This is a genomic window from Paenibacillus sp. S29 (genome assembly GCF_049319765.1).
Lineage (GTDB): Bacteria > Bacillota > Bacilli > Paenibacillales > Paenibacillaceae > Paenibacillus > Paenibacillus polymyxa_B.
The window spans coordinates 1-178,287 of the sequence record NZ_JBMOUI010000013.1 but is presented as its reverse complement, the minus strand read 5'-3'; the positions used below and the strand labels follow the sequence as shown (position 1 = coordinate 178,287).

188 protein-coding genes, 1 rRNA gene and 13 pseudogenes are annotated in these 178,287 nt (G+C 43.0%); 30 read left to right on the top strand and 172 right to left on the bottom strand.

The window, feature by feature from the left end:
• Positions 1-304: 304 nt before the first annotated feature.
• The 5 genes from ACL9RM_RS20925 to ACL9RM_RS20905 form a co-directional block, all read right to left on the bottom strand.
• Positions 305-568, bottom strand: a complete 264-nt coding sequence (locus ACL9RM_RS20925) for a hypothetical protein (RefSeq protein WP_414126540.1) — start codon at positions 566-568, stop codon at positions 305-307.
• 188 nt (positions 569-756) lie between these two features.
• Complete coding sequence (locus ACL9RM_RS20920) at positions 757-1,086, bottom strand: LytTR family transcriptional regulator DNA-binding domain-containing protein (RefSeq protein ID WP_414126539.1); 330 nt, start codon at positions 1,084-1,086, stop codon at positions 757-759.
• Between the two features lie 58 nt (positions 1,087-1,144).
• Positions 1,145-1,267 carry a cyclic lactone autoinducer peptide gene (locus ACL9RM_RS20915; RefSeq protein WP_414126538.1) on the bottom strand — a complete coding sequence of 41 codons (123 nt, stop codon included), beginning with the start codon at positions 1,265-1,267 and terminating at the stop codon, positions 1,145-1,147.
• 8 nt (positions 1,268-1,275) lie between these two features.
• Positions 1,276-1,791, bottom strand: a complete 516-nt coding sequence (locus ACL9RM_RS20910; RefSeq protein ID WP_414126537.1) for an accessory gene regulator ArgB-like protein — start codon at positions 1,789-1,791, stop codon at positions 1,276-1,278.
• Positions 1,784-2,413: a hypothetical protein gene (locus ACL9RM_RS20905; RefSeq protein ID WP_414126536.1), complete on the bottom strand. Its 630-nt coding sequence runs from the start codon at positions 2,411-2,413 to the stop codon at positions 1,784-1,786. The genes ACL9RM_RS20910 and ACL9RM_RS20905 overlap by 8 nt, the downstream gene beginning before the upstream one ends.
• 323 nt (positions 2,414-2,736) lie before the next feature.
• On the opposite strand from ACL9RM_RS20905, the gene ACL9RM_RS20900 reads away from it, so the two are divergent.
• Together ACL9RM_RS20900 and ACL9RM_RS20895 are read left to right on the top strand one after the other, a co-directional pair.
• On the top strand, positions 2,737-3,129 hold the full coding sequence (locus ACL9RM_RS20900) for a hypothetical protein (protein ID WP_422759391.1): 393 nt from the start codon (positions 2,737-2,739) through the stop codon (positions 3,127-3,129).
• 166 nt (positions 3,130-3,295) lie between these two features.
• Positions 3,296-3,889, top strand: a complete 594-nt coding sequence (locus ACL9RM_RS20895; protein ID WP_414126534.1) for a hypothetical protein — start codon at positions 3,296-3,298, stop codon at positions 3,887-3,889.
• A 119-nt stretch (positions 3,890-4,008) separates the two neighbouring features.
• On the opposite strand, the gene ACL9RM_RS20890 is transcribed toward ACL9RM_RS20895, so the two are convergent.
• The 33 genes from ACL9RM_RS20890 to ACL9RM_RS20730 form a co-directional block, all read right to left on the bottom strand.
• The gene (locus tag ACL9RM_RS20890; RefSeq protein WP_414126533.1) at positions 4,009-4,242 is read right to left on the bottom strand and encodes a hypothetical protein; all 234 of its coding nucleotides are present in this window, start codon (positions 4,240-4,242) and stop codon (positions 4,009-4,011) included.
• A 343-nt stretch (positions 4,243-4,585) separates the two neighbouring features.
• On the bottom strand, positions 4,586-6,001 hold the full coding sequence (locus ACL9RM_RS20885) for a transcriptional regulator (protein WP_414126532.1): 1,416 nt from the start codon (positions 5,999-6,001) through the stop codon (positions 4,586-4,588).
• Positions 6,002-6,200: 199 nt separating this feature from the next.
• Positions 6,201-6,710 carry a phage holin, LLH family gene (locus tag ACL9RM_RS20880; protein WP_414126531.1) on the bottom strand — a complete coding sequence of 170 codons (510 nt, stop codon included), beginning with the start codon at positions 6,708-6,710 and terminating at the stop codon, positions 6,201-6,203.
• Positions 6,711-6,715: 5 nt separating this feature from the next.
• Positions 6,716-7,585, bottom strand: coding sequence for a glycoside hydrolase family 25 protein (locus ACL9RM_RS20875; protein ID WP_414126530.1), 870 nt, complete (start codon positions 7,583-7,585; stop codon positions 6,716-6,718).
• The gene (locus tag ACL9RM_RS20870; protein ID WP_414126529.1) at positions 7,569-8,039 is read right to left on the bottom strand and encodes a phage holin family protein; all 471 of its coding nucleotides are present in this window, start codon (positions 8,037-8,039) and stop codon (positions 7,569-7,571) included. Before ACL9RM_RS20870 ends, ACL9RM_RS20875 begins: the two co-directional genes overlap by 17 nt.
• A 228-nt stretch (positions 8,040-8,267) precedes the next feature.
• Positions 8,268-8,690 (bottom strand): hypothetical protein, encoded by a 423-nt coding sequence (locus tag ACL9RM_RS20865; RefSeq protein ID WP_422759390.1) that lies wholly within the window; start codon positions 8,688-8,690, stop codon positions 8,268-8,270.
• Complete coding sequence (locus ACL9RM_RS20860; RefSeq protein ID WP_414126527.1) at positions 8,672-9,829, bottom strand: phage tail protein; 1,158 nt, start codon at positions 9,827-9,829, stop codon at positions 8,672-8,674. Before ACL9RM_RS20860 ends, ACL9RM_RS20865 begins: the two co-directional genes overlap by 19 nt.
• 13 nt (positions 9,830-9,842) lie before the next feature.
• Positions 9,843-10,232, bottom strand: coding sequence for a phage tail protein (locus ACL9RM_RS20855; protein WP_414126526.1), 390 nt, complete (start codon positions 10,230-10,232; stop codon positions 9,843-9,845).
• A gap of 14 nt (positions 10,233-10,246) precedes the next feature.
• A complete protein-coding gene (locus tag ACL9RM_RS20850; RefSeq protein WP_414126525.1) occupies positions 10,247-11,311 on the bottom strand; it encodes a hypothetical protein in 1,065 nt (354 codons plus the stop codon).
• Positions 11,308-12,462 (bottom strand): baseplate J/gp47 family protein, encoded by a 1,155-nt coding sequence (locus ACL9RM_RS20845; protein WP_414126524.1) that lies wholly within the window; start codon positions 12,460-12,462, stop codon positions 11,308-11,310. The genes ACL9RM_RS20850 and ACL9RM_RS20845 overlap by 4 nt, the downstream gene beginning before the upstream one ends.
• Positions 12,463-12,477: 15 nt before the next feature.
• Entirely contained in the window at positions 12,478-13,389 is a 912-nt protein-coding gene (locus ACL9RM_RS20840) for a hypothetical protein (protein WP_414126523.1), read from the bottom strand.
• The gene (locus ACL9RM_RS20835; protein ID WP_414126522.1) at positions 13,386-13,754 is read right to left on the bottom strand and encodes a hypothetical protein; all 369 of its coding nucleotides are present in this window, start codon (positions 13,752-13,754) and stop codon (positions 13,386-13,388) included. The genes ACL9RM_RS20840 and ACL9RM_RS20835 overlap by 4 nt, the downstream gene beginning before the upstream one ends.
• Positions 13,755-13,758: 4 nt before the next feature.
• Positions 13,759-14,376: a hypothetical protein gene (locus tag ACL9RM_RS20830; protein WP_414126521.1), complete on the bottom strand. Its 618-nt coding sequence runs from the start codon at positions 14,374-14,376 to the stop codon at positions 13,759-13,761.
• A gap of 5 nt (positions 14,377-14,381) precedes the next feature.
• The gene (locus ACL9RM_RS20825) at positions 14,382-15,023 is read right to left on the bottom strand and encodes a hypothetical protein (protein WP_414126520.1); all 642 of its coding nucleotides are present in this window, start codon (positions 15,021-15,023) and stop codon (positions 14,382-14,384) included.
• 2 nt (positions 15,024-15,025) lie between these two features.
• The gene (locus tag ACL9RM_RS20820; RefSeq protein ID WP_414126519.1) at positions 15,026-16,777 is read right to left on the bottom strand and encodes a LysM peptidoglycan-binding domain-containing protein; all 1,752 of its coding nucleotides are present in this window, start codon (positions 16,775-16,777) and stop codon (positions 15,026-15,028) included.
• Complete coding sequence (locus ACL9RM_RS20815; RefSeq protein ID WP_414126518.1) at positions 16,774-20,328, bottom strand: M23 family metallopeptidase; 3,555 nt, start codon at positions 20,326-20,328, stop codon at positions 16,774-16,776. The genes ACL9RM_RS20820 and ACL9RM_RS20815 overlap by 4 nt, the downstream gene beginning before the upstream one ends.
• Positions 20,329-20,343: 15 nt before the next feature.
• Positions 20,344-20,589, bottom strand: coding sequence for a hypothetical protein (locus ACL9RM_RS20810; RefSeq protein ID WP_025684577.1), 246 nt, complete (start codon positions 20,587-20,589; stop codon positions 20,344-20,346).
• Positions 20,590-20,593: 4 nt separating this feature from the next.
• The gene (locus ACL9RM_RS20805) at positions 20,594-21,061 is read right to left on the bottom strand and encodes a hypothetical protein (protein ID WP_414126516.1); all 468 of its coding nucleotides are present in this window, start codon (positions 21,059-21,061) and stop codon (positions 20,594-20,596) included.
• Positions 21,062-21,124: 63 nt separating this feature from the next.
• Positions 21,125-21,559 carry a hypothetical protein gene (locus tag ACL9RM_RS20800; RefSeq protein ID WP_414126515.1) on the bottom strand — a complete coding sequence of 145 codons (435 nt, stop codon included), beginning with the start codon at positions 21,557-21,559 and terminating at the stop codon, positions 21,125-21,127.
• A gap of 21 nt (positions 21,560-21,580) precedes the next feature.
• Entirely contained in the window at positions 21,581-22,681 is a 1,101-nt protein-coding gene (locus tag ACL9RM_RS20795; protein ID WP_414126514.1) for a phage tail sheath subtilisin-like domain-containing protein, read from the bottom strand.
• A 10-nt stretch (positions 22,682-22,691) separates the two neighbouring features.
• Positions 22,692-22,961: a hypothetical protein gene (locus tag ACL9RM_RS20790; protein WP_414126513.1), complete on the bottom strand. Its 270-nt coding sequence runs from the start codon at positions 22,959-22,961 to the stop codon at positions 22,692-22,694.
• The gene (locus ACL9RM_RS20785; protein WP_414126512.1) at positions 22,951-23,490 is read right to left on the bottom strand and encodes a hypothetical protein; all 540 of its coding nucleotides are present in this window, start codon (positions 23,488-23,490) and stop codon (positions 22,951-22,953) included. The genes ACL9RM_RS20790 and ACL9RM_RS20785 overlap by 11 nt, the downstream gene beginning before the upstream one ends.
• A gap of 4 nt (positions 23,491-23,494) precedes the next feature.
• Positions 23,495-24,313, bottom strand: coding sequence for a hypothetical protein (locus tag ACL9RM_RS20780; RefSeq protein WP_414126511.1), 819 nt, complete (start codon positions 24,311-24,313; stop codon positions 23,495-23,497).
• Positions 24,288-25,031 (bottom strand): hypothetical protein, encoded by a 744-nt coding sequence (locus tag ACL9RM_RS20775; protein WP_414126510.1) that lies wholly within the window; start codon positions 25,029-25,031, stop codon positions 24,288-24,290. The genes ACL9RM_RS20780 and ACL9RM_RS20775 overlap by 26 nt, the downstream gene beginning before the upstream one ends.
• A complete protein-coding gene (locus tag ACL9RM_RS20770; protein WP_414126509.1) occupies positions 25,032-25,925 on the bottom strand; it encodes a hypothetical protein in 894 nt (297 codons plus the stop codon).
• A gap of 2 nt (positions 25,926-25,927) precedes the next feature.
• Positions 25,928-26,203: a hypothetical protein gene (locus tag ACL9RM_RS20765; RefSeq protein ID WP_414126508.1), complete on the bottom strand. Its 276-nt coding sequence runs from the start codon at positions 26,201-26,203 to the stop codon at positions 25,928-25,930.
• A gap of 54 nt (positions 26,204-26,257) precedes the next feature.
• Complete coding sequence (locus ACL9RM_RS20760) at positions 26,258-27,733, bottom strand: SU10 major capsid protein (RefSeq protein WP_414126507.1); 1,476 nt, start codon at positions 27,731-27,733, stop codon at positions 26,258-26,260.
• 33 nt (positions 27,734-27,766) lie between these two features.
• A complete protein-coding gene (locus ACL9RM_RS20755) occupies positions 27,767-28,708 on the bottom strand; it encodes a hypothetical protein (RefSeq protein WP_414126506.1) in 942 nt (313 codons plus the stop codon).
• Positions 28,709-28,725: 17 nt separating this feature from the next.
• Positions 28,726-28,938 carry a hypothetical protein gene (locus ACL9RM_RS20750; RefSeq protein WP_414126505.1) on the bottom strand — a complete coding sequence of 71 codons (213 nt, stop codon included), beginning with the start codon at positions 28,936-28,938 and terminating at the stop codon, positions 28,726-28,728.
• The gene (locus ACL9RM_RS20745; RefSeq protein ID WP_414126504.1) at positions 28,935-30,053 is read right to left on the bottom strand and encodes a hypothetical protein; all 1,119 of its coding nucleotides are present in this window, start codon (positions 30,051-30,053) and stop codon (positions 28,935-28,937) included. Before ACL9RM_RS20745 ends, ACL9RM_RS20750 begins: the two co-directional genes overlap by 4 nt.
• The gene (locus ACL9RM_RS20740) at positions 30,053-31,567 is read right to left on the bottom strand and encodes a phage portal protein (RefSeq protein ID WP_414126503.1); all 1,515 of its coding nucleotides are present in this window, start codon (positions 31,565-31,567) and stop codon (positions 30,053-30,055) included. Before ACL9RM_RS20740 ends, ACL9RM_RS20745 begins: the two co-directional genes overlap by 1 nt.
• A 14-nt stretch (positions 31,568-31,581) precedes the next feature.
• Entirely contained in the window at positions 31,582-32,883 is a 1,302-nt protein-coding gene (locus tag ACL9RM_RS20735; RefSeq protein WP_414126502.1) for a PBSX family phage terminase large subunit, read from the bottom strand.
• A complete protein-coding gene (locus tag ACL9RM_RS20730) occupies positions 32,870-33,772 on the bottom strand; it encodes a phage terminase small subunit-related protein (protein WP_414126501.1) in 903 nt (300 codons plus the stop codon). Before ACL9RM_RS20730 ends, ACL9RM_RS20735 begins: the two co-directional genes overlap by 14 nt.
• A gap of 120 nt (positions 33,773-33,892) precedes the next feature.
• Between ACL9RM_RS20730 and ACL9RM_RS20725 the strand changes: the two genes are divergently transcribed.
• Complete coding sequence (locus ACL9RM_RS20725; protein ID WP_414126500.1) at positions 33,893-34,528, top strand: hypothetical protein; 636 nt, start codon at positions 33,893-33,895, stop codon at positions 34,526-34,528.
• Positions 34,529-34,547: 19 nt separating this feature from the next.
• Here ACL9RM_RS20725 and ACL9RM_RS20720 read toward each other — a convergent pair whose 3' ends face one another.
• The 40 genes from ACL9RM_RS20720 to ACL9RM_RS20525 form a co-directional block, all read right to left on the bottom strand.
• Positions 34,548-34,766 carry a hypothetical protein gene (locus ACL9RM_RS20720; protein WP_414126499.1) on the bottom strand — a complete coding sequence of 73 codons (219 nt, stop codon included), beginning with the start codon at positions 34,764-34,766 and terminating at the stop codon, positions 34,548-34,550.
• Positions 34,767-34,871: 105 nt separating this feature from the next.
• Entirely contained in the window at positions 34,872-35,507 is a 636-nt protein-coding gene (locus tag ACL9RM_RS20715; RefSeq protein WP_075153642.1) for a protein Mom, read from the bottom strand.
• Positions 35,500-36,015 (bottom strand): ParB N-terminal domain-containing protein, encoded by a 516-nt coding sequence (locus ACL9RM_RS20710; RefSeq protein WP_414126498.1) that lies wholly within the window; start codon positions 36,013-36,015, stop codon positions 35,500-35,502. The genes ACL9RM_RS20715 and ACL9RM_RS20710 overlap by 8 nt, the downstream gene beginning before the upstream one ends.
• A gap of 69 nt (positions 36,016-36,084) precedes the next feature.
• On the bottom strand, positions 36,085-36,300 hold the full coding sequence (locus ACL9RM_RS20705; protein ID WP_414126497.1) for a hypothetical protein: 216 nt from the start codon (positions 36,298-36,300) through the stop codon (positions 36,085-36,087).
• Between the two features lie 63 nt (positions 36,301-36,363).
• Positions 36,364-36,501, bottom strand: coding sequence for a hypothetical protein (locus tag ACL9RM_RS20700; protein WP_414126496.1), 138 nt, complete (start codon positions 36,499-36,501; stop codon positions 36,364-36,366).
• A gap of 205 nt (positions 36,502-36,706) precedes the next feature.
• Positions 36,707-36,871: a hypothetical protein gene (locus ACL9RM_RS20695; protein WP_414126495.1), complete on the bottom strand. Its 165-nt coding sequence runs from the start codon at positions 36,869-36,871 to the stop codon at positions 36,707-36,709.
• A gap of 503 nt (positions 36,872-37,374) precedes the next feature.
• Positions 37,375-37,557, bottom strand: a complete 183-nt coding sequence (locus ACL9RM_RS20690; protein WP_414126494.1) for a hypothetical protein — start codon at positions 37,555-37,557, stop codon at positions 37,375-37,377.
• Positions 37,558-37,663: 106 nt separating this feature from the next.
• Positions 37,664-38,293, bottom strand: a complete 630-nt coding sequence (locus ACL9RM_RS20685) for a DUF4367 domain-containing protein (RefSeq protein WP_414126493.1) — start codon at positions 38,291-38,293, stop codon at positions 37,664-37,666.
• Positions 38,294-38,308: 15 nt separating this feature from the next.
• Entirely contained in the window at positions 38,309-38,785 is a 477-nt protein-coding gene (locus ACL9RM_RS20680; RefSeq protein ID WP_414126492.1) for a peptidoglycan-binding domain-containing protein, read from the bottom strand.
• Between the two features lie 425 nt (positions 38,786-39,210).
• On the bottom strand, positions 39,211-39,495 hold the full coding sequence (locus ACL9RM_RS20675; RefSeq protein ID WP_414126491.1) for a hypothetical protein: 285 nt from the start codon (positions 39,493-39,495) through the stop codon (positions 39,211-39,213).
• 186 nt (positions 39,496-39,681) lie between these two features.
• Positions 39,682-41,385: an AIPR family protein gene (locus tag ACL9RM_RS20670; RefSeq protein ID WP_414126490.1), complete on the bottom strand. Its 1,704-nt coding sequence runs from the start codon at positions 41,383-41,385 to the stop codon at positions 39,682-39,684.
• Between the two features lie 87 nt (positions 41,386-41,472).
• Positions 41,473-41,955: an ArpU family phage packaging/lysis transcriptional regulator gene (locus ACL9RM_RS20665; RefSeq protein ID WP_414126489.1), complete on the bottom strand. Its 483-nt coding sequence runs from the start codon at positions 41,953-41,955 to the stop codon at positions 41,473-41,475.
• A 92-nt stretch (positions 41,956-42,047) separates the two neighbouring features.
• Positions 42,048-42,173 (bottom strand): hypothetical protein, encoded by a 126-nt coding sequence (locus ACL9RM_RS20660; protein ID WP_323873213.1) that lies wholly within the window; start codon positions 42,171-42,173, stop codon positions 42,048-42,050.
• Positions 42,170-42,409 (bottom strand): hypothetical protein, encoded by a 240-nt coding sequence (locus ACL9RM_RS20655; RefSeq protein WP_414126488.1) that lies wholly within the window; start codon positions 42,407-42,409, stop codon positions 42,170-42,172. The genes ACL9RM_RS20660 and ACL9RM_RS20655 overlap by 4 nt, the downstream gene beginning before the upstream one ends.
• A 72-nt stretch (positions 42,410-42,481) precedes the next feature.
• Positions 42,482-42,706, bottom strand: coding sequence for a hypothetical protein (locus ACL9RM_RS20650; RefSeq protein ID WP_414126487.1), 225 nt, complete (start codon positions 42,704-42,706; stop codon positions 42,482-42,484).
• Between the two features lie 52 nt (positions 42,707-42,758).
• Entirely contained in the window at positions 42,759-42,881 is a 123-nt protein-coding gene (locus ACL9RM_RS20645; protein ID WP_414126486.1) for a hypothetical protein, read from the bottom strand.
• 26 nt (positions 42,882-42,907) lie between these two features.
• On the bottom strand, positions 42,908-43,855 hold the full coding sequence (locus tag ACL9RM_RS20640; RefSeq protein ID WP_414126485.1) for a DUF3102 domain-containing protein: 948 nt from the start codon (positions 43,853-43,855) through the stop codon (positions 42,908-42,910).
• On the bottom strand, positions 43,852-45,408 hold the full coding sequence (locus ACL9RM_RS20635) for a PcfJ domain-containing protein (protein ID WP_414126484.1): 1,557 nt from the start codon (positions 45,406-45,408) through the stop codon (positions 43,852-43,854). Before ACL9RM_RS20635 ends, ACL9RM_RS20640 begins: the two co-directional genes overlap by 4 nt.
• A 2-nt stretch (positions 45,409-45,410) precedes the next feature.
• Positions 45,411-45,776: a hypothetical protein gene (locus ACL9RM_RS20630; RefSeq protein WP_422759389.1), complete on the bottom strand. Its 366-nt coding sequence runs from the start codon at positions 45,774-45,776 to the stop codon at positions 45,411-45,413.
• 96 nt (positions 45,777-45,872) lie between these two features.
• Complete coding sequence (locus ACL9RM_RS20625) at positions 45,873-46,712, bottom strand: hypothetical protein (protein WP_414126482.1); 840 nt, start codon at positions 46,710-46,712, stop codon at positions 45,873-45,875.
• A gap of 6 nt (positions 46,713-46,718) precedes the next feature.
• A complete protein-coding gene (locus tag ACL9RM_RS20620; RefSeq protein WP_414126481.1) occupies positions 46,719-47,261 on the bottom strand; it encodes a hypothetical protein in 543 nt (180 codons plus the stop codon).
• Complete coding sequence (locus ACL9RM_RS20615; RefSeq protein WP_414126480.1) at positions 47,258-47,389, bottom strand: hypothetical protein; 132 nt, start codon at positions 47,387-47,389, stop codon at positions 47,258-47,260. The genes ACL9RM_RS20620 and ACL9RM_RS20615 overlap by 4 nt, the downstream gene beginning before the upstream one ends.
• 186 nt (positions 47,390-47,575) lie before the next feature.
• Positions 47,576-47,743 (bottom strand): DUF6906 family protein, encoded by a 168-nt coding sequence (locus ACL9RM_RS20610; RefSeq protein WP_414126479.1) that lies wholly within the window; start codon positions 47,741-47,743, stop codon positions 47,576-47,578.
• On the bottom strand, positions 47,706-47,981 hold the full coding sequence (locus ACL9RM_RS20605) for a hypothetical protein (protein WP_414126478.1): 276 nt from the start codon (positions 47,979-47,981) through the stop codon (positions 47,706-47,708). The genes ACL9RM_RS20610 and ACL9RM_RS20605 overlap by 38 nt, the downstream gene beginning before the upstream one ends.
• Before the next feature lie 13 nt (positions 47,982-47,994).
• Positions 47,995-49,398 carry a replicative DNA helicase gene (gene dnaB / locus ACL9RM_RS20600; RefSeq protein WP_414126477.1) on the bottom strand — a complete coding sequence of 468 codons (1,404 nt, stop codon included), beginning with the start codon at positions 49,396-49,398 and terminating at the stop codon, positions 47,995-47,997.
• Positions 49,376-49,711 carry a hypothetical protein gene (locus ACL9RM_RS20595; RefSeq protein WP_414126476.1) on the bottom strand — a complete coding sequence of 112 codons (336 nt, stop codon included), beginning with the start codon at positions 49,709-49,711 and terminating at the stop codon, positions 49,376-49,378. The genes dnaB and ACL9RM_RS20595 overlap by 23 nt, the downstream gene beginning before the upstream one ends.
• The gene (locus ACL9RM_RS20590; RefSeq protein ID WP_414126475.1) at positions 49,671-50,618 is read right to left on the bottom strand and encodes a hypothetical protein; all 948 of its coding nucleotides are present in this window, start codon (positions 50,616-50,618) and stop codon (positions 49,671-49,673) included. Before ACL9RM_RS20590 ends, ACL9RM_RS20595 begins: the two co-directional genes overlap by 41 nt.
• Positions 50,619-50,650: 32 nt before the next feature.
• A complete protein-coding gene (locus ACL9RM_RS20585) occupies positions 50,651-50,932 on the bottom strand; it encodes a hypothetical protein (protein ID WP_165150389.1) in 282 nt (93 codons plus the stop codon).
• A complete protein-coding gene (locus tag ACL9RM_RS20580) occupies positions 50,929-51,123 on the bottom strand; it encodes a hypothetical protein (protein ID WP_414126474.1) in 195 nt (64 codons plus the stop codon). The genes ACL9RM_RS20585 and ACL9RM_RS20580 overlap by 4 nt, the downstream gene beginning before the upstream one ends.
• The gene (locus ACL9RM_RS20575) at positions 51,120-51,320 is read right to left on the bottom strand and encodes a hypothetical protein (protein ID WP_414126473.1); all 201 of its coding nucleotides are present in this window, start codon (positions 51,318-51,320) and stop codon (positions 51,120-51,122) included. Before ACL9RM_RS20575 ends, ACL9RM_RS20580 begins: the two co-directional genes overlap by 4 nt.
• Before the next feature lie 13 nt (positions 51,321-51,333).
• Positions 51,334-51,528: a hypothetical protein gene (locus tag ACL9RM_RS20570; RefSeq protein ID WP_414126472.1), complete on the bottom strand. Its 195-nt coding sequence runs from the start codon at positions 51,526-51,528 to the stop codon at positions 51,334-51,336.
• A gap of 4 nt (positions 51,529-51,532) precedes the next feature.
• A complete protein-coding gene (locus ACL9RM_RS20565) occupies positions 51,533-52,240 on the bottom strand; it encodes an MBL fold metallo-hydrolase (RefSeq protein ID WP_414126471.1) in 708 nt (235 codons plus the stop codon).
• Positions 52,237-53,355, bottom strand: a complete 1,119-nt coding sequence (locus ACL9RM_RS20560; protein WP_414126470.1) for a hypothetical protein — start codon at positions 53,353-53,355, stop codon at positions 52,237-52,239. The genes ACL9RM_RS20565 and ACL9RM_RS20560 overlap by 4 nt, the downstream gene beginning before the upstream one ends.
• Positions 53,355-55,433, bottom strand: a complete 2,079-nt coding sequence (locus ACL9RM_RS20555; protein ID WP_414126469.1) for an AAA family ATPase — start codon at positions 55,431-55,433, stop codon at positions 53,355-53,357. Before ACL9RM_RS20555 ends, ACL9RM_RS20560 begins: the two co-directional genes overlap by 1 nt.
• Positions 55,430-55,636, bottom strand: coding sequence for a hypothetical protein (locus tag ACL9RM_RS20550; protein ID WP_414126468.1), 207 nt, complete (start codon positions 55,634-55,636; stop codon positions 55,430-55,432). The genes ACL9RM_RS20555 and ACL9RM_RS20550 overlap by 4 nt, the downstream gene beginning before the upstream one ends.
• A 204-nt stretch (positions 55,637-55,840) precedes the next feature.
• Positions 55,841-56,089: a hypothetical protein gene (locus ACL9RM_RS20545; protein ID WP_414126467.1), complete on the bottom strand. Its 249-nt coding sequence runs from the start codon at positions 56,087-56,089 to the stop codon at positions 55,841-55,843.
• 202 nt (positions 56,090-56,291) lie between these two features.
• Complete coding sequence (locus tag ACL9RM_RS20540; protein WP_422759388.1) at positions 56,292-56,531, bottom strand: hypothetical protein; 240 nt, start codon at positions 56,529-56,531, stop codon at positions 56,292-56,294.
• Between the two features lie 8 nt (positions 56,532-56,539).
• Positions 56,540-56,812, bottom strand: coding sequence for a hypothetical protein (locus tag ACL9RM_RS20535; protein ID WP_414126465.1), 273 nt, complete (start codon positions 56,810-56,812; stop codon positions 56,540-56,542).
• Complete coding sequence (locus tag ACL9RM_RS20530; RefSeq protein ID WP_414126464.1) at positions 56,809-57,057, bottom strand: helix-turn-helix domain-containing protein; 249 nt, start codon at positions 57,055-57,057, stop codon at positions 56,809-56,811. Before ACL9RM_RS20530 ends, ACL9RM_RS20535 begins: the two co-directional genes overlap by 4 nt.
• A gap of 436 nt (positions 57,058-57,493) precedes the next feature.
• Positions 57,494-57,736 (bottom strand): helix-turn-helix domain-containing protein, encoded by a 243-nt coding sequence (locus tag ACL9RM_RS20525; protein WP_414126463.1) that lies wholly within the window; start codon positions 57,734-57,736, stop codon positions 57,494-57,496.
• A 163-nt stretch (positions 57,737-57,899) separates the two neighbouring features.
• On the opposite strand from ACL9RM_RS20525, the gene ACL9RM_RS20520 reads away from it, so the two are divergent.
• Together ACL9RM_RS20520 and ACL9RM_RS20515 are read left to right on the top strand one after the other, a co-directional pair.
• Positions 57,900-58,202 carry a helix-turn-helix domain-containing protein gene (locus ACL9RM_RS20520; RefSeq protein ID WP_414126462.1) on the top strand — a complete coding sequence of 101 codons (303 nt, stop codon included), beginning with the start codon at positions 57,900-57,902 and terminating at the stop codon, positions 58,200-58,202.
• A 19-nt stretch (positions 58,203-58,221) separates the two neighbouring features.
• Positions 58,222-59,826 carry a recombinase family protein gene (locus tag ACL9RM_RS20515; RefSeq protein WP_414126461.1) on the top strand — a complete coding sequence of 535 codons (1,605 nt, stop codon included), beginning with the start codon at positions 58,222-58,224 and terminating at the stop codon, positions 59,824-59,826.
• A gap of 40 nt (positions 59,827-59,866) precedes the next feature.
• Here the strand turns inward: ACL9RM_RS20515 and ACL9RM_RS20510 are convergent.
• The 7 genes and pseudogenes from ACL9RM_RS20510 to ACL9RM_RS20480 all read right to left on the bottom strand — a co-directional run.
• Positions 59,867-60,067, bottom strand: a pseudogene (locus ACL9RM_RS20510) (manganese catalase family protein); the annotation flags it as partial.
• 33 nt (positions 60,068-60,100) lie between these two features.
• Complete coding sequence (locus ACL9RM_RS20505; protein WP_323873151.1) at positions 60,101-60,550, bottom strand: spore coat protein CotJB; 450 nt, start codon at positions 60,548-60,550, stop codon at positions 60,101-60,103.
• A 1-nt stretch (position 60,551) separates the two neighbouring features.
• On the bottom strand, positions 60,552-60,776 hold the full coding sequence (locus ACL9RM_RS20500; RefSeq protein ID WP_061831695.1) for a spore coat associated protein CotJA: 225 nt from the start codon (positions 60,774-60,776) through the stop codon (positions 60,552-60,554).
• A 239-nt stretch (positions 60,777-61,015) separates the two neighbouring features.
• Positions 61,016-62,365, bottom strand: a complete 1,350-nt coding sequence (locus ACL9RM_RS20495) for a hemolysin family protein (protein ID WP_250267947.1) — start codon at positions 62,363-62,365, stop codon at positions 61,016-61,018.
• A gap of 16 nt (positions 62,366-62,381) precedes the next feature.
• Positions 62,382-63,512, bottom strand: coding sequence for a radical SAM/CxCxxxxC motif protein YfkAB (gene yfkAB / locus ACL9RM_RS20490; protein WP_023987890.1), 1,131 nt, complete (start codon positions 63,510-63,512; stop codon positions 62,382-62,384).
• Between the two features lie 97 nt (positions 63,513-63,609).
• Positions 63,610-64,770, bottom strand: a complete 1,161-nt coding sequence (locus ACL9RM_RS20485; RefSeq protein ID WP_250261867.1) for an HD-GYP domain-containing protein — start codon at positions 64,768-64,770, stop codon at positions 63,610-63,612.
• The gene (locus ACL9RM_RS20480) at positions 64,724-66,178 is read right to left on the bottom strand and encodes a bifunctional metallophosphatase/5'-nucleotidase (protein ID WP_250261868.1); all 1,455 of its coding nucleotides are present in this window, start codon (positions 66,176-66,178) and stop codon (positions 64,724-64,726) included. Before ACL9RM_RS20480 ends, ACL9RM_RS20485 begins: the two co-directional genes overlap by 47 nt.
• A 319-nt stretch (positions 66,179-66,497) precedes the next feature.
• On the opposite strand from ACL9RM_RS20480, the gene ACL9RM_RS20475 reads away from it, so the two are divergent.
• Positions 66,498-67,562, top strand: a complete 1,065-nt coding sequence (locus ACL9RM_RS20475; RefSeq protein ID WP_250261869.1) for an HD-GYP domain-containing protein — start codon at positions 66,498-66,500, stop codon at positions 67,560-67,562.
• A gap of 173 nt (positions 67,563-67,735) precedes the next feature.
• On the opposite strand, the gene ACL9RM_RS20470 is transcribed toward ACL9RM_RS20475, so the two are convergent.
• Complete coding sequence (locus ACL9RM_RS20470) at positions 67,736-68,590, bottom strand: manganese catalase family protein (RefSeq protein WP_061831689.1); 855 nt, start codon at positions 68,588-68,590, stop codon at positions 67,736-67,738.
• 204 nt (positions 68,591-68,794) lie between these two features.
• Between ACL9RM_RS20470 and ACL9RM_RS20465 the strand changes: the two genes are divergently transcribed.
• Positions 68,795-69,634, top strand: coding sequence for a manganese catalase family protein (locus tag ACL9RM_RS20465; protein WP_069291583.1), 840 nt, complete (start codon positions 68,795-68,797; stop codon positions 69,632-69,634).
• Between the two features lie 330 nt (positions 69,635-69,964).
• Here ACL9RM_RS20465 and ACL9RM_RS20460 read toward each other — a convergent pair whose 3' ends face one another.
• The 7 genes from ACL9RM_RS20460 to ACL9RM_RS20430 all read right to left on the bottom strand — a co-directional run bounded on the left by ACL9RM_RS20460 (position 69,965) and on the right by ACL9RM_RS20430 (position 76,691).
• Positions 69,965-70,327 carry a YmaF family protein gene (locus tag ACL9RM_RS20460; RefSeq protein WP_250267946.1) on the bottom strand — a complete coding sequence of 121 codons (363 nt, stop codon included), beginning with the start codon at positions 70,325-70,327 and terminating at the stop codon, positions 69,965-69,967.
• Positions 70,328-70,605: 278 nt separating this feature from the next.
• Entirely contained in the window at positions 70,606-72,003 is a 1,398-nt protein-coding gene (gene sufB, locus ACL9RM_RS20455; RefSeq protein ID WP_013309556.1) for a Fe-S cluster assembly protein SufB, read from the bottom strand.
• Positions 72,004-72,033: 30 nt separating this feature from the next.
• Positions 72,034-72,456, bottom strand: a complete 423-nt coding sequence (gene sufU, locus ACL9RM_RS20450; RefSeq protein ID WP_250267945.1) for a Fe-S cluster assembly sulfur transfer protein SufU — start codon at positions 72,454-72,456, stop codon at positions 72,034-72,036.
• Entirely contained in the window at positions 72,446-73,669 is a 1,224-nt protein-coding gene (locus tag ACL9RM_RS20445; RefSeq protein WP_250267944.1) for a cysteine desulfurase, read from the bottom strand. The genes sufU and ACL9RM_RS20445 overlap by 11 nt, the downstream gene beginning before the upstream one ends.
• On the bottom strand, positions 73,666-74,970 hold the full coding sequence (gene sufD / locus ACL9RM_RS20440; protein ID WP_250267943.1) for a Fe-S cluster assembly protein SufD: 1,305 nt from the start codon (positions 74,968-74,970) through the stop codon (positions 73,666-73,668). The genes ACL9RM_RS20445 and sufD overlap by 4 nt, the downstream gene beginning before the upstream one ends.
• 23 nt (positions 74,971-74,993) lie before the next feature.
• Entirely contained in the window at positions 74,994-75,776 is a 783-nt protein-coding gene (gene sufC, locus ACL9RM_RS20435) for a Fe-S cluster assembly ATPase SufC (RefSeq protein WP_013309552.1), read from the bottom strand.
• 444 nt (positions 75,777-76,220) lie between these two features.
• Positions 76,221-76,691 carry a Dps family protein gene (locus ACL9RM_RS20430; RefSeq protein WP_250268903.1) on the bottom strand — a complete coding sequence of 157 codons (471 nt, stop codon included), beginning with the start codon at positions 76,689-76,691 and terminating at the stop codon, positions 76,221-76,223.
• A 314-nt stretch (positions 76,692-77,005) separates the two neighbouring features.
• Between ACL9RM_RS20430 and mtnK the strand changes: the two genes are divergently transcribed.
• Complete coding sequence (gene mtnK, locus ACL9RM_RS20425) at positions 77,006-78,229, top strand: S-methyl-5-thioribose kinase (protein ID WP_235307947.1); 1,224 nt, start codon at positions 77,006-77,008, stop codon at positions 78,227-78,229.
• 5 nt (positions 78,230-78,234) lie between these two features.
• The gene (gene mtnA / locus ACL9RM_RS20420; RefSeq protein WP_250267942.1) at positions 78,235-79,344 is read left to right on the top strand and encodes an S-methyl-5-thioribose-1-phosphate isomerase; all 1,110 of its coding nucleotides are present in this window, start codon (positions 78,235-78,237) and stop codon (positions 79,342-79,344) included.
• A 151-nt stretch (positions 79,345-79,495) separates the two neighbouring features.
• Here mtnA and ACL9RM_RS20415 read toward each other — a convergent pair whose 3' ends face one another.
• From ACL9RM_RS20415 to ACL9RM_RS20375, 9 genes are all read right to left on the bottom strand, one after another.
• A complete protein-coding gene (locus ACL9RM_RS20415; protein WP_061831876.1) occupies positions 79,496-79,798 on the bottom strand; it encodes a YunC family protein in 303 nt (100 codons plus the stop codon).
• Positions 79,799-80,078: 280 nt separating this feature from the next.
• On the bottom strand, positions 80,079-80,330 hold the full coding sequence (locus tag ACL9RM_RS20410) for a hypothetical protein (RefSeq protein WP_023987879.1): 252 nt from the start codon (positions 80,328-80,330) through the stop codon (positions 80,079-80,081).
• A gap of 13 nt (positions 80,331-80,343) precedes the next feature.
• A complete protein-coding gene (locus ACL9RM_RS20405; protein WP_250267941.1) occupies positions 80,344-81,507 on the bottom strand; it encodes a WXG100 family type VII secretion target in 1,164 nt (387 codons plus the stop codon).
• 461 nt (positions 81,508-81,968) lie between these two features.
• Positions 81,969-82,190 carry a hypothetical protein gene (locus ACL9RM_RS20400; RefSeq protein WP_250267940.1) on the bottom strand — a complete coding sequence of 74 codons (222 nt, stop codon included), beginning with the start codon at positions 82,188-82,190 and terminating at the stop codon, positions 81,969-81,971.
• 464 nt (positions 82,191-82,654) lie between these two features.
• The gene (locus ACL9RM_RS20395; protein WP_250267939.1) at positions 82,655-83,311 is read right to left on the bottom strand and encodes a DUF5984 family protein; all 657 of its coding nucleotides are present in this window, start codon (positions 83,309-83,311) and stop codon (positions 82,655-82,657) included.
• Positions 83,308-83,541 carry a hypothetical protein gene (locus ACL9RM_RS20390; protein WP_422759387.1) on the bottom strand — a complete coding sequence of 78 codons (234 nt, stop codon included), beginning with the start codon at positions 83,539-83,541 and terminating at the stop codon, positions 83,308-83,310. The genes ACL9RM_RS20395 and ACL9RM_RS20390 overlap by 4 nt, the downstream gene beginning before the upstream one ends.
• A 140-nt stretch (positions 83,542-83,681) precedes the next feature.
• Positions 83,682-84,113: a hypothetical protein gene (locus ACL9RM_RS20385; protein WP_414126459.1), complete on the bottom strand. Its 432-nt coding sequence runs from the start codon at positions 84,111-84,113 to the stop codon at positions 83,682-83,684.
• 114 nt (positions 84,114-84,227) lie between these two features.
• The gene (locus ACL9RM_RS20380; RefSeq protein WP_250267938.1) at positions 84,228-84,896 is read right to left on the bottom strand and encodes a hypothetical protein; all 669 of its coding nucleotides are present in this window, start codon (positions 84,894-84,896) and stop codon (positions 84,228-84,230) included.
• 83 nt (positions 84,897-84,979) lie between these two features.
• Positions 84,980-85,615, bottom strand: coding sequence for a restriction endonuclease (locus ACL9RM_RS20375; protein ID WP_250267937.1), 636 nt, complete (start codon positions 85,613-85,615; stop codon positions 84,980-84,982).
• Between the two features lie 1,031 nt (positions 85,616-86,646).
• Here ACL9RM_RS20375 and ACL9RM_RS20370 point away from each other — a divergent pair.
• On the top strand, positions 86,647-86,874 hold the full coding sequence (locus tag ACL9RM_RS20370) for a DUF3139 domain-containing protein (protein ID WP_250267936.1): 228 nt from the start codon (positions 86,647-86,649) through the stop codon (positions 86,872-86,874).
• 259 nt (positions 86,875-87,133) lie between these two features.
• On the opposite strand, the gene ACL9RM_RS20365 is transcribed toward ACL9RM_RS20370, so the two are convergent.
• The 19 genes and pseudogenes from ACL9RM_RS20365 to ACL9RM_RS20275 all read right to left on the bottom strand — a co-directional run.
• Positions 87,134-87,265: a hypothetical protein gene (locus ACL9RM_RS20365; RefSeq protein WP_268819845.1), complete on the bottom strand. Its 132-nt coding sequence runs from the start codon at positions 87,263-87,265 to the stop codon at positions 87,134-87,136.
• A gap of 196 nt (positions 87,266-87,461) precedes the next feature.
• Positions 87,462-88,015 (bottom strand): annotated as a pseudogene (locus tag ACL9RM_RS20360) (RNA 2'-phosphotransferase).
• Between the two features lie 562 nt (positions 88,016-88,577).
• Positions 88,578-88,769: a hypothetical protein gene (locus ACL9RM_RS20355; protein WP_155729773.1), complete on the bottom strand. Its 192-nt coding sequence runs from the start codon at positions 88,767-88,769 to the stop codon at positions 88,578-88,580.
• Positions 88,770-88,869: 100 nt separating this feature from the next.
• Complete coding sequence (locus ACL9RM_RS20350; protein ID WP_250261875.1) at positions 88,870-89,775, bottom strand: hypothetical protein; 906 nt, start codon at positions 89,773-89,775, stop codon at positions 88,870-88,872.
• A 591-nt stretch (positions 89,776-90,366) separates the two neighbouring features.
• A complete protein-coding gene (locus tag ACL9RM_RS20345; RefSeq protein WP_250267935.1) occupies positions 90,367-90,855 on the bottom strand; it encodes a hypothetical protein in 489 nt (162 codons plus the stop codon).
• Entirely contained in the window at positions 90,855-91,031 is a 177-nt protein-coding gene (locus ACL9RM_RS20340; RefSeq protein WP_250267934.1) for a hypothetical protein, read from the bottom strand. Before ACL9RM_RS20340 ends, ACL9RM_RS20345 begins: the two co-directional genes overlap by 1 nt.
• Positions 91,032-91,172: 141 nt before the next feature.
• Positions 91,173-91,386: pseudogene (locus ACL9RM_RS20335) on the bottom strand (transcriptional regulator); the annotation flags it as partial.
• Positions 91,387-91,949: 563 nt separating this feature from the next.
• Positions 91,950-92,072, bottom strand: a complete 123-nt coding sequence (locus tag ACL9RM_RS20330) for a hypothetical protein (RefSeq protein ID WP_323873150.1) — start codon at positions 92,070-92,072, stop codon at positions 91,950-91,952.
• 250 nt (positions 92,073-92,322) lie between these two features.
• A complete protein-coding gene (locus ACL9RM_RS20325; protein WP_323873149.1) occupies positions 92,323-93,600 on the bottom strand; it encodes a flagellin in 1,278 nt (425 codons plus the stop codon).
• A gap of 92 nt (positions 93,601-93,692) precedes the next feature.
• Positions 93,693-94,328: a restriction endonuclease gene (locus ACL9RM_RS20320; RefSeq protein ID WP_414126458.1), complete on the bottom strand. Its 636-nt coding sequence runs from the start codon at positions 94,326-94,328 to the stop codon at positions 93,693-93,695.
• Between the two features lie 278 nt (positions 94,329-94,606).
• Entirely contained in the window at positions 94,607-94,936 is a 330-nt protein-coding gene (locus ACL9RM_RS20315) for a hypothetical protein (protein ID WP_069291572.1), read from the bottom strand.
• Between the two features lie 16 nt (positions 94,937-94,952).
• Positions 94,953-96,080: a WXG100 family type VII secretion target gene (locus ACL9RM_RS20310; RefSeq protein ID WP_250267932.1), complete on the bottom strand. Its 1,128-nt coding sequence runs from the start codon at positions 96,078-96,080 to the stop codon at positions 94,953-94,955.
• Positions 96,081-96,354: 274 nt separating this feature from the next.
• Positions 96,355-96,900: an RNA 2'-phosphotransferase gene (locus ACL9RM_RS20305; RefSeq protein ID WP_250268900.1), complete on the bottom strand. Its 546-nt coding sequence runs from the start codon at positions 96,898-96,900 to the stop codon at positions 96,355-96,357.
• A 33-nt stretch (positions 96,901-96,933) separates the two neighbouring features.
• On the bottom strand, positions 96,934-97,134 hold the full coding sequence (locus tag ACL9RM_RS20300) for a hypothetical protein (RefSeq protein ID WP_414126457.1): 201 nt from the start codon (positions 97,132-97,134) through the stop codon (positions 96,934-96,936).
• 177 nt (positions 97,135-97,311) lie between these two features.
• Positions 97,312-97,857 (bottom strand): hypothetical protein, encoded by a 546-nt coding sequence (locus ACL9RM_RS20295; RefSeq protein WP_250267930.1) that lies wholly within the window; start codon positions 97,855-97,857, stop codon positions 97,312-97,314.
• A 195-nt stretch (positions 97,858-98,052) separates the two neighbouring features.
• Positions 98,053-98,277: a hypothetical protein gene (locus ACL9RM_RS20290; RefSeq protein ID WP_250267929.1), complete on the bottom strand. Its 225-nt coding sequence runs from the start codon at positions 98,275-98,277 to the stop codon at positions 98,053-98,055.
• Between the two features lie 378 nt (positions 98,278-98,655).
• A complete protein-coding gene (locus ACL9RM_RS20285) occupies positions 98,656-98,898 on the bottom strand; it encodes a DUF1871 family protein (RefSeq protein ID WP_061831882.1) in 243 nt (80 codons plus the stop codon).
• Positions 98,899-98,910: 12 nt separating this feature from the next.
• Positions 98,911-99,093: a hypothetical protein gene (locus ACL9RM_RS20280; protein ID WP_155729775.1), complete on the bottom strand. Its 183-nt coding sequence runs from the start codon at positions 99,091-99,093 to the stop codon at positions 98,911-98,913.
• Positions 99,094-99,515: 422 nt separating this feature from the next.
• Positions 99,516-99,707, bottom strand: a pseudogene (locus tag ACL9RM_RS20275) (transcriptional regulator); the annotation flags it as partial.
• A gap of 259 nt (positions 99,708-99,966) precedes the next feature.
• Here ACL9RM_RS20275 and ACL9RM_RS20270 point away from each other — a divergent pair.
• A complete protein-coding gene (locus ACL9RM_RS20270; RefSeq protein WP_061831885.1) occupies positions 99,967-100,446 on the top strand; it encodes a hypothetical protein in 480 nt (159 codons plus the stop codon).
• 236 nt (positions 100,447-100,682) lie between these two features.
• Here the strand turns inward: ACL9RM_RS20270 and ACL9RM_RS20265 are convergent.
• Positions 100,683-100,913 (bottom strand): annotated as a pseudogene (locus ACL9RM_RS20265) (copper amine oxidase N-terminal domain-containing protein); the annotation flags it as partial.
• 467 nt (positions 100,914-101,380) lie between these two features.
• On the opposite strand from ACL9RM_RS20265, the pseudogene ACL9RM_RS20260 reads away from it, so the two are divergent.
• Both ACL9RM_RS20260 and ACL9RM_RS20255 read left to right on the top strand, forming a co-directional pair.
• Positions 101,381-103,656: pseudogene (locus ACL9RM_RS20260) on the top strand (DEAD/DEAH box helicase).
• Between the two features lie 772 nt (positions 103,657-104,428).
• Positions 104,429-105,673 (top strand): hypothetical protein, encoded by a 1,245-nt coding sequence (locus ACL9RM_RS20255; RefSeq protein WP_061831888.1) that lies wholly within the window; start codon positions 104,429-104,431, stop codon positions 105,671-105,673.
• 143 nt (positions 105,674-105,816) lie between these two features.
• Here the strand turns inward: ACL9RM_RS20255 and ACL9RM_RS20250 are convergent.
• From ACL9RM_RS20250 to ACL9RM_RS20195, 12 genes and pseudogenes are all read right to left on the bottom strand, one after another.
• Positions 105,817-106,063 (bottom strand): annotated as a pseudogene (locus tag ACL9RM_RS20250) (CPCC family cysteine-rich protein).
• A 177-nt stretch (positions 106,064-106,240) separates the two neighbouring features.
• Complete coding sequence (locus tag ACL9RM_RS20245; protein ID WP_061831889.1) at positions 106,241-106,696, bottom strand: hypothetical protein; 456 nt, start codon at positions 106,694-106,696, stop codon at positions 106,241-106,243.
• A 912-nt stretch (positions 106,697-107,608) separates the two neighbouring features.
• Positions 107,609-107,875, bottom strand: coding sequence for a hypothetical protein (locus ACL9RM_RS20240; protein ID WP_237166217.1), 267 nt, complete (start codon positions 107,873-107,875; stop codon positions 107,609-107,611).
• A gap of 297 nt (positions 107,876-108,172) precedes the next feature.
• The gene (locus ACL9RM_RS20235) at positions 108,173-109,546 is read right to left on the bottom strand and encodes a transcriptional regulator (RefSeq protein WP_414126455.1); all 1,374 of its coding nucleotides are present in this window, start codon (positions 109,544-109,546) and stop codon (positions 108,173-108,175) included.
• A 430-nt stretch (positions 109,547-109,976) separates the two neighbouring features.
• On the bottom strand, positions 109,977-111,308 hold the full coding sequence (locus ACL9RM_RS20230; RefSeq protein WP_250267927.1) for a helix-turn-helix domain-containing protein: 1,332 nt from the start codon (positions 111,306-111,308) through the stop codon (positions 109,977-109,979).
• A gap of 223 nt (positions 111,309-111,531) precedes the next feature.
• Positions 111,532-111,987, bottom strand: coding sequence for a GNAT family N-acetyltransferase (locus tag ACL9RM_RS20225; RefSeq protein WP_250267926.1), 456 nt, complete (start codon positions 111,985-111,987; stop codon positions 111,532-111,534).
• Between the two features lie 91 nt (positions 111,988-112,078).
• On the bottom strand, positions 112,079-112,759 hold the full coding sequence (locus ACL9RM_RS20220; RefSeq protein WP_250267925.1) for a VOC family protein: 681 nt from the start codon (positions 112,757-112,759) through the stop codon (positions 112,079-112,081).
• A gap of 95 nt (positions 112,760-112,854) precedes the next feature.
• Positions 112,855-113,121 (bottom strand): hypothetical protein, encoded by a 267-nt coding sequence (locus ACL9RM_RS20215; RefSeq protein ID WP_414126454.1) that lies wholly within the window; start codon positions 113,119-113,121, stop codon positions 112,855-112,857.
• A gap of 297 nt (positions 113,122-113,418) precedes the next feature.
• The gene (locus tag ACL9RM_RS20210) at positions 113,419-114,594 is read right to left on the bottom strand and encodes an MFS transporter (RefSeq protein WP_250267923.1); all 1,176 of its coding nucleotides are present in this window, start codon (positions 114,592-114,594) and stop codon (positions 113,419-113,421) included.
• 76 nt (positions 114,595-114,670) lie between these two features.
• Positions 114,671-114,982, bottom strand: a complete 312-nt coding sequence (locus ACL9RM_RS20205; protein WP_061831898.1) for an ArsR/SmtB family transcription factor — start codon at positions 114,980-114,982, stop codon at positions 114,671-114,673.
• A gap of 130 nt (positions 114,983-115,112) precedes the next feature.
• Positions 115,113-117,161: an iron ABC transporter permease gene (locus tag ACL9RM_RS20200; RefSeq protein WP_250267922.1), complete on the bottom strand. Its 2,049-nt coding sequence runs from the start codon at positions 117,159-117,161 to the stop codon at positions 115,113-115,115.
• Entirely contained in the window at positions 117,158-118,153 is a 996-nt protein-coding gene (locus ACL9RM_RS20195) for an ABC transporter substrate-binding protein (protein WP_250267921.1), read from the bottom strand. The genes ACL9RM_RS20200 and ACL9RM_RS20195 overlap by 4 nt, the downstream gene beginning before the upstream one ends.
• A 168-nt stretch (positions 118,154-118,321) precedes the next feature.
• Here ACL9RM_RS20195 and infC point away from each other — a divergent pair, with 168 nt between their 5' ends.
• The 3 genes and pseudogenes from infC (at position 118,322) to ACL9RM_RS20180 (ending at position 120,256) form a co-directional block, all read left to right on the top strand.
• Complete coding sequence (gene infC / locus ACL9RM_RS20190) at positions 118,322-118,834, top strand: translation initiation factor IF-3 (RefSeq protein ID WP_069291562.1); 513 nt, start codon at positions 118,322-118,324, stop codon at positions 118,832-118,834.
• A gap of 103 nt (positions 118,835-118,937) precedes the next feature.
• Positions 118,938-119,342: pseudogene (locus ACL9RM_RS20185) on the top strand (kanamycin nucleotidyltransferase C-terminal domain-containing protein); the annotation flags it as partial.
• Positions 119,343-119,707: 365 nt separating this feature from the next.
• Complete coding sequence (locus tag ACL9RM_RS20180) at positions 119,708-120,256, top strand: hypothetical protein (RefSeq protein WP_250267920.1); 549 nt, start codon at positions 119,708-119,710, stop codon at positions 120,254-120,256.
• Between the two features lie 106 nt (positions 120,257-120,362).
• Here ACL9RM_RS20180 and ACL9RM_RS20175 read toward each other — a convergent pair whose 3' ends face one another.
• Positions 120,363-120,746 carry a DUF423 domain-containing protein gene (locus ACL9RM_RS20175; protein WP_025723972.1) on the bottom strand — a complete coding sequence of 128 codons (384 nt, stop codon included), beginning with the start codon at positions 120,744-120,746 and terminating at the stop codon, positions 120,363-120,365.
• Between the two features lie 219 nt (positions 120,747-120,965).
• Here ACL9RM_RS20175 and ACL9RM_RS20170 point away from each other — a divergent pair, with 219 nt between their 5' ends.
• The 3 genes from ACL9RM_RS20170 (at position 120,966) to ACL9RM_RS20160 (ending at position 124,106) form a co-directional block, all read left to right on the top strand.
• Positions 120,966-121,439: a hypothetical protein gene (locus ACL9RM_RS20170; protein WP_039269848.1), complete on the top strand. Its 474-nt coding sequence runs from the start codon at positions 120,966-120,968 to the stop codon at positions 121,437-121,439.
• Between the two features lie 32 nt (positions 121,440-121,471).
• Positions 121,472-122,323, top strand: a complete 852-nt coding sequence (locus ACL9RM_RS20165; protein WP_250267919.1) for a DegV family protein — start codon at positions 121,472-121,474, stop codon at positions 122,321-122,323.
• A gap of 157 nt (positions 122,324-122,480) precedes the next feature.
• On the top strand, positions 122,481-124,106 hold the full coding sequence (locus ACL9RM_RS20160) for an S-layer homology domain-containing protein (RefSeq protein WP_414126453.1): 1,626 nt from the start codon (positions 122,481-122,483) through the stop codon (positions 124,104-124,106).
• Between the two features lie 69 nt (positions 124,107-124,175).
• Here the strand turns inward: ACL9RM_RS20160 and ACL9RM_RS20155 are convergent, their stop codons facing one another.
• Positions 124,176-125,765, bottom strand: a complete 1,590-nt coding sequence (locus ACL9RM_RS20155; RefSeq protein ID WP_414126452.1) for an amidohydrolase — start codon at positions 125,763-125,765, stop codon at positions 124,176-124,178.
• Positions 125,766-125,816: 51 nt separating this feature from the next.
• Positions 125,817-126,509: a 4'-phosphopantetheinyl transferase family protein gene (locus ACL9RM_RS20150; RefSeq protein ID WP_254349326.1), complete on the bottom strand. Its 693-nt coding sequence runs from the start codon at positions 126,507-126,509 to the stop codon at positions 125,817-125,819.
• Positions 126,510-126,735: 226 nt separating this feature from the next.
• Here ACL9RM_RS20150 and ACL9RM_RS20145 point away from each other — a divergent pair, with 226 nt between their 5' ends.
• Positions 126,736-128,202: an RICIN domain-containing protein gene (locus ACL9RM_RS20145; protein ID WP_414126451.1), complete on the top strand. Its 1,467-nt coding sequence runs from the start codon at positions 126,736-126,738 to the stop codon at positions 128,200-128,202.
• A 110-nt stretch (positions 128,203-128,312) separates the two neighbouring features.
• Here the strand turns inward: ACL9RM_RS20145 and ACL9RM_RS20140 are convergent, their stop codons facing one another.
• From ACL9RM_RS20140 to ACL9RM_RS20115, 6 genes are all read right to left on the bottom strand, one after another.
• Positions 128,313-128,828 carry an acyl-CoA thioesterase gene (locus tag ACL9RM_RS20140; protein WP_013309488.1) on the bottom strand — a complete coding sequence of 172 codons (516 nt, stop codon included), beginning with the start codon at positions 128,826-128,828 and terminating at the stop codon, positions 128,313-128,315.
• Between the two features lie 100 nt (positions 128,829-128,928).
• Entirely contained in the window at positions 128,929-129,477 is a 549-nt protein-coding gene (locus tag ACL9RM_RS20135) for a helix-turn-helix domain-containing protein (protein WP_039269838.1), read from the bottom strand.
• Positions 129,478-129,720: 243 nt separating this feature from the next.
• A complete protein-coding gene (locus ACL9RM_RS20130) occupies positions 129,721-131,259 on the bottom strand; it encodes a glycoside hydrolase family 32 protein (RefSeq protein ID WP_414126450.1) in 1,539 nt (512 codons plus the stop codon).
• Between the two features lie 98 nt (positions 131,260-131,357).
• Complete coding sequence (locus ACL9RM_RS20125; RefSeq protein ID WP_061831436.1) at positions 131,358-132,977, bottom strand: ABC transporter substrate-binding protein; 1,620 nt, start codon at positions 132,975-132,977, stop codon at positions 131,358-131,360.
• An 18-nt stretch (positions 132,978-132,995) separates the two neighbouring features.
• Positions 132,996-133,877, bottom strand: a complete 882-nt coding sequence (locus ACL9RM_RS20120) for a carbohydrate ABC transporter permease (RefSeq protein WP_013309484.1) — start codon at positions 133,875-133,877, stop codon at positions 132,996-132,998.
• Between the two features lie 14 nt (positions 133,878-133,891).
• Entirely contained in the window at positions 133,892-134,776 is an 885-nt protein-coding gene (locus ACL9RM_RS20115) for an ABC transporter permease (protein ID WP_230584986.1), read from the bottom strand.
• Positions 134,777-135,282: 506 nt separating this feature from the next.
• Between ACL9RM_RS20115 and ACL9RM_RS20110 the strand changes: the two genes are divergently transcribed.
• Both ACL9RM_RS20110 and ACL9RM_RS20105 read left to right on the top strand, forming a co-directional pair.
• Positions 135,283-136,317 carry a LacI family DNA-binding transcriptional regulator gene (locus tag ACL9RM_RS20110; protein WP_250267916.1) on the top strand — a complete coding sequence of 345 codons (1,035 nt, stop codon included), beginning with the start codon at positions 135,283-135,285 and terminating at the stop codon, positions 136,315-136,317.
• A gap of 22 nt (positions 136,318-136,339) precedes the next feature.
• A complete protein-coding gene (locus ACL9RM_RS20105) occupies positions 136,340-137,314 on the top strand; it encodes a carbohydrate kinase family protein (RefSeq protein ID WP_069291553.1) in 975 nt (324 codons plus the stop codon).
• Between the two features lie 513 nt (positions 137,315-137,827).
• Here ACL9RM_RS20105 and ACL9RM_RS20100 read toward each other — a convergent pair.
• From ACL9RM_RS20100 to ACL9RM_RS20040, 13 genes and pseudogenes are all read right to left on the bottom strand, one after another.
• Positions 137,828-138,631 (bottom strand): Cof-type HAD-IIB family hydrolase, encoded by an 804-nt coding sequence (locus ACL9RM_RS20100; RefSeq protein WP_250267915.1) that lies wholly within the window; start codon positions 138,629-138,631, stop codon positions 137,828-137,830.
• Positions 138,632-138,658: 27 nt separating this feature from the next.
• Positions 138,659-139,255 carry a DeoR/GlpR family DNA-binding transcription regulator gene (locus ACL9RM_RS20095; protein WP_155271685.1) on the bottom strand — a complete coding sequence of 199 codons (597 nt, stop codon included), beginning with the start codon at positions 139,253-139,255 and terminating at the stop codon, positions 138,659-138,661.
• A gap of 9 nt (positions 139,256-139,264) precedes the next feature.
• A pseudogene (locus ACL9RM_RS20090) lies at positions 139,265-139,399 on the bottom strand (DeoR family transcriptional regulator); the annotation flags it as partial.
• 199 nt (positions 139,400-139,598) lie between these two features.
• Positions 139,599-142,694, bottom strand: a complete 3,096-nt coding sequence (locus tag ACL9RM_RS20085; RefSeq protein WP_250268899.1) for a GH32 C-terminal domain-containing protein — start codon at positions 142,692-142,694, stop codon at positions 139,599-139,601.
• 762 nt (positions 142,695-143,456) lie between these two features.
• Positions 143,457-144,503, bottom strand: a pseudogene (locus ACL9RM_RS20080) (glycoside hydrolase family 32 protein); the annotation flags it as partial.
• A gap of 125 nt (positions 144,504-144,628) precedes the next feature.
• Positions 144,629-144,751: pseudogene (locus tag ACL9RM_RS20075) on the bottom strand (PTS system mannose/fructose/sorbose family transporter subunit IID); the annotation flags it as partial.
• Between the two features lie 139 nt (positions 144,752-144,890).
• Positions 144,891-145,016, bottom strand: a pseudogene (locus ACL9RM_RS20070) (PTS mannose/fructose/sorbose transporter subunit IIC); the annotation flags it as partial.
• A gap of 204 nt (positions 145,017-145,220) precedes the next feature.
• On the bottom strand, positions 145,221-146,045 hold the full coding sequence (gene manZ, locus ACL9RM_RS20065) for a PTS mannose transporter subunit IID (protein ID WP_250267914.1): 825 nt from the start codon (positions 146,043-146,045) through the stop codon (positions 145,221-145,223).
• Positions 146,046-146,073: 28 nt separating this feature from the next.
• The gene (locus tag ACL9RM_RS20060; protein ID WP_023988666.1) at positions 146,074-146,844 is read right to left on the bottom strand and encodes a PTS mannose/fructose/sorbose transporter subunit IIC; all 771 of its coding nucleotides are present in this window, start codon (positions 146,842-146,844) and stop codon (positions 146,074-146,076) included.
• 39 nt (positions 146,845-146,883) lie between these two features.
• Positions 146,884-147,366, bottom strand: a complete 483-nt coding sequence (locus tag ACL9RM_RS20055) for a mannose/fructose/sorbose PTS transporter subunit IIB (protein ID WP_039269822.1) — start codon at positions 147,364-147,366, stop codon at positions 146,884-146,886.
• Position 147,367: 1 nt separating this feature from the next.
• Entirely contained in the window at positions 147,368-147,787 is a 420-nt protein-coding gene (locus tag ACL9RM_RS20050; protein WP_250267913.1) for a PTS sugar transporter subunit IIA, read from the bottom strand.
• Between the two features lie 200 nt (positions 147,788-147,987).
• A complete protein-coding gene (locus ACL9RM_RS20045) occupies positions 147,988-150,768 on the bottom strand; it encodes a sigma-54-dependent transcriptional regulator (protein ID WP_250267912.1) in 2,781 nt (926 codons plus the stop codon).
• Between the two features lie 49 nt (positions 150,769-150,817).
• Positions 150,818-151,639 (bottom strand): Cof-type HAD-IIB family hydrolase, encoded by an 822-nt coding sequence (locus tag ACL9RM_RS20040; RefSeq protein ID WP_250261912.1) that lies wholly within the window; start codon positions 151,637-151,639, stop codon positions 150,818-150,820.
• A 274-nt stretch (positions 151,640-151,913) separates the two neighbouring features.
• Here ACL9RM_RS20040 and rpoN point away from each other — a divergent pair, with 274 nt between their 5' ends.
• Positions 151,914-153,296 (top strand): RNA polymerase factor sigma-54, encoded by a 1,383-nt coding sequence (rpoN, locus tag ACL9RM_RS20035; RefSeq protein ID WP_250267911.1) that lies wholly within the window; start codon positions 151,914-151,916, stop codon positions 153,294-153,296.
• A 219-nt stretch (positions 153,297-153,515) separates the two neighbouring features.
• Here rpoN and ACL9RM_RS20030 read toward each other — a convergent pair whose 3' ends face one another.
• Positions 153,516-154,484 carry a LacI family DNA-binding transcriptional regulator gene (locus ACL9RM_RS20030; RefSeq protein ID WP_250267910.1) on the bottom strand — a complete coding sequence of 323 codons (969 nt, stop codon included), beginning with the start codon at positions 154,482-154,484 and terminating at the stop codon, positions 153,516-153,518.
• Between the two features lie 845 nt (positions 154,485-155,329).
• Between ACL9RM_RS20030 and ACL9RM_RS20025 the strand changes: the two are divergent.
• Together ACL9RM_RS20025 and ACL9RM_RS20020 are read left to right on the top strand one after the other, a co-directional pair.
• Positions 155,330-155,596: pseudogene (locus tag ACL9RM_RS20025) on the top strand (spore germination protein); the annotation flags it as partial.
• 146 nt (positions 155,597-155,742) lie between these two features.
• Positions 155,743-156,846: a GerAB/ArcD/ProY family transporter gene (locus ACL9RM_RS20020; protein WP_250262097.1), complete on the top strand. Its 1,104-nt coding sequence runs from the start codon at positions 155,743-155,745 to the stop codon at positions 156,844-156,846.
• Positions 156,847-157,148: 302 nt separating this feature from the next.
• Here ACL9RM_RS20020 and ACL9RM_RS20015 read toward each other — a convergent pair whose 3' ends face one another.
• The 4 genes from ACL9RM_RS20015 to ACL9RM_RS20000 all read right to left on the bottom strand — a co-directional run bounded on the left by ACL9RM_RS20015 (position 157,149) and on the right by ACL9RM_RS20000 (position 161,450).
• The gene (locus ACL9RM_RS20015; protein WP_250267909.1) at positions 157,149-157,664 is read right to left on the bottom strand and encodes an OsmC family protein; all 516 of its coding nucleotides are present in this window, start codon (positions 157,662-157,664) and stop codon (positions 157,149-157,151) included.
• 62 nt (positions 157,665-157,726) lie between these two features.
• On the bottom strand, positions 157,727-158,455 hold the full coding sequence (locus ACL9RM_RS20010; protein ID WP_250267908.1) for a DsbA family oxidoreductase: 729 nt from the start codon (positions 158,453-158,455) through the stop codon (positions 157,727-157,729).
• A gap of 24 nt (positions 158,456-158,479) precedes the next feature.
• The gene (locus ACL9RM_RS20005; protein ID WP_023988731.1) at positions 158,480-159,136 is read right to left on the bottom strand and encodes a carboxymuconolactone decarboxylase family protein; all 657 of its coding nucleotides are present in this window, start codon (positions 159,134-159,136) and stop codon (positions 158,480-158,482) included.
• Between the two features lie 667 nt (positions 159,137-159,803).
• Positions 159,804-161,450 (bottom strand): RNA polymerase sigma factor, encoded by a 1,647-nt coding sequence (locus tag ACL9RM_RS20000; RefSeq protein WP_250261916.1) that lies wholly within the window; start codon positions 161,448-161,450, stop codon positions 159,804-159,806.
• 46 nt (positions 161,451-161,496) lie between these two features.
• Between ACL9RM_RS20000 and ACL9RM_RS19995 the strand changes: the two genes are divergently transcribed.
• Together ACL9RM_RS19995 and ACL9RM_RS19990 are read left to right on the top strand one after the other, a co-directional pair.
• Positions 161,497-161,838: a hypothetical protein gene (locus ACL9RM_RS19995; RefSeq protein WP_422759386.1), complete on the top strand. Its 342-nt coding sequence runs from the start codon at positions 161,497-161,499 to the stop codon at positions 161,836-161,838.
• 562 nt (positions 161,839-162,400) lie between these two features.
• A complete protein-coding gene (locus tag ACL9RM_RS19990) occupies positions 162,401-163,858 on the top strand; it encodes an IS110 family transposase (protein WP_422759392.1) in 1,458 nt (485 codons plus the stop codon).
• Between the two features lie 392 nt (positions 163,859-164,250).
• Here the strand turns inward: ACL9RM_RS19990 and ACL9RM_RS19985 are convergent, their stop codons facing one another.
• Complete coding sequence (locus tag ACL9RM_RS19985; RefSeq protein ID WP_250267906.1) at positions 164,251-165,204, bottom strand: aldo/keto reductase; 954 nt, start codon at positions 165,202-165,204, stop codon at positions 164,251-164,253.
• A 158-nt stretch (positions 165,205-165,362) separates the two neighbouring features.
• Between ACL9RM_RS19985 and ACL9RM_RS19980 the strand changes: the two genes are divergently transcribed.
• Positions 165,363-166,028 (top strand): TetR/AcrR family transcriptional regulator, encoded by a 666-nt coding sequence (locus ACL9RM_RS19980; RefSeq protein WP_250261919.1) that lies wholly within the window; start codon positions 165,363-165,365, stop codon positions 166,026-166,028.
• Between the two features lie 346 nt (positions 166,029-166,374).
• On the opposite strand, the gene ACL9RM_RS19975 is transcribed toward ACL9RM_RS19980, so the two are convergent.
• The 4 genes from ACL9RM_RS19975 to trxB all read right to left on the bottom strand — a co-directional run bounded on the left by ACL9RM_RS19975 (position 166,375) and on the right by trxB (position 169,884).
• Positions 166,375-167,436, bottom strand: coding sequence for an NADH:flavin oxidoreductase (locus tag ACL9RM_RS19975; protein ID WP_250267905.1), 1,062 nt, complete (start codon positions 167,434-167,436; stop codon positions 166,375-166,377).
• A 562-nt stretch (positions 167,437-167,998) separates the two neighbouring features.
• A complete protein-coding gene (locus ACL9RM_RS19970) occupies positions 167,999-168,340 on the bottom strand; it encodes a thioredoxin family protein (RefSeq protein ID WP_250267904.1) in 342 nt (113 codons plus the stop codon).
• 28 nt (positions 168,341-168,368) lie between these two features.
• Positions 168,369-168,857 (bottom strand): OsmC family protein, encoded by a 489-nt coding sequence (locus tag ACL9RM_RS19965; protein WP_250267903.1) that lies wholly within the window; start codon positions 168,855-168,857, stop codon positions 168,369-168,371.
• 97 nt (positions 168,858-168,954) lie between these two features.
• The gene (trxB, locus tag ACL9RM_RS19960; RefSeq protein WP_250261923.1) at positions 168,955-169,884 is read right to left on the bottom strand and encodes a thioredoxin-disulfide reductase; all 930 of its coding nucleotides are present in this window, start codon (positions 169,882-169,884) and stop codon (positions 168,955-168,957) included.
• A 564-nt stretch (positions 169,885-170,448) separates the two neighbouring features.
• Between trxB and ACL9RM_RS19955 the strand changes: the two genes are divergently transcribed.
• Positions 170,449-171,117 carry an ArsR/SmtB family transcription factor gene (locus ACL9RM_RS19955; RefSeq protein ID WP_023988726.1) on the top strand — a complete coding sequence of 223 codons (669 nt, stop codon included), beginning with the start codon at positions 170,449-170,451 and terminating at the stop codon, positions 171,115-171,117.
• A gap of 149 nt (positions 171,118-171,266) precedes the next feature.
• A complete protein-coding gene (locus tag ACL9RM_RS19950) occupies positions 171,267-172,235 on the top strand; it encodes a LacI family DNA-binding transcriptional regulator (RefSeq protein ID WP_250267902.1) in 969 nt (322 codons plus the stop codon).
• Between the two features lie 130 nt (positions 172,236-172,365).
• On the opposite strand, the gene ACL9RM_RS19945 is transcribed toward ACL9RM_RS19950, so the two are convergent.
• From ACL9RM_RS19945 to rrf, 6 genes are all read right to left on the bottom strand, one after another.
• Positions 172,366-173,328 (bottom strand): zinc-binding dehydrogenase, encoded by a 963-nt coding sequence (locus tag ACL9RM_RS19945; protein ID WP_250267901.1) that lies wholly within the window; start codon positions 173,326-173,328, stop codon positions 172,366-172,368.
• A gap of 204 nt (positions 173,329-173,532) precedes the next feature.
• A complete protein-coding gene (locus ACL9RM_RS19940) occupies positions 173,533-173,751 on the bottom strand; it encodes a hypothetical protein (protein WP_250267900.1) in 219 nt (72 codons plus the stop codon).
• Positions 173,752-173,770: 19 nt separating this feature from the next.
• Positions 173,771-174,073: a thioredoxin family protein gene (locus ACL9RM_RS19935; protein WP_422759385.1), complete on the bottom strand. Its 303-nt coding sequence runs from the start codon at positions 174,071-174,073 to the stop codon at positions 173,771-173,773.
• A 614-nt stretch (positions 174,074-174,687) separates the two neighbouring features.
• Complete coding sequence (locus ACL9RM_RS19930; protein ID WP_250267899.1) at positions 174,688-175,353, bottom strand: ArsR/SmtB family transcription factor; 666 nt, start codon at positions 175,351-175,353, stop codon at positions 174,688-174,690.
• Positions 175,354-175,596: 243 nt separating this feature from the next.
• The gene (trxA, locus tag ACL9RM_RS19925; protein WP_250267898.1) at positions 175,597-175,914 is read right to left on the bottom strand and encodes a thioredoxin; all 318 of its coding nucleotides are present in this window, start codon (positions 175,912-175,914) and stop codon (positions 175,597-175,599) included.
• Between the two features lie 2,288 nt (positions 175,915-178,202).
• Positions 178,203-178,287: ribosomal RNA gene (rrf, locus tag ACL9RM_RS19920) — 5S ribosomal RNA — on the bottom strand; the annotation flags it as partial.

Sequence of the window (178,287 nt, the reverse complement as noted above, 5' to 3'; positions counted from 1 at the left end):
TAAAACGATCTGAGGACCCTAGTTTTTAGACCACTAAGACAGTTTTAAACCCCCTGCAAAAAAACAGGGGGTTTCTCAACAGCCTGAGAACCCTAATATTAGGGTTCTCAGAGTGTCGAGAAAGTCCAAAGGACTTTCCGGCACTTTATTTTTTATTTGGGGAGACTCAACTTTTAAAACAAAAATCGATTTAAAACGATCTGAGGACCCATTTTTAATTGATCAAAATGACCATTTTAAACCTCATTAAAAAAACAGGGGGTTTCTCGACAGCCTGAGAACCCTAATATTAGGGTTCTTTTCATTATTCCACATCGTATCTTAACACGAAGTTAATCAGCTTAGAGCAATCTTCAAATCCAGTTCGATAGATAGGTTCTACTTCTTCTACTCGCTGTATGTACATATCTTCAATTTCGGCGATTGTGCCATGCAGATGTTCAGGGACAGTTTTCTTTAAGGTACTCAACAGGTCGTCAAAATGTTTATAATCCTTTTCATGCTTTACTTCGTTTTCCTTGACTATCTGTTCTATTCTCCGTGTGATGGAAGGCTCCAAAAATTTCATGCCAATTTCCCCTTTTATGTCATTTACTCATCTCACAAGGACTATTTAAACCAATATTTAGGTTTTTGTAAACGTAAGTTCGCATATGAATTTTGAATAATCGACAGTACCTTTCGACAGTCTTTTACAAAAGACTTGTGTTATAGTTATTAATTTAAAAGAGCCGCTAAATGAACAGCGGCTCTTTACTAATTAGAGAATACGATATCAGGTTTTAATTTTACCAAAGCCGAAGCTACTTTCTTATATCTAAATCCTGCCATAGTGCAAGTCATTTTCTTGTAGTTTTGGCCGTCTTGAAATTCAGCGAGTTTTAATGCTTCGTTTATTCCCGTTAGCGCATCGACGTTTATGGTGTAACTCCGATCCACGTTGTAGAAGTTGTATCCCTCGTTGTTGAATAACATCTCCCAGTAATTCAGGGGGCCTGTAGTGTAAAAACTCCCCTCAAACGTATGCATTAAAATTCGATGGATATGGCTCCTACTTTCGACAAAGAGGATTTTACCTACATCCAATAGTTTTGGCCCCCTATCAGGCTCCGTGGTGACTGATATTATCATGTAACCTCCGTACTTACTTCATCAGTTCTTTTGGTGGTTCTGGACTGTAGACATAAAACATACTTGCAACGCTAACAGACATAACTGCGATTGCGGTAAGGCTGGATGCAATTGCGCCATAGATACTTTTCATCATGATAGTTTTCACCTCCTTATGTTGATTAAAAGCAGACATTGTGCCAAAACACTTATAGCTATAAACGGATTAGCAATCCATAGATTAAAGCTAACTACAATAAAAGCGCCAGACCGCAGCAGCGGGAAATAGCGTGGTGGTATACGCGTTTGCCGCTCTATTCCTGCTGGAGCAAAGACGAGAATCAACAGCATGCTAACCAAAGTTGCACCTATCGTCCAGCTGTAATCAAGTTTTACGAACGATAACCCAGTAAACAATATCGTTGAAACAGCTACGCAGCCCATACCACTTTTAAGGTGTAGTCCCCCAGTCATCTGTCTCAAAAATGCGAATGCTGCCATTATAATTAATACTTCTTTTGTACGGTCTGTAAAAGCAGATATCACTATGGTCAGTCCAGTGATAAACACCAGATTCAATGTTATAGCCAGCGCGTGCTTCAATACCGGAACAGAGGTCGGATGGTCTGGTACAACACTTTTGATGTGCTGAGCCATCCGTAAAGCTAGTGGCTCAATCATATTCCCTCTCCTTTCGAAGTGCGTAATATAGAAACATCCCCGCTGCCAGTGCAAAATAGGCTATATTAAGCCAAACATCATTTACATATGCAATTACTGCAAGGGTCGCCAAAGCGCCTATTATTACAATAATCACAATGTTCTGTTCCCACTTAAAACGCAGTTTGTCAAACGGGGCTATAAAACCAATGCCGAGTTTATAAAGCAGTCCTGACACGATCAGTACAACTGCGCTAGTAACAGCTTGTAATAAAGATCCCTTTGCCGATCCTCCTTGTAACTCACTCATAGGGATACCAGAATACATAAGTAGCAAAATGATGGTCTGGAATAGTGTATAGACGAAAAACCCAGTCACCGATAGTATGCAAGACCATATTAGTGGCACTTTAACCACAGTAGTAATCAATAGCACCATTAACAATATATTTATTATTGGAGCCAAAAAAGCCACATCTAATTCTTCACGAAGCACGAAGCTTTGGCAGGACATTAACAAAGTCACTACTAGCGCCTGCCATTGAAAGTCTAAAGCTTTTAACCGAAAAATTGTTAGGGTTAGTACAAAAGCCGCAAAACTCTCTACCACGCTAAAAGTTATAAACATAGACGTATCCCACATCTATTCCCCATCCTCTACGTTAATAATTCCATCACTGTAAAATATACTGTTTTGAGCAATGTTCATCAATAGCGAAAAGGTAAATATTACATGATTATATAGAAAAATGTTCCTGACGCTGATAGACTATAGAAAAACACGAGGTGAACAATCAGATGTCAGTTTTGTTTAAAAAAATATGCCTTTCAATATTTACAGTTTTCTTCTTTTGCTCAATTATAATCACCCACGCATCCGCACAGAAACCTTACGAGAATTTCAATACTGTAGGTAATTGGACACTGGGCTCTGCCTTTTCGGACCTACAGCCACAGCTCAAGAACATGAAAATTGAAACAGAATATTATCAAATGGCATATAGTGGGGATGTTGCTTTCTTTGATGACAATCAATATCTTCACTTCCACAACGGAATTCTTGAATATGCAAGTGTTTATCAAAAGGGAAAAGGTATCAAAAACAAATTTGTGGTGGGCGATACATTAAAAAAAGTCATCGATAAACTAGGAAATCCCTTAACTAAAATGAATACATCAGATTCAATTTATTATTCCTATGGTAATGATTACACTGACCCCGAGCTGACGGTAGAAATAAGGAACGGTAAAGTAATTTCCGTGCAGCTCGAAAAAATCACAGAAGGGTTCCCGGACGAAAACAGGGCAGTTCAATACTATCTTAATAAAAACAAAAATAAAATTAGTTTCACAAAATGAATCAACCCCAGCGCAGTCTGGGGTTTTAATATTATGAAAACTTGTTAAAAATTCTAGTAGCTTGGCTCTTAATACCCTCTAATTTTTTTCTGGGCACCTTATTGATCAAGTTGAATATAGTACGACTGTGAAGTGAAAACAATAAACGGAAGGTGTGTTTTGAATTATGTTTCAATATCGTTCGATGCATCAAACACCAGGAACCTTTACAGTCCCCACACAGCCAGCAATGCCCATCCCTCAATTTCCTTATGGAAGCAGCGGTGGTCATCAAACACCAGGAACCTTTACAGTCCCCACACAACCAGCAATGCCCATCCCTCAATTACCTTATGGAAGCAGCGGTGGTCTCAATTCAGGTAATATGACAACTATACTAGGACAATTTCAACGCCCGACTGAACAACCTCCTGCACAAATGTTGAGTCTTTATCAACAATTAAAAGCAAACCCTACCTTGCTTAAAAAAGTAATTCAAATGCGCCCTCAAAATATACAACAGGCTTTGGAGATTGTTCAATCTGATGGAAGTAGCCAAGGAGGAGTTTACGTTCACAGTACTCCTAGAAGCAGGGCTGTAGAAGACTATGATTATAGACCTCTTCCAGGATTTTGTTATTTTAAATATAGCCTTATTTTTACTTGGACAGATGTATTTTTAATGTGGCCCGTGACTAATATCTTTGGTTTTGTTGTAGGTTACTGTTTCTTTACACCATGTGCAGTGCCAGATAATCAAATTATTTTTGCTTTATGTTAATTTCACAAATAATTTTAAGGCGATATCCTCTTTTCAAAATAACGCTGATGAATAAGACATAATTAAGCTGATGAATAAGACATAATTAAAATGAAACAATAAAAAGGACTCCATACTGTTTACATACCAGCGGAGTCCTTTTTCACATCTACTCTAAATTCAAACTGGTTCCGTAAGTAATAAGCTCTGGCAATCTTGACCGATTCAGGCGAGAACTTTTCTATAGTGCCACCATAGTCTATAACCGATACCCACTCCTCACCCAACGGCTGAACAACATATACCCTTACCTGGTTTAATGCAGCTGCAAATAATTCTATATCCGACTTTAACACTTTATATGTATGGTTCATGCTGTTCACCTCAGGATAGGTATTCGGTGAATGGTATGTTGATTCCTTCAACGACAAAAAAAGGCTCTTACTGAATTGCTTTTTAACTACACATTAATTCTTCAGTTTTGGGGATCATAATTAATCAAGGAGAGGTTTTGACAGGGGTACTGTTCAATACACTGTCCTTAGATTCGTTAAACACACTGTTTCCTCAGATCGTTCAACAAAAATCCCCGCCGACCAATTAAGGTTAGCGGGGATTGTTTTGTTTATCTAAGCTTAGGAACCTCCAACGGTAGCATTAAGCTGAATAGGGTGCTGGTCATAAGCATGATTAGGCCCACTCACAATAAATAAAAAACTAGCTGCGACGATCAGAAGAACCATTTTTCTCAACATTGTTTAACCACACCTTTTCAATAAGATTTAAAAACTCTTCTTTGAACTCAGGAACTGCATGTGTTCTAAACTTCACGAATAGCCCCATGCAGTTTATAAAATAAGTTTCGTTATTTATTATATGTGACTGTACCGTTGCATACATCAAATGTTTAAAGCCATCACCGTATGATCCTCTATATAAATAATAATAAGCTAACTCGTATCCAAATCGTGCATATTGTTCTGGTATAACTTGCCTAGTATACATATCCATTGATGGCTGCACCTGTTGAGTAAACGAATTAATTATAGTTTCAAAACGTCTAAGTATATCGTCTATATCTAGTTGATACTGGTTAGCTGCAAGCAGTACGTTCAATATCTTAGTTACCATTTCTTTATCTACTTTTGATTTGGCAATGTATTCAACATAATCTGGAAGCACACTTGTATCACCGGACAAAAGTTTATAAATGTAACTATTACATTTCGCCCAATCCTTATAAAGATTTAGCCAATATAAAGTATCTTCGTCTGTCTCCAATACCCAATCTAAATCAGTGTAGGCATATGTATATTCTAGAGCTTGTTGATAATCGCCTTGGGCTTCGCAGACACTTGCACATAGTAAATCGGCATATGTGATGTACACAAACATGGGACGACTTAACTTCTTAGCAGGTTCGTCACACTCTCGTTTCTTCTGTTGATGTTTAATTGTATATTGGATTTCCGCTTTTTCTCTCATTTTTCTTGCCATTTCATCGACCTTGTCCCACTTACACAATGAACGATACAAATTCGCTAAGTCCTTCAATGCGTCAAGTTGGTCTATTTCATTCAATCGCTCAACAAAAGCTTCAAGTAACGCAGCAGCGTGGAGATTTTGGGTTTGGTCGTCTCCAATCTGAATCGTAAATATACGATATTGACAGACTGCCAAGCGCTCAGAATGTTGATATTTCTCCGCTTCAGCTACCCCCTCATAGAGCAGCAATGCAGCCGCATGTCTTCCCTGCGCCAACAATTCTTCTGCAATGTCAAATAGTTTGGGCGAATACAGTAGATTGTCCATGATGGCTCCCACCACTCGACGGATCGCATCCAACTTGTCCAACTCCGCACAGCGAAACAAAAATGGCTCGATTCGCCTCATATTCGGAGGATGGTCGATGATGTAGTTTTCTATGAACAAGTCATAAAAGTGACCTTCCGGTAAACCCATAGCCTCAGTAATTCGATCCAGTTGGTTAACAGACAAAGGCTTGTTTCCTGTCACGATAGCACTTACTGCTCCCCTATTCATATCAGCAATATGACCAAATTGTGTTAAACTCAATCCTTCTTGTTGTAGGTATCTGTCTAATTCTGCTCGAATCGTAGGTGTATGCTTCATGCCATAGCCACCCTTCGCATAGAAATTCCAGTATTTTATAATCATTTACTATTTTTGCCCAGTAATTAACAATTGTCAATATCTTTTTTGCGAATCATCTGGAAAAGCTGCGTTTGTCATAAGAACACTCCTGTAAACAAAAAAAGCACCCCACCGGCTTTAAGCCAGCAGGGTGCTTCGTATTTCCAAACGTTTGTGATTATTCGGCAGCGACAGGTGGTTGGGTAGCTGGAACGGCAGTTTGCTCCTTCGTAGAAGCTGTAGGTACTTTATTATCTCCCACAGCTTGGTTTACCAATTCGCTAACTTTAGCTGCAAAAGCCGAAACAGCCGCTTTAGCCACATCTTCAGGTGGCTGTAATTCAAAATCAACGCGCTTGGTTTTACCGGGGTTAAATTTCTCCCAGGCTAATTGCACTGCCGATTCTATTTCATCCGAGCCCACCTGTATTCCAACCGTCCCCAGCTTATCTGCGAGGTACTTAGTTGCCCCGTGGAATTTAGCAGCTCCTTGGCCTGCAAATTTGGTTTCGGCATAAGCATAGGCATCGTGAGCAAGTTGCTCAATTCGCTTGCGCTGCTCTGCTGTAAAACGAGCCTCATAGAGTGGCTTTAGCTTTCGGTATACTGCCGTGCCAAGAGTCAGAGCCCCGATTGTAACCAAGCCGATAGCGGATAGTGCAATGGTTGTAATGTATTGTTCTATCATAATAATTACTTCTCCCCCTTGAGAATGTTTTTACGTAGACGATTAAGAGCAACAGCAACTTCTTCCCGGGTAATTGGCGCACCTGGACGGGTTCCATCAAAATACCCGTTTTGGGTCATTTCCTTCCACGCATCGGCTGCCCATGGGCTAACTTTGTTAATGTCTCTTTGTTGTTTTGACACTGTATTTCCCTCCTTTTTCATTGCCGTAATCCAATTGCGTAACTCGTCCACTGTGCCGTTGTACTCGTTAAGGTCCACTGGTCCGCCAATGCCATTAACTCGTATTTTTCCGTTCGGTAGCGTTCCGCCTGCGGAACCATCGGAATACTGCCAGAAGTCCCAGCGTGTCCAACCGGACGCATCCGATGGTACTTGTGTAGCGCTGTACCTTGCAATCCACAATGGATAACCGGACAGCCCCGAAAAATTCCCTATAAACGATGGATACGTATAAACAATTGGACGTACTCCAGTGAGCCGCTCTACTTCCTCCAGAAATGTCTTGGCTACGGCTGTAATCGCCGTTTTGCTAAGCTTGGACTTATTGGACTCATAGTCCATCACGGGCGGCAGGTCGAACATGGACACGCCTCCAGCGTCCTTGATGGCAGAAACAAAGTTAGCCGCCTCTTTTCGGGCTTCATCCGGTGTGGTAGCTGAGTCGTCAATGTAGTGATACGCCCCAATCATCAAGCCTGCGGCCTTCGCATCCTTCACAAACCGCAAAAACGTTTTGGAGCGAAACGACCGTCCCTGTGTAGCCTTAATAAAAACAAAGCTGATCCCGTCTGCAGCCACCTTTTTAAAATCAATATTCCCCTGATGATGGGACACGTCAATACCTTGTGCATTACGTCTATTTCGTTGTTGCATCTGTTTCATCTCCCTTGTCTTTCAACTGCCGCAAGAAACTTTTAAGCTTGAATGGCAATGGGATTCCCAATGCCCCAAGGTTCTCGGCCAGTGACAGTCCTTCACGTCCAGCGTAAAAATAAATCGCTGCTATCCTAAAAATAGGCGCATCTGGTTGTAACCAATCATCAATTTGTGCAGATAAACCCACCACCATTAGAACAGTAGCCTTACGAATTCCTCCCCAAAACATTACATTGCTGTCTGCTTTCTTATTTTTAAAAGCTGCGATAACTCCAAAAATATAATCTGCCACCATCATATAAAACAGCACCTTCAGCGGCTTGTCCCACCCACCCAAAAATGTAACAATCAGGCCAGTCAGCGCTGTAATTCCCCCTGCCGCTGCCTCCTTTTCCGATGCCCCGACCATTGCGGTCCATACGGTGCTGCCAAACATTTTAATTTGGCTCATTCTTGCTCCCCCTAAGAAAAAATAAAGCCCCCAACCACTCACCGGGGGCATAAAAATAGCGCATCCGTTTTGGATACGCTGGTTAAACATTTTGCGGTGTTGCTAAGATCTCATTTCGCTCTGATTCTTGGATAAACTTAGGTGTGTATCGGTTAAGACGTTCCTCATCCACTTTGCCTATAATCCACATGTTAAGTAGAAATGCATACATAATGCTTCACCTCCTTATTAGGTTGTAGTAGTGGTATCCATAAGAGCAAGCAATGCGGCCTCCGTACTGTCCTGACGCGCCTTTAGGTCGCTTACTTGATCAGTCAGAGGAACTTGCGGTGTTGGAGTCTCGCCACCGTTGCCGTCAATATAGATAAATTCCATCTTTCCAGTGTCCGGATTGACCACATATGACTTTGCTCGCTGGAAGTCTTCGTAATACTGACGATAGTTTAACTGCAATACCTCAACCTGCGCCGGATCGAACCCCTTGAGTTGCGGATAAAACCCCATATCATCCTCTTTTGTTGTTTCGCGAGCAAAGTCGCTTTCGATTTCCGGCGTGATGAAGATTACCTCACCGGAGGCTTTGCGCCAGTAGACTTTCGATCCTATTTTCATATAAACCACCCTTTCGTTTTTTATTCGAATGCCCACCATTCATAAGCTTTTAAAACTGCAATCGTCCCCCCACCGCCAGTTCGCAGTGATCCACTTGTTACATCCACGACGAAACCACCGCTTTGTGGAGTTAGGTAAGGAGAATTAATCCGATTGTTGAAACCTCCGTCTTCCAGAGCTTGCCTTCCGAACGATTTTACATCGTACACTGTTCCGCTTAAATAAATATTGTTGGATGTGTCACGCAATTCCACTCTAAAAAATATCCCGTTAGGAGAAAAACCTAACCCTGATGCCGCTAGGGATAATTGAACACTACTAGCTATACCGGTAGCTGTAGCGCTCTGCCCGTTGAACGTACCGCTTGCGAATCGTTTTACAGGTGCATTTGTGATTGCTGCTGCTATCTGATCGCTACTCATATCAGAACTGGCGCCTCCAAATTTGCCGTTGATCGCGCCTACGATTTTATTTTTAAGATCAACGGCTTGCGTTAAAGACTGTTGAGCCAAATTGTATGCTTCATTGGCTCGGTCATTAGCCGTCTTTACCGCAATCGGCGCGGCTGCCTGATCTGTAGCTGTGCTGCTTACCGATGTATTAATCTGCACAATTCCGCGCGCCTGTGTTGACGCAGACGGCAGATCGGATGCTGAGTGCGTATGATTCTTGCTTGCTAATCCGTCCCAAGGCAGCCAAACTCCAGCGACTGTTCTAATCCGTTTGTATACCCCACCAGTTTCATCGACATAGAGGTGGACGATTACCATATCCTCTTCCACTTTGACCGATCCTACAAAAAGAACGCCTTTAGGATTTGCCCCTGGCGGACTGTGATCCGAAGCAGGGTTTAAAGTTGCAACATCAATCCTGTAAGCTCCGGGTAAGATGATAAAATTCCAATCGACTGAGAAAGGCTTCCCTCTATCGACAAACGATATGCCATACAAATCAGAAAGAGCCTTGCTGTTCGGTACAGTAGCGGAAGAAGCAGACTTATAATCTGCGCTGAGTCGGACAATACCCTTAACTGTAGTTGTGGCATCGTCTACCTTTATATTTTTAATAGCCTCGTCCAAAGACTGATCATTTTCATAGAGCGTATCAATCGGCACATTCAAGACATCGGCATGCCCTTGGTCTGTGGTAACAAATCGTCTTGGTTGTTTTATTGTCACAAGCTACCCCTCCTTAATAAATGTCGTCGATCTCAAATATAAACTCAATGTCGCTGTCCTTAATTTTGTTGGTCATGGTTCGTATGGCCGTTAGTTTGCCAGCCGAATCAACCAACGCCAGTTCATTGATCGTTTTCCCGGCTAGTTCAGTTTCAGCCAGTGAGCAGACGTACCGGATAGTGGCCGGGGCAATGAATTCAAAACTGGAGATATCCTTTTGAAGCAGTTCAAACTTTAAGGACTGCTCTGTTCCGTCCAAGGGAAGCGGCTTGCCTTCTGTGTCCACTCCACCGCTACCGAATGCCATTTTGACCACCTTCGTTAGTGTGCCACCCTCTGCCCGCGCTCGGGCCATCTGCTCTCTTGCGTAGGCAGTTGTTACCGTTAATACTTGTTCAGCCATTGCTATCATCCTTTCTAAGCTTCCATGATCGTTTCCGTTGAACTTAATGTCCGACTGCCATCCAACATAACGCTACCATCAAGCAACCAATAATTTTTTCGTGCCTTTACTCTGCCTTCTTGCCTGTTCTCAATACGGTGCTTGGTCTTCAACTCCAGCCTATTAACATACCGCATCCGTCCTCCGGTCCATCCAGATAGCGAAGCAGACCCATTTAAGACTTCCAAACCATCCAGATACCAAGGTCGGCCACCAAAAAAATGTACTGCTGACCGCAAACGCAATCGACTCCGGTAAAAATGCGTGTGCTGAATCGGGGTATATACATGGACTGAAGTAGTAAAGGCAATACCTCCACCTTTGTTCTCCAGCAAAATATCCCGGAATGCAGACAAGGCATCTGCACTTTCTGTATACTTGGCATCCAGCCGGACACCCAAAACCGCAGGATCCTTGTCATATACCTCTACACCACCGGATTCACCTAATTGGTAGGCAAGCAATTCCTGCAAAGCTACATTATTGGTTTTGGGATTCAGCACCCACATTGTAAATCGCCGGCGGAAAGATTCGGCCAGCTCACCTGGACGTCGTTGCAAACCGAAGAAGCTGCCCCAATAATCGAGCCAGCGTCCAGAAGCCATATTGCGGTCCAGTTGCAGCAATGCCAGATCCGTGTCCGCCTCCGCTTTACGTAACACCCTATAGACAGGGTACATACGCCGCCAAACATTGCTAGTAAAAGCATTAAGTGTGGAATCAACTGATAGGTTCTCCACCTCAAGCAACGCCAGTGGGACAGCATCCAATCTGAGTATTTCCGGTGCCAGTTCTGCGGTGTACCCCATGTACCTTATAACAGGGAGCAATTCAGCGGCGGTCAAACCATGAAGATTAACAGATTGCTTGTCCGGCAGCTCCGGGCGGTACGGTGCGGTATGAAAATAAAGCATCCCTTCGTCAACCGTTACCCTACTGTGCTGACCGCCGCCACGCCCAAGCGTTAGAAATGGAACCTCTTTCGGCAGCTTGTTCCACTTGTCGCCAAGGTTGTCCAGCAGCTTTCTCAGAATCCTCATACGCCCGCCTCCCGGTAGATTATCGGGAATTGTGGTACAAGCTTCTCTGTTTTTCCTGCGGTTGGATTAGCATCGGACCATGTTGTGCCACCATCCACGGATAAATCCAATTTCACATCATATATGCCACTTAGCAGCTTTATGCGGGTTTCCAGCTCCGTTTGTACCATTTCCTGCCCCTGTTTAACCCCGCTGAAATAGTCCCTAATCTCCCGCTCAATATCGGTTTGAATCGTTGAAAGGGTCGTACCATCATCGAATTTTATAGTAAGACGGATATTAACTGGCTTGGTGGTAACGGAGAACAAATTAATCTGTATCCCAGCGGACTTGTATCCGTATACGGGCTTGCCATCTTCATAATACCCGGTCAAGGTTTTCTGGATTGCTGCGAACAGTTCTGCCGATGCAGTCCCGACCCCGTTCCAAACATACAGATCGACTTCCCCTTTGCGGGCGGGCAAATCCTCAAACGCTTGGGAATCCACCACACGCTCGATTGCCAGACCTGTTGCATCTGTGAGCTGGACGGTGGTTGCTCCATACTCAATGCTTTGCAGCGTTCCGCGAGATAATGACGCAATGAATTTCTTGAAACGATTTTTTTGCTCGTCCTGTGTCTCTTCCTCTTTCCCGTTGGAAAAGGCAGCACCATTAAATACCGTGTCAATCCCGGTTGGCTTGGATACAAAATCGGTAATGGTTTGGGCCTCTGTATTGCCGTCCAAGCCGGGAGTCAAGCAGATTACAGGTACATCCACACTCATGGCCCCGATTGCTATTACTGCATCTGAGGTGGTGCGGTAGCTAATCGGAGCTTTGGAAGCCGTAGCCTGTGTTTTAAGCAACGTTCCTACTGGAACGAGGTAATTGGTATCTGCTGGTGTTACACGGGTAAACGTGACCGTTCCAGTTGCATACAGAGCCGGAAGCTTCGGAAATCCAAAAGCGGAATAGATCCCTTCCCCTATTGCTTTACGCATGGCCCGCCAAGTTTTATCGTAATATTCCTCCAACTCCTTGCCCACAGCTTCCAGCATCGTTCTGGCGCGGGAACCAACCACAAAATCAGTTATTTTAGAGGAGACGCCCCTTGACCAGTCCACCATGTCCTGTATAATACTCTCCATGGTTTTGCGTTCAAATGCCAAAATACTCCCTCCTTTCTATACGGCAATGGCTACGCCGGATTGGTCCACTTGTAGCCCTATACTTTCCTTGCTGCCCGCCACATCAACAGTCAAATAGACATAATATGTAGCCTGCTGAATAACGACGTTATCCACGGTAACGCCGTTTATGCGGTCCTCATAGGAAAGTGTCTCATGAATATCCAACTCCACCAATTTTCGAATATAAGGAGCTTGCGCAAGTCCTATAAACTCATGAAGGCGACTGCCATAGGTTGGGTGCTGCGTCAGACTGCCACGCCGGGTTACCAGCCTATGACTTACGGCTTGCTTTATATTGTCTATTCCCGTTACAACTTCCCAGTCTCCAGTTCCGTCATCTGACAAGTCACCATCTGGAGTCATTTTAAGATCGGTACCCCCAAATGGTTCCGCGCTGGGCGTGGTCGCTAGTTCGGTACCGTTGTTTATATAGACAATCTGTCCAGTAAGACGTACCTTCGCATCTTTTCCGTTGGTGAACGGTTCTGGGTTCGTAACAGACAAAGAACCGGGTTCTGAACTGGACCGGATAGATCCGGACAAAACAATGCTGCCCACTATGGTATTACCAAATCTCCCCGGCAACCGACTGCGGACATAAAAATAACCCTCTGCCACACCAGCAGCAAGGGTCGTGTCTTCAACCAATTCATATACTTTCTGCACACCTTGAGAATCCACATCCGTCATAAACAATGAACCAGCATACAGCGTAAGTGGCAAGGACACTGCCTGCCGCCTTACCAGCAAATACCCGCTTGCATATAAGGTATAATAGGCTTCCCGGCTCGTCATGGTGTACGGATACTCAAGGCCGTTATAATCCGCAATATCCTGCCAAGGCACATTGTACAGCACGGACAAGCCTTGTATCGTATCTGCGTCGTTCAACACATGTTCAATCATAGGCCATCATCCTCCGTGCTTATTTCTGTCGGCTCCCCGATTACGTTCGTGCTACTATCAGCGGCTAATGTACGCAGCTTGTACAGCATTGTCAGGATTGACCGCAGCTCCAATAACAAGTCAAAGGGGATGCTTGCAGCAGAAGCCAAACGACTGCAAATATCTCGACACAGCGTAGTATACTGTTCCAATTCAGCCGTATTTATATCAACCCGGTCATACAGTGCTTCATTATAATCCGACAGCGCGGTATACGCCCGCAGAGCATAGGCCGTAATATCTTCAATGCTTTGACGTTCTTCCCTGAGCACCGGGAAATTTACATAAGTCAATTCTTCCTCGGGCAAATAGATCGACTCCAGCATCTGATCATCCCCCTTTCGTGAGCTTGTTTAGCAGCTCCCCTATGTTAGATACGTTTGCCGACAGTCTCCCGGCCATATCTTTTGTGGAAGGGTTTCGCTTCAGGTAATCCTTAGCCGCTTCCCTGCGTGTCTTAGTCAGCCTCCGCAAGCAAGTAAAGCGAAACTCATAGCGGTACAACAACGGCTCCGACTTGCTCCGCTGGAGCCTAAAGTTTTGCGGGTGGATCTCGTAATACTCGTTGTCCTCCCAGTTGTACCAGAACAACGAATGCTGCGGATCGTTGGCCTGCAAGAATTTTCGGTGTATATCGGCCCTAAAGCTTATAAATTCCTCGTATCCGTCCAAAACTCTGCTCTCCGCAGATGTACGTTTGCTGTATCCAGTTGTGCCGGACAGTGTAACCGTAGGAAGCCCCAAACCAAAGTCAGGCACATACGCCCCGCCAAGCGTCTGCACGATGTTGCCTCGCCCCGGTTCATCCTGCGTAAAATCCGATGGATTGACCAGGAGCGTGTGCAAGGTAATAGAACCGGAATCCCCACTGGGCAGTGTCTTCCGAAGCTCAAAGGTCATTCGATAAAACTTTTTCTGATCGCGGGTTGAATCCTTTACCAGTGCCATTACAATCACCCTTTCTCTACGGTTATATCCCCTTTCGGTAGTTTGAATATCGCCTTGCCCGTGGGGTGGAAGAACTCAAACCCTCCGGCAGATAAACGGATATAGGCTGGCGCTTCGTCTGGAATCGGACAAGATATTTCTACGCTTCCCGGCGCGACCTTCACGGTAACAGGCGGGTTCTTCCCCTCTTTATCAGAGGGATAACTCAACAAGGCGTGCTCTGGGGTCAACTCCACATATGCCCGTTGCTGCTGCTTACTTTCATCCAACAAATGCTCCTGAACATCCTTATCAGCAACTCCGCCCTTTTTACCTATTTCAAACACCGGAAGCTGAAGCTTAATTTTGTCTCGCTTAACAGTTATGAAGTTGGTTCCATAGCTGCCGTTCCGCAAAAATCCGGCCAAATAGGGAGCGTCTTTACGATTGTCAAGATAGCCTACAATGACCGTATCCCCTTCCACTGGCTCCCGGTCTAAGTTGCCCATAACCCATACTGGAACAGGCTGGCTATAGTCCAAAAAAACGACTTCAATACGGGCATACTTCTCATAATCCTTGATGCTGGTTACTCGCGCAAGCCTGGTAGCATTAAATTCTGGCATCCGATTTGTTGTCTTTCCTCCAAGCGAGCTCTGATCTTTCACTGTTATTTTCCTCCCGGTATTTTGAGGACTTGACCAACATAAATGTACTTGCCGTGTTGGGAAGCGTTGCGGTCATCCCGTTTAATAAGCATATCCTTGTTGGCTTCCCACAGCTTAATCCATTCGTCTCCCTTGCCATAAAGCTTGGCAGCAATGCTCCATAAGCTATCACCGCGCTTGACAGTATAATAATCGGCTTTTACTTCGGCTGCTGTTTTCACGGAAGCAGGCTTTTTATCAGTTGCTTTGGCAGTCTGCACGGCTACCGCGCTTGATGTTTTAACTGCGGGTTTGTAATCACGGCCACGAGTGAGCTGCAATGTTGTGGTCCATCCATCGAATACATTAAAAGTCTGCGTTACAGTTTCAATGTAAAATTCCTTCATGATCCCGGGCGCCTGCAATCGCTGACCGATTTTATAGCTGCCTTTGCCACGAACCGTCATGGAGCCATTTAAAAATTTGTGGTTGTTTTCAAACCACTCCTTCAGCTTGAGCGTATATGCTTTGCTCATCTGTTCCAGCTTGGTCGTGTCCTCCGGCTTGCTCGGGTCAACTGCCAATCCTTCTATTTCAACCTCCAGTGGCGAAAGGCCATAGCGCTCGACAGCAGACTTATTCATGATCGGCGGTGCGACTCTTTTCAAATCAATTCCAAATGGGTTGATTGTCGTCCCGGCCCAGAATAGGTTGTAATGCTCGTCGTCTGCGTAAGATAAATCTTCATCAATTACGTCCGCTGCGATCACTTCATGAACGGCCAACTTGTCCCAGGCATCCTTGCTGAAAGGTGTATTCCGCAAAAATACGGACACTACACTCTTGTCTTTACCAAACGGGAAGCGGGGAAACGGGTAATAGCCCTCTCCCTTCGGAAACTTGGCCTTTGTCTGATCACTGGATTGCTCAATAGTTTCATTCACAACCCTTGGCTTATCCCCAGGATTCCACGCCTCCAACGGCTCACGAACATCGACAAATAGCTCGGTAAATGGCTTGGTGGATGTGCGCTCCATCAAGTTCCAAAGCGAACCCTCGTATCTGTCCAATGTAAAGAACTGAGGAAGAAAAACAGGTACCGCAGCGAAGTTGTACCTGAGTATGTTGGTAACATCAACTTTTTTTGCAACAGGTTCGGTCTTCTTCTCATCCCAAACAGTCCATTTTACGCTGTTTAGCTTCGGCAAGATAAACCGCATAATGACATCCAAAATTACAGCGGGGCTACCTTTAGCAATGCTCTCTGACTGGAAATACTTAGCCATCGCCAGCCAACCATTTTCGGTCAAAAAGAACTTATCCGTACCGCCTGATATCTCGGGATAGAATTTAATATTAGATTTAATAAGTACCTTCCCGAAGTCCCGCGCTTGAACGGATGTGGTCATGCCGTTATCTACGCTGCGGGTCCGCCGCACCCGGTCCACCAGGCCGACCATAACCGTAGATAATTCCTCACCCTTGATAGTCTTATAGCCCATCTGCACAACCACTAAATCATTTGCCATTATGAGTTGTGACCGGAACCACTTGTCTCCAGCAAGAACAATGTTCATCGTCCCGGCTGGAGCATCCAACGTCTTCTGAGTAGTGACAGAAAGCACTTGGCTGGTAGGTTCTTGGGCTGTATCTTCCGTTAAACTACCTTTAAGCTGGTAGCAGGCTTTATCTGTGTGGAAACTAACGCGGATAATAGGAACATACCTCTTGCCTTCAACGCCGCCGACTGGCGCCCAATTATAACGTTCTATCATGAGTAGCCCGCCTTTACTGGAGACATGCGGAGCCGCTGCCGCTCCTGCTCTGCCATAATACGTTTCACCAGTTTTTCAAGCTGGCTTTGGGTGGAAGCATTCAGCGCCTTGGCTCCTTCTCCACTCACATTCAGATTTACCGTGATTTCAGACTTGTGCCGGATCTCCTTCGGGCTCGATGCAGTGGGCATATATCCGATATCGCTATCACCAGCACCCGCTTTAAAATCTCCAGACACACCAAGCGATCTTAATAAATCTTCCGGGTCCATGTTTACACCAGCGCTATTCATATATCCAAGATGTAAGTGGCTACCAGTAGTGCTTTTTCCGCTTCCTGGTACTTCTGGGGTTCCACCTACATTGCCGATAAAATCCCCAGTATTTACGGTCTGACCAACCTTCAGGTTAGGGTTAACAGCAGACATGTGAGCATAAGAATACGTATTTCCATCAGACATCCTTATGCCTACTGTTGTTCCGCCAGCTTTTGAATTCGCTTTGCCATCCGGGTCAAGAGGACCGCCATCATCCATTCTAATGAATGAAACTTTACCACCTGTAAGAGCATCCAGCTTATCGCCTTGTTTACCTCGAATGTCCAAACCACCGTGAGCTTGCGTGCGAAACCCTTCTTTATCTTTAAAACGAGAATTCGCTTTCCAGTCCTTAAAAAATCCATCCCCTGACCCAGTAGATATACCACCAGTAAGGTCGTTCATAAATTTAACAACGCCTTTGGACCAGTTGTTATTTAGATTATCAGGATCGTTTCGCGCTCCTACTGGAGCATATTTGCGCTGAACTCCTTCTATAGTGTCAATGCCTTGATCCGCGTAATTGACCTTGAGATTGCGTGCCATAGCGGTTATACCATCATCTATGGAAGCAAAATTCATCAACCCGTTAACGCCCATCATACCGCCCACATTATGACGATTTCGGGATGCTGGTGATGTACCGTTCCCAGTTTCGTGCATGGATATAGCGGCCAGTGCAGCCGGATCAATGCCGAACTGCAAGCCAGCCTGTACAAATTGAGCGCCTTTGCCCGCAAGCACACCGCCCAACTTTTTATTAAGCTGTTCGGCGCTGATCCCACTCATGGCCGTGATTTTAGATGAAATGCTGAAACCATTTCCCATGGCGGATAAGCCACTTCCACCCATGCTGGCAGCCATCGAACTTCGTAGACTTTGGAACTCAGCCAACATATCAGCAGTACCATTTTGCACGGTGTACAGCATATTGCGGAAAATCCATACCGTTTTATCCAATAAACTGCTGCTGTTACGTTCCATATTGGTGTACTTGGATGCGGCATCTAGTGCCATATCTGACGTGGCTCGGTTCATGGATTTGAAGTTATTTCTACCCGTTGAAGACATGTCCTCTACATCGCGTGTTACCTGATTAGGCATACGGCCAATGTCTGAATCTCCGGCCCCGCCAGAAAACTCGTTGGTGATAATTTGGGCGGCCATTTCAAAAAAACCTGCTGCTGCATCAGAGGCAGAATCAACACTAGACTTAGGAATTGTCCCAGCCTGCTTGCCGTTGCTGAAGCTTTTCGTATTGTACAAGTACACTTTTTGCATCTGTGCATCAGTAAGCTTCTCACCGTTTTTGGCTCGTTCGTACAGGCCAGCACCTTCAGATTCAACACTGTTCGCTTTATTGCTTTGCTCACGTTGTAGCTCCCGTAAATATTGGGTCCGTTGTTGTGGGGTGGCAAAAGAAATACCGTCTGTTGCATTGGCTGCTACGGTCTTTTTACCGCCAAACAGACTTTCGAAAAGGTCCTTTTTGCCGCTTAATACTTCTGACAGCGCCGATCCCAAGTTACCTAATGCGTCGGTAGTTGCTAAACCCTTCAAATTATCGTTCATGAATTTAAGTATGGAATCAAGTATACCGTTTCCGGTTCCAGTACCGTTTTGGATAGCCTCTATAACGGTTGTGGCTCCCTCTTTAACGCCCATAACGATATCGACCAGCTTACCCCCTGCTTGTTCCAAAGCATGCTCAAAACGGGCATCTGTGTCCATGTAACCTTGTCCTTTGGCTCCTTGACGCTCGGTATCATATTTCGCGCCTGAATCAATGCTGCCATTCTCCAGAGCCTTGAGCTGGTCAGGGTTGAAAACAGAAAGGCCATTAGTTGCATCGTAAAATTCGGATGCTTCCCGCTTGGTAGCAGCAAAACCACCGTCTGTAAGCCAGCGCTGCATAATGCGCTTTGTAAGTTTTTCATTACCGCCTGTTTGGGACTTAACATACTTAGCCATAGCAGGGACGTTATCGCTGTTCATAAGGCCGTCTTCAAAAGATTCTTCCAGCCCGAACAGGTCCATGCTGCCATACTTTTTAGGGTTATATTGCCGTAGCGCTTGAACGCCCATCCACTTCCAGTTGTCGTTACCCGGCTGAAAGATACCACCCAAGCCGCCGATAAGGTTACCGCCCTGAGCGCCCGTTAACTGCATCATGCCTTTCTCGGTACCGATGCGGTCCAGCATGGTTTGATAGGCTAAAATCTGTTTGGAGCTGCCGTCTTTTAGCGTGGTGTTCATCTGCTGCAAAAGTGCATTGTTGGTTTCCATAACCTCTACGATACGTGGGGTCATACCGGACTTGAATACACTACCCGCAATGGCATCCGCAAACCCCTTTGGAGTCTGCATACCGCCTGCGGCTCGATTGGTCCCAGCGGCGCCAGCCACCTCGGATGTATCCAGCCCGTAGCTTCGGCCGAATTTTAGGAGCCCTTGTTGCTGATCGGCACTTATATTACCAGCGGCGCGGCTGTACTGATCCAGAAACCCCCATGTATCTGCTGCGCTATAACCCATCCGGTCACTACGGCCAACTGCGGAAGCGCGGTCCCACATATCTGTTGCCTGACCACTCCATCCGGCTTGTCCGCGCATACGCTGCGCCAGGTCCAGCGAATTTACAGATCGGGCATATGCAGAGCTATACGCTTGTGTTGCCAGCCCTGCGATGCTACTTAGGCCAACCAATCCCAAGGCGAATTTACCAGCTCCCAATACACTAGATAGTGCGCCGCCAGCAAGACGACTAGCGCCCCCACCCGCATTGTCGCTGTCGCTTGAACTACCAGACCGACCAGACCTACCGGAAGAAGCTGAACGATAACCACCGGATTCTCTGTAACGCTGATTGTACAAACGCTCGGCAGCCATTAACTCCTTGCGAATTACATCTAACTGCCGTTCGCGTTGCTGAATTGTCTTTTTTATTTCCTCACGTTCTCCGCGTTGGGCACCTTGAAGCTTGGAATAAAGAGAGTCCACCACACCGTTCTGCTTGCGAAATTCTGCATTCAGCTCACGCATAGTTCCAAGGAAGCGACCTTTGTATATATCCAAGGCACGGAGCTGTTTTTCATCGAAGAAGCCGCCTTTTCCGGCTCCTTTGTCTACTACACCAGCAACACCTTTAAGATCCTGCTGGAGCTGCTTCAACCCGCGCTGTAGTTGTCCAAATTCTCCCTTGGCTGATACCCGTATGGTTTGTTCTGCTGCCAAAATACTCCCTCCTTTCTATTCGACGTCTTCCCAATCGTCCAGGTCTTCAGCAGGAGTTTGGGGCGATGAATAGTCATAGGACAACTTACTGTCCATCTCTTCAGTCTCCCTTGCCCATTCGTCAAAATCTGGGTCCTCATATTCTTCACTCTTGCCATCGCGCGCTTTTCGGTCTATCTCCATGTGTTCAAATTCCAAGTCAATCTGTTCCTCGGTCATAGCCAGTATTCGTGGATCAGTTGGGGGAAGTCCGCCGTACACGTATTTACGGAGTATCCAAAGTTTCCTCTCCTGCGGTAGCTTGGCTATTGTCTTCAGGTGTGTTTCGAAAGTCCTTGCGAAATGATGCCTCCCATACCTGATACTTTCCGTAAACGTGGTACAACAGGTCAGGCTCAGTGATTTCTTTAAGTTTCAAGAGACATTCAGGTCGTTTCGCCAGAGCCACTTCAAGAAATGAAACCACATGAGCCATAAAATGGACATCAGTATCAACCAGTTGAACATCTTGCACTCCAGCCTCTCTCAACATCTCTGATTTAATCGCCCCAGCCCTCATAACTTCAGCGACGGTAAGTTTTTTAAACACAAGCACGCCTGTATAGTGATTACCTTCCGACGAGTTAAAATCCAAAAGCTCGCCTTCCTTCAACTCTCCACCAGCACGCACCCTTTCTGCCGTTTTAACAGCCTCAAACACTGCCTTTTGTTGTTCAGTAAGATTTTCCGACATGTAATCGTCTCCTTTAAATTGAAATATAAAAGTCCTCTCCTAAAGAGAGGACTTGATTTAAAATTATTCCGTGATCGGTGTACCGAAATCAGACGATAAAAACAACCAGGTGGACTTTTCTGAAGACATGGCATTTGCACTAAATTCCTCAGAAGAGTTCTGCAAGGTACACTTACGATACACAATAACAATATCGTTTGTGTATTTATCAGTAATTTCAATATCAATGACGTTCATGTGAAGAATATCCGCACCATATGCAGAAAGCCCCAATTCAGCAAGCGATTTCTTACGGAGACGATATTTATCGACTGATACAGAACCCTGCACTTTAAGAGGAACCGACTCCTGAGGAAGAATGCTTCCAATCTCGTATTGATTCTCTGTACCAAAATCCCGATTGCCTTCGACCCTCTGTGCTCGACCGACTTCAACACCGCCTATTTTAAGACGTACTGTATGCCCGGCGTGAGCTGGCTGATCTTTTACAATACTCAAAGCTTATTCCCCCTTTCATTATTACAAAGTGAAGTGATTAGTTATTAGAAAGTTATTGATTGGCGGGGTCGGCTTACCTTCCCACTCCAACCAAAATGCTGTGCCGTTACGGGTTACCTTGGTAGATTCCGGTACATACCCTCTTAACCAACCGTTCTTTTGAAATTCAATAATTAGAGACACTAGGTCGTTATAAATCGTTACCTCAATGCCCTGTACTCCTGCTTTTCCGGTGTACTTGTTCTCGAAATACCTTTCAACGTTATCACTCATGTCATCGGCTAATGTAGCGACAGAGAGTTCGGCCTTGGTTAGATCTTCAGAAGGTGAGAGCGTCACGCCCTGAACAATACGGAAGCCCACATTTTTAACCTGTTCAACAGGACAAATGTGAGCTTCCAGCAGTTCTTCGATCTCCAGACCGATATAAATTTTTTCTAACCCATCGAATTGAACCAGTTTATATGTAACTGGCTCTTGTGATGGTTGTCCTGCCCATGCTCCAGCAACAGCAGCAGCCATGTAATAACCTGGTTTAACCACTTTATTGCCGTCACTATCAGCAACAAGAGGACAAGGAGAAACTATCAAACCTCGTTCATTTGTAAATCCTGCTGCCATGTCTTTAATTTCCGCAATTGTGGCTCCTGGCTTGTGTCCATAAAATGCACGGCGGCGTTTCCTATTCTTGATGCTGGACATAAATTCAACGTGGGTATCCACTTTGGCCCAAATCGCTGGTTGTGTTGTAAGAGGGATAATCCCCGCCACATCTTCCGTCTGTAACAGGTCAATAGCCGTTTGCCATTCGGTATCTGTTGGTGCCGTAGCGGGGGCTGTGATTTTAGCAGGAGCAACGCCAATAAGGTCCGCGCCTTTTCGCCAAGATATCCTCATAACCTCCAGCAATTCACCCTCACCAATAGTAGCGGCAGCGATTTTAGGATCATTGAAGTAAGATACCCTGTCGTTGGGTAATTTGCTTCCCGCTGGCGGGACGCCGATCATTGCCAACACTTTGTTACTCCCCAGTGTCACGGGAGTCATTCCGGCAGAGTCCACAGTAGAATAAGCCCCTGGGCGCTTAATGTTTGCCCCACCAAAAGAAATATTAATGGTCATGGTTTACCTCCTAATCATATTGCGTTTCGGACTGCTGATTAAAGGCTTTCGCCCATTGCTCGTCCGTCTTATCTTGCAGCAATTCCGGCTTGCTGCGGGCCTCGTAGCGAAAGCTTGCTACCAGCCCCATATGCACCTGCACGCGTGATAAATAGTCATCCAATGTCACCAATGCAGGAACGGGCTCCGGTTTTTTAGCTGGCTCAGTCTTGGGAGCTGGAACTGGGGTCGGAGTAGGACCAGGTACGCTTTGTTCGTCTTTCTTCTCTTCATCCGCCAATGCTTACACCTCCCCTCGAAGTAAATCCGCTGATAGCATCCACATGCTCTGTGGTCTGTACGTCAAGTGGATTGAGATACGTAATAACGATGCTGGACCAATAAACAGGGAAGGGGGTTACTTGTCCGGTAAAGTCGCTTTCGTCTTTTCCTGCGCCCATGCTGAAGCTTAGTAAGCCCTTTTGCACAGACACCGGACGAAACAACATAAGCAGAGCCTTTAATATCCTGTAGGCTCGCTCCCGCTCGTCTGCATTGGTATGCCAAATACGCACTTCCATACTTTCTTGGAAGTGCGTGCTATGGATTTCTGCATACTGCAGGTTGTCCCTGTCGAAGTCACTCCCGCCATAGTCGCCCATGATGTGAGCTGCTTCGTCGTCACTTACACGGTTTATACCTACACACGGTAATTCAGCATCCGTCTGAGGGTCAGATTTTAGTACATTCATTCTGACCTTGGCATCTTTAAAGCCTGTTTTCAAAAACTGTAGCAGTTCCTCTTTTACATCAACACTATTAAACTCCACTTCATTAATCGCCTCCCAAGCCCATAGCGGCCAGATCCTGCTGAAAGCCCTGTACAATCATGTCCTGTACCTGTTCCCGCGTGTTTTCAATAACCGCCTGCCGGATCGGTTTGGGCTTGATTGCCGGACGCATCCAGCTCTTTTTACTGGAGTTCTCGGACAACCGCCTAAACGTAAGATACTGCGTATGTCCTGGTTGGCCCATCTTAACAAGCCCTTGGTACTTACCAGCCTTCCACGTATATCCTGCACCTGGATGATCCCCAACATGGCTACGCTTGCCCGTATCGTCTTCTTTGATTCGTCCGCCCCAGCTATAGGAACGTGTCGGCAAAGGGGAAAGAACCCGACTAAAACTAAGGCTCCGGGCTTGTGTGTGTATTAATTTGGGCATGGCAGGCATTGTCGCAGCTCCCGGCGCACCGTGGCGAAACGGGACCGTGATATACTTCTTGCCATTCGCCCCCGTCTTGGCCTTGGGTGATGCCAGAAGAGACGGTTTCATATCTCGGGCATCTTGGCCAGACTCGATTGCTGCACCGTGAGCAGATGTTGTAAATACCTCCCCTGTCAGATCGTCGGGGAATCGTAGGCCATCCTGAATGCTACGGACATAATCACCCGTTTGTACCCCGACACGAAAATTACCACCGCTGAAGCTTACTTGCGCACCAGATGCATATTGAATCCATGTGGCCTGTATGAGCTCCGTGGTAGCAGCCTGAACAGCAGCCCGTGTAAAGGGTAACTGCTGCCCATTAGACAAGCGGGCAATGATATCATCCAATGCTGGTAGATCAGCCTGAATTGACAGCATGTTCACGGAGGACACCCCCCGGATAGTACCGGAGTACAACTGCACGCGGTAGGTCCTGCCCGTTTTGATGCCGGGGCCGTGGAAGTACGGCATACACCGTGTACACCGGACGATGCATGTACATTACGCTGTACTGTGCCCCCTCTGGCGGCTGGTTGCCCATCCAGTGGATTGTAGCCCCCTGAACCTCGTAATCCTCTCCCGCAACGTACTGTGTTACCGTGCCTGTGCCTGGATCGTGTCGGCGGATAGATAACACCTTTGTTACCTTGGGATTCAGCAATGTATCCGGCGGGCGTTGACGAACCTCGGTTCCTCGTGCCAGAATATCAGACGTTTTTACCTCGTCGTCAATCAATGACACGATATCTCCAAATCCAATGTTAAACATAGGCACAGGCTCCCGCCCTGAAAGATCAAACCCGCCTGACTCAGTACGCTTTAACATATTGGCGGAAACACTCATAATAGCGTCACCCACTTCAAACATCCCGGCATAGGCCAAATAATCTTTGGTTGTGGTAACACTCTGGATCAACGCCCTGCATTTAATTGCAGACTCGTACACAAACCCTGTGCCTCCACAGATGGGGCAACCGTACATTGGCTGTCCACTGTCCAAATTGCAGCAGGAACACCGAAAGGACTCCTGCCACATTACGTCCCGGCCATGCCGCGCAATAAGGTCTTCGAATTTTTGCCCGTTAAGCTGAATATCAACCACTTAAATTCCTCCCATCGTAAAGCCGCGCATTTTAGTACGTGCGCCGCCGCCTTTCGGGCTGAAAAAGTCGTTAACCTCCTGCTGAAGCTGTGTAATGTGCGCTGCGTACTTGCCATAAATGGTAGATGCCGTTGATGTAAAGGACTCTGCCACGCCATCCAACGTAAGCGAGTACCCCGAGACACCAGCCATTACCGCATCACTAGCCACGCCCAGAACAGCCACCGCCGCCTGTTTGCCAACCACCGCCCGGATATCCTCCGTAATCTGTTCTTTGGTCAGCCCCGCAGTATAGTCGATATGGAACACCTGCGGCGTGCGGGACAACATACCAACAGCAAACGGGGCTGCACTGTACCCGGTTGGATATCCACCGAGCATAGGCACGCCCCCCCCTTTGGTAACTACATGCAATTGGCTAGACTTTTTATAAAGCTTTATCCAATCGGGATATCCCATGAAGTCGATGCTGATTTGACCGTTGTAAGCAACTAGCCTAAAAGCTTCGAGCTCATTAGCGTACCGTTGACGTAGCTGGATAAATCCAAAGTTCTGCCAGCGTTGCGCGTCATAATCATACGGTGGCTCCTCAACCTCATAATCAATCCCTACCCCAAGCCCGCGTGCCTCCGCATTGCAGCGGATAACGGTGGGTTTGAGGAATACCCCCAGTTGTCGTTCTGTTTCCTTTACGGCTGCCATCAGGAACCCGATTATGTCCCGGTCGTCCATGGTCTGGCCGTACTGATCAGCAAGCGTAAGGCCATAACACCATCGTTTCCGCACTTCTTCTGGAGTGGGCAACCCTACAGGAGAGCTATAGGTTATCTTTATAGCACCTGGGTTTTCAGTATCCGGGTCCTCATGCGTTTCGTAATAGGGAATGATCGTCATGGCTATTCCTTAGTTTCAGTGGAGGGGGTCACGCCCGCATCAGGTGCTTGCGGGTCCTGTTTCCCCTTGCTGTCGTCTTTCTTGGCCTTTGAATCATCAGGCGGCGAGGTGGTTCCCCGCTTTGGCCTTTCTTTATATTCTTCATAGCCAGGAATCTCCAGCAGCATTTCTCCGGTGATGTCTTCCACTTCAGCCACGCCATTTTCATCAAAATGCACTGTGTCTTCCAGTACAACAGTATCAAGCGGGTATTCTCCCAGCGTCTTACGGATTTTCAAAACAATCAGCTCCTTTCAGGATAAAAACAAAAAGAGAGGTTAAATGACCTCTCTTTAGGCGTGAACCGGTTTAAATGTGCCGAAGCTTTCTGCGCCGTAACTTGGGCCATACAGATCGCGGTTAGAGTTCTCTCCCAACTTGCCGACGTTTTTAAAAACAACAATGCGGCGTGGGTTGTAGACTTGCAACATGCCGAACAACAAAATCATGAACTTGGATGTGGTATCGACCAGTCCCAACGGAACACGCATCAGATCGGCCAGTTTTTTGAAGGCCAGAACATCGTCGCCATCGTTGTCGACCAGGAAGCAATACTCTGCACCTGGAATGTCGTCGCCGTTGTCTACAAGCACCTGATTTGTGCCTGCTGCTACATCGGTGAATTCCGTCATGAATTGAGCGCGTTCCGGATCGCTGTAATATCCTCGATAAACCTTGTAACTTTTGGCCTCCAGTTCAGGGTCACCATGCAACACGCGAGGGATTGTAATTTCAACCTTTTGTCCAGCGGTGACGGCAACAGCACCGGTAGATACTGGAGCGGACTCACCGGAAACCCCCTTGGAGCTCACAAAGTAGAAATATGTGCCTGCCTCCAGTTTGGAAGTTGCATCCTCTTTAACGACCGCAGTTGCGGTTACAGGAGTTGCAGGAGATTTTTTCTGTGATACTTGTTTTGGTGCACCATCCGGTTTAAGAAAACGGTCTGTCACAAAGTCAATATTAGCTGCGTTGGCCGCATACCCCCGAACAGGTTGCCCCATACGTACATTACTACCGATATCTACAATTCTTTGGCGACCTGCAGGACCAATGAACAACTTGGAGAAATCTTTGTGAACCTGGTTAGTAAGGTACAACTGTAGAAGACCTCCGCCAAAGTTATCACTGATAATCGTAGCTGCATCCTCAAGAATTTCTTCTGTAAGCGGCTTTCCACGCATGTCGATGATATGCTGTGTCGCGTATGATTTTCCGTTTACAAATTTTTTCACTTGAGCAAGGATGCCGTCGAACGCAAGAGGATTTTTGCTGCTATCACCAAAATACAGATTTTTATTGATCTGCTGGAGCAGCCACATTGTTCCACTTGTTGTTTCAGCAGCAACGGCGTTTCCGACACCAACAGTATTTACGAGTTGGGCAGGAAGCGTCACGCCGCGGGTTACGCCTGTGAACTTTACCAGTCCCGCTTGTCGGATATAGTTACTATTCCGTTCGATAGGTCGACCACCTTCAACGATAAATGGATCGCCGTCAGCACCGTAGGAATCCATCACGTTGAACTCTTCAACTGTTCCGCCCGCTCCCTTCTTAGTGATATTTTTCCACATACTGAGATGTTCTTCTTTGGCAGTCACGATGCGTAAAGTTGTCTCCAGTGATTGGGGACGAATTGGGGACATATCTCCAAATACGCCATTACCGTAAGCTTCCCCCGGTGTGCCTGTACCCATCGCTTTAATAAGCGCTTCAAGGTCAGCTTGTGTCATTTGACCAAAGCTATCTTGCAATTGTGTAAAATCCATAGTCATTATCCTCCAATTCGTAAGGGGGCTGAATTACAGCCCGAGTTTTTCTTTCACGTTTGCTGGCAACGATAGTTGTTCCAGCGGCGTACCTGTTTCATATCGGATTACATCGCTCGCAGACATTTCGCCAGCTTCAAACGACTTTTCCAACACGTCCAAAACATCTTTTTTTGTCAACTCTCCACCACCATTAGGTCGCGTGATCGTCGTGTTATCACGTTGTCCTATAATGCCTTTTCGTGTTTGCGGCTGGTTCAGAGACTTACGAAGCTCCGCGTTTTCGGTAGTGAGGCTGTCCACTTTTGTCTCAAGCGATTTGATAAGCGTTTCGCTTTCTCCCTGCTTTTTGATAATCAGTGTTAAGGATTTCTCCAGCCCACCCAGTTGAGCGCTGATTTCTGTTGTATTTGCTTCAGGTTGTTGATTGGTTGTCATAAGTGATCCATCTCCCTTTGTAAATGATTTGACCAACTCTGCATATGTCATGGTGTTGACCGGATTCATGGTCAGGACAACGTTCCGCAGAACTGATTTAATGATCTTCCCTGTTTGGCGGTCTCGCTCCACGACTCCGCCTTCAATCGACCATCCAACACGACGACTGGACTGTGACTTTTGAAGGTCTTCAATCGCTACTACCGCTTGCATTGCTAAATCTCGATTAGCAAAAAGACGTCCTTTTACAAAGACGCCATTCACCGATTTTTTTAATGTTGGGTGTGTAAACTGACCGACATTGACTTCCACTGGTTCACCAATGAACTGATTAGGGGCATTCCCATGCTCCCATTTGATCCAACCCTTGGACAAAAAATAGGACGTGTCCATACCGTCTGGCGATATGCTGTCAGCTTGTTCATCCTCATCGTCACTGGAAATTACGCCTTGAACGATATAATTTCCATCGGCATCCATCTCCACAGATTTTTCTAGCGGGACGAATAGGCGGAATGTATCCTGAATGGCTTCCATTATTGTTCACTCCTTCCTCACACTCGCGGCGGCCAGTTCCATTGTCCTGGTCCGTGGCCCTTCTTGACATTTAAGTTGAAAAACATGCCTGTCGGGTTCAATACACACAAATGAACCGTGTTGTCGTCTACTACTTCCGTGACGGTGGCAGCACGGGCCTGACTCTTATACTCACCGCCCGGCGTCCCGTAGCTGAAATAATGCACCGTACGACCTACTGTTGGTTTCATCGCTTGTTCACCTCCTTCCGGATTCGACTTCCCGGCACTCTGAACCATCTATGCCGACAATGGGGATGTAACGGGCAACAGGCCCACCAATTCGCTACTAAACGTCCAATATTGCTCTTGCCCGCCCATACATGCGTTTCACCATTGGTCGGTCCCTTGGAGACAATGAAGGTTCTACCTTCAAGCAGTCGCTGGCAGTGTTTACATGCACCCGGCACGGTAGCGACCTGAACAATGTCACCTTCCTCACATCCAGCTAGGAAAGCGTCATTTGTGCTCATGGCGAGCTCTGTGATCGCCACCCTGCGCCAGTCCCTATTCTGGTCCCCATATACGTCAAAGAGCGCCTGGGACAACTTACTCGACCCCCAGCGCTCTTTTTGTGATTGAATGATCAACTGCTTGATTCCAGCTCGGTGATCATCGGATATTTGCTTCAATTTCTCAGCAGCATGCAACACAGAATGTTCCATGCTGCTGATCTCCAGCGGGGACAAAGAAATAAATTCCTCCTGTCCCTCTCCCTCACCATCCCATATTTCAAACGGGAATGGATCTTTTTTGGCGGCCTTAATGGTGTCAGGCAGCTTACTAATAATAGAAGCCGTAAGAACCAAATTGGCTTTCTCAGCTTCGATGCGAAGGCGACCAAGTAGGGCAGAACGAACAATATACTTTTCAGCCAGCTTATCCAATGCTTTATATTTGGATTGGATAATATCATCTGTCTTACGGATAACCGCAAAGGAGTCCTTCAGGCGGTCAATAACCTTCTTGAACAGCCCTCGCTTATCACGGAGCTTCTTCACCCATTCAACAATGGCATTCTTCCCATTGGCCGACTTCTGGATATCGTCAATCGGTAATCCCAACAATACAATCGTCTCCGCAATAACTTCCTGTGCCACCGTATCCAGTTCCACATAAAAGTTATCCTCCAGTTTGGCAATGAGTGGATCGTCTGACGGATCCCACATACTTCTTCCACCCTGCGGCTTTACTGCAGGAGGTTCAGGAATGCCAAGCGTTTGGGAAAGTGATTTTACGATCTGCTGTTTGTCTTGCAGTGGTAGAGTGCGTACCTCAGCAGGCAATTTTATTTTAAGCTTAGGCATCAGTAGTCCTCCCACGTAATATCCAGCTCCAGCGATTTTTCCAACGTTTCATCATCTGCATCATCGCTTTTTGGTTTATCCTCATCGTCTGGATCATCCTTGTTGGGGCTGTCCGGCGGATCGTCGTCCACAGTTTCGGCAACAAGCCGCTGCTGTTGTGCCATGTACGCCTGAATAAGTACGGGGTTAGCAGGAGCATTCATCCATTCGGCATCTGGCGGCACTTCCTGCCCACGTTGCTTGCGTACCTCCGCGATAGTCAGCAGCCCGGAATCGATATCGTTTTTCAACCGCGCTGCCTTCCGGTCTTCCGATTCATCATCAAGACCAGCCCAATACAAAGCAAATTCAGGAGCGATAATATCCAACACGTTTGAATTAAGCGCATCGGACAGAAAGTACATAAGCGGGATAAATCCCTTGTCCTTACTGGCATCCATTTTCTCGGCCGTATTGTCCGACTGGCTCATGCTTTTCCCGCTGGTCCAGCTTTTAAAGCCGACTTCGTTCGGGTCTATCTGATAGACTGCCGCTGCAAGATTGAAAAGGAACTCCAAAAACTCATTGAACTGCATATCCTGGTTCGACGATTTAAAGGGAGTGAACTTGAAGCCGTTACCCTCTTCCATCGCCATAACCGGAACCGTCCATTTACCTTGAGGTCCATCGGTCAGAGTCTTCCAATGGCGACTAAATGCTTCAATATCCTCTTCCTCATATTTACCGATAACCTCCAGCACACCTTGAGGAAGCGAGTTAAAGGAAAAATAAGAAGTGTTGTACCGGACGCCATTAACAATCCCTGTAACGATCTCGACGAGCGTCTCCAGCTCGCTAAATCCAAAGTCGGCATAGGCTACATCTGTACGCGGATTGCGTATGCAATAGGCGAGCTCCTTGCGTGTGAATTCGGCATTAATCCGGCCATCAACACGCTGGATGTAAGCGACAGGGCCAGCAGCACCTATATTTGTTACGGTTTGGTACGGCAGCGGCGTATACAACTCGGACATTGGAGCAGTAGGCAGCAATTCAATCGTCGCTGCATCCAACGCGAACAGGTCTGTAATGTCTCCAGCACGGGTAAATACGTTTTCCCAGGCAACGGCATCTAGCGTCAGGCTGTCCCGCGTGATCTTACGTAGGAACCGATTAAAGTTATCCTGGCGCTCTGGATTATCCCAGTTTCCAGTTCGGAGGAAGAACTCTTCCAGCTCGAAAGCTCGCGCCTGCGCTGCCTTACTCATGGGCTGCTGAGGATTCTTTAAGCCAATGCGAAACCCTAAATCTCCATCAAAACGGGGGCGACGTGCGAATCTGGCCACCTGGTTCAACCGAGTGTTTATGATTGCGGCTATGGCTGGCACTTTAGCCATATTGCGCAGCACAGAAAACGGGAGAAGCGATGACTTTGTGCGTGTTCCGCCCATACCCATTGATTGATAGGGTAGGATGACAGCCGACTTTGCCTTTCCCTGTGGTTGCTGCGCCTGAACCATTTCTGTATTTGCCAAAGATTTTCACCCCCTTACGTAATAAGTTTGGAACGTTTCGGCTTGCCAAGGATGGCATATATCACATACCGCAAAGCATCCATTGCATGGTCAAATTTCTTGACAGGTTTGTCCTCTCCACGTTCTTGTGATGCTTTTTCGTCCCAGACATAGCTAAAAAATTCTTTAATTGTTTGTATGCATTTTGAGCAAACAAAAAGCTGCAACTCTTTAAGAGCTACAGCCACAGATTCAATCCCTGGTAGTACGCTGTTGTCAGCTTCCTCGATCCGGCGCACGCTAAGCTTTTTAAGCTCGGTAATAAAGCCTTTTGCCGACGGGTCAATAAAGATTTTCTTTACATCTACGCCAGCAATAAAATCAACAAAATCGCGCGCATAGTCAGACGGCGCACGCGACAACTCCTCGTCCGACTCTTGCGTCTTCGCTCCTGAATGATAGTATTCTTTGACGATATACAAACGGTTATTCTTCTGACCAAGTAACAGAAATACCGTAGCATTAGTGTGACCGTAATCGACGCCCACGTAATACTTGCTGTACTCCGTAGGCATGTCCTGCGGCTCCAACTTGTGCTTTTCCTCATCGAAGATATCGTATATGACACCCTCGGCCATAACCCACAAACCAAGAATATACCGCTTATAAAACACACCCGAGAAACGGCGAAAATAGCTATCCTTAACTTTTGCAGAAAGAGAAAGATTATCATCCATCGTAAAATGCAAATGGAGGGCTTTTTGCTTTTGCTGTTGATCAAGCCATTCAAGTTTGAACCAATGATACGGTCCAGCAGGGTTACAGTTAAACCAAAGCTTGTAACCATCGACTGAACAACGAGTAACAGCTTGGTCCACGAAACTCTTAGGCATCAGAGCAACTTCATCAAAAAACATTCCTGCCAGCGTAATACCTTGGATTAGATCCTGCGAACGCTCATCCTTCCCGCCAAACAAGAAAAAATGATTGGCTACCAAGCCTTTGCTGATCGTCAGGACGTTCTCTGTCTGATTGTCGTGGACATAATACCCACGGCTAGAAAGCATACGTTTCAGCGGACCAATAACATTCCGCCGCAACGCTCCGATGGTCTTACCTGCCATTCCAAACTGTTCACCGCTAAATGTTTCGGTAGCCCACACTACATAACTAAATGACATGGCTACGGTTTTTCCAGCCCGAACAGAACCATCACATATCAATGCTTCTTTATCGTGATGCGGACTTTCGGGCATCCACCAGGTCAGGACTTTGACCTGCTTGTCCGAGAAGGGAGCCCACTTGAACGGTGACGGCTTGAGTTTAAGCTTTGCCATCTGACCATACCTCCGCAGCACGTCCGCGTAAAGCAGCAATAAAGCCGTCGTCTTGGACTTCTTCCTTGCCACCACCACGCAGCATTAAAAGCTCATGCTCAAGACGTTCAATCTGTAGCTGTTTTAGACCATCAGTTAGTTTGCTTTTGAGCTCAATGGCTTTGAGCTTCTTATCCTGCACACGGGTAAGAGCTTCTTCTAGGGCCAGAATGTCATCAATTTTCCGATATTCCTTTTCTTCAATCTCAGACTCCACCATCTGCGTCCGGTTGAACGGTATGGTTTTGGTAACGCCAGTCTTCTCATCATGAACAGTCATAGCGTCTTTTATAGTCTTTAGCTCGTGCAGCACCCGCCGTTCCTTCTCGCTAAGTCCCTCAGTCAACCGCTTGATCCGCATCAACATGCGCCGCTCACGCAGCTCCAGCTTCAACAGGGCATCATTAGCTTGCATGACTGGATCGGTGTTGATGAGCTCAAGTAATTCCTGCTCTTGATCATCCAATGTATCCAGCCAAATGCTTTCATATTCTCCGGTAGTGACGGCCTTCTTATTCCCGATCGGACCACCAGGGCCGCCCTTATTCCCGACAGCCCGCTTATTGCCTTGGGGAGCACCACTACTATTTCCTACAGCGTTTTTGTTCCCCTTTGGCGCTCCTCTTGGATTAGGAGCGTTACCTTTCGTTCCATTTGGAACGTTCCCATTGGACGAATCAAAAACGTTCCCTTTCAATTGATCCTGCCAGCGGTCCATAGACTTCCATTTGCGTACCCTTCCTTCAGGAATAGAAAGAGCAGCGGCGATGTCTTTTAGCTTCATCGCTCCGCTGCTCTCCAACCACATCTGTTTTGCATTGTCCCGCTCGGGACTGCGTTCTCTTGCCATGCTACACTATCACCACCCCCTGAATGTAATTAATTGCCCAAAAACTGTCTCGAATATATAAATATAAATCGAAAATAATACAACACATGAAAAAAAATCTGACGATAAGGGTGGTTATTCATGAGTGATTTTGAGTTAAGACATAATATTAACGGTTTTTTTAATAATCAGAGGCTTAATGCAAGTGGAACAATTTCATTACATGACAGCGGAAATTTTAGTGCTAATTTAGCATTTGAAGATCTCCCTACAAAGTTCACTCCGTATTTGCTTGGTTTCTCACTTATTTCTATAAGTTGCTTAGCAAATGCTCGTGAAGATAAAGCAAAAAATATAATTAGTCTCTCCGACGGTAGATTCAACGGCTTAAGGAGTTATACAATTGAAGATTCCCAAAAAAATGTGTTAGGTTCCATAATGACTGTGGTCACTGTTAATAAACAAAAAAACACATCAGAATTGTTTCTAGTCGGTAACTATGATGGACCCACAAATTTTAACTCTTGCTCAAACTACTCAGTTGAAATGAACCAAAATATCTCTGGTAAAATAAGCGGTTCTTATAGTCAAACAATAAGAACTTTAGATGATGATATATATACCATACGTGCTTATGCTGAATACGGATTTACAAATAATATTTTATTAACCGAACCACAAATTTTCAGTTGTGAGTACTCTGACCAGAATTTTAATAATATAAATGCTACACTTAAAGGTTCAGCAAGAACAGCTTCTTTGGTTAATAACAAATAACTAGCAGTAAAAAATAAAGTCAAAACTCATCCTTTTGAAGCTTAATATCCAACTCAATTAGACGGTCCAAGTCCTGAACCGTCTGCATTTTTATATTTCCAGCCTGCAGGTCTTTGACCCACTGTGCGATTCCTGCCTTAACAATCTTCCGGTATTGCGCCTTGCTTTCAAGGATACCTTCTATGATTTCAATCTCGCGTTGTAATGATGCGTTATATTGTTCGTTGTCTGTTCCCATTGTCGTATCCCTCGGCTTTCCTATATACTGGAATGCGAGATAGCGGATGATCCGAAAAGCCACGCGTGGCGCGCCGCTATCTCAGCCGGGGGATACCCTGGATGATCAGGAGGACGTTACAGCGTCCTCCTTTTTATTTGGATACGGTTTGTGAAGATTTTGTATCTTACGTCGCATCTTCTTGTTAAGTGGCATCAGATACTTATGCTTCCCAGCCGTGTAATACAACTCAGCATTGGCATCAAGGTTATTCCTGATCCATTCAATACGTTGGCTACCAGTACCGTATTTGGAATGTATCGATTTGGGATGAGTCTTCTTCCCCTTGATGATGAAATAATGTTCGCCGTCAGTCTTTCCCTCGTAAATCCAATTGGTAGCCTGATAGATCCCACCATGATGGTTTTGTTCAACATCGGCATAACTCACAATCAATTCAACGTTGGGAGACTGCTCCTTCAGGAACTTGAGGGCTTTGGCAAGAATCTCCGATACAAACGATTGATGCTTCGTTAAGGCAACCCGTGTCAACTCACAACATTCACGCTGCGTCAACCCGTAAGGGGAACCAATGTGATTCGTGGCGCCCCTGCTGAAAATGACAACCCCAATAAACTGACCGTTTTCCCATGCACCCACCTTCACCGACTTGCCAGCAGGCAGGCTGCGGCTGTAGTGGAAATTCTCACAGGCAAACTTCGCAGCTGCATGCGTCGCCCAATCTATCTTTAAATCAATCATGTTCAAATTCCTCACCGCAATGCGGGCAAGTCACCAGTTTGGAACTCAACACGCCAAGATCACCCTGGTCTTCTGCTGTCCCTGCCTCGAAGTTCGGAATCTCAATTTCTCCAAGCATTTGTTTGAGGTCCACTTCATCGAAACCCGACAAGGAAATGTCTTCCCCTGCCTCCTGCAACTCAACAAGCAATTGCGTCAGCGCTTCATCATCCCAACGGCCTGACACTTTGTTGAGGGCGATGTTAAGTAGCCGTTCTTGTTGATCGTCCAAATTGACGACGGAAACGGCCAACTCGGTATGTTTCAGTTCATTGACCATGATCTTATGGCGTTGGTGACCGCCGACCATGTTCCCGGTGCGTTCGTTCCAGACGATGGGCTCCACATAACCAAAGGATTCGATGCTGGCTTTCAGCTTTTCATACTCTGGGTCACCAGGCTGAAGGTCAGCCCGTGGGTTATATGCTGCTGCGTTGATTTGTTCGATTGGTAGGACTCTGATTTCCATATATACCTCCATTTCTCCGGCAACAAAAAAAGGGCGAGCTGTAAAGGCTCGTCCCTTTGGGGTTCATATTTAGCTTGATTGATCGGTAGCTTCAGCGAGTAATTCCTTTTCCATTTTGACAAGGGTTATATCCAAATTACTTATGCTTCTTTCAATTGCATACCACTCACTGCTATCGATCATCGCTTTTTTCTCTAACTCTTTTATCCTGTTGTTAAATAACAGGAGTATGCTTGACATCTTATACAGCGCTTGGACAATCTCAAGCTGCTTATCATTTTCCATACAACCACATCCTCTATGGATTATGACTTCAGTCTACCATATTCCTACTATATTTAAGTTGAATTACTCATCAACCACCTGAAAACTAAAGTAAGCAACCTCCAACGGCCTGCGGAATGTCACTTCACCTACGAACAAAATTTCATTTCCATCAGCATCGGTGACGCGTATATCCTTTTGGTCTTTCGGTTCAAGATTCATGTCAAATGACCTCCTATTTAAGTTGAGTTGGTTTTCACTATTCGGGTGAGAAGCTATTAGGCTGTCAGGCTGCGTGTATGCCCTCTCTCTGCTCTCTTCTGCGCTCCTTCCGGTATTCGTCCGTGTGATAGAAAGGAAGCTCAGAATAGCTCACATATTGTCATTTGAGGACAAAAGAAAAAGCACCGTAATAGGTGCTTTCTAATCACTTTTTGTAAATTATTAATGCGACATGATTGTGGCCAGATGAAGAAAGTTTGATATCTACAAGATCTGACGGTGGGATATTACCGAGAATTGCGTTAACCTTAAGTTCGATTTCAGACGGATTGTTGCTGCTAACTGTCTTTATATAAACTCGTTGACTCATATACAACTCCTCCTTTCGACATCATATTTCGACAATCAGGAAGAATTATCCTCTTTAGCACATGGCCTCAAACAAAACTGTTTAACTCCATCCCATCTACCCCATACACAACCTTTGCATTTCTTCGGTTGTTTGGGTGGTCCCTTTAACGGGAGCAAAATTCCTTTCTTCTGCTTCTTCTTCAAGACTAAAATCCTTTCAAAAGGCAATAAAAAAAGCCACCCAAATGAGTGACTTGTATCTGCCTATGTATTTACAGCACCAAATGAACTGATGCGCTTATTTAAAACCCGAAAAAAGAAACAGCGATAGGTTCTATTCCCGCAAGCGGGATGCAAAACGCTGCGCTGTTGCATAAAAGCATTTGTACTTAGTAACTAGAGAGGAGTGATAAGACCATTTTACAAATTGCTAAAAATAGCCGTCAAAGAACAAAAACCGGACAACACCGGAAAATGGGTAATTAAACCATCATAAGCTGGCTTTTGCTCACTTTCTCAATACTACTCATCCCAAACGATTCTTTCGCCTAGTTGATCATCATCACCAGACTTCATGACTTCCCAGCACACACCACAAAATGAAGCGCCAAGCGTAGTGTGAAATTCTGGATTCGGATTATTACATATTAAACACTGTCCTTTTACAGGACGCTTTACTTTTCCTGTCTCCACATCATGAAACAAGGACGATCCCTCCTTAACTGATAATGATAGTCTGCGAGGATGACTTGTAAGATGTAACAAAAAAACACAAGCAAATATGCCTGTGCTTTTTTTGTAGCTTATCTTGTTACTCTTGAATTTTTTTTGCAATTTCCATCAATTCGTCAAGAGTGGAATTGAAAGAAGAAACAGTATAAAAGTGATCTTTTGTAATCAGATGAACAACCTTTCTTTCTTGCCCGTCAACATAAACAGCAGTATGATCGTTGATTTTAGTCGACTCAACCTTTTCCCCTTTGTATGTGTCTTTCAAACTATCAATAGTAGCCTGTTCATCCATTTGGGACTCGGTTTGGATGACCATAACTTCATTACCATCAGTTCCACGATATGACTGTCTGATGATCAGTCCATTCTCGCCTTTTAAAGCTGTTGTGTTTAATGGTTTCAAACTGTGTTTTTCAGCCGCTGTCGCTTTAAGCGAGGCTCCCTGCGCTAGATTGGGAATATGGATATCTTCTGCTGGTACGTCAGATATGTTTATGAGTCCTTCGATATCACCAGAGCTTTCAACTACTGTCTCTGCTGGTGTTTCAGTCGGCGCTTGAACTGTTGAAGTATCAATCGCTTCTGCTTTGGTTTCAACCGGAACCTGTGATGGAACTTCGGCTTCGGCAGCATATGAATTATATACAAATGCACCACTACCTATTACGAGTGCGCCACCTAATGCTACAGCAACTAATTGTTTTTTCAAATTAAACCCCTCCTATTAATATACAGTACCTGAAGTAACGGTCCTATTATTGGATTTGTACAAAACAGCATATCTCATACCACTACCACTATCTCCTGTCCCATAAAACACATAATAAGTTGAGCTATCAGGAGTAGATAAGAAGAAGGATCTTCCTGGAACTTCAACAGAGACATTATAGTTCATTCTATTCCAAGTCCCCGAACCAGCTATTCCATCTGCTGTTAGTCCTTTAGCTCTTTGAAAATTTTGGAGCCCCGTTTTCGCACCGCTACCAAAACTTCCATCAATCGTTCCTACAGCTCCCTGTTGTCCATAGGCCCATAAATTTGCTTGCAGCGCTCTCACATATCCCCCACTGTCGCCTTGGCGCAAAGTAGGAAAACCACTAAAGTCACTTGCTGCACTTGCTATGCTTGCAAGCCCGAGACTACCTACTAACGCCACAGATGCAACAGCTAGAGACATTACAGATTTCAGGTTTCTTTTCAACGCAATTCCCTCCATTTTATAATTCTACGATTTTTAGCTCGACTCATTGAACTCCTTGTTCTGATTAAGTAGATCGATCCCCTTCTTTCCAAGACAAGAGTGGACTTTATTAATCAGGATGGTTATGTAAGACTACTATGTATGTTCTTATGACTAATAAAGCATGTTCAAAAAACAGCTATTATAAATTAGTTAGCTATTTTTTACATTTGTTTGTCTTCTCTTACATTATAAGTTTTATATTGTAATATTTCAACAAAACTATGGACAATCCTACCAATATATTAGTGGCACGCTACGGAATTGAACCGCGCAAGGGGTCTGACCAGACTGTTAATGTTTCCGCTGGTTAACTGGTACCTTGCTGCCTGCACGTGCCGTAAAGCCCCGGAATGATCCGGGGAATGATGCTGAGTGATGCTTAATTAATTGAGCGCCAGAACTGCTGCCTTAACGTGAGCTGGGATGGTGTATCCGTCCTTTTCCGTCAGGCTGCCATCAGTATGCACGGTTACAGCGAGTTGCTCGTACTCATCGCCACTTGCTGGGATAACCGGATGGCCGTATGCATGTTGGCCTTCAAATTTAATGGCGGTGCCGTACTCGCTCTTGGTCTCTGCTGCTTCCTGCGTGCTTTCGATGTGCAAGATTCTAAACCGATCCAAATATGCGTACCCACCGTTTCTTACCGCGCTTGCTTCTGTAGACATATTCATGTCCTCCTAATATGGTTTTATAGAGAAATCAAAAAGGCCGGCACATTGGCCGACCTGATCACCGAGGCTCGAAAGCTAAGGTGTGTTCCTTATGATTTTCCATGATATAAATTTACCACATAAAAAGTCCAGTGGCGGGCCATAAACCAATCATTTTCCAGTCAAGAAACAGGCAAGCTTTTAGTTCCCGTTAAGTATTTTTAAAGCCTTGTCCGAAATGTTGGAGTCTTTAGCGTTATCTCTTGATAAATCCCCGTTGAGGACTGAATCTAATAATACAATAGAATTCTGAATCGCCAACAAACACTCATCGTCATCCCATACTATTCGGTTCAGTCTCTCACAACTTTTTTCAAATTTGTTGGATTTCATATCAAAAAGAGTAGTGCCCAAAATTTGCATACGTATTAAATCAAGTAAGTGGTACTTAAAAGCACGATATTTGTTGTCAATCTGATTTCTTCTCATAAACCATTCTACCCTGAAAAGAGTATACGAACTTAAATAGTAGGCTATCGGTGGATGTCCTTCAACGAACACTCTACTTCCAACATCTTTTATTAATGTTCCATAATATCTACTTGATTGATGTGCCCTTTTTAAAAACATCGCAGCAAAAGAACGAATTTGTGATGATACATTAACAATCCGAATTTTTTCAATGCCTACATCGGACCGAAACTGTTGTGATCGACGTTCATAAAACAGCTTATGTTTCTCATCTACAGCCATATAGAATTCCTCCAAATGTTTCTGGAAATCTGTAAGAGCTGAGAGTTCTTCAATCTTAACCGGTGTCTGTCTATTCGTAGCTTTTGTAACTCTATTTTTGATGGAATTATCAGGCGCAACAATCAATTTTAATGGTATTTGAACTGTTTCATTTAGGATATCTTTGTTGTTAAACAGTACATGGCTTGTTTGACACCCGTTTACTATTTGATAACCCGTTAAAGTAAACTTATCACCGGTCAATTTTAAATCTTCTGAAACAATAGTAACCCCATTGTTTAAAACAACAAATGCTTCTTTCCCCTCTGTCTTAAGAGTGGTGTCAATTTCTGTATTTACTGGATTATCCCCTTGGAAATCTCGCACGTTTTCTGTGAACAACGTCCTGATTAGATTACCATTTTCATCGCTAATTAAACTTATATATTCTGTTGCAGAAACATAACCTAAATATGATTCTCTGATAAGGTCGATTTGGGGGAGAGTTATCCTATTAGAGAACACAAAGGTTTTTGACAAATTATTTTTCGCCTTGCTAAATAATCCTTGAAGTCCTCTCGCATCAATTGGTTTAAAGAGTACAACGTCAAAGATAGCCAAGTCTTCAAGATCATCAACTTCAGTTTTAATACGAGAAACTAGTTTTTCCTCATCAGTCCACTTGCCTGTCGTAACATAATACACTTTAATTTTTGGATTCCCATGTTTGAATAGATCACTCTTTGTATAGATATATTTAATATAAGATTCTTTTTCACTCAGCAGTTCATTTCTAGGCATACTTGGATTTGAAGAAAGCAGCTCCTTTATACCAAAAAACATATCAGAAATTTCAGACCCTTTAAATTCAGATCCTGATTTCGCCTGTATGAAAATAAATTCCGCCTCTACGTATTTGTTCATTTTTGCCAGTTCGTCAATTTCTTCTTTTGAATTAATCAAGACACCATTAACTAAAATGACGACTCCATCCAGTTGCAAGTCATTTCCCCCAGCAACACTTATATTCTCAATTTCAAATTCTTCCTCATACTCATTAGCAGTCACACAAAAGTTGGCAAAATATTCAAATAAATCGGGCTGAGAAATTCCATCTGAGAAACTTTGTTCCTTTCTAAAAGATTCAAGCAAATTTTTGGTTACTAAGTCCATTCTATTTTTCCCCCTTAGGTAAATATACTTATAATATTACAACTTACCACCAAACATTTCCATAAAAAAGACAATATTAGTCTATCTCTATCTTTGCCGATTTAATGGACTCAATTTATGAAATATTTCAAGTTTCAGAGCTGCAGACAATATGCCAATTGCATCTGCTTTAACTCGCCTAAACGAACTTTCACTAATCCCCATCTCCCCACAACTGATATAATCAAACTCACCCTCATCATCAAGATAGCTGCGCTGAATAACCTCCCGTTGCATACTGGAAAGCTTACTCATTGCCAGTTCCAGCAGCTTATCCTTTGCATAAAGCTCTGCTTCTTTGTCCACGTTGTAAACAGCGATGTTCTCTGTTTGCTTGCTGATCGCGTTTGTAGATTGATGTTCTCTATATGAATACGCCTGTGTGGTTGCTGCTTCGCGTCGTACAAAACCTATCTGCCGATACTGCCGAACTGTCTCCAGATATTCCTCCACCGCAAGGCGGGTGGCTTTTTCATCGACCGGCAATATGTTAAAAGTCAGTTGTAAGTTATTTTTTCTTCTCTTCCCCATTATCGCATTCCCCTCACCGTGTTATAATTTGGTGAAGGTTTGAAACCACTGACCCCCGCGAGCCCGGCCAAGGTATGCGGGGGTTGTTTGTATTACTCCGGGATGCATGTCCCACAAAACTCCTGCCATTCAGCTTGGCAGTCTTCCAGACTCCATCCGTCTACTAAATCCTCAGGATAACCATATTCCAACAATAATTGACGATAATCCTTACTCATAGGGTGCTGCTCCTTTCGTAGCTCTTTGGTGCATACTTGCTTGTTGTCGTGTCCTTTAAATCCAACTTCATGAGCTCGTGAATCACGCGAGTTTTCGGAATGCCGAGCTGTCTTGCAATAGTGGACCGGGTAACCCCTTGACTATCCAGTTCAAATATTTTCTTGTTTATCCCGTCTGGAAGCGACTTGGATAGTCCCTCGATCAACGCATCTGGCCTTTGCTTTACTTGTGACATTTCAATCACTCCCCTTGAAAAGTAGAATCGATCTGATAGGAATCAGGAAGCTCAACCCTTACAGGCGGTCGATCATATACAGCCAGGGTTAATCCTTTGCGGAAATATTCCAGATAAAAATGAGTTCGTATTATTTTGACCTTCGCGTATAAACTCGAACTCTAAATAATCTCCTTTAATGTCAGTTATAGTCCCGTTTACATCTATTTCATTGCCGCCCTCGTCGTTCCCGGAAATACGCGCCCGCATCCAACGTAAATTGGGGTTAAACGCCCACGACTGTACTGCTAATTCCATTTATAATCGTCTCCTTTAAGGTATATAGGGTAAGAGGCCAGAAGGCCCCTGTTTATGCGCTGTAAGACAGCTCCTGTACCTCAGCTTCACAATCTTCGTCGGTCATCGTCTCTAACAGCGTTTCTTCGTATCCGATCTCACGCAACAGAATTCGATCACTCGTTTCCGTAAACATGTATATCTCTCCTTCTGGGTATGCCCCTATAATCGTTCTGACATTTTATTGATAAGTACCTTGACGGTCCCTCTGTATTTGGATTGCTCATCTGGATCCGTAATCTCTTCCAACGAGTCAAGCAAATCGCTAAAATTCTTAACCAACGTTTCAAAAAAAACAGCGAATTTAGCAACAGCCTTGCTCTGTGCCTGCTTTGCTACAGTGGCACGCAAGGAAGCAAGCTCCTGCTCTACAGCGTCCGGGACCTTCTCGACAATCTCCTTAGCTGGCTTCTTTTTCAGTTCGGCTTCCAGCTCCTTGATACGAGCAGTATGAGCAATGACCTCAAGGTTTGACTGACGGAGCTGTTCTTGCACCTTTCCTGCTGCTTCTGCATCCCCAGCAGCCTGAGCATCCTTGAGTTGCTGTTTGAGCTGTTTAACGATAGTTGTATGGTCCTTGGACTTGGTTTCCAACGTAGCCTTTTCCTTGGCTAGTTTCTCGCGCTCATGTCGCTCCTGTTCTGCTGCGACGGCTGCTTCGCTGGCCTTCGCTTCGGCATCCTTTAATTGCTGTTCGAGTTGCTTCTTTTCCTTGATAGCCTTCTGCAGCTCTCGGCTGGACATAGACTCTACATCGTTTTCTCGAACAAACTCCTCACGCTCCTCCTCAGGAACACCCAGAAGCGCTACGGCCTGCGAATAAGTAAGATTTCCAAACGCTTGCGATTTCATATTGTCACCGAATAAGGAAAGCTGATCGGAACCGTATTCCTCAAACAAACGCATGAGGTTGTTTGCCGTACTTTGAGAGAAAGAAACAGACTCTTTCAGCCAGTTCGCCCATTCCCCATGTGGCAACATAGCCTTTGCTTCAGTCAGGCGGCGACCAATCTCAATAGAATTAAGCAAGAACATCCTTTGTGTCTGTTCATTTATGCCATTGATTTCAGTAGCAATTGTTTGAATAGTGCGTGTGGATACCTCTGTCATACGGCCGCCCCCTGTTCAATACCGGTTATATCAACTCTAGTTCGTTTCTTAGTTATTAGTTTCTTAGCGATAAATTGATCAACGAATGCTCGTACTTCAAGGGTCATACCCTTATTTTCAAAGCAACGGCATTGGACTACCTTACCTTTCTGAACTTCCATTGTGTAGTAAGGTTTGTCCGGCTGGTCAATTCTGCGGATAAAAAATAAGTCCGTTTCACCTTTACCATAACTATCCGCATAGCCTCCAACACAATGCAGCAGTGACTTGCCTTCTTCAAACAGTTCTAGAGTAGAAGCCGCTGGCCTAATGAGCAGCCCCTTCCACTCAAAACAATATTTTTGAAGATCAGGAAGACGAGACTCTATCATTTTATTGACCCTCTTATCCTTCTTTAGCTTCACTCGCTTAGTAAGTTTCATATGAGCCTCGTGTAGATCATTTGGAAATAAATAACGTTCCTCTTTCAAGCTCATACGCAAAGTCTCACATTGACCTCGGTAATCACGCCAATCGGATAGCACGTAATACACTTCTTTGTAATGTTCTTTTTTTAGTTGTTTGAGCAAATATTTGATAACCTTTTCCTTTGGCGCAAACGTCAAAGCTATTTTGTAATAATGTTCTGAAGACCCTCCGTATATATCTGAAAGAGAGTGAGCTTCGGACAAACTAATAGACATCCCGTTCGCTCGAGCGATTTGGTAGTATCGGAGCTCTCTTGGCCCAAATTTAAGTCCAGATGTTTTTACCTCTCTCAGCTCCGCTTTGCTAAGCCTTAGCACTTTTTGTAAGGTTTGCCCTCTCCAGTTGATTGCTCCGAAGGTATGATTCTTGTAGAGCTTCGCCCATATGAAGTCTTCAAACCCTGCTTTGGTAAGGTACTCAACGCAAGGGTACCTCGCTGCTAAATCGAAAAACTCAACCATATCTGAAACGTACCGATGATTTGTAAATTTGGTATAGTGCTCCCACGTTGAGTACTGAAACGGTGTTCCTTTTACCGCGCGACGTATATTTTCCTGAGACATAAAACTAGGCCATAAGCTTCCACTGTAATATCGATCAAAAGCGGAATATACTGTCTGCGGTCTCTCCCGGCGATAAGTGTAAAATGTACCGCGTCCTGGCTCAAACAGATACATGTGCCCGACGTCATATAACGTCTCTACATTTTTATAATCGCCACAGTAGTTGCGACGCACTTCTATGATTCTGGCCGTGATGGCTTGCCGATCACGGACGGATTTTTCATACCAAACAAGAACCGCCTGATCGCTCATATATTTACGACTGATTCCAGCAGCTCTTACCCTGCATTGAGACTTACAGTGCGGGCAGACAGCCTGCTCTTGCTGCTTATGTTTGAGTTTTGTCTCTGGATAATGCTGATTATTGCAATGCGTACAATACGCCGATTGAATGCCCTTCACAGTTTTAATGAACAGATACCGGCTGGTTTTCAGCACGGTATCTGTTACATATTTGACCAGCGACTTGCTGATCTTCGTCGGAAAATGTGTTATAAATTCGTCGTATGTCAGCGTGGTCATGATCATTCCCCTCCAAGCAAGTCTTCGAGCGACACGTCGAACGAAGCAACGGAAGGTTTTGAGGGAACTGTTGAGACAGTCTGTACAACTTGTGACTCCCCATCGATCCCAAAGTACTCCAGCACCACGGCAAACCCTTCGGCATCGGACAGCATCGCCATATTGCCTTCCTTCACCTTTTCCGCAGCCTTACGCATGGCATTAAGGCTCTTAGCAATTGTCTTGTCCTTGTCCAAAAGCTTGTCGGCATCTTGCGGATTACCCTGGATGTGTTGAAGCAGAAACTCACCGATCACCTTCACATATTTATTTTTCGATTTATCCATTTCGGCTTTTAGCTTCTTAGTGGCTTGTTCCACGTCGTCCATCCTTTCGAAATAAGATAAGATCATACGTTCCGTTTGATAGGTGCAGGTGGCCGCCGTAGCCCGTGAAGGGAGGGGCCACGCTGCAATGGATTTATATTAAACAGCAGTTGATTGAGCCATTTGCTCTTTAACGCGTCCTTTGTACTTGGTCAATTGAGTGTTGAGCTGACCTGTTGTCATGCCAACACCCACCGCAATGTCGCGCCACGTAACTCCTTCTTTGCGTTTTTGCTCATATAGAGCAGGGAAATCAAGGGGCAGATCTTCGAACACTGGGCGATTCTCCAGAATGTAATTCTCCAAAGTATCCTTATCAATCTCTACGGTTTCCGAAGCGTTAGGCTCCTGATCAGATCCTTCAGCAGCTCCAACAGACTCGTCCTCACCAAAGTTCATTTCACGAGGGGCAGAATCATCGCCTGGCTGCCCATCTTCCTCGTCAGAAACTTCCGGATCGCCATCGACTCCGCGCATCCATTCGGGAATATCATCGAAAGTTCCCTCGCCTTCGTGATCATCGGGGTTCTGATCGTCGCTTTGCTCGTCCTGGTCGACTTGGTCAGTCTGCTCTTCTTGCTCGGCTTGATCGTCACCTGCAGGTGTGTCGTTGCCTGGTTCCTTCGGCCCAAACATCTCCGCTTGGTTCTCATCGCGCTCTGGTTCCGGCTTTTGGGCAGAGAGAACAACACCGGATGAGTCCGTTGTTACGCGACGACCCGTCCATTTTCGATACATGTCGTCCTGATCCTCGAAATCAAAACTTGCCTGTGGATCGCCCAGAAGCACGTTAACTTCATCGCCTTGGCTGTTACTCAAGAAAGCCAAGTGCGGCAATGCAGCTTTAAGTGGGATAATCAGTTTGAGTTCAATGCTCGACTCCCCGATCTTGATTCCTTTAGCAATTTCCCCAGTAAATTTCGCGTAATCTTTCCCCATATCGAATCACTTTCCCCTCTTGGTTTTTTTAGTAGCTGGTTTTTTAGGTGATGGATTTAACAATTTATGAATAACTTCTTTTTGCGGTCTAGTAAGGTTTACTGGCTCATGAACGGCTCGAATAATTTGTGCCAGAACAAAACCATCGCGAACGTTATCGCTTTTATGTTGAAAACCCCATTGTTCGAAGAGCGGAATAATAAGGTCCTCTTTGCTACCTTTGCCCACACCCGTTGCAAATTTCTTGAGTTGGGAAGGCGCGACTTCAAGATACTTCTGCTTTCGAACGTAAAGCCCGATGCGGATTGCCCAGCCTATTGCATACTGCTGACCTACATACGAACCTCTTGAGTTGAAGGAGAAGTTTTCAATTGCAACGCGATCTGTCCTCTGAATCATCCGAAGTGTGCGGATCACCACGTCATTTATGCGCCCTGGGTCTTCACCTTCTCCAACAATTTCAACCCGATCAAGCACAGCACCAGATGGGTCAAGAATAGCTACCCCTGTGTTGGTAGATGGATCAACGCCCACATAACGGAAGCTCATTTCAACACCTTCCTAAGCTCAGAAGCTGCATATTGAAAAGCTTCAGCCGTCCCGGATTCGGACGCTTCCGCTTTTGTCTCCAGATCATCAATGACGCGGTTAATCTCATCTGTACAAATTGTTTTCATCTGTGTTCTTCCCCTCTTTCTTGCAAGAAACGATGGAGTGAAATTCAGCCACCCCTTCATCCAGTTCCACCCGCACTATACTTGGGAACTCCTCGAGTAATTCCGATTCATCAGGAACTTGTCCAGTCCGTATATAGCGGTGTTTCATGTATTCAAAAACCGACCAGCGACTCCATGGACTGCCCATTAGGCCCCCCGCCGAATGATCCGCTTTTTAAGACCGGACTTGCTGATTAACACCATTTCCAAATCCGTATCAAGCACCACAAGCCACGAACTAGGCTTGAGCTTCCATGCTTGCATTTCCTCCTTCTGCTTACGCGTTGGTCGCGCTGGCCGTGTTGGTTTCCCCATGCCCTGAATCCTCCTTATTAAGCTGCTTCCACTCTTCCGGCCATACATATTTACCGTCGATCATTTGAACAACAATATGATCACCTGAGTCTGTAACCCGTACCTCCTGAAACATCCCAGTTTTTCCGTGCAATTGCGTATATCCGTATACTTCTTCTGGAGAAGAAAGTGTTACTGACGGTGTGTGCCACTCACCAGCAACCGGATAACAAAAGCCGTAAAATTGCTCGCTCCCCATGCCCGTTCCTCCCTCAGTGCGCCCAGCGGCGCTTGTCTGTATTTTTTGGCGGCTGTGATGCAGCCGGTTCATATTCCGAATGTGCTCGTTCATAATTCGCGAACTTGTTGTATTGCTTCAGGAACACTAATTCCACCGTACCGACCGGGCCGTTCCGCTGCTTGCCTATGATAATCTCGATGATGTTCTTCTTCTCGGTGTCCTGGTTGTAGTAATCATCCCGGTACAGAAACGCAACGATATCTGCATCTTGCTCAATGGAGCCAGATTCCCGAAGGTCACTCATCATCGGACGCTTGTCCTGGCGTTGCTCCACCGCCCGGCTGAGCTGGGACAGGGCAATAACAGGAACATCCAATTCGCGAGCTAACTGCTTCAAGGTCCGTGATATTTCCGATACCTCCTGCTGCCGGTTCTCGCTAGACTTCCCACGACCTTGAATGAGCTGAAGGTAGTCAATCACAACCAACGCAAGTCCCTCCTGCTTTTTCAAACGGCGACACTTGGCTCGAATCTCATGCACCGTTATGCCTGGCGTGTCGTCAATCATGATGTTGGTCGCACCAAGTACACCAGTAGCAGCAGCAATCTTGCCCCAGTCTTCCTCGGCAAAGTCGCCCATACGCATCTTACTTGCGTCAAGATTCCCCTCTGCGCAAACCATCCGCTGAACGAGCTGAGCTGCCGACATTTCCAAACTGAACACAGCAACTGGGTCAGGTGTTCTCACAGCTACGTTTTGTGCAACATTAAGAGCAAACGCCGTTTTACCAACGGATGGGCGAGCAGCGACTATGATTAGATCACTGTTTTGCAAACCCGCTGTAATGCTATCCAAATCCGTAAAGCCTGTTTGTAGACCGGTTACGGTTCCGTTCTTGAAATTGTCGAACCGTATTTCCGAAGACTCCACCACCTCAATCAGCACATCTCTAACCCGTTTGAAGTCTTGTTCAGGTGCTGCACGATCAGATAATTTGTTCGCTGTATTTTGCATACTCGCAAGGAGCTGCGGAACCTCTTTTCCTGCCGCTGCCTGCTGAATCTGTAACAAGCTTGTCCGGATAAACTCTCGACGAATCGCCGCATCTTCTAGTTGGGAAACGTAGTACCCGGTATTCGCTGCGGTAGGGACACCTTGTGCTAGTTGTGAAAGGTAGCTAACGCCGCCCACGTCTGTAAGCTGTCCGTTGTTTTGCAATTGGTTTGTTACAGTTACAAGGTCAATCGGTTCCTGTGCCGAATGCAAATCCGCAAGCGCTTGGTAAATTAGTTGATGCCCTGCACCATAGAAAGCGTCAGGCCCAAGTTGGCTGGTTGCAATCTCCACCGAATCGGCATCAAGTAGCATGGCTCCAAGCACTGCCTGCTCTGTTTCCAAGTTGTAGGGCAGCTCAAGATTTTCTAAGACGTTCAAGAATGTCCTCCTTCCAGCCCAATGGTGGAGGACAAGCTCTTTGTCGTGCGGCTTCACGCTCTGCGAAGTATCCCGCCGTCTCAGCTCGCAACCGATCACGCTCTATCTGTTCGCCCAACCGACCACGGATTTCCGCAATGGTCGGGTAGAATTTGTTGGTCATGATGTGCTGTTCGACGTTTTGAATAGCCACCTCGAACGGTATATCGCGCAAATATTTTAAGTGGCGCTCCTCATTTTCGGGGCTAGTGTCAAAAGCAGGATAGCTTTCGCTAATGACGATAAACAGTCGCATTACGTCCGCTCTGTTCACGCGCTTCCTCCTCCTTCAGCCGTTGTTGTAAATCATTCGTTCTCTGTTGCTGCCTTGTCGGTTGCTGTGGTCGTGTTGGTGGCCCCGTATATGCTGGCAATGCTCGTTTGGCATCATAGGCAGCATCAAAGGCTTTTGCTGCGTCCAGTGTGAGCGCCTTGCCAGCAAGATAATCGTTCAAAATCCGGGTTATAAGCGGGAAGCTTGGCCCCGTGGAAACTAGAGCTGCACGTTCAAGCGCTCGTATAACAACTGCTTCTTCCATGCCATCTTCGTCGATATACTTCCCCAGCGCGCTGCTTTGGTATGGATTACAGGAAAAACCAAACACTCGCTCATGAGCAGCGTAGAACGATTCATACTCCGATTCATGCGCACATGCTGTAGCAGCAGAAGTAGAAGCAGTAGAAGAAGAAAGATCTTTTAATACAGTGTCAGGATTTTTGACTACTTCATCGACTACTTTTTGTAAGTGGTCAAGATTTTGGACAACTTCGTTGACCACTTTTGGATTATCACCGTTAAAGCTGTCAGAATTTTCGACTACTTCTTTGACAACCCCCTCGAAGTAGTCAAGATTTTCGTCTACTTCGCTGACAACTATCGAATCAAATCTGATAGAATAGTCTCCTCTCGCACTACCTCTCGGCGGTGGAATATAACCAATCAGACCTGCCTCAACCAACTTGCCTCGATGCTTATTCAGGGTTTCGCGATTTCTGAATCCCGTTCGTAGCATCAAATCTGCATTTGTCATTTTGAATGATCTGCGCCAGCCTAATTTACTGCTTCGTTGCCATAGAGCTACCATTATCGCTATCCCCTCGGGACCGAACTCCTCCGGGCCTCCAATGGCTTCAAACTGCTCCAAAAGCCCGGAAAGGGTTGGTCTGGCTGTCTCGGTCATTGTGTCTCCCCCTCCCGTAGCCGTATCAGCCATTAGTGCGTTTTTATGATTTTAGTTAGAGTCCCTCTGGAACCCAAAGCCTGCATACTATCCTGCATTCCGTCCGTCACTGAGTTGACTACTCCCATAAGCATGAGGCCGCAGTCGACTTCATTTGCTGCCACAGGGATATGACTCCCGAGTAAGTAAGCCATGCTTTCAATGAATGTTCCCATTGACTCACGACCTTCGTTCTGCGCTTTGTCGAACTCACGACAAAACACATCCAACAGCTCCTTCTTTTTGGCCTTCACATCAAATTCAACGGTACTCATATGGCACGCTCCTTCATCGTTTTTTCCTTCCAAGCCTCATCGCCCAAGCAGCGACTTGGAGTTACTTCAAAGTGCCTTAGGCCCTTAACGAAAGAAACAAACTTATTCGTCTTCTTCTCGTAGTACATTCCGTTGAGGACGTGCGTAGGGTCGTCTGTAGCAAATAGATCGAGCTGAACCGGATTACTCAATACACCTCACCCTTTACAGCCTCAATGCCTTGCTTGACCTGCTGCTTGGCTGTCTTCCAAGCATCCGCATAAACAGCCTGCGGATTGTCTCCTGGGGCCAAAGACACGACTAAACCTGCATCAACCCGTAACGACTGATAATTGCCGAGATTCTTTGTAAATGTAAAACCAACGGAAACCTCTTTAAGCTGCGCCATACATAACCTCCTGTTATTTCTTTGGATTCCGGTCATCTCGCAGGAATATGATAGGCTCCACGACCTTGACGACTGTCCAACCGGGATATCCTCGTGCAAAGTAAGCGACAACCTCCCGCTTAAAGGCTGCTGGATCGGTATCAAACAAAGCCCAAATGCGTGGGCCTACCATGCTGCGCAAAAGTGGTCTGCCCGTAAGGTCGTCCATGCGATCACCTTCCCGCTACATAAACCTGCTTGCCTGTCAGCGCCATGATCTCGCGTTTGAAAAACTCCTCATCACTGTTGTTGTCTGACAGATGCAGCAAATGAATTTCCTGTACACGCCGCATGTCGTTCGCCTTCAGGAACTCCTTTACGTTCTCAAGGCTAAAGTGCGACCGTAGCAGACGATTTTTGAGAACCGCCGGCACACGGCCAGCGGCGATATTTTGATTAAGAGTTTTAATAGAATAATTGCACTCGACCATGATGTGAGTAAGACCAACAAAACGATGCTTAATGTAATAGGTGTCTGTGGCAAAGAGAAGCTTGTCCCCTGCTGTATTAGCCAGCAGGAAGCCCAACGGTTCAGCTGCATCGTGCTGTACGTCGAACGGTAGAATCGTCCACGTGCCAACCGTGAACTGCTGTAACGCTGAAACAGGCCGGATATGATGGCCTGTGAGCTTGAGTGCGTCCGCTGTGCCTTGGCTGGTGTAAATGTCCACCCCTGCACGGACTAAATCCTTTACTGCCATGCTGTGGTCGCCATGCTCATGGCTTATTAGACAACCAGACAGCTCCGACACCCGAAAGGACAATGCACGCTGTAGTTCCTTATATTTAAGACCCGCCTCCAGCAGCAGAGGCGTATGTCCATCCGTTATCCGGTAAGCATTGCCTGCACTGCTGGAGCCGTAGGAAGTAATCTCAATCACCAGGACTCAGGGCCGCCCGTACCTTCATCACCGAAGTCCATCGAACGCTGTTGCTGTAGTGGTTCAGTCTCTGGATTAGAAGTTGGCTTGGGCTCGTGTCCTTCGGGTATGCCATGCTGTTGTTCTGGTTGATGCCGATGTTCAGAAACAGGCTCAGGATCAACGTCAATGACGGTTCTGTTGGCATTCTCAGCAATTTCCCGTTGAACTTCCCCATAGGTTTCATCAGCAGCCTCTTGGTAAGTAAGCTCTATAAAGGCATGTCCGAAGTCTTTAGGAATCTTCTTCACAACGTTATTCCGCATCTTGCGAATCAACATACCTTCGCGGCTCTGCGGTTCTGTCCAAGCAGGGCTGATATAAGGTTGTAAGTCTGGATCATCCAGAGCAGCAAGACCAAGGGATTTTGCTTTTTGGATAATTTCAGACTTACGAGAAGCAATCTGCTTACGTTGATCTGGCGTTGCTTTGAAGCGATCAGCACAAACACCAAAGGTTTCATTCATCATGTTATTGCTCATATGGGCAATCAGGTTACGGGAAACATCATCCCGCTCGGCAATATGAAATTCCACCGTATTATCCGCCTTCATAATTGGGTAAACAATCCGGATAACGTCGCCCTTACCCTTCGGCGTCCATTTTGGAGGGACCACATCAAATCCGGTGTAAACAGGATAAGTGAAGTCATCGCCCTCCCGGACAAGCCAGAACTGTCCAACCTTCTTCACGTCCCGACCGAAACGGGCGAGAATAGCATCGTTTCCATCACCCTCAATGCCCATTTCAACTTGCTTCTTCCAAATATCCTTATTGTCAGGACCCTTGACTTTAATGTTTCTCACTTGGAAAAACACTTCCCTGGGACTGGCTGCCGCGTTAAGCTTTAGGGAAGCCACTTGGATAAGGGTTTGTGTGATATTACTGCGATCCAATTGGTCATCGTTCCAAGTGATACCTTTAGCATCCAAAGCATTGTTGATCGATGAAATGGCATTAATAACGCATGACTTGGAATACTGGTCCATTTGTATGCCATTTCCGGTGAGCTGCCGCTCAATCATAGGAAAATAGTTGTCGTTCACCTTCGATAAAACTGTTGAAAAATCGCTCATTAGATTGCCTCCTGCATATTGTTATGTTCCAGACGGAGTTGCTTGTTTCTGTCTCTCCAAGCAGCTTCAGCTTCTTCGTAACTGCCATGTTGTTTACTGAGTTCTTCCTGTACTTCTTCTGGCAAACTGTTGAATGCTGGGGGAACAACCAGACGAATCATTTGGGCTTCTGTATCTATCAATTGGGTTACCGCCTCAGCGTTGTCCACGAAGATCGGGGCGGAGAAGCCGTAATGCTGTCCAAGCGTGTTAATGATGTCTAGACCGACATTTATCCGGGCTGCATTGTTTAGACCGCCCTCGTAGGGAACCCCGTTGTACAGCGTGTCGCACACATCTTCCAGTCCACCGTTAAGCTGCGGTTTAAACAACCGGAACCGTGCGTATCGGAATTTGCTATTGATCTTGGATTCCAGCAGGGAAACCTTAGACCGTGTAAATTCCTCCGTTAAGAACAATTCATGTTCAAGACGCTCATATTCGGCAGCCAGTTTCCGCTCCTGCGCTGTCAGCTCTGCGATACGCTTCTCGGTTGCTGCTGCCTGCTCGATTTTGGCCTTGTCGGCCTCCAGGTCAGCAATCTGCGCCCGCAAGACACGAATTTCTGACTGTACAGCAGTAACAGCGTCGGTAGAAGAAGAACGAAGCTTTTCGATCTCCGTCTGGATATTAGCTGCTTCCTGCTGTTTAGCTTGGTACTGGGGGTTCTCTGTCGGATCAGCGACCGCAGCTTGCAGATCGGACAGCTTTGCTTCAGCGGCCGATACTTCCGCTTTCTTTGCGGCCAGTTTCTGCTCCAATTCGGTCATCCCCTCTTCGACTTTAAACATCGAATTTTTGAGGGTTCTCGTTTCTTCAGCAGCAGCCTTGCCTTCTTCGGAAATCCGCTCGAGCCGCTGTGACTTGGATAAATTAAAGTCCTCCAGCTCTTTATCTTGGGCAGCCTGAACCTGATCAGCCGGAAGGGCTTGTCCGCATGTCGGACAGTTCTTGTCGTGCTGATGCTCGTGAACAGGAAATTCTAGGCCGTTTGCAGCATGCCATTCTTCTTTTAATCGTGCGGTCTGACTCTCAGCGCGTTCAATTTGTCGCTTATACTGCTCAACCTCGCGCAGACCAGCAGATAACCGAGCTTGCAGGTCAGACGCTTCGCCACGAAGCCTCATGACTTGTTCACGTTGATCGTTTACAGCTTGCAATCCATCCAATTGGATTCGTTGCTGAATATCAATCAACTCGGCATTGATCTCTCGCAAGCGGATCTCCTTGACCGATACTTCTCCACCGGACTGTATCCGGTTGAGTTCGGCTGTCTTGGTATCTACTCTGCTGCGTAAAGTTTCAATGTCCTCTGCCAACAGTTCAGCGTCCAGATCGGATGTATCCGGCATAGTACGCCGAGCTTCATCGATGCGGATCGGGATTTTCTCCAGTTCCTTATTGATCTCACGCCGCTGTGCTTCAACAACCTTTTTATGGTCAGCAATTGAGCGATCACCCAAGATGTCAGCTAACGGGGCCAGTTCATTATTGCTGGCAATGACTTCCGCATCCGTAAGGTTGCCGCATACATCCAGCAGCACCTTGCGGCGGGCATCCGGTTTTAGCTTTTCATTGAAGTAAGCAGGATTGGTAAGGAGTTTGAAAATGTCCTCGCTGATCAGTCCGTCTACCTCAGCCTTGTACTCGTTTAGTTTCTTCGGCACATCATCGACATAATAACTCGTGTTATGGCCTGTAAATTCAGCCGTTGCGGAGCCACGCTTTTTCGTCCACTTTTCGGTAAAAATCTTTTTGAACGTCCGGCGACGACGATCTACGAACAACACTGCCTCGACCGTATGCTCAAGCCCATGCTGAACAACTTGTCCATTCTCGTCCAACTCTTTGATTTCAAAATCTGTCCGATTGTTAGAATCCTTGTGGAACAACAGCCAAACGAAGGAATCAAACAGCGTTGTCTTACCTGTGGCATTGTCACCAAACAGGGACACGCTCTCGCCATCCGTCTCCAGCACAAAGTCCCTTAACCCCTTAAAATTACTGAGGGTCAGGGACTGCAAAATGATCTGTCTCATGCGCTTTGCTCCTTTGCTCTTAAATGTTGATTGATGGCATCGCCAATAAGTGCGAGCTGCTCATCATCCGCTAATAACTCCACACTGCCGAACTTCCCTGAAACAGATAGGACAGCAGGTGTGTAATGCAGAGCAGGACGGACAGAAGCTTCAACAGATTCATTAGTAAGATCAACCGCAATAGCAGTAGATGGTTTTCCCATAACATCCTCCTTGTTTGGAAGCCCTCACCATGCTAAGATGAGGGCAAGCAAATATTTAGTTTTCAATGTTCAAGGTGACCCGGTGCGACGGGTCATTTTTCATTTTCACAATCTTCGCAAAGCCGTGGATATCCCGGTTCCTCACCGTCGATAAGCTCCCCACAGCGTTCACAAAGCAGGCCGTCAAGCATCATGTCTGCAATATCACCCATTGGCAGTAGCCTCTTCATCATGTTCCGCGATCTGTCGGTACTCGACGATCACTGGGGCATTCTCGATGCTAACAATCAGTTCTTCGTTTTCATCAAGCACCCAATATTCTGAATGACAATGGCTTGCGTCTTCTTCACCAACTCGCTTGATCTCAATGATCTCGCGGTCATTGTGCTCACCGCCAACCGCGAAAACAAAAGCTGGAATCGTGGCAATGGTTATAGATTGAATCACTTGCACGAGGCATCCTCCTTCCTATGTAATTTAAGGTGGGCGAGGGAAGGTGTTGCAGGCTTACGCCCCTTTTGATTCCCTTGGATCAGTGTTCCGCCACCACCTTGGATGCGTCAGCCGCATCTTCCGACGCCGAACGGGAGTAGGTTATGTTACCGTCCGACGCCGGAAGACAAGGCCGACATGGCCTGTCCGTTGCCAGCTTGTCCTAAATTGCTGGCAACTGCTCAATCTCACATAGCAATCGTGCAGAATATTCCGAAGGCAGCTCCCTAAGGCTTGCCGCTGCATTGGACCATTGCATATAAACCGCATCGCGTTCGGCCCATATCCGGTTCAGTTGCTCCGGTTCGGGCAATCCCGAAGAAAGAGAAGCAGTTAGCGCGGCTGTATTTTCGCGCAGCGCTCGGGCGGATGTAGCGTAATTCCGAATGATTTTTTCTGCCATTTGCTGTGTCATACACGCTCACCCTTGCTTTCTGCCGCAGAAGGAGATAAAATAAGCAGCACAAGAGACTTTAGTCGAGTTCTCAAAGTGAGTGTCCGCCCTAGCCGGCGGGCATTTTTCATTTCTACTTCCGCAAATCGAATCATGCGATTTAAATATTCCTCTGCGTTACCCAGCTTTCCAGGAATCATTACATCCGGATTACTTTGAATTAAGCGCAAGTTATGTAATGAATTCATTCCAGCTTGTAGCGCTTCTGCTGCGAGTGTTTCTCTTGTCATACAGTCATTCTCCTTTTCAAGTTCATTACAATTTGTAGTCCGTCCATACCATAAAGGAAAGCAACCACAACCTCACGTGCCCCGGTAATCTCTGCCCACTGAAGCATGGTACCCATGTCAGGAACCTTGTGGTCATTTTCGTATTTACTAATGCAAGCCTGAGTTCGATCAAGCCGAGCAGCCATTTCCTCTTGGGTCAACCCAGCTCGTTCTCGGCAAGCCTGCATGATAGCTCCAAACTTCAAACCCTCCACCTCCTTCCAAAAAATATTAAAAATATTCCAAATTGGAATGGGAAGGTAATGCCCACGATGCTAATATTGAGTTGTAAGGTTCTTCCCCATATCAAATGACTTTCCCCTCACCCGCTGTTGTCGGTACCGATACGGCGGGTTTCCTCTATCCACGGGCTTGTCCACCACGGGAAGCCTAATCGGCTTCGCGTTCTACTTCTTGTGAGCAGGAGCCCTCTCTAAGAATTTCCCACCCTACAAGATGCATATCTCTAATTATTTTCTGTATCTCTCCAGGTGTCCGGGCGACGAAATCATCGCATATGCTGACTCTCGTCTGACCGAACGTGTAGGTTTCTACAACGTTCCCTGTTGGCAGTTTCCCTTGCATACCCGCATCCCTCCTAAGAGTATGTGTATGCTCCTTTTCCAGTGGGACAGCCATTGTTTATACGACCCCCTTTGTAGCATCAGAGTTATTACACTTTACGTGTAAATTCTCCTCAAAAAAATATTCCATTGGCACGTCTAATACCTTGGCTATTTTCGCCAATTCAATTGCTGTAATATTTCTTTCCCCCCACTCTTTCATGTTGTAGCTTTGCGCAGATATCCCCACTTCTTGTGCAACGAATGTCTGCGTCATGCCTTTGGATTTTCGCAAGTCTCTGATTTTACTGTGTACCAACAAAAGTAACACCACCTTTTTACACGTAACGTGTAATTCATAATCCAATTATATTTACACGTAACGTGTAAGTCAATACTTTTTTACACTTTTCGTTACATTAGTTTAACGTTATGTTGATTTTTGATAGTATTGAATGAAAATAACGGCTAAAGGCGGTTGGAAAATGGGTTTGGGCGAACGAATAAAAAAAGAACGGATGCGCAAAGGATGGTCTCAAATATTTTTTGCCCAAAAAATAGGAATTGGTAATAACGTTCTTTCTAATTATGAAAGAAACTATCGTGACCCTGATACAATTACACTCACTAAAATGGCGGATGAATTAGAGGTAAGCACTGATTATTTATTAGGACGAACCGACCTTCCGGCTTTTCAAAATATAAATTCATTTGGCCAAGATTGGTCCAATTCAGAAAAAGAAGTTGCCGCTGCCGCAGTTGCAGCATGGCGGAAGATGAAAGAGTAATGTTCCAAGGAGGTAAAAAGTGACAGACGAACTTTATAACAAGTTGATTTCTCAAATGGGTAATTACTGCATCTATTTACGCAAGTCGCGTGCTGATCTGGATGCAGAGGCACGTGGAGAAGGAGAAACACTGGCTCGTCATGAACGGGCCTTATTTGATTTGGCTAGCCGCCTCAAGCTAAACATAACCAAAGTGTACAGAGAAATTGTATCGGGAGAGACAATCGCCCAGCGTCCCGTCATACAACATCTTCTGAGAGAAATAGAGGAAGGCTTATGGACAGGGGTTTTGGTTATGGAGATAGAGAGATTAGCTCGTGGGGACACCATAGATCAAGGGATAATCGCTCAAACATTTAAGTATAGCCAAACTAAAATCATAACACCTGTCAAGACATACGATCCTGATAATGAATTTGATGAGGAATATTTTGAATTTGGTCTCTTTATGTCGCGCAGAGAGTATAAAACTATTAATCGTCGGCAGCAACGGGGCCGAATTGATTCAGTGCGCGAAGGCAATTTTGTAGGGAACATTCCTCCCTATGGATACGATAAAGCTAAATTGGAAAATGAGAAAGGTAATACACTTGTCCCTAATCCTGAACAAGCACCTATAGTAAAAATGATATTCGATCTATATACCTCGGGCGGAATAGGGATGGGGCTTATTGCAAAAAAACTGAATGAAATGGGGGTCCCAACAGCAAAAAATAGTGTATGGACAATTACCACAATAAATGGGATTATTCGTAACCCAGTATACAAAGGCAAAATAGCCTGGAACAGACGTAAAGAAAAAAAAAGTCGGAAACTAGGGGCGATAACTAAGTCGCGTCCAAGAGCCCCTCAGGAAGAATGGATATTAGTAGATGGAAAACACGAGGCGTTAGTTTCAGAGGAAATATGGGATAAAGCTCACCAAATTTTAAAAAACCGTAACCATCCAGCGACTCCAAGAGGTATTATAGCAAGTTCTTTAGCAGGAATAGTAGTTTGTGAAGTCTGTGGACGACGCATGGTGCGTAGGCCGTATGCGCGCAATCAAGCGCCTACCCTTGTCTGCAACACTCCTATGTGCACAAATGTTAGTGCTCCCCTCCATATGGTAGAAAAACGAATTCTTGAAGGATTAGCGAAATGGCTGGAAGATTACAGAGCAGAATGGGACAACAACAAGCCCCAAGACAGTAGCAATGAGGATGTATTAAAAACAAAAGAGCTATTAGTTAAAAATGCTAAGGAGGCCCTAGTTGAATTACAGAAACAGCAGAGTTCTTTACACGATCTACTAGAAAAGAAGGTATACACTGTTGAAGTTTTTTTAGAGCGATCTCAGAATATATCCACACGCATCCAAGAGGGTGAAGAGAAATTAAAAAAGACTCAAGCGGAACTTGATCTTGAGTTAAAGAGAAATGAAGCTAAAAAGGATATTATACCTAAATGTGAAAAGGTCTTAGATGTGTATGATAAGACGGAAGATCCGGCCAAGAAAAACGAACTCCTAAAAACTGTTCTTGAACTTGCTCTGTATAAAAAAACTGTTCGGGGCCATTGGTCAAGACCTGAGACCATTGATGATTTTGATATTAAACTTTTTCCGAAATTGCCAAACACATGATTGATAACTTGGATGGACCAAAACATGAACGATAACAACTATGTACGAATTCCTCCGTGCCTATGTCGTTCAGTACGCCAATTACCTTATCGGGAATCGTATAGCGCTGATTCAGATAGCGCAATGCCGCTGCCAGCTCGCCATCCGCTCCACCATACTGCTCCATAAGCAGTTTGGCCATATGAGGATCACATTTGCTGACACGTACGGGATATTGCAGTTTTTTCTCATATACCCACATTCATGTTCCTCCTTTATAAAAGGTTATACCTACCTAGACCTGCCACGGCCAAGGGGATTGACTCCACTCCCAAGGATACTTGGAATAAGCACGGCCAAAATTTTGTAAAGGCCCATATAGCATCTGATACTCGTTAGCAATCGCCGTTCTTTCCTGCGTCAGCTTATTGAACTGTTCGATAGCCTGTAAATCATCTGGGTGCGTATCCAGATACAAATTCAGCTCCACCAACACAAAATCCACCGCTTGGAGCTTCTCCAGCAACGCATAAAACTGAGCATCAACTGGCTTGGTTTGGGGCGTGTAGCCTTGGGCCGGGTTTCCGGCTTGACTATAGCCCTGAGTTTGGTTCTGATACTGGTTCTGGTATGGATACGGATTTGAATAAGGGCTTTGATATGGATTCGGCTGTTGCTGCCCGCTCTCATGCTGATTTTGCTGCTGGAATTGGAATGGGGACTGACCCTGATTTGGATTCTCCATTCTATTCGCCTCCCCCCTGGTTTCTCCTAGGCTCATAAGGGCTGTAAAGCAAAGGCCATAGCGTTCCCTTCGTCAGTGCCTCATCTGGACTGAATTGTGGTAGACCAGGGGGCTGAAATTGTATAAACAAGTTTGGCGGAAGCACATAAGTCTTACACAGAACGGGCGGACACGGATCGAATGGGCCGACAAACGGGGCATACTCACCTTGCTGTGGAAATTTCACGGGCCGGAACCTCCTTTGATTGATCCATCTGTTTTACTATTCAACATATGCCGCATCGCCCAAGTCTCGAACAAAAAATCACAGATAAAAATAATTGTTCAAGAAAATAACTATAGAACTGTTTCTAATCAAAAAAGAGCCTTTAAAACCACGGTACGTGGATCTAAAAGCTCTTTCTTCAGCACTCTATAATAACTTACATACCTGAACTGATCTTACCTATATCTGTGGATTAGGAATCAATCGGTAGAAAGCTCATCTTCAATCACAGGCTCAGGCTTGCGGTGAATCTTCACTCTCATTATGCGAAGCCTTGTTGCTTCCTCCACCTCAAAGGTAAGGTTATAAAACTCAATTTTCTTCCCTTTCACCGGAATGCCCTCCAATTCCTTGAACAGCCATCCCCCGATGGAATCCACCTCGTCGTCTTCAATGTTCACTCCAGTCAAATCATTGACATCCTCAATGAGCATACGACCGTCCACAGAGATGAAGTTCTCCTTCATTTCCACACTCGGGCGTTCATCCTCAAATTCATCATAGAGATCCCCGACGATTTCCTCCAAAATTTCCTCCGCTGTCAGCAGCCCGGCCGTTCCGCCGTACTCATCTACCACGAGAGTCATTTGGGAATGTTTTTTCTGCATAAGACGCAACACGTGACTCACTTCCATGGACTCCGGCACATTCAAAATAGGACGTACCACCGAAGCCAGATCCAATTGCTCTCCCTGCTCAGCTAGCAGAAGATCTGTAATATGGACAAAACCGATAATCTGGTCTTTATCCTCAACCGCTACCGGGTAACGGGAATGCTTGGTCTCGCTGATGATCTTGAGATTTTCCTTAAACGTCAAATTCGTATACAAACAATCCATGTCTGTACGCGGCAGCATGATTTCACGGGCAAGCAAGTCGGAAAAATCAAAAATATTATCCATCAGCTTAATTTCGTCCTTATCAATCACACCGCTTTTGGCGCTCTGATTCATCAATATACGAATCTCTTCCTCCGAATGAGCCGCTTCGGCTTCACTCGCCGGCTGAATGCCGAATGCGCGCAACAGCAAGTTTGCCGCAGCATTCAATACCCAGATCACAGGCAGAAAGACCTTATAAAAAAGCAGCAAAGGCGCCGATAAAAACAACGCCACACCTTCGGTCTTCTGAATCGCTAAGGACTTTGGCGCCAGTTCCCCCAATACGATATGCAAAAAGGTAATTACGCAAAATCCGACGATAACAGATACCGTTGTAATCAGTGTACCGTCAGTTACACCGAGTTTGTGCATGAGTGGCTCTATCAGGTAGCCGGATATTGCTGGCTCTCCAATCCAACCCAAGCCCAATGAAGCCAGCGTAATGCCCAATTGGGTGGCGGACAGATAAGCATCCAACTTTTGGTTCACCTTCAGCGCATAGCCTGCCAGGCGATGACCCTCGCTTTGGAGCTGCGTCAATCGGGATTGGCGCATTTTGACCAGCGAAAATTCTGCGGCCACAAATACACCATTTAGAAAGACAAGCAGCAGTACCAAGAGGAGATTCACAGCTAGCAATCCCCAATGAAACTCGGTATGACCATCCAATACGAACTCCCCATTTCTATAGTTGTAATGCTTTTCTTGATTTAAAGTCTATTCCTTTGTAATACATATCCGCCACGAGCAGATTTGGTCCACAACAGGCAGCGGCATCACAATGACAGTTCACAGTCTGATTCAGCGGATGCTCATTCAGCCATTCACCAAAAATATCGTCCAGACTATCTTCCTGAATATTTCCGAAAGCCGGTATGTCTGCAAAATCTGTCACATACACGCTACCCGTGAACATATTCACATTCACACGGTTTCTTCCGTCCGGATCATTACGCACCGTAATATTCGGTTCCTGACGCAAGCGTCGAAGCAGTTTGCGGTCTTCTTCCCGATCCGAACAAGCAAAGAACGGTAATGTGCCAAACAACATCCACATGTCCTGATTACGTACATCCAGCAGCTTATGAATAGAGTTCCGCATGTCGTCAAGTGAAAGCACAGGCAAAGCAGAGGCAAAATTCGACGCGTACATTGGATGAACCTCATGCCGTCGGCATCCCATTTCGTTGATTAATTGATGAATGCCCTCCAGCTTCGTGTGTGTCCGATAGTTAATCATGGATTCAGCTGAAATGAACATCCCCATTTCACTCAATCTGCGGGCATTTTCCATCATTTTTTCATACAGGCGAACAGCACCCGCACGTGGAGTCGGTCGGCCGGTATTTGCAAAACCCACTTCATAAAAATCGTCCGCATTCAAATAGTTAAATGAAATATGCATCACATCCAGATAAGGAAGCATCTTCTCATATCTGCGAATATCTAACGTCAGATTGGAGTTGATTTGCGAGCGAATACCGCGCTCTTTGGCATATTTCAACAGTGGAACGATCACTTCATCCACTGTTTTATCGAGTAAGGCAGGTTCACCGCCTGTAATACTGATCGTCTCCAGATGCTCGACTTCATCCAAACGCTTCAGCATTAGGTCTAGCGGAAGGAAAGGGGCCTCCTTCATAACCAGCATATCGCCAACAGCGCAATGCTCACAGCGCATATTACATAGATGCGTTACGGTCATCTCCACACTCGTAAGCAAATGACGACCATGTGTACGCAGTGAGACAATCGGGTCCCACGGATCATAGGTTGGCGATATTTGGGGTAGCGTGTTATTTTGTAGAACTGTCATTATGTTTTCACCTTATTTCTGTTATTAACCTCAAAAGACGTATAATTATCATATCATGATGTGTAAAGTGTCTGCATACTTTCTTCCACATCATCTGCTAATCTACGTGTACTCCTCCGAAAGGGGCGACAGTAGCACCCAATGTGTTTGTAATCATAACCGAGAGGGATACGGACAAATCCACATCATAAGGTGCCTTCACTTCCTGCCCATCCCGGTCTCTTACAATGCGAATGACGGGTCTTTGCGGGATTTTGGGATGTATACGCACCACGACCCCCTCTTCCCCCGTGTTGAGCACCACAGAGAGTCCCAGGGGGTAAATAGCTACACAGTCACGAAAGGCTTCCAGCATTCGCTGCTCATATAACGTTCCTGCCCCGGCGTACAGCACTTCCATCGCTTCATAGGGCAACAAAGCCTGTTTGTATATCCGACTTGCTGTCATTGCGTCGTACGAGTCGGCCAGACCGATCCATTTCGCATATTCGTGGATCTGGTCCTTTTTCCAACCGTGTGGGTATCCACTGCCGTCGATACGCTCATGGTGCTGTAATGCACAATGAGCCGACAATAAGGGAATGCCAGGTTCGTCTTTGAGCAGCTTGTAGCCGATCACCGTGTGTGTTTTCATATGCTCATATTCCTCATCCGTCAATTTACCCGGCTTATAGAGCACTTGAGGTGAAATTTTCATTTTACCGATATCGTGCAGTAATGAACCTATCCCCAGCTCCATGAGCTGGTTATTATCGTAGCCATTGGATATCCCAAGTACTAGTGAATATAAACATACGTTCAAAGAATGATGATACAAATCCTGATCCGCGGCCCCGATATCCATCAACATAATGACGGCGTCCTGACGGCCTCCAATATCGTCCAGAATGGATTCCATCACCTTATAAAATGACTTGCCAAAATATTTGTGCTTATGATCTACGGAGTAGGATGATAAACCTTGAAACTGCTTTTTGATTTCCTGTAGCGCCGCGGCCCTTGTCTGTTCATGGATCAACTCAGGAATGACGATATCTTCTGTCACAGCATCCTCAATGTATACATATCCAATACCGACTTGGCCTAGACGTTCAATCAATCGCGAAGTAAGCTCAACACCTTCCGAGAGCAGCACCATTCCGTTTTCATTGTAAATTTTCTTGCCAAGCTTCATGCCGGCTCTCAATAATGTAACAGGTACCAGTCGCAGCTTAATCCTCTCCCGATTGTTTTGATACCTGAAGCCACCTAGCTGCAAAACATTCTTCCATCGCGCCCGGACGCTTCAACTCCATTTCAATCATATCCCGTAAAAATTCTGGAAGCATAAATCGGAGATCTGTTCCGTTCGCAAGCACCTCATAACCTGCTTTGAAAGTGAACATATCCAACGTGCCCACTGTGTATTCCTCATGCTCTTCCAAAGGTTGACCCGCTACACGAATGTCCGTCACTTTTTCATAAGGAGCACGGCCAGGGTCATACTGAATGGCCAAGCCTTCCACACACATCGTGCCAAGCACTTTGCCTCTGAAGCCAAAACCCGTCATGGGCTTGTCTGTAAATTCAGGCAGCAAGGACTGCTCCAGCGCCAACCGAATATCTCTTCCCCGCAACTTCATAACACAGGCATTAATCGGCGAAGGGCATAAGGAATGTAGTATTCCTTTGCTGATATCCCCTTGAGGTAATGGGCCGAGCAGTTGTCCCGCATTGACGAGGGCAATTTCTGTTCCTGTAAAATGGGACACCGCTTGTGCCAGCATATTCCCGAAAGGGGATTCCTGATCATATGCGATCTCCAGTTTCCGATCCGTCACCGCAACGGTGTTCTCCATGGCGCGCTCTGCTTGTCTGCGATGCACCACAATGGCCGATGCCACTTTTTCGTCCAGTAGTGTCTGATCCACAGGAACTACGCCGCCCGACGTGACTCGAAACGGTTCGAGGCTATCGTTACGACTTAGTGTCACTTCACCCAGCAGCGTTCCGAACTTACCCGCCCCACATAAAGCTGTTTTTCCGATCCAAAGCGGTTCCTCCAGCACATGATGGGTGTGACCTCCAAGGATAACGTCAATTTCAGGAAACTGCGACGCTAATTTTTTATCGGAAGGTAGACCCAGGTGCGACATCAAGACCAAAACATCAACCTGCTTTCTCAGTGCCGCGATCTGCTTCCCCAGCACCTCAAACGGATTGAGCACATCCCAACCCAGCAATTGATAAAACTCTACAAAAGGAGCCGTCACACCAAGTAAACCGACCTTGATTCCTGCTTTATCTACGATAAGGGATTTCTTCATCCACGAAGGGTTCATCCCCGTGGCACGCTCTGTCATATTGCCGCATACGACCGGACAATGAATCCCCGCATATGCCTGTTCAATCATATCCGGGGTAAAAGTCAGTCCCTCATTGTTACCGATCGTAATTGCATCGTATCCTGTTAGATTAATCACATCCACATTTGCCCCACCGAGCGTTCCTTCCGTTTCGGGGGCCATCCGGTCCATGTGGTCTCCTATGTCGAGCACAAGCAGCGCATCCCGTGATGCGGCTCTTCGTTCATCGATCATCGCGGCTATCGAAGGCATACTGCCAAAATGACTATGGATATCATTGGTATGCAAAATGGTCAACGTTTGCCGAGTCGTCATCTCCATAACCGCCCTCCTCTATACTTTATATATATCGACTTTGGAGCTTCTAATGTTTAAGCATACCATGTTATTTAGCAATATGGTACATATGAGTGGACATAGTCCTTAAGCTTCGCTGTAGTCTCTGGGCAATCTCATATCATAAACATAGTAAAAAGTATTGACGTTATCTACTGTAGGTATCTGATAGGAAACGGGTTCCTGGGACCTATTTTACAGCTTGGAATAATAGTAAATTAGTCGTTGTCATACCATTTAATTCTTGATATATTAAGTTTGTTTCGTATTTTCGACAAATTTACGACAATAAGGAGGTTAGCGCATGAGAGTACACGTTACCGATGCCAAGCCGGGAGATCGCCTCAAATCCGATACATACAATGGGCACGGTGTACCTGTCATGATTCAGGGCACCGAGCTACAGCATGACGATATTTCCAAACTCATTATGCACGGTGTCGATTATATCGACATTGATGCCGGTTCAGCGAGCATTCCGGTTGACTTTGCCCCCGATGTCCCAGCTTCCCCCGAGTCCCTCAAACGTGCCGTTCCTCTCATGGAGCAGACGATCAGTGGCTTTGAAAGCATGTTTCTCAAAGCCTCCTCAACTGGAAAATTTGATGAATATCGAGTCGATGAGCTGTTCGGCCCTCTTGTTTCAGAGCTGGCTCGTCAAAAAGATGTCGTATCTCTGCTATTAATTATGGAACGGGGAGATCACTATACCTATAATCATTCTCTCCAAGTAGGTGTACTGTCATATTACATTGCCACATGGCTTGGATATACGGAAGAAGAAGCATATGCCGCTGGTAAAGCTGGGTACTTACATGATATAGGCAAGTCCATGATACCGGATGAAATTTTGAACAAACCGGATAAACTGACACCCGAAGAATTCCATGAGATGAAAAAACATTCGCTATATGGCTATGATATTATCCGCAATTCAACCAGCGATGAGATTTCTGCAATTGTCGCCTTGCAGCATCACGAGCGTGAAGATGGAAGTGGATATCCCCATGGACTGTTCAAGGAAGATATTCATCCTTTTGCCAGCATAACAGCTATTGCCGACGTGTATAGCGCGATGATTTCCAATCGTGTGTACCAGACGAAGCAGGAACTGCTCACCGTATTACGTGAGCTGCACAGCATGAGTTTTGGACATCTAAACCCAGAAGCTACCCAAGTGTTCATCAGACACATGCTTCCTAATTTCATTAATAAGCAGGTTCTGCTGACTACAGGTCAGACAGGAACGATTATTCTGAACAATCCTGCTGATTACTTCAGACCCTTAGTGAGAATTAACGATGATGAATATGTAGATTTGTCTAGAGAACGCCATGTATCCATTGATGAAATTTATTTGGAATCCTGATCCGCTACTACTGCCTCCCGGCGTTACTTCGGTAGAACGAAATGTTATGCCGAATTACAGGCTACGCGAATAAAAAAAGAGACTGTCCTTGATTCGTAGGTTCTTTACGAAGGACAGCCTCTTTTTATGTTACGGACATTAACCTAGTTACATCCTTACTTATTTGTTTAAACCTAAGTGTTAAGATCATGCAGACCTGGGCTATGTTCATTAGGCAATTCAGGCATATACGGAAGAGGAAAACCTTCTGGAGGATCCACCACACTCAAATCCCCACCGTTTCTGCTTGGAGTTTGCCCATTGAATATTTCTCCAATACGGGTAGAATCCAATCGAAAATTAAACTGTGCATTGTGAAAGCCCATTTCAACATACTTCCGGCATTCTGGATACTTGTTAATATCGTAGTTTGGAACCGGGAACAATTTTCCCCAATCAACTCCAAGTGTCTCTAAAGCTTTAGCAAATGCATTTTGATGAGCATTATCCCGCACAATCAAAAAAGCCAACGTTTCCCGGAATGTTTTGTTCGAGCTCATTTCGTAAATTCGGGATTTTTGCAGAACCCCTGTAGATTCGAGTACGAGATTATCAAGCAAATCACTAATCAGATTGCCGTGGGAATAAACATAACTACCTAGCCAAGGGTTTCCACTTGCATCAACAGGTAAGGAACTTTGAGCTCCCATAATAAAATGATGAGGATTTGCGTGTTTTATCGCCTCATCTAAAGGAGCATGATCAATTCCAGCATCGCCGGCTTGGTCTGCGCCTGAGCCAGTCAGAAGTTGATTAATAGTATGTTGGACCAGTTCAACATGACTAAGCTCCTCTAGAAAAACTCCGCGTATCAAATCCCTAAACTGCACAGCATTACCACGAAAATTATTACTTTGAAAGAAAAACTGCATCATGGTACGCATTTCTCCGAATCGACCACCCAATACTTCTTGAATCACTTTAGCAGCAGCCGGGTCGGGCTTATCGGGTACTATTATGTTAATTAGATCTTCTTTATAAAAATACAATGTAAAAAAACCTCCTTAAACTTTTTTTTAAACGTGAACATATGCTTCCCTCCTTAATAATTTTTATACAAACCAAACAAACAGAGAGTTAAATGTAAAGACTCCTATCAGATTGTTGTTATGCTGATCCTCGTTTTATTACATCTTGAAAAGGTTAAATACAGTTAGAATTTACTAAGCTGCTTAACTATAGGAGGAGTAATTATGTTTAGACATCAAAAAGAGTTGCAGTTTGAAGTGAAAGTGGAGCGTCCTGATCCTCTTTTTGCCCGGCAGGTACAAGAAGTTTTGGGGGGGCAATTTGGAGAAATGACCGTAATGATGCAATATTTATTTCAAGGGTTTAACTGTCGCGGTGAGGAAAAATATAAAGATATGCTAATGGACATTGGAACTGAAGAAGTGGGGCATGTGGAGATGCTGTGTGCTTTAATTAGTCAACTACTTGATGGAGCTAAACCAGAAGATCAAGAACAAGCTGCAAAAGACCCTGTTACAGCTGCCATTATGGGGGGAATTAACCCGCAGCACTTGCTGGTCAGCGGTCTTGGCGGATTACCTAGTAATTCTAATGGAGTTCCATGGAACGGCTCTTATATCGTCGCAAGTGGCAACCTATTGGCGGATATGCGGTCCAATTTGCACGCAGAGAGTCAGGGTCGATTGCAGGTAGCAAGGCTATATCATATGACACAAGATGAAAGCGTCAGAGCTACACTACGGAAAATGCTAGCACGTGACCGCTATCACCAATATCAATGGATGGCGGCAATCCAAGAATTAGAAGAAAAAAACGGTGTTGTGGTCCCGGCTTCTTTTCCTCCTGAAGCAGAGCAAGAGTCTCAGCCTGAAGCTTATGAGTTTTGGAATTTGTCTGAAGGCGAAGAATCTAGTGAAGGTTTGTGGGCAACAGGAAGCGCACCGGATGGAAGCGGGAGCTATGTATACATCTCTAAGCCTGTTGCCAAAGGTCAAATCTATAGTGCCAAAATACCAGCAACCGAATTACATCATGACTTAGATCATAAAACTTCAGATAAATAAAAAAGTAGCAGATGAGCTGTCCCAACATTAAAGATTGCTAATTGGTGACACTGACCATAAAAATGAAACAAAAAATATATACTTAAAATTCGAATAAGGCGGCTTATCATAAGGCATAAAATCATAGCCGGTCCGGTCATTAATCAAGAAGTACAGAATCAATGTAAGACTAAAAAGCCCTGCCGACCATTTATGGTTAGCAGAGCTTTTTGATTTATTTCGAGTAATTTACACATCACCGAAAAATCGAAGACGATGCTCTCATTCTTTATGAGCAGCTGTCTATAACAATCATTTGTGTTACCTCAGCTTCGGTCAAACCACCGTTCATTAAATAAGAGGTGCCTGAATTAATGTTGCAAAATTAAACTGGTGTATATGACCATCATTTAATGTAGTTTGGCCCGTTACAAAATGTACGTGTTTTCCATTTCCGACTGGAATAGCTGGTCCTGTTCTAATTTTTTTCAGATTATGAAAGTGGTTCACGAAATCAGTTTTTGTAAGATCGATTTCATGGACATGACTTCTTCCAACTCGAATCGCTTGCCCAGTAACACCTGCAAAGCGGTGGTTATGTCGGTCTGCACCTTCTTCAGCCAGTTTGGTGCTACCTTCAAATTCATGTACATGTCTCTGTGTCTGTTTAGAAGAGAGGGGTTTCTTCTTCACTCCAGCTTTATTCTTCTGCATCTGTTGGCATGCCTCCTTATGTTTATGTCACTCACAACATCCTATTAAGCAAACATACATAAGTGCTAGGCAACTATCCGCAGTCCTGAGCATAATTTTTTTTATGTAGTAGAAAGAAGGCTTATGGACTTAGGCATCACAGAAAAAATAAAAGAAGACGAACTTAAAAAGTTCGCCTTCTATACTAGAGAAAATCCGAGTCAGCATAAATCGGCACAACTCCGATTTAACAGCTTTAATTACCTCAAGTACCTTGTCACACCAAGGGTTACTGCGTTTTAACCGATGGAACCTTCCATTTCAAACTTGATCAAACGATTCATCTCTACCGCATATTCCATCGGCAGTTCTTTGGTGAACGGCTCAATAAAGCCCATAACGATCATTTGCGTTGCCTCTGCTTCAGTCAAACCACGGCTCATCAGATAGAACAGCTGATCTTCCGATACCTTGGAAACTGTTGCTTCGTGCTCAAGCGTTATGTCGTCATTCATAATTTCATTATAAGGAATAGTATCTGAAGTTGATTGATTATCCAAAATCAACGTATCACACTTGATATTTGATTTTGCACCTTGAGCCTGACGACCGAATGAAGCTAATCCGCGATACGTTACTTTACCGCCGTGCTTACTGATCGACTTGGATACAATTGTGGAGGTGGTGTCTGGTGCCAAGTGGATCATTTTCGCACCTGCATCCTGATGCTGGCCTTTGCCTGCAACAGCGATGGACAGGACCATCCCTTTCGCTCCACGGCCTTTCAATACAACGGCTGGATACTTCATCGTCAACTTGGAACCGATGTTACCATCGACCCATTCCATCGTTGCATTTTCTTCCGCAACCGCACGTTTGGTTACCAGGTTATAGATGTTTGGTGCCCAGTTCTGGATCGTTGTATAACGAACACGTGCGTTCTTCTTACAAATAATTTCGACCACCGCACTATGCAGCGAGTTCGTGCTGTAAATTGGAGCCGTACAGCCTTCTACATAATGCACAAAGCTGTCTTCGTCAGCAATAATGAGCGTACGCTCAAATTGACCCATGTTTTCCGAGTTGATACGGAAGTAAGCCTGCAATGGAACTTCACATTTCACACCTTTTGGTACATAGATGAAGCTTCCGCCTGACCATACGGCACTGTTCAGTGCTGCAAACTTATTGTCCGCAGGAGGTACAACTGTTGCAAAATACTCTTTCAGAATCTCAGGATGCTCACGCAACGCCGTATCGGTATCCATGAAAATAACACCCTGATCTTCCAGTTCCTTTTGCATACTGTGGTAGACAACCTCGGATTCATACTGTGCAGATACACCAGCTAAAAACTTTTGCTCCGCCTCAGGAATACCCAATTTATCAAAGGTTTCTTTAATTTCCGTCGGAACTTCTTCCCATGTCTTCCCTTGTTTCTCGGAAGGTCTTACATAGTACTGGATATCGTTGAAATCCAGTTCATCCATATCTCCGCCCCAGTTTGGCATTGGCATTTTTTCAAACTGTTTCAGTGCTTTCAGACGGAACTCCAGCATCCATTCTGGCTCATCCTTAATTTTGGAGATTTCCTTTACAATTTCCGGAGTGAGACCCTTACCTGTTTGGAAAATGGACTTGTGCTCGTCACGAAAGCCATATTTATACTCTTCCATTTCCGGTGCTTTCTTGGCCATGTTTCTCAAACCTCCTCTGTTCTATTTAAATTATTTATCTTCATCAATCCCTTTGCGCAGCGCGTTCCAAGCCAGTGTCGCACATTTGATGCGGGCCGGGAACTTATTTACGCCTGACAAAGCTTCCAATTCTTCATAATCATCGAATTCGACGGTTTCTCCCTTCATTAAAGAAGAGAAGCGGCTCGCCATATCCAGTGCCTGATCAATCGTTTTTCCTTTGACCGCTTCTGTCATCATCGAAGCTGAGGACATACTAATCGAGCAGCCTTCGCCAGTAAAACGGGCATCTTCGACCACGCCGTCTTTCGTTTTGAGTTGAAGAGAAATCCGGTCACCACACGTAGGATTATTCAAATCCACCGTAACGGCATCTTCCTCAAAACGTCCGCGATTGCGCGGATTTTTATAATGATCCATAATCACGCGTCGGTACAAGTCATCAAGTTGCATCGCCAAAATACTCCTTTGTTTGGATTAAGGCGCTGACCAGAGCGTCGACTTCTTCTTCCGTGTTATAGAGATAAAAGCTAGCACGTGCAGTTGCACTGGCTTTCAGCCAGCGCATTAACGGCTGGCAGCAATGATGCCCCGCACGTATAGCTACCCCTTTGCTATCCAGTACAGTAGCTACATCATGCGGATGCACATCATCCAGGTTGAAGGTTACGAGCCCGACATGACGTTCTGCAGGTCCGTAAATCGTCAACCCCTCCACTTCACGGAGACGTTTGAGGGCATAGTTGGACAGACGGCTTTCATGCTGCGCAATGGCGTCCAGTCCGATGCTTTCCAGAAAATCAATGGCAGCTCCCAAGCCAACGGCTCCGGCTATAATCGGGGTTCCACCTTCGAATTTCCAAGGCAGCTCCTTCCACGTGGATTCATACAATCCCACATCGTCGATCATTTCACCGCCGAACTCAATGGGCTCCATGTTTTCCAGCAGCGTCTTCTTGCCGTACAGTGCTCCGATCCCGGTAGGAGCACACATTTTGTGACCCGAAAAGGCATAAAAGTCAGCATCGATGTCTTGCACGTCTACTTTCATATGTGGTGTGCTTTGTGCACCGTCTATAACGATGACAGCGCCTTTGCGATGGGCAATAGCTGCAATCTCTTTGACAGGGTTCACAACACCAAGCACATTGGAGACATGCGCAATCGCTACAATTTTCGTGTTTTCTGTAATCGTATTCTCCACATCAGCAAGATCAACGCTACCATCCTCTTGAAGTGGAATATATTTCAAAGTCGCGCCTGTGGCTTTGGCTACCTGTTGCCACGGAATCAGATTACTGTGATGCTCCATTTGTGTGATTACAATTTCATCACCTGCCTGGCAATTAGATCTGCCATAGGAAGAAGCGACCAGATTCAGCGCCGTTGTTGTTCCTCTTGTAAAAATAATTTCCTGACTGCGCTTGGCATTCAGAAAGCGGGCTACCTTCTCCCGCGCACCTTCATAAGCATCCGTTGCGCGGCTACCCAAGGTATGCACACCACGGTGAACATTTGAATTATCATATTCGTAGTAGTGCTTGATCGCCTCGATGACCGCCAGCGGTTTTTGCGAAGTGGCCGCATTATCCAAATAAACCAGCGGATGACCGTTAATCTCCTGATGTAAAATCGGGAACTGTTCACGGATCAATGCAGTATTCATTGGCCTAACTTCCTTTCAACAAGGCTTTGCAGCTGATGTTGAAGTCCTTCAAGCGGAATTTCAGATACGACAGGTGCCAAGAAGCCATAAATAATCAGACGTTCAGCTTCTGCACGGCTAATCCCGCGGGACATCAAGTAATACACTTGTTCACGGTTTACCTGACCAACCGATGCTGCGTGACCTGCCGTTACATCATCTTCATCAATCAGCAGGATCGGGTTAGCGTCACCACGCGCTTTCGGGCTGAGCATCAGAACACGTTCTGTTTGCTGACCGTCTGCTTTGGTAGCACCTTTTTCAATTTTTGTAATTCCGTTAATGATGGAAGACGCTTCTTCACGCATTACTGCGCGCGTAATCATCTGACTGGCGGAATTTTTACCAAAATGCTGTGCTTGTGTCGTATAGTTCAGCTTTTGTGAGCCAGAACCTACAGCAATGATCTTGGCATCCGAATTGGAGCCATTGCCTTTGAGCACAGACATGGTATTGCTTGCTGTATTACCGTTGTTCATTTCGCCCACAATCCATTCGATAGCTGCGTCATTTCCCAACGTGGCACGACGAATCGAAATATCCGTTACTTGCTCTCCAAACTGATGGACTGTCGCATAACGTACTTTAGCTCCTGCATTTGCAACAACTTCTACCGCACCGTTATGAAGAACAGGTGCCGCCAAATCCGCAGATACATAGTTGTCTACGTACGTCACAGAACTGTGGCTTTCGACAATGAGCAGCACATGCGGTGCAAATGTTGCAGTCGCATCGTCCGTCAGGAATACAGCTTGAAGCGGAACGTTCAGCTCTACATTTTTAGGCACATAAGCAAATACTCCACCGTTCCAGAGTGCTGCATGCAATGCAGACAATGAATTTTCTTCAGCCTTAATAACTGTGTTCAGATGAGCTTTAACCAGATCAGCATGCTCTTTAACCGCTGTTTGTAAATCCGTGAAAATGACGCCTTGCGCCGCCAATTCCTCGCTCAGCTTCACATATACCGCGCCGGAGTTGCGCTGAATAATCAGACCGCCCTCCTGTTGCTCTTTGACCAAATCAGCAATGGCTGTAGGAACTTGCCCTACCGATGCAATGACCTCGCTCTGTTTATGTTGACCGTAATCGTTTAATTTCCAACGTTCGATTTTTGTTTTTTCAAATACCGGAAGCTCCAGTTTGCCTGCAAGCTCAAGTGCTTTTTGTCTGTCTTCGGCCAGCCAAGATGGTTCGCCGTTACGTTCGGACAGAACACGCAGTTGCTCGGAATCTACCGGAAGGATTGTTTGTGTAGTCATTAGTTTTCCTCCTCGCTTCCGGCTTACGCCTCTTGTCCTACAGTTTCATCAACGATACCCAGTTCTTCCTTGATCCAATCGTAACCGTCCGCTTCCAGACGCTCAGCAAGCTCAGGACCACCGGATTTAACAATACGTCCTTGCATCATAACATGTACATAATCTGGTTTAACGTAGTTTAACAGACGTTGATAGTGAGTAATGATAAGGAAACCGCGCTCTTCGGAACGCATAGCATTGACACCGCTAGCCACGATTCTCAAAGCATCGATATCCAAACCGGAGTCGATTTCATCAAGAATGACGATTTTCGGATCAATCATCATCATTTGCAAAATTTCATTCCGTTTTTTCTCACCACCAGAGAAGCCTTCGTTCAGGTAACGGTGAGCAAACTCAGGATTCATTTCGAGCTCTTTCATTTTGCTTTCCATTTGACGGATAAACTTAATCAGGGAGATTTCTTGCCCTTCTTCACGGCGCGCGTTGATTGCACTACGCAAAAAGTCAGAGTTCGTTACCCCTGCAATTTCACTTGGATACTGCATCGCCAAGAACAATCCTGCACGTGCACGCTCATCCACTTCCATATCCAGCACGTCTTCTCCATCCAAAGTTACTTTGCCATCTGTGACTTCATATTTAGGATGACCCATCAAAGCAGACGCGAGTGTACTTTTACCCGTACCGTTAGGACCCATGATGGCATGGATTTCTCCGCCCTTCATTTCGAGGTTAATACCTTTCAAAATTTCCTTGCCTTCAATGGTCGCTTTGAGACCTTCAATCTTAAAGTTTGTAGCCATATTCGCAATACCCTCCAAAAAATGTAGTGTGGTGTCGAAATCAGAAAGTATATTTAAACAGGGGAGCCCCCTGATTTCAAGTAATATTTAAAAATTTATTTATAATCATTCTAAACTGATTCTCAATGATTCTCAAGTTATTTTATAATAAATATCTTGAAGGGTGCAACCAACAGACACACGTTATCCAACTTTCTTCATAAAATGTTCACCCTACCAAGCACACAAATGGCAAAATACATCCTGCGAATGTTTATATAATTATAAATTTGTACAAAAAACATGAGATACATGATCTCTTTTCAGCCATAAAAACGCTACTGACAGCATGACGTCAGTAGCGTTTTACATGTAAAGGGTTTATTTCAGAGCGTAACCCCATCACTATGGAGTGGAGTTAAATTCACCGAACTAGGCATAAGTGATGAATCGAAATTCTGCCAATTAGCCCAAATAAGAGCGAAGCATCCACATATGTTTCTCCAGATCCGCTTTATAACCGATCAGCAAATCTGCAGTAGGCTGGTCGGAATTGCTTTCTGCCAGTTCAATACCTTCCTGAAACTCCTCGCATATAGTCGCAAAATCCTCGATCAGGGTTTGCACCATTTTCGGAGCATCTTCATTGCCATTTGCCTCGTGAATCGAGGACAGCTCCAGATATTGCTTCAACGTTGCGGAAGGAGAACCTTTCAACGCAAGCAGGCGCTCGGCGATCTCGTCCATTTTCAATGTCACTTCATTATATAACTCTTCAAATTTAACATGGAGTGTGTAAAAACTGGAGCCTTTCACATACCAGTGATAGTTATGAATTTTTACATATAAGACATTGAGGTTAGCGACTTGACGGTTTAAAAGTTCCTCCACCGACTTTATTTGCGTATTTTTCGAGTTACTTGTTGTTTTAGCCATCATAAATCCCTTCCTTTTTCATCAAATTGATTTTCAGGAACGTTTACGTATCCATCACCGTCATTACTGACGGTAAGACGCCAGCGGGCATCCTAATATCACCTGCCGGACGTCTGTTTCATATTTACCCTTACTATACGGAGTCGAAACAAAAAGAAGAGTACTCCTTTCTTCCTCTTTCAATCCCCATAAAAAAAATGTACAAAACTTCAATGTTTTTCGTTATACTTTCTCTATCCTATCAAAATACTTGGTTTAATCTTGTGATATTTTTTTAGCTATTTACATGCGCACAATTTATGGAGGTGACTTCGTTGTCCCAATATCATCCTTTAACGACCGAAGAAGCAATCGAATTCGTGAAGAACATCCCCGGATTTTTTAGTCAGGATGCCCGTCTGGAATGCCGAGAAATCGGTGATGGTAACTTAAATCTGGTTTTTCACATTACGGATTCTGAATCTAACAAGAGTATCATTGCCAAGCAGGCACTTCCCTATGTAAAAATTGTGGGTGAATCCTGGCCGCTTTCACTGGATCGTGCCCGTATTGAACGCGAGGCACTTCAGCAGGAACACCATATTTGCCCCAAATTGGTTCCTGCGGTACTGGCGTATGACGATGAGCTTGCGTTGACCGTGATGGAGGATCTTAGCTCACACACCATCATGCGCAAAGGACTAATAGAAGGAAACACCTATCCATATTTCGCTAATCATATTGGGGAGTTTCTGGCACGCACGCTCTTCTTCACCTCAGATTTGGGCATGAATCAGCAGGACAAAAAAGATCTGGTTAAGCGCTTTATCAACCCAGACCTCTGCAAAATAACTGAAGATCTGATTCTAGATGAACCGTATCGGTTCTCAGATAATAACAACTATGGTGCCTACATCGAAGACGAAGCAGAGGCATTACGTACAGATCAAGTGCTTCACCTGGAAGTGGCATTGCTGCGAGAAAAGTTTTTGACACGAACCGAAGCGCTTCTGCACGGTGACCTTCATACTGGCAGCATTTTCGTAACGACCGAATCGACTAAAGTCATTGACCCTGAATTTGCCTACTACGGACCCATGGGCTTTGATATCGGAGCGGTGATCGCCAATCTGCTGTTGAACTACGCAGCACAACCCGGATGGACCTCTGGCGAGAAAGCTCTAAAGGAAAGACGTGACTGGCTTCTGGAGACTGCCATTCAGGTATGGGAGCAGTTTGAGGGTAGGTTCCGCAAACTGTGGGACGAGCATGTCACCGATCATATGGCACGTACAGCGGGATATCAGGACTTGTATCTCCAGAAAGTACTGCAAGATACGATTGGTTTTGCAGGGTGCAAAGTGATTCGCCGTATCATCAGCCTGTCGCATGTGGCAGATATCGACACCATTGCCGATCCTGCTATCAAGGAAGCTGCGGAACGTCTGGCGTTATCTATCGGTAAATCCTTGGTTCTTCGCAATCGCGAGCTTCATTCGATTCGGGAACTGGGAGACATTGTTCGGACAGCAACAGCTGCCCAAACTAAAGGAGCTTAATGAATATGAGTGAAAAGAAAGATTCGGCACCCGTAACCTCTGGGAAAGCTGCAGTGTCCAGTCAGGCTCTATCTTCGCTGGTGTGGAAAGGCAACTGCTTGTCCATGTTAGATCAACGTTTGCTGCCCGAAACGATTGTCATGCTGGATTTATTCACGGCCGAGGAAGTATGGGGCGGCATCCATGCCATGAAGGTACGCGGTGCGCCTGCCATCGGGATGGCTGCGGCCTACGGCGTTGTGCTAGGAGCTACCGCCTACGACGGCACCGACGCTGCTGGGTGGCTGGAGCATGTACATGCCGTGTGCGGACATTTGGCTACCTCACGGCCGACAGCCGTGAACCTCTTCTGGGCCCTGGACCGCATGAAGAAGCGGGCCGGGGAACTCATCGTTGAAGCTAGCGGAGGTCAGGTCGAAGACTGGAATGCCGGGCTGGAGCGTGAAGCCATAGCCATTCAGGCAGAAGATGAGGAAGTATGCCGCCAGATCGGCATCCATGCTTTACCTCTATTCGAGGACGGGATGGGCGTACTCACTCACTGCAATGCAGGTGGATTGGCGACAGCGAAATACGGAACAGCGCTGGCACCGATGTATCTAGCGCAAGAGAATGGCATCCACCTCAAAGTATTTGCCGACGAAACCCGTCCCGTGCTGCAAGGTGCGCGCCTGACCGCTTTCGAGCTTCAGCAGGCAGGCATTGATGTCACCCTGCTCTGTGACAATATGGCGGGCATGGTGATGTCCAAAGGATGGGTACAGGCCGTTATTGTCGGCACAGATAGAGTCGCTGCTAATGGCGATGTGGCCAACAAAATCGGTACCTACAGTCTAGCTGTGCTAGCGAAGGCGCATAGCATTCCTTTTTATGTCGCTTCCCCACTATCTACCATTGATTTGCAGACCGCAACAGGCGCAGATATTCCAATCGAGGAGCGTTCTGCGGAGGAAGTTACCGAAAGCTTTGGTAAAAGGACCGCCCCGCAGGGCATCAAAGTCTACAACCCGGCTTTCGATGTTACACCTCATGAGTACATTACCGCCATCATTACCGAAAAAGGAATTGTACAAGCACCCTTTAGCGAGAACCTGACCAATTTGTTTGCTGAATAATTGTTCTTGCAGGTCATATAGTTCGTATATAAGTCAAATGATTCTATTCGATAGAATAAAACTTTTTATAGAAAAAAACCGGAGCCAAAAAGTCCGGTTTTTTTCGTTTCTTGTTCCTCTACTTTTATACAACATGTGCACATAGGCTTCATTACACCAGTTTCAATAATGCTTCGTAGCCTGGCATCCCCGGCTTAATCCCCAGCTGCTCCGCTTCTGTCGTCACCGATTCCATCGGCGCCTCCAACAATTCTTTCAGCGTTTTTACCCCCACAGCTCGTGCAGCAAGAATTTTCCGATCCGCCAGCCGCTCATTGAGCAGTCCAACATCCAGTGCACCACACATGATGTAACCACGGGAGTTGGAGATAGTCAACAACGTTGTTTTAGGCAGTTTGACCTCGACTCCGATAAATGTATGCTCACCCACTTGTACGGGCTCCATGTGTATCATGGTTATTACATGCACCTCCTCTTTGTTTACCCGGGATATTTTATGCGGCATTTGCGGGTAAGTGTGGACGCTCGTGGATACGTTCAAAATATAGGAGGATTATTTATGTATAGCAAAACAGGCAATATCAAAAAAGACTCTCCTGTTTAAACCCACCTCTAAATTCTTAGGTGCATGCAAATTATCTTCTTTATCAGATAAATTACTATGAAAAATGAAAAAAGCTCACTCCCATTTTATTGTTAAAGGAGCAAGCTCGGTTCGTATTATTGAAGCTACTTTATGATTCAAATGTCAACTTTTCGGGAAATATACCACCTTCTTTAACGAAGCAACGTGCCATCCGCTGTGCAGCCCTATCAAAATAAAATTTATTTGAATGACTCGGATCTGGTAAAGGTTCAATTTCAGAGAATAGCTTAGTCTCTTTGTTCAATTGAATTTTCCCCATAATGTGTTCATTTGGGCCATATCTATAAATAACTACATTCTCATCCTCATGCTCTTTAAAAAGTAAAACAAATGCTCCCATTATAAAATCTCCTCTATTCTATTTCCCATGGACGACCCGACCTTACCGCAGCTTTATGAGCAGTCTCATAGTCTGTTTTAAATATACCCTCAAATCTGGATTCAAACAATTCATGATTAAGCAAATCCATATCTTTTTCTGTTTGTAATCCTTTTTGTAATCTATCCCATACTTGAGCTATTTCGTAATCAGAATGAAATCTGCCATAACCACTCGACTTTATATGTTCATTTATGAAAACGTGTTCTTTGATTCTTTGAACTCTACTTTCCTTCATTCCAGAATTTTCAGCTATTGCTCTTACATCACTATCAGACGCTCTGATTTGATCATACATCTCATCTGCTTCAGCTTCTCTACGAAAATATTCATCAATTGAAAGATCGTTTCTTCCACCTGTTTGTATTTCTGTTTTAGGTTCAGATTCTATTGAATTACGCAATTTCGAATTCGTATTATTCTTCGGAATCTCATACTTAATAGATGATTTCAAACCAATTTTAGGCTTGATTACTGAACTAACTCCTCCAAATAATCCAGCTGTACCGATCATATTAGCCCAGTGTTCCTTTGACCAGGCATTGTTTGGATTAAATGCCCCTTGAATCATACCTGTTACTCCAAATGTACCGAAATTGAGCATGTCATTCCATGAATCGTTTTGTTTAGCTGCCCGTTCCATGTACCCTTGGTACATTCCTTTTGGAATACCATATGACATATAATCTAGAAAGCTCCAGACTGAATCAAACTTTTTCTCATAGCGTACTGAGTTAGCGTCTACAAAATCCTGACCTAGTTCAGTTAAGCTATCTACTGATTTTTGGAACGCATTCCGTGTATCTGGAGCAGGAACAGCACATGAATTCGGTGGAGGTGGTAAACAACTTGCGTCAATGTTACCTGCTTCCATCAGATCTGCTAATCTGAATTTATCTGCATGGTGACGTAATTCCCTAGCAATAGAATCCGTCAAGGTAACAAAGTCATTCATATTATTCTGAGAGGTTTGGAAGGAATAGTAAAAGTGCTCTTTAGTTAGTCCTTCCCACAATTGCCCCATAGATGAAATTTGTTGTACTAAATTACTATTCATTTGAGTTGCCGTTTGCTGTGCTAACTCAAACTGCTTGGAGACAGCCATAAGCTGCTCAGGTGTCACTTTAATTGTTGTCATAATATACCTCTGTTTGAGTTCGTTATGACATAGTAACATTATTCCGATTTATGGAAAACGAACTTAATTCCTAATTGTTATGTGAAATAAGATAACTTTATACCTATGACCAAAAGCTTATAGTCATCGCTTTCAACTCCTGATCTTCAAACATATCCTGTAACTCAGGAATCAACTTTAGGAGTTTTTTATAGTTATGTAGCTGTTGTTTCGTGATACCGAGTTCCTTAACAATATCGGTAATATCTTTTAGATGGGCATTTTGTTCATCTGCTTGATTCCCTTATCCTAGCTCAACAACTTGTAATGTTTGATATTGGAGCATGGTAATTTGAATTTGACGCACCTTCGTTTGAAGCAAGGTGTTTGTAAATGTCATCCTCCTTTATTCAGATTGACTAACTATGTAAAAGGCCCACTCCCGTTTTTATTATTAAGGAGTAGGCTCAAATTGTACTTTTTCAAATGTCTATGCTATCCCACAACTCTAGAATAGTCTTATCATCAATCTTCCCAAGAGTAAACAACTCTCTTGCTGATTCAAACGACTGCGAAAAACTGTCTCTTTCACGAGTAAGAAAGTACCCTTCTTCATTCTGGCTAATCCAATAGCTATCATTTTTATAGGAGAACTGAAACTCTTCCCCCATTTCAAAACGTTCCACCAATTCATTGTATTCCAAAAAAGTCCCTCCTACTTCTTGTTAACTCTTTTAAATGCCCATCTTTCTTTCCATTCAAAAACATGTTCATGAGACCACTCTGAATGCTGCTTTGAATTTCCATGATTCCTGTAACCTACATCGCGTGTAGCGCAATTGTTTTAATTTTCTTAGGTGTAATGGCATCTTACTACTTTATAACGAATGTTAAGCATAGGAGACTATATGCTTTGTCGTGCTTACAATTTATGTGGTATCCCATACACAGCTCCCAGACCACAAAAAGTCCTTTAAATGAGGCTTTATTTTTCAGTCTTTAAAAAACATAAATCCTCTCTAACCCATACTAACCAAAAAGGCTAGATGAATAATCCCATCTAGCCCACTGTATTATTTAGTGTTAAGTATTGATAGTTATAGTTTATTGGGCACTGATAGCTCATCAAAAAAACCTTAGAGGCATAAAGATAATCAAAGCAGTAAAACTATTCTTGGACTATTAAGCCCTTTATTTTTTCACAAATTCTTTCGGCGTCACTTTTCTTCTTAGAATTAAATAGAAGATTATCCAAGAAATCTTCAACAAAATTCCTTACAGTAGAATCAAATATACCAATGGGGATATATTCAACTCCAATTGGATTCATGAAAGTGATCCCTTCCGAAGAGTACGTAGACTCATTATCCCATGCAATCTCTATTTCATCGTTAACTCTCCTGAAGAATACATCAGGCAAAAATGAGCTTGCTCTATTTGAAAACCATGAGCGTTTAAACTCCCATTCTTGCTTTGTATCGAACCATTGATCAAATTCAGCGTCATTATCGGACTCAAACAACAAACAATTATCTATAAGTTCAAGAGAGTTTTGTCCTTCAACTGGAAGAGGAAATGCTTCATCACTCAATATATGCATATGATTTTCACTAAACCATTCAACAATATAAATTAAATTCCATTGAAAAGGTGTTACAACGTTTTCTCTCTTATACTCGAAAATATTTCTTCCTCGAACAAACAATTCAATTCTTCCCCATGATTCACCAGCTAAACTCTTTTCGTTAAAAGGATTATTTACAAATTCATATTGGATAGCAAAAGTACTTTTATCTCCAAATGTTCTCAGAATAACGCACCTCACTTATTTCTTAATAGCTTATTGTACTCCACTTTCGTAATTTTACCATCCCTTAGGAACTGCCTTAATACATCGGCAGGTACTTCTCTAGCAGGGTTCGTAACCTCATATGGATGCCAACCCATTTCACCATCTGGTTGAAATTTAACAAGCTTCCCCTCATAAATATTATATAGTTGCTTATTTTTTAAAGATGAGTAGGCTGCATCCAATAACTTTATACTATTTGACATGTACCATAACCGCTTATGACATATAATAGATCTCTATTGCAAAAGCTATACTTTATGACATAGTGTTGAAACAGACCTTGACTAAATTGAGCATAAAAAAAAGGCAACCGAAGTCGCCCTAGATATTCCAATTATACAACTTAACTTTTCAAATGCTTTAGTACACAAATAATCGCATCCACCATACGCTTCTTGCTATCCAAGAATACAATCTCGCCACATTCTTTACAGCCCCATTTGTTCCTCTTGTACGCTGACTCCTCAACATAAGAAGCTCCACATTTACATTCTACCTGAATTAATGTTCTATACTGACTGTATGCATCTGCTAACTGTTCACTGGCTTTACTTGCTACTGTAAATTGCTGTATCACTGCTATATGTTCTCTTTGGTCTGAGTATTCATTATGTACCTTAAAATCTGCTACCAACTCAGGGTTTAAACCAAAATATTGTTTACCCACTGTAGTCACATACTTACTTCCTACACGATATGATTCTATCCAGTCTTGTATTTGTTTAGTGGACAGGTTTACTGTCTCTTTAATACCGCTATTTAACGTGTAGGTCATTGTATGGATGCTGGTTTTGATTCATATATGAAGCTGCTCCTTTAATCTATCTTATAATGTTCATTATACTATAAATAGAAAACAAAAAAGACGTGGTTGCCCACGCCCTTACAATTAATAAATTTTAACGAATGTGTCAATGAATTTCTGCCGATTGGATTTATCATAGATGTATGGATCAGAAAATTTATCGTTCCAAGTCCCATCTTTTATACTCAAGCTTTCAATTTTATATCCCAAGAATTTATTCAGGCTATTTCTATCCACATCAATTGAATATGTTTTCCCATCGAATGGCAAGATCATTGAGACAGCATGTAAATCGTGAAACTGGCGTAATAACCTAGCACTTTCACCAACTAATATTTTTTGAATTGCATTTTCTGTCCCAAGGTGATTACTGTAATCTTCGTTCTTCACAAAACTATTAGGCTTATCTTCTTTATAATCTGAATAACTGCCATAGTATAAAATCAAAACATTATTGTCTTTAATTGAAACACTCTTTATAAATGGGTTTCCAGTAGCGTAAGATATATATTCTTTAAACACTGTTTCATCTGCTGGTAATGTTGATAAAGGGTCTGCTGTTACCTTAGCATCTTTGGGGATATCTTCAGTTTTAGAAGTTACTTGCTTCACCTCAGTTTGAACTGGTTTAGTAGTATCAGGCTTATCTTTTTTACTGACCAAATCTACGATAAAAATAAAAGCAAATAAAACAAGTAATCGAACCCACAAGTTATTGTACCACTCACGCTTATCTACCTGAGAAATTTTCACATCATTTGCCCCTTTTGAGACAGGAATTTTAAAATTTCTTCGTTAATATAAAATCATCGTTTTACTACGGGAGCATCCAGTATCTAGTTACCTGAAGCGATAAGCTTTTCAGCCTTGCGATCCTTTTTAATCACTTTACTGTTATTCCTATAATCATCCCATGAATCCAAACTCATGTAAGGCTCTGCTTCAATAATATCTTTTACCTTGCTGTGCTGTTGTTCTTTGAATAGCTCAATCATTTTAATTAAATCGTTGCGATCCAACAGCTTTACTCCATTATAACTGGCTAACTGTTCACACGAAGTTGTGTATTTGCTTGAAGTAATGACAATAGATTTCTTAGCTCTGTAAAATCGCATAGAACTATACACTTCCTGAACTGCGCTCAAACCAACAGGATTGCTTATTGCATACCGTTTAGCCTGAATGACATTACGGTAGCCCTCTCTGTCCGTAAATACCAAATCTGTTCCAAAATCTCTACTGTCTTGTGTTTTATACGCATCACCATAGCCTAAACACTGGAACAGCCTGAACAGATACATTTCAAAGTCCTTGCCATCCTCCATACGGTCTATTTCGTTAATGCCAACTTTATAAGGGTCAATATTCTGCGTTACTTTATACGGTTCCTGAACTCTAGGCTTCTTAAATAAGCGTAGCAACACCAAAGCAATCAATACAACAACGACACACACTATCACAAATAAAGACAACAATGTTCCTCCTTAGCTACTTTGGCTCTTTTTCACACTATCTTATAATACAACAGATAGGGATAATTTCCCATATATTTTGGATAAGTATAGTAAATTGTTAACAAAGAAACGTCTATTGCTAGGCGAATAGCTTCATATTCATGGGGGATGACTCTTCTTGACTCCTGTATACCTATTCCTTCTTGTTTTGCCTTCCTCTTTGTAACATTTGCTTCACATAGACATGCAAAGAGCCTAGACCAATTTTTTAAGCTTATATGTTGTACATTTTATTGAACGTCATTCCAGGTTTAGTGAATCACGAAGAAAAAAGAATAAAATTCCTGATTATAAGAAGTTTTCTTTTCCTTATACTTTTGAGAAACTGTCATAAGCCTTGATATGACTGGATTGATTTAACGTAATGTTAATGTTAGACGCTGTGTACCTAGAGTTACAGGGGTTTTATCCATAGGGCTAACACCAAAGATTGAGTAATGATGATTACATCATTATTCCTTTTTCTTGATTTAAAACAATATAATTGACATAATATCAATAAACATCCTTACCAAAGATTTTTAAGATCGCTATATTTATAGACTTTTCCTACATTACTTTGAATGGCTTCATAGTACAAGAATTCTACTTTTCCAAAAACATTATTGGAGGCTAACAAATGAGTAAATTTGAAAAAAATCTAATTAAGTATTTGTCTTACGGTTTTTTTGTAGGAATATACTATTCCTTTATTAAAGGGCCAACAACAACGAGTACTCCGATCAATGGTATGTTTGAATTTTATACGGTACCCACTTCTACTTTTATTTTCAGAACATTATCAACCTCGTTTCTACTAAGCCTCTTTGCTGGAGTGGTGTATACAATTACTTTTTTATGTATAAGAGGAAATAAGTAGATTCATTAAATAACTCCAAAGCAAAAGAAGCTGTTCAAATCGCAACGACTCCTTTTCTTAAGTGACGGTTCGAAGCAAATATTACGTCATTGGTAGCGCTCTTTAGCTTGCTCCAACAAAGGAGATAGTTATGAGAAAATATGGAATAGCAATTTTTACAGTAATGATATTCGCAAGCGTTTGGATGCTTAGTAGTTACACTAAAAATGATACTCAAAACAAAGTATTCGATTATCTTGTAAAAATTCAAGGATACAAACCATCTGAAATTTATTCAGTTAAAACTCAAATAGGTAAAGCTCCCTTAGTTAGTACACAAGTTATTTTTAAGGACGAAACCAATGCAAGGTATTTTTAAAGAGCGAGATAAAATTATTCAGTATAGCCAAGTTTAAAGGAGTAGATGATGGGGTATAATTATTCTTTGAAGGATTATAACGGAAATGCAATGCACAGTCACATGCTTGTCCTTCTCCAAGAGGTCACAAATGCGGTCACAAAATTCAGTCATTTATAAGATTTTAATAGTATGAATCAGTAAGATCAGTAAATTGAAAATGCTATGAAATCTTGTCCCGCTTGACTTTACGGCTTAGACAGCGGAAAATTTTACTACCTCAAATTCGATACACCTTAGACGCACCACACATGATGTAACCACGGGAGTTGGAGATAGTCAACAGCGTTGTTTTAGGCAGTTTGACCTCGACTCCGATAAATGTATGCTCACCCACTTGTACGGGTTCCATGTGTATCATGGTTATTACATGCACCTCCTCTTTGTTCACCCGGGATATTTTATGCGGCATTTGCGGGTAAGTGTGGACGCTCGGGGATACGTTCAAAATTTTAGGAGGATTATGTATTTACAGCAAAACAAGCCATATCAAAAAGACTAGATGAATCATCACATCTAGTCTCTTTATCATCATTAATGTTCTAGGTCTACGCTTTGTCAAACTTCTTTAAGTATTGTGGCGGTACAAGATCAGCAAGCCAAACACCATGGTTGGCTTTATAAAACTTCACTTGATTAGCTAATGCCTTTTCTGTGTCTACTTCGAGGATCACTAGTTCCCCACGTCTTTTGCCTGCTAAAATTGCAAACTCAAGGGATTCCGACAGATGTACATACTTTCTACCCATTGGCTTAATTCCTTCATTGAAAATATTATGGATTACCTTTGTGTTTGTACCATGATAGAGAATGGTTGGTGGAGTAGCCTCCTTATAATCTAACCTGTCTGTACTGTGACCATAATTAGCTCTTATGTACCCATTAACAATCTCATTTCTTTGCTTTGAACAATAGTTTACTACTTGCTTGATACCCAACTCACTAACATCGGCCCATCTATTCTCTGATCTTATCCCTTGAATCAGGTCTTGAATGTCACAATAACCCTCATGGTCTAGCTCAAACCAAACTGTTCTGGTGTATGTCTCAGAATCTTACTCATAAACTTACTGAGGCTCTCTTCTTGTTTTGGTGTTAACATTGTATACTCCTTTAATAAAATATTTGTCTATCTATAATAACCTATCCGATGATTCATAGCGCCTTGTGAAGTAAAGCCCCAAACCTCCGATAAGGAAAGATGTAGCTCCAATTAAAAAACCTCTTAGACTGTATCTGTTATAAGCCTCAATATTTTTGCAAGTCCCAGCCCACAATGAAAATAACCGAAAATACCTCTTATCAAATCCATGATAAAAAATTTTTGATTCTTAAATCCCTCCTCTCTAATAGTTGTCCGATGAAAATAAAGATTTAGACTGACCCAAATATAAAACCAGCGGCAGTCAAGGACCTGAAAATAAAGTCTTAGACTGCCGCTGGTTTATTGAACTAACGTTCTCTGTTAGCGTAACAAGTGGTGCAAAATTATTTCATGCGATAAGACTGGCTGTTTTGATAAAGTTTATTTGATACAAGATGAGGTTCTTGTCATCCGCCGTACCGATCCAGCCAGTCGCGCTGCCACGCCTCGAAGGACTTGCCACTTATACTCTGCAGCAGCTTGCCACTGGGGAGCGAGAACATGTCATCCCCGTTGATATCTACAACCGTTTCGGTGCTGCCGATCGGATTGCCGTCAGTAAGAAACACACCGAGGCGATAAATTCTCCCTGAATCGCTAGGCTTCCAATCGCCTTAAATCGTTCTACCTCTATGGTTTTGCCGAAATAATCGGCTGGATCAACGTCTTCCATCAGTCCCCATTCGACCATATCTGGCGTACGGGTCAGCAATTTCCGATGCGACTGTCGAGAATCCTCTCTATCGCTGGATATTCCTCGAATCTTCGTTCGATGAAATGTTGAATAATCGCCCCGTAAAGGGGCGGTTTTCTTAGGCTTGCATAAATGCTTCTAACGGTTCCAGAGTCGCGAACGTCTTCTTCGCATCCTTCTTCCGTTGCTCATCATAGAGTTTGGTCAACTCTTCGAATGATTTAGCTTTAATCTTCGTATAACTCGATTTGGTGTATCTGATTATGTACGTCTTTACCCCTTCCTCTTCACTCCACTCGTAAACGACATCATATTTGTCCCTCAAATTCTTTAAATGAAGTGACCGGCGCAACACTGCAAAGTGTTCTTTAATGGCTTCATCACATTCCTCCATAATCTTCTCGTATGTGCAGCCAACTCGCATCAGAATCTCCAATGCCCGTTCATCGCCGTATCTCGCGAGAAATTCCTTCAACGAAACCAGCGCATATAGCATTATTTGTTCCTTGTCATTTGGATTCCTGTATTCATAACAGCCTACAACCAAATTGCGGTCGGTCATTTCCTCCTTACTGAATTGCATATTAAACAAATACTCGAGTGTCTTTTGCTTCATAACGGTTTCCAACATCTGTTCTTTATCAATCCTGATGCCCGTTGTCACCCACGGAAACGGTAGTTGGCCGTTACTTTCACGCGGTATGCTACCCCTAAGATTCAAAATCGGCATACCCGTAGCCATTGCGTACGACCTGTTATATCCGTCGCCCGCGAATATTTCCTGTTCTTCTTGCATGTGTCCTGCCCCTCCTTTTAGTACCAAGTTCCATTCGGCGCGTAGTGCCACCAGTTGTCTGCGAAGTGAATCTCCGCTCGATTTCAGCGAATTGCGATCCAAATTATCTTCCGCACTTTCCAGTAATTTCTTGGTTAAGCTATAGTTCTCCGTTCGTATTATGAGCTGTGACCTACGCTTATGGGCTTTGCCACTCCACTTTCGCTCTTCCAGTCCCGCTCTGTCCATTGTCAGGCAACACTTTTATTTCCATCTCTCCAGGCACTTCATGAATCTCCGTTACAATCGGCTAAACGAACCGGGAATAAGATCCTATAGTAGACTATTGCATATCTATAAAACTACCACTTTTTTGTGTTGGTCTCCTATTAGTTCATCACCGCTGCTTTTCATGAACCCGCGAAGATACTTCTGGGATAAATTGTATCATATGAGAACCATAAGTCCATCTAATGGTTGCGTTATCCTGCCCGTTGGCTAATGCCGGCTGCCAGTCTACAACTTTATTTTTCACGGTCTAATGCTTTGTTTTTCAGTCTAACACTTTATTTTCGCAGAACAATAGTCTCATTAGACTATTTTGTTCTTTCCATAATTTTAAGAATGTATCATACTTCATAACATTCACGCACCTTCCGTATACTTTACCCATATCACTAAGTTAGTAGCCTGATTGAAGACTCTCCTGTTTAAACCCGCCTCTTAATTCTTAGGTGCATGCAAATTATCTTCTTTATCAGATAAATTACTATGAAAAAAGCTTGCTCCCATTTTACTGTTAAAGGAGCAATCTTATAGATATTTATCAATTGCTGTGAGTTATATTGATTTAGGATTTTTATAGCACCAGTTTGGATCATAGGGCAGAGATCTGAACTTCTGCATATCTTCCCAACTGTAGACCCAATCGTAATCAGGAATCCAAAAATAGTCAGTAGGATTTAGCTTGAGATATTCATATATAAATCGAAAAATCAGCTCTTCAACACCATAAACATCTTCAATACATCCTACTTGATACAAGGACAAGCTTGAATCTAATCCACTAATATCTTCATCATGCTCATAATTAATTTCGTAATTATCAATTCCGTCAATATAGAATATAAACTGCTGGTTATTTTCAGCACCCAGTGGGTTATAAGATATATTTAGAGTTGTTGAAAAAAACTGTTCATTCTTATATTTTTTATCATTGTCAAAATATAATCCAGCATCTGCATGAAAGGCAGCTACGATTGCATCTCCCAGTAATTTCTCAGGTGTATATTTTTCTCGTTCTATTAAAATAAAAGCCGAACTTCCCATCACTTAACCACCTTTCTTAATTCCTCTAAGGAATTTACAACAGTTACTCCTAGCTTCTTGATATTATCTAATTTTTCTTTATTACTTTGAGATAGATTGCCCAAAGGCTTATCGATATAAAGTATAACTTTCTTCTGTTCTGGATTAAAATAAAGCTTATCAGTCGTAATTGTCATTTTTTCAAGTTGTCCTTCTTTAACTGCTTTGATTGAAGCCTTAACCTCAATTAATTCATTAGTTGTATGTAACTACATCTAAATCACCTGCAAATTGGCCATCTTTCTTTAATATTTTTTGTCCAACACCAGGAGGGAAATCGATGATATAAATAAGTCGTAAAAGTGGCCCTCCGGTAAACCCATAGCCTCACTAATTTGGTCAAGCTGGTTAATAGATTAGGCTTATTTCCTGACACAATAGCACTTACTGCCCCCCATTCATACCTGCAATTAGCCAAAATTGGGCTATGTTTAAACCTTCTTGTTTTAGGTGTTTGTCTAATTCCGCCCGAATCGTAGGTGTAATTTTCATGAATAAACCACCCTTTCAGCGTGAACTCACTATATGATGCATAGTTAAATATATTGTTTAGTTATGAAACAAGTAGTAAAACATATTTTCTTTATCACTCTTATTTTTCACCATATTCAGGAACTAAATAATATACTTTTCATATTTGGTATCAAGATACCTTTTGAGATAGTCTGCGATGATTTCATAATTAAAAGTATCATCTTTATGCTTATGTATAATTTATTTGGAAAATCAGAATGCAACTCAAGGCTTACAAAGTTACCTAATTGAATAGTCATGTTCGTATTCCCTTGTAATTTATCTATGTATTTACCTTAGATTTGATGTATAGCATATAAGCAACCTTAACGATATTCGGGATGGTACCGAGTCAAAAAATAACTCGAGTGTGAAAGTGGATGTGCTAGAGGCAATTCTGGAAATTAAATAGACGTTTACGATGTAAAATCCCCCCACCCTTTTTTATTGCACCTGTTAATATTGATCAGCAGACACGACAAAAAAACTAGACATAATCGTCTGGGCAGTAACAGTGTACTGGTGTGTACATAATTATTATTTTATCCTGCTTGTTGCTGTTGCTCATATTCCTCTACCCTACGGTAAAATGTGTTTGGTTTCATATCCACACGTTTCATGGCTTCCACTGCTGTTATGCAGCCTTGCTTCCATTCCTCATACACTGTAATGAACTCCTCGCTTATTGCCTGTTTAGGCCGACCAAATACACACCATTGTTTAGCTGCTGCTATCCCTTCTTTTGTCTGCCATTGATCTTCTCGCGTTCACGTTCTGCCATGTAGCTAAACATTTCAAGCACAATACTGGATATAACTTTCTCTAACCCATTATGGTATTGTCTAGTGTCAAGAATTGGAATATCGAGAATAACTATATGTGCGCCTATAGCATAAAACCATTATAATTAACAATTTAAGGCTTGAGCAATTGCAACATACTCTCTGGCTGCATATTAGCCTGTGTCAGAATTGCTTGTGATGTCTGAAGCATAATCTGATTTTTAGCCAACTGGGTCATTTGTTTAGCCATGTAAGCATCACGAATGCGAGATTCCGCAGAAGTGAGATTCTCCGTATAGTTGTTGATATTGTTAATTGCATGCTCCAAGCGATTTTGGTAAGCTCCCAATTTAGAACGTTCTGATAACACTTTATTAGTAGCGTTATCAATATCTTCTACAGTAATTGAAGGGATCACTTTGTAGTTATCGAATGAACTCTCTGAAAAAGCTGTAAACACTCCTGTATATCCTTCAACCATACTTGAGTTAACAGAGTAGCCGTTTATGTCACCTATCCCTTCAACCGAGAAGGTATAATAGTCTTCAACAACTGAATCGGAAAGCTTATAAGTCTTTCCCACATTCGCTGCTTCTGCCCCTACTAGTCCGATATTTCTGTATACTCCATTCACTCTTTCACCTAAGTATATCCCACCATACTGACTATACCAACCAAACACCTGATTATTAAAGTCCTTACCCTTTATAATAATTCCTACATTACCGTCTTTATCAGCAGATGTAAATTCTGCATCTACAGTTATTGTCATCTCATTATCCTTAATCACTTGAGACAATATTGTTTTGTCTCCTATTCCTAATGTTTCTTGCCTAAGTTCTCCATTCTTCACACTCCACTGCCCAGCATCGGAAAACCACTGTGAGAATTTATTATGATCGTCAAAGTTTTCTTTATAGTATAAGCCGAAATCCATGTTATTTATTGTAATTGGAATATTACCATCAGCGTAAACATTCTTAGAGAACGAGCCATCAAACAAATTCAAATTAATTCCATTGAACTCAGTATTGCTAGTTATACCATCAATATGATCAAGCAATTCAACCATCTCATTAAGAATATTCTCTTTATCACTATTTTGTAGTGTCCCATTTTCCTTCTGAATAATTAGTTCCCTGATTCTATGCAAAGAATTATTAACACTTGCCAAGGCTCCATCTGCTGTTTGTAGGAGAGAAATACCATCTTGAGCATTACGTGAAGATTGATGTAATCCACGAATCTGCGCTCTCATGCTCTCTGATATTGCTAAACCAGCCGCATCGTCAGACGCACGATTAATACGTAGTCCTGATGATAACTTCTCCATCGTTTTATTGACAAAACCTGTACGCTTTTTTAAGTTGTTACTTGCAACTGTTGCCACAATGTTCGTATTGATAATCATATGTTCTCCCGTAATTCTCTGTCTTCATAAGATTTTTAAGTACATTATATTGTTTCAGAAAACCATCGTTTTGCTACTGGAGTCTCCAGTATCTAGTTACCTGAAGCGATAAGCTTTTCAGCCTTACGATCCTTCTTCACAATCTTATCCTTATTCCTATAATCATCCCATGAATCCAAACTCATGTAAGGCTCTGCTTCAATAATATCTTTTACCTTGCTGTGCTGTTGTTCTTTGAATAGCTCAATTATTTTAATTAAATCGTTGCGATCCAACAGCTTTACTCCATTATAACTGGCTAACTGTTCACACGAAGTTGTGTATTTGCTTGAAGTAATGACAATAGATTTCTTAGCTCTGTAAAATCGCATAGAACTATACACTTCCTGAACTGCGCTCAAACCAACAGGATTGCTTATTGCATACCGTTTAGCCTGAATGACATTACGGTAGCCCTCTCTGTCCGTAAATACCAAATCTGTTCCAAAATCTCTACTGTCTTGTGTTTTATACGCATCACCATAGCCTAAACACTGGAACAGCCTGAACAGATACATTTCAAAGTCCTTGCCATCCTCCATACGATCTATTTCGTTAATGCTAATTTTATAAGGATCAATATCCTGCGTTACTTTATATCGGTCTTGAACTCTAGGCTTTTTAAATAAGCGTAGCAATACCAAAGCAATTAATACAACAATGACACACACTATCACAAATGTAGACAACAATGCTCCTCCTTAGCTACTCGAAACCCTTTTTACACTTCCTTATAATACAACAGATAGGGACAATTTCCCAATTATTTTTGGATAACTATAGTAAATTGAGAATAAATAACGCCTATTGCTAGATGCTTAGTTACAAAAAATTATTCAGTATAACCAAGCTCCCAGGAAAGGAGTAGATGATGGAACTTATAATTATAAACATCATAAAAGTAATTAAAAGGAAAAGATCATGCTCAACTCAGTGGAAAATACTCAATTGAGGAGGATGATCTAAATTATTCATTTTTCCAAATAATAGACCCGTCAGAAGATGTGATCATGCTAGGGGGGTCATCATGCAGAGAAATTTCAATAAAGGAGCTTTTTCCTTTTTGTAACCATTTATATATACTTCCTTCATCGGTAATCGGCTTAGATACTATTTTTTTAACTTCAACAACCGCAGCATCATATTCAAAGAACCCATTATCATCTTCATCTAAGCCATTGTTTGTTTCATAGATGGTGTCCCTAGTACCAATAATCTTTAATCCACTTTCCCAATAAATAGTTAATTCTTCTTTTGGTACTGAAATAATAGCTTTAATTAAAGAATCATATCCCATAATATTCCTCCTTGGTTTAAGGCGCTGCTGGTACAATATGTGCGCCATCTTTACTATAATGAATAATTCCTTTTGTGGTTTCCTCGAACATACCAGTATCTCTATTATAGTATTTCCCAATAGGTTTTCCGAAATCAATCCTTTCCCGTCCGGCTTTAAACATATCACCTTCTCCAGAATAACTATCAAGCAATTCTTGTGCGGTTTTGTTATCACCATAGAGAATACTCTTGTTCTTACCATTTGCTAAGTCTTGTTTGTAGTTGGGTGTCCCCACAATATGCTTCTCCTGATCCCCATGTTTTACTTTTATAGGGTAACCGTCTACTTCACGGTAAGGACCTGATGGAACAGATTTCTTCCCATAAGAAGGAGCATCTTCCCCTTTTACCATTTGCCATAGTTCTGCTGTTTTTTCTCCTACTCCATTTGCACTTTTAACCGCAGTTGTAGCTCCATGCGTCGCCAAAGCTGCCGATCCAATTAATCCGGGTACTCCGATTATACTCCCTACACCTGTAGATGAAACAGCAACTGATAATCCTTCCCCACCTATTCCAGCTACTACCTCACCAGCCCCTTGCAATGTTGTAGCTACATTCCCGAGAATTTCTCCTACTTTAGCTGCCATGGGATGATCATAATCCCGTTCTTTATCTGGCAGCATCCCCAATGTCAAATTTCCCTGAATAGCTCCTTTTGCTCCCTGTGCAGTATCCCAAAGGATTTCTCCTTGAAGTTTGCTAGCTTCCAATTGAGCTTCAGCCTTGGTGATCTCAGCTCGTCCCATTTGTTCAAATATTTTATGTAACCAGCCTCCACCTGTGGATGCCGTTTTAACAGGGGTACCAAGCCACGGCACATCCAGTACGACTTTCTCCCTGTCCACCTGTGTAAAGTTTTTTGAAATAAAAATAAGTTCTTGTGCTACTGTCGATAGTCGTTCAATCGTTACATTCATGGATTGTCGAGAAACCTGAAATTCTTGAAAAAATCTCTCCTGGGTAGCTCCAGACCAGCCTTGTTGGACAAAATCAATTCGTCCACTCAAAAAATTCAGCATACGTTCCATTTCATGTTTTCCTTGTAAGAACTGATCAGCAACTTCCATCAGTTTGTCAGGTGGAACTAATATTCTCCCCATTCTACCTCGCCCACTTTAATTTAGATGGAAATAATCTTATCAGAAGGAGATGTTTAGGGATATCCACCTGTTATCCTGAAATTTCCTTTTATATTATATGACAAATGGACTGATATAAACGGATTTACTATGTCAAAAGTATTGTATAAATGCCTGGCAAAGTAAATTATTTGACTTCACTCTTTTGATAGCATCCAATTTTATAGAAATAATAGATTCACTAACAGATTCAAGTAATGCAACTGACTTTTTAATACAAACGAAAATATCATTGTTAAATTTTTTCGAAATATTGTGGAGGCACAAAATCGGCAAGCCAAACACCATTGTTAGCGATATAGAACTTCACATTATTATCCAGAGCTTTTACTGTATCGACTTCAAGAATGACTAATTCACCACGTCTCTTACCTGCCAATGTTGCAAATTCAAGTGTCTCAGATAGATGAACATACTTTCTCCCCATTGGTTTAATACCCTCGGTAATAATTTTATCAACTACTTTGCTATTTGTTCCGTGATAAAGAGCAGTTGGTGGAATGGATTCTTTGTAATCTAATCTTCCTGTACTGTGCCCGTAGTTCGCTCGTATGTATCCATTTACCATGTGGTATCGCTTCTTTGGACAATTAGTTACGACTTGATCAATTCCTGCTTCTCCTATATCCGACCATCTGTTCTCTGACTTAAGTGCTGAAATTAAGTCTTGCACGTGACAATAACCTTCATGATCCAACTTAATTCCAAACTGTTCTGGTGTATGCCTAAGAATTTTACTCATAAATTTACTAAGGCTCTCTTCTTGTTTTGGTGATAACATCATATACTCCTTCTAATGTAATATTTGCTTTATCTAAAGTAACCAATCTGATGATTCATAGCGTCTTGTGAAGTAAAGCACTAATCCCCCGATAAGGAAAAATGTAGCTCCAATTAAAAAAACTCTTAGACTATATCTTCTATAAGCCTCCAATAATACTGCAACTCCCAGCCCACAAGGGAAATACCCGAAAATACCTCTTATCAAAGCCATGATAAAAAACTTACGATTCATAAATTTTTCTCCTCGCTAATCGTACTTCATTATATAAAAATGAACAAATTTATTTCATCCATATCCATATATCCTCTTTGTCCCCATTCCACAGCAATCCAAAGTCGGCCAACAATAACTTCCATTCTAAGCCTAATTAAAAAGACAACAGGTGATACCTGCTGCCTTTACTCATCATTATTCAGCTTCCGTCAACATTTTTAAAATGCCAGTAAATGAGCCGTCAATCGACATAATACCTCCATTAACTTGCTTGCTAAATTGAGACTCTGTAAGTTTATCTTTTCCTGCTGTGTGATTCTTAATGAATTTTATAAGCTCTGCTTTCTGATTTGCAATATCCTTTAATGCTTGTTCGCTTTCTTTTTTGTGATTTTTAACTATTTTATTTAGTTCCACCTTAGCCACGCCGAGCTGCTTCTTTAATTTATCACAATCAGCCTTGGCTTGAGCTATTACCACTTTACTAGATTTATTTTTCACTTCGTTTTTATAGCGCGCAGATGCTTGGTTTAATCTCTGAGTTAGCTCACGAACTTCTGCCCCCAGAACAGCATTTAGATGCTTCTGTGCAATTCTAATTTCTTTGACACGACCTTTGTAATCCTCAAAGTATATTTTTTCGATTTCACTTGTTGACATTGCTTTTGTAGATGTTGCTGCCAATGCTTGTGATGGAATTAAAATAATAAACATTAATAATAGTAGAATAGCTTTCTTCATATGTACCTCCTTCTTAGGTAGTAGTGCAATTATCATAAGGGAAATGAAGGGAATAGGCAATATGTCTTATTTTATTATCATGATATTTCTAGGGAAGCGTTAGAATGATTATAGTAGAAATGCAAAACAAATAATAATCAAAATCCATTAAATACTTTTGCAAGCATTTGGAACTTAGCTCTGAACTCTCACATATTAGTTTATTTTAAATGGAACCTCTATATCTTCACCAATTTCATCTACAGTTTCCTCGATGATTTCCCTTACATCTTCATCCAAATCTTTGTTTAAAGATTCTTTCATCAAGTTATAGCTATTTTTTAAGTTCAGATTAACAACAACTGAAGAATATACATCTACTATCTCTGAAGATGTATCATTCCATATTTTCTGGAGAAAGCTGTCTAATCTTTTTCTCAACGAATCACTTAACAATTCGTAAGTATAAGTCTTCCTGTCAGCAAATTCCGAAAAACATTCCAACGTTTCAAGAATATTTATTTCTCTAAATTTTCAATGGAGTCTAAATATTGAATAATATATGACTCTAACTGTTCTTTAGACATAACATCAGGCAATTGTTTAATTTCATTCAAATTCATGTTTACTTCCCAAGATCCACTGGTATATGGGTAATATTTTGCTGATTGTTCCTATACAAATTCCCGTCAGTACCCAAATACTTTCTTCCTATTTTAATTTGTGCGTTCTATCCGTTATAGAAGTTGCTTGTAGCAAGCTCAGATGAAGAAAGCTTACTCCCATTTTTATTGTTAAGGAAGCAAGCTCAAAAATAAATTATTTTGTAACATTAATTATCTTTTCAGCGATTAACCGACATTCTTCAATACTTTTATCGAATTCCTTTTTAAAAGATTGAGCGAATACAAAATGAATCTGCTCTGCTAATTCTTCAACAGAGTTTGTTTCCTTACTTTTTTCATGGATTCTACGTATTTCTGAATAATATTCATCTTCTAATAGAGGATATATTTCGACTGGGTTCCATTCATTAATCATTTGTACAATATCATCGTTCATTTCTATACACTCCTACTCTCCAAATAACGATTTAGATAGTGCTTTATATGCATCATCATACTTACTCTTAGGAATAACTGTAACAAGTGCCCCATCATTAGCAACTACAACAGCACCTTCTTTTGAAAAAAACAAATGCTTACTACCATTATTCTGGGAAAGGGCCTTCCCATTCTCCACCCAAGAATCTGCCATTTCTTTGGTTACGCCTCGCTCCTGCATGGATTGTCGAGAACCCTGAAATTCCTAAAACTTTCTCGGGTAGCTCCAGACCAGCCTTGTTGGACAAAATCAATTCGTTCAATTCAGCATACGTTCCATTTCATGCTTTCCGTGTAAGAACTATTCAGCCACTTCCATCAATTTTATTAGATGGAACCAATATTCTCCACATACTATCACGCCCGCTTTAATTTTGATGGAAATAATCCTATCAGAAGGGGTGATTTAGGGAAATCTACTATCCTGTTATTTCCTCGTAATCCATGTGACATGTGAACTGAAATAAACAGATTTATTATGTCTTAAGTATTGTATGTCCATGTTAGAGAATGTCTAAGCTAGAATATAGCAGTCATCGCTTTTAAATCTCGATCTTCAAAACATGCTAACAAAAGTTTTGGTAACCCCAGAGCCTCGGTAATTAAGTCGAGCTGATTAATAGACATAGGCTTATTCTCTGAAACTATGTTACTTATTATCCCCCTATTCATGCCTGAAATATGAGCAAATTCCAATAAATTCAAGCCTTCTTGTTGTAGATAGTGTTCTAATTTTGCTCTAATCGTAATCGTGGGTGTAATTTTCACATGGATAAACCACCCTTCAGCGTGAACTCACTATATGATGCATAGTTAAAATTATTATGTAATTGTGAAACAAGTAATAAAATGGTTTAGCGCTCTGATGGTACCATCTTTTTGAACAAATCATATACTTTTCATGCAGTACTCGAGATACCTTTTTGGAAATTTTTCAAAATTTTTCTGATAAATAGATCATTTTGAATACTAGATCTTTTGTATTTTACTTAGTATTTGCAAAAAATATTTTAGGAGAATTCATCTTATGAAGAAAATACTAACAGTATCATTGTCTGCTGCATTAATGTTATCTTTGTCCGCTACATCTTTTGCAGATAACAGTTACATAGCAAATGCGGAGCAATCAATATCTGCAACTCAAGATCAAGGTAATGCTGATGGTAATGAAGTCAAGGATACCTGTTTAATTACACCTATGGATGTTATAACTATTCCTGCTGTTCATCATATAGGAAAAGGAGCTTTCAAAGATTTCTTCACACTCTCTCCTCAGAACGGTAAAAAATTGAATATTTACACTAAAAATAATGGTTCGTCAACAGTTTATCTTAGTGTAAAAGTCAACGGTCAGGACTTCGGAGAAACAACTATTCCTGCTGGTGGACAAAAAACTAGGAATTTTGAACAATTAGTTGGTATTGGCTTATCAGGTAACTATAAAGTATATATTTACAACAATGACGGCTCTCTCTATGACCTTAACATAAGTGCTAGACAATTCTAATTACAAGTGGTTTGTCTCTTTTGTAAGATAGACTCCTGTTTTCATTCGAACGTCTTAAATTCCATTTTGAAATTTGTATGGAAGCTAAGTCGTAAAATTAGACCATGTGTAAAAAAATCGCACATTGGTTTCCAACTACTCAAAGGCTTGGATTATGTGTGTTGCCGTTTGATGTACAATATCAATAGTCTTCAATCATTATACTTTATAAATAGTATACTCTAGATTTAAAAATATTAATTAGAAGTTGTAATGTTCACATTTAATGTTTCACCTATTTTTTTGGCATCCACTTTTGCTCCCAACACTTCAGAAACAATTCTTAAAGGAACTTGAACACGAGTTGTAGGAATCTGCGGCGCAGCTAACATGGTTTTCTTTTCATCGTTGACATACGCAATCTTACTACCGATCGCCAATTTAATTATAGTTCCATCCTTTGATTCGATGGTGACTTGTTGTAAAGTTTTGTCCCAGTCCCTTACTTTCCCCCTAGATTTTCAGAAACGAAGCGAAGAGGAACAAAAGCTGTATTTGTAGCATTTTCAATTATATGGAGGTGAATCTGAATTAGTTCCAAAATTAATAGGAACACCGTTTACCTGTATATTAATTGTGTAATTATAAGGATGTTTTGCACTGGCTTGTACGCTTAGTACAAGTATAAAAATAAGGAATACGGAAACCGTAAAGAATCTTTTCACGATGCAGCTCTCCCTTTGTTAAAATCACAAAATTATCAATTTACTGAAAAGATATATCTTTCTGACCTCCAAGATGTAATTTTCCTGTGAGTCCATACATCGTTGCCTAATAATAAGAATAAAGCAAGGGAGTTGTTTTTTTATTCCAAACTTTGCTATTGTTATAGAGTTTGATTATACTTTAGCCACTATAGAATCGCGTATTTCTACCGAGGAGGGATCAAATTCCGATGGATTTAGCCGTCAAGTTGATGCAAAAATTCAAAGACCGCGATACCCAGAATAAGCTGAAAGGCTATCGGGACAAAGCGGAGCTCATTAGGAAGCGGAATTTGGAAGCATGGGACGATCAGCGGCTGAAAGCGGAATCTCTCCGGCTGAAAAAGGATGCAAAATTGGGTACCCCTTTGGATGAGCTGCTTGTCGATGCTTATGCGTTAGTCTGCGAGGCAGCGAAGAGAAAGCTCGGATTACAGCCTTATGATGTCCAGATCATGGCTGCCATCGCTCTGCACGAGAGATTTGTGATCGAGCAGCATACCGGCGAAGGAAAAACGCTCTCTGCTGTTATGCCTGCTTATCTAAATGCGCTGACCGGCGAAGGCGTTCATGTGCTCACTTTTAACGATTATTTGGCAAATCGGGATGCGGAGTGGATGGGTCCGATCTATCGTTTCCTCGGGTTAACGGTAAAATCGGTTCAAGCGGGCTTGAGCTTGTCCGAGAAACGAGAAGCGTACGCCGCGGATATAACCTAGTTACGGCCAAAGAAGCGGGATTCGATTATTTGCGCGACACGATTACACTAAGCGAAGCCGATACCGTGCATCGTCCTTTCCAGTACGTTATCGTCGACGAAGCGGATTCACTGCTTCTCGACGAAGCTCGGGTGCCGCTAGTCATCGCTGGCGAGCCGGATTCTTCCGGCAACGACGTAATTCGTTTCGCAGATGTGACTAGGCAGCTTGAGCAAGATAAGTATTACGACTTCGACGAGTTCAAGCGGAACGTTTATTTGAATGAGGCGGGCGCTGCGAAAGCGGAGTCGCTGCTGGGATGCGGTAATTTGTACGAAAGCCATAATAGTCATTTGTTGTCGTCGTTAAATTGCGCGTTGTATGCGGAAACGTTATTGAAAAAAGACGTCGATTACATCGTCCGGAACGGTAAAATCGAGCTGATAGACGAATATACCGGCCGCGTGGCGGAGAACAGGCATTTGCCAGAAGGACTGCAAGCCGCGCTTGCAGCTAAAGAAGGGCTGTACTCGAAAGTCGGCGGGAAAATTCTCGGAACGATCACCCTTCAACACTTCATTAGCCTGTATCCAAAAATTTGCGGAATGACGGCTACCGCGTACGCTTCCGCAATGGAATTCAAAGAGATTTATGCACTGCAGGTCGTGCAAATTCCACCGAACCGGCCAAACATACGGATCGATCAACCGCATCGGATTTATACCCATAAGGAAGCCAAGCTTAAGGCGCTTGTCCAAGAAATCTTGTCCGTCCATGCGATGGGACGGCCGATTCTCATTGGTACGTCAAGTGTGGAGGAGTCTGACATGCTGGCAGAGGCGCTAGCAGTTGCCGGCGTACCCTGCCATGTTCTGAATGCGAAAAACGATGCAGAAGAAGCCGAGGTCATTGCAAGAGCGGGAGAAATCGGCGCCGTGACGGTGTCTACGAATATGGCGGGACGCGGCGTCGACATTCGGCTCGGCGGTGGCAACCCTACGCAAGCAGAAGTTGTCGCCAAGCTGGGAGGGTTATACGTGATTGGTACGCATGTAAACGAAAGCGTGCGGATCGACGACCAACTGCGCGGGCGTTCTGGGCGCCAAGGCGACCCTGGAGCTTCCGTATTTTTCGTAAGCTTGGAGGACGAGTTGTTACTTCGGTTCGGCATCCATAAAGCGATTCGCGCCCACAGGCAGGATGAGGCTCTCGAAGACCCAGCGCTACGCAGCAAAATCGCGCATATTCAACGTGTTATTATGGGCCAAAACTTCGATATCCAGCAGGAACTGAACTGTTATTCGGATATGGTGGAGGATCAGAGGCGAATTCTATACGAGGAGCGGCTCGCAATTTTAAAAGGCAAGAAGCCGATGAGTCCTTTGGAGCAGCGCGTACGGCTTTTTTATATCGACAAGTTCTGGGCCGACCATCTAGCATACGTTTCTTACCTTCGTGAAGGCATCCACTTGGAAAGCCTTGTCAGCGGCAATCCGATCGACGAATTTCATGCACAAATCACCCAAGCATACGAGCAAATTCCAGCTAAAGTAAATAGCGAGTCGGCGAATATGCTTGTAAGGCTCGGAGGTTCGAATGATCCGGCGAAGTGGGAAGAGTTCGGTCTGAAGAGTCCTACTTCCACTCGGACTTATATAATCAACGATCAATACATCCAGAATATGCGCAGCTCATGGACCGCAATGACTGTATTTGCTTTTGGGATTCGCAAGATTTTGAGGCCGATATTCAAACTGTCAAAGTTTTGATGCAGCGTAGCTTTTTCGAGGATGATCGGGACGAATACGAGCGAACGCTCGATTCATCCTGCGCTGAAAAAGTTGAAGCGAAGCATTGACTCCGTGTTGACTTCGGACGATAAAAAATACATCGCAAGGGCGTGCAGGCGCATGGCGATGTAATCAAAGTTGAAGTACTTTGAATTAAATCTGTTTCCCTAGAATCTGATTAGGTATCTTGTCCGCTTGGATTTCTCAGTTTTATCAACGGTATAAACATACCAACTACTGCCGCCAAAGCTATGGCGGCTTTTTTGCATTCATTTTGAGGGGGGATTTATATGCCGATGGCAACAAGCGTAGCCGCTATAAAGCAGGCATTCTCATTGAATGTAACCGCCATCGGATGTTGGGCTGATAGTCAAGCCTGATTCTGAGATTGAGCCGTTATTCTTCTCTTTTTCTCAGCAATAAGTAAACCTAGCAGTATATATCCTCTGTACAATAATCCAATTAAAAGCACTCCACCAGCAATAGAAAGGAGAATAACTAAAATATTAAGTATAAATAGAAATAACTCCAAAAAGACACCTCCAAAGTAAATTAGCCTTATATTTATCCTATAGTAAGAGTCGTGTCGAAGTATCATGAAGCTTGTCATGAAACAAAATAAGAAAGCAGTTGAATGAAAGAACTAAGTTATTCAAAAAGGCTAGTGGTCAGAATAAAATAATATATCTGTGCAACTTCCTTTCGTTTTTCTGGTATATATGATAAAAAAATGAAATCAGGTGTTTATTGAATGAGACGAATTTTTGTTTCTCTACTTGTAGCTTCCTGCCTTCTTATTTCTGGCCTGCTTCCAACGGCTCTGAGTTATGAGGAGAATTCAAATTCCACTCTTCCCGTTGTAGCAGAGGATGCGGCTGTGTTCTATCTGGTTCCGCACCAACTGACTGCCAAATTAAACAAGTCTTCTTTATCGCTGGATTCCGTCTCCCTAAAGGCCGCTCCACTGCTGAGGAAAAATAATCATTTGTATTTCCCGTTCAAATGGCTGGAAACAGCTCACTTGGCAACCATCAAGCGAGATGCAAAGACAGGCAGCACGTGGGCGGAGTTTGACACTGAGAACTCGGTACCTTTTTCCTCATTTCGGTTGATCCCTAACCAATCAAAGATTTTCAGGTACTCAGACGGAACAATGACAGCGCTTGATGAGTCAATCCCTAAAACATTTATGAAAAACGGTCAATTGTATATTCCAGCGTCACTCCTGCCTAAGATGGGAATAAATTATACATGGAGTAATGGAGTCATGCACTGGATGTGGAACGATAAAGTAGTCAAAGCGCTTCATCCAACGTATACAACGGACAAGGAAAACATCACTTTTAGCGCATTAGTACAAAAAGAGTTCGGGCATGCTTATGTTTTGGTGAATACAGGACACGGTGGTATGACAAGCTCCATTGGAGGTGGCATAAGCACGTTTAAGGGAACAGAAAAAACAACTGAAAAGTCAATTATAGTGAATGGAAGAACATTTCAGCGGATTGAATATTCAGTAGGCCTTCGCCCTGGTCCAAATCCACTGGAAATTACGACAAATGATAAAGGATCTGCTAAGATAATGGTCCATCGTAAAGTATTAAACCCGTCCTCCGTTCCTATCAGATACAACCATCCCGAGAACGAGCAAGACATCCGCTTCACCAATCCGACACAGGGGTACCTCCGTGTACAGGCTGGAGATCCAATAGCAATTGCTGGAGTCGTGACAGCTACGTATCTGGAAAGCAATGAAGTTTCTTTTGGTGTGGCAGCATTTCAAAACGATGATTTTATTGAAGTTGATAAAAAGACCGTTGTCCCACTCAAACAGGATAAATCCTTTAACGGTTCTATCGTTATTCGAAAACCCGGTACTTATTTGGTCAATATTCTAAGTCCTGATGTATTCGTGGGAGGTAGTTCACCGTACGGCTCTGTCAAATGGGCTGAGATCGCAGTCGAAGTGTTGCCTAAAACCAAGAAAAACCCATAATTCTTCTCTTTCAGATCTAACACCAGCTAAATATGGACCAGTATATTAAAGGAGCAGCGGCGGACACAAGACTTGATAAATAAAGTCTTGTGTCCGCCGCTGTTGTCATTGAACTAACGTTTCCCGTTAGCGTAATGAGACTGTCACTTTTTTAAAAGTGGTTTCCAGTTCTCATTACGCTCATCGTTAATCGTTGGCTTACGATTAACACGTCCTTGTAAATAAGCTTTTTGATATTGCCTTAGCGATTCAATATTTGCTCCCCCTTCATAATCGGGATCGTGATATTGAAACATCATCCTCCCAAAAACAAATATCACAAATGTCATAGGTACCTGGTGGTTCATAATCCAGTGTCTTATAACCACAGCATGGACATGCATATTTCATATATAGTGACCTCCACATAAACAGTCAGCACTTTGATGTGTTCGCTATATGATTACCTAGCTTGCCCGCTAGCGTAATGAGCTAAAGTAACTTATTAAATGTATATCTAATCGTCGATCGGTACAAGTTCTTGTCCCTCGACAACTCGACTTTTGATAGGAACAAATTTCTGTCTCTTCAATATGGTGCGTTTGACTGTGTAAGAAGAACTTGTCCTTTTGGTAGACCTGTCCCACCGTAAATAGTCACTTTATAAGCGCCTGAAGGAACAAGTGGCATACTATCATTATTTACAAGTTCTACTGTTGCGTCTGCTGCAACCCTTGCATTAAAAATAACCGTATTCTTGCTATTGTGCTTTACTTCGACCCTAAAAGAGTGTGCTCCAGTATTTTTTGCATTAAGTTTAATATGTGGATATCCAACTGTCACAGAATAATCTTTTTCAGGGTCCACTTTATCACCCGCTAAATCCCAAGTTAGTGTATCTTCGAGTGCATCAGGACTGCTTTCAAAGATTTCATTTTCTTCTTTGGATTTTAAATCAACATTATTTTTCAAGGCACTTGAAACGCCAATAATAAGTAAAATAGATGCAGTGGTAACAATAATCTTCATAACTTTGTTTTTCATTCATGTAACATTCCTCTCAATGAACAAATTTCAACTAGCGTTTCCCGTTAGCTTAACAAGGATTTCTTTTAAATACTAGGCTTTTCCTATACTAATTTGAATGGCTTCATAGTACACAAATTCTCCTTGCCCATAAACATTATTGGAGGCTAGTAAATGAGTAAATTTGAAAAAAAAATCTAATTAAGTATTTGTCTTACGGTTTTTGTGTAAGAATTTATTATTCCTTTATTAAAGGGCCAACAACAACGAGTTCTTCAATCAACGGTATGTTTGAATTTTATACAGTACCCACTTCTACTTTTATTTTCAGAACTTTATCCATCTCGTTTATACTAAGCCTCATTGCTGGAGCGGTGTATACAATCGTTTTTTTATGTATAAAAGGAAATAAGTAGATTTCCCAGAGTAATCTCAAAGCAAAAGGAGCCATCCAATCGCAATAGCTCCTTTTCTTTATTGACGGTTCAAAGCAAATATTGCGTCACAGCTAGCGCCGCTTTAAGCTTGCTCCCACAAAGGAGATAGTTATAAAGAAATATGGAATGCCAATCTTTATTGTAATTATATTTGCAAGCATTTGGATACTTAGTAGCTACACAACTAAAGTCGTACTCAAAAAGAAATACTCAGCTATCTTGTAAAAATTCAAGGTATTTTAATAAAAAAGAGCAGAGTAAAATCATTCAGTATAACCAACCCCCCGTTAAAGGAGTAGATGATGGGATTTATAATTATAAACATCATGAAAACAAATAATATGATCGTCTAGAAACTAAGATGGACTTTGAAGGATTATATCGGAAATATTGTTGTTTGCTGTGTTCAAAAATTCGTACCCTTTATTTGATTGACTAACTATGCAAAAAAGCCTACTCCCATTTTAATGTTTAGGAGCAAGCTTATAAAATATTAATCATACTCAATGAACACATTGCCGTTTCCATTGACGGCTTTCTGTAACAATATAATTATATCGTTCTTAAGATCAGGAAGTACAGGTAATATATTAGTCAAACTTTTCGCTTCTTCCTTAGTCAAATATCTAATATCAAATGAATCAAATAATTGTAGGGCATCTCCAATATTTTCCGCTTCCCATGAACTTTCCTTATACCAGCCTTCGTGGGCATAATATTCACTTAGTATATTACTTTGTGCAGATTCTAGTTGAACCAAACAATCCAATAATGTATCAAAGTATCCATTCCATATCTTCAATACATAGCTCTTCTGAATTTGTATAAATCACTCTTATTTCTGGTTCTCCTTCAAATCCAGCATAGTAGGTATCATTTATTTTATCTGTCTTCATACTCTTACTCCTTCTAATGGCTGTGGTTTTAACTTGAGAGCATTTTATTCTCAGACTGCCACGTGGTGACCCGTTGGTCCGTAATTCGAGCCATTCTCTCAATGCTCAATAGGAGGTGCCTCCACTGGCTACTAACATAAAACTGGAATGGTGGGATCAGCTTACTCTTCATCTTCGTTAACCGCTTTAATCAGATTTCCATAGACTTCCTTCGTGTGAGCAGATGCATGTTCTTTAAAATGTGTAAACAACCTCATACATCTAATTGCTTGTATTCTATTATTAGCTTCAGCCGACTTTTCCAAACAACTGAACAAAAATGTGAATCCATCTGAAAACTTCCCTTTACGCAAAAGATAGATTGCCAATTCCCTTGAGAAATGAGTGTATCGCTCCGTTGTGAATCGTTGAGAATACAATCCTTCAACTTTTTTCTGTTCCAGAAAGGAGATGATTTCTTCTTCAAATTGCTTTAAAATATCATCTACATCAAAATGATATCGGTTAGCTGCCTCGATCATAATATCAAGTGCGGGAAGAATCTCATCTTTTCTTGAAGAAATATAAGTTACATAATCAGAAAGAACGCTCTTATCGCCAGAAAGCAGCTTATTTAAGTACGTATTTACTACTGCCCAGTCTTCGTACTTTTTTTTCCATTTCAGAGCAGTTTCATCTGTAGCATTTACCCAGCTCAAATCGGAATAAGCATAAGTGTGCTGAAGTGCCTTCTCGTAGTCTTTCCTTCCTTCACAAGCTTCTGCCCGAAGCAAATGAGAAAATGCCCAATAAGCAAACAGAGGGAAGCTTGGTTTCTTCGAATTGTCTTTGTGTACATGATGCCGCTGTTGTTGCAGTTTGTATTGAATTTTTGCCTTGTCTCCCATTGCTTTAGCGAATAGTTCTACTTTATCCCATTTTCGTAACGAGCGGTATGTATTCGCCAAGTCTTTTAAGGCATCTAACTGATCTACCTCATCTAATCGATCAACGTAAGGCTCAAATTGAATGGCTGCATCATAGTTTTTCTCTTGATCGTCTCCAATACGAATCGTAAACAATCGATACTGGCAAACCGCCAATCGTTCTGAATACTGATACTTTTCCCCTTCTGCTACATTTTCATAAAGGAACGCCGCTGCTCTAGTATTACCCTTTTTATAAGAATCCTCGGCTACTTCAAAAAGTGAAGGAAGATAAACAGGATTATCTAGCAACATACCTACAACTCTTCGCAAGCAATCAAGTCGCCCTAACTCCGCGCACCGGTACAAAAAAGGGCTGATTCTTCGCCAGTTAAGCGGTTCTTCTTCAATACATTCATCAATATAACGTTCATAAAAATAATCCGATAGTAAATTCATTCCCATAGTGATCCGATCTAGCTGGTGAACAGAAATAGGTCGGTTGCCCGTCACAATGCCACTAACTGTTCCTACATTCAAATCAATTATGTGACCAAACTCGGTCATGGTTAAGCTTTTTCTTATCAGATAGGTTTGAACTTCTGCTCTAATCGTAGGTGTGATCTCCATAGATAAACCACCCTTTCAACGTAGACTCGGCATATGATACATAATTAAACCATGTAATGAGAAACAGTTAGTAAGAATTACTTTAGCCCATCATTTTCTTTTGGAACAAAGTCATATACCCTTCAGTTGTTTACAACAGCACACATAACATTTTTGCACTTTTTACATATATTTCTCAAAAGGAGATTTCCTCATATTGCTTATATACAGCAAAACAGATAATAAAAAGGTTAGACGGATCATTCCGTCTAACCACTTAATAATAGTAATTTTTTAGGTCCTACTGTGCCTTATACTGGAGACTTTTTATTCTTAGATTCCTCCGTGGTGCCCTGTCGGTTCGTAATTAAACCCATCATCTTGATATTGGAAAGGAGGAACCATTATCGTCAATACTAGAAAACTAGTCACCCATAAGGTTAGAACAATTTTACGCTTCATCTTCATCTTCCTCCACCTCTTTAATCAACTTTCTATACACTGCCTTTGTTTCAGATGATGCATATTCTTGATAAGACTCATAGAGCCTTACACATTTGATTATATATGATTTATTATTAATAACTGTAGATTTTTCCAAACAACTCAACAAAAAACGAAAACCTTCTGAATAAATCCCTTTATTTAAATAGTATTTTGCTAATTCATTGGAGAAATGAGTAAAACGTTCTAAAATAATTTGTTGAGTATATACGCCTACTCGATTTTGTTCATTCAAAAAAGATTGAATTTCTACTTCAAACAATGCAAGTATATGATCTACATTTATATTGTATCGATTAGCCGCCTCGATTATGTTATCTATTGCGGGAAGTATTTCATCTTCCTTCGAAGAAAAATAAGCAACATAATCAGAGAGTACGCTTACATCGCCAGACATAAGCCTATTCACATAAGTATTGGCGTCGGCCCATTCTTTAAATTGATTTTTCCATTTTAAAGTTGTATCATCTTTTTCTTCTACCCAGCTTAAATCGGCATACTTTTGAATATGCTGAAGCGCTGTCTCATAATCTTTATTAGCATCACAAATTTCAGCACGAATTAAATGCGAAAATGCCCAATAAACAAATGGAGGATACAAAGGCTTCTTTGTTTGCTCACTCTTTGTATGCTGCTGGTCAATTTTATATTGTATTTCAGCTTTATTGCCCAAGGCCGTAGCAAAGTTATTTGCCTTATCCCACTTTCGCAATGAACGACAAGTATTTACTAAATCTCTTAACGCATCTAACTGGTCCGCTTCATCCAAACGTTCCACGTAAGCCTCAAATTGAACAACCGCATCATAATTTTTTTCTTGATTATCTCCTTGCCTCGTTTGGAACAATCGATATTGGCAAATTGCTAAACGTTCCGAATACTGTTTTTTCTCACTCATAGCTACATTCTCGTACAGAATAGTTGCCGCTTCATAACATTCTTCTTTAAACAGCTCTTCAGCAAGCTCAAATAAGGATTCTGAATAGCCCAACTTATCCATCAATAGATTGACCACATCATGAATGCAGTCCAGTTTGTTTAATTTCGCACAATTATGTATAAAAGGACTCATTCGACGCCAATTCGGATTAGCCTCTGTTAAATACTCAGACACATACCGTTCGTAGTAATAGCCAACAGGATGCCCCATTGCTTTTGTAATTCGGTCTAGCTGATCCACTGAAAGTGTGCGGTTCCCATTAATAATACTGCTCATGGTGCCCGGATTCATTTCTGCCTCTCTAGCTAAATCACTTAGTATTAAATCATTATCTTTCATATGTTTTGTTATCTCTGTGAGTATCGTGGTTGTTGTGTTGTACAAAGTAACCACCCCTTATCAGGAACTTAGTAGGATATCAACTTATTAAAAAAGGACTATTGCAATCCAATGATTGTATAGCCTTTCCGCAATTCATTGTACCATCTTTTGGCACAATATCATATACCTTTCAGAACCTTACTTAAGATACCTTTGAAGGGTTTGCAAAGAGAATTAAGCTCTATAAATCCTGAGACATACGAATCATATCTCTACATTGTATGCCATTCTCATAAATTTCTTCTAGATAGTTGTGTCTGACAAAGAAATCTAGATCTACACCAACAATTCTGAACCCACATTTTTGGTAGAGAGCTAACTGCCCAATGCTAGAGTTTCCTGTGCCCATTTCCATCGTTTTATAACCTTGTGCCCTGGCTGTTTCAATTGCATGTGTTACTAATTGTCTGCCTATTCCTTTACCATGCATACCTTCTGACACTGCTATATTCACTAACTCAACTGTTTCAGGTCTTGTAGGTAAAAGAACATAGACCCCAACAATATGATGGTCAATCTCTGCTACATAACACTCCCCTCTTTTTAAATATTCCTCAACAAGTTGGTGCGATGGATCAGCTAGTAACAAAAGCTCTATTGGATATTTTTCATTTGAATTAAGTAGTCTAATATTCATATATTCTCTCCTGTATGTATTATAATCCCCCGATTTCCACCCCATCGTAAGCTTTATTCCAGAAATCCGGGGGTGGTGGAGATGGGAAGCACTATCCGTCTGATCTCAATTCATACAAACCATTATGCAGTGAAAGACTAGCAGAGTGTGGACCTTCAAACAAGACACTGATGCTGCACACGGTCGGAAGCCTATCATCAGGAAACCAAGGCCGTTGCTTGTCTATGACTATAAATGATCCTTCTACATCCCCTAGCGGCGCGAATTTCTGTCCAGCCCCTCCCCATGAATTAAGTTGGAACGTTTCGGTAATTATTCTAGATACCTCTGGAACATCATCGACCGGAAGACCAATCTCGCTTATACGAAGTATAGAGTTGGGTCCGAAAGCTTCAGCGACTGCATTATCGAGTGTATGGTGGGCAATGAATTCAACGAGGTTATGATCTGGATCATAGAAATAAAGCGCTGTTGCATTCCAGTTTTCGAAAAAAAACTCATCTTCTTCTTGGGGTTTTGAAATCAATGAAATCCCACGGTCGATGGCCCACTGTTTTGCCTCTATGAATTTATTTGTTGGAATCGTAAAGGCAATATGGTAAAACTCATTTTCTATGTGGGAGGATTCCTGAAAGGCAAGAACCGATTCCCCTACTTGAAACGACAACCGCGAAGGCCCCTCCTCTACAACCTGCAAATCCAGGAGAGAGCCGTAAAAAGCTTTCATCGCTTCGAAACTGTGTGTGCCTAAGAGCACTTCTTTTAATTTCAATGCAATCGTCCTCCTCATAAACAATTGATAAGCCCATTGTCTGTACGTATCCAAATCGGCATTTTGTCTAGGACTGTATAGGACCATTACATTGGTTATTGATTATCCTCTAAATCGCTTAGAAGTTTGGCGTTCACATCCAACGCCGCAAATTGAAGTAGTATATCCTGTTCATCCAGAGATTTACTTTTCGCCATTTCTTGATAAAGCTTGGGCTGGTCCCGAAATGCTCTTGCACTTCCAATCAAGTATGCCTTCTGGAGATATTCATGAGCTAATACAGGATTGCTCTGATGAAGAAGTGTTTCCGCCATCTGAATATAAGGTTCAGCATGTATAATCCGGTACCCTGTACCTTCCAAATCTAAAATCTCCTCATTTAAAAGCTCTACTGATCGCTGAGTATGCCCGTTATAATTGAGAATTTGAACGTATTGATGCAAGGTTACACCTGTACATAGAGATGCCTACCCCTTCATTGCGATTAGCGAAAACGCTTAATTAAGGATATCACTCCCCAGATGAGCAACGCCAAAATCCCGATAACGATTACGAATGTCATTAAGATCGAAGTCCATACGAAATGCAATCAACATCACCCCATGCATCATTTTATGGTCATCATCTTCTAGAGTACTCTCCTAATATCTCTCCATATTTTAACGCACGTTGACTTCCGTTGCATTCGAATTGAACAATTTTATTTTTATAATCATAGATAAAAACGCTAGCAGTGCAAACATCAATCCGCTCCAGATGAGCTGGTGTATTCCCAAGTGAGAGATAAACCACCCGCCCATAGCAGCCCCTATCGTAATACCCAGATTAGAAAATGAGACAAACAGACTATTACCAAACTCTGGAGCTTCTTTCGCTTCAGTGGTTAACCATGTTTGACTAATAATTAGCCCCCCGGAATGCACGGCCCCCCAAATGAGTACAACCACAATCATCGGTAGGAAAGAAGCTCCCAGAGCATAAGTGAATACGTAAATGACCATATATAGCAATGGGAACATGATGACGGTCTTGGTCAGATTTTTATGTAATAATCCTCCAAATAAAAAGTTTCCAAAAATCATGACGATTCCAAAGACCATCAACATCATACTGATCCATGACCCGTTCATAAGAGTTACTTCTCCAAGATATTCGGCAAAGTAGCTATACACCGAAAACATAGCTGCAAAGATAAAAATAACAGTCACAATGTTGAACCACAATTGAGGTTTACGTAATATACCAAACTGTTTGCCATAAGACATCTTTTCCTGAACGGGCAGGGAAGGAAGCCATACGAGTATTCCCACAAATGCAATCATGCTTACGACAGCTCCAAACAAGAAAGCAGCTTCTAACGATATCTTTTCAGCAAGATAGGAAGTCAAAGGCACGCCAAACGCAAATCCTACTGTAATTCCAGCGAAAACCTTGGTGACGGCTTTACTACTCTTTTCAGGGGGGACAAGATGAGATGCAGTCACGAGAGCGACCGAAAAAAAGACAGGATGAAAAATAGCAGGAAGAACACGAAAAATGAGCATGACCTCAAAATGAGTGGTATAGGCATAGACAATATTAGAAATGACAAAACTGAATACAGCGGTTAATAGAATGACTTTACGATTCATGCCGGAAACGAGTAAGGTCAAGAACGGACCTGAAATGGCAACAACTAAAGAAAAAATACTGACGAGCCAACCAGCCTGGGCAGCTGATACATTGAATTTTTGGGTTACTTGAGGGAGAACGCCTATAATCCCCATTTCCGTTGTAATAATGCCGAATACGCCTAAAGCCAGAATGATAATAAGTAACGGGTTAACCTTTTTCATTTTAAGTATAAGCCTCCAATTTAATTATATATATAGATTTGTAGATATGTTATGTAAAAAAAAACCTCCTTTCAGTTTATAGTTCCTTTTGAACGTACTCGGCAAATTCCCGGATTGTTTTTTCATTCCGACGATAGTACGTCCACTTCCCAATACGCTCAGACTCTAACAAACCGGATTTTTGCATCGTTAATAAATAACTTGAAATCACAGACTGCGCAAGTCCCGATTTAGCCTGAATATCTCCCACACATACACCAATTTGAAAATTAAGCCCTTGCTTTAGATAAGCCTGTTCATCAAAAAACTCTTCTGGTTTTTTTAACCACAGCATAATTAGACGACGAGTTTCGTTTGACAATGCTTTATAAATCAGTGACGGTTCCATATAAAACATTATATCTATTTTATTAGATTTGTAAATATAAGTCCAATGATCACGTAGAAAAATAAATAATAAAGGCTGCTTCCCCACGGAAAATTCCGCTGGGAAGCAGCCTGTTCAAGTACATATTCAACTACACTGACTTACTCTTATTGGAGCGATACATCAAGTATAGGAAATACGGTGCACCGATCAGTGCGATCAGCAATCCGGAAGGAATTTCGGTCGGCGCAAGCACTGTCCGGCCAATCGTATCAGCCAGCACCAGCATTACTGCTCCCAAGAGGCTCGACAGAACAATGGAGCGGCGTACATGGTGCCCAATCAACGTACGCACGATATGCGGAGCAATCAGCCCGATGAAGCCAATTGTCCCCACACAGGCTACCGCTCCACCCGCCAGCAGCACACCCACTGCCATGGCCAGCAGCCGGGTGCGGCGCACCGGAAGTCCCAGTCCCATAGCGCTGCTATCGTCAAACACCAAAAGATCGAAGCGGCGAGCTAGCCACCAGGCTATTGGCAACAACACGAGCAGAAAGGCCAGAATCGTCGCCACCTGTCCCCAGTTTCGAGCGTAGGTACTACCCGTCAGCCAAATATAGCCTGTGCTGCCCCAAAGCGAGCCTTGGATAATCAGTACCTGAATGCCGGCTGCTCCGATCGCTGATACAGCAATCCCAAGTAGGATGACCACAGACGGGTTTAGGTGCTTGTTCCATGATAAAAAGAAGATCACCGCCGCCGACACCGTCGCTCCGGCAATCGCCGCGATGGGCAGCATATAAACAGGTAGCCCAGGCCAAACGATAATCACTGCAAGCGCACCAAAGCCAGCCCCTGAAGAAACACCAATGATCGAGGCATCCGCTAAGGGATTACGAACGGCTAATTGGATCAAGACACCGCTGACCGCAAGAGCGATACCAGCCCCGGCTGCCACCAGCGTGCGCGGAATTCTAAACTGCAGCAAGGCCGAATTTGCGTTCTCACCGCCGAACAGGCCGGACAATAGATCGCCGACAGGAATTCGCATCCCTCCAAACATCAGGCTGAATACAGTCAACAGCACGGCACCGCATCCAAACAACGTGACCAGCCTGCCATACGGTAATTTCCGAGAGCGCACACCTATGTTCATGGAAGACTGCCCGCTAATACCAGAAGGCAGCTTCATTTTCCACAGAATCAGCCAAATTAACCAAGGAGCACCGATCAAGGCCATCATTGCTCCGGTCGGCAGATCCATGCTTGATTGGTGGACCATTTTCGCCAGCACGTCAGCGCCCGTTAACAGCAATGCCCCCCAGAGGAAGGAACCGGGCAGCACCCAACGATGCATTTTTAGACCGCTTAAGCGCACCAAATGCGGAGCTACCAAACCCACAAAACCAATGGGTCCAATGACGCTGACTGTAATGGTCGATAGCAGGACAGCCAATACAATTCCCACCGCCCGGGTCAAGCTAACCTTTTGTCCGAGCGACGTGGATGTGGACTCATCCAGATCCAGGACATCAAACTGCCTTGACAGCAGAACGGCAATGACCGAGAGTCCTACGACCCAGGGCCAGGCGTAAGTTGTCCCGCTCCAGTCGTTTTGCACAAGCGAGCCAGAACCCCAGAGAAACAATCCCTGGGTTTCAAATGAATAAAAGATATGCAAAGCTCCGGTAAACGAACCGAGAACCATGGATACAATCAAGCCGGCAAGCGCCAAGCGAATCGGACTTCCAGCTCGTCCCCCGCCCATGAAGTAAGCGAGTACCGCTGCAAGCAGGCCGCCGACAGCGGCAAATAGAAACGGCGCCTGATGCAGCAATCCGGGAAACATCACCGCGCCAAGGACGACCACAAAGTAGGCACCAGCGTTAATTCCTAGTGTATCAGAAGCCGCCAGCGGATTTTTGGTGATGGCCTGGAGCAGAGCACCGGCGATGGCCAGCGCACCACCTGCTAGGATTCCGATGACCGTACGCGGCATTCGGAGATCCCACACCATGTTATGATCAAGCGTATTCTGACGCTGGGTCAACGCCTCAATTACTGTATGCAGCGGGATTGAAGCCTCTCCATAACACAAGCTTACAAAAAAAAGCACGATGAGGACGATCAATCCGCCCCCAAAGATGCTTCCTACACGCCAAGTCTTCGATAAACCCGTTGTGTCTGTTCGGGTCATTTCGTCAGAGCTCCAACTACTTGATCAACCAGTACTTTGGATGAGATAGGACCACCGAATGTCCATGTTGTACCGTCCAGCGGATAGGTCCGTTTTTCTTTGACAAAGTTCAGTCCGTTCCATACCGAGTTGTTCTTCATCGCGGCTCCAAATACATCGTCCGTCTTTTGTGTAATATAGATAAAATTGCTGTCCTGTACAGCTGGAAGAGCTTCAATGCCAACGGTGCTAAACCCGTATTTCTCAGTCTTGTCCGACTTCCAGTCGTTCACCATGCCGATTTTCGCAAGCGTTCCCACTACAACCGAATTTTCTTTGAACATTCGTAGACTGGCAGCATTTTGAGCTGTAAAGGCCTGTGTCAGCGCATAGTGAAAGTCTGCTTTGCCCGCCTTCTCCAATGTAGCCTTTGCATCTACATAGTGCTGGTCAAGTTCGCTTAGGACCTTATCAGCCTGTTCCGTTTTACCAGTAGCTACAGCCACTTGCTTAAAGATTTCAACCATACGGTCGTAATCATAGCCGTTCCCCGTGTAAGGATCGAATTCTATCGTTGGTGCAATTCCTTTAAGCTGCGCATAGATCGCTGCATTGTTATCGGCGTTAGAGATAATAAGATCCGGCTTGAGCGCCGCAATCGCTTCTAGATTCGGTTCGCCCCGTGTGCCGATATCAGTTACGGTATCAGCCAGCTTCGCCTCCGGTGTTACCCACAGCTTGTAGTTTTCATTGTCTGCATTGCCGACCGGCTGTACGCCAAGTGCAATGAGGTCCTCGGTAAACGTCCATTCGAGTACCACGACACGTTCCGCTGGCTTGTCCAGTTTGACTTCCCCGTGGTCGTCCTTAACCGTAACCGGACCAGCCGTTGTGGATGTCTGCTCAGACCCTGCAGTACCTTCCGTCTTCGAGCTATCCCCAGCTGCACCGCAGCCCGCCAATACAATAGTAAAAACCACAAATAATAATAGGCTATTCAACATCTTTTTCATTTCTCTCAATCACCCCTGTATGTATATTGCATTGGAAAATGATAATCATTATCAGTAAAAGATTATAGGGGTTAGTGACTTTTGTCAATACGGATAAATCTAAAATTGAATCGCAAACAGGTTCCGTATATGATAGCTTTATCATTGTTTAAGGGAGGCTACATTTACGTGGCAGTATTAATCAACGAGCAAATTAAAGCTGACGAAGTGGTACTCACTGGACTCGCGGGAGAAAAGCTCGGCGTTGTCTCCAAGTCAGAAGCCTTGGCTATGGCCCGATCCCAAGGGGTGGACCTGGTATGTACCTCACTCATGAGCAGCCCACCGCCCTGTAGCTTGGTCGCAAAAGGCAAAGGAAAAGCGCTGGCGCAAAAAGAAACCGCAGCAAGCAAAAATGTCGGCCGAGCCGCAAGAAACAGCGGCAAAGAAAAGGTCAAGGAGCTTCGCTTCACTGCTCATATTGAGGAGCATGATTACGACACGAAGCTGCGTCAGGCAGACAAACATCTGCGTTCCGGCAAACCGGTGCAGTTGGTCGTTAAAGCGTCTGGAGCAAAAGAAGCCCCCGTCGCCAAAGCGGTACTAGAGCGGCTACTAGTCGATCTGAAGGAAGCCGGAGTGAAGGAAACTGGAATCCAGACGGGCGGCAAGGGCTCGCAAGTGAAATTAAACCCGCGCTGAATGGCGAATCCGTAAATTGGAAAAGTCACTTTGACCCTAGGAAACAGAGGGAGGTCACTAATGGACATGAATGGACCTGTCAACATTTCTCGAAGTGAGAGTATTAAAGGAAGCGGCCGAATCCCCAACAAAGGAAGATTTCAGGCATGCCATCAACGAAGTGCTTGTAGGTGAGATGTATGAGTTTATAGGAAAGCTTAGAAATGTCCGTGTAAATGGCCCTCATACCTACTTGCCTTACTTGGGAATGCAGTTTGCCCAATATGGGGCTATGTTAGTTGGGTTGCACAATCAGAAGCTTTTCTCAACGGGTTCAATGGTTCTACCGGAGGCCCTAGAACTACCAAGTCGTCCAGAAGGATTTGATCATATCGTTAAGCTGGTCATGTCTGGAGATTTAGCTGAACCAGCGAAGATCATTTCAGCCTGTGAAGATTTCTGGAGTGGTCTTGTGAGTTGGGCAGTCGAACATGACTACTTTATTCGATCACAACGAATCCCCTTTTGATCGAAAATAAAATTGCTTTAATTGCGCTTACTATAATATATCATTTTTTTGATATGCCAATCCCCCTTTCAATAAGGGGGATTTTACTTTTCTTCTGGATGGATGATACTTCTTCGTTATATTTTTCCATTGTAATATATTTAAAATTTAAACTACTTGATTTCACCCCCTACCTCCTTTATTCTCTGTATATGTAACTCTGGCTTTGCTTATCTGAGAAAATTTTACGCATAGGGCTTTATATAGATTTTATTTTTGTTAATATCCAACAACAGGGCCTTAGGCACTATGATAGATTACGTTTTAATGATATATTGATAGGTACTATAAAAGACTAATTACCCATGGCTTGGGCTGGAGGATGTATGAAAAAGGAATCAAATCAAGACGAAACCAGTTATTTATTTAATGTAGATGTATTAGTTAAAGGTCGTTCGAACGTAGAGGCCCTTCAGTTCCTGCTTAATCTCTTGAGCCAAAATGAACAAATTGCGGATAGCCGGATTCAATCCGGTATCGAACTTGGCAATTTAATTGAAGCTGCACTGTACCTAAAAAAACAGTCGGCCGTGAATAACCCATCTAATGCAGCCGCTACGCTCGCGGAAAAATTCTCTAAAAAGAAATCAGCCGCAATTACGAACAAGCCACCAGTCGTTCAAGAGATCAAACAATCCCACGTACAGCCAAAGCCTGCAATTCAACAAGACCTTAGTACGTATGAATGGATCAAACGCTATATTCAAGATAACACGCTTGTACGGTTAATCGTGAACCGCTATGGCGGACAGCGCAGCATTCCTTGCCGCATCCTCAACCTGGATCATGATAATAGCCTGCTGAGTGTGTATCATGTAGATGAGAAGCAAGTGTACTCCTTTAAAATGAATGAGATCGATGAAATCACATCGTAAATGTAAATATTTCATAAAAAAACGAAGCATGAAAAAAGAGAACGGTCAGGAAAAACATGACGTCTTTCTTGTCCATTCTCTTTTTTTGCATTATCCGAAAAGAACTCTAATCCTCTTTCTTCAGACCCATGGCAGCCCATGCCAGCAATATCCATCCTGCAATAAAACACACGCCTCCTAGAGGGGTAATAGCCCCCAGCACACGGATTCCGGTCAAACTTAGCACATACAAGCTACCAGAAAACAAAATGATACCTGTCAATAACAGACGCGCTGCCCATCTTAAACGGTTGGAAGGACCCCACTGTCCGGCAGCCAACGCAATGATCAGCAAACCGACAGCGTGAATCATATGATATTTCACACCTGTTTCATACACGGCCAAAGCATCCGCGTCGATCCGGGCTTTCACAATATGTGCCCCGAACGCTCCAATGGCTACCGCCAACATCATCATTATGGATCCCACAAATATCCATTTTCGTTGCATGTTTGTGTACTCCTTTTCATCTCATCCTTTTAGCCGAATGTTCTTCTTATTTTATCGAAACCGTATGAAGTTTACCAGCCAGCGTGTGTGAACAGACCGCATACAGAATTGGATGATTAGACCCTGTCTTTTGAAGGGTAATGTGTAGGATGGCTTGCTTTTTTGTTTATTTTGTGGAAAATTAGTACCTGTTCGGACTATGTTCAAGGAGTGGAAAAAATGAGTTACCAAGATCCTAATTTGCAAAAACCTGCTGCGTCTGAGGAGCACCCTGTTTTTTCAGAAGCTCCTGTGTTTCAGCCTCCGGTCAAGCTCAAACATTCCGGTCCCGGAATTGCTTCTTTTATTATGTCGCTTGTCAGCCTGATCGGATATATTATTCTGGCTATCATGGTCATTAATCTGCTGGCTCATTTCAGCCAATACCAAACGTTGAACCCGGAAGTCGCTCTACAGCAAACCGGAACGGTATTGCTTCCTTTTATTTTTTTAGGCAGCCTGTTGCTGAATTGTAGCGGACTTGTGGTCGGTATCATTGGAATTGCGTTAAAAAACCGTAAGAAAACCTTTGCTATTATAGGCTTAATCATTAATGCACTTATTATTGTGGGCTTTATTGCTCTTCTTGCCATCGGTCTTTCCGTTCCGAATAGCACAGCGGATATCTATCCTTCCTCCGTGCAATCTTTATAATTTTTCTGCATCACACAGAGAGGATTCAATGTATGAACAAAATTAAAATTTTTGCCGACAGTACCAGTGATGTTCCTGCTTACTGGCGTCAACAGTACGAGATTAGCATTGTGCCATTGTATACAGTATTTGGTGATGAGGCATTGCAGGATGGGGTGAACATTCACCCGGAACAATTATTTCAACGTGTAAGCCGCGAGGGACATTTACCGCGTACCGCCGCACCTTCTCCGTCGGATTTTATTCAAGCCTTTGCGCCCTACATAGAACAAGGGGACGACATTTTATATATCAGTCTGTCTTCCGAGCTATCATCGACGTACCAGAATGCGCTACTCGCTGCCTCTGAATTTCCGGAAGGTCGCGTTACGGTTTTTGATTCCTTGAATTTATCGTGCGGCTTTGGCCTGCTTGTGATGAAAGCTGCTCGTGCGGCAGCCAACGGCAATACGATAGAGCAGATTGTAGACATGTTGACGAAAACCAGGCCGCTCATAGACACGGAATTTGTCATTGATACACTTGAATACCTGTATAAAGGCGGAAGATGTTCAGGCATGCAAAACCTGATCGGCAGTCTGCTCAAAATTCGTCCGGTGATCAAAGTGATTGACGGAAAAATGGCACCTGCCTACAAAGTCCGCGGCAAACGTGAAAAAGCTTTGGATCAGATGCTGCAAAATGCACTGAATCAACGAGATCAGATGGATAACGATATCATTATTGTCGTGCACGCTTTGGCCGAGGAAGATGCGCTGATGCTGCAAGCTCGCTTGAAAGAAGAAACGAACGCACAAGAGGTACTGCTAACTACAGCAGGCTGTGTCATTTCCAGTCATTGTGGTCCACAGACCATCGGTATTATGTATGCCAAAAAAGCATAGTTTATCCAATATCAAACCCGTTGCCGCATAGGTGGCGGGTTTTTTGGTATTTTTCCAGCAATTTAGCAATGAATAACTTTCCTCTTTTTGATAGTATTATTCGTCGAGTAACGATATATGAGTCTACAATCTATCATAAAAAAGAAGGTTATTTGGTATGAGTTCCAAACGATCACGTTGGTTAACCAGGCTCACGCTTTCAGCAACTGCAGCCATCACAATATTCACAACATTCACTTCATACTTAGCTGCTCCAGCAGCAGCATCCGGCGCTACGTTCCAAGATATTGCACACAGCTATGCCTATCAGTCTATTATTTCCCTGCACGCTAAAGGAATTTTGAACGGTACACAACCTGGTTACTTCTCTCCTAAAAAGGCTGTTACCAGAGCCGAATGGGTTACCGCACTGGACCGTACACTCGGTCTGGAGCCTGTACAAGCGGCCGTTTCCTCCTACCGAGATGTTGCCAAAAAGACGTGGTACTATGGATGGATTGAAGCGGCTTCTCAACTCAATATCGTTCAGGGGGGAACGTCCGCTACATTCCAACCTAATAGTCCCATAACCCGTCAAGAAGCGGCCTTAATGATCGCACGTCTCATCCGCTCTTCGGGCGGATCAGGAGATGCTACTTCCTCCTTCACAGATACTGGCGAAATTGCAGATTGGGCCCTTGATGCGGTAACCACCGTAAATCGTTACGGCTTTATGAAAGGTGAAAGTAACTATTTCCGTCCTGCATCCTCTCTGACCCGTGAAGAAACAGCAGTAGTGCTGGAACGACTGCTAACGTATTCAACAAAGCATGCTAACCATACTGCTTCCACCGCTTCTTCCATCCGAATAGGCTGGCAATATGATCAAACCGTTCAGCAGTTTGAAAATACGGTGCTCCAATCCAACATCAACACCCTATCACCACGTTGGTTTTTTCTAAATGAAACAGGTATTATCAGCGATTATACCAATTCGTCGCTGCTTGCCTGGTCCAAACAGCATCATAAAAATATCTGGGCGATGGTAGGCAACCGTTCCAACCTGGCACTGACGCACCAAATTCTGTCCAGTGAGGTTCTACGAAATACAACCATAACTCAGCTTGCTAATGCCGTATCTGTGTACGGTTTGAACGGGCTTGTCATTGATTTTGAAAATGTAGATGGTCAAGATCGTGCCAATTTAACATTGTTCGTCCAACAATTAAAAGCTAAGTTGAAGAGTCAGAATACGGTACTGGCGATTTGTGTATCTCCTGATTACGGAACGGACTGGACTGCCGCCTTTGATTATAAACAGCTTGGCGCTGCGGCAGACTATCTGATCCTGATGGGATATGACGAGCATTGGGGAGGTAGCTCGATCCCCGGCTCTGTGTCCTCACTGCCATGGCTCCGTGAAAGCGTGCGGCGTTTTGTACAAACCACCCATCCGGAGAAAGCGATCTTGGCGTTGCCATTATTTACACGGAACTGGACGCTTAACGCTAGCGGAAAGTCAATCGCTTCCTCTGATATTTCATTAGATCAGCAAAACCAGCTAGTATCTCGTTCCGGCTCCAAACCAATCTGGAATGAGGATATTCAGCAGTATACCGTGTCTTACAAAGACACGCAGCTTCATAAGCTGTGGCTCGAGGAAGGACGATCCTTCACTCGTAAGTATCGCTTGGGACAGGATGCTGGGTTTGCTGGCTTCGCCTACTGGTATCCGGGCGGAGCAAGCTCTGATCTGTGGTCCAGTGTAAAAAACGCAGACCGATTTATACAGCGTGGTTTATAAAATATAAAGCCTTCAACCTCACATGAAAAGTGAAGTTGAAGGCTTTTGGCATACATACTTATCACAAGCCTATGACCGATATGCAACTTTCCCGTTTACAATTGTCATTCGTACCTTAACATCAAGTAAAGCTTGCGGACTTTCCGATACATCACGGTCAATGACTGTAAAGTCAGCGGCTTTCCCTTCAGCTATCGTCCCTCTTTCATCAGCCTCACCGGCTGCTACTGCGCTTCCCGTGGTAAACAAATGAATGGCTTCATGTACATCCAGCTTTTCAGCGGGAAGATAGCCCTCATGCATTTCTTCCGGCTTGGCACGAGTCACTGCCGCATGAATACCAAGAAAAGGGTTTAACGGCTCAATCGGTGCGTCACTACCTCCAGCACATGGAATGCCTGCTTCCAGTAGCTTTTTCCAGGCATATAAATATTCAGCCCGTTCTTTCCCCACCCGATCCAGTACCCAAGGGAAGTCACTTGCGACAAAACGGGGCTGGATGTCCGCGATCAGCGGCAGCTTCGCCATTCTCTTGACCAAATCACCCCTAAGTACCTGTCCATGGATCAGGCGGTCTGGCAAACCGCTTTCCCCCGTGAGCGCATGAGCCTCCATCGCTGTCAAAATCATGTGCGCCGCCCCATCCCCTATGGCATGCACAGCCACCGGATAGCCTGCTGCTCTGACCGCAGCCACCATCTGATTCAGCTCTGGCTGCGGTTGGATCGCCATTCCACAGGTATGTGGAGCATCACTATAAGGTTCGGATAATAATGCCGTTCTTCCACCAATAGCGCCATCGGCAAACATTTTAATCGCACCGATTTTAAACCATTCATTTCCGGTACCTGCACGCAGCCCTTGCACTTTCGCTTCCTCCATAAATGGATGATAGATGAGCTGGTGTGTGCGAAAAACAAGACCTTCTTCCCTCAGCTCCCTGTAAATTCGCTGCATCGTCTCCACGCTGCCCAAAAAACGTAAATCCTCTGTGTGCGCAGCAGTCAAACCAAGCCTTAGCGCATCCATACAAGCCCGCCGAATCGTATCCTTCTTAACCGAATAATCCGGCTCTGGCTGCACGCTAGTAAAGGCAAAGGATGCTTCCTCATAAATCAATCCGTTCAACCGTCCATCTGCATCTCGCCCATAGGCTCCCGATGCCGGGTCAGGGGTGTCCTCGTTAATACCCGCACGTCGAAATGCCTCTGAATTGGCCAAGAACGTATGAAAGCACGTACGAGTGAGATATACCGGATGCTGATCTGTAATGGCATCCAGCTCGGCTATATCCGGTATTTCAACAGGAATAAACGCATTTTCATTCCAGTTGAGTCCTAAAATCCATTCTCCTAACGGTGTTACAGCGACCCGTTTGCGCAGCATAGCCAGCATCTCTTCCTTGGAGGTAGCTGATGTTAAATCCAGCATAGCCAGCTTCATACCATGCATAGATAAATGCATATGTGAATCGGTTAAGCCTGGCAGTACATAGGCGTCTTCCCAATCCACAGTTTCATATTCCTTACCGGACAACTGTAATTCAAGCTCCCGAGCATACCCGATGGCCTGTATCCGTCCATGCTGTACAACGATAGAGTCTCCTTTGGAAGTCCACTCCCCATACAACCGGCCGTGCTTGAACAAAACGAATGTCAACGCCACTCATCTCCTTTTTTCAACTATACGCATATCCACTTCATATTACGCCTATGTTGCCACTTCCAAGCGTAGTGTATTTATATCTATCTGCTGCACCTGCTGGGCAAATTGGTCATGAGCTGCACAGACAGCCATTTTATAATCCTGATCCAGCTCATACTGCTTAAAATGACAATACTCGGTGGTAAAGCCCTCTGTCGTGAAGCCTATGAATGGCTGTGCCTTTAGCTCAAATGAAAAAGACTTCAACGGTAGGGTTAGTCCCTGCCCCTCGGCCTTCACAAAGCTTTCCTTAAGCGTCCATAGATCGTAAAAATATGATAAGCGGCTGTCTGCGTCCTGACGCATTAACGCATCATACTCTGTGTCTGAAAAGCACACTCTACCTACCTTAAAATCAATAGGACGGAGCTGTTCAATGTCGATTCCAAGCGGGTGATCATCAATAGCGCATACCACCCATTTTCCCGAGTGAGAAACATTAAAATGGAATGCGGGTGCATTGATCAAGGAAGGCTTACCGAATGCATTGTATGTAAATTGAAGACTGGCATTAGATACCTTCAATTGCCGGCAGGCCAACCATCTCAGCAGCACATCGGCATATAACCCCCTCAAAGCATCTTCCCGATGTAAAAAACGATCTAACTTGTGCTGCTTTTCCAGCGAAACCTGATTTACCAGTGATTCGTAATGCTCCTCAGCCTCCGGCTTGCTCGTATCAATCGCGTATATTTTCATGGTTGCCTCCTGTATACCTAATGAATATCAGCCAGTTTGTAACACTCACCGTTCGATGGAAGTCTGTTAGATATGGATGGCGTGTGCCGTGTACATGGTCAATATACTACTCTAGCACTTTCAATTCAATATGGATACAATTGGATAAGTAGCTCTATTAAAACTACTTCATAGAGTCCATTAATGAAAGCGCTTTAAAATAACACATACAGAGGAGGACGAAACAATGAAATATGATTTTGCCCGCTTGCTGTGTATTATGCTCTCTATTTTGCTGACGTTGAGCATTTTTCAGATGTTTTCACCTAAGATCGCTTCAGCCGCTTCAGCGAATGTTGTGAATGGCATTCAGTTTAAAGATACAGATGGAAACGTGGTCCATGCCCATGGGGGTGGTATGATTAAAGTAGAAGGTTACTATTATTGGTTTGGTGAAAATCGTAATCCCAACGGCACGTTCAAGGCGGTATCCGCCTACCGTTCCTCTGATTTAAAAAACTGGGAGTTTCGTAAAAACGTACTGACCAGCAGCTCCGCCGTAGAGCTGAATGTTTCGAATATTGAACGTCCGAAAGTGATTTATAATGAAAAAACACGTAAATACGTATTATGGATGCACAAGGAGAATGGGGTTAATTACAACGAGGCCCGAGTGGCTGTCGCCTCTTCCGATACGGTGGACGGCGATTACACGTATCAGGGCAGCTTCCGTCCTCTGGATTACGATTCGCGCGATATGACCGTATACAACGATAACGGTACGGCTTACCTCATTTCGGCTACCCGAGTAAACGCAGATCTGAACATTTATCGTCTGACACCGGATTTTCTGCAAGTTGAATCGCTGGTGACTACACTTTGGCCTGGACAATATCGTGAAGCTCCGGCGATGTTCAAAAAAGGAGACGTCTACTTCCTGATTACATCCGGGGCAACCGGCTGGAATCCCAATCAGGCCAAGTATGCTACCGCATCCAGCATTGAAGGAACCTGGAGTAATACGATAAACTTCGGGGACGGTACGACATATGGTTCACAGTCAGCTTACGTGATTCCTGTTGAAGGTGCCCAGACAACTTCATACCTGTATTTGGGCGACCGTTGGGCGGGTGCATGGAGCGGTCCTGTGCAGGATTCTCAATATGTATGGTTGCCACTGCGTTTTCCAACAGCGACTTCATTAGCCATGGATTGGTTCGACAGCATTAATATTGACACCGCCAGTGGTGTGGTCGAGGGGATAACGACGCCAATTGCCATTGATCCGGATGCCTATTATCAGCTAGTGAATCGCAAGAGCAATAAGCCACTAAGCATTATGGGCAATGCAACGACGGACGGCGCAGACCTGGAGCAGCGTGCAGATTCCGGGACAGCAAACCAGCAATGGCAGCTCAAGGATGCAGGCAGCGGATATTATAAAATTATGAACCGCAACAGCGGAAAGCTAATTGGTGTTGAAAGCGGTACGACAACAGACGGTACAGTTATTGAGCAGTGGAGCGACGGAGGCTGGTCCAGTCAGCATTGGCAATTAGTATCCGTAACCGGTGGTTATTACAAGCTGAAAAATCGGGCAACCGGCAAGCTGATCGATATTTCTGAAGGCGCCACCGCCGATGGAGCTAAAGCCATTCAATGGGGCGATAACGGTGGGACAAATCAGCATTTCCGTGTAGTTAAAGTAGAATAGCTCAAGTTATTTTCAAAAGGAGCCGTATTCCAAGCAGATCATGGGCGACTGCTAACGGAAAAGACGGCTCCTTTTTACGTAAAACGATGAAATTGATAATCTCTAGTACGTTACAGTTCCCACGGATAATCTGTTGTCAGAAAACTAGCCAGCTGCTTGCTTTCTTCCCTCCGCTGACGCCGTATGGCTGCGCGTGATGGAGCCGTCTGGTGCAATTGTAACTGCTCTTCTGTTTCTGGAATCACCTGCGGCACGGTCACTTTACGGTTATTCTCGTCCAATGCCACAAAGGTCAGGAAGGCGGTGGCTGCGATTTTTCGGTCGCCAGTCATCAGTCCTTCACGAATTACCTTTACGAACACCTCCATCGAGCTACGGCCTGTCCAGGTTACGAACGCTTCCAGCGTGACAGAATCACTCGGATGGATAGGTAGCAAAAAATCCACCGAATCCGTAGAGGCTGTAACTGTGTTCGTACGACACAGCTTAGCAGCTGCAATAGATGCGATATCGTCGATATACGACATCAATCGGCCGCCGAAGAGCGTGTTATGATTGTTGATATCGTTGGGAAATACTCGGGACGTCTTGAAGCAGTAGGTTTCTCGGATGTACTTGCTTTCCATGGGTTCTTTCCTCTCTTTTCCTCGTTGCTCTCTTTTTATATCTCTGGATTTTGCAAAATCCAGATGTGGAAGCCTGTTTTAGACTATGCTAATCATCCCACTAATCCGCATAATAAATCAATACATAAAAATCGGCATCCTCTTCCGAATCATTGCGGTAGGTATGTATGTCAGATACTTGAAATTGCACAGCATCCCCTGCACTCAGCTTGAGCTGTTGCCCCTGCATTTCAAAGTACATCTCCCCACGGATCATGAGAATCGTTTCCTCACCCAGATGCTTCTCTGCCTGGTGTGTAAAGCCTGGCTTCAGACTTACCGTGAACACCTCAAACTTCTTTTCAGCGTGATACGGGAATACAGGGTAAACAAAATAGTTACCATCCTCATCAATAACCGGATGCAGGTCTTCCCTCCGAATCTTCGTGATTTGCGGCGGGTCTTCTTTGAGAAAGGTGGAGAAGGATACATGCAGACCGTTCGCAATTTTCCAAAGGGTTGTTACCGTAGGATTGGATTTCCCCTTCTCAATCTGAGCCAGCATCCCTTTGCTGACCCCTGTCAGTTCAGCCACCTTATCCAAACTTAATCCTCTAGTCTTCCTGATTTGAGCCAAATTAGAGCCAATAATATGCTGCATTGAATCCACGGAACGTTGCCTCCTTGTATCCAAAAGTCTATATAAGAAGAATACACAATTTACTCGAGAGAGGTTCATTCGAAAATGAATCTACAATTAAGTCTTAACAGCCTTATTGCTATCTAGCTTACACAAACTCATTATCTTATCCAATATAAAAAAGTGTCAAATTGAAAAATCAATTTGACACTCGCTACTCAATGAGTTCCTTCGTGAGATAATTAAAATTTGAATGATATCAATAGTTAACGTCTAAACATTCTCATTTCCCCAAATGCTTACCAGATCATTGATCTGAAGCGACACGACCCTTAGTTCTCCACCAATGGCGTAGAGTTCTAAACCCTTACTTTCGAAGTCCGGAAAAATCATGTCTGAAATGATTGCTTTTCCATGATTGCCGAAGACTTCAACACTTGACCAATCCAGATAAATGCTCAACTGTATCCTCTCATGCTCTGGCTTCATAGTGGCCTTGTGTATTGCTGTGAAATCGGAATGAAAATCAGTGGCGCTCGACTTCGTCCGATCGACGAACAATTCCTCATTCGAGATATTATATCCGATGATCGTCTCTTGATTGGCGGACTTCCGTACTTTAAACCCGAATTCCACGGCAGTACCGATTTCAAATTCTGCAATAATTTCTGCCTTGGCTGCGGAAATATCAGACAACACGTTCATACCTGGCTTAATCGTCAAGTCTTGCAGAGACAAAATCGGTTTTCTTAGCTGACTTAATTCATTTATAGGTGCTTGGATTAGGCGAAGTCCCTCCGGATAAGTTCTAAGCTGTAGCTCACGAGGAATTGACATCTTGCCACGCCATTCCTCTGAAGGTAGCGTGGTAGCATAACGCCAATTATTCATCCAGCCGATCCAAATTTTCCGTCCGTCTTCGTTCGAAATGCCATTCCAGGACACGGCCGCGTAAAAGTCTGATCCATAGTCTACCCATTTGATAGTACCGATAGATTCCAACGCTTCATCTGGCGTGAACGACTTACCGTCAAAGCTGCCTACGAAATACATCATGCCAGAACCGCCTGCCGGTGGTTCCGGATCGTCTGGATTCACACCATTTCTATCCCCGACGCTTAGCATCAGAATCCACTTCGTGGTATTAAGATCCTCATCCACTTGGATTCGAAATATATCAGGACATTCAAATATCCCTCGGTGGATATGCGGAATGTCGGAACCGAATTCGCTTGCAAAAGACCATTCTTTCAGGTTTGGAGATGTGTAAAATTCTACACGGTCCCTTACGGCAAGAACCATGATCCACATTGATGATTCATCATGCCAAATCACCTTCGGATCACGAAAGTCTAGCGTGTCCGTTGGAAATAAAACCGGGTTACCTTCATATTTTGTCCAGGTTCGACCCTTATCCTTGCTGTAAGCAATGCTTTGCACCTGCGGCTTTCCAGGCTGAGCCTTGTTGCCCTCATTCGTATAAATGGCAACCAATCCTGATCCTTCCTCGTCGAAAAATCCGCTGGTATTGTTCTTATCCACCACCGCACTCCCCGAGAAGATCGCTCCGTCCTCCCCAGGTGGAATTGCCGGTGGAAGCTCAGTCCAATGCACTAGATCCTTGCTTACCGCATGCCCCCAATGCATGTTGCCAAAATCAGGTCGCGTATCATGGGGGGTATGCTGGTAGAACAGGTGGTACTCTCCTTCAAAGTAAACCATGCCGTTGGGATCGTTCATCCAATTTTTCTCCGGTGAATAATGAAATTGAGGCCTGTACGTTTCACTATAGTTACTTTTTAATTCTTTCATAGTATCCGCTCTCCTTTTGATTGTTGATAAGGTATTTAACATAATAATTTGAGTTTGCTCGTTTGCAAATGAATTTGAGATACTACCATTTAAATGTTTCAGCCTTGATCTTTAAGATATCTGTCATAGCCTTTTTGTTTGATTTCCAGCCATTTATCTAGCCCCAGTCTGGACAGCTCGGCTTTATATTCGGCCCATTCTTCTTCCACTTTACCCGTCTTGATCCATTCCGCCCGCTTGCGGTTAACGTAAGCAAACAAATCGGTTTCCAATGTGGAGATCTGCTTCTGATCCTCCAGCGAGAAGAAGACTTTCGGGAAATTATGGTCAGCCTTCATATAAGGAACGAGTCTTTCCTTCATGAGCTTAAGCCGTCCCACTGCATCATCGGGCTTGGTCGTTACTTTTCCGTAATACTCGTCAAGAATTGCCAATGGACCGCCGATATTCGTTTTTTGCCGCAGCTCGACAGGGGCCGTTCCCTTAAGCGGAAGATGCTTCAGCATATGACTCGCTTCATCGTATTCAAAAATGTTCTGCTGAGTTTTGTCGCCGTAGGTGCCCCAGTTGTCCTGTACGGACTGGATAGGATCATACAGTTGGTCAATCCATTTTGCCGTAAGCTCAAGATTTTTGTTGTCACTGGTAATCACCATTCTCCCCCGGTCAAAGCCGAGATTGTTCGTGCGGGTCACATTGACTTCACCGCTTGGCCCGGCGAGCGGATTCATCAATTCATATTTATCGTTATCTCCTGAGATGTTCGCCTTATCCCATTGAAAGTAGAGACCATATTTTTCATTCTGGCCTTTGGCCAGATACGTATTGTAATCCTGCTCGAATGACTCTTCGTCGATCAGGTTCAGCTTATACAGCTCATTAAGATATTTAATCCCCTCTTTATAACCATCCTGATCGGCAGTGAAGACCACTTTCCCCTCATTGGTCACTACCGTATGATCGCCGTTGTCCCCAAGACCAAATGATCCGAACAGAAAATTCAGGTCCTCATTGCCGTTATTGAGCATAAAGGACAGCGGGATTTCATCCGCTTGGCCATTTCCGTTAGGGTCGCCATTTTTAAATGCGAGCAGAACTTTTTTTAAATCCTCGGTGGTTTTTGGCATTTTAAGTCCCAGCTTTTTCAGCCACTCCACATTGATCCACGGCATGTCGTTTACAGAATGAATGCTCTCCTTCTCAGAACCCAGTTCTTCAATCCAAGGAAAGGCATAAATGTGCCCGTCCTGTGCGGTTATCATGGATCTGTACTCAGGTGCTTCCTTCAATACCTTCTGCAGATTCGGCATATATTTTTGAATCAAATCCTCCAAAGGGATAATAGTTCCATCCTTTCCGAGATTCAACAAATCGTAATCGGAATATCCGGCATCCAGTATGGCATCTGGAAGATCTCCACTGGCAACAGCAAGGTTTCTTTTTTCAATGAAGGAATCAGAGGTGAAGTTGGTAAAATCGATATGCACCCCTGTTTTTTCTTCCAGTCTTTTATAAATCAACTTTTCATTTGGATCGGAAGGTGCCAGCGGCGAGCTTTGAGTCATAAAATGCAAAGTAACTTTCTCTTTAAGCGGCAGAGTAACATTTTCCAGCTTGTAATCTTCGGATGCCGCAGAATTATTGCCTGAACCGCCACATCCGGCAAGCAGTGAAGTAGAAAGTGCCAACACAGACAAGGTTAGTAATGTTTTTTTCATCTCTATTCCCCCGATTTGTTATTTGATCGAACCTACCATGACACCCTTTTCGAAATACTTCTGGAAGAATGGATACATGACAATCAAAGGCAAACTTGATATGACAATAGCAGAGTACTTAATCATTTCAGACAATTTCTTAAGCTCCGCTTGTGCCATCGCATCGGCAATCATGCCGGGCTGAACCTGATTCTGTATCAAAATGGAGCGCAGTACCAGTTGAAGCGGAAACAGCTTCGGATCATCCAGATAAATCATGGCGTCGAAATAAGAATTCCACTGTCCGACAAAAGCGTATAAAGCTAGAACAAAAATAATAGGCTTGGAAAGCGGCAGGACGATTTTAAAGAAAATACTGAGCTCGGAAGCTCCGTCTATACTCGCCGCCTGGAACAGTTCTTTCGGAAGTCCCTGGAAATAAGTCTTTGCCAGAATAATATTGAATACGCTGATCGAGCCGGGCAGAATAATGGCCCAGACCGTATTCAACATGCCTAAATCCTTAATCACCAGATAGGTAGGAATTAGACCGCCACCGAAAAACATCGTTATCAGGAAAAAGATCATAATGGACCGTTTCCCTACCAACTCTTCAATCGCAAGCGGATAAGCCGCGAAGACGGAAAATAATACGGTTGCGAACGCAAAGGCTGCTGAATAAAAAATAGCATTAAAAAAACCGCGGATCATGGCACTGTTGCTTAGGATTTTGGCATATCCCGTGAGTGTCCAGTCTGATGATGTAATGGCAAACCCTTTGGTAATCAGGGTATTTGGAGTTAAAAAGGACGAAAGCACCACATAAACCAACGGTAACAGAATAGCGAGAACAAACAAACCAAGTAGAATATAATTGATGATGAGCAGAATCCGGTCCTTCCCGGTGTAATGAATATCCATAAATACCTCCTTCTTTAATACAGCCCTTCTCCTTCGTTCAGCTTCTTGACGACGGTATTTACGAAAATCAACAGGAATACATTAATTACGGAATTGAACAACCCGATTGCCGTAGAATAAGCATAATCGCCGGATTGCAACCCCACCTTGTATACGTAAGTCGCGATGATTTCCGAGGTAGGTGTGTTCAGAGCCGTCTGCATTAGGTAAGCCTTTTCATAGCCGATCGACATAATACCTCCTGCAGCGAGAATGAACAGGACGGCCATGACGGGTTTAAGAGCTGGCAGATCAATGTGGAAGATTCTCTTCATCAATGAAGCGCCATCAATTGTTGCAGCGTCATGCAACTGCGGGTCCACATTGGCTAAGGTGGCCACATAAATGATAGAGGACCAGCCCGCTGTTTGCCATATACCGGACAAAATATATACCGTTCGGAAATAGGCAGGATCAGTCATAAAAGCAATCGGCTTGCCGGTGAAGGTTGTTACCAAAGCGTTCACAATTCCAGCTGGTGATAGAAAAACAAACAGCATACCGGCAACAACAACAACCGAGATGAAGTTAGGTGCGTATACAATAAGCTGAATATTCTTCTTGAACTTCGCTCCTCTGACCAGATTTAACATTAAGGCCAGAATGATTGGTACTGGGAAGCCGAGAATAAGACCGTAAGCGCTTAATTTAAGCGTATTCATTAAAATGTCATAAAAATTTGGTGATGAAAGAAACCGCTGAAAATGTTCAAATCCAACCCATTCGCTGCCGAGGATGCCTTTTCTTGGGCTGAAATTTTTAAACGCAATGATCGAGCCGTACATGGGAACATACTTGAAAATGACGGTAAGAATTATGGACGGAAGCAGAAACAAATACAATATATAATTTCGAAGCATATAGCTTAACCAATGGTTTCTTTTTTTTGTTTCTGAAGCCTTTAGTCCCCTTTTTTGAACGATCGAATTTGCCAATATTTTCCCTCCTACTGTTCACGGCTTGTTATACGACACAAAATATAAGCCATGTTATGTCATCTCTCTGACATAATTAACCAAGATGTTTTTCAAATACTTGCTTGTAATATCCACACCTCCAACAGAACGAGAATTTTACACATTCCCAAAATGAATGGGCTTACAATTTACATTTGAACATATCTCGCTCTTACAATTTAGCAGATGTACATTTAATTAGTCAATATATTTCGGGTGAAAAATTCATTAAAAAAGCGTATTTCAAGATAATTATAATTTTTTTAGCAAAAAACTATCAAAAATACACAATATAAATAAACAAACGTAAACTTTTATTGTTCATTTGAATAAATGCATTGTTAAAAACATGAAAATACTATATATTTAGAAATATGAAGAATCTTAATTCGGAGAATAAGGTGAACAATATGACGAGAAAGTCAAAGGTTACGATACAAGATATCGCTGATGCCTTGGGGATTTCCAGAAACACTGCCTCCAAGGCGCTTAATGGAGTGGAGAGTATTCCCGCCGTTACTAGGGACAAGGTAGTCAAAAAAGCAATGGAGCTTAAATACAAACAATTTTCTTATATGGAAACAGCTTCTGAAAAACAAGGCAATATCGCACTTTTGACCTGTAATCTTCCTAATAGCTCACACTTTGGATCATTGTTGATTAGCGGACTGGAGAAGGAAATCAGCAAACAGGGCTATACTTTATCTATTTATTTTGTTCGTGAGAATGATATCAATTCGATGACCCTACCCGGCAATTTTGAACCTTCGAATGTGGCTGGCATCTTCTGCATCGAAATGTTCAGCAAGGAATACAGCAAGCTGATCACAGATCTTGGCATCCCAACTATTTTTATTGATTGCGCTGCGGACATGATGTATCCAGAATTGAAGGCGGATCTGGTATTAATGGAAAATGAACACAGCACATACTGTGTTACCCGGAAATTAATCGATTATGGCTATGAAAGCTTCGGTTTTGTAGGCGATTACAATCACTGCAAAAGTTTTAATGAACGCTGGACCGGATTTAATAAGGCCTTAGCAGAAGCAGGAATCGCCGTAGATCCTGCCCATAGCATTGTAGCGCCTGACCGCAACTTCGTTCTAGAGGAGAACTGGATGGAACAGCAGTTGTATGCCCTGAGGGAATGTCCCTCCGTCTTTATTTGCGCCAATGATTTCATTGCCATCAGCGTGATCAAATCTTTGAAAAACAAAGGGATTAGAGTCCCGGAAGATATTGCTGTCTGCGGGTTCGATGATGCATCGGAATCCCGGGTTGTCGAGCCTCATCTTACAACCGTGCATATTTACAGTAGTCAGATGGGGATTATTTCAGCCGAAATGTTATTGTCCAGAATCAAAGACAATACCATGCCATACCGAGTGACTCATGTTGCAACGGATATCGTATACCGAGACTCGACCCCTGTTCTAAACTAAATCTACCAAGAGGTGAATCAAAGTGAAAAATGACAGAACGGTTCTTTGTGTGGGCGAGTTGCTCATTGATTTTTTCTGCACGGATATTGATGTTAATCTTGCCAAGGGTCAGCATTTCTCCAAGCAGGCCGGCGGCGCTCCGGCAAATGTAAGCGCAGCCGTAGCCAAGCTCGGAGGAAAAGCGTCATTCTTGGGGAAAGTCGGGGCTGATCCCTTTGGCATGTACCTGAAGCAAACGTTGGATGAGCAGCATGTGGATACGTCCATGCTCCTTTTTGATCCGTCAACGCCGACTACACTGGCCTTTGTTTCCCTTGCCGCTAACGGCGAACGGGATTTCGTGTTCAACCGGGGAGCTGACCGTCAACTGTCTCTGCAGGACATTGATAGAGAATGGACCCGACAGGCTGCCATTCTGCATTTTGGATCGGCAACGGCCTTGCTCGCCGATCCTTTCCGAGAAGCGTATTTGTCTTTATTGGATGGAGCGAAGGCCAACGGGCAATTCACCTCCTTTGATCCCAATTACCGGGGGGACCTCTGGAAAGACAGGCAGGGGGAATTTATCACACTGTCCAGAAGAGGAATACACAATGCGGATTTGGTAAAGGTAAGCGAAGAGGAATTAAACATCATTACAGGGCTGGCTGACCGCGATGCTTCATTGGATCTTTTGCATGGGTTGGGAGCCAAGACGGTGGCGGTTACCTTGGGGAAAGAAGGAACCCTCATCTCAAGTGGTGCCTCCCGTTCGTTAATCGGCAGTATCGCTGTCAAATCGATCGACTCTACTGGTGCCGGAGATGCCTTCGTCGGAGCAATGCTGTATCAAATCAGCCAGCTGAGTCAGCCTAAGGCATTTACCTCCAACGCGAAGCAGCAGCAGGAATTTGTGACACTTGCCAATCAAGTCGGCGCCATCGTGTGCACTAAAGTTGGAGCGATTGCAGCCTTGCCGTCGTTGGAAGAAGTTAATCGTTTCGTAGCGCAAGGTTGAATCAAGGAATGAAGCGTAAGAACAGCAAAAGGTGTCCGACGATCTCTAAGGTCGCTGGATACCTTTTTAGTCATTCTTTTGAAGATGAAGTGAGAAACTAAAACATATCGAGGGAGTTTAATCAAAAGAAAACGAGTACTTATCCTACGTAGTCGTTTTCTTTTATATAAGGCAGGCCAGAATTTTTTTCGATTGCCAAAAACTTTTCATCTTTAATTAACTCAGATATTCTCATAAACCATTATAATTCATATTGCAGACTTAGCATTTATCCTGATCGGATTGCAAAGCTATTGCTAATGCAATAAATGATCCTGATGATACATCTATGAGTAAAATGATAATTCGACCAACTATTCAGGCATTGTAAACAATGACAGTGGACAGAACGAGAAAGCTCTTGCCTAATTAACCTAATTAAAACAAAACATTGTTAAGTTACTGCCATCATATTATAGAGTTTTAGTATCCTGATATCATTGGTGTTTGGATATCCAATGTCACTGGATCATTTCAAACGGACAAAATGTATTCCTCCAAGCCTATTTTCAAACCGTCTTCATCATTGCTCGATGTGACCCTGTCGGCAATTTTCTTAACTTCCTCCGGCGCATTTCCCATTGCAATCCCAAGGCCTGCGTACAAAATCATATCCATGTCATTATAGTTGTCTCCAATGGCCATCGATTCACGATAAGTAATATTAAATATCCCCTCGAGCTCCTGAATGGCATACGATTTGGACACCATCTCATCCATAATTTCCAGATAAGTTCCCTTGGATTTATAAACACTGATACCAGTAACTTCTTTATTGATTTGTTGTACAAGCCGCTCAATGTCTTTGGGATCTCCCATGCATAAAATTTTGTGAATATCATGATCTTCTTCTATATATGAGGGGAGTAACCTCTGTATGGGGGAGCCATTAATAATTTCCGCTTCCTGAATTACCCAAGGATTTTGAATGTTGCCAACGATCCACTGGTCATGTCCATACAAGTTAAAACTGATAGAAGGATAATGATCCATTACAATATCGTATATTCGTTTAATGCTCTTTTTCGATAAACAGATGCTATGAAGGATTTCCCTGTTGCCGCCCAATATTAGAGCACCGCTATAACATATGACGGGAGCGTGAATATTGAGCTCTTGCTGAAGAGGAAAAATGCCGCTTGGCATTCTCGCTGAAACAAGTACAAAAGGGATATTTCTTCCCACAACTTTTTGGATTGTATTTTTGGTGTCGGACGTAATTTGATGTTTTGAATTTAACAACGTCCCATCAATATCGCTAAAGATTGCTTGTATCATGGCCGATGGCTCCCTTGCGATTATTTATCACGATTCTTCCTCAAGCGCCTTGATAATTTCTACTCCGCTATCCTGCAACATCAGCAATGAGTGCTCCGGTGCATCCTGATTTGTAATTAAAATATCAATTTCGGATAAATTCAGGCCTTTAAACGGGCTTGTTAAATTAAATTTTTTGTAATCAGCAAGTAAAAATACTTCTCTGGCACGTCCCGATACCAGCTTTTTAACTAAAGCATCATCACGGTTTGCAAAATACACTCCGTCTTCCATGATGGCGGCAGCTCCTAAAAAAGCTTTGTCAAAAAAAACATCGTTCAACTGCATAGCCGTGTAGTGGTCATAAAAAAAACGATTTTCATGATTAAATTTGCCCCCGAGCAAGTTTATGTTAATTTCACTTTTTGCTGATAAAGCTTCTGCATTATCCAACGAGTGTGTATAAACCGTGAGATTCTTGTCCAATTGCCCACAGAGCAGTTGAATGGTAGTCGATACATCCATGAAACAAACATCTCCGTCAGCGATGTGCGCGGAAGCTGCTTTTGCAATGAGCATCTTTTGCTTTGTTGCTGAAGTTACACGTTCCTTGTAGGCTCTTATTTCTTCTTTTAATAAGGGCAAGGCAATACCTCCATGGGTTCTGATAACCCCCCCTTCGTGAACAAGCTTAATAATATCCCTTCTTGCCGTATCTCTCGAGATGTTCAATAAATTACAAATTTCCGAATTTGATAATTGGTTACGGCTTTGGAGATACTCCAAAATTTTTAAAAGTCGTTCCTCTTGGTAAATATAAAGCCCCCCCTATCCCTATATTCACTATAAGCGATTAGACGCTTTTTGTTAAGTGTTTTTAAGTGTTTTTATAAAGATAAGCAAATTGCTTATATTGTGTATTTCACATAGCAAGTCCCCGGTCCGTGTGCATATTGCATTAAGAGTCCGGGGACTTTATTCATTTTGCCTATTTATTGATAAATTCAATCTTTTGAAGCAAACGTTTTATCATAACTGCCGCCTCGGCGCGGGTAGTTGTTGCATGTGGCTCATAGTGTCCAGTGTCCATACCTTGTGCGATGCCCTGAGCTGTAACAGCGGCTACTGCATTTTGCGCCCAAACCGCGATAGACGAGTGGTCGGCATATCCATCTAGCGATTGCCCGTTTTTGCTGTTGACTGAGACATACCCGGTATATTGTAATGCTTGATGGACAAGTAGAGCCATCTCCTGGCGGCTAATTCCCGATTCAGGACGAAAAGCACCGTCTTCATAACCTTTGACCAGCCCAGCTGAATAGGCTGCGCTGAGATATCCGCTGTACCATGAACCCTTGACTACATCCCTAAAGGCTGGAGTCGCCCGTTCTTTAAGCCCAAGTGCATGAACAAGCATAGCGGCAAATTCGGCGCGGGTAACAGGCCTGGATGGCTCAAATATTCCTTTTATCGAACCGACAACAATTCCTTTTGCGGCAAGCAGCTCTATGTCGGCTTTGCCCCAGTACCCAGCTGGTAAATCACCGAAGGTTGGGCTGCTGTTGACAACGGTATATACACCATTGGAATTATGCTTTATTTCAACGGAGGCTCCATCATCCCCAGCCCGAAAAATGCTCGGTACAAAGATAAGTTTCCTTCTGGCTTCGTCGTAGCAAACTGCGGTGGAACGATTTGGGTCCATCGCTGATGAAAGCGGAAGTGTCCGGCTCACATAGGTATCACCGAAATCAAGAGCGGTTGTTGTACTGCCTGTTACTGCTTCAGCCCTAAAGTCTATAGGAGTCGTTTCCACGGTTGCGCCCGCTTTTACAGCCGCTTCTTGAATAGCCGCATTTTGCTGCATTGTTGCCTTGGATAACGTAATTCGCAGCCCTGGCACGCTATTGGAAGGTGAGGTATTTCTATTCACCCTGCTGGCTGGAAGGGTGTACGTCCCCAGTTCTGTAATTAACTGAAGATCCAGAGTTCGATGCTCGCTCCAAAGCTTATTGGCCATGCTGGTCAGCTCAACGATAACCACGTCAGCCCCAGCAGCTTTCACATGCAAAGTTAGTGCAGAACCTTTTCTTACCGGCAAAGCTTTAAGCAAAGTAAGATCATCCACGACCACTGCGGCTTCTTTCCTGCCATCAGCCTTTTGTGTAATACCCGGAGCATACTCCAATATTCCTGAAGTGGCGGAAGCCGGAATAGATGCCTTGACTGGCAGCTTTACTGCCTGGCTGTCGCTGCCCTTGTTGTTCTGAAAATTGTCACCGGAATGGCCGGAATTGTAACTTGATATTCGAACACTATTAAAGAATGCTGTTGTATCCCTTACATTTAACCCAAAGTATCCTCGTGTGTAACTTTGGTCTTTGGTATCAATCACCAGTTGTCCGTCCAAATAAGCCTTTATGGTATCCCCGACAGCTACAATTTTGAGGTGATAATCCTGATTTGTCCGTAGTTTCAGCTTCGCGTCATTATTGTAGATGGCAAGATCACTACCGGTCCCTTTAACAAATTTCATCAACTTAACTACATTATTCTTTACATCCAGATTAATTGCATACGCATTTTTTGCCGTAGGGTCTGAACGAAAGACCAAGGCACCTGCGCCGATGGGGTTTTCTATGTTATCTTTTTCAGGATCATCGGGATGCGAATCTGTATCCGGCACTTTAATGTCCGCTTCATATATAAAGTTCTCACCGAAATTACTTGCCAGAATAAACGCATCCCCTACGCCCTGCCCCTGTTTTCCATTAATAGTATCCGCCCATTTGCCGCTGATCGTCGTCCAATCTGACAGTACGGAGACACTAGATGGGGGCGTTTTCCAGACACTTTTTAACGGAAATATTTTTAAAGACTTTAATTCCACATCCCCGCCCTTACTGTAGATTTGCATTCCTTTACTCGAAGATTGAGGGAATATTTGGTCAGTTATCACTGTTTCTCCATTATTCCCGAACACCTCCAGCGCTGACCGGTCAACAAAAATATGCATTTTCACCGTACCGTTTAAAGCCTTCAGCGGGCCCTCATGTTTATTTGTGATATCAGGTCCGAAATCATAATTCCCGGAATTCGTACGGTCAACGAACAGCTTTTCATTGTAGACATCATACCCGACCGTTGTATATTCCTCAGTTCCTTTACGAACCTTAAAACCAAACTCAGTTGCTTCGGTGTTGGAAAGATCAAACTCTGCAATCATTTCAAATGTATCGTCAGAAAAGTTGGATAGGAGGTCGCTTTCTCCCTTAATCTTTTCATTTATATATGAAATTCCCTTTGTTTCAGCACGAATGCCGGCCAGAGAAATTGGTGTTTGTTTTAAGCGTAACCCTTCCTCTGTCTGGGTCAGTTCCATCATTCGCGGCAGTGACATGGAACTTCTCCATGTTGAAGTAGGTGTATCTTGAGCATAAGTCCAGTTACTCATCCAGCCAAGCCAGTATTTCTCGCCCTTCTCCCCTTCAATACCGCTCCACTCCACACCGGCATAATAATCAGCTCCATAATCGGACCATAATATTTGGTCGGAAGAATTCTCATTGGTGAAGGTTTTCCCATCAAAGCTTCCTACAAAATATTGCATTCCGGATCCGCCTGCAGGTCCTCCCGGATTTATACTTACCTGCAGAACCCATTTCTTTTTTGAAGGGTCGCCATCAATAGGCAATTCAATTAATGCAGGACATTCCCATACGCCGCCTATACTTCCGTTTGTAGAAGGTATCCACGAACCTGAGACGGCAGACCAATCCGTTATGAGGCCACTTTGTGGCAAATTGCCTTTTTCCGGCTCTTGTGCAACCTGGTCAACGTCTTCCGGAATTGATTTGTCATTATAAACATTGATATCATCCAGGTTGATATGCCCCCAACGTCCCGTTGCATTGTCTACAGCTTTGATATATAGCACTTCACCAATATAATTGGAAGCATCCCATACGTATCTGCTATACGCTTCCTTTTCGGATTTCGTATTTGTTTGACGAAGCAATTCCTGATCGTCAGAAGCTCTGACTAACGATAAATAACGGTTGCTGACGTCTTTGCCTCCGCCCATCATCAGGTTAATCTCTCCGGAGCCACCCAGTTTGAAATAGGATGAATGCAGTTCTCCAGTAGCATCATCCCCCTTGTGACTATCGGAAAACCCCCATAGATGATACTTGCCTTGCTGGTCGAAAGTTCCACCCCACCAATCCTTTCGATCTGTTACATGGTCATTAGTAAATGCTTCCCCTTGTACACTGGTCCACCCAGTCAGATCCCCTGTTTCAAAATCATGGTTAAGTATTTCATTCTCCTCTGTGATGATATTTTTGCCCAACTGAACATTCTGGAAGAGCACAGAGGAATTCGCCAAATGCAAGCCGAAAACGCCGGAGGAAAAGGTAGAATCATTTACATCCTGAGTAAGTTTACCATCTAAATATACTTTTATATTCTCTCCATAGGTCCTCACCTCTAAAGGGTAATCCGTATACGTAGCGAGAGATACAGTGGCCTCGGCCAGAACTGATTGCTTCCCGTCCTCAAGCTTCATCAATTTTATTTTATCGTTGTGAGCGTCGAGGCTCGCCATATATCCATTTCTCACCTCGGCATCTGCCCGAAAAACAAGTGAGCCGATTTCATCTCCGCCATCCGATAATTCAATGTTCGCCTGATATCGAAAGTTTTCCCCGGCTTGCCCGCTCATTACATATGAATTCACCGCGGAAGTCCCGGTCATTCCTTTCACGGTGTCTTCCCAGGAACCGCTTACAACAGTCCATTTTGACAAATTGGTCACAAAGTTTGATGTATTATTGAATTTCACATTTCGAAAAGAGGCTGTTGAATTCCATGCGGTTAACCCATAGTAGCCGTATACAAATTCATCATCCGTTTGTTCGATAACCGATTGGTTGTTTACAAAAACCTGAATGTGATGTCTATCTGTTACAATTTGTAAATGATAGGTAGATGAAGTATCCAGGCGCAAAGAACTGGCCCCAAGTTCAATGCTTTCTCCATTCCTATTTTTGGTTAAAGTTACGCGATCATTTTTGGCATCTAGATTGACTACATAGCCGTTGGCCGCACGCTTATCAGAACGAAAAACCAGTCCTCCTGATCCTTCCCGGCCATTTTTTGCATTAAGGGTAATGTCGCCCTCATAGTTGAATGATCCACCTTCTTGTGAGGAAATCGCGTAAGAAGTGGAATCCAGACTATTGGCCTGTATTCCACCATCTGGACCAAATTCACTGGCATAAGTCCAATTTTTTAAATTGGGAGAAGTATAGAACATCACCTTATTGTTAGCAACTAACGACATCACCCACTGATTGGATTGTTCATGCCAAAATACTTTGGGATCGCGCCAATCGGCGGCGGGAGGTTCAGGCATTACCGGATTCCCTTCATACTTTTTCCATGTTCTCCCTTTATCCAAGCTGTAAGCAATGCTTTGAACCTGACCCTTATCACCTGAATGGGTAAAGATGGCTACCATTGCTTCCTTTCCAAAGCCGGCTGTATTTCCCCAGTCGATTACAGTGCTTCCGGAAAAAATCTGTCCGTGGATATCAGGAGAAAGTGCAACAGGTAGATGTTCCCAATGAACAAGGTCTCTACTCACAGCATGCCCCCAATGCATCGGTCCCCATGTCGTTCCATATGGATAATTTTGGTAAAATAAATGATATTCACCCTTGTAATAAACCATTCCATTGGGATCGTTCAACCAGTTGGCCTCGGGAGAAAAATGAAATTGATTGCGGTACGTTTCCTGATAATATCCTGGATCTGATGCAAACGCTTTCGTGAATGAAGTTAAAGATAATAATAAGATGATACTAAGTGCTAAAGAACAAATCCGATTCATATTTTTACTCCTCATCTTGTTCACTCCCTTTATAACTAATTTTATAAATCAGTTCAAAACGCCTTATAATGAAAGCCTATCCCCGGTGATGGATAACTCCTTGACCAAATAGTTTTAAGAATTATTCAAGCCAAGACACCGAGAGCGTATCCAATAATACCAATTGCGAATAGCGCAAAAATGAGAGCCATGGCGTTCACTTTCTTTTTAAGCAGTCTCATGCAAAGGAAGGTCAGTAAGAACGGTAGTAACCTTACTGTACAGCCGCTTAATCGTCGGAATTAAGGAACCAAGAACGTACAAATATTTTGTTTGAGTCGTTTTTGGTCATCATCTTTTCTTCCATATGTACTCCCCTTCTTTCATAAAATATTTTCTTATAGCTCTTCAATTTCCGCCGTATTTCGAACTGAGCTGGATGTATAGCAGAGCCAGCACAGTTCCTACGATCCCAAAACCAACTAGATTGATGTTCGTGAAAGCGGCAATGACAAATCCCAGGAAGAAGAAGGGATGTTATAGCCCACTGCAAATAAGCAACATACTTAACTTCCTCTTCACCATCTTTCATATCCTCTTTTAATATTTTGAACTCCAAGTAATGTTCTTGACAAAGCGTTTATATTTAACTCTATAGTTCAATATCTTATGTTTACGCTGCTTTGGTCACAAAAATCCGACAAAGTCCGGCCAAGGATGACTCCCTGACCGCACGTTTTAAGCCAAAACACCAAATGCGTACCCAATAATGCCTACTGCGAATAAAGCAAAAATCAGAGCGATTGCGTTCACTTTCTTTTTCAGTAGCCTCATACATAAAAAGGTCAATAATAGTGGTAAAAGTCCAGGCATCAATTGATCCAAAATCATCTGAATGGTCGTAATAACCTCTTTTCCATCCGTTCCCACATATCTTGATACCACCAGCGGCACATTCAGGGTAGTCCATTTAGAAACAAGTGCGCCCATAACGAAAAGCCCCAGTATGGAGGCTGACTCCGTGAGTTTTTGCAACCGGTTTCCCGACATATCGGAAACAATCTCCGTACCTTTGTGATAACCGTATTTCAGACCGTACCATTTCGTTGCCAAGCGTGCAGTGTTAAAGAGAAGGAAGAAAAGAATCGGTCCGACAAGGCTGCCGGATAAGGCGATTGAGGCTCCGAGTGCAGCCAGAACCGGGCGTAAAGTCCCCCAGTAAATGGGGTCACCCACTCCCGCAAGAGGTCCCATTAAACCGACTTTGACTCCACTTATGGTGGCATTGTCAATCGGCTGGCCGCTCGCTTTCTGCTCTTCCATCGCAGCCGTTACACCCATAATAGGCGCCGAGATAAACGGTTGAGTGTTGAAAAATTCCAGATGTCTTTTCAATGCCTCTTTTTGATCTTCTTTCTTGCTGTACAGCCGCTTAATCGCAGGGATCAAGGTGACACAGAAACCGATCGACTGCATTCGCTCAAAATTGAACGAGCCTAACAGGAAGCATGAACGGACAAACATCTTATTTAAATCACTTTTAGTCAGCTTCTTTTCTTTCATAGTGCTCTCCTCTCCCTTCAGGTAGTTACTATAACTCTTCAATTTCTTCCATCTTCTCATTACGCTGGTTGTATTTTGGGCTCAACTGGATGTAAAGCAGAGCCAGAACCGCGCCAATGACCCCAAAACCAACCAGATTAATGCTGGTAAAAGCTGCAATGACAAAGCCCAGAAAGAAGAATGGCATCAGGTATTTGGCTGCCATCATATTAATGACCATCGCATACCCTACGACTACGATAAAGCCGCCCGCAATTTGTAGTCCTCTGGTGATAACCTCCGGAATTGCGTTAAGCATAGCAGTCACCAGGCCCGTTTCTGCGGCAACTGCCACCAAAACAGCGGGCAAAGCAACGCGCAGACCTTGCAAAAGTAAGGCAATAAAGTGACATAGCTCAATTCCTTTGAAATTTGCAGATTCCGCATACTTATCAGCTAAATGCTGGAAGAAGACAGTAATCGTCCTGACAAAAATGGTAAGCACTTGTCCGGCGGCTGCAATTGGAATCGCAACGGCAATTCCGGCGCCGATCGATTGATGGCCGACGATGACCAAAATGGTTGAAACCACGCTGGCTAGAGCAGCGTCTGGTGCCATGGATGCTCCTACATTCATCCATCCCAAAGCCATTAATTCCAGAGTACCGCCAAGTATAATGCCAGTTTTGAGATCGCCAAGGACAAGGCCAATCAACGTACACGCAATCAGAGGACGATGGGTTTGCCCTTCATCTAGAACGCTACCCATACCACATATGGCCGCTACCAGTGTTACCATCACAATTTGAAAAACAGTCATTTCTATAACTCCTCTCTAGTTGCCGCCTGGTATTTACGATCACATATCCTGCAGTTTGGTAATCAAGTTGATTTTCGGATCACTGGCTACTTTTCTGATTTCCAGCTCAATGCCTTTTTCATGCAGCTTACGAAATGCATCTACATCCTGTTGGTTTACGGATACCGCCCCGGTAATCTGTGTCTTTCCTTCCTTAAAACACATTCCTCCAACATTCACCGAGCGGATGGGTACTCCCCCTTCCACAACCCGCAGTACATCCGTAGGGTTGGTAAAGAGAAACAATGTTTTAAAATCACTGTATTTGGGGTTATTATAAGCCTCTATCGCTTTGTTAATCGTTACGACATACGCCTTAATTCCAGGCGGCGACACCTGAAGCAATAAGGTTTTGCGTAATGTATCCGCTGCGACATCATCGCTAACGGCGATAATCTTATTGCACTTCGCTTCTTTCACCCAAACGGTCGCCACCTGACCGTGAATCAGACGGTCATCAATACGAACTAATGCAATTTCCATTCTATAATTCCTCCTCTAATTGACTGTTTCGAATGGTACGAAAAGACATCATGGAATCGTGCCCTGCACGGATCGCTAAATTTACCAAATTCTCCACTTGTTCAATTCCTCTGTTTGCAAGAAGGTCAACGATCATTGGCAGGTTTACTCCTGTCACAATATCCATTTTTTCATGGTTAACTGCAATTCGGCTGGCAGCATTATAAGGACTGCCGCCGAATAGATCAACAAGGAAGATAACACCGTCCGTCCAATCCAGCGATGCCAACGCAGCCTTATATTTCTCTACAAGTCCGCTGACACTTTCACCTGGTTCAAACGTAACACCTGCCACATTATCCAAATGGCCGAAAACCATTTCTGTTGACCTCAGTATTTCTTCAGAAAATTTCCCGTGTGTCCCAACAATTACACCGATCATCTGTCTCACCCCCTTTTTTTCTCTCCACATATCTATGATGCAAGTTCTGTGCCAAACTTCTGTATAGATCAGAGGAAATTTTGTAAACAACAAAAAAACCCCCGTTGCGTCGGAGGTTTTTTTCCAGTCTGAACAGATCATTATTTATCAATCTCCACTGCTTTCATACACATATGAAAGCGTTTTATACTCTTTGGCCATTACTGTGGAATAAAGTTATATACTTCGCTCAGCATTTCGCAAATATAATATTTTTCGTCTTCAGAAAGTATAAGATTCATACCAGAAACAAATATGCTGCATGAACGGTTTACCACCTCGAATATGTGCTGGTCGAGCTGTTTCACTTCCCCCTGATAAACAAGTCCATCGCGAATAACCATACGTTCCAGCGCATAAGCTGTGTGAGTAGAAATTTGGACTTTTGTTGCATAATCAAATTTGACTTCTAATCCAAGTTCCAGCTCTTGCACAAATCTCATCACCATTCCCAGAATTTTGTGGGGATTCAAATACGTCATAAATTCTTTCAGACTTTCCTCGCATAACTCCCTGACGACTACACTTTGATCCACAGCAGGGATCTGCTTGTTATTCAGCAGTAGCTCTCTCAATGTCTGCTCACCGCTCGCTTCAATCAGCTTTTCCAAGGGAATAAACGGGATTTCCGGCTCGCTTGGCCGTTTTACTCCAATCACGGCAAGAATGGTTCGCTTAGACCGCATATCCTGGACCACTTTATCCAACTCTCTTACGTTTGCCGGGACAACCAGTATCTCCTCATCCGTCAAATCGCAGACAACTTTCTCTACAAACTCTTTCAATTTGACCGCTGCACCTTTGCCGGAGGAGCAAACCGTCACAATTGCCTTATGAACTACTTTCACTGCGGCGCTGCTATTGTTATATCCCCTGAAATCCTTTAACGATTGGTATATCTCCTCTATCCCCATGTCAAAAACACTGGCCTTTCGGACAGCCTCCAGCGTGAGCGGAGTTGAAACCATATCAATAGTCTTTACATTGATTCCAACACGTTCCATAATAGTTTCTTCAAGATTGAGCAAAGAGCCCATATCAACCAGCAGCAACACGCCTCTACCACGGTCAATGCTCTTTACTTTATCGATAATAAGCTCCAAAATTTCCCTAGGACTGACATCGAGGGGCATATCAACAGCACAAAGATTAGAACTGCCCAGCAAGCTGTCTACGACGCCGACGATGCTGCTCGCTGTACTGGTACCGTGTGCTGCCACAATAATTCCCACACTACCCTGTCGTTCTTCCTCAACAGATTTCAGAAGAATCGCCATATAAGTTATTTCGGCCTCCGGTACATGTACACCAAACTTAGTCTCGATCAAACTTTTGATAGTCTGGGCCAGTCTGTACTCTTCATCATGTTCATTCATCGGTTCATAGATTCGTGCATCACCGTATTTTTTCTCTCTGGTGCGCTTGAAAAAGGCGCTTAAATGAAGACTGAAAGCATACACGAATCTCTCACTGTAAATTCGGTTTAGTTCCTTTTTGGCCATTTCCTTAATCTGCTCGGAGAATTCAAGGATGTCTTTGTTCACAATTTTCAGAATTCGTTCCCTGCTCCCCTTGGTGTTATAAAAACGGTTATAAAAGCTTTTAATATGGATATTGACATCCGTAGCAATAAATCTGTGGATGTAGGCGTCGTCGAGCCCTTCTTCCTTCAGCATGCCAATCTTGTCTTCAATTAGTTTGTAAAGGTTAAACGGCAGCTCGGAAACAACCTCTTCATCCAAAGCTTTTCTTCCTTCTGGAGTAATGTATAGGCACGAGGAAATACATCCGATTTCCTTCATCTTATATTGCGTTTTATCAATATTAAACAAACCATCTCGGATATTTCCCGGCAGGTTTTTAAAATCAAGTCCTATTTCTTCTTTGTTTTCATGTATGCTGTTTAAAAAACCTTTAGCGCATACCAGCTGGATGTTCGACTTTAACTGGCCGATATTGCCGTAGGTGACGCTGCCGATCAGTGCTCTTACTACCTCTGGTTCAATCCTAATCGGCTTGTTTACCCTATTGGCCTCGTTAGCAAACAAATGCTTCAAAATCAGCATTTGCTCCTCAATAGCACGTTCCTGAAGGGAAGGGATATTGATCGTGATGGGTATGCGCCTAATGAAGGTTTTCAGCATGGATGATCCGGGATCTTCCGTTGTAGCTCCAATCAATAACACACTCGCATCTCTTTTTCGATCCGTTTCGCCCAATTTGTTATAGGTGTGAGTATCCATGAAATAGAAAATCATTTCCTGACCTTCCGGGGGTAAACGGTGAATCTCATCCAAAAACAGGATGCCTCCGTCAGCTTTCTCCACCAGCCCTGCTTTTTCATGATCAGCGCCTGTAAACGCCCCTTTAACGTGACCAAAGATGTGGGAAAGTAACAAGTGGGGGTTATTGAAATAATCAGCGCAGTTAAAAACGATAAATGGCGCATGCTCTGAAAACCGCTTCATATATTTGCCATAATGGTACATCAACCTGGCAAACATAGTTTTTCCAACACCCGTCTGCCCGACTATCAGGGTATGCAGACCTCTAGGAGGATACAGAATCGCTGCCTTCCCCTGCTCAACCTGGTTACGCATGCTGCCCCTGAAACCGATCAAAGCATGGAACGGATCGATCTGTTCGTCAGGCAGCAATACCTCTTTGATGCTTTTGACCTCAATTTGTTTCTCTTTCAGCCGAACCTGAAAGGTGTCCTCGATAATCTGCTTGTGCAGAAATCTGACCGGTCTTCCTTTGATTTTAAGGATTAGATCGTCACGCAGCAGATTATTCAACTCTTTGCTCACATTGTTTCTCAACATCTTTTGATCATCAGCAATTTCCGCAGCCGTAATCCCTTCCCCCGCAAATAAAGCCTCTTTGGAAATTTTCTTGGTGCTTTCGGCAATATACTCTAAAATCTTATCTATTCTTTTCACCTGTATTCCTCCAGCCTGAATCAGTCATTGGAAATTGATTTCAACCTGCTTATTTAGGGAACAGAATATGGTTTTTCAGTGCATGAGCTACTCCATCCTCGTCATTCGAGAGAGTAACGGTGTTGGCAGCAGCTTTGACCTCAAGGGGAGCATTTTCCATGGCAATGCCAAGTCCCGCAAAGGCCAGCATGTCGATATCATTGTAGTTGTCACCCATAGCCAGACAATCGCTTTGTTTCAGTTGGTACTCTTTTAGCAGAATTTGAATGGCTGCCGTTTTGGAAGCCTTTTTTGACATGATTTCCAGATAAGTAGGCTTGGATAAGTAGAGATTTACTTCTTCGCCGTATAGGGGTCGCAATACTTGAAGGACGCGTCTGATCTCTTCGGGATCACCCATGCACAAAATTTTACTGGTTCCATCAGTCTCTTCCCTCCAACCACTGGTAAGCTTAGAAAAACTATAAATGCGAGGCTCGATATTGGTGATGTCACGTTCTTGAAGCGCCCATGCATCCAATTGCTCAATATACCACTCATCATCCTTATACAGGCTTACGTGAAGATCATAGGCAGCCAGGCTGTCAAGCAAACACTGTGTCATTTTCTTATCTATATAACGGGTGTTCAGCTTGTTCCCGTGTTTATCTATAACAAGTGCCCCACTGTAGCATATGAGAGGCTCAGAAATACCAAGATGATTCTGCAATGGAATAATTGCTTTTGGCATTCGCGCAGAGACAAGAACCACTGGAATCTGCTTATCATTTATAACCTGGAGAATGGTTTCTTTGGTTGCTTCCGTGATTTGATGCGCCGAGTTAAGCAGCGTCCCGTCAATATCAATGCAGACAATTTTATAAGTTTCCATAAATGATTCCTCCAGCTCCAGTGTATTTTGTTATTCAATGAATGAGTATACAAGAAAGATAGTGTATATAACCAAAAATACAACACACATAATAACTGTTACTTATTACGACAATCTTTGGCTTGTTTATGAATCGTTTCTATCAGATAAAATTACTCGGTAACGTTAACATCTAGGCAGGAGAATTGCATAGGCTTAGAGAAGTAGATCTTTCATAAATGACTGACTGTGAATTTGTACCGGAAATGTATGGAAAAGGAGTTTGAATAAGTCAATGATACGATATGGATTACAACAGGAACAAGGATTCAAGCTGGTTATGACGCCCGAATTGCGACAAGCAATCACGATCTTGCAATATTCTTCGGCTGATTTAATATCCTTTCTGCATGAACAGGCGAACAATAATCCAGTCATTGATTTGCAAGAGTTTAATATGTCCATAGGCAGTATCAAAGAAGAAGCAGAGCGGTTTTCACAGAAAGATCAAGGAGATCTGCTTGAACATTATCGTGGCGGAGAAAAATATCCATCGGTCCAGCGAGCAAATCCCGTTACATTTCTGGATTTTGTCCCCAATCCGAATGATACCCTGTTTGAACATCTGAACAGGCAGCTTGGACTGGTATGTGGGCTTACAAATTCACAGCGTATGGTGGCACGGTACCTCATTGGCAATTTGAATGAAATGGGATATTTAGAACTTGATGTTCCAACGGTCGCCTCACTATTGGACGTTCCCATAGCCGAAATTGAGGATATGCTCTTGGTGATACAGAGTTTTGATCCACCAGGGATCGCCTCTTACAGCTTGGAAGAATGTCTTCTTCTCCAGCTCCAGCTTGCTGGCATGGATGATGAATGCATAGTCAGAATGGTAAGCAACCATCTGGCCGATCTGGCGAACAATCGGATACAAAAAATTGCGGATGCTCTTGAAATCGGTAGGCAAGAGGTTATACAGATGGCCGATCGAATTCGCAAGCTAAATCCATGCCCGGGCGCAGCATTTGCTCATAAAGAGCAGCAATACATCATAGCAGATATCACGGTCGAAAAAGCCAACGGGGAATATCTTGTCCTGATTAATGACATTAGTGCGCCGCGGGTTGAGATCAACCCTTTTTACCGGCAAATGATGCAGGATCTACCGAATAGTGAAACCAAACGTTTTATCCATGAGAAGATGAATACGGCAAAATGGCTGGTCAATAGCCTGAAGCAACGTCGGCTGACCCTTCTACGGGTTGCCAAGGCCATTGTGGAAAAGCAGCAGGATTTTTTTGAGCATGGCGTGTATTTCCTCAAACCAATCACCCAAAAGGAGATTGCCGATAAGACGGGCTTACACGAATCCACAGTCAGCAGGGCGGTCAGTAATAAATTTATACAGACGCCTCGCGGATTGTTCGAACTCAAATTTTTCTTTACTTCCTCCTTGACGTCAGCGGACGGAGATGTTGCCTCATCGGAGAGTGCAAAAAAGCGTATCAAAAATTTGATAGATGATGAGGACAAGCAAAAACCGTTATCGGATCAGGCTATTACTACCCTGCTGGGAAAGGAAGGTTTGCATCTATCACGCAGAACCGTGGCGAAATATCGGGAAGAACTGAGATATCTTTCTTCTGCCAAAAGAAAAAAGTTTGAAGTTTAAATGTTTAAGGAATAGTCGCGTTTGATCTGGTTCCATATTTTTCGATTTGGCTTGATCCTGAATGATCCGACTCGCTAGTTCTTGAATTCACCATTCCACCCCCTTTCTTGAACTGGATGTTTTCACTTTTGAAACGCTTCCAATTTGCTGTGAGAAAAACATCAGTTAGTAGATCCATACTATGAATCGACCGAATGAGCTAATATTTTTACAATAAAATCATGTAGTTTCGCCTTGCTTGAAGACAACGGGGAGACGATACACTTGCTGATCTAAAGTTTCACCTTCGATTTTCTTATAAAGCAGTCTGATTGTCATACGTGCCATCTCCTCCACTGGCTGCCTGATTGTAGACAATATCGGATGAAAATAAGGATGGTCCTGAATCCCGTCGTAGCCGATAACCTTTACATCCTCTGGAACGCGAATGCCCTCCCTGCGTGCTCTTTCTATATAGTTGGCGGCTAACATATCGGTAATAGCAAAAATGCCGTCCACATCGCGATGCTCATTTAGGAACTCGTTAAAATAGGCATCGTCGTTCACTATAGGGTCGGGCTTCTCGTAGATTACATAATCGACTCCCAATATTTGCGCCTCATGAATGAAACCTTTTCTCCGATTCATGGTTTCACTGAAAATGGAAGTGACGCTTCCCATAAAAGCCGGTTTCTGGGCTCCCACTTTAACAAGCTCCCTCAAAGCCAGACGCCCTCCCTCATAATTATCGGAGGTCACACAAGTAATTTTTTTGTTGAAGTGCCTATCAATACTTACAATCGGAATGTCATTGCTTACGCTATTTTCTATATCATTGTAAGTAATGCCGACAATACCAGCCACTTTGTTTTGCCGTAGCATATCCAGATAATACAGTTCTTTTTCGGGCTTGCCGCCGCTATTACACAACATAAGCTTAAAGCCTTCCCGATCCAACTCATCCTCAATGTAATAAGCCAGTTCAGAAAAAAAAGGATGCCAGATACTTGGAAGCAGCAAGGCTACCATCTTGGATTTCCTCATCTTGAAATTTCGAGCGACTTCATTAGGAAAATAATTCAGTTCTTGTATAGCTTCCTCCACTTTTCTGCGTGTATCTGGTTTTACAGAGCCCGAGTTGTTAATAACGCGGGATACAGTTCCTACAGCTACGCCAGCTAAGCTAGCTACATCTTTAATACTTGGCATCGGCATCTCCCTCCCCCTATCTCTCTTTATGAAAATTATAATAACACTAAGATGGAAACGTTTCAATTTTGTTGATGCTCTTTTTTCGCTGAAGCTCTTTATCTTCCTTACCGGGCTGAAGCACCAGCGCGGATTCCATTAGGTATACGTCCTTGTCCTCTACATCTGTTCATATTCATCTCTATCCTTCTTGTTTTAGTATGGCCACTTTTTGAAGTCCTTCTTTTACAATCACTTCTGCACGATCCTTGTACTGAAATGTCCTTCCATAATAACATCGGTAGTTTGAATAATTCATCATAAATCAGATCGTGGATGCTTGTAGTGCATAATAGACTGCAAGTTTCTTTTTACTATAGAGATCATAGGGTCAAGTTCTAAAAAGCAATAAAATAAACATTCTCCTGTCGGCTGTAATTAGTTTTGTCATTAATACAGCCTATAAACGCCACTTTCTGTACTATGAAAATGACACTTTCTGTACTATGAAAATGACACTTTCTGTATTATCATTTGTCACTTCTTATATAGACTGTATTGTAAAATGTCATTTATCTGTTGCACCTTAATTGGAAACTTACACGTCTAAAATTGAGGGGAAATGCTTATCTCAATTCTCCGTCTCCATGCCCAATACTAGTTAGCGATCACTACACTAAAAACAAATAATATCATTCGTAGGAGTTCCATTCGAAAATGAACCTACTCATAAGTCTTTACAGATCTTTTGCAATTTAGGAACGGATTTTTCCGACTCATGTGTAAATACAACCTTTATTAGGAATACTTTACGAACAACTTGGTTCTTATTGGGAAATGAATTGAAACGTTTAGAGGTGATCATCATGTGGTCTAAAATAATTCCTTATATTCCGAGGTGGGTTACATTATTTCAGGCCGCTCTCGCGTTGATTACCCCTTTAGATTACAGGGAATTATGATTCCGACTTAAAGACAATTCGTGAGGCTATAGGTGAAAATAGTGATGTGCATTTTCGTGAGTTTGTGGTGAAGAAATGCACGGTCCGTGTTAGTCTTCATAGAAGGTATGCAGGATGAAGAGATTATGAACAAGCAGGTATTGCAGATTTTTGATGTTTAAAGATCAGCAACCCTAACAGGAACAACAGGAAAGTATAAGTAACTGGAATTTTTGTATTCCTAAGCTCCTATATCTCTGATGAAAAGAAGACCTATTATGATGAAAACGCAGCAAAGCAAACGTAAGCCATGATGCTAAGACGAAGGAGGAGCTATGGTGTTTACACGCTCTGATGATAAGATCACAACGAAGCAGGCCGCTGTATTCCTGACCAATACCGTATTGGGGGCTGGGATTTTGACACTGCCGAGAAATGTAACTGAAAAGGTACAGACTCCTGATGGATGGCTTTCTGTCCTCATCGGTGGATGTATTGTCATATTAGTCGTTTGGCTGATGGTGAAATTAAGTCAACAGTTTCCTGGAAACACCGTGTATCAATACTCCAGAAAAATCGTGGGCATCATCCCAGGAGGATTTTTAAGTGTATTATTGATTATATATTTTTTAATCATCGCTGGCCTCGAGATTCGGGTTTTTGCTGAAGTGACGATGTTTTATCTGCTTGAAGGCACACCCATCTGGGCGATTGTGATTCCATTTATTTGGGTAGGAAGTTATTTGGTTTTTGGAGGTATTAACCCCATCGCTCGGCTATACCAGATTGTACTTCCGATTAGTCTCTTTTTTCTGCTCTTCTGTTTTGTCTTTAGTTTAAGGATATTTGAAATTGATCATCTTCGTCCCGTATTGAGTGACGGGATTTTACCTATCATCAAGGGACTAAAATCGACTATTCTTGTTTATGCTGGATGCGAAGTCGTCATGACACTAGTCGCTTTTCTGCAGCACCCTGAAAAAGCATTTAAGGCCATGGTAGTGGGGATCAGTATCCCTTGGGTTTTGTACTTTCTGACCGTAGTTATGGTGATCGGCGGGTTATCGACGGACTCCACTGTGACAAGTACTTGGCCCACCATTAATTTAATACGCAGTTTTGAAATCCCCGGATTTCTTTTTGAACGTCTGGAGTTTCCGCTGCTGGTGATCTGGATGATGCAAATGTTTTGTAATTTTTGCAGTTTTTTCTTCAATGCATCCTTAGGAATCTCACAGGTATTCGGTCTTAAATATCGTTATGCGATTTTTGGCTTAATTCCGATTATCTTTATCTCCACAATGACTCCTCTCAGTATGATGGACGTGTTTAGCCTTAGCGGTGCGGTCGAATACATGGGAATCATTTTGTTTTTTCTGGTTCCGGTACTTCTCTCCATCGTGTTCGTGATCAGAAAGAAGGGAATGAAGCAAAATGTGTAGACGACCTATCCCATCTTTACTGCTTGCTTCATTCTACTTAGATCAAGTCGGCTGCTGGAGCAGCAAATCTATTTTCTTCACTCCCACTGTAGAATAGTTCGTACATCGGCCTGTCGGCTGTTTTAAAATACTAACTACTGACGTATGCAGGGCGTTTGGCAAAAAAAGGGAGCACACATGTCCTTAGCCACAAGGGAAAACGAAAGCACCCTGATCCTAAAATTATAAAAAAGTAGACATTATGCTATGTGTTCCTCGCATAATGTCTACTTTTCTAGCAAAACAATCAAGTATACATGGTATTAACTGTGAAGTGTATACATCGAAGTCACTTTAACGTTTCTTTCAATGGTGTTTCTCACAGGTGATATTTCTATGGCTTTTGCAATCAACTTTTCAACCTGCGCTTCATCTGCGTCACTGTCCACATTGAAACGAACGTTTATTTCATCAAAGCCAGAATTCCCCTCTTTTAAGCCAAAGAAAACGTTCAGATCTATTTCGCCAGTAACATCAACGTCCAACGAATTTACTTTAATCCCCATACCACTAGCTGTTGCAATGAATCCAACACCTACACAAGCACCAAGTGCACTTAACAAAAGCTCAACGGGATTAGGCCCTTTTCCAGTTCCGGATAGCCACTCTGGTTCATCAATGGGTACCGGCTTATAGTCCCCAACCTCGGCCTCCGAGTAAAACCCATCTTTCCATTTTACTGTAGAAGCAAAACTTGTAATCGCATCCTCGGGATTTTCCTTATAATTTTCTGCCAAGCTTCCGAGCATATTCACATCTACACCGTTCATTTTACTCATATTTAGGACTCCTCTATTTTATATTTTTCATAGACCAATTTAATTGGATCCTGGCTTGTCCTTTATGACTTTTTAGGCGGGATCGCACACCCTTCATCAGTACATAGTCCTTCACTAGAGGTTTCATCAGAAAGAATTTCAAACTTAGCTACCGGATGCTCTTCTTCCCAAACTTTCTCCAACACTTGAGAAAAAGATTCTGTCGGCTGTGCCCCTGAAACTGCATATTTTTGGTTGAATATAAAGAACGGTACCCCGCTAATCCCAACTCTACGAGCTTCATCTTGATCTTGTCGTACTTGATCTTTATAGAGATCCTTATTTTTTAATACTTCGAGGGCTTCTTTTCTGTTTAATCCAACCGCTTCTGCAATATCGGCCAGTGTATCATAATCTCCTACATCCCTTGATTCAGTGAAATGTGCAATAAGTAATTTTTCATTCAACGTTGTTTCTTTGCCATTCGTTTTTGCCCATTTTAATAAACGATGAGCATCCAGTGTATTGGTGGGTTTAAGACTATCTAATTGAAAGGATAATCCCACGTTCTTGGCTTGTTGAGTTAAGTGGCTAAGAAATTCTTTTGCCTGTTCTCTTCCGCCAAATTTAGGGGTTAATTTTTCTACAAAACTTGTTCCATCATACGAAGAAGCTCCCGGATCAAGCTCAAAGCTTTTGTATTCAATACTTATTTCATCTTTATGCGGTAATCCATCTAAGGCTCGCCCCAGATTTTGTTTACCAATATAGCAGAATGGACATGCAATGTCAGACCAGATTTCAATTTTCATGTTTCTACCCCTTCTCAGTTTTAGTTATTCGTCAAATGCAACCAGTGCATTTACTCCATGAGCAAGAGCGGAACCAGCTTTTAAAGCAGTAGCTACCATAATCGACTCAGCCAGTTCTTCTTTGTTTGCTCCGGCTTTTTTGGCTGCTTTCGTATGAATATCAATGCAATATGGACACCCAGTGGTATGGGCAACCGCAACCGCAATCAATTCTTTTTCCTTGGTACTGAGTATGCTGGCTTTCAACGCTTGCTGATCAAAAGAAGCAAAGGATTTGAACGAATCACTTAATTGGGTAAACTCCCGTAGTCTATTAATATAAGATGCACGGTATAACTCGTCGTCATCGGTACCATCATACGCATTTAAAGCATTAACGCCATGAGCCATCGCCGAACCGGCTTTGAGCGCGGTGGCAACCATTATAGCTTCTGCCATTTCCTCTTTTGATACACCATGTTTCTTAGCTTGTTTTACATGAACCTCAATACAATAAGGGCATCCCGTGGTGTGGGCTATAGCAATTGCAATTAGTTCCTTGTATTTTGCTGTAAGTTTCCCTTCAGCCAATGCTAACTTTTCAAAGGCTACAAACGCCTTGAAAATCTCTGGAGAAACCGAGTTAAATTCTCCAATACGTTTAAAATTCGATTTTTTAAATAAACTGTCTTGATGACTCATAGAAAACCCCTCTATTCATTAGAAATTTTAGTGTACTCTGAGCTTTAATTCATTACGCTCAGAATTTTTTCCTTACTTACGTTTTTCATAGATCCTACGATTGAATCAAAAAGTTTCTCTCTTTAAATGCCTCCTTTTAATCGAAAACAAGAAGACATTATTCAATTGATTAATTGAATAATAGAATACATAGGCATTTAAGTCAAGTGTTCTGTGAAAATAAAGTGTTTTCTTAGTGCTTAGGTTAAGATAAGTCCCCTGTTTAAGCACTACATGCTATCCGCTTACGTTCTTTAATTAGTAATTGGAAATGGAATATAATGAGGAGGACGTAGCCCAAGCGAAGGCGCGGGAGCGTCCTTTTTTTGAAAGGGCAGTTTTGCTAATTAAATCTGCTGAGTAGTGGAGCATCTGGCCTCTCACGGTTGGTTGCGGACAAGAAGATTAAAAATAGTAAGGTAAGGAGAAATCCGGCAGATACGATGGCGATCAAAAACTACCCATGACGGACATGCGTCATGGGTAGTTTTTAATCATTTCCATACGTTCAGGAGGGGGCCGTGGTGCAATAGCGATATCCTAATCACTTCGTTGGACAGACAGAGTTTTGTGTAAAAATGGCCACCGCTCGGGAACGGCCTTTCTTCATATACATTTCCGAACTGACTTACTTGACCGGCCCCATCCAGGTTGAGATCGTCTTCTGCTGGTGCGGCAACGGCGGTTTCAACTTCCCGTTATCGACCAAATGCTTCAAAATATAAGCGACAAGCCGGCCTCCGCCGGTGTTGCCTCTCACCATGTAAGCAAGCTGTGGCTCCAAATGCTTCGGCTGATTTTGCAGGAACAGCTTGAGCATTTTGTCGTAGAGCTTGCCGACAGCAGGCGCATACAGAGCGGACAAATCCGGCATTGCCTTGTTCAACCGATCCAACGTTTGCGGAGAGTCGATCCAAACCGCATTGAACTTGTACCCCTCATCCGTCTTGCGGATGTACCCCTTCTCCAGCAGGAACGAATATTGCTCGCTGTTCTCTTCGTTGTCGGGCAGTTCCCCTTGTTGGAACGCATGACAAATCTCGACATTCCGGTATTCCAGGAAACGCCAATCCATCTGGCGGTCACTCCAGTAAGTATTGAATTGCCACAAGTATAAGGGAGTGTCTTCGACGTAGCGGAGCGACGGACCGAAGGTGACGTAACTACTCAAATCAAAACCCGGATCGGCATTGCGGCTCCGGTTTAACGCCGCATAGGCAATATACTGACCTCCGTCCTTTCGCATTGGTGCGACCGCATCGAAGTTTTCGCCCGCCGGCATGCTCCGCCAAGATTGCTCCTCGACGTTCTTGGGCAGCAAGGTCCAGAGCAGGAAGTTATAGTCGCCGTCCGGAACGTACACTCCGCTATCCTCGACTTGCCGGCGAACTTCCATTAACGCGTCAAAATGAACATCGGCCACTTCGGCGGCGCAATCTTGCCAGAATTGATGACCGGCTACGGCCAACTCGAAGAGGTCCCAGACGATGGTATTGCTTTGATATTTGCCGGGAGAGGTTTGGATGAGAAAATTGTAATCGGCCAGGTGCCGGACTTCGCCTTCCAGCAAAGACGGCGGCATTCCGAGCTCCTCCGCGATTTGATGTACGGTACGCGCCTTGTGATAAGCCGCGTAAACGATATTTTGCGCCAAGGCGCGTCCAAGAAAATCGTTGGTTTCGCCCAGTCTGCCGGCCGAACCGGAATGGCCCATTTCCCCCATGCTGACCGGATTGACACTTAAAGTTCCTGTTGCACGCATACGTTTCATCCCTTTCCGTAACTTCTTTTTAGCCTCGCTCAAATGCCATTTCACCGTGTTGACAGGAATGTTCAGAGCAACCGCGATATCGCCGATTTTAAGCTCGTCGTAGTAATGCATGACCACGATCCGGCGATGGATGTCGGACAGGAACGCGACTTCTCGGCGCAACTCGCGGTAAGCTTCGGTTACCAGCAGCCGGTCAAGCGGCTCCCGGGAAGGGGCGGCAGACAGTTCGGACATGCCGTTGATTTCGATCGCTTGGGGAGCGTGCGCACGCTTTTTCAACCAGTTCACCCAAGTGTATCGGGCAACCGTCCAGACGTAAGCATCAAGGCTTCTAATGTCCCGCACCCCGGAGAAGGATTTCAACAACTGCAGCATAATCTCCTGAGCCAGATCCTCCGCCTCGGCCCGCTGCTTGACCCGGTTTAACGCAAAACCGAAAATCGGTTTGACATAGCTCCGAATCGCTTCCGCCGCTTCTTTTCCGTTTTTACTAATTGAATCCATTTTTTTCCTCCATAGTTGCATCTGTAATTCCTGACAATTATATAGTGTGCCAGGCGAAATAAAGGTTGGGATTATTTCAAAAAAATTTGGGCATCCTAACGGATCACTTCATACATGTATAATTACAAACTTCATGAGTAGGTCATTTGAATGGTTAAAGAGACGTTATGAACTTTTTGTTGAGTATATTGGAAAAGAATTAAACAAGCTGAAGATTACTTTAGATGTAAAGGTCTCACTTTTAGTATATAAAGATACTTTTTTCCGTTCAACTAAGGGAGGATACAAACTAGGAGCACGAGCCGAAGTTCTTCTTCGGGTACTTGGGGTATTCCTTCGTTCCGTAGGTAAACCAGGAGTGGTCTCGATTAATTATTCAAATGCATAATAGAGGTTCATTAAACTAACGGAGAACGTTAGTTCAATAAATTGGCTTTTACCACTTTTGAGCAACCTGCTAAAATACATTTGTACCAGTTAACCCCTGAGTCTAACGTGGAGCTTATAAGACTTCTATAAAGTGTTTGTGGTAACTGGTACATCCGTAGAGGATTTGGCGGTAAGAAGTCGTATATATATATATTGTGCAGTGACCTCTCAGGAAAACAACCGCCCCAAAAAAGGTTTGGAGCCAGCAGGTATCCCCTCCTGGACTTCTTTAACAGAACTGAGGCGCTCCATGTTCTTGGCGCTGCACAAAATGATAAATTATCAACTTGTCGATGTGACAAGTTTTTTTTATGTAAACAAAGAACTTAACAGAAGAAAGAAGGAAAATGTTTCTATCTGTCGAAAGAACATAACAGAAAGCCCTTTAAAGTGTTGAGGCGAATACTCGACCTCTAAGTTTATTTTGGGTAATGCACTGACTCTGAAACCTGACATGCTACATTGGGCCCGTTTTGGAGCTCTTAAGAAAACTTGGTTAGTCTGGTGCTAATTGAATGCAAATAGGTGATCATAAGTTGAATAATTTTATGCTTAAGAATTCAACCATTAATAAAGGCCAAGACAACTCTAGAGCTTTTTACGCCTTCTATGTTGGAGTAGATATCGGCTCGGATTTCCATGTTGCTGCTTGCATTCCATTTGAAAAGTTCCGCAGTGAGAAGGAATGGAAACGCAATAAAACAATGAAGTTTAACTCGGATAGCCAAGGGATTACAAAGTTTATCAATGCCTTAGAAGATATTCAAGCTCAATTCGGTTATAAACCTCAGGATTTCTTTGTATTGCTGGAGCCAACTGGCGGACATTATTCATATTTGGTTGTTCGAGTGCTGTTAGATCGAGGCTATTCTATATTTCAGGTTGAAAATAAAGCTGTAAAGGATTTTCGTGAACGCCAGCTAGGACTTAATGAAAAGTCCGATGAAATTGATGCTAGAATCATGGCCTATATGGGATGGCACAAAACCCTTCATCCCGATATGCGTTCGGTGCGAATAGTTCGTCCTGCAAGTGCAGAGCAGGTTTTGTACCGCACATTAACTAGGGATCGCTGGTTACTTACTACTCAATTAACAAGACGTAAGAATCAAATCCAGCAATTATTTTCTGTAACCAATCCTGAACTTAAACAAGCTTTTAAAAAAACAGGTGCGCTAAGTGTCCTCAAATTGGCTTTGAAGTATCCTACAGCTCAAGAAATGGCCAAGGTAACTCAGGATGAACTTAGGCAAACTCTAATAACTATTGGTGCAAAAACTATTGCTACGAAAGCCTCTACGACCTTGGCAGAACTGTTACCCAACACATTAGCCTTGAATATTCCACACCTAGCTGAACGGCAAACGTGGCTAATTGAAGAAGCTTTGCGTATAGATGAAGCGATAAAAAGCATGGATAAACAGATAGCTTCCCTGCTTTATGGTGATAAAGAAAAAGGATATTACCCTCATCCTTATACAAAGATACTTATGTCCTTCCCTATCATGAGTGAATCTATGGCCTGTACATTTATCGGTGCTATTGGTGATATTGAACGTTTCTCAACATATTTAGAGCTTAAAAAGTACCTTGGTGTAGCTGCGGAGAATAAAATCTCGGGCACATCCGTTTTTAAGAGTAGGCAGACATACGAGGGTGTTCGAGATACTCGCAGAGTTCTATTCTTAATGACTTTGCTACTAATATCTCCAAAAATAAGTGAAAATAGTTTTCGTGTTTACTATAAGCGATTAGTTGATCGAGGAATGGCGAAGAGAAAAGCAATAGGGCATGTATGCGGTAAGATTGCCCAAGTTTTATACTCATGCCTTAAAAACAATGAACCGTATGATCTTTTCAAACACGCGAGCAAAATGGGAGTAATCCTTGACGATGATAAAGTAAGATTAAAGATCCCAGCTAATTTAGAAGATTACGAACGCCAAGCGGATGAGTTAGCAGATGACGATGTCTTATAAACGACCAGTATCTTACACTGCCTTACACTGAACATAAATAGCTCATTGCATGTAAAATTGGAAATAAGAAGCTTCCAAATTACGGTGATGGGCTCATTTACATTTTTCTAAGCGCTACACTACATTAGACTGGAGTCATTGATTTAACGCGGTTTTTGAATTGAAGAATCGTCAGCTTTTGAAAAATAAGTTTTAGTCTGATCCATTAATAAAAGCAGCGGCAGTCTAAGACTTGATAAATAAAGTCTTAGACTGCCGCTGTTGTCGTTCAACTAACGTTTCCCGTTAGCTTACTCCCTTACTTTTAAAACTTCGATCGTAATCTGCACTACATCAACATCCGCTGTGATTAGGATTTATATTTAGCATTATTCCGCAACAGGATACTACTATTAATAACGGCCACCAAACGCATTTGGACTAACAGCATCAATACGGGCAAAATCATCAGACGTAAGATGAATATCAAGTGCCTTGATATTATCCTCCAAATATTTACGGCGTTTCGTACCAGGAATCGGCAATGTGCCTCTTTCTACTGTCCATGCTATTGCTAGTTGAGGTACCGTACAGTTCTTTTCTTTGGCGATTTCCGCTAGTTTATCAACGATGTTAATATTCTTTTGGAAGTTCTCACCTTTGTAACGTGTAAAAAGATTGCGCATATCATCAGCTTGGAAGTTCTCATTCATGTGACGTTCCCCCGTAATAAAGCCTCTGCTTAGAGGACTGTAAGCTACAAGGGTGATTCCTAATTCTTTTACGGTAGGTAGAGCTTCTTCTTCAATTTCCCGACTCCAAATGGAGTATTCCGATTGGACTGCGGAAATAGGGTGTACTTGATGCGCTTTACGAAGTGTAGATGCACTAATAACTGATCCATTTAGGCCATTAGAAAGACCAAGATAACGTACTTTACCTGCTTTAACTAAGTCAGCCATAGCACCAACTGTCTCCTCAATTGGAACATTAGGATCTACCGCATGTTGATAATACAGGTCGATATAATCGAGACCAAGACGTCGAAGGCTTTCATCAATTGCTTTCTTTACATAGTCCGGGTGTCCTCCGATGAATTCCCAATTTGGACCATACGAAAACTTGGTAGCGACAATTGCCTGTTCTCTTCGTCCCTTCAACGCTTTTCCTAATAGCTCCTCATTATGGCCGTTGCCATATGTATCAGCAGTATCAAGCAAAGTTACCCCGAGATCAAGCGCCCGATGAATGGTTTTAATGGACTCCTCATCATCAATGGTGCCATATATGCCGGGGGACATGCCCATCATACCCAATCCAATAGAAGAAACGACGATATCGCTGTGACCGAGCTTTTGCGTTTTCATTTTAGTTACCTCGCTTTTTATATGTTTTAGCTTCGAGTTACATCTTAGCATAAAGACATTTACAAAGTAAACACTTTTAATCATTTCTGTATAATCTGCAAAATATGTTTGTGCCGAAAGCGAAATTCCGGTTATAATAAAAGTAAGGGGGGCTGTATGTGAATAGCCAGATATCAGATAAAAAAAACGAAACACGAGCTAAGCTTATGAATAAGCTGCTTCCTTATTTACGAAAAAATGGCCTTCAGTCCGTTCGGATGGACGAAATTTCTAGAGTAATGGAGATAAGCCGAGCGACTTTATATAAGTATTTCTCAACCAAGGAAGAAATTGTCGAGTTCATCGTAGATGGTTTTATTGAATACATGAAGGAACTGACTCACAACCCTTTGGATTCGGTTCAAAGTTTCGGTACTCGTTTTTTGCAAATATTTGAACAAACCATATCTCTAGTCGTTTATTTCTCGGATATTATCCTTCAGGACCTCGAAACCAGTTACCCGGATTTATTTGATCGCTTTAATGAAGCTATGAAGGAGCGAGAAGAGAAGATACTGGCTTTCTTTGAGGAAGGTAAACAAAAAGGGATTTTCAATCAACTTAACGGCAGGCTATTAATAAAGCAGGATGAAATTCTTAGAGGGATGTTCGATGTTAAATATCTGATGACCAATCAATTCACGGTTCAACAAGTTTTATATGATTATTTTCAATTAAAGAGGATTCAGTTGTTTAAGCCCGAAAAGCTGACAGCAATTGATGATGAAGTGTTGATGCCGAAAATAGAACATTTAACTCAAAAAGTGACCAAAAACCTTTTTTAACATTTACTAACGCGATACCACAATGATAAGAGGCCCACCAAATTAAATTAATGGGGGTTCTTCACTAACCTGCCCGTTAGCTTAATGAAGCATTGTCAGTCTAGAACTTTATTTTCTTTTGACATCAAGTACTTTTTGTACGAAGAGTGGGACACCTTGAAAACCATGAATAACCAGATATTTAATGAATCTTTTATATAAATCCAACCTTTAAAAATATGGAGGGAAATAGCCATAAAAAAAATGAACCCTTAGAATACATTGGTTAAACCCAGGGTTTATCTAATGTATTCTAGTGGGTGCATTTCAAATCGATATAGGTTCTTCGTTATTTTTCAAACTCCGTTTAATATAATGTGTTTAGTGCCTCACGCGTAAACGGAAGTAATTCTTCTGTTCGTCCATCGCGGATTTTGTTTACCCAGTCAGGGTCAGCCAATAATGCGCGCCCGACTGCGACCAAATCGAATTCTTCACGTTCCAATCTCTCGATTAAATCGGCCATCTTGTTGGCTTTGCCATTAGCCTCTTCCCCGGTGGCAAAGAAATCCAAAAAATCAGCGTCAAGACCGACAGATCCAACTGTAATTGTTGGTTTCCCTGTCAGTTTTTTTATCCATCCTGAAAGATTCAAGTCAGATCCTTCAAAAGCTGGTTCCCAAAAGCGACGAAGAGAGGCATGAAAGATGTCAATGCCTGCATCAACTAATGGCGTTAAGAAACGTTTTAGTTGTTCTGGAGTTTCAACTAATTTTGCTGTATAGGCATCATATTTCCACTGTGAGATTCGCAACACGATTGGAAATTCTGGTCCAACAGCACGTCGGCAAGCTGCGATAACCTCACTAGCAAAGCGTGCACGTTTGACAATGTCGCCACCGTATTCATCGTTACGCGAATTTGTTTTTTCCCAGAAGAACTGATCGATTAAAAATCCATGGGCTGCCATAATCTCGATGCCATCAAAACCAACTTTTTTAGCATTGACTGCTGCCTGTACGAAAGCTTCAACCAATTCCGAAATTTCTTGTTTTGAGTAATCATTAACGTTGCCTCGTGCACCCATATGCCACATTTGAGAGAAAATTTTCCCACCGGCCTCGTGTACTCCATCAACTACTTTTGACCAACCGTTTAGCGCCTCTTCTCCGTATAAGTGTGGTACGTCCTCCTGCCATGCTGGCACCTCAGATGCAACATCAGGATGGTTGATAAACGTACCCTCTGTCACAATAAGTCCAACACCATTTTCAGCTCTACGACGATAATACGCAGCGACATCCTCCCCTGGCACTCCATTTGGAGAAAAATTTCGAGTCATAGGTGCCAATATAATACGATTAGATAGTTTGAGATTTCCCATTTCGAATGGTTTAAAAAGAGCTTCAACAGATTGAAAATTATTCACAAAAAAACCTCCAAGTTTTATTATTGTCATTCTATAACGTAGACTTCGTATATTAGCAACAATTAAATCAACTTATCTAATCCCTAACAGTGCATATAAAAAGACTCTCGTTCTAACGTTTATAAAATGAACTGAGAACCAAGTTATGGCTACACCACCACAGAAGCCTGTTAAATAGGACAGCTCTCCTCCATTAGAGCAGATATCCAAAATCGGCTCCATCTTCAGCTTAGGGCTTGTTTAACTTAAGCGATTGATTTTCATGTAATTTGGGCTTCCATCAATGAAATTACTTGAAATTAAATCCTTGCTGCTGCAACATTCTTCTCACTTCAGGATAATAAAATAAATGTGGTTATAGAAGAAGGATACTTATTGACTCCAACCTCTTGTTTCTTTTCCATTTGTACGTTTATCCATGTAGTTAGAGATCGTTTGTTCATATTTTTTAATGAGGCCTTCTAAGTTGGTGTCGTACCGTTCTTTATGCCAAATTGCTTTTTGAGGTAAACGTGGCTTCTTCGAGTAGTTTCTATATTGATACGAAATAGCGAAAAATCCCTTATGAACGTTTGTTATATACCTCAACAGCACTTTGCAGAAAATGTTCTATTTCTTCGCGTGATTTACGAAGCTTGTTGACATATCGAGTAAGCTCTTTACCGTCGACATAGGCAACAAAGCTTGGAATACCCATAATATTTTGTTCTTCACTTACAGTCCCTACATGATCTACATCCACCTCGATGAGATCCAGATCATTCGCAAATTTTTCTTCAACTTCAGGCATGAATGGATCAATGAATTTGCAGTCTGAGCACCAGTCTGCTTTAAAAACAGCAACTGTAATTTTGGGGGAACGGATAGCTGTATCAAATTCTGATTTAGAGGTAATTTTTTTCATTTTAAGATCTCCTTTTTTAATGGATGGTTTACCATTCCAATTGATGTTGTTCAATATAGTTACTTGTCAGATCATCTCCAGCATCAATCGATACCTTACCTTCGGTACCTACCGGCACACCTGCTTTGACAAGCAGCTGACCAATGTGGCATTTTTCTTCTGCTTGTAAAAATAATGCTTCGACCACAGTGATATCTTCCTTTGATGCACTCGAGGATAAAACAACATGCGGACGATGTGTAATGCTCAGTTGGTCCCCTCTAGCTATGTCCCCTTCTGTGTCCATAAAGAACCCGACAACGGGTACTTTCTTGCGATCGAGCATGTACGCTAGTGTCAGAGCATAACAAGCAATGGCAGAGGACATCAGGAGTTGTTGTGGATTAGCACCTTCTCCACTTCCGCCTTTCATAACAGGGATAGCAATTTGGGTTTGTAAATTGTCGCCTTTCATACGACCAAAACCTTTCGCGTCTTTGAACCAAACCGTATTCATATTCACTTTTTGATTCGGCATTTTAAAATGCTCCTTTCCATATTTTCAATACTTGTACTTGTCACTAAAATCCTTAGATTCCGAGAAACTTCAAAACGTTCTATTCGGTTACGACGTTTTAATTATTTTCCAAAGAATCGATAAACTTTTCGCTATCCATGGCCGCCATGGCTCCAGTCCCTGCTGCAGTAATAGCTTGACGATAGCGAGTATCCTGTACATCTCCACAAGCAAACACACCTGAAATATTTGTCATTGATGTGCCGGGTACTGTAACGATATAGCCGTTCTGATCCGTTTCAATTTGACCATTTAAAAAGTCCGTATTCGGATGATGGCCGATGGCTACAAATACACCATGTGCATGTAGGATTTCCTCTTCGCCTGAGATATGGTTCCGGACTTTCAATCCTGTCACTCCACGCTCTTCCGCAACAACTTCAAGTGGGGTCCTGCTTAAAGCCCACTCAATTTTTGGGTTTGAACGAGCGCGATCTTGCATAATTTTTGAGGCTCTCAGTTCTTCTCGACGATGCACCACAGTAACTTTGGAAGCGAATCGTGTTAGAAAGTTTGCTTCTTCCAATGCAGTATCGCCTCCACCCACTACAATGAGTTCCTTATTTCGAAAGAAAAAACCATCACAAGTGGCACAAGTACTAACTCCCCGGCCTACATTTTCTGTTTCGCCTGGTATTCCTAAATATTTCGCACTGGCACCGGTTGAAATGATCAGAGTCTCAGTAATGATTTCACCTTTGCCCTCCACTTCCAGTTTAAACGGCCGTTTTTCCAAATCTACCGTCTTTACCCAACCATTAAGAAATGTAGCCCCGAAGCGTTCCGCTTGTTTACGCATATTATCCATTAATTTGGGGCCCATGATGCCTTCTGGAAATCCAGGATAATTCTCAATTTCAGTTGTTGTTGTAAGCTGTCCTCCTGGTTCAAGTCCTTCAATGACGAGCGGATTCATATTAGCACGAGCCAGGTAGATCGCTGCGGTCAGTCCTGCTGGACCAGTTCCAACAATTACAGATTTATACATATTCATCCCTCCAAATTCGATATTTTTTACAGTTGTTTATAACCATATTTTTTAATATTCAATTGATTAATTGAATTATAGCATTAGGAAATCTGCTCGTCAATACAAGGATGGAAAATGGCTACGAATGAGACACACATTGTAGAAATATATTTAGGGGCGGATGTTTGACTAATCTTTGTATAATGAAAAAAGCTGACAGAGCGCAATGGCAGTGTCAACTTTTTTTGTGAGAGTTTATGTTTCATATGCGTTGTATGTTGGAGTAAACCAGAATTTAAGGCTTTCTTTTTAACTTTCTAAATAGGGTATTCTTATAAATTTTATCAAGTTATATCCTTTTGACTTGACTCCACTCGGGTTGTTCATGTTAAAATTTTAATATTCAATTGAATGAACAAGAGCCGATTTCATGAGTAAAGTCAATTTTTGAGTATATAATTTCCTCATTATGATTCTTCAGTTATGGATTATAGTTTAAGGTGTATTCTAAGGCTTCTCCTATGCATGATTGGAATTGGGGATTCCCGTTTTATAATACGACAAGAATAGAGGTTGAGAATAATGGAAGATATGCTGAACTCTGCGAAAATCTTTAAGGAAGATCTCTATAAACAATTGGCTAGAATCGGAAAATGTTTATCCAGTGATAAGCGTCTTGAGATCTTAAATGTGCTATCCAATGGTTCTAGAACCGTAGAAAAAATAGCTACCTGCACAGACATGAATATTGCTAATGTATCTCGCCACCTTCAAGTTCTGCTCGATGCAAAACTGGTTAAATTTACAAAAAAAGGAGTATATGTGATCTATTCTTTGGCTGATCCAGAAATCATCGAATTTCTTTCCTCTTTATGGCGAATCAGTGAAAAACAACTTCCTGACATTAGTAGAATGAAAGACGATTTCCTAAACAATCTTGATGACGTTCAAACGCTTACGATGGATGAGGTTAGGGAGAAGATTAATAATGATTCAATAATTTTGGTGGATTTACGTCCTAAAGAAGAGTATGACATGGATCATATTGCGGGAGCAATTTCAGTGCCGATGGAAGAATTAGATGCACTAATAAGAGAGATACCGAAAAACACAGAAATCATCGCATATTGTAGAGGTCCACTGTGTGTCTACTCAGCTCTGGCGACGCAGAAATTACAATCTGAAGGCTTTACGGCTTTTCGCATGGAAGAGGGCTTGAATGAGTGGCAAGAACATTTTCAGTTACATTAAGCTGACTTCTAAGAACAGACGAATAACAATTAATTTCTCCAATTCTTAACTAAAAGACTTCAAGGCCAATATTATTAGGCTCTGAAGTCCTTTTTAGTTAAGACAAACTTAGGAAACATTATATGATTTCTCTTAAGAGGTGGTTAGAAGTGGCGAATATTCAAGAAATTGCTCGCTTAGCGGGAGTATCCACAGCAACTGTATCACGAGTAATTAATAAACACGGCTACGTAAGTGATTTAACCAGACAAAAAGTTTTAGAAATTATCGAGGAGCTTGATTATGTCCCCAATGCTAATGCGATCTCTCTAAAAAAAGGTAAAACTTGTCAGATTGGAATAATGACGGTCTCCTTTAGTCCCATTATTATTAATTTTGTTCGTGCATTCACTCTTTATGCTGAGAAAAACGGATTTATCGTCACTCTTTTTATCACGAATGGAGAACCTGAAAAGGAGCTTATTGCCCTGGAAATGCTAAAACGGAAGCAATTAGATGCTATCGTGTGTTTGATACGGTCCAATGAATGGGATGTCATTGAATCCTATGCCCGGTATGGCCCCATTGTTATATGGCAACGTCTTCAAAAGGAGAATCTTCCTTCTGTCTTTATGGATCAATTTCATGCCTATTCGACAGGTCTTGAATATCTTCATTCCAAAGGTTACCGAAAAATACTTAGCATATATCCGATGTCCAAAGGACTGAATACAAAGGAACGCATTCGTGCCCATACAGAATTCGTTAAGAAACACAATCTCATGGCGTATCCATTTCCTCATTTCGAAGATAAAACTTTAGTTCGTGATGGGGAAGAGCTTGCTAAATGGTGGGTATCGCAGGAAGACCGACCTGATGCTATTTTTTGTGCCAATGATGAAGTGGCAGCTGGTCTTATGACAGCCCTGCGTCGATTGGGATTTTCCATTCCGGGAGATTTGGGGATTATGGGCTTCGATAATACAGAGGTGGCTCACTTGCTCGATTTGACAACGATTGACTATCCTATCGACCAGCAAGCTGAGAATGCATTTCTTATTTTGCAAAATAAGTTGAATAACATCAAAAACAGGCTAAACACTTTAACATACAAGTTAGTTGAGCGAAGTTCGACATAACGCAGTATCTTTAGTATTACTGGCATATGGTAAATCCTACAGTACATTAAAAAAAAACCACTTGTCCAAATTGAACAAGTGGTTCTATTAACCCGTGAATCGTAGGCTACCCACCCATGTAATTATATAATCACTCAGAAATACTCAGGACAGCACGGAATCGAGTCGATGCTGACATCATTTTATCGTATGCTTCGCTAGCACGATCTAATGGATATGACTCAATCATGGGGCGAATATCCGTCAGCACACTGAAATTAATCGTCGCTTGGATTTCTTCCGCTCCGCCTGTTAACGTACCTTTGACCGTGTTAGATCCTTTCAAAAAGTCCATCGCTGACAATTCTAGTGGATCAGTGGAAGTTGCCACAATGATGAGCTCGCTGTCTTGACCCAACCCGTTGATCAGAGAGGAAACGGCCTTCGCGTTAGGTGCAGTTGCCAGGATGACTTTAGCACCGCCTAATGCTTGTAATGCCTCAGCCGGATCTTCTTTGGTCGAATCAATGTAGTGATGGGCTCCAAGTTCACGTACGAGAGCTTCTTTATCATTTCCTCGTGAAATAGCCACGGTGCGATATCCGGCTTTGCTTGCAAACTGCACGGCAAGATGTCCCAGTCCACCAATCCCCTGAATCGCTACTAGATCACCAGGGCGAGCTTTACTATTTTTGATGGCACTAAAGGTCGTTTCTCCAGCACACATTAATGGAGCAGCTTCCATTGCCGAAATTTCATTTGGAATACTGGACAAACTATCCTCATAAGCAACCATGTATTCAGCATATCCTCCGTCCATTGTTAATCCGGTCACATGGCTATGTCCCCCATGCCATCCAATGCCGACACGTTCTCCAATTTTCCATTTTGACGAGCCTGATCCAAGCTCATCAACGATTCCTATCACTTCATGTCCAGGAATGCGGGGATATGCTGACGCCGCACCGCCCATGGCCATTGAATCTCCATTACATACGCCGCAAGCTTCAACGCGGAGCAATACTTGCCCTTCTGCCGGCTGCGGAACCGGTACCTCAACTAACTGCATTTTTTCTCCTGCAGCTGGAATTTGCATGGCTTTCATTTTCTTCATGAATAAACCTCCTTAGTTTTAAAATAGTGGTACTCCATTAGTATAGTTTACACAGGTCGGATATTCAATTAATTAATTGTATATTTGAATTTATTATTTTCATTACGGATGAATAGATTCGTTGCAACTTCTTGTAAGTTTTGTATTTTTGTTATCTGATTGATGATTTTTGAGACTACTAGTTCAGCTGACTGAAGTGCACCTTCAAGATGTCACCAAATTCTGCACTTGCTTCTGTTCCAGCAAAGGCAATTTATTTTTCCATTCCCCAGATGCAGGTATAGGTTCCGTAATGCGGAAAATTTTGAAGTGGAATACGATCTTCGGATATAGCAGTGCTCGCAGGTCACTTAAGCCAGCACCAATAATAATCACGGGGTTCTTCATTCTTTTCTCCATCGTATTAAATAGTTTTATTTTCATGTTGATATTACCTTAGAATTTATACCGCATTGTACAACTGTTCTAATCGTGCTTCTAATTGTTCAAACTGAACAAACCGTCCTTCACGAAGATATTCCTTTTGATCAAAAAATAAGATGATCGTGGGAACTGTAAAAATCAATAATTTGCCTGCAACCGCCTCTACCTGACTAGCATCTATATGCGCAAGTTTTATTTCTGGATAGTTGTTGAGTAATTCTTTTAGTTTGGGATAAATTGCATGACATACATTACAATCCTCTTGAGATACATATAGCATACTTAATCGGTTATTTTGGATAAACGTATCTATTTCATTCACTGAAGTTATTTCTTGGACATTTATCATTAATCTCCCGCCTTACTGTATGTTATTCGGAACTGAATGGCTCCAGATCCAATATTATTCAATGCAGTTTTGTTCTAATTTACTTTTCTGACTCCATTCAATTAATTGAGAAACTGGATCTACTAATAACTAATAAATACAAATCATGAAATCCCTGTTTTGGTAAAATACGTGCCGCTTTTTTTCCTTTAAAATATTAATCGGTCAATATAATTACGCTATCTTTTGGAGACAAATCTTTTCCCCAAACAAACGGCAATCGCCCTAGGAAGACATTGTGGATTCCTGAAATGCTATTTTTCAAAATCGGAACTATCTCTTAATGTCAATCCATTTAATATAAACAGGCACCTGATTTTGTTTGATTATAAAGATAACATCTTACACCGCAAGGAAGCGAAAATGTTGAGTTAGCCAGTAAATTATCCTATATCTATTCCGTTCTGTCATATTAAGTCGAATCATTAAAATCAATAGAACAGTTGAATTTAATGATTAAATTTCAGTTTTATCAACTCTCTTAATCCAACTTTAAATGTTAAAAGCACTATATTTTTCACTTGCATCTTTTATTTAAATTTCATTCCTCATTCTCCATCGTAAGCATTCCACTCTCGGGCTCCTTCTTCTATTCGATACGCTGTGAAGCCCTGTTTTTGAATAAAATCAACAGCTTGAGATGCAAGAGAACAATAAGGGCCTCGACAGTATGCAGCAAGTTCTACATCAGCTTTATTTAATGTTTTTAGGTATTCTTCCAACTGCTCTAAAGGTACAGATATAGCACATGGGATATGAGATGTTTTATACTCCTCAACTGGTCGGAGATCTATGAGAACCATGTTATCCTGCTTCATTTTTGCCAATAGTTCTTTTTTTGTGATACTTTGAACACCTACATATTGCCTTTTCAACTCATCTTTAATCTGTTTTATGTCAGAGAGTCTGTCCTCACACAAATTCCATAAAGAGGACAAAAAATGAGTTACAGATAAATCACTAATATTATATATAACGAAAGTACCTTTTTTTTGAAATCTAACCAATTTTGCTTCCAGCAAAATTTGTAAGTGACGGGATACATTCGCAACACTCATACCAGTTTGTGTAGCCAAACTTTCAACAGATTTTGGTCCGTTTGATAAGAGATCCATAATCTCAAGTCTTTTGTCACTGGATAAACATTTCCCAATTCGAGCAAATTGCTGATATAAACGTTCTTTAATATCCGATTCAGGACATCTACTTTCCATTGGAACCTCCTCTTTGTTGCAATACCTTAGATTTTCGGGTATGCCTTCCTGCATGCGAATCACTCACTAGTATGTCCAAATATAAAATAGCAATCCAACATTTACTTTCCGTTCATTTTGGTTCTAGCTTAAGAATTCACTTAATAAATTGAAAAAAACGACGGTTCAGAAAAATCCAAATCCGTCGTTCTCTTCAGATGTATTTCAATGATTATTACAAAAATGGATTTGTTGAATACTCTGTTAATTAAGCATTCCTAGAATTTTTTCTCTAAGAGCCTGCTTTTGCTCAATCCCCACCATTGTCTCAGCCAATTTACCATCTTTAAATAAGAGTAGCGTAGGAATACTTCTAACTCCAAATTGTTGAGCCAATTCGATTTCTTCATCAACGTTGACTTTGGCTACTGTTGCTTGTCCAGCCAGATCATCAGCTAGCTCATTTACGATCGGAAGTTGCACTTGACAAGGTGGACACCATGGTGCCCAAAAATCAACTAGTGTCACTCCGCTGTTAATGTTCGATTCAAAATTCTGTTTTGTTAAAGATACTGCTCCCATAAATAGAATCCCCCTTAATTAACTTATCAATTATTCAATCGATTAATTGAATTATACTTTTGAAATCGAATTAAGTCAACTTTTTAATATCTATGAAGTTAAGTTCATTTATACGGCACCAGTATTTTTCTTGTATTATTTGCCCCGTTTGAACTACGTCTAATTTGCTTTTAAACAAAAAAGCCGAAGATCTTTTGAATTAGATCACCGGCTAAAGATTCAACTTATTTAAGATTTTGATTAACTAGGGAGTGCGCCTTTAAACTCAAGTAATCCACTCCATATAACTGCCAAGATTAAATAAAATCCTTCTTCTCATTCAAACATTATTTTGCTCGTGAAATAAGAAAAAAATCACAGAGTCGAATCCCAAACTTGGAACTCATCTGTGTTTTGCTTTTCTCGAATATTTTAGCTTTGGCTTGTCTGTTTATTTAATGCAGATCTATGTTTCAATTACGATGAACTGAAACCACTCGCTGGTCTTTTCATCTCTCAATTTGTTTTTTTAATATTTCCATGTTGTTTTGAATAATAAGTCTCTGAGTACCAATTAATTTGAGGCTCTCTATTCTTCTCATAAATCTTTATTAGTTGGTTTAAAACGAAAATCTTTTGTACGATATTTTCACAAAAAAAGTTAAGCTGTCGTTTATAAAAATTAATATCCTTTTGATAAGGATGGCGAAACGTTTGATTCCTCTCATATACATCAAGAAGCTGAATATGTAAATTATATATATCTTTATAATTAATCTTAATCTCCTCCGTTCTATTTTAGAATCAGTATTCCCATTTAGACAAGGAAATAGACATATGATTTCAATCTAATATTTCTTAGAAATTAATCAACAAAATAAAAAAACTGATGAGATCGTTTCGTCCCAACTTAAAAATTACAATGTATAAACAGGTCTGCTAATTATCTAAATACCTCGGGTAAATTAAAGCCTAAGTACCAAAGATGCATTCTCCAAATAGCAATGATGAGATTTGAATGAGTGCAACCTTTTTCTTGAAACGGTCATTTCACCTGCTATACATAAAGTAAAAAAGCCCCTTTTTAACGGGACTATTTAGGTTAGATATTTGATTGTCCTGTAGCTAAAAATGTTATAACAAAATTTTAGCCGAGCAAAGGTGATTTTTCCTTCAAATAATGTTTGTCTCACTTCTTGTTATAAAAAATAGGCTATCCTTTTTCACCATAAACTAAGAAACTTAGATTAATCATTAACAGATAATTTTGTGTTTACTTAGCCTTAATTCCCGATTTCACTGGGTTTTCGGGGATATTGCCTGTCTCATTTAGATGATATAAATAGTCTTGTGAGTTATAACTTCAATTGAGACAAAAACAGCCTAAAATAGGCTGTTTTTATATCATGAATTTTGAGAAAATTATAACATGAGCTAGGATAAACCCACTGTTTCTATACAACAAATTGAGATTTTATCAAAACAAAGAAACAAAGTAATGCTTTCTAAAAGGGACAATGAAATAAACAACGTCATTATCAGCTGCGACTATAAAATATCAAATGCTTTAATTAAGTGGCCATTTGTCTCGTCTATATCTTTTACTGCAATCATGCTTTTGTTCAAATCTTAGAAAAACGACAAGGGTAGTTATTCAGTATATAATAAGTTACTGTCTTGTACTTGCTTAAAAATCACACAATATTCTATGCCAGTTAACATCCTCAATAATAAAAGACATTACAATAAGTGAATTAGGAGAAGCCATGCTTCTTAATCAAACTACGGTTACTCGGAATGTGAACATCTTAAAAAAGCAGTTTCGTTGACGTCGTACAAAGTACAATTGATTCAAGAACTAGGATTATTACAGTGACAGAATTAGGATTGGCCAAGTTACAAGAAGCTATCCTATTTGGCAGGTAAGCCACTCCAATAGCGGTAAACATAATACTAACGTTAACGTTGGTGGTAACATTAATATCTGTATTTCTTGGAAGTGTAATCTATGATTTTATTGCAAATAAATGAAAATTCCAAAGAGGAACGCTCTAACGATCTTTTTATCACTTCTGATCAGAATCCAGAGTCCCCAATTCGAACCACCTGCTCCAACGATTTCTCCTAACGAAACATAAACAGTTGGCTCTTAGAAGTTAATTGACATTGGGATGCTATATACAGAAGTAGTGGTGCTAAGATAACTGTATATTTAGAAAGTACTAAACTTAAATTTCATTTTCTAATATCGACTCGGTTCCGAAAAAGACAAAAAGAGCACTGCCAGTAAGGCTGTGCTCTTTTATTGCGCTTGGCAACGTCCTACTCTCCCAGGACCCTGCGGTCCAAGTACCATCGGCGCTGGAGGGCTTAACGGTCGTGTTCGGGATGGGT

Bases quoted from the DNA above. Each gene is read 5' to 3' on its own strand.
- ACL9RM_RS20315 (WP_069291572.1), bottom strand. From the start codon at position 94,936: ATGGGATATGATTCTTTAATTAAAGCTATTATTTCAGTACCAAAAGAA.
- ACL9RM_RS20520 (WP_414126462.1), top strand. From the start codon at position 57,900: ATGGGTTTGGGCGAACGAATAAAAAAAGAACGGATGCGCAAAGGATGG.
- ACL9RM_RS20030 (WP_250267910.1), bottom strand. From the start codon at position 154,484: ATGCCAAGTATTAAAGATGTAGCTAGCTTAGCTGGCGTAGCTGTAGGA.
- ACL9RM_RS20005 (WP_023988731.1), bottom strand. From the start codon at position 159,136: ATGAGTCATCAAGACAGTTTATTTAAAAAATCGAATTTTAAACGTATT.
- yfkAB (WP_023987890.1), bottom strand. From the start codon at position 63,512: ATGACAGTTCTACAAAATAACACGCTACCCCAAATATCGCCAACCTAT.
- ACL9RM_RS19945 (WP_250267901.1), bottom strand. From the start codon at position 173,328: ATGAAGAAAATGAAAGCCATGCAAATTCCAGCTGCAGGAGAAAAAATG.
- sufU (WP_250267945.1), bottom strand. From the start codon at position 72,456: ATGCAACTTGATGACTTGTACCGACGCGTGATTATGGATCATTATAAA.
- ACL9RM_RS20640 (WP_414126485.1), bottom strand. From the start codon at position 43,855: ATGACAGAGGTATCCACACGCACTATTCAAACAATTGCTACTGAAATC.
- ACL9RM_RS20735 (WP_414126502.1), bottom strand. From the start codon at position 32,883: ATGGCAAAGCTTAAACTCAAGCCGTCACCGTTCAAGTGGGCTCCCTTC.
- ACL9RM_RS20720 (WP_414126499.1), bottom strand. From the start codon at position 34,766: ATGGGAACAGACAACGAACAATATAACGCATCATTACAACGCGAGATT.
- ACL9RM_RS20890 (WP_414126533.1), bottom strand. From the start codon at position 4,242: ATGAACCATACATATAAAGTGTTAAAGTCGGATATAGAATTATTTGCA.
- ACL9RM_RS19940 (WP_250267900.1), bottom strand. From the start codon at position 173,751: ATGAAAATAAAACTATTTAATACGATGGAGAAAAGAATGAAGAACCCC.
- ACL9RM_RS20610 (WP_414126479.1), bottom strand. From the start codon at position 47,743: ATGGGGAAACCAACACGGCCAGCGCGACCAACGCGTAAGCAGAAGGAG.
- ACL9RM_RS20655 (WP_414126488.1), bottom strand. From the start codon at position 42,409: ATGTCACAAGTAAAGCAAAGGCCAGATGCGTTGATCGAGGGACTATCC.
- ACL9RM_RS19955 (WP_023988726.1), top strand. From the start codon at position 170,449: ATGGAAGATATGCTGAACTCTGCGAAAATCTTTAAGGAAGATCTCTAT.
- ACL9RM_RS20040 (WP_250261912.1), bottom strand. From the start codon at position 151,639: ATGGAAACTTATAAAATTGTCTGCATTGATATTGACGGGACGCTGCTT.
- ACL9RM_RS20915 (WP_414126538.1), bottom strand. From the start codon at position 1,267: ATGATGAAAAGTATCTATGGCGCAATTGCATCCAGCCTTACCGCAATC.
- rpoN (WP_250267911.1), top strand. From the start codon at position 151,914: ATGATACGATATGGATTACAACAGGAACAAGGATTCAAGCTGGTTATG.
- ACL9RM_RS20695 (WP_414126495.1), bottom strand. From the start codon at position 36,871: ATGAGTCAACGAGTTTATATAAAGACAGTTAGCAGCAACAATCCGTCT.
- ACL9RM_RS20160 (WP_414126453.1), top strand. From the start codon at position 122,481: ATGAGTTCCAAACGATCACGTTGGTTAACCAGGCTCACGCTTTCAGCA.
- ACL9RM_RS20100 (WP_250267915.1), bottom strand. From the start codon at position 138,631: ATGATACAAGCAATCTTTAGCGATATTGATGGGACGTTGTTAAATTCA.
- ACL9RM_RS20670 (WP_414126490.1), bottom strand. From the start codon at position 41,385: ATGGACTTAGTAACCAAAAATTTGCTTGAATCTTTTAGAAAGGAACAA.
- ACL9RM_RS20445 (WP_250267944.1), bottom strand. From the start codon at position 73,669: ATGAATACTGCATTGATCCGTGAACAGTTCCCGATTTTACATCAGGAG.
- ACL9RM_RS20110 (WP_250267916.1), top strand. From the start codon at position 135,283: ATGACGAGAAAGTCAAAGGTTACGATACAAGATATCGCTGATGCCTTG.
- ACL9RM_RS20855 (WP_414126526.1), bottom strand. From the start codon at position 10,232: ATGGCTGAACAAGTATTAACGGTAACAACTGCCTACGCAAGAGAGCAG.
- ACL9RM_RS20535 (WP_414126465.1), bottom strand. From the start codon at position 56,812: ATGACAAGAGAAACACTCGCAGCAGAAGCGCTACAAGCTGGAATGAAT.
- ACL9RM_RS20370 (WP_250267936.1), top strand. From the start codon at position 86,647: ATGAGAAAATATGGAATAGCAATTTTTACAGTAATGATATTCGCAAGC.
- ACL9RM_RS20905 (WP_414126536.1), bottom strand. From the start codon at position 2,413: ATGTGGGATACGTCTATGTTTATAACTTTTAGCGTGGTAGAGAGTTTT.
- ACL9RM_RS20120 (WP_013309484.1), bottom strand. From the start codon at position 133,877: ATGGATATTCATTACACCGGGAAGGACCGGATTCTGCTCATCATCAAT.
- ACL9RM_RS20480 (WP_250261868.1), bottom strand. From the start codon at position 66,178: ATGGAGATGACGACTCGGCAAACGTTGACCATTTTGCATACCAATGAT.
- ACL9RM_RS20085 (WP_250268899.1), bottom strand. From the start codon at position 142,694: ATGGGCGGAGGCAAAGACGTCAGCAACCGTTATTTATCGTTAGTCAGA.
- ACL9RM_RS20345 (WP_250267935.1), bottom strand. From the start codon at position 90,855: ATGGGAAGTTCGGCTTTTATTTTAATAGAACGAGAAAAATATACACCT.
- sufB (WP_013309556.1), bottom strand. From the start codon at position 72,003: ATGGCCAAGAAAGCACCGGAAATGGAAGAGTATAAATATGGCTTTCGT.
- ACL9RM_RS20010 (WP_250267908.1), bottom strand. From the start codon at position 158,455: ATGAAAATTGAAATCTGGTCTGACATTGCATGTCCATTCTGCTATATT.
- ACL9RM_RS20270 (WP_061831885.1), top strand. From the start codon at position 99,967: ATGAAGAAAATACTAACAGTATCATTGTCTGCTGCATTAATGTTATCT.
- ACL9RM_RS20465 (WP_069291583.1), top strand. From the start codon at position 68,795: ATGTTTAGACATCAAAAAGAGTTGCAGTTTGAAGTGAAAGTGGAGCGT.
- ACL9RM_RS19930 (WP_250267899.1), bottom strand. From the start codon at position 175,353: ATGGAAAGTAGATGTCCTGAATCGGATATTAAAGAACGTTTATATCAG.
- ACL9RM_RS20745 (WP_414126504.1), bottom strand. From the start codon at position 30,053: ATGCCTAAGCTTAAAATAAAATTGCCTGCTGAGGTACGCACTCTACCA.
- mtnA (WP_250267942.1), top strand. From the start codon at position 78,235: ATGAGTGAAAAGAAAGATTCGGCACCCGTAACCTCTGGGAAAGCTGCA.
- ACL9RM_RS20175 (WP_025723972.1), bottom strand. From the start codon at position 120,746: ATGCAACGAAAATGGATATTTGTGGGATCCATAATGATGATGTTGGCG.
- ACL9RM_RS20835 (WP_414126522.1), bottom strand. From the start codon at position 13,754: ATGCTGGAGTCGATCTATTTGCCCGAGGAAGAATTGACTTATGTAAAT.
- ACL9RM_RS20665 (WP_414126489.1), bottom strand. From the start codon at position 41,955: ATGGGGAAGAGAAGAAAAAATAACTTACAACTGACTTTTAACATATTG.
- ACL9RM_RS20895 (WP_414126534.1), top strand. From the start codon at position 3,296: ATGTTTCAATATCGTTCGATGCATCAAACACCAGGAACCTTTACAGTC.
- ACL9RM_RS20575 (WP_414126473.1), bottom strand. From the start codon at position 51,320: ATGGCGCAGCTTAAAGAGGTTTCCGTTGGTTTTACATTTACAAAGAAT.
- manZ (WP_250267914.1), bottom strand. From the start codon at position 146,045: ATGAAAGAAAAGAAGCTGACTAAAAGTGATTTAAATAAGATGTTTGTC.
- ACL9RM_RS20310 (WP_250267932.1), bottom strand. From the start codon at position 96,080: ATGGGGAGAATATTAGTTCCACCTGACAAACTGATGGAAGTTGCTGAT.
- ACL9RM_RS20390 (WP_422759387.1), bottom strand. From the start codon at position 83,541: ATGTCAAATAGTATAAAGTTATTGGATGCAGCCTACTCATCTTTAAAA.
- ACL9RM_RS20130 (WP_414126450.1), bottom strand. From the start codon at position 131,259: ATGAAAGAATTAAAAAGTAACTATAGTGAAACGTACAGGCCTCAATTT.
- ACL9RM_RS20050 (WP_250267913.1), bottom strand. From the start codon at position 147,787: ATGATCGGTGTAATTGTTGGGACACACGGGAAATTTTCTGAAGAAATA.
- ACL9RM_RS20230 (WP_250267927.1), bottom strand. From the start codon at position 111,308: ATGAAAGATAATGATTTAATACTAAGTGATTTAGCTAGAGAGGCAGAA.
- ACL9RM_RS20180 (WP_250267920.1), top strand. From the start codon at position 119,708: ATGAAAAAGGAATCAAATCAAGACGAAACCAGTTATTTATTTAATGTA.
- ACL9RM_RS20410 (WP_023987879.1), bottom strand. From the start codon at position 80,330: ATGGGAGCATTTGTTTTACTTTTTAAAGAGCATGAGGATGAGAATGTA.
- ACL9RM_RS20570 (WP_414126472.1), bottom strand. From the start codon at position 51,528: ATGGACGACCTTACGGGCAGACCACTTTTGCGCAGCATGGTAGGCCCA.
- ACL9RM_RS20055 (WP_039269822.1), bottom strand. From the start codon at position 147,366: ATGGAAATTGCATTAGTTCGTATTGATGACCGTCTGATTCACGGTCAG.
- ACL9RM_RS20280 (WP_155729775.1), bottom strand. From the start codon at position 99,093: ATGGCAGATTCTTGGGTGGAGAATGGGAAGGCCCTTTCCCAGAATAAT.
- ACL9RM_RS20925 (WP_414126540.1), bottom strand. From the start codon at position 568: ATGAAATTTTTGGAGCCTTCCATCACACGGAGAATAGAACAGATAGTC.
- trxA (WP_250267898.1), bottom strand. From the start codon at position 175,914: ATGGGAGCAGTATCTTTAACAAAACAGAATTTTGAATCGAACATTAAC.
- ACL9RM_RS20650 (WP_414126487.1), bottom strand. From the start codon at position 42,706: ATGGAATTAGCAGTACAGTCGTGGGCGTTTAACCCCAATTTACGTTGG.
- ACL9RM_RS20560 (WP_414126470.1), bottom strand. From the start codon at position 53,355: ATGAGCGATTTTTCAACAGTTTTATCGAAGGTGAACGACAACTATTTT.
- ACL9RM_RS20555 (WP_414126469.1), bottom strand. From the start codon at position 55,433: ATGAGACAGATCATTTTGCAGTCCCTGACCCTCAGTAATTTTAAGGGG.
- ACL9RM_RS19965 (WP_250267903.1), bottom strand. From the start codon at position 168,857: ATGCCGAATCAAAAAGTGAATATGAATACGGTTTGGTTCAAAGACGCG.
- ACL9RM_RS20730 (WP_414126501.1), bottom strand. From the start codon at position 33,772: ATGGCAAGAGAACGCAGTCCCGAGCGGGACAATGCAAAACAGATGTGG.
- ACL9RM_RS20615 (WP_414126480.1), bottom strand. From the start codon at position 47,389: ATGAAAACAATTTGTACAGATGAGATTAACCGCGTCATTGATGATCTG.
- ACL9RM_RS20350 (WP_250261875.1), bottom strand. From the start codon at position 89,775: ATGGACAGAGCGGGACTGGAAGAGCGAAAGTGGAGTGGCAAAGCCCAT.
- sufD (WP_250267943.1), bottom strand. From the start codon at position 74,970: ATGACTACACAAACAATCCTTCCGGTAGATTCCGAGCAACTGCGTGTT.
- ACL9RM_RS20015 (WP_250267909.1), bottom strand. From the start codon at position 157,664: ATGAGTAAAATGAACGGTGTAGATGTGAATATGCTCGGAAGCTTGGCA.
- ACL9RM_RS20195 (WP_250267921.1), bottom strand. From the start codon at position 118,153: ATGAAAAAGATGTTGAATAGCCTATTATTATTTGTGGTTTTTACTATT.
- ACL9RM_RS20725 (WP_414126500.1), top strand. From the start codon at position 33,893: ATGAGTGATTTTGAGTTAAGACATAATATTAACGGTTTTTTTAATAAT.
- ACL9RM_RS20125 (WP_061831436.1), bottom strand. From the start codon at position 132,977: ATGAAAAAAACATTACTAACCTTGTCTGTGTTGGCACTTTCTACTTCA.
- ACL9RM_RS20795 (WP_414126514.1), bottom strand. From the start codon at position 22,681: ATGACCATTAATATTTCTTTTGGTGGGGCAAACATTAAGCGCCCAGGG.
- ACL9RM_RS20590 (WP_414126475.1), bottom strand. From the start codon at position 50,618: ATGACCGAGACAGCCAGACCAACCCTTTCCGGGCTTTTGGAGCAGTTT.
- ACL9RM_RS20760 (WP_414126507.1), bottom strand. From the start codon at position 27,733: ATGGATTTTACACAATTGCAAGATAGCTTTGGTCAAATGACACAAGCT.
- ACL9RM_RS20210 (WP_250267923.1), bottom strand. From the start codon at position 114,594: ATGAAAAAGGTTAACCCGTTACTTATTATCATTCTGGCTTTAGGCGTA.
- ACL9RM_RS19985 (WP_250267906.1), bottom strand. From the start codon at position 165,204: ATGAAAACGCAAAAGCTCGGTCACAGCGATATCGTCGTTTCTTCTATT.
- ACL9RM_RS20605 (WP_414126478.1), bottom strand. From the start codon at position 47,981: ATGGGGAGCGAGCAATTTTACGGCTTTTGTTATCCGGTTGCTGGTGAG.
- ACL9RM_RS20585 (WP_165150389.1), bottom strand. From the start codon at position 50,932: ATGAGTACCGTTGAATTTGATGTGAAGGCCAAAAAGAAGGAGCTGTTG.
- ACL9RM_RS20830 (WP_414126521.1), bottom strand. From the start codon at position 14,376: ATGGCACTGGTAAAGGATTCAACCCGCGATCAGAAAAAGTTTTATCGA.
- ACL9RM_RS20200 (WP_250267922.1), bottom strand. From the start codon at position 117,161: ATGACCCGAACAGACACAACGGGTTTATCGAAGACTTGGCGTGTAGGA.
- ACL9RM_RS20430 (WP_250268903.1), bottom strand. From the start codon at position 76,691: ATGGCTAAAACAACAAGTAACTCGAAAAATACGCAAATAAAGTCGGTG.
- ACL9RM_RS20705 (WP_414126497.1), bottom strand. From the start codon at position 36,300: ATGGAAAATGATAAGCAGCTTGAGATTGTCCAAGCGCTGTATAAGATG.
- ACL9RM_RS20235 (WP_414126455.1), bottom strand. From the start codon at position 109,546: ATGGAGATCACACCTACGATTAGAGCAGAAGTTCAAACCTATCTGATA.
- ACL9RM_RS20770 (WP_414126509.1), bottom strand. From the start codon at position 25,925: ATGACGATCATTCCCTATTACGAAACGCATGAGGACCCGGATACTGAA.
- ACL9RM_RS20255 (WP_061831888.1), top strand. From the start codon at position 104,429: ATGAGACGAATTTTTGTTTCTCTACTTGTAGCTTCCTGCCTTCTTATT.
- ACL9RM_RS20870 (WP_414126529.1), bottom strand. From the start codon at position 8,039: ATGAGCCAAATTAAAATGTTTGGCAGCACCGTATGGACCGCAATGGTC.
- ACL9RM_RS20715 (WP_075153642.1), bottom strand. From the start codon at position 35,507: ATGATTGATTTAAAGATAGATTGGGCGACGCATGCAGCTGCGAAGTTT.
- ACL9RM_RS20365 (WP_268819845.1), bottom strand. From the start codon at position 87,265: ATGGAACCCGTACAAGTGGGTGAGCATACATTTATCGGAGTCGAGGTC.
- ACL9RM_RS20660 (WP_323873213.1), bottom strand. From the start codon at position 42,173: ATGAGTAAGGATTATCGTCAATTATTGTTGGAATATGGTTATCCTGAG.
- ACL9RM_RS20750 (WP_414126505.1), bottom strand. From the start codon at position 28,938: ATGAAACCAACAGTAGGTCGTACGGTGCATTATTTCAGCTACGGGACG.
- sufC (WP_013309552.1), bottom strand. From the start codon at position 75,776: ATGGCTACAAACTTTAAGATTGAAGGTCTCAAAGCGACCATTGAAGGC.
- ACL9RM_RS20635 (WP_414126484.1), bottom strand. From the start codon at position 45,408: ATGACCACGCTGACATACGACGAATTTATAACACATTTTCCGACGAAG.
- ACL9RM_RS20805 (WP_414126516.1), bottom strand. From the start codon at position 21,061: ATGTCGGAAAATCTTACTGAACAACAAAAGGCAGTGTTTGAGGCTGTT.
- trxB (WP_250261923.1), bottom strand. From the start codon at position 169,884: ATGTATAAATCTGTAATTGTTGGAACTGGTCCAGCAGGACTGACCGCA.
- ACL9RM_RS20885 (WP_414126532.1), bottom strand. From the start codon at position 6,001: ATGAAGCATACACCTACGATTCGAGCAGAATTAGACAGATACCTACAA.
- ACL9RM_RS20225 (WP_250267926.1), bottom strand. From the start codon at position 111,987: ATGAATATTAGACTACTTAATTCAAATGAAAAATATCCAATAGAGCTT.
- ACL9RM_RS20205 (WP_061831898.1), bottom strand. From the start codon at position 114,982: ATGGAACCGTCACTGATTTATAAAGCATTGTCAAACGAAACTCGTCGT.
- ACL9RM_RS20505 (WP_323873151.1), bottom strand. From the start codon at position 60,550: ATGGAGAATCCAAATCAGGGTCAGTCCCCATTCCAATTCCAGCAGCAA.
- ACL9RM_RS20675 (WP_414126491.1), bottom strand. From the start codon at position 39,495: ATGTCTACAGAAGCAAGCGCGGTAAGAAACGGTGGGTACGCATATTTG.
- ACL9RM_RS20875 (WP_414126530.1), bottom strand. From the start codon at position 7,585: ATGCAACAACGAAATAGACGTAATGCACAAGGTATTGACGTGTCCCAT.
- ACL9RM_RS20385 (WP_414126459.1), bottom strand. From the start codon at position 84,113: ATGACCTACACGTTAAATAGCGGTATTAAAGAGACAGTAAACCTGTCC.
- ACL9RM_RS20140 (WP_013309488.1), bottom strand. From the start codon at position 128,828: ATGGAAAGCAAGTACATCCGAGAAACCTACTGCTTCAAGACGTCCCGA.
- ACL9RM_RS20910 (WP_414126537.1), bottom strand. From the start codon at position 1,791: ATGATTGAGCCACTAGCTTTACGGATGGCTCAGCACATCAAAAGTGTT.
- ACL9RM_RS20325 (WP_323873149.1), bottom strand. From the start codon at position 93,600: ATGATTATCAATACGAACATTGTGGCAACAGTTGCAAGTAACAACTTA.
- ACL9RM_RS20150 (WP_254349326.1), bottom strand. From the start codon at position 126,509: ATGAAAATATACGCGATTGATACGAGCAAGCCGGAGGCTGAGGAGCAT.
- ACL9RM_RS20850 (WP_414126525.1), bottom strand. From the start codon at position 11,311: ATGAGGATTCTGAGAAAGCTGCTGGACAACCTTGGCGACAAGTGGAAC.
- ACL9RM_RS20285 (WP_061831882.1), bottom strand. From the start codon at position 98,898: ATGAACGATGATATTGTACAAATGATTAATGAATGGAACCCAGTCGAA.
- ACL9RM_RS20625 (WP_414126482.1), bottom strand. From the start codon at position 46,712: ATGGGGAAAGATTACGCGAAATTTACTGGGGAAATTGCTAAAGGAATC.
- ACL9RM_RS20710 (WP_414126498.1), bottom strand. From the start codon at position 36,015: ATGGAAATCAGAGTCCTACCAATCGAACAAATCAACGCAGCAGCATAT.
- ACL9RM_RS20415 (WP_061831876.1), bottom strand. From the start codon at position 79,798: ATGATACACATGGAGCCCGTACAAGTGGGTGAGCATACATTTATCGGA.
- ACL9RM_RS20405 (WP_250267941.1), bottom strand. From the start codon at position 81,507: ATGACAACAATTAAAGTGACACCTGAGCAGCTTATGGCTGTCTCCAAG.
- ACL9RM_RS19970 (WP_250267904.1), bottom strand. From the start codon at position 168,340: ATGAAAAAAATTACCTCTAAATCAGAATTTGATACAGCTATCCGTTCC.
- ACL9RM_RS20630 (WP_422759389.1), bottom strand. From the start codon at position 45,776: ATGGACGACGTGGAACAAGCCACTAAGAAGCTAAAAGCCGAAATGGAT.
- ACL9RM_RS20700 (WP_414126496.1), bottom strand. From the start codon at position 36,501: ATGAATCTTGAACCGAAAGACCAAAAGGATATACGCGTCACCGATGCT.
- ACL9RM_RS20060 (WP_023988666.1), bottom strand. From the start codon at position 146,844: ATGACTGTTTTTCAAATTGTGATGGTAACACTGGTAGCGGCCATATGT.
- ACL9RM_RS20145 (WP_414126451.1), top strand. From the start codon at position 126,736: ATGAAATATGATTTTGCCCGCTTGCTGTGTATTATGCTCTCTATTTTG.
- ACL9RM_RS20880 (WP_414126531.1), bottom strand. From the start codon at position 6,710: ATGATAGAACAATACATTACAACCATTGCACTATCCGCTATCGGCTTG.
- ACL9RM_RS20300 (WP_414126457.1), bottom strand. From the start codon at position 97,134: ATGAATCGTAAGTTTTTTATCATGGCTTTGATAAGAGGTATTTTCGGG.
- ACL9RM_RS20645 (WP_414126486.1), bottom strand. From the start codon at position 42,881: ATGTTTACGGAAACGAGTGATCGAATTCTGTTGCGTGAGATCGGATAC.
- ACL9RM_RS20550 (WP_414126468.1), bottom strand. From the start codon at position 55,636: ATGGGAAAACCATCTACTGCTATTGCGGTTGATCTTACTAATGAATCT.
- ACL9RM_RS20620 (WP_414126481.1), bottom strand. From the start codon at position 47,261: ATGAGCTTCCGTTATGTGGGCGTTGATCCATCTACCAACACAGGGGTA.
- ACL9RM_RS20900 (WP_422759391.1), top strand. From the start codon at position 2,737: ATGAAAATTGAAACAGAATATTATCAAATGGCATATAGTGGGGATGTT.
- ACL9RM_RS20865 (WP_422759390.1), bottom strand. From the start codon at position 8,690: ATGGTGGGCATTCGAATAAAAAACGAAAGGGTGGTTTATATGAAAATA.
- ACL9RM_RS20340 (WP_250267934.1), bottom strand. From the start codon at position 91,031: ATGACAATTACGACTGATAAGCTTTATTTTAATCCAGAACAGAAGAAA.
- ACL9RM_RS20540 (WP_422759388.1), bottom strand. From the start codon at position 56,531: ATGGCAGAAAAAATCATTCGGAATTACGCTACATCCGCCCGAGCGCTG.
- ACL9RM_RS20295 (WP_250267930.1), bottom strand. From the start codon at position 97,857: ATGAAGAAAGCTATTCTACTATTATTAATGTTTATTATTTTAATTCCA.
- ACL9RM_RS20305 (WP_250268900.1), bottom strand. From the start codon at position 96,900: ATGTTATCACCAAAACAAGAAGAGAGCCTTAGTAAATTTATGAGTAAA.
- ACL9RM_RS20840 (WP_414126523.1), bottom strand. From the start codon at position 13,389: ATGATTGAACATGTGTTGAACGACGCAGATACGATACAAGGCTTGTCC.
- ACL9RM_RS20000 (WP_250261916.1), bottom strand. From the start codon at position 161,450: ATGGATTCAATTAGTAAAAACGGAAAAGAAGCGGCGGAAGCGATTCGG.
- ACL9RM_RS20170 (WP_039269848.1), top strand. From the start codon at position 120,966: ATGAGTTACCAAGATCCTAATTTGCAAAAACCTGCTGCGTCTGAGGAG.
- ACL9RM_RS20820 (WP_414126519.1), bottom strand. From the start codon at position 16,777: ATGATAGAACGTTATAATTGGGCGCCAGTCGGCGGCGTTGAAGGCAAG.
- ACL9RM_RS20475 (WP_250261869.1), top strand. From the start codon at position 66,498: ATGAGAGTACACGTTACCGATGCCAAGCCGGGAGATCGCCTCAAATCC.
- ACL9RM_RS20755 (WP_414126506.1), bottom strand. From the start codon at position 28,708: ATGGAAGCCATTCAGGATACATTCCGCCTATTCGTCCCGCTAGAAAAA.
- ACL9RM_RS20460 (WP_250267946.1), bottom strand. From the start codon at position 70,327: ATGCAGAAGAATAAAGCTGGAGTGAAGAAGAAACCCCTCTCTTCTAAA.
- ACL9RM_RS20115 (WP_230584986.1), bottom strand. From the start codon at position 134,776: ATGCTTCGAAATTATATATTGTATTTGTTTCTGCTTCCGTCCATAATT.
- ACL9RM_RS20165 (WP_250267919.1), top strand. From the start codon at position 121,472: ATGAACAAAATTAAAATTTTTGCCGACAGTACCAGTGATGTTCCTGCT.
- ACL9RM_RS20245 (WP_061831889.1), bottom strand. From the start codon at position 106,696: ATGAAAAACAAAGTTATGAAGATTATTGTTACCACTGCATCTATTTTA.